202 protein-coding genes, 2 tRNA genes, 1 pseudogene and 1 riboswitch (1 of these 206 cut by a window edge) are annotated in these 230686 nt (G+C 35.7%); of the genes and pseudogenes, 164 read left to right on the forward strand and 41 right to left on the reverse strand.

The genetic code is table 11. The features are described 5' to 3' along the window. Positions 1-201 precede the first annotated feature (201 nt). From ACUN8G_RS07290 to ACUN8G_RS07715, 86 genes and pseudogenes are all read left to right on the forward strand, one after another. The gene (locus tag ACUN8G_RS07290; protein WP_437346416.1) at positions 202-765 is read left to right on the forward strand and encodes a hypothetical protein; all 564 of its coding nucleotides are present in this window, start codon (positions 202-204) and stop codon (positions 763-765) included. A 47-nt stretch (positions 766-812) separates the two neighbouring features. Continuing rightward, the gene (locus ACUN8G_RS14080; protein ID WP_510186461.1) at positions 813-1862 is read left to right on the forward strand and encodes an alpha-L-arabinofuranosidase family protein; all 1050 of its coding nucleotides are present in this window, start codon (positions 813-815) and stop codon (positions 1860-1862) included. Between the two features lie 2 nt (positions 1863-1864). After that, positions 1865-2803, forward strand: coding sequence for a prolyl oligopeptidase family serine peptidase (locus ACUN8G_RS07300; protein ID WP_437346415.1), 939 nt, complete (start codon positions 1865-1867; stop codon positions 2801-2803). Then, positions 2800-3693, forward strand: a complete 894-nt coding sequence (locus ACUN8G_RS07305; protein WP_437346414.1) for an alpha/beta hydrolase — start codon at positions 2800-2802, stop codon at positions 3691-3693. Before ACUN8G_RS07300 ends, ACUN8G_RS07305 begins: the two co-directional genes overlap by 4 nt. A 47-nt stretch (positions 3694-3740) precedes the next feature. After that, positions 3741-4901 (forward strand): alpha/beta hydrolase-fold protein, encoded by a 1161-nt coding sequence (locus tag ACUN8G_RS07310; RefSeq protein ID WP_437346413.1) that lies wholly within the window; start codon positions 3741-3743, stop codon positions 4899-4901. A 10-nt stretch (positions 4902-4911) separates the two neighbouring features. Then, a complete protein-coding gene (locus ACUN8G_RS07315; RefSeq protein ID WP_437346412.1) occupies positions 4912-5991 on the forward strand; it encodes an esterase in 1080 nt (359 codons plus the stop codon). A gap of 59 nt (positions 5992-6050) precedes the next feature. Further along, positions 6051-7967 carry an alpha/beta hydrolase-fold protein gene (locus tag ACUN8G_RS07320; RefSeq protein WP_437346411.1) on the forward strand — a complete coding sequence of 639 codons (1917 nt, stop codon included), beginning with the start codon at positions 6051-6053 and terminating at the stop codon, positions 7965-7967. A gap of 23 nt (positions 7968-7990) precedes the next feature. Further along, positions 7991-9931, forward strand: coding sequence for a glycoside hydrolase family 97 protein (locus ACUN8G_RS07325; RefSeq protein ID WP_437346410.1), 1941 nt, complete (start codon positions 7991-7993; stop codon positions 9929-9931). A gap of 38 nt (positions 9932-9969) precedes the next feature. Then, positions 9970-12375 (forward strand): glycoside hydrolase family 31 protein, encoded by a 2406-nt coding sequence (locus ACUN8G_RS07330; protein ID WP_437346409.1) that lies wholly within the window; start codon positions 9970-9972, stop codon positions 12373-12375. 50 nt (positions 12376-12425) lie between these two features. Beyond that, entirely contained in the window at positions 12426-13580 is a 1155-nt protein-coding gene (locus ACUN8G_RS07335; protein ID WP_437346408.1) for an alpha/beta hydrolase, read from the forward strand. Between the two features lie 34 nt (positions 13581-13614). Then, positions 13615-16215 carry a xylan 1,4-beta-xylosidase gene (xyl3A, locus tag ACUN8G_RS07340; RefSeq protein ID WP_437346407.1) on the forward strand — a complete coding sequence of 867 codons (2601 nt, stop codon included), beginning with the start codon at positions 13615-13617 and terminating at the stop codon, positions 16213-16215. Between the two features lie 9 nt (positions 16216-16224). Beyond that, positions 16225-19101, forward strand: coding sequence for a glycoside hydrolase family 2 TIM barrel-domain containing protein (locus ACUN8G_RS07345; protein ID WP_437346406.1), 2877 nt, complete (start codon positions 16225-16227; stop codon positions 19099-19101). 5 nt (positions 19102-19106) lie between these two features. Then, entirely contained in the window at positions 19107-21701 is a 2595-nt protein-coding gene (locus ACUN8G_RS07350; RefSeq protein WP_437346405.1) for a glycoside hydrolase family 31 protein, read from the forward strand. 52 nt (positions 21702-21753) lie between these two features. Further along, positions 21754-23187 (forward strand): DUF1593 domain-containing protein, encoded by a 1434-nt coding sequence (locus ACUN8G_RS07355; protein WP_437346404.1) that lies wholly within the window; start codon positions 21754-21756, stop codon positions 23185-23187. A gap of 13 nt (positions 23188-23200) precedes the next feature. Continuing rightward, positions 23201-25720, forward strand: coding sequence for a glycoside hydrolase family 9 protein (locus ACUN8G_RS07360; protein WP_437346403.1), 2520 nt, complete (start codon positions 23201-23203; stop codon positions 25718-25720). A gap of 6 nt (positions 25721-25726) precedes the next feature. Further along, positions 25727-27076, forward strand: a complete 1350-nt coding sequence (locus ACUN8G_RS07365; RefSeq protein WP_437346402.1) for a family 43 glycosylhydrolase — start codon at positions 25727-25729, stop codon at positions 27074-27076. A 5-nt stretch (positions 27077-27081) separates the two neighbouring features. Next, positions 27082-28194 carry a glycoside hydrolase family 43 protein gene (locus tag ACUN8G_RS07370; RefSeq protein WP_437346401.1) on the forward strand — a complete coding sequence of 371 codons (1113 nt, stop codon included), beginning with the start codon at positions 27082-27084 and terminating at the stop codon, positions 28192-28194. A 45-nt stretch (positions 28195-28239) separates the two neighbouring features. Then, positions 28240-30636 (forward strand): alpha-L-fucosidase, encoded by a 2397-nt coding sequence (locus ACUN8G_RS07375; RefSeq protein WP_437346400.1) that lies wholly within the window; start codon positions 28240-28242, stop codon positions 30634-30636. Positions 30637-30746: 110 nt separating this feature from the next. Beyond that, complete coding sequence (locus ACUN8G_RS07380; protein WP_437346399.1) at positions 30747-31919, forward strand: alpha/beta hydrolase-fold protein; 1173 nt, start codon at positions 30747-30749, stop codon at positions 31917-31919. Between the two features lie 583 nt (positions 31920-32502). Continuing rightward, positions 32503-32907, forward strand: coding sequence for an ArsR/SmtB family transcription factor (locus ACUN8G_RS07385; protein ID WP_437346398.1), 405 nt, complete (start codon positions 32503-32505; stop codon positions 32905-32907). Positions 32908-33171: 264 nt separating this feature from the next. Further along, complete coding sequence (locus ACUN8G_RS07390; protein WP_437346397.1) at positions 33172-33408, forward strand: FmdB family zinc ribbon protein; 237 nt, start codon at positions 33172-33174, stop codon at positions 33406-33408. 76 nt (positions 33409-33484) lie between these two features. Then, positions 33485-33889: a YlbF/YmcA family competence regulator gene (locus ACUN8G_RS07395; RefSeq protein ID WP_437346396.1), complete on the forward strand. Its 405-nt coding sequence runs from the start codon at positions 33485-33487 to the stop codon at positions 33887-33889. 10 nt (positions 33890-33899) lie between these two features. Further along, complete coding sequence (locus ACUN8G_RS07400; RefSeq protein WP_437346395.1) at positions 33900-34271, forward strand: YlbF/YmcA family competence regulator; 372 nt, start codon at positions 33900-33902, stop codon at positions 34269-34271. Between the two features lie 18 nt (positions 34272-34289). Beyond that, positions 34290-35594, forward strand: coding sequence for a permease (locus ACUN8G_RS07405; RefSeq protein ID WP_437346394.1), 1305 nt, complete (start codon positions 34290-34292; stop codon positions 35592-35594). Between the two features lie 84 nt (positions 35595-35678). Then, complete coding sequence (locus tag ACUN8G_RS07410; RefSeq protein ID WP_437346393.1) at positions 35679-36110, forward strand: arsenate reductase ArsC; 432 nt, start codon at positions 35679-35681, stop codon at positions 36108-36110. 100 nt (positions 36111-36210) lie between these two features. Then, a complete protein-coding gene (locus tag ACUN8G_RS07415) occupies positions 36211-36582 on the forward strand; it encodes a four helix bundle protein (protein WP_437346392.1) in 372 nt (123 codons plus the stop codon). Between the two features lie 162 nt (positions 36583-36744). Further along, the gene (locus tag ACUN8G_RS07420) at positions 36745-37002 is read left to right on the forward strand and encodes a thioredoxin family protein (protein WP_437346391.1); all 258 of its coding nucleotides are present in this window, start codon (positions 36745-36747) and stop codon (positions 37000-37002) included. Between the two features lie 34 nt (positions 37003-37036). Next, positions 37037-38089, forward strand: a complete 1053-nt coding sequence (gene arsB, locus ACUN8G_RS07425; protein WP_437346390.1) for an ACR3 family arsenite efflux transporter — start codon at positions 37037-37039, stop codon at positions 38087-38089. Positions 38090-38129: 40 nt separating this feature from the next. Next, the gene (locus tag ACUN8G_RS07430; protein WP_437346389.1) at positions 38130-39005 is read left to right on the forward strand and encodes a universal stress protein; all 876 of its coding nucleotides are present in this window, start codon (positions 38130-38132) and stop codon (positions 39003-39005) included. Between the two features lie 231 nt (positions 39006-39236). After that, positions 39237-39392: a hypothetical protein gene (locus ACUN8G_RS07435; RefSeq protein WP_437346388.1), complete on the forward strand. Its 156-nt coding sequence runs from the start codon at positions 39237-39239 to the stop codon at positions 39390-39392. 98 nt (positions 39393-39490) lie between these two features. Next, a complete protein-coding gene (locus ACUN8G_RS07440; RefSeq protein WP_437346387.1) occupies positions 39491-39883 on the forward strand; it encodes a CoA-binding protein in 393 nt (130 codons plus the stop codon). A gap of 93 nt (positions 39884-39976) precedes the next feature. Next, entirely contained in the window at positions 39977-40279 is a 303-nt protein-coding gene (locus ACUN8G_RS07445; RefSeq protein ID WP_437346386.1) for an ArsR/SmtB family transcription factor, read from the forward strand. A 324-nt stretch (positions 40280-40603) separates the two neighbouring features. Then, positions 40604-40981, forward strand: a complete 378-nt coding sequence (locus ACUN8G_RS07450) for a hypothetical protein (protein WP_437346385.1) — start codon at positions 40604-40606, stop codon at positions 40979-40981. A gap of 2 nt (positions 40982-40983) precedes the next feature. Next, on the forward strand, positions 40984-41268 hold the full coding sequence (locus tag ACUN8G_RS07455) for an ATP-binding protein (protein ID WP_437346384.1): 285 nt from the start codon (positions 40984-40986) through the stop codon (positions 41266-41268). Positions 41269-41336: 68 nt separating this feature from the next. Continuing rightward, positions 41337-42479 (forward strand): cyclopropane fatty acyl phospholipid synthase, encoded by a 1143-nt coding sequence (cfa, locus tag ACUN8G_RS07460; protein WP_437346383.1) that lies wholly within the window; start codon positions 41337-41339, stop codon positions 42477-42479. A gap of 26 nt (positions 42480-42505) precedes the next feature. Then, positions 42506-43309 carry a pyrroline-5-carboxylate reductase family protein gene (locus ACUN8G_RS07465; protein WP_437346382.1) on the forward strand — a complete coding sequence of 268 codons (804 nt, stop codon included), beginning with the start codon at positions 42506-42508 and terminating at the stop codon, positions 43307-43309. A gap of 22 nt (positions 43310-43331) precedes the next feature. Further along, entirely contained in the window at positions 43332-43574 is a 243-nt protein-coding gene (locus ACUN8G_RS07470; RefSeq protein WP_437346381.1) for a thioredoxin family protein, read from the forward strand. 30 nt (positions 43575-43604) lie between these two features. Continuing rightward, positions 43605-44237: a TlpA family protein disulfide reductase gene (locus ACUN8G_RS07475; RefSeq protein ID WP_437346380.1), complete on the forward strand. Its 633-nt coding sequence runs from the start codon at positions 43605-43607 to the stop codon at positions 44235-44237. Between the two features lie 2 nt (positions 44238-44239). Continuing rightward, positions 44240-44977, forward strand: coding sequence for a DUF169 domain-containing protein (locus tag ACUN8G_RS07480; RefSeq protein ID WP_437346379.1), 738 nt, complete (start codon positions 44240-44242; stop codon positions 44975-44977). Then, complete coding sequence (locus ACUN8G_RS07485; RefSeq protein WP_437346378.1) at positions 44977-46302, forward strand: TolC family protein; 1326 nt, start codon at positions 44977-44979, stop codon at positions 46300-46302. Before ACUN8G_RS07480 ends, ACUN8G_RS07485 begins: the two co-directional genes overlap by 1 nt. 119 nt (positions 46303-46421) lie before the next feature. Next, the gene (locus tag ACUN8G_RS07490; RefSeq protein WP_437346377.1) at positions 46422-47480 is read left to right on the forward strand and encodes an efflux RND transporter periplasmic adaptor subunit; all 1059 of its coding nucleotides are present in this window, start codon (positions 46422-46424) and stop codon (positions 47478-47480) included. After that, positions 47477-50560 (forward strand): efflux RND transporter permease subunit, encoded by a 3084-nt coding sequence (locus ACUN8G_RS07495; RefSeq protein ID WP_437346376.1) that lies wholly within the window; start codon positions 47477-47479, stop codon positions 50558-50560. The genes ACUN8G_RS07490 and ACUN8G_RS07495 overlap by 4 nt, the downstream gene beginning before the upstream one ends. 50 nt (positions 50561-50610) lie before the next feature. Then, a complete protein-coding gene (locus ACUN8G_RS07500; RefSeq protein ID WP_437346375.1) occupies positions 50611-51186 on the forward strand; it encodes a hypothetical protein in 576 nt (191 codons plus the stop codon). A 420-nt stretch (positions 51187-51606) separates the two neighbouring features. After that, on the forward strand, positions 51607-51738 hold the full coding sequence (locus tag ACUN8G_RS07505; RefSeq protein ID WP_437346374.1) for a hypothetical protein: 132 nt from the start codon (positions 51607-51609) through the stop codon (positions 51736-51738). A 270-nt stretch (positions 51739-52008) separates the two neighbouring features. Continuing rightward, complete coding sequence (locus ACUN8G_RS07510; RefSeq protein WP_445480922.1) at positions 52009-52563, forward strand: thioredoxin family protein; 555 nt, start codon at positions 52009-52011, stop codon at positions 52561-52563. Positions 52564-52769: 206 nt separating this feature from the next. Further along, positions 52770-53372, forward strand: coding sequence for a TetR/AcrR family transcriptional regulator (locus ACUN8G_RS07515; protein ID WP_437346372.1), 603 nt, complete (start codon positions 52770-52772; stop codon positions 53370-53372). 53 nt (positions 53373-53425) lie between these two features. Further along, complete coding sequence (locus ACUN8G_RS07520; RefSeq protein WP_437346371.1) at positions 53426-53836, forward strand: NifB/NifX family molybdenum-iron cluster-binding protein; 411 nt, start codon at positions 53426-53428, stop codon at positions 53834-53836. A gap of 9 nt (positions 53837-53845) precedes the next feature. Then, on the forward strand, positions 53846-54475 hold the full coding sequence (locus ACUN8G_RS07525) for an FmdE family protein (protein ID WP_437346370.1): 630 nt from the start codon (positions 53846-53848) through the stop codon (positions 54473-54475). 106 nt (positions 54476-54581) lie between these two features. After that, the gene (locus tag ACUN8G_RS07530; RefSeq protein ID WP_437346369.1) at positions 54582-55331 is read left to right on the forward strand and encodes a sulfite exporter TauE/SafE family protein; all 750 of its coding nucleotides are present in this window, start codon (positions 54582-54584) and stop codon (positions 55329-55331) included. Continuing rightward, a complete protein-coding gene (locus ACUN8G_RS07535; RefSeq protein WP_437346368.1) occupies positions 55328-56407 on the forward strand; it encodes a porin in 1080 nt (359 codons plus the stop codon). The genes ACUN8G_RS07530 and ACUN8G_RS07535 overlap by 4 nt, the downstream gene beginning before the upstream one ends. A 31-nt stretch (positions 56408-56438) precedes the next feature. Beyond that, positions 56439-57041: an FmdE family protein gene (locus ACUN8G_RS07540; RefSeq protein ID WP_437346367.1), complete on the forward strand. Its 603-nt coding sequence runs from the start codon at positions 56439-56441 to the stop codon at positions 57039-57041. Between the two features lie 262 nt (positions 57042-57303). Then, positions 57304-57480, forward strand: a complete 177-nt coding sequence (locus ACUN8G_RS07545) for a hypothetical protein (protein ID WP_437346366.1) — start codon at positions 57304-57306, stop codon at positions 57478-57480. 287 nt (positions 57481-57767) lie between these two features. Further along, positions 57768-57890 (forward strand): hypothetical protein, encoded by a 123-nt coding sequence (locus tag ACUN8G_RS07550; RefSeq protein ID WP_437346365.1) that lies wholly within the window; start codon positions 57768-57770, stop codon positions 57888-57890. Between the two features lie 631 nt (positions 57891-58521). Further along, the gene (locus tag ACUN8G_RS07555) at positions 58522-58869 is read left to right on the forward strand and encodes an ArsR/SmtB family transcription factor (protein WP_437346364.1); all 348 of its coding nucleotides are present in this window, start codon (positions 58522-58524) and stop codon (positions 58867-58869) included. Between the two features lie 353 nt (positions 58870-59222). Then, positions 59223-59462, forward strand: a complete 240-nt coding sequence (locus ACUN8G_RS07560) for a thioredoxin family protein (protein ID WP_437346363.1) — start codon at positions 59223-59225, stop codon at positions 59460-59462. A 1-nt stretch (position 59463) separates the two neighbouring features. Continuing rightward, the gene (locus ACUN8G_RS07565; protein ID WP_437346362.1) at positions 59464-59859 is read left to right on the forward strand and encodes a thioredoxin family protein; all 396 of its coding nucleotides are present in this window, start codon (positions 59464-59466) and stop codon (positions 59857-59859) included. A 99-nt stretch (positions 59860-59958) separates the two neighbouring features. Beyond that, positions 59959-60660: a cytochrome c biogenesis CcdA family protein gene (locus ACUN8G_RS07570; RefSeq protein WP_437346361.1), complete on the forward strand. Its 702-nt coding sequence runs from the start codon at positions 59959-59961 to the stop codon at positions 60658-60660. 1148 nt (positions 60661-61808) lie between these two features. After that, positions 61809-62503: pseudogene (locus ACUN8G_RS07575) on the forward strand (damage-control phosphatase ARMT1 family protein). A gap of 1 nt (position 62504) precedes the next feature. After that, a complete protein-coding gene (locus ACUN8G_RS07580) occupies positions 62505-62912 on the forward strand; it encodes a hypothetical protein (RefSeq protein ID WP_437346360.1) in 408 nt (135 codons plus the stop codon). Beyond that, positions 62905-64548, forward strand: a complete 1644-nt coding sequence (locus ACUN8G_RS07585) for an NAD-dependent epimerase/dehydratase family protein (protein WP_437346359.1) — start codon at positions 62905-62907, stop codon at positions 64546-64548. Before ACUN8G_RS07580 ends, ACUN8G_RS07585 begins: the two co-directional genes overlap by 8 nt. A gap of 36 nt (positions 64549-64584) precedes the next feature. Then, positions 64585-64926, forward strand: a complete 342-nt coding sequence (locus ACUN8G_RS07590) for an oxidoreductase dimerization domain-containing protein (protein WP_437346358.1) — start codon at positions 64585-64587, stop codon at positions 64924-64926. Between the two features lie 26 nt (positions 64927-64952). Then, complete coding sequence (locus ACUN8G_RS07595) at positions 64953-65783, forward strand: Mrp/NBP35 family ATP-binding protein (RefSeq protein WP_437346357.1); 831 nt, start codon at positions 64953-64955, stop codon at positions 65781-65783. A 28-nt stretch (positions 65784-65811) separates the two neighbouring features. After that, a complete protein-coding gene (locus ACUN8G_RS07600; RefSeq protein ID WP_437346356.1) occupies positions 65812-66207 on the forward strand; it encodes a rhodanese-like domain-containing protein in 396 nt (131 codons plus the stop codon). Between the two features lie 2 nt (positions 66208-66209). Further along, positions 66210-67001: a sulfite exporter TauE/SafE family protein gene (locus tag ACUN8G_RS07605; protein ID WP_437346355.1), complete on the forward strand. Its 792-nt coding sequence runs from the start codon at positions 66210-66212 to the stop codon at positions 66999-67001. Between the two features lie 35 nt (positions 67002-67036). Further along, positions 67037-68404, forward strand: a complete 1368-nt coding sequence (locus ACUN8G_RS07610; RefSeq protein WP_437346354.1) for a tetrathionate reductase family octaheme c-type cytochrome — start codon at positions 67037-67039, stop codon at positions 68402-68404. Between the two features lie 42 nt (positions 68405-68446). Next, positions 68447-68881: a CGGC domain-containing protein gene (locus ACUN8G_RS07615; RefSeq protein WP_437346353.1), complete on the forward strand. Its 435-nt coding sequence runs from the start codon at positions 68447-68449 to the stop codon at positions 68879-68881. Between the two features lie 74 nt (positions 68882-68955). Beyond that, positions 68956-69867 (forward strand): radical SAM protein, encoded by a 912-nt coding sequence (locus ACUN8G_RS07620; protein WP_437346352.1) that lies wholly within the window; start codon positions 68956-68958, stop codon positions 69865-69867. Beyond that, positions 69857-70735: a PLP-dependent cysteine synthase family protein gene (locus tag ACUN8G_RS07625; protein WP_437346351.1), complete on the forward strand. Its 879-nt coding sequence runs from the start codon at positions 69857-69859 to the stop codon at positions 70733-70735. Before ACUN8G_RS07620 ends, ACUN8G_RS07625 begins: the two co-directional genes overlap by 11 nt. A gap of 128 nt (positions 70736-70863) precedes the next feature. Continuing rightward, entirely contained in the window at positions 70864-71109 is a 246-nt protein-coding gene (locus tag ACUN8G_RS07630) for a DUF5320 domain-containing protein (protein WP_437346350.1), read from the forward strand. A gap of 82 nt (positions 71110-71191) precedes the next feature. Beyond that, positions 71192-71620, forward strand: coding sequence for a NifB/NifX family molybdenum-iron cluster-binding protein (locus ACUN8G_RS07635; RefSeq protein ID WP_437346349.1), 429 nt, complete (start codon positions 71192-71194; stop codon positions 71618-71620). Continuing rightward, on the forward strand, positions 71617-72006 hold the full coding sequence (locus ACUN8G_RS07640) for a NifB/NifX family molybdenum-iron cluster-binding protein (protein WP_437346348.1): 390 nt from the start codon (positions 71617-71619) through the stop codon (positions 72004-72006). Before ACUN8G_RS07635 ends, ACUN8G_RS07640 begins: the two co-directional genes overlap by 4 nt. Before the next feature lie 11 nt (positions 72007-72017). Next, entirely contained in the window at positions 72018-72866 is an 849-nt protein-coding gene (locus ACUN8G_RS07645) for a nucleotide-binding protein (protein WP_437346347.1), read from the forward strand. Then, complete coding sequence (locus tag ACUN8G_RS07650; protein ID WP_437346346.1) at positions 72859-73740, forward strand: ATP-binding protein; 882 nt, start codon at positions 72859-72861, stop codon at positions 73738-73740. The genes ACUN8G_RS07645 and ACUN8G_RS07650 overlap by 8 nt, the downstream gene beginning before the upstream one ends. Before the next feature lie 13 nt (positions 73741-73753). Next, positions 73754-74092, forward strand: coding sequence for a NifB/NifX family molybdenum-iron cluster-binding protein (locus ACUN8G_RS07655; RefSeq protein ID WP_437346345.1), 339 nt, complete (start codon positions 73754-73756; stop codon positions 74090-74092). Further along, positions 74089-74529 (forward strand): Dps family protein, encoded by a 441-nt coding sequence (locus ACUN8G_RS07660; protein ID WP_437346344.1) that lies wholly within the window; start codon positions 74089-74091, stop codon positions 74527-74529. The genes ACUN8G_RS07655 and ACUN8G_RS07660 overlap by 4 nt, the downstream gene beginning before the upstream one ends. Positions 74530-74593: 64 nt before the next feature. Next, positions 74594-75139 carry a pyruvoyl-dependent arginine decarboxylase gene (locus ACUN8G_RS07665; RefSeq protein ID WP_437346423.1) on the forward strand — a complete coding sequence of 182 codons (546 nt, stop codon included), beginning with the start codon at positions 74594-74596 and terminating at the stop codon, positions 75137-75139. 81 nt (positions 75140-75220) lie between these two features. Beyond that, complete coding sequence (locus ACUN8G_RS07670) at positions 75221-75967, forward strand: MBL fold metallo-hydrolase (RefSeq protein WP_437346343.1); 747 nt, start codon at positions 75221-75223, stop codon at positions 75965-75967. 66 nt (positions 75968-76033) lie between these two features. Then, on the forward strand, positions 76034-76873 hold the full coding sequence (locus tag ACUN8G_RS07675) for a putative manganese transporter (RefSeq protein ID WP_437346342.1): 840 nt from the start codon (positions 76034-76036) through the stop codon (positions 76871-76873). Continuing rightward, positions 76873-77484 carry a class I SAM-dependent methyltransferase gene (locus ACUN8G_RS07680; protein ID WP_437346341.1) on the forward strand — a complete coding sequence of 204 codons (612 nt, stop codon included), beginning with the start codon at positions 76873-76875 and terminating at the stop codon, positions 77482-77484. The genes ACUN8G_RS07675 and ACUN8G_RS07680 overlap by 1 nt, the downstream gene beginning before the upstream one ends. Positions 77485-77515: 31 nt before the next feature. Next, a complete protein-coding gene (locus ACUN8G_RS07685) occupies positions 77516-77905 on the forward strand; it encodes an acyl-CoA thioesterase (protein WP_437346340.1) in 390 nt (129 codons plus the stop codon). A 23-nt stretch (positions 77906-77928) separates the two neighbouring features. Continuing rightward, a complete protein-coding gene (locus tag ACUN8G_RS07690; RefSeq protein ID WP_437346339.1) occupies positions 77929-78510 on the forward strand; it encodes a class I SAM-dependent methyltransferase in 582 nt (193 codons plus the stop codon). A 12-nt stretch (positions 78511-78522) separates the two neighbouring features. Next, positions 78523-80895: a TonB-dependent receptor gene (locus ACUN8G_RS07695; RefSeq protein WP_437346338.1), complete on the forward strand. Its 2373-nt coding sequence runs from the start codon at positions 78523-78525 to the stop codon at positions 80893-80895. 67 nt (positions 80896-80962) lie between these two features. After that, positions 80963-81841: an EamA family transporter gene (locus ACUN8G_RS07700; RefSeq protein WP_437346337.1), complete on the forward strand. Its 879-nt coding sequence runs from the start codon at positions 80963-80965 to the stop codon at positions 81839-81841. Between the two features lie 522 nt (positions 81842-82363). Then, on the forward strand, positions 82364-83242 hold the full coding sequence (locus tag ACUN8G_RS07705; protein ID WP_437346336.1) for a substrate-binding domain-containing protein: 879 nt from the start codon (positions 82364-82366) through the stop codon (positions 83240-83242). A gap of 1 nt (position 83243) precedes the next feature. Next, the gene (locus tag ACUN8G_RS07710; RefSeq protein ID WP_437346335.1) at positions 83244-84758 is read left to right on the forward strand and encodes an ATP-binding protein; all 1515 of its coding nucleotides are present in this window, start codon (positions 83244-83246) and stop codon (positions 84756-84758) included. A gap of 89 nt (positions 84759-84847) precedes the next feature. Next, entirely contained in the window at positions 84848-86203 is a 1356-nt protein-coding gene (locus tag ACUN8G_RS07715; protein WP_437346334.1) for a sigma-54-dependent transcriptional regulator, read from the forward strand. A 48-nt stretch (positions 86204-86251) separates the two neighbouring features. Here ACUN8G_RS07715 and ACUN8G_RS07720 read toward each other — a convergent pair whose 3' ends face one another. Further along, a complete protein-coding gene (locus ACUN8G_RS07720; RefSeq protein WP_437346333.1) occupies positions 86252-86590 on the reverse strand; it encodes a hypothetical protein in 339 nt (112 codons plus the stop codon). A 219-nt stretch (positions 86591-86809) separates the two neighbouring features. On the opposite strand from ACUN8G_RS07720, the gene tatA reads away from it, so the two are divergent. The 19 genes from tatA to ACUN8G_RS07815 all read left to right on the forward strand — a co-directional run bounded on the left by tatA (position 86810) and on the right by ACUN8G_RS07815 (position 110211). Further along, on the forward strand, positions 86810-86968 hold the full coding sequence (gene tatA / locus ACUN8G_RS07725) for a twin-arginine translocase TatA/TatE family subunit (protein WP_437346332.1): 159 nt from the start codon (positions 86810-86812) through the stop codon (positions 86966-86968). Between the two features lie 21 nt (positions 86969-86989). After that, positions 86990-88087, forward strand: a complete 1098-nt coding sequence (locus ACUN8G_RS07730; protein ID WP_437346331.1) for an outer membrane beta-barrel protein — start codon at positions 86990-86992, stop codon at positions 88085-88087. Between the two features lie 57 nt (positions 88088-88144). Continuing rightward, entirely contained in the window at positions 88145-89053 is a 909-nt protein-coding gene (locus ACUN8G_RS07735) for a 4Fe-4S dicluster domain-containing protein (RefSeq protein WP_437346330.1), read from the forward strand. 8 nt (positions 89054-89061) lie between these two features. Continuing rightward, a complete protein-coding gene (gene nrfD / locus ACUN8G_RS07740; RefSeq protein WP_437346329.1) occupies positions 89062-90219 on the forward strand; it encodes an NrfD/PsrC family molybdoenzyme membrane anchor subunit in 1158 nt (385 codons plus the stop codon). Beyond that, positions 90216-93452: a molybdopterin-dependent oxidoreductase gene (locus tag ACUN8G_RS07745; RefSeq protein ID WP_437346328.1), complete on the forward strand. Its 3237-nt coding sequence runs from the start codon at positions 90216-90218 to the stop codon at positions 93450-93452. Before nrfD ends, ACUN8G_RS07745 begins: the two co-directional genes overlap by 4 nt. A gap of 12 nt (positions 93453-93464) precedes the next feature. Continuing rightward, positions 93465-93649, forward strand: a riboswitch (molybdenum cofactor riboswitch). 109 nt (positions 93650-93758) lie between these two features. Then, positions 93759-94079, forward strand: a complete 321-nt coding sequence (locus tag ACUN8G_RS07750) for a carboxymuconolactone decarboxylase family protein (protein WP_437346327.1) — start codon at positions 93759-93761, stop codon at positions 94077-94079. Continuing rightward, the gene (locus tag ACUN8G_RS07755) at positions 94076-94600 is read left to right on the forward strand and encodes a chromate transporter (RefSeq protein ID WP_437346326.1); all 525 of its coding nucleotides are present in this window, start codon (positions 94076-94078) and stop codon (positions 94598-94600) included. The genes ACUN8G_RS07750 and ACUN8G_RS07755 overlap by 4 nt, the downstream gene beginning before the upstream one ends. After that, positions 94597-95592 carry a GTP 3',8-cyclase MoaA gene (moaA, locus tag ACUN8G_RS07760; protein ID WP_437346325.1) on the forward strand — a complete coding sequence of 332 codons (996 nt, stop codon included), beginning with the start codon at positions 94597-94599 and terminating at the stop codon, positions 95590-95592. The genes ACUN8G_RS07755 and moaA overlap by 4 nt, the downstream gene beginning before the upstream one ends. Continuing rightward, positions 95589-96068 (forward strand): cyclic pyranopterin monophosphate synthase MoaC, encoded by a 480-nt coding sequence (moaC, locus tag ACUN8G_RS07765; RefSeq protein WP_437346324.1) that lies wholly within the window; start codon positions 95589-95591, stop codon positions 96066-96068. Before moaA ends, moaC begins: the two co-directional genes overlap by 4 nt. 40 nt (positions 96069-96108) lie before the next feature. Beyond that, on the forward strand, positions 96109-96561 hold the full coding sequence (locus ACUN8G_RS07770; protein ID WP_437346422.1) for an MOSC domain-containing protein: 453 nt from the start codon (positions 96109-96111) through the stop codon (positions 96559-96561). A 103-nt stretch (positions 96562-96664) separates the two neighbouring features. After that, positions 96665-97867, forward strand: a complete 1203-nt coding sequence (locus ACUN8G_RS07775; RefSeq protein WP_437346323.1) for a molybdopterin molybdotransferase MoeA — start codon at positions 96665-96667, stop codon at positions 97865-97867. After that, positions 97852-98463 carry a molybdenum cofactor guanylyltransferase gene (gene mobA / locus ACUN8G_RS07780; RefSeq protein WP_437346322.1) on the forward strand — a complete coding sequence of 204 codons (612 nt, stop codon included), beginning with the start codon at positions 97852-97854 and terminating at the stop codon, positions 98461-98463. Before ACUN8G_RS07775 ends, mobA begins: the two co-directional genes overlap by 16 nt. A 637-nt stretch (positions 98464-99100) precedes the next feature. Next, the gene (locus tag ACUN8G_RS07785) at positions 99101-100633 is read left to right on the forward strand and encodes a class I SAM-dependent DNA methyltransferase (protein ID WP_437346321.1); all 1533 of its coding nucleotides are present in this window, start codon (positions 99101-99103) and stop codon (positions 100631-100633) included. Further along, positions 100630-101961: an ATP-binding protein gene (locus tag ACUN8G_RS07790; protein ID WP_437346320.1), complete on the forward strand. Its 1332-nt coding sequence runs from the start codon at positions 100630-100632 to the stop codon at positions 101959-101961. Before ACUN8G_RS07785 ends, ACUN8G_RS07790 begins: the two co-directional genes overlap by 4 nt. Before the next feature lie 73 nt (positions 101962-102034). Then, positions 102035-104098 (forward strand): Piwi domain-containing protein, encoded by a 2064-nt coding sequence (locus tag ACUN8G_RS07795; RefSeq protein WP_437346319.1) that lies wholly within the window; start codon positions 102035-102037, stop codon positions 104096-104098. Next, on the forward strand, positions 104095-105345 hold the full coding sequence (locus tag ACUN8G_RS07800; RefSeq protein WP_437346318.1) for an SIR2 family protein: 1251 nt from the start codon (positions 104095-104097) through the stop codon (positions 105343-105345). Before ACUN8G_RS07795 ends, ACUN8G_RS07800 begins: the two co-directional genes overlap by 4 nt. Positions 105346-105358: 13 nt before the next feature. Then, positions 105359-106696: a restriction endonuclease subunit S gene (locus ACUN8G_RS07805; protein ID WP_437346317.1), complete on the forward strand. Its 1338-nt coding sequence runs from the start codon at positions 105359-105361 to the stop codon at positions 106694-106696. A 3-nt stretch (positions 106697-106699) separates the two neighbouring features. Then, positions 106700-109864, forward strand: coding sequence for a type I restriction endonuclease subunit R (locus ACUN8G_RS07810; RefSeq protein ID WP_437346316.1), 3165 nt, complete (start codon positions 106700-106702; stop codon positions 109862-109864). Positions 109865-109896: 32 nt separating this feature from the next. Next, positions 109897-110211 carry an ATP-binding protein gene (locus ACUN8G_RS07815; protein ID WP_437346421.1) on the forward strand — a complete coding sequence of 105 codons (315 nt, stop codon included), beginning with the start codon at positions 109897-109899 and terminating at the stop codon, positions 110209-110211. A 77-nt stretch (positions 110212-110288) separates the two neighbouring features. Here the strand turns inward: ACUN8G_RS07815 and pckA are convergent, their stop codons facing one another. From pckA to ACUN8G_RS07830, 3 genes are all read right to left on the reverse strand, one after another. Beyond that, on the reverse strand, positions 110289-111893 hold the full coding sequence (gene pckA / locus ACUN8G_RS07820; protein WP_437346420.1) for a phosphoenolpyruvate carboxykinase (ATP): 1605 nt from the start codon (positions 111891-111893) through the stop codon (positions 110289-110291). A 41-nt stretch (positions 111894-111934) separates the two neighbouring features. Next, positions 111935-113152, reverse strand: a complete 1218-nt coding sequence (locus ACUN8G_RS07825) for a pyridoxal phosphate-dependent aminotransferase (protein WP_437346315.1) — start codon at positions 113150-113152, stop codon at positions 111935-111937. A gap of 243 nt (positions 113153-113395) precedes the next feature. Next, positions 113396-114052 (reverse strand): LamG-like jellyroll fold domain-containing protein, encoded by a 657-nt coding sequence (locus ACUN8G_RS07830; RefSeq protein WP_437346314.1) that lies wholly within the window; start codon positions 114050-114052, stop codon positions 113396-113398. 125 nt (positions 114053-114177) lie between these two features. Between ACUN8G_RS07830 and ACUN8G_RS07835 the strand changes: the two genes are divergently transcribed. From ACUN8G_RS07835 to ACUN8G_RS07850, 4 genes are all read left to right on the forward strand, one after another. Then, a complete protein-coding gene (locus tag ACUN8G_RS07835) occupies positions 114178-114723 on the forward strand; it encodes a nitroreductase family protein (protein WP_437346313.1) in 546 nt (181 codons plus the stop codon). A 100-nt stretch (positions 114724-114823) separates the two neighbouring features. Beyond that, complete coding sequence (locus ACUN8G_RS07840; protein ID WP_437346312.1) at positions 114824-115801, forward strand: sugar phosphate nucleotidyltransferase; 978 nt, start codon at positions 114824-114826, stop codon at positions 115799-115801. Between the two features lie 20 nt (positions 115802-115821). Further along, positions 115822-116964, forward strand: a complete 1143-nt coding sequence (metK, locus tag ACUN8G_RS07845; RefSeq protein ID WP_437346311.1) for a methionine adenosyltransferase — start codon at positions 115822-115824, stop codon at positions 116962-116964. 14 nt (positions 116965-116978) lie between these two features. Continuing rightward, the gene (locus tag ACUN8G_RS07850) at positions 116979-118256 is read left to right on the forward strand and encodes an adenosylhomocysteinase (RefSeq protein ID WP_437346310.1); all 1278 of its coding nucleotides are present in this window, start codon (positions 116979-116981) and stop codon (positions 118254-118256) included. 76 nt (positions 118257-118332) lie between these two features. On the opposite strand, the gene ACUN8G_RS07855 is transcribed toward ACUN8G_RS07850, so the two are convergent. From ACUN8G_RS07855 to ACUN8G_RS07880, 6 genes are all read right to left on the reverse strand, one after another. Next, positions 118333-118764: a response regulator gene (locus ACUN8G_RS07855; RefSeq protein ID WP_437346309.1), complete on the reverse strand. Its 432-nt coding sequence runs from the start codon at positions 118762-118764 to the stop codon at positions 118333-118335. Continuing rightward, positions 118736-120037, reverse strand: coding sequence for a sensor histidine kinase (locus ACUN8G_RS07860; protein WP_445480923.1), 1302 nt, complete (start codon positions 120035-120037; stop codon positions 118736-118738). The genes ACUN8G_RS07855 and ACUN8G_RS07860 overlap by 29 nt, the downstream gene beginning before the upstream one ends. 473 nt (positions 120038-120510) lie before the next feature. Next, positions 120511-121017, reverse strand: coding sequence for a hypothetical protein (locus ACUN8G_RS07865; protein WP_437346307.1), 507 nt, complete (start codon positions 121015-121017; stop codon positions 120511-120513). Between the two features lie 80 nt (positions 121018-121097). Continuing rightward, on the reverse strand, positions 121098-122138 hold the full coding sequence (gene amrS, locus ACUN8G_RS07870; protein ID WP_437346306.1) for an AmmeMemoRadiSam system radical SAM enzyme: 1041 nt from the start codon (positions 122136-122138) through the stop codon (positions 121098-121100). Between the two features lie 65 nt (positions 122139-122203). Further along, complete coding sequence (pyk, locus tag ACUN8G_RS07875; protein ID WP_437346305.1) at positions 122204-123628, reverse strand: pyruvate kinase; 1425 nt, start codon at positions 123626-123628, stop codon at positions 122204-122206. Between the two features lie 87 nt (positions 123629-123715). Further along, positions 123716-126148, reverse strand: a complete 2433-nt coding sequence (locus ACUN8G_RS07880; protein ID WP_437346304.1) for a Lon protease family protein — start codon at positions 126146-126148, stop codon at positions 123716-123718. 98 nt (positions 126149-126246) lie between these two features. On the opposite strand from ACUN8G_RS07880, the gene lgt reads away from it, so the two are divergent. Genes lgt through ACUN8G_RS07900 form a run of 4 tightly spaced genes read left to right on the forward strand, consistent with a single transcriptional unit; the run spans position 126247 to position 130055 of the window. Beyond that, a complete protein-coding gene (gene lgt / locus ACUN8G_RS07885) occupies positions 126247-127056 on the forward strand; it encodes a prolipoprotein diacylglyceryl transferase (RefSeq protein ID WP_445480924.1) in 810 nt (269 codons plus the stop codon). 10 nt (positions 127057-127066) lie between these two features. Next, positions 127067-128194, forward strand: coding sequence for a TolB family protein (locus tag ACUN8G_RS07890; RefSeq protein ID WP_437346302.1), 1128 nt, complete (start codon positions 127067-127069; stop codon positions 128192-128194). A 2-nt stretch (positions 128195-128196) separates the two neighbouring features. After that, on the forward strand, positions 128197-128622 hold the full coding sequence (locus ACUN8G_RS07895) for a hypothetical protein (RefSeq protein ID WP_437346301.1): 426 nt from the start codon (positions 128197-128199) through the stop codon (positions 128620-128622). 2 nt (positions 128623-128624) lie between these two features. Next, complete coding sequence (locus tag ACUN8G_RS07900) at positions 128625-130055, forward strand: RsmB/NOP family class I SAM-dependent RNA methyltransferase (protein ID WP_437346300.1); 1431 nt, start codon at positions 128625-128627, stop codon at positions 130053-130055. Between the two features lie 10 nt (positions 130056-130065). Here ACUN8G_RS07900 and ACUN8G_RS07905 read toward each other — a convergent pair whose 3' ends face one another. After that, complete coding sequence (locus ACUN8G_RS07905; protein ID WP_437346299.1) at positions 130066-131007, reverse strand: hydrogen peroxide-inducible genes activator; 942 nt, start codon at positions 131005-131007, stop codon at positions 130066-130068. 200 nt (positions 131008-131207) lie between these two features. Here ACUN8G_RS07905 and katG point away from each other — a divergent pair, with 200 nt between their 5' ends. From katG to ACUN8G_RS07950, 9 genes are all read left to right on the forward strand, one after another. Next, a complete protein-coding gene (gene katG, locus ACUN8G_RS07910) occupies positions 131208-133400 on the forward strand; it encodes a catalase/peroxidase HPI (RefSeq protein WP_437346298.1) in 2193 nt (730 codons plus the stop codon). 97 nt (positions 133401-133497) lie between these two features. Continuing rightward, positions 133498-134052, forward strand: coding sequence for an SRPBCC family protein (locus ACUN8G_RS07915; RefSeq protein WP_437346297.1), 555 nt, complete (start codon positions 133498-133500; stop codon positions 134050-134052). A gap of 228 nt (positions 134053-134280) precedes the next feature. Further along, positions 134281-134631: a DUF2200 domain-containing protein gene (locus ACUN8G_RS07920; RefSeq protein WP_437346296.1), complete on the forward strand. Its 351-nt coding sequence runs from the start codon at positions 134281-134283 to the stop codon at positions 134629-134631. 411 nt (positions 134632-135042) lie between these two features. Then, positions 135043-135885 carry a phytoene/squalene synthase family protein gene (locus ACUN8G_RS07925; protein ID WP_437346295.1) on the forward strand — a complete coding sequence of 281 codons (843 nt, stop codon included), beginning with the start codon at positions 135043-135045 and terminating at the stop codon, positions 135883-135885. A gap of 8 nt (positions 135886-135893) precedes the next feature. After that, positions 135894-136541, forward strand: coding sequence for a carotenoid biosynthesis protein (locus ACUN8G_RS07930; protein WP_437346294.1), 648 nt, complete (start codon positions 135894-135896; stop codon positions 136539-136541). A gap of 6 nt (positions 136542-136547) precedes the next feature. Continuing rightward, the gene (locus ACUN8G_RS07935) at positions 136548-137165 is read left to right on the forward strand and encodes a lysophospholipid acyltransferase family protein (RefSeq protein WP_437346293.1); all 618 of its coding nucleotides are present in this window, start codon (positions 136548-136550) and stop codon (positions 137163-137165) included. Continuing rightward, positions 137162-138247, forward strand: coding sequence for a glycosyltransferase family 2 protein (locus ACUN8G_RS07940; protein ID WP_445480925.1), 1086 nt, complete (start codon positions 137162-137164; stop codon positions 138245-138247). The genes ACUN8G_RS07935 and ACUN8G_RS07940 overlap by 4 nt, the downstream gene beginning before the upstream one ends. A gap of 83 nt (positions 138248-138330) precedes the next feature. Further along, positions 138331-138954: a tetratricopeptide repeat protein gene (locus tag ACUN8G_RS07945; protein WP_437346291.1), complete on the forward strand. Its 624-nt coding sequence runs from the start codon at positions 138331-138333 to the stop codon at positions 138952-138954. 1 nt (position 138955) lies between these two features. Then, the gene (locus ACUN8G_RS07950; protein ID WP_437346290.1) at positions 138956-140431 is read left to right on the forward strand and encodes a phytoene desaturase family protein; all 1476 of its coding nucleotides are present in this window, start codon (positions 138956-138958) and stop codon (positions 140429-140431) included. A 58-nt stretch (positions 140432-140489) separates the two neighbouring features. On the opposite strand, the gene glnA is transcribed toward ACUN8G_RS07950, so the two are convergent. Then, positions 140490-141920, reverse strand: coding sequence for a type I glutamate--ammonia ligase (gene glnA, locus ACUN8G_RS07955; RefSeq protein WP_437346289.1), 1431 nt, complete (start codon positions 141918-141920; stop codon positions 140490-140492). 9 nt (positions 141921-141929) lie between these two features. Then, a complete protein-coding gene (locus ACUN8G_RS07960; RefSeq protein ID WP_437346288.1) occupies positions 141930-142376 on the reverse strand; it encodes an Lrp/AsnC family transcriptional regulator in 447 nt (148 codons plus the stop codon). Positions 142377-142577: 201 nt separating this feature from the next. On the opposite strand from ACUN8G_RS07960, the gene ACUN8G_RS07965 reads away from it, so the two are divergent. The 4 genes from ACUN8G_RS07965 to ACUN8G_RS07980 all read left to right on the forward strand — a co-directional run bounded on the left by ACUN8G_RS07965 (position 142578) and on the right by ACUN8G_RS07980 (position 148293). Then, positions 142578-143102: a TIGR03546 family protein gene (locus ACUN8G_RS07965; RefSeq protein ID WP_437346287.1), complete on the forward strand. Its 525-nt coding sequence runs from the start codon at positions 142578-142580 to the stop codon at positions 143100-143102. Continuing rightward, positions 143099-144946 (forward strand): TIGR03545 family protein, encoded by a 1848-nt coding sequence (locus tag ACUN8G_RS07970; protein ID WP_437346286.1) that lies wholly within the window; start codon positions 143099-143101, stop codon positions 144944-144946. Before ACUN8G_RS07965 ends, ACUN8G_RS07970 begins: the two co-directional genes overlap by 4 nt. Positions 144947-144951: 5 nt before the next feature. Beyond that, positions 144952-145677, forward strand: coding sequence for a LytR/AlgR family response regulator transcription factor (locus ACUN8G_RS07975; protein ID WP_437346285.1), 726 nt, complete (start codon positions 144952-144954; stop codon positions 145675-145677). A gap of 408 nt (positions 145678-146085) precedes the next feature. Next, the gene (locus ACUN8G_RS07980; protein WP_437346284.1) at positions 146086-148293 is read left to right on the forward strand and encodes an ATP-binding protein; all 2208 of its coding nucleotides are present in this window, start codon (positions 146086-146088) and stop codon (positions 148291-148293) included. Positions 148294-148520: 227 nt separating this feature from the next. Here the strand turns inward: ACUN8G_RS07980 and ACUN8G_RS07985 are convergent, their stop codons facing one another. After that, on the reverse strand, positions 148521-150743 hold the full coding sequence (locus ACUN8G_RS07985) for an NADP-dependent isocitrate dehydrogenase (protein WP_437346283.1): 2223 nt from the start codon (positions 150741-150743) through the stop codon (positions 148521-148523). Between the two features lie 387 nt (positions 150744-151130). Continuing rightward, a tRNA-Thr gene (locus ACUN8G_RS07990) sits at positions 151131-151203 on the reverse strand. Between the two features lie 264 nt (positions 151204-151467). Between ACUN8G_RS07990 and ACUN8G_RS07995 the strand changes: the two genes are divergently transcribed. Beyond that, the gene (locus ACUN8G_RS07995; protein WP_437346282.1) at positions 151468-152226 is read left to right on the forward strand and encodes a TrmH family RNA methyltransferase; all 759 of its coding nucleotides are present in this window, start codon (positions 151468-151470) and stop codon (positions 152224-152226) included. Here ACUN8G_RS07995 and ACUN8G_RS08000 read toward each other — a convergent pair. Next, positions 152223-154106: a putative porin gene (locus ACUN8G_RS08000; RefSeq protein ID WP_437346281.1), complete on the reverse strand. Its 1884-nt coding sequence runs from the start codon at positions 154104-154106 to the stop codon at positions 152223-152225. The two genes, ACUN8G_RS07995 and ACUN8G_RS08000, sit on opposite strands and share 4 nt — an antisense overlap. Before the next feature lie 209 nt (positions 154107-154315). On the opposite strand from ACUN8G_RS08000, the gene ACUN8G_RS08005 reads away from it, so the two are divergent. Further along, positions 154316-154603, forward strand: a complete 288-nt coding sequence (locus ACUN8G_RS08005) for an HU family DNA-binding protein (RefSeq protein WP_437346280.1) — start codon at positions 154316-154318, stop codon at positions 154601-154603. Positions 154604-154643: 40 nt separating this feature from the next. Here ACUN8G_RS08005 and ACUN8G_RS08010 read toward each other — a convergent pair whose 3' ends face one another. Beyond that, on the reverse strand, positions 154644-155144 hold the full coding sequence (locus tag ACUN8G_RS08010) for a hypothetical protein (RefSeq protein WP_437346279.1): 501 nt from the start codon (positions 155142-155144) through the stop codon (positions 154644-154646). A 56-nt stretch (positions 155145-155200) separates the two neighbouring features. Between ACUN8G_RS08010 and ACUN8G_RS08015 the strand changes: the two genes are divergently transcribed. The 4 genes from ACUN8G_RS08015 (at position 155201) to ACUN8G_RS08030 (ending at position 158657) form a co-directional block, all read left to right on the forward strand. Then, on the forward strand, positions 155201-156184 hold the full coding sequence (locus tag ACUN8G_RS08015; protein WP_437346278.1) for a YpdA family putative bacillithiol disulfide reductase: 984 nt from the start codon (positions 155201-155203) through the stop codon (positions 156182-156184). Positions 156185-156260: 76 nt separating this feature from the next. Continuing rightward, positions 156261-157496: a phosphoglycerate dehydrogenase gene (gene serA / locus ACUN8G_RS08020; protein ID WP_437346419.1), complete on the forward strand. Its 1236-nt coding sequence runs from the start codon at positions 156261-156263 to the stop codon at positions 157494-157496. 80 nt (positions 157497-157576) lie between these two features. After that, positions 157577-158143 carry a thioredoxin family protein gene (locus tag ACUN8G_RS08025; RefSeq protein WP_437346277.1) on the forward strand — a complete coding sequence of 189 codons (567 nt, stop codon included), beginning with the start codon at positions 157577-157579 and terminating at the stop codon, positions 158141-158143. Between the two features lies 1 nt (position 158144). After that, positions 158145-158657 carry a TlpA family protein disulfide reductase gene (locus tag ACUN8G_RS08030; protein WP_437346276.1) on the forward strand — a complete coding sequence of 171 codons (513 nt, stop codon included), beginning with the start codon at positions 158145-158147 and terminating at the stop codon, positions 158655-158657. Positions 158658-158676: 19 nt separating this feature from the next. Here the strand turns inward: ACUN8G_RS08030 and ACUN8G_RS08035 are convergent, their stop codons facing one another. Both ACUN8G_RS08035 and ACUN8G_RS08040 read right to left on the reverse strand, forming a co-directional pair. Then, positions 158677-159879, reverse strand: coding sequence for a purple acid phosphatase family protein (locus ACUN8G_RS08035; RefSeq protein ID WP_437346275.1), 1203 nt, complete (start codon positions 159877-159879; stop codon positions 158677-158679). Between the two features lie 15 nt (positions 159880-159894). Then, positions 159895-161238, reverse strand: coding sequence for a deoxyribodipyrimidine photo-lyase (locus ACUN8G_RS08040; protein WP_437346274.1), 1344 nt, complete (start codon positions 161236-161238; stop codon positions 159895-159897). Positions 161239-161427: 189 nt separating this feature from the next. Between ACUN8G_RS08040 and ACUN8G_RS08045 the strand changes: the two genes are divergently transcribed. The 5 genes from ACUN8G_RS08045 to ACUN8G_RS08065 all read left to right on the forward strand — a co-directional run bounded on the left by ACUN8G_RS08045 (position 161428) and on the right by ACUN8G_RS08065 (position 167921). Further along, a complete protein-coding gene (locus tag ACUN8G_RS08045) occupies positions 161428-161997 on the forward strand; it encodes a response regulator transcription factor (protein WP_437346273.1) in 570 nt (189 codons plus the stop codon). A gap of 101 nt (positions 161998-162098) precedes the next feature. Continuing rightward, positions 162099-164381: a TonB-dependent receptor gene (locus tag ACUN8G_RS08050; RefSeq protein ID WP_437346272.1), complete on the forward strand. Its 2283-nt coding sequence runs from the start codon at positions 162099-162101 to the stop codon at positions 164379-164381. A 13-nt stretch (positions 164382-164394) separates the two neighbouring features. After that, positions 164395-164985 carry an HmuY family protein gene (locus ACUN8G_RS08055; protein ID WP_437346271.1) on the forward strand — a complete coding sequence of 197 codons (591 nt, stop codon included), beginning with the start codon at positions 164395-164397 and terminating at the stop codon, positions 164983-164985. A gap of 19 nt (positions 164986-165004) precedes the next feature. Beyond that, positions 165005-165571, forward strand: coding sequence for a sirohydrochlorin chelatase (locus tag ACUN8G_RS08060; protein ID WP_437346270.1), 567 nt, complete (start codon positions 165005-165007; stop codon positions 165569-165571). A 61-nt stretch (positions 165572-165632) separates the two neighbouring features. Beyond that, positions 165633-167921 carry a TonB-dependent receptor gene (locus tag ACUN8G_RS08065; protein ID WP_437346269.1) on the forward strand — a complete coding sequence of 763 codons (2289 nt, stop codon included), beginning with the start codon at positions 165633-165635 and terminating at the stop codon, positions 167919-167921. 113 nt (positions 167922-168034) lie between these two features. Here the strand turns inward: ACUN8G_RS08065 and ACUN8G_RS08070 are convergent, their stop codons facing one another. From ACUN8G_RS08070 to rnhC, 5 genes are all read right to left on the reverse strand, one after another. Beyond that, positions 168035-168496 carry an EVE domain-containing protein gene (locus ACUN8G_RS08070; RefSeq protein ID WP_437346268.1) on the reverse strand — a complete coding sequence of 154 codons (462 nt, stop codon included), beginning with the start codon at positions 168494-168496 and terminating at the stop codon, positions 168035-168037. An 11-nt stretch (positions 168497-168507) separates the two neighbouring features. Then, the gene (gene uvrA / locus ACUN8G_RS08075) at positions 168508-171288 is read right to left on the reverse strand and encodes an excinuclease ABC subunit UvrA (protein WP_437346267.1); all 2781 of its coding nucleotides are present in this window, start codon (positions 171286-171288) and stop codon (positions 168508-168510) included. Positions 171289-171378: 90 nt separating this feature from the next. Then, positions 171379-171819 carry a hypothetical protein gene (locus ACUN8G_RS08080; RefSeq protein ID WP_437346266.1) on the reverse strand — a complete coding sequence of 147 codons (441 nt, stop codon included), beginning with the start codon at positions 171817-171819 and terminating at the stop codon, positions 171379-171381. A gap of 119 nt (positions 171820-171938) precedes the next feature. Beyond that, the gene (locus tag ACUN8G_RS08085) at positions 171939-173042 is read right to left on the reverse strand and encodes a 6-phosphofructokinase (RefSeq protein WP_437346265.1); all 1104 of its coding nucleotides are present in this window, start codon (positions 173040-173042) and stop codon (positions 171939-171941) included. Between the two features lie 27 nt (positions 173043-173069). Further along, positions 173070-174068: a ribonuclease HIII gene (rnhC, locus tag ACUN8G_RS08090; RefSeq protein WP_445480926.1), complete on the reverse strand. Its 999-nt coding sequence runs from the start codon at positions 174066-174068 to the stop codon at positions 173070-173072. Positions 174069-174196: 128 nt separating this feature from the next. Between rnhC and ACUN8G_RS08095 the strand changes: the two genes are divergently transcribed. The 21 genes from ACUN8G_RS08095 (at position 174197) to ACUN8G_RS08195 (ending at position 206838) form a co-directional block, all read left to right on the forward strand. Further along, positions 174197-174283: transfer RNA gene (locus ACUN8G_RS08095), tRNA-Ser, on the forward strand. Positions 174284-176268: 1985 nt separating this feature from the next. After that, the gene (locus ACUN8G_RS08100; protein ID WP_437346263.1) at positions 176269-177294 is read left to right on the forward strand and encodes a LacI family DNA-binding transcriptional regulator; all 1026 of its coding nucleotides are present in this window, start codon (positions 176269-176271) and stop codon (positions 177292-177294) included. Then, positions 177291-178325 (forward strand): zinc-dependent alcohol dehydrogenase family protein, encoded by a 1035-nt coding sequence (locus tag ACUN8G_RS08105; protein ID WP_437346262.1) that lies wholly within the window; start codon positions 177291-177293, stop codon positions 178323-178325. The genes ACUN8G_RS08100 and ACUN8G_RS08105 overlap by 4 nt, the downstream gene beginning before the upstream one ends. Further along, the gene (locus tag ACUN8G_RS08110) at positions 178322-180910 is read left to right on the forward strand and encodes a FlgD immunoglobulin-like domain containing protein (RefSeq protein WP_445480927.1); all 2589 of its coding nucleotides are present in this window, start codon (positions 178322-178324) and stop codon (positions 180908-180910) included. The genes ACUN8G_RS08105 and ACUN8G_RS08110 overlap by 4 nt, the downstream gene beginning before the upstream one ends. Positions 180911-181021: 111 nt before the next feature. Then, a complete protein-coding gene (locus ACUN8G_RS08115) occupies positions 181022-183712 on the forward strand; it encodes a TonB-dependent receptor (RefSeq protein ID WP_437346260.1) in 2691 nt (896 codons plus the stop codon). A 55-nt stretch (positions 183713-183767) separates the two neighbouring features. Then, a complete protein-coding gene (locus ACUN8G_RS08120) occupies positions 183768-186968 on the forward strand; it encodes a fibronectin type III domain-containing protein (protein WP_437346259.1) in 3201 nt (1066 codons plus the stop codon). Between the two features lie 16 nt (positions 186969-186984). After that, on the forward strand, positions 186985-188016 hold the full coding sequence (locus ACUN8G_RS08125) for a PorV/PorQ family protein (RefSeq protein WP_437346258.1): 1032 nt from the start codon (positions 186985-186987) through the stop codon (positions 188014-188016). Positions 188017-188021: 5 nt separating this feature from the next. Beyond that, the gene (locus ACUN8G_RS08130; RefSeq protein WP_437346257.1) at positions 188022-189527 is read left to right on the forward strand and encodes a SurA N-terminal domain-containing protein; all 1506 of its coding nucleotides are present in this window, start codon (positions 188022-188024) and stop codon (positions 189525-189527) included. Beyond that, complete coding sequence (locus ACUN8G_RS08135) at positions 189524-190822, forward strand: extracellular solute-binding protein (RefSeq protein WP_437346256.1); 1299 nt, start codon at positions 189524-189526, stop codon at positions 190820-190822. Before ACUN8G_RS08130 ends, ACUN8G_RS08135 begins: the two co-directional genes overlap by 4 nt. Before the next feature lie 5 nt (positions 190823-190827). Further along, a complete protein-coding gene (locus ACUN8G_RS08140; RefSeq protein ID WP_437346255.1) occupies positions 190828-191682 on the forward strand; it encodes a carbohydrate ABC transporter permease in 855 nt (284 codons plus the stop codon). Positions 191683-191686: 4 nt separating this feature from the next. After that, complete coding sequence (locus tag ACUN8G_RS08145; protein WP_437346254.1) at positions 191687-192496, forward strand: carbohydrate ABC transporter permease; 810 nt, start codon at positions 191687-191689, stop codon at positions 192494-192496. Between the two features lie 30 nt (positions 192497-192526). Next, positions 192527-193429: a glycoside hydrolase family 130 protein gene (locus ACUN8G_RS08150; protein WP_437346253.1), complete on the forward strand. Its 903-nt coding sequence runs from the start codon at positions 192527-192529 to the stop codon at positions 193427-193429. Positions 193430-193446: 17 nt separating this feature from the next. After that, complete coding sequence (locus ACUN8G_RS08155) at positions 193447-194718, forward strand: glycoside hydrolase family protein (RefSeq protein WP_437346252.1); 1272 nt, start codon at positions 193447-193449, stop codon at positions 194716-194718. 17 nt (positions 194719-194735) lie between these two features. Then, entirely contained in the window at positions 194736-195995 is a 1260-nt protein-coding gene (locus tag ACUN8G_RS08160; RefSeq protein WP_437346251.1) for a glycoside hydrolase family 130 protein, read from the forward strand. A gap of 1 nt (position 195996) precedes the next feature. Continuing rightward, complete coding sequence (locus tag ACUN8G_RS08165; protein ID WP_437346250.1) at positions 195997-197442, forward strand: hypothetical protein; 1446 nt, start codon at positions 195997-195999, stop codon at positions 197440-197442. Positions 197443-197576: 134 nt separating this feature from the next. Continuing rightward, on the forward strand, positions 197577-198443 hold the full coding sequence (locus tag ACUN8G_RS08170; protein ID WP_437346249.1) for a glucosidase family protein: 867 nt from the start codon (positions 197577-197579) through the stop codon (positions 198441-198443). Positions 198444-198455: 12 nt separating this feature from the next. After that, positions 198456-200861 carry a beta-mannosidase gene (locus tag ACUN8G_RS08175; RefSeq protein WP_437346248.1) on the forward strand — a complete coding sequence of 802 codons (2406 nt, stop codon included), beginning with the start codon at positions 198456-198458 and terminating at the stop codon, positions 200859-200861. A gap of 2 nt (positions 200862-200863) precedes the next feature. Continuing rightward, positions 200864-204007, forward strand: coding sequence for a LamG-like jellyroll fold domain-containing protein (locus ACUN8G_RS08180; RefSeq protein WP_437346247.1), 3144 nt, complete (start codon positions 200864-200866; stop codon positions 204005-204007). Between the two features lie 12 nt (positions 204008-204019). Continuing rightward, positions 204020-205117, forward strand: coding sequence for an ABC transporter ATP-binding protein (locus ACUN8G_RS08185; protein WP_437346246.1), 1098 nt, complete (start codon positions 204020-204022; stop codon positions 205115-205117). A gap of 104 nt (positions 205118-205221) precedes the next feature. Further along, the gene (locus ACUN8G_RS08190) at positions 205222-206568 is read left to right on the forward strand and encodes a phosphohexomutase domain-containing protein (RefSeq protein ID WP_437346245.1); all 1347 of its coding nucleotides are present in this window, start codon (positions 205222-205224) and stop codon (positions 206566-206568) included. Between the two features lie 54 nt (positions 206569-206622). Continuing rightward, positions 206623-206838, forward strand: coding sequence for a hypothetical protein (locus ACUN8G_RS08195; protein WP_437346244.1), 216 nt, complete (start codon positions 206623-206625; stop codon positions 206836-206838). Positions 206839-206993: 155 nt separating this feature from the next. Here the strand turns inward: ACUN8G_RS08195 and ACUN8G_RS08200 are convergent, their stop codons facing one another. After that, positions 206994-208124, reverse strand: coding sequence for an aminotransferase class V-fold PLP-dependent enzyme (locus ACUN8G_RS08200; RefSeq protein WP_437346243.1), 1131 nt, complete (start codon positions 208122-208124; stop codon positions 206994-206996). 71 nt (positions 208125-208195) lie between these two features. On the opposite strand from ACUN8G_RS08200, the gene ACUN8G_RS08205 reads away from it, so the two are divergent. Further along, a complete protein-coding gene (locus tag ACUN8G_RS08205; RefSeq protein ID WP_437346242.1) occupies positions 208196-208354 on the forward strand; it encodes a hypothetical protein in 159 nt (52 codons plus the stop codon). A gap of 58 nt (positions 208355-208412) precedes the next feature. Here the strand turns inward: ACUN8G_RS08205 and pepF are convergent, their stop codons facing one another. From pepF to ACUN8G_RS08225, 4 genes are all read right to left on the reverse strand, one after another. Next, entirely contained in the window at positions 208413-210293 is a 1881-nt protein-coding gene (gene pepF, locus ACUN8G_RS08210; protein WP_437346241.1) for an oligoendopeptidase F, read from the reverse strand. Between the two features lie 29 nt (positions 210294-210322). Beyond that, positions 210323-212296, reverse strand: coding sequence for an OPT family oligopeptide transporter (locus tag ACUN8G_RS08215; protein WP_437346240.1), 1974 nt, complete (start codon positions 212294-212296; stop codon positions 210323-210325). 36 nt (positions 212297-212332) lie between these two features. Further along, a complete protein-coding gene (locus tag ACUN8G_RS08220; RefSeq protein WP_437346239.1) occupies positions 212333-213145 on the reverse strand; it encodes a hypothetical protein in 813 nt (270 codons plus the stop codon). 74 nt (positions 213146-213219) lie between these two features. After that, positions 213220-213402 carry a hypothetical protein gene (locus tag ACUN8G_RS08225; protein ID WP_437346238.1) on the reverse strand — a complete coding sequence of 61 codons (183 nt, stop codon included), beginning with the start codon at positions 213400-213402 and terminating at the stop codon, positions 213220-213222. Positions 213403-213478: 76 nt separating this feature from the next. Between ACUN8G_RS08225 and ACUN8G_RS08230 the strand changes: the two genes are divergently transcribed. Continuing rightward, positions 213479-214063, forward strand: coding sequence for a D-sedoheptulose-7-phosphate isomerase (locus ACUN8G_RS08230; RefSeq protein WP_437346237.1), 585 nt, complete (start codon positions 213479-213481; stop codon positions 214061-214063). A gap of 5 nt (positions 214064-214068) precedes the next feature. Here ACUN8G_RS08230 and ACUN8G_RS08235 read toward each other — a convergent pair whose 3' ends face one another. Then, a complete protein-coding gene (locus tag ACUN8G_RS08235; RefSeq protein WP_437346236.1) occupies positions 214069-215343 on the reverse strand; it encodes a toxin-antitoxin system YwqK family antitoxin in 1275 nt (424 codons plus the stop codon). 60 nt (positions 215344-215403) lie between these two features. Here ACUN8G_RS08235 and ACUN8G_RS08240 point away from each other — a divergent pair, with 60 nt between their 5' ends. After that, a complete protein-coding gene (locus tag ACUN8G_RS08240; protein ID WP_437346235.1) occupies positions 215404-215802 on the forward strand; it encodes an acyl-CoA thioesterase in 399 nt (132 codons plus the stop codon). Here ACUN8G_RS08240 and menE read toward each other — a convergent pair. Genes menE through ACUN8G_RS08275 form a run of 7 tightly spaced genes read right to left on the reverse strand, consistent with a single transcriptional unit; the run spans position 215785 to position 223924 of the window. Beyond that, positions 215785-217224, reverse strand: coding sequence for an o-succinylbenzoate--CoA ligase (menE, locus tag ACUN8G_RS08245; protein ID WP_437346234.1), 1440 nt, complete (start codon positions 217222-217224; stop codon positions 215785-215787). The two genes, ACUN8G_RS08240 and menE, sit on opposite strands and share 18 nt — an antisense overlap. After that, positions 217217-218284: an enolase C-terminal domain-like protein gene (locus tag ACUN8G_RS08250; RefSeq protein ID WP_437346233.1), complete on the reverse strand. Its 1068-nt coding sequence runs from the start codon at positions 218282-218284 to the stop codon at positions 217217-217219. Before ACUN8G_RS08250 ends, menE begins: the two co-directional genes overlap by 8 nt. Then, the gene (locus tag ACUN8G_RS08255; RefSeq protein ID WP_437346232.1) at positions 218281-219174 is read right to left on the reverse strand and encodes a 1,4-dihydroxy-2-naphthoate polyprenyltransferase; all 894 of its coding nucleotides are present in this window, start codon (positions 219172-219174) and stop codon (positions 218281-218283) included. Before ACUN8G_RS08255 ends, ACUN8G_RS08250 begins: the two co-directional genes overlap by 4 nt. Positions 219175-219176: 2 nt before the next feature. Further along, the gene (menB, locus tag ACUN8G_RS08260; protein ID WP_437346231.1) at positions 219177-220010 is read right to left on the reverse strand and encodes a 1,4-dihydroxy-2-naphthoyl-CoA synthase; all 834 of its coding nucleotides are present in this window, start codon (positions 220008-220010) and stop codon (positions 219177-219179) included. Then, positions 220007-220840 carry a 2-succinyl-6-hydroxy-2,4-cyclohexadiene-1-carboxylate synthase gene (gene menH, locus ACUN8G_RS08265; protein ID WP_437346230.1) on the reverse strand — a complete coding sequence of 278 codons (834 nt, stop codon included), beginning with the start codon at positions 220838-220840 and terminating at the stop codon, positions 220007-220009. Before menH ends, menB begins: the two co-directional genes overlap by 4 nt. After that, the gene (gene menD, locus ACUN8G_RS08270) at positions 220821-222590 is read right to left on the reverse strand and encodes a 2-succinyl-5-enolpyruvyl-6-hydroxy-3-cyclohexene-1-carboxylic-acid synthase (protein WP_437346229.1); all 1770 of its coding nucleotides are present in this window, start codon (positions 222588-222590) and stop codon (positions 220821-220823) included. The genes menH and menD overlap by 20 nt, the downstream gene beginning before the upstream one ends. Continuing rightward, the gene (locus tag ACUN8G_RS08275; RefSeq protein WP_437346228.1) at positions 222587-223924 is read right to left on the reverse strand and encodes an isochorismate synthase; all 1338 of its coding nucleotides are present in this window, start codon (positions 223922-223924) and stop codon (positions 222587-222589) included. The genes menD and ACUN8G_RS08275 overlap by 4 nt, the downstream gene beginning before the upstream one ends. 196 nt (positions 223925-224120) lie before the next feature. Here ACUN8G_RS08275 and ACUN8G_RS08280 point away from each other — a divergent pair, with 196 nt between their 5' ends. Then, complete coding sequence (locus tag ACUN8G_RS08280; RefSeq protein ID WP_437346227.1) at positions 224121-224546, forward strand: MarR family winged helix-turn-helix transcriptional regulator; 426 nt, start codon at positions 224121-224123, stop codon at positions 224544-224546. On the opposite strand, the gene prmA is transcribed toward ACUN8G_RS08280, so the two are convergent. The 4 genes from prmA to purM are packed head-to-tail and all read right to left on the reverse strand — an operon-like array spanning position 224535 to position 229176. After that, on the reverse strand, positions 224535-225386 hold the full coding sequence (gene prmA, locus ACUN8G_RS08285; protein WP_437346226.1) for a 50S ribosomal protein L11 methyltransferase: 852 nt from the start codon (positions 225384-225386) through the stop codon (positions 224535-224537). The two genes, ACUN8G_RS08280 and prmA, sit on opposite strands and share 12 nt — an antisense overlap. Further along, positions 225383-226801, reverse strand: a complete 1419-nt coding sequence (gene dacB, locus ACUN8G_RS08290; RefSeq protein WP_437346225.1) for a D-alanyl-D-alanine carboxypeptidase/D-alanyl-D-alanine endopeptidase — start codon at positions 226799-226801, stop codon at positions 225383-225385. The genes prmA and dacB overlap by 4 nt, the downstream gene beginning before the upstream one ends. Before the next feature lie 8 nt (positions 226802-226809). Next, on the reverse strand, positions 226810-228168 hold the full coding sequence (locus ACUN8G_RS08295) for a TatD family hydrolase (RefSeq protein WP_437346224.1): 1359 nt from the start codon (positions 228166-228168) through the stop codon (positions 226810-226812). 18 nt (positions 228169-228186) lie between these two features. Then, entirely contained in the window at positions 228187-229176 is a 990-nt protein-coding gene (gene purM, locus ACUN8G_RS08300; RefSeq protein WP_437346418.1) for a phosphoribosylformylglycinamidine cyclo-ligase, read from the reverse strand. Between the two features lie 177 nt (positions 229177-229353). On the opposite strand from purM, the gene hrcA reads away from it, so the two are divergent. Further along, positions 229354-230403, forward strand: a complete 1050-nt coding sequence (gene hrcA, locus ACUN8G_RS08305) for a heat-inducible transcriptional repressor HrcA (RefSeq protein ID WP_437346223.1) — start codon at positions 229354-229356, stop codon at positions 230401-230403. Between the two features lie 2 nt (positions 230404-230405). Further along, on the forward strand, positions 230406-230686 hold the 5' end (the start) of the coding sequence (grpE, locus tag ACUN8G_RS08310) for a nucleotide exchange factor GrpE (RefSeq protein ID WP_437346222.1). The gene runs 349 nt beyond the window's last position; only the first 281 of its 630 coding nucleotides appear in the window; it begins with the start codon at positions 230406-230408; its stop codon lies off the right edge, out of view.

Below are 230686 nucleotides of genomic sequence, written 5' to 3' on the forward strand. Positions count from 1 at the left end.
AATGGCTCAATAAAGCAGACAACACTATTTCAAAGAACCAATTTTTACTTATACATGATTTATTTTTTCAATGAAAACGACAATACTTATAAATCTGTTCCTCTAATTGAATTTTTCAGATGTCTCAATAAATAAGTATCAAAAAATATATGTTTAGTGCTTGAATTGATTAGCAATCTATAAATCAAAAAGGTGGGGGGAATGATTAATAGATTATGGTTCAGTGCAGTTATTGCATCTACTTTTGCTATTCAAGCTAATCCCCACCCCTTTCAAAAAACTCCATTTGGTAAAAAGTCAACCATCAATTCAGCTGAAATAGAAATTCAATTCTCTAGTCCATCCTCAGTGGGAATTTTGAAATTGCCTGAGAGGCTTGTTTTGAATAAGAAATTATTACTGGTGATTTGCATTTTGCTTTTGGGAGTAGTGAACCTGTTTGCAGAAGACGGGCACAAACTATGGTTGCGTGGTCAGAGCACAGACATGGTGAATATTAGTTGCTCGAAAAACTCTGCAACTTTAGACATTGCAAAACAAGAATTAATACAATCATGGCAGGGAAAATCAGGAGCAACTGTTGTAATGTTGGTGAAGTCGATCCCAAAGTATAAGGTGTGTTTATGGAACCTATTAATTTCAGCGGCAGGCGAATGGGTTTACCTGATACTTCATTTTTTAGTACCCTGTATGGTCCTCTCTACAATCCAAAATCACCACTTGCCGATAAAAATGGTTTCCGAAAAGATTATATCGATGCAATGAGAGAGTTGAAAATTACCAATATGCGCTGGCCTGGTGGAAATTTTGTGATGGGCTATGACTGGAAAGATGGTATCGGACCCCAAAACAAAAGGCCTCGTCGCTTAAATCTTGCCTGGGGCGGATATGAAAGCAATGAAGTGGGTACAGATGAGTGGATTGCGCTTAATAAAGCAATAGGTAGTGAAAACGTCGTTTGTGTGAATCTTGGGCTTGGAATGGGTAGTATTCTCGATGCTTGTTATTGGGTAGAATACTGTAATCATCCTAAAGGAACGTACTATTCGGATTTTCGTATTAAGAATGGAAATCCTCAACCCTACAATGTTAAAATATGGGATCTTGGAAATGAAGTGGATGGTTATCCATGGGAACTTGGTCACATGAGTGCTGATGACTATGTAAAGGTTGCACGTGAAGCAGCAAAAGCAATGCGGTCAGTTGATAGATCAATTAAGTTGGTCGCATCAGGTTCATCTTATTATGAACCAACACGCACTATGAAAGGGTTCAAGAACCCAATATACATTTCGTTTGATGAGTGGGGCATTATGGGTCGCAACTTTTTATCCGTATTACCGGTTGCACAATGCTTTAATTCTTTTATCCGCAATGCGGATATTGTAAAGATGGCAAACTTTACTATGCTGACATCTCTCCTACAGGAAGATAGAGAAAAGGGTACATTTAAAACACCCCTCTTTTATATGTTCAAATCCTTTTCAAACAATTGTCATGGATTTGCAATTGATACATATGTTCAATGTGATACATTCAACACCAACAAATACAAAGGAATTCCTTATCTCGATGTGACATCAGTCTATAATCCTTCGACAAATACAATAATGATCAATGTGGTTAACAGGCATAAAGATGAAGCAATTACTGCAGAAGTTGTGAGTGTAGCAATTCCATTTATTAACGATGCAGAAGTTACAGTGATTAATCAAAATTCACTTGATGAGCCTTTTAGCTTTGATAAGAAAGATAAATATGTTCCGAGCATAAAACAGGTTCAGACAAACGGAAATAAACTGGTGTATACATTTGAACCTCATTCATTTACCCAGATAAAAGTAAAAATTAAGGAATTATGAAAATGAGTTTGAGAGGAAGAATTGCTTATTCCATTGTTATAATTATACTTACAATGACTCTAGCTTGCTTTGCCCAGGATTATTCAAAATGCTGGAAAGATGTTGACTATGTAGGTGATAGTTTGATTTACCATCGCCTTGATATTTACTTACCAAAAGTTATAAAAGATAAGTATCCTGTTGCAGTTGTAATTTATGGAAGTGCTTGGTTCGGTAACAATTTAAAAGGAATGGATCTTCCGATATTGGGAAAACCATTGCTCGAAGCAGGATTTGCTGTTGTGATGCCTAATCATCGTTCGAGTTCTGATGCAAAGTTTCCTGCTCAGCTACATGATATAAAAGCAGTAGTCAGGTTTATCAGAGGAAATGCGTCGCAATATCAGCTGGATACTTCTTTTATTGGGATAACAGGAAGTTCTTCAGGTGGAAATTTAGCAGCTATGCTTGGTACTTCCCGATTTGTCAAACAATACACTTTGGGAAATGAAACTATTGATGTTGAAGGAAATCTTGGTTCTTATCTAACATATAGCAGTTCAGTGGACGCAGTCGTTGACTGGTTCGGTCCTACAAATATGCTTGTGATGGATTCTTGTGGTGGTACTGATTTTATTCATAATGATGCAAAATCACCAGCGTCTCTTTATATTGGTGGACCACTTCAAGAACATAAAGAAAAAACTTTATTAGCAAGTCCTATAACATATGTTGATTCAGCTGATCCCGCATTTCTGATTTTTCATGGAGATAATGATAGAGTAGTACCATATTGCCAAAGCGTTCTTTTGCACGAAGCTTTACAAAAAGCTGGTGTTTCATCTCGATTATTTCTTGTAAAAGGTGGTCAACATGGATTTGGTATGTATACAGAAGAGAATATCAAATTAATGATAGATTTTTTTATTAATGAATTAGAGAAAAAGGAAAAGGCAAAATGAAAGCAACTTCATTTGTCACTTTAGTGCTTTTATTTTTCTTAGCATTTGTTTCAAATGCTCAGGAGATAATTAATTTATATTCGGGAGATATACCTAATTCAAGGAAGGCAAGTGTAAAGGAAGAATATACTTCTGGTATATATAGAGGTGTAACAAATCCAACACTTGAAATATATCTCCCAGACAAAGAGAAATCAAATGGAACCGCTGTCATTATTTGTCCAGGGGGTGCTTATGGTGTGGTGGTTTACCAAGCAGAAGGTGTGAGGACAGCAAAAGAGCTTGCTAAAAGTGGTGTTACCGCTTTTGTATTGAAGTATAGGATTCCTGATGATGCAACTATGATTGATAAGAAAATCGGTCCACTTCAAGATGCACAACAAGCTATCAAAGTAGTGAGAGAAGGTGCAAATAAGTGGGGTATTGATACTAATAAAATAGGTATTATGGGTTTTTCGGCTGGCGGTCATTTAGCAGCAACAGCTGCCACACACTATAAGCATGCTTACATTGAAAATGTTAATAATTCCAATCTTCGTCCTGATTTTCTAATATTAATCTATCCTGTAATTAGTATGCAAGACGAGTTAACGCACCTTGATTCAAGAAAAAATTTGTTGGGGAGCAATCCATCACAGGATATTATTCAGCAATTTTCAAATGAATTGCAGGTAGATTCAAATACCCCACCCACATATATAACTCATGCAGGAGATGATAGGGTTGTTACAGTGGATAACAGCATTATCTTTTATAAGAAACTACAGCAGAATAATGTACCGGCTGAACTGCATATCTATCCGCGAGGTAATCATGGTTTTGTTTTCCTTCAGCCTGCTGAAGAATGGATAACACCTATTCTTAAATGGCTGAGAAATATTTATAAGTAAAATGATAAAATTAATTCAAACCTTCAATAAATAATGAGTGACACATTATGAAAATCAGGTTACGTATAATTGAATCTTGTCTTTTGTCAGTGATTTTTTTAATAAGCAATGTTCTTGCCCAGGTACCTACAGGACCATTTATTATTTCTCCTCAGATTAATCCGGATAAAACAGTTGTGTTTAGATATTTAGCTCCTTCAGCAAAAGAAGTGAAGCTTAGTGCACAGTTTGCAAGAGAACCGCTTTCGATGACTAAAGATACTTTAGGAATCTGGAGCATTACTGTTGGCCCTATCAAACCGGACATTTATCCTTATTTTTTCATTGTTGATGGTATCCAGGTTATGGATCCGAGTAACGTCTTATACTTTCCAAACGAACGATTTAAAGCCAGTTTGGTTGATATTCCTGATGACCCACCGTTAGTTCATTCATTAAAAGATGTACCACATGGAACAGTTACATATGAGTATTACCCTTCTATAGAAGGTACTATAGGCACATTGGTTGTTTATACTCCACCGGGTTATGAAAAAAATCCAAATAAAAAATATCCTGTTCTCTATCTCATTAGTGGTACAACTGATTTGGAAGAAACATGGTTTAAGGTAGGTCGTGCAAATCTCATTCTCGATAACTTAATCGCAGAAGGCAAAGCAAAGCCAATGATTATTGTTATGCCGTATGGTAACATAGAGGCAAGAATTGCAGAACAAAAAGGATACCCAAAACCCTTTGATCCGAGATCAAGAGAAAGTGAAGAGGCAATACGAAGAACAAAGTCGTTTGAAAAAGATTTGATTGAGAATATTATTCCGTATGTGGAGAAAAATTATCGGGTATATTCCGACCGCTTCAACCGTGCAATTGGTGGCTTTTCAAGAGGCGGTGGACAAACCTTACGGGTTGCTTTCAGCAATCTCGATAAATTTTCATGGATTTGTTGTTTTGCAGCGTATTTATCTCAACAGGAGATGGAAAAAGAATATAAGCATATTTACGAAAATCACAAAGTAACAAATAGTCAAATAAAACTCTTCTGGATAAGTGTAGGGGATGAAGACTTTTTGTACAAACAGACTATCGAATTTATGGATTTTCTTAAATCGAAAAACATCAATTACAAAAGTTTTATTACTTCAGGTGGACATACCTGGATGAATACAAGAAAATTTCTAACCGAAGTTTCTCAATTACTATTTCAATAAGGTTAAGGTCATGAAAAAGATTCTTTTTGTAATATCACTATTCATTATTGCATCAAACATAACGAATGCTCAAAGGCCACCGGCAATTGTATCTCCTGAAATAAACCCGGATAAAAGTATTACATTTCGTTATTTTGCACCTAATGCGAAGGAGGTACTGCTTGATGCTGAGTTCTTAAAAAGTCCACTTTGTATGTCAAAGGATACATCTGGTGTTTGGAGTATCACTGTACCACCTGTTGAACCAGATATTTATCCTTATTTCTTTAGAGTTGATAGTATTGCAGTAGCTGATCCTAATAATTCGTATCTGTTTGCAAATGAGAGGTTTAAACGAAGTCTGATTGAAATACGTGGTGATAAGCCTTTAATTCATGAATTGCAAGATGTGCCGCACGGGAAAGTAAGTTATCGCTATTACAAATCTTCAACGCTTGGTACTATACGCCAGCTTGTTATTTATACACCACCAGGGTTTAACATCAATGGGAAAACTAAGTATCCTGTTCTTTATCTCATTCATGGTGGTTCCGATACTGAAGAAACTTGGACAAAAGTTGGTCGTGCAAACCTCATTGCCGATAATCTTATTGCGCAAGGTAAAGCTGTGCCAATGATTATTGTTATGCCTTACGCTAACGTTATGCCAAAACCTATGGAGTATTTTACGAAAGATATGTTGAATGATATTATTCCTTTTATTGAATCGAACTATCCCGTTTATACCGATAGTAAAAATCGTGCTATTGCAGGTTTTTCTTTTGGTGGTGGACAAACATTGAATATCGGACTCACTAATCCTGATAAATTTGCTTACATCTATGCATACGCTCCATATACAGCTACGGATGAGTTTAGAAAAAATTTTTCCAATTGGTCACCGGATACTGTTTTAATAAATAAACAATTGAAACATTTTTTCATCAGTATAGCAGAAGAAGATTTTTTGTATGAAAGTGTAAAACAACTTATTGGAATGTTCAATGAAAAGAAGTTAAAACTAGAAACTCTTGTTGTTCCTGGTGGACACACATGGATGAATTGTAAACTCTATCTAAGTAGAACATTGCAACAATTGTTTAAAAACTGACATTGTTATTATATATGGATTTAATAAAAACCTTGATAACAATAAGTGTGGAGAAAGTCATGAATAAAATTATTACTCATGTGATTCTGATGATAATTTTAATACAAACCCTATATTCACAAAATATCAAAGTTCCTCAGGACTTTGATAAGTTACGGGATAATATTCTACATGGCAAAATAGATACTGTCTATTATGAATCAAAAACAGTAGGAGCAACACGAAAAGCTCTGGTTTATATTCCACCACAATTTTCAACAGAAAATAAATACCCGGTCTTATACCTGTTGCATGGCATTGGTGGGGATGAAACTGAATGGCTTAAAGGTGGTCAGCCGGATATCATTTTAGATAATCTCTATGCCGATAAAAAAATTGAACCTATGATTGTTGTGATGCCGAATGGACGAGCAATGAAAGATGATAGGGCTGAGGGAAATATTTATGATAGTGTGAAGGTGCAGGCTTTTGCGAATTTTGAGAAAGACTTGTTAAATGATCTTATTCCCTTTATCGAGAAAAATTATCCGGTATACACCGATAGAGACCACCGGGCTATTGCAGGGTTGTCTATGGGAGGTGGACAGGCATTGAATTTTGGACTGGGAAATCTCGATGTTTTTGCCTGGATTGGAGGATTCTCTTCTGCTCCTAACACCAAAGCACCTGAGTTATTGGTCCCAAATCCGGAAGAAGCTAAAAAGAAAATTAAATTGCTATGGATTTCATGCGGTGATAATGATAATCTTATCATCTTCAGTCAACGTACTCACGATTATCTTCAAAAACATAAGGTACCACATATTTATTTTGTCGAACCTGGTGTACACGATTTCAAAGTCTGGAAGAATAGTTTATATCATTTCTCACAGTTAATATTTAAACCATTAGGTGAGGAAGTAATTAAGAAATATAGTAGTCTTGTTGGTACTCCTGCCTCAACGAATGTACGGGGAGCAAAGTATCCTCAGATTTTGTATGATGGACGGGCAATCTTTAGAATTAAAGCTCCCGAGGCAAATAAAATCCAACTCGATTTGCACAAAAAATATGATTTGATTAAAAACGAAGAGGGAGTATGGGAGGTTATTACAGATACACTTGGCGAAGGTTTTCATTATTATTCTCTCATTATCGATGGAGTTGCTGTAGCAGATCCCGCAAGTGAAACATTTTATGGAATGGGACGCATGGCAAGCGGAATCGAAGTACCGTTTAAGGGTGATACGATTTATGCGGTGAAAAATGTTCCGCATGGTGATATTCGTATTAAAAGATATTTCTCGAAGATTACTCATAGTTGGCGTTCTTTTTATCTATATACTCCTCCTGGTTACGATGTGAATGTTAAAGAGAAGTATCCTGTTTTATATATTCTTCATGGTGGTGGTGAAGATCAACGTGGATGGGCACAACAGGGGAAAACTGATCTTATTCTCGATAATTTAATAGCACAGAAAAAAGCGGTGCCTATGTTGGTGGCTATGATAGATGGAAACATGCCGTTTTCAGGGTTTGGTGAGGAAATGCTTAAACTGTTTGATGCTGAACTAAAGGAGAGTGTTATTCCATTCATTGAAAAAAATTACAGAGTAAAGTCGGCTCAACAATATCGGGCGCTTGCAGGTTTATCTATGGGTGGATTACAAACGCTGTATGCAGGAATAAAGAATACCGATATGTTTGCTTACCTTGGTGTATTCAGTTCGGGATGGATTGTGCCGATGCAAAATACTATTGCAGAAGCACAATATGAATTTATGAAGAAAAATGCTGAGAAGATAAATACGAATTTGAAACAATTTTGGATTGCCATGGGAGGTAAGGAAGACATTGCATGGCAGAACTGCCAAATAATGATAAAAAAGTTTGATGAACTAGGGATTAATTACACATACAGTGAATATCCAGGGGGCCATACCTGGCCTGTATGGAGAAACAATTTGTATAATTTTGCTCAACTATTATTCAAATAATGAAATCATCATGGAGAAGGGAAATGAAATCTATTCAATGGATATTTGTGCTGATTGCAATGGTCATATTCCATAATCAATCTTCCACTGCACAAACATTTACAATCGACAGTCCGAATAAGAAAATATCTGTATCCTTCTGGCTAACCGAGAAGGGTGAACCTATGTATTCTGTTTCTTATTCAGGAGCAACAATATTGCAACCCTCTAAATTGGGACTTATTCGAAACGATGGGAATTTTTCTTCGGCTCTTACATTAGATTCAGTATCAAATGCGAGTGTGGTATCTGATCAATACACAATGCTTCACGGCAAGCGATTGAATTGCCACTATCTTGGAAATAAGCGCATATTTTATCTGGAAAATGCAGATTCTCAAAAGATGGAAATCATTTTTCAAGTTTCAAACGATGGGGTTGCGTTCAGATATTATTTCCCTGGGGAATCAAATAAACCTGTCAAAATTTATAAAGAGCTGAGCTCTTTTCATTTTCATCTTTCAACAAAGGCTTTTCTTCAACCATGTCCCGATGCCCGTACCGGCTGGTGCTTTACACAGCCATCGTATGAAGAATATTATCAGATTGAAATACCTGTTGGCACTGTTTCACCCAATCAAGCTGGATGGGTAATGCCCGCGCTTTTCAATTATGACAAATACTGGATATGCATCACAGAAACTGCTGTGGATACAAACTATTGCGGATCGCGTTTAAGTCAATTTTCCCCTGATGGCGAATATTCCATTCAATTTCCTCAGCCACAGGAATGCAGAGACAATGAACCGTATTTACCTGAGTCGATTTTACCATGGTATACACCTTGGCGTATCATTGCCGTCGCTGATCATCTTGCAGGACTTGTTGAATCAACGTTAGAAACCGATTTGGCAACTCCTGCCAAATACGATGTTTCTTCATGGCTTAAGCCTGGTGTTGCTTCGTGGAGTTGGGTAATCCTCAAAGATGATTCAACCGTGTTTGATGTACAAAAACGATATATCGATTTTGCTGCAAGTATGCAATGGGAATACTGTTTGATTGATGCTTTTTGGGATGCTAAAATCGGGTATGAAAAAATTAATGAACTCGCCGAATACGCAAAAACAAAAAATGTGAAAATCTTATTGTGGTATAACTCTGCGGGAAATTGGAATTCAACGACGCTTACCCCACGAGATAAAATGCTCACGAGGGCATCAAGACAGGGAGAGTTTCAAAAATTGAAGGATATGGGAATAGCAGGTATCAAGGTGGACTTCTTCGGTGGCGATGGACAGTCCATGATGAAATATTATATCGATATTTTAAAAGATGCGGCAAAATTTAATCTTGCTGTAAACTTTCATGGTTGTACCTATCCTCGAGGTTGGCATCGTACTTATCCCAATCTGGTGAGTATGGAGAGCATCAAAGGGATGGAATATGTTACCTTTGCTCAATACTTTGCAGATAATCAGCCCTGGCATTGTACGGTCCTTCCATTTACACGTAACCTTTTTTCTCCCATGGATTTTACTCCAGTAAATTTTTCAGGCATTCCGAATATTCAACGGAGAACTACCGGTGCCTTTGAATTAGCTTTGTCCGTTATATTCACTTCAGGTATACAGCATATAGCTGAAACACCGTACGGTATGTCAGCCCAAAAAGATTTTGTTAAAGCATTTATGAGTTCATTGCCTGAGACATGGGACGATATAAAATTCATTGAAGGTTATCCTGGTAAGTATGTGGTATTGGCAAGAAAAAAAGGAAATATTTGGTATATAGCAGGGATCAATGGAGAAAATACGGAACGAATGTTAGAGCTGGATCTTTCTTTTATCCCAGCACCTTCAAAAGGTTTTATTATTACAGATACAAAAGATGGAAAAAGTTTTGTGAAGCAGAATGTTCAATTGTCTAAACTTGTAAAAATTACTTTGCGTCCATATGGTGGTTTTCTAATCAAGACTTCATAGGGCTAAATAACAACAACAAAAAATATAAAAGGTATAGAATGAATAAAAAATACATTCTCCTATTCATCCTCTGTTTGATTCTTTTGGCAATGACTCTTCAAGCCGAATCCTATTCATTCCAGAAAACAGACTATGGAATAAATGCAAGAATTAAATCCATTGGAGTTGAGGTTCAGTTCTTTAATTCTTCAATAATTAGAATAATCAAATGGCCTGTAAGCACTTCCTTCGATAAAAAGAGCCTTTCTGTGATTGCTCAACCTCAAAAAATTCGATTTAATGTAAATCAAACAGATAAAAATCTCATTTTAAAAAGCAAAGATGTTCAGGTATTGGTCAATCTGAATAATGGGCAAATATCTTTTTTAAATACCGCTGGAGCACTTCTGTTAAACGAAAAAGAAAATGGCTTTTCATTCACCGCTTTTAACGATGCAGGGAATCAGACCTATAGTGTTTCCCAATTTTTTGTACTTGACCAAGATGAAGCCATTTACGGACTTGGCCAGCAACAACAGGGGAAAATGGTTCAGCGTAACATTAAACTTCGAATGATTCAGGGAAATACAGATGACTATATTCCATTCTTCCTTTCTGTTAAAGGATATGGCCTATTCTGGGATAATTATTCTCCAACTATTTTTACCGATACTCCTGAAGAAACTTCCTTTAGTTCTGATGTTGGAGATTGCATCGATTACTATTTTATGTATGGTGGTAATGCCGATGGAGTTATTGCTCAAATGCGCGGACTTACTGGCAGGGTTCCTATGTTCCCTTTGTGGACATTTGGTTACTGGCAGAGTAAAGAGCGGTATAAAAGTCAGGATGAAATTGTGGGAGTAGTGAAGAAGTACCGCGAGCTTGGCGTGCCTCTCGATGGAATTATTCAAGACTGGCAGTATTGGGGAAATAATTACTTATGGAATGCTATGGAATTTCTCAATGCTGAGTTTTACGATCCTCAAAAAATGGTTGATGATATTCACGCTTTAAATGCCCACATAATTATTTCCATCTGGAATTCGTTTGGTCCAATGACAAAGCAATATAAAGAATTAGATAGTCTTCACGCCCTTATGGATTTTAAAACCTGGCCCGAATCTGGTTCTGATAAATGGCCTCCCCGTTTGGATTATCCTTCGGGAGTAAGAGTATATGATGCATACCATCCGCAGGCACGTGAGATTTACTGGAAATATCTTAAGAATGGACTATTCTCACTTGGCATCGATGGATGGTGGATTGATTCGTCCGAACCTGATCATCTTCAATTTAAAGAGAGCGACTTAGATAATAAAACCTATCCGGGCTCATTTCGCAAAGTGCGCAATGCTTATCCTTTAATGACAGTTGGTGGAGTATATGAACATCAACGACAAGAAACTTCAAATAAACGGGTGTTTATACTGACCCGTTCAGCATTTGCAGGTCAGCAACGATTCGGTTCTGTTGTATGGTCAGGCGATGTGGTAGCATCGTGGGAAGCATTGAGAAATCAAATATCCGCGGGACTTAATTTTTCACTGTGCGGAATACCCTACTGGAATAGCGATATTGGCGGATTTTTTCTTTGGAATTTCCCGGACAAATTGAACGACCCTGAATACAAAGAACTTTATGTTCGCTGGCTGCAATTCGGCGCATTTTGTCCGATGATGCGTTCACACGGAACCGATGCTCCGCGTGAGATTTATCAGTTCGGAAAGAAGGGCGAACCGATTTATGATGCCATTGAAAAATTTATCAACTTACGTTATCGGTTATTGCCTTACATTTATTCCACTGCCTGGGATGTGACAGCCAATCATTCCACGATGATGCGTGCATTGGTCATGGATTTTCCGCACGATAAAAATGCGCTTGACCTTAACGATGAATATATGTTTGGAAAATCACTTCTCGTTTGTCCTGTTACAGAAAATATGTATAACAAGAACAAGAAAGAAGATTTCGGTACGATAGGTAAACGTACACTATACCTGCCCGAAGGAACCAACTGGTACGATTTCTGGACCGGCGAGAAATTTACCGGCGGTCAATATATCTCCAGAGACACTCCTATCGACATTATCCCTTTATATGTAAAAGCTGGTTCAATCTTGCCTATTGGTCCAAAGGTGCAATATGCTACAGAGAAAAAATGGGATAATTTAGAAATTCGCATTTACGAAGGAGCCGATGGTGAATTTACACTCTATGAGGATGAAGGGGATAACTATAACTACGAAAAAAAGCTTTATTCAACGATAATCTTTAAGTGGAACAACAAAAGTAAAGCTTTAACGATATCCGAACAAAAAGGATCATTCCCGGGAATGTTAACCATGAGAAACTTCCGGGTTGTTGTGGTATCGAAAGGTCATGGTATAGGGATTGATGAAACAGAGTTTATAGATAAAATGGTAAAGTATAATGGAAAAGAAAAGAAAGTTGTTTTCTGATAACAGTTTTAAACATAAACCAACAAAAACTATTTATGGGGGATTAAAACATGAAACAAAAACAATTAACAATATTGTTGATTTTCCTATTGATCAGTGGAATTTGCTTTGCTCAAACAGACAAGCCGATCGTTGAGGATTTTAAACCAGCTTCAACCAATCAGCCTGGTAAGGAATATCCACAGGTGAATTCTGAGGGCAGAGTTCGTGTCAGGATTTCAGCTCCTGAAGCCAAGCGTGTACAACTCGATATTGGTGGTGTAAAATACGATTTGGTAAAAGATACAGCGGGCGTTTGGACTGGCGAGTCAGCTCCCCAGGATGAAGGATTTCACTATTACCAGCTGTGGATAGATGGAGCCGCTGTTCCTGACCCGGGTAGTTTGTATTTTTATGGTGCCATGCGCTGGGGAAGTGGAATAGAAATACCAGCTCACGATCAAGATTTCTATGCATTGAAAAATGTTCCTCACGGACAGGTGCGACAAATTCTTTTCTATTCAAAAAGTACAAATACAATTCGACGTGCGTTCGTGTACACACCACCTGATTATGATAAAGATTTAAAAAAGCGTTATCCGGTGCTTTACCTTCAACATGGTTGGGGTGAAGATGAAACAGGTTGGCCTAATCAAGGGAAAGTAAATCTCATTATGGATAATTTGATTGCAGAAGGAAAAGCCAAGCCCTTCATCATTGTGATGACCTATGGTATGACGAACGAAATCAAATTCGGTGGATTGAGAAATTTCGATATCAAGCCATTCCAAACAGTTCTGGTTGATGAACTCATTCCGTATATTGATGCAAATTTTCGCACACTTAAGGAGCAACCATATCGCGCGATGGCTGGACTTTCAATGGGTGCGATGGAAACTAAAATGATAACCTTGAAGAATCTTGACACTTTCTCTCATATTGGACTATTCAGCGGTGGAAGTATTACTATGGATGACGTTAATAACACACCTGGATTTAAAGAAAAAGTGAAATTAGTATTTGTAAGTTTTGGCGGTAGAGAAATCGAAGGTATGAAAAATAGACCCATGGGCGGACCATTTGGCGGTGATCCTAAAGAAGCTACAGAGACCATTAAAAAAGCTGGCATCAACGCTCATTTTTATGTTTCTCCAAACACAGCACATGAATGGCAAAGCTGGCGGCGAAGTCTTTATCAATTTGCTCAACTTTTATTCAAAAATTGATCGTTCCACTCAAAAATAATAAGAAGAGAGTACCATGGTGAAATATAAATATTTTATTGTAGCATTTTTGATTGTTATTGAAATCAATGCGCAACAATTCCCTTTTCAAAATCCAAATTTAAGTTCGGAAGAACGAGCAAAAGATTTGATTTCTCGCCTCACTCTTGAAGAGAAAGCGGCTTTGATGTGTGATGTGTCTGATGCTATTCCACGATTGGGTATAAAAAAATTTAATTGGTGGAGTGAAGCCCTTCATGGTTTGGCTAATAACGACAGTGTTACGGTATTCCCTCAGCCTATCGGCATGGCGGCATCTTTTAACGATGCATTGGTATATCAAATTTTCAACGCTGTTTCTGATGAAACACGAGCAAAGTACCATGAAATGATTCGGAGAGGAGGAGAAAACAGACGATTTCTGAGTCTCTCTGTATGGACACCCAACGTGAACATTTTCCGCGATCCGCGTTGGGGGCGAGGTCAGGAGACTTATGGTGAAGATCCTTACTTGATGTCGCGTATGGGTGTAGCTGTGGTTAAAGGATTACAAGGACCCGATACTTCTCGGTATCGAAAATTGTTGGCTTGTGCTAAACATTTTGCCGTGCATTCAGGACCTGAATGGAGCAGACACAGGATAAACTTAAACAATATCGATCCTCGCGATTTATACGAAACCTACCTCCCTGCTTTTAAATCTTTGGTTCAGGAAGCTGATGTTCGTCAGGTCATGTGTGCTTATCATCGCCTTGATGATGAGCCTTGTTGTGGTAATTCACATTTGTTACAACAAATTTTACGTGACGAGTGGGGTTACAAACATCTTGTTGTTGCAGATTGTGGCGCCATTACAGATTTTTTTACCAGTCATAAAGTTACACCCGATGCTGTCCAGGCTGCCACCAAAGCTGTTCTGGCTGGAACCGATCTTGAATGCCAATGGGATAATCACGTTTATAAAAAATTGCCCGAAGCTGTTGAAAAAGGATTGCTCACCGAAGAAGAACTCGACAGCCGTTTGATGCGTGTTATGAAAAACCGTTTCGATCTGGGTGAATTCGACAACGATAACCTGGTTCGATGGACAAAAATTCCAATATCCGTTGTCAATAATGAAGAACACCGAAAACTTGCTCTCGATATGGCTCGTCAATCAATCGTTTTGCTTCAAAATAAAAATAATATCTTACCTCTGGAAAAATCTTCTATTAAAAAGCTAGCTGTCATTGGTCCCAATGCTAACGATGAAGAAATGCTCTGGGGAAATTATAATGGAAAGCCTGTACGAACAATCACAATTCTTGAAGGAATTCAATCTAAACTTTCTCCTGATAAAATTCTTTACGATAAAGGATGTGATCTGGTAGAAGATAAAGTGACACAGAGTTATTTCGATCAGTGTTCTTTTGAAGGGAAAAAGGGATTTAAAGCGACTTATTGGAATACACCGGATTTTAGTGGCAATGTGGTGACTATCCAACAAATAACGCATCCAATCAAACTAACTACTGCTGGTCAGCATGAATTTGCGTCTGGAGTCAAGCTCGAGGGATTCTCTGCTAAATATGAAACCGAGTTTATTCCAAAAGTTTCAGAAGAGCTTGTATTCAAAGGTGGAGCTACAGGATACTTTGAACTTTTTGTCAATGGTACTTCAATTCAGAGGTATCATAATTGGCGTACGTTACCATCGCGTATACCTTTTAAAGTGGAAGCTGGCAAAAAGTATCATATCGAAATTCGATATGCCCAGATGTACAATTGGCAGGCAAACATTGAATTTGATTTTGGGAAAGAAGTGGATGTAGATTATACAGATTTGATTAAGAAACTTAATGGTATTGATCTGGTTGTATTTGTTGGAGGTTTGTCGAGTAAACTCGAAGGCGAAGAGATGCCGGTATCTTATCCTGGTTTTAAAGGTGGGGATCGCACAAACATTGAATTGCCTTCGGTTCAGCGCAATTGTTTGAAAGCGTTAAAGTCTGCTGGCAAAAAGATAATTTTTGTCAATTGTTCTGGATCTGCTATTGCCTTAACCCCTGAAACCGAAACTTGTGAAGCAATCGTGCAGGCATGGTATGCTGGTGAATCTGGCGGTCAAGCTGTTGCCGATGTTCTCTTCGGCGATTACAATCCTTCAGGGAAACTGCCCATCACATTTTATAAGAGTAGCGATCAGCTTCCGGATTTCGAAAATTACTCAATGAAAAATCGCACGTACCGCTTTTTCAACGATGCGCTGTTCCCATTTGGTTTCGGTTTGAGCTATACTACTTTCAAGATAGGTGATGCGAAAATTAACAAAACAAAAATAAAAGCAAATGAATCGATTGAACTCACAATACCTGTTACAAATACCGGTAAACGTGATGGTACTGAGATAGTTCAGGTTTATATACGTAAGTTAAACGATACAGAAGGACCAATTAAAACATTAAGAGGTTTTCAACGAGTCAATGTGCCAGTTGGAAAAACAGTTAATTCGATCATCTATTTACCTTACAATGCATTTGAATTTTATGATCGCACTATTGGAAAAATGTGTGTTAGTAACGGAAAGTACGAAGTATTGTATGGCAATACATCAGATTCTAAAAATATGAAGTCTATAAAAATTACTATCAAGAATTAAGAGAATAAAATGAAAATAAATACTTCTTCAATACTATCTTACTTCACCATCATCTTTTTTAGTGTTTCAGCAATGATACCAATTTCCTTCGGACAACCACAGACAATGGAGCTTTTTACTAAATCATGGTATTTCAATTTTGGCGATGTTCGGAATGGACAAGATCCTTTGTATGATGATTCTAACTGGAAATTAATTAATCTGCCCCACGACTGGAGCATTGAAGGGCTTGCTCAGTCCATAACAAAAAAAGAGGAGGCGCCAGAATTCAATATTGTGAAAGGAGAATGGAAATTCAATCAAGGCGACAACCTGGATTGGAAAAACCCCGATAGAGATGACAGTTCCTGGCAGATTGTAAATCTTCCCTCGACCTGGGAACAACATTCGAACTATACGCAAGATAATGTGTTTGGTTGGTTCCGCCGTGAGCTCCATATCCCTGCGGAATTAAGTGGAAAGGATATTTATATCAATCTCGGTAAAATCGATGATATCGATGAGACCTATTTTAACGGTGTGAAAGTGGGTAGCATGGGTTCTTTTCCGCCCAACTATGTCACTGCATGGGATGCAATCAGAAGGTATAAAGTTCCCCATGAAATTATTCACTATGGAGGTAAGAATCTTATTGCTGTTCGCGTGTTCGACGGAATTATGGGGGGCGGGATTTATGATGAAGGCGTAAAAATGACCGAGGGTCCTTTTGAATCCACTTGCCCGGGAGGTAGTGGTGCAGGATATATAAATGCAGGCATTGGTTGGTATAGAAAAATGTTCGGACTTCCTGAAAGTATTCGGGGTAAACGAATTTTCATTGAATTCGATGGCGTATATATGAACAGCGATGTATGGATCAATGGTATTCACCTTGGTAATCGACCTTATGGCTATTCCAGCTTTCAGTATGAATTGACTCCCCATCTGAAATTTGGCGAAGAAAAAAATGTTCTGGCAGTGAGAGTGAATGTGCAACAGCCTTGCTCGCGCTGGTATTCAGGTGCTGGAATTTACCGTAATGTGCGATTAAAAGTAACTGATCCGGTTCATATCGCACATTGGGGAACGTATGTGACGACTCCGGTTGTGTCTGAAAGTGAAGCCATCATTCGAATCGAAACAAAAATTCATAATCAGTCTAACTCTTCTCAAATCGTGAAGCTTGAATCAATCATCACAGATGACGAGGGGCACAAGTGTGGAAGCATCTCTTCAACGCAAGAGGTTGAAGTAGATAGTATCTGCACCTTCAAACAATCGATAAAATTGTCAAAACCCAAATTATGGACTTTAGAAAATCCTTTTCTTTACCATGTCAAGTCGAAAGTATATGTAAATGGTAAAATTGTGGATACCTATGACACGCCTTTTGGAATTCGTACATTTGAATTTACCATAGACAAAGGATTTTTCTTAAATGGAAAACATGTTCCCATTAAAGGGGTATGTCTCCATCACGATCTTGGATGCCTTGGGTCTGCAGTAAACAAAAGGGCAATTGAGCGTCAACTGGAAATTATGAAAAGCATGGGTTGTAATGCCATCCGCACAAGTCATAATCCGCCAGCGCCTGAGTTGCTCGATTTATGTGATCGTATGGGATTTCTCGTGATGGATGAGGCATTTGATGAGTGGAAGAAGTCAAAAACAATGTATGGTTATGGTCGCTTTTTCGATGAATGGTCAGAAAGAGATTTGCGAGACATGATTCGTCGCGACAGAAACCATCCCAGCATTATTCTGTGGAGCATTGGCAATGAAATTCCTGAACAGGACAATGCCAACGCGTACGAAATGGCGAAGCGACTTGCAGATATCTGCCGTGAAGAAGACCCAACTCGGCCTATTACTTCCGCATGCAATAATCCGGGAATTGCTGTCGAAAGTGGTTTTGCAAAACCGCTCGATGTGTTAGGCATTAATTATAACATTCAGTTTTATCAAACACTCAAAGGAAAAGCAAAATTAATTGCTTCTGAAACTGCTTCGACTGTCAGTACCCGTGGAGAATATAACCTGGTCCAAGATGGAGATACACTTAAGATTGTAAAAGAGTTGAACAACCAGTGCACTTCGTACGACATTACTGTTCCTAATTGGGCAAATAGAGCAGAAACTGTCCTCAAGGCAATCAAAAATTCGCCGTGGGTTGCAGGTGAATTCGTATGGACAGGTTTTGATTACATTGGCGAGCCAACACCTTTTGGTTGGCCGTCGGTCAGTTCGTATTTTGGCATTGTGGATCGATGTGGATTTCAGAAAGACCGTTATTACCTTTATCAGAGTCAGTGGACAGACAATCCCATGGTGCACATTCTTCCTCACTGGAACTGGCAAGGTTTTGAGGGAAAGGAGATTCCCGTCTGGTGTTACAGCAATTGTGAATCAGTGGAATTGTTTTTAAACGGAAAATCACTTGGCGAAAAGAAATTCTCTGACACAGATGATTTACATTTGGAATGGAAAGTTCCTTATGTTCCTGGAACGTTAAGAGCCGTTGCGAAAAATAAAGGCAAGGTGGTGTGCACGGACGAAGTTCAAACCGCAGGTGCGCCTGCCAAAATCCTCCTGAGCCCAGATCGAACCGAAATCAGCGCTGATGGTAAGGATCTTTCGTTTATCAAAGTGGCAATTGTCGACAGGGAAGGCCGTGTTTGTCCAAATGCCGACAACCTTGTGAAATTTAAAATTCAAGGCAAGGGCATTATTGCAGGAGTGGACAACGGCAATCCTGTTAGTCATGAGTATTTCAAAACCAGCGAACGAAAGGCATTTCATGGGCTGTGTCTTGTTGTTGTTCAATCCATGGCTGAAAAAGGAACAATCCATCTTTCGGCAGAATCTGAAGGATTGCAATCAGCAGAGGTTTTAATCCACGTGAAATAAATATCATGAAAGCAAAAAATATTTATATAATTGTTTTTTTTATAGCTGGAATCTTTTTTCAGGCTTTATGTAAGGCTCAAGTAGTAAAAAGTTATAATAAAAAACAGGATCGACTTATTGTTGATTTGTCTCTTGGTACTCTGAGTATTATCCCTTTATCTCACAATGCTGTCAGAATAAAATTTTATGTAAATTCTGAGCCCAACATTCCTGAGCTTGTTTTCATTTCGAAAGCCCAGACTCCAGAATTTCAGGTTGCAGATTTACCGTCAACAATTGAAATAAAATTGAAAAACATAACGGTACTCTTAAACAAACAAACTGGCAATTTGTCTTTTGCTAATCATTCTGGAAAAATATTTCTGAGCGAAGTAAAAGGAGCACGAAAATTAATTCCAGATTCAATTATGGGTGAACCTTGTTTTTTGGTTGAACAAAGTTTTGAAACATCAGCCGAAGAATATCTATTGGGACTTGGGCAATTTCAGGATGGACATTATAATTTGAAAGGAGTTACCCGGCGTCTGATGCAGGTAAATAGTCAGATTGCTTTACCATTTATTTATTCAAGTAAAGGCTATGGCTTACTCTGGCATCAGTATGGTCTGACCGATTTTAATCCAGCCGATAATTTTATTGCGCTCGAAAAACAGGACTCGGCAGACAGCAAAAGAATGGCTGAAGTTACTACAACATCAGGAACGCAAAAAGTTGCTCAGGATCAGTCTGTTTATTATGGAAAGTTTTATGTCCCTGAAGATGGGAATTATTCTGTTTTTCTCGATCTGGGCGATATGGGAAATCGCCATTATATAGCCATCGATGGAAAGCCGTGTATTGATCAAAGTAATTTCTGGCTTCCTCCAGCAACATCAGTTCTGGTAAACTTAAAAGCAGGAGAACACACGCTTCAAGTGATTTGTAAATCAACTAACACACCATCTGTTTCGTGGAGGCCTGTTGAAAACAAAACTACTTTTCGTTCGCCTCATGCCATGCTTATAGACTATATTGTGTTTTACGGCCCTTCTGCCGATAGTGTTATCGCTACATACCGCAAATTATCAGGCAATGTTCCATTGCTTCCGCTCTGGGCTTATGGTTTCTGGCAATGCAGGGAACGTTATACCTCAGCCTCGCATCTGGTAGAGACGGTAAAAGAATTTCGCAAACGAAAGCTCCCCATGGATGTCATTGTACAGGACTGGCAATATTGGGGGAACAGAGGCTGGGGAGTACCCCAATTCGACGAAACGAATTATCCTGATCCTTCCAGATTTATTAAAGAAATTCACGATTTAAATGCCCATTTTAACATTTCCATCTGGTCAAATCCTGATAAAAATTCTGAAGTAGGGAAAATGTTTGTGGAGAAAAATTTGTTTATACCCAACAGCAAATGGCTCGATTATTTCAACCCCGAAACAAGAAAAGAATACTGGCGAACATTAAGAGATAATCTTTTTGTTCATGGTGTTGATTCGTGGTGGATGGATGCCACTGAACCTGAAAACGATGCACTACACAGTACAAAAACATATATAGGATTGGGAGATTTTTATCGATTGACCTATCCTCTTTTTGTTAATCAGGCAGTTTATGAGGGACAGCGTAATACCACATCCTATAAAAGAGTGTGTATCCTCACCCGATCAGCCTTTCTTGGCCAACAACGGTATGGCACCATAAACTGGTCGGGAGATATTGGAGGGACATGGGATGCTTTCAGGCGACAGATTGTGGCAGGATTAAATTACACCATTACAGGTATGCCTTATTGGACAACCGACATTGGAGGTTTTTTTCGTCCCGGTAGATCTCAATACACCGATGAGAAATATCATGAGTTACTCATTCGATGGTTTCAATGGGGCGCTTTTAATCCAATTTTCCGAATACATGGATACATGAGTGAAACCGAACCCTGGAAATATGGACCTCAGGTAGAGAATACCATGCATAAAATATTAAACCTGCGTTATCGTTTAATACCATATATTTATTCTGAAGCCTGGCAGGTGACTTCAAACGGTTCAACCATGATGCGTCCATTAATTATGGATTTTGCTAATGATACAATTGCCATTCGCCAGCCGTATGAATTTATGTTTGGTAAAAATATGTTGGTAACTCCTGTTACAGAGGCAAATGCCAGAGCATGTAAAATTTACTTACCCAAAGGGGTTCATTGGTATGACTTCTGGACAGGTGAAAAATTGAGTGGTGGCCAGCATATCACCAGAGAAACTCCTATCGACATTATTCCATTATACGTAAAAGCTGGTTCTATCTTACCCATTGGTCCTGATGTACAATATGCAACAGAGAAAAAGTGGGATACTCTTGGAATTCGTATCTATCCTGGCGCTGATGGGGAGTTCATACTATATGAGGATGAAGGGGATCATTATAATTACGAAAAGGGAATGTATTCGACGATAAAATTTTCGTGGGACGATAAGAACCAAACACTAACAATTCATCACAGGCAAGGTGCTTTTCCCGGAATGATGACGACCAGAAAATTTGAAATTTTGAAAGTCAATGAAAAGGTCAAATCAGTGGCTTACAATGGTAAAAAAATGCACATAAAATTGTGATGATTGCATCCTCTAGTTAAATCATAGGTTTTTATTAAGAGGTCATTTATCTATGAAACAAAAGTTTTATTTAATACTATTCCTTTTTGTTCTCTTTCCAGTAATCACTTTGGAAGCTATTCAGAAGCAAAGATTAATTGTGTTAACCGATATAGAAAATGAACCGGATGACACCCAATCCATGATACGATTACTACTTTATTCAAATGTAATTGATATCGAAGGATTAATTGCTACCACATCCGTCTGGAAGAAAACCAATCCAGAACCTGAATCCATAATAAAGCTTGTTAAAGCATATGGTAAAGTTCAACCCAATCTGAATCAGCATGAATCGGGTTTTCCTGAAATGGAAGACCTTTTATCTAAAGTAAAAAAAGGAAATCTGAGTTATGGTATGGATGGAGTTGGTGAAGGAAAAGATTCTGAAGGGTCAGAGTGGATTATTAAAATGCTTGAAAAGAAAGACGATCGACCACTGTGGATCTCGATTTGGGGAGGTGCCAATACACTGGCTCAGGCTTTATATAAGCTTCATAGAACAAAGTCTGAAAATGAATTGAAACAACTTATTGCAAAACTGAGGGTTTATACGATATCAGATCAGGATGATAGTGGATATTGGATTCGGGAGAATTTTCCTCAGTTGTTTTATATTGTAAGTCCCGGTGATGATTACGGTAGTGCCACATGGATTGCAATTAATACGGTGGTTGATGGAATTGATAATACAACGATCAGCAATCAATGGATAGAACAAAACATTCAACAGGGGCATGGTCCGTTGGGTGCACTTTATCCAGATGTATCTTATGGAATGGAAGGAGACACCCCTTCGTGGTTAATGCTAATCCCAAATGGTTTAAATGTACCAGAGCATCCTGATTGGGGTGGTTGGGGAGGTAGGTATGAATTCTACAAACCAATTTTTGATAGTACACAAAAAGGAGTTTCAGGTTTACCCAAAAAGCCTGAAACCAGAAAAATTTGGACCAATGCTGTAGATTGTTTTTCTCCATATTTACACAGTGAATATGGACGTACAATAAAATTATATGAAAAAACATTTTGTGATAATAAAGTTACTTTATGGCGCTGGAGGGACGATTTTCAAAATGATTTTGTAGCCCGTATGGATTGGTGCGTGAAATCATATAAAGAAGCAAATCATCCACCTGTTCCGATATTGAAACATCCGGAAAACATTACGGTTAATTCTGGTGAATACTTCACGTTGGACGCAGCGGATTCTTATGATCCAGATGGCGATAATATTGGCTTTTTATGGTTTAATTATCCTGAAGCAAGTTCGTACAAAAAATTTGTAAAGATTGAATCTGCAGAGAATGCGAGTAGAGTTTATATCAAAGCGCCTGAAGTAAATAAAGAAGAAACCGTTCATTTTATACTAAAAGTCACTGATAAAGGAAAACCCAATTTGACAAGGTATAAAAGAATTATCGTAAATGTTAAACCAAGTAAATAAAGAAAGGAGTATCATGAAAGCAAAAATTTTTATTTTGTTTTTTTTAATCAGCTTCTCTGGGGCTTTTGCACAAAAATTTTATTTAAATGATCTTGAATATTTTGAAACCAGAGGAGCGAATGTTTTTGTTTTTAACAATAATTATGATGGAATATTTTTCGATGAGAAGACATCCGGAATAGAAATAATTCATCACGGAGTGCGGACGGCAACAGGTGGTGCGGTAAGACTCCGGCATACACCAGAACAATGGGATCTGATACCAATTACCCTCGATAGAAAAGTAGATAAAAAGAATAATACAATTGATGTTATCCTGCGGTACAAAGAATATGATTTTGACTCCAGAATAAGTGTTAAATCAGAAAAAGACGGATTATTAATTAGTGTATTTTTAGATAAACCATTGCCCAAAGAATTAGAAGGACATGCTGGTTTCAATCTAGAGTTTTTACCATCTGCATATTTTGAGAAAACCTATTTGATGGATGGAAAAATTGGTTATTTTCCACGATACCCGATAAGTTCATCTTACACAGAACAGGCGAGTAAAAAGATAAAACAATTTCAAGGGTTTACGACATTTGATGATAGAGGAAAAGGAGAATTTGTTGAGCCCAATCCTTTCTCAACAGGAAAAACATTAATTATGGCTCCCGAGGATTATGAACGGCGGATAAAGATTCAATCAGAATCGGAGCTGATGCTCTTCGATGGTCGAATTGTTGCTCAGAATGGCTGGTTTGTTGTAAGAAGTTTATTACCTGCTGGTAAAACAGGGAAGGTGCTTGAATGGCATATCCAAATTACTACCATTCCAGATTGGGTAAGACCGCCAGTGATTGGTTTTTCTCAGGTAGGGTATCATCCAGATCAAGAAAAAATTGCAGTCATTGAGCTTGACAAAAACGACAAACCACTAACAAAGGCATCATTATTTCAAATTACTCCTGATGGTAAATTTATTGAGAAATATACTTCAGAGATAATACCATGGGGAAATTATTTTCGATATTATTATGTGAAATTCAACTTTAGTTCGGTAAAAGAACATGGTTTATATTTTATTCAATATGGTCAACATAAAACAAATCCTTTTCCTATAGACCAGAATGTTTATGCAAATATCTGGCATCCTACGTTAGATATTTGGTTTCCAGTTCAAATGGATCACATGAAAGTAAATGAAGCCTATCGTGTTTGGCACGGTGTTCCTTATTTAGATGATGCATTACAGGCGCCACCAAATCATAAGCATTTTGATTTATATGCAATGGGTGATTCAACAGATACAAAATATAAACCATTGCAACGAATTCCTGGTTTGGCTGTAGGTGGTTGGTTCGATGCAGGTGATTTCGACATTGAAACTGGATCACATACAAGCGTAATCCTGAGCTTTGTTGATACCTGGGAGAAATTCAAAGTTGATCGTGACCAAACATATATAGATCAGTCCTCACGTTATGTTGATATCCATCGTCCTGATGGAAAGCCCGATTTACTTCAACAAATTGAACATGGTGTTTTGAATCTTGTTGCACAGGTTAAAAATATTGGCCATCCCGCTCGTGGAATTAATGTTTCAAATTTACACCAATATCATCATTTGGGTGACGCATCAACAATTACTGATAATCTACCTTATAATCCAAATTTGAAACCTTACGAATCCGATGGTACATCCAGTGGTACAATGGATGATAGATGGGCCTTTACAATGCGTAATCCTTTTTTAGATTATCAGGCCATTACAGCGCTAGCTGCAGCAAGTCGTGCTTTGAAAGATTTTAATCCTTCGTTGGCAAATGATTGCCTTACAGAGGCAAAAAGATTATGGGATGAAAATAAAAATAAATTTGATCAGTCTGATACATCGCAATTTTTTGGTTTTAGAAGAGGATTTATTCAAATAGATGCTGCTCTTCAATTGTATATTACCACTCGAGAAGAAGAATATGCTACAAAATTTAAGGAACAGATCTGGCAAGCATTAAATCGATTTCTTCCTATGAGTATTACCCCTGCTTTACAGGCATGTCCATATATGGATGATGAGTATAAAAACAAATTAAAAGATTATGTGGTAAAGTATAAAGAATACAATGACGGATTATTAAAAGAAAATCCGTATGGCGTACCTTCAATGTATAGAAACTGGGGGATCAATCCTTCGGTTATCAATTGGGGAATCACAAATTATTATGCTCATAAATATTATCCAGAAATCTTTGGACCTGAGTATGTATTTAGAGCATTGAATTATCTTTTCGGATGCCATCCTTATTCAAATGTTTCGTTTGTAGCCACTGTGGGAGTAAAATCGAAAAGAGTCATGTATAGTAACAATCGAGCCGATTTTGGTTTTATCGCAGGCGGTGTTACGCCTGGATTAATTCTCTTAAAACCCGACTTTCTGGAAAATAAAGATGATTGGCCTTTTTTGTGGGGTGAAAACGAATGTACAATAAGTGGATGTGCCGCTTACATTCTACTTGGAAATGCAATTAATGACATCGTAAAAAATAAGTGAAGTAATATGAAACAGATATTCATTTCTCTTTGCATATTTTTGATTTTCGAAAATGTCTTTGCACAAAACCCGATCATCAGAAATCAATTCTCTGCCGACCCTTCGGCAAGAGTTTTTAATGGGAGAGTATATGTATTCCCTTCCCACGATATTCCAGTTCCACCTAATAAAAACTTACGAAACGATTGGTTTTGCATGGAGGATTATCATGTATTCTCTTCCGAAAATTTAATTGATTGGACCGATCATGGAGTCATTGTATCGCAATATCAAGTACCGTGGGTTGATACTACTACTTACAGTATGTGGGCACCAGACTGTATAGAAAAAAATGGAAAATACTATTTTTATTTTCCAACTATTAGCAATATTGTTGATTCTAATGGACGAAAAAGATTTTCGATTGGCGTAGCTATTGCTGATAAACCTGAAGGTCCTTACATTCCCCAGCCGAAACCTATTGAAGGAGTGGTCGGTATTGACCCAAATGTGTTTATTGATAAAGATGGTCAAGCTTATTTGTACTGGTCTTTAGGAAAAATATTTGTTGCAAAACTTAAAGATAATATGCTGGAATTAGATTCTGAACCTCAAGTTATTAAAAATTTACCTGAAAAAGGCCTCATAGAAGGTCCCTGGGTATTTGAGCGAAAGGGTATTTACTATTTAACTTTTCCTCATGTAGAAAACAAAACCGAACGACTCGAGTATGCAATAGGAAACCATCCCCTTGGTCCATTTAAAATGGCCGGAGTAATTATGGATGAATCGTCTACTGGTTGCTGGACAAACCACCACTCTATAATTGAATTCAATGGACAGTGGTATTTGTTTTACCACCATAACGATTATTCCCCTCACTTCGATAAAAACAGGTCAGTTAGAATCGATAGTTTATTCTTTAATGAAGATGGAACAATTCGTAAAGTGATACCCACATTGCGTGGAGCTGGAATTACCCCGGCAATTAAAGAAATAAATATTGATAGGTATAGTAAAGTGAGCGATAAAGGGGTTTCAATAACTTTTATTGATACTTTAAATAAATTTAAAGGATGGAAAACTATTTTTAATGAAAAGGATGCTTGGATTCAATACAATGCCGTAGACTTTGAAAAAGGTAAATTTGATGAAGTGTTCTTCTCTGTGTATGCTGAAAATGGTGGATCTCTTGAGATTCGATTAGACCATTTCAATGGAAAGAAAATCGCAGAAATTAACATTTTACCAACGAATGAATGGAGAATCATTAAATCAAAGGTTTCTAAAATAGAATCTGGCATTCATAATATTGTTGTCGTTTCTACTGCAAACAGTCCTATAGAAGTAGATTGGATAAAATTTCATAAAAAATGAAGATTATGAATAAAATAAAACTCATCTTATTGTTCACTTTTTTTTCTTTTTTTGACCTGTCCTTTTCTCAGGAAATAGCAAATATTGCAGAAAATAATTTTGATAGAACTTTTTGTTATACCAATCCTATTACAAGAGACACATCATTATCCATGAGGGATTATTGTGTTATCAAAGTAAAGAATAAATGGTATTGTACAGGAACTTCACATCCAGTATGGACAGGTCCAAATCCAGGTGTACGACTACTTGTATCTGATGATTTGATTCATTGGAAACATCATTCATGGATAATCGATGCTAAAAAGCTTCCGCCTGATTGTCCTTATAATGGTCGGTTTTGGGCTCCTGAAATACATTTTATTAAAAACAGATTTTGGCTTACTGTAAATAGCGGTAAAGTAACTCCAGAAGATCCAAAAGGGATGAGTACACACAGTATATGGCTATTTGTTGCCGATAATATTACAGGGCCATATAGATTAGTGAATGGACCCTTAACCCCTCAGTATAATAATGATGCTACTTTGTTCGAAGATGATGATGGAAAAGTTTACCTGTATTGTAGTGGTAATGGACTGTTTCAGGCAGAAATTGATCTGGAAAAAGGAAAATTAATTACACCTCTTGAGAAGTTTTTAGATAAAAGAAGTCAAGGAAATCCTGATTGGATGATTGGTGGCATAGAAGCTCCTTTTGTTGTAAAAAAGGATAATATTTATTTTATGTTTTTTTCTTCGTGGACAAGAGGATATGAGGTTGGATTGTTAAAATCAAAATCTCCATTAGGGCCATGGGAACTCGCAAATCGTGAACCTATTTTTGGTTCAAGAAAAAAAGGATATCGGCCTGAACTTGCTATTGAAGGAGGTTACGATCATTTACAATACAAAGATAGTGAAGATCCATATTGTGAAGCGGGTCATATTGTTCTTTTTGAAGGCCCAGATGGAAAATTATGGTGTTCCGGTCATTGTTTGTTTTATGAAAAAGGTATGAATAGAAAGCTTGAACCATGGGAAAAACTTGAACAACTTTTCATTGAACCAGTATTCTACAAAAATGGTATGTTTTATATAAATGGACCAACATGGACTGAACAGTGTATTAAATACTGAATATAAAATTTAATGGATAGTTTCATAAAATTTATAGGTGCCTTTATGCTTAGAAACAAAAAAATACTGCTTGTTTATTTCCTTTTCATAGGTTCTTTATGGGCTCAACAAAATGAGCGGTTATATTTTCAACCTACCTTCGAATCTTTAGAAAAGGTAAATCCTGTTCCTGAATGGTTCAAGGATGCAAAGTTTGGCATTTATTTTCATTGGGGAGTTTACTCTGTTCCGGCTTTTTCAAACGAATGGTATCCCCGAAGCATGTACATAAAAGGTTCTTCGGAGAATAAACATCATATCGAGTTTTATGGAGATCCCTCTGAATGGCCGTATCACAATTTTATACTTGGAGCCAGAGATAAACAAGGCAATTTTGTGCAGTTTGCACCGAAACTGAAATCTGAGGGCGGAAATTTCGATCCTGAAGAATGGGCACAGCTCTTTGCTGATGCTGGAGCGAAATTTGCCGGACCGGTAGCCGAACACCACGACGGTTTTTCCATGTGGGCAAGCAAAGTGAATCCATGGAACGCTAAAGACATGGGACCGAAACTTGATTTAGTTGGTTTGCTCACAGAAGCTATAAGAAAAAGAAATATGAAAGTGATTCTTTCCATGCATCACGCATATAACATTACTGGATATTATGAACATGTTCCTCACACCGATGATCCCAGACTTCAAATGCTATATGGCCAACAGGGGAAAGAAAAAAATGAATCACTATGGCTGGCAAAACACAAGGAAATTATTGATAACTACCAACCCGATATTATTTACCAAGATTTTAACCTGCATCGCATTTCACAACCTGTTCTTCTTGAATTCCTTTCATATTATTATAACCGCGCACTTGATTGGAATAAAGAAGTGGTGGCGACTTTTAAAGATGGCTTAAATACAAAATGCGCTTTACTGGATTATGAACGTGGAGGCCCTACTGACCTTACTGATATCTACTGGCTTTCTGACGATGCTGTTAGTGCTTCCAGCTGGTGTTATACTGAGGGATTAACCTATTATTCAGCAAAACAAATATTACATTCACTTATCGATAAAGTAAGTAAAAATGGTAATCTCCTCCTTAATATTTCCCCAAAGGCAGATGGGACTATTCCGCATGAACAAAAAGAGATTTTGCTATCAATTGGTTCCTGGCTTAAAAAATATGGCGAGGCGATATACAATACACAATCGTGGGATTGGTATGGCGAAGGACCAACAAAAATGGGAGCAGAACATGGAGTGTTTATTGCGCCTCCTCAGGGGACGGCTAAAGATATTCGCTATACAAAGTCGAAAGACAATACTACTCTTTATGCTATTTTGCTTGGATGGGATAAAGAACAGAAAGAAATTAAGCTTAGACTATTGGGCTCCAACAGAATATCCCTTGAAAATCTTAAGTCAATTGAAATAATTAATGGTGAAAAAGGAAATCATCAGCCATTAGATTATGTTCAACAAGAAGAAGGGTTGCTTATAAAATTGCCCGAAGAGTTTTTCGAAGAATATGCATACGTAATAAAATTGAGTTTCAACGGTAAGATTCCTCCTCTTAACAATTATGCAGAATTGTGGGATTCAGAGCATTATTACATAGTTCCAGCTAATCATTATGGTAACCTGGTGTTAGGTTCTGACCTGGCTCTGACAAACAAAAGAAAAAATTATGAAAATCAATGGAAATTTGAGTCGATTGATAAAGGTATTTATAAAATTATCAATCGGGGCAATAATAAAGTTTTGTCTATTGACGATACTGGCAAAGAGCTTACTCTTACCGAATTCAGTGGCAAAGATAATCAGCTCTGGAAAATAGAGCTTACTTATTATGGACATCTAAAAATCTCAAACAAAAAATTTTCTGATGTTCTATTATCAATTAATGACACTATTATTAATGGGAGTAAGGTGGGCATCTCACGAGTTCTTTCTCCTTTGTCTTCAACATGGAAGTCTATTGAAGTTTGCGATAAAAAGCAGGAACCTTTCAAAGAACATGTTATACCAGGAATTATCGAAGCAGAAGATTTTGATACGGGTTGTGCCGGCGATGCCTATTATGATAAAAACAACATAAATGAAGGTGGCGAATACCGTCTTGATGAAGGTGTCGATATTGAGAAATGTTTAGCTGGTGGTTATAACGTAGGATGGATTCAGTCAGGAGAATGGCTGTCATATACGGTAACTGTAAAAAAGTCTTCACTCTATAAAGTATCGTTTTATTTGGCATCATCAATGAATAACGGGAAATTTCATTTAGAATGTGATGACGAGGTAATAACTGATATCATTTCGGCGCCCGATACAAAAGGATATCAAAACTGGGAAGTAATAACAACAACCTTAAAACTCGATGAAGGAATTCATATTCTCAAGTTTGTTGCCGATGGTAGTTACTTTAATATTGACAAGATGGTTTTTGAAGAGAAATGAAATTTTCACTTACAGCTTAGACTGATACTATTGGTGAAAATTTGGTAATCATCTATTGGATTTCAATTTCTGCCTGTTGATTACAAATTAATTGACCATGGAGGAAAAAGATGGCGAGCAAAAATTTTCTTTATTCTATTTTATTTTTCATCATTGGCGGAACAATTTTTTCTGTAGGTTATGCCCAGGAAAATAATTACCCATTACCCCCTTCTGGTTATGATTCATATAAACGGGACATCGCGCATGGAAAAGTCACCACATTTACTTATCATTCGACCACAGTAGGAGTTGATCGGCAAGCCCTAATCTATACCCCGCCTGGGTATTCACAAGATAAAAAATACAATGTGCTCTACTTATTGCATGGCATTGGCGGAGATGAACGAGAGTGGTACAATAATGGAAATCCGCAAAATATTCTTGATAACTTATATGCTGAACAAAAACTCGAACCGATGATTGTTATTTTTCCCAACGGCCGTGCAATGGTAAATGATGATGCCACAGGTGATCTTTTTTCTCAAGATAAGATTAAAGCTTTCGAGACTTTTGAATTTGATTTGCTTAAAGACTTGATTCCCTTCGTCGAATCGAATTATCCGGTTTACACCAGTCGGGAAAACCGAGCCATTGCAGGTCTCTCAATGGGCGGTGGACAGTCACTGAATTTTGGATTGGCTCATCTGGACACCTTTGCCTGGGTGGGTGCATTTTCTGCGGCGCCAAATACAAAAGCACCTGAAGCACTTGTTCCCGATCCACAAACGGCTGCCAATAGCCTATTGGCCCTGTGGATTTCTTGTGGAACCAATGACGGACTGCTTTATATTAGTCAGCAAACCCATAACTATCTAACTCAACATCATGTGCCGCATATTTACGCTCTGGTTTCGGGAGCTGGTCACGATTGGACAGTATGGAAACATGGCCTTTATTATTTTTCTCAACTCATTTTTAAGCAACCGATCAAAGTTAATGAAACAACAACCGGGGTTGCTACATTCAATTTGGTACAAAATTATCCCAACCCATTTAATCCTTCTACGACCATCCGCTACCAATTGTCCGGCAACGTTCATGTAACCTTAAAGGTTTATAATTTACTTGGACAAGAAATTGCAACTCTTGTCAATGAATATCAATCCCAAGGAAATTACGAAGTGCATTATGATGCCTCTCGCTTCAACGCATCTGGACGAGCACTTCCAAGTGGTATTTATATCTGTAAACTTCAAGCAGGAAATTTTTCTGCTTCAAAAAAAATGATATTGATTAAATAGTGTCTGATAATAACAAGCAGGTGCGTAAATTGTAATTATGAATTCCGTTAAATTAAGCAAGTATATAAGTGCTATATTGGCCAAACGGAGATAGCATTTTTCAGTTGACTAGTAAAGATATAAAATTAAGCTCGATAGCAATTCTTAATTCTAACTTCTCTTACTTTTATTCTATCAAAAAAACTTCTTGATATTATATAGCCCAAAGAATTATGAAGTCTTTTAGAATTGTAGTATTAATATGATTAGTAATTTGCTTTAGTATATTTTGTCAGTAGTTCTTTAATAGCCTTGAAGAGGAGCATTTAAGCATACGGCTGGTTTTCGTACTCTTACGTCTTAGCGGACAAAGTAATAAAAATTAATATAAATCATATACAATATTGTTTTTCCGTCGCTGGCAACACACGCGTTATTATTAATTCTTTTCCTTTTTGAAGAGCAAAGTTCTGTATAATTATCCTTCACTTCGATTACAAATAAAATTGATATTGATATATCAATAGTTACGCAAAAATAAATTACATTTGCTTATATGCATTATTTTGCATATTTTTATATGCAAAATATGGCATATAATTTAATGGATAAGATAGTTGAAATATTCAAAGCCCTCTCCGACGAAACGCGTCTTCGAATAATGAATCTTTTTATAAAAAGTGGACGAAACTTGTGTGTGTGTGAACTTGTGGATGCACTACAATTACCTCAGTACTCGGTTTCAAAAGCACTCACTGTTTTAAAAAACGCAGGTTTCTTCACCACCGAAAAAGAAGGTACGTGGGTATACTATAAACTAAATAAAGAAACTTCTCAGAAGAAGACTCTCATTAGTTTTTTAAAAAATTATTTGAATACTGCTCAATTTTTAAATGACGAAAAAAGATTAAATGAGAGATTATTATTGAGAAAAAATAATAAATGTGTAGTGGGAATTATTCCAGAACAGGATCTATTAAAATTAATAAAGCAAAAAACGGAAAAGTAAATTTTATGGAAAAAACTGTTTCGCCTCTGATTTCGCAATTTTAAGAGTTTATCGCCATAGGTGCATCAATCGTCGTTAATTATCTCCCTTGTCTGCGTTATCATTCTGCAGAGACAGTTAAACTTGGATGAACAATTCAGGAAATCGAAAAGACTTTTAGAATTGGTAAGATGTCTAAAGAAAAACCAACAAATAAAATTTATAAATTAGCCGATGATTTAATCAGTAGAGAAAAAAGAGAATCAAAATACGGAGAATAAATAAATGCCAACTTATGAATATCACTGCAAAGATTGCGGTTACTATTTCGATGTAAAAGCAACAATAAAAGAAAAAGAAGAAGGATTAAAACTACATTGTGAACGATGTGGAAGTGATAATCTTCAGCAGGTGTTTGGAGGCTTTGCAATTCTTGGCAATCAATCAGTGAATGTAAAATCAAGAAACTCTCAAAATAACAGCAGTGGTTGCTGTGGTGGATCCGGTTGTGGCTGCTCTTGAAATAATTTTTAACGGCAACCTTTGTGAAGAATCAATCCACGTACAACGAACTCAAACAAATTGTCAGGACTAAATAATGAACGAAGAAACAAATCAAATTACACGCCAGGTGAAAGAAAACCTGATTAAGTCTTCAAAAAATCTTGGTAGAGCATTATTTAATTCAGAAGCTTACCAGAGATATATAAGAGCACGAGATAATTTCCGGCTCAGTGAGGAGGCAAAAAAATCATCAATGGAATACAATGCTGTGCTTCGTGACTATCAGATGAAAGCTAATTACGGTACACTCACTCCTGAAGATGAAAAGCTGATTGAAGAAGCAAGACAAAAGGCAATGAGTAACGAGATTCTTAAAGAGTTTTATGAATCGCAGCAGGATCTTATTGCATTTTACCAGGAAGTTAACTCATACTTAAGTGAAAAGTTAAAATTTAATTTTGCATCACTTGCAAAACCTGCAAGCGGATGCTGCGGATAGGAGAAGAAAAATGATTGACAATCAAATAAAATTTATTACCGATAATTTCATCCGGTCATTTCAGGCAGTGCCTGAGGTAATTGATTATCTCGATGCATTATCTGCTTATGAGAATGATAAAGAGATAAATGACTTGGTTGATAAATATTATTTGCTCTCAAGTCAGTTACAAGAAAAACAATACGATGGAACTTTAGAGCAGGAAGATATAAATGAATTAAGCGAAATTGCTTCAAAAATTCAAAACAATCCTCTGAATGTTAAACTTGCAGAAAAACAAAATAATCTAAAAAGCATTCTTCAAGAATGCAACGAGGCAATCAGTAATGAAATATCGATGGATTTTGCGAAGCTTGCTGCTCCATCATCTTGTTGCTCATAATAAAATAAAGGGTATAATATGGATTGGAAAGAACAGTATAAAAGCCTTTTGTGGATAACAGGATTCTTTCTATTCGCTTACTTTATGCCGATTGAAAACGAATCCTTCAAAGGTGCAATAATAGCCGCACTTGATTTAGCGAAATGGTACGCTCAGGAACATGTACTACTTTGTCTAGTACCAGCATTCTTTATAGCAGGAACAATCGCAGTATTTGTAAGTCAGGCAGCAGTTGTGAAATACTTTGGTGCCAAGGCGAAAAAATGGGTAGCATATTTAGTTGCATCAGTATCAGGGACAATACTTGCAGTATGTTCTTGTACAATTCTGCCATTGTTTTCAAGCATACACAAACGTGGTGCTGGTTTAGGTCCTGCTATTGCTTTCCTTTATTCGGGTCCGGCAATAAATATACTTGCTATAATTTTAACAGCACGAATTCTTGGATTAGAACTCGGAATTGCAAGAGTTATTGGTGCTGTATCTTTTAGCGTGATAATTGGATTGATTATGTCCTTTATTTACAGAAAAGAAGAAAAGGAAAAAGCAGAAAATCAACTTGCTATGCCAGATGTTGAAGAACCAAGACCATTATGGCAAACTGCATTACACTTTTTTATTCTTGTTGCAATTCTTGTTTTTGTAAACTGGGGGAAACCAGCAGATACAACCGAAGGTTTCTGGTATTTTATATACTCAAATAAATGGTTTATAACCTCAATCATTGGATTTGGTTTTGCTCTTTCAATGATATATATAATTCAGGTCAAAAAGATATATGTGATTTTAGGAACAGCAGCTGTAATTATTTCGGGAATTCTTTTTTATGATAACCCGACAATTACTTTTGTCGTGGCTGTAGTTGCAACAACAATAGCATTGACTTTTAGCGAGGGTGAACCAAATCAATGGCTAGGTGAAACCTGGGGATTCACAAAACAAATTATGCCGCTTCTTGGTGCTGGCGTTTTAGTTGCAGGATTTTTACTTGGTTCTCAAAATAATGGCAATGGTTTGATTCCCAATGAATGGATTTCAATCTTGGTTGGTGGTAACTCTTTATTCTCTAATTTCTTTGCATCAGTTGTCGGTGCTTTTATGTATTTTGCAACTTTAACAGAAATTCCAATACTTCAGGGATTAATAAACAGCGGAATGGGTAAAGGTCCTGCACTCGCACTATTACTAGCAGGTCCTGCTTTGTCATTACCGAATATGCTTGTTATTCGTGGTGTGATCGGTACACAGAAAACGGTTGTGTATGTATCATTAGTTATTGTAATGGCAACAATAAGCGGATTGATTTATGGAGCTTTATTTTAACTCTTAGCGAATCATCATTTCCGTAAAAGCGGGAATCCATCAATATACCCGTCTTTGCGGGCAAGACAAATTGAAAGGAAACTAATGAAAAAAAGAATACTAATACTATGCACAGGAAATTCTTGCCGCAGTCAGATGGCAGAAGGATTTCTTAAATCATTTGATAAAAATCTTGAAGTTTATTCAGCCGGAACAAAGCCCGCAGAAAAAGTAAATCCCTATGCAGTTAAAGCAATGATGGAAGTTGGAATTGACATAAGTAAAGGTGTTCCGGAAAATGTTGATAAATATCTTAACCAATCTTTTGATTATGTAATTACTGTTTGTGATAATGCTAAGGAAACCTGTCCGGTTTTTATCGGAAAAGTTGGAAAACAATTACACATCGGTTTTGATGATCCTGCTGAAGCTGTTGGAACGGAGGAAGAAGTGATGCCAGTTTATCGCAGAGTAAGAGATGAAATTAAAGCTGAATTTGAAAAATTTTATCAGCGAATTGAAAATTATATTGGATGAAAATGCTCAATATTCAATATTCAATGTTCAATATTCAACGATTAATGATCAACGCTCAATGTTCAACTAATAACGCTATTTGTTGTGAGAAGAAAATTATATGGATAAAAGAAAATTTGACCTTGAAGATCGTTTAGTTGATTTTACCAGCAGAATGATCGATGTAGTAGAATCTTTACCCAATTCAAGATCAGGAAACTATATTGCTGCTCAGCTAATAAGAGCCTGTCATTCTCCAGCATTTAACTATGGTGAAGCTCAAGCTGCTGAGTCACGAAATGATTTTATTCACAAAATGGGAATTGTACTTAAAGAATTAAAAGCATGTCGCACAGCCTTGAAGATTATCTATAAGAAAGAAATGATAAAGCCGATAAATAAACTTGATGATATCTTTAAAGAGACAGAAGAATTAATCGCTATTATTGCAAAAAGTGTTTTAACTGCTAAAAACAATAAGAAAAGAAATTGATTATCTATAGTTGTTAAATACTCAACTGAAAAATATCAACTTGAACATTGAGAATTGATTATTGTTAATTGATTATTGAAGATTGTATTGGATGAAAATGCTCAATATTCAATGTTCAACGTTCAATGCTCAATTGTTTAATAAAAAAAGGAGTATATAAATATGCTAGACATTAAAGTTCTTGGTCCTGGTTGTCCAAATTGTATTAAGCTGGAAAAACTTGTCAATGAAGTCGTATCAGAAAACAATATTCCAGCTAAGATTGAGAAGATAACCGATAAAGAAAAGTTTATGGATTATGGAGTAATGATGACCCCCGGATTAGTTGTAAACGGAAAAGTTCTGGCGATGGGTAAAATTCCGGTTAAATCAACCTTAGAAAATTGGTTAAAAAATATGAATGGAAACAAGATTTCATAAAAAATTTATTTTCAGAATTAAAAAAGAGATAATTATGAGCACTTCTGTTTCAAAAAAGCTTTCATTTTTTGATCGCTACTTAACACTATGGATTTTTCTGACCATGTTTATTGGTGTAGCGGCCGGATCAATTTTCCCGGGCATTGCGAGCTTTTGGGATTCTTTGAGTGTAGGTACAACTAACATTCCAATTGCAATTGGATTAATATTGATGATGTATCCACCGCTAGCAAAAGTTAAATATGAGGAGCTTCCCGTAGTTTTCAAAAATGTAAAATTGTTAAGCATATCTCTGGTTCAAAACTGGATTGTCGGACCATTAGTAATGTTTCTGCTTGCGATAGTTTTTCTACCTGATAAACCTGAGATGGCGATTGGAGTTATACTAGTTGGTTTAGCAAGGTGTATTGCGATGGTTTTAGTTTGGAATGATTTAGCAAACGGAGATTCTGAACTAGCCGCCGGCCTTGTTGCCTTCAATGCTATTTTTCAGGTTCTCTTCTATTCTGTCTATGCATATATATTCATAACTGTTTTGCCCCCAATCTTCGGGATGAAAGGCGCTTTGGTTGAAGTATCCATCTGGGAAATTGCTCTAACCGTTTTAATCTATCTCGGAATTCCATTTGCCGGCGGAGTTATATCCCAGTTTGTTCTGGTTAAAGCAAAGAGCAAAGAATGGTATTTCACTAAATTCATTCCGAAAATTTCAATTCTTACTCCTGTTGCATTATTGTTTACAATTTTTGTAATGTTTTCATTAAAAGGAGAAAAGATAGTCGAACTTCCGCTTGATGTAATACGAGTTGCTATTCCCTACACATTTTATTTTGCCCTAATGTTTCTGGCCACGTTTTTCTTTGTTAAAAAACAGGGAATTTCGTATGAAAAAACAACCACAGTTGCTTTTACTGCAGGCAGCAATGACTTTGAATTAGCTATTGCAGTGGCAGTGGCTGTCTTTGGGATTAATTCTCCAGCTGCATTTGCAACGGTGATTGGTCCATTGGTAGAGGTTCCTGTTTTGATAATGCTTGTGAATGTTGCTCTTGGTTTTAAGAAAAAGTATTTCACTACTGTAACTTGACTGTAAGAATTGTAAAAAATTATTAAGCAAAGGTGAAAAAATGTTTAAGAAAATTTTATTAGCAACTGATATTTCGAAGGCATCGGATGCGGTTATAAGTTGTGGAAACTTATTGAAAAATCTGGGTGCAGAGGAAGTAATTTTATTCTACGCGTTAGGCGTAAGGCACATCGAGTCATTAAAAAATCTTTTAAAAGATATTGCTGAACCCGATTTACTCCGTCAAAAGAAGATGCTTGAAGATCAGGGGTTAAATGTAAAACTTGAAATTGCACCCGGGATCCCTTCAGAAGAAATTAATAAATATGCTGAAACAAAAGATGTATCACTTATTGTGATTGGTACGCACGGAGAAACTGCTGCACAGCATATTCTTTTCAGAATTGGTGGTGTAACTTCTGAGATTTTGCATAGCCATAAAAAGCCTTTGCTTGTTGTAAGAACTTTTGTTACAGAAAAAAATGGTGAAAAATGCGTTGAGGCAACCTGCGCTAATTTTGCAAAACGAATTTTATATCCAACTGATTTTTCAGATACAGCATTTAGAGCATTCACTTATCTCGAAAAGCTTGTTGAATACGGCGCAAAAAAAATAACATTAATGCACGTTCAGGATAAAACCAAAATTGATAAACATCTTAAAGATAAACTCGATGAATTCAATAAGATCGATATGGAACGATTAGAGATGAGAAAGAAAGCTCTTATTGAAAAAGGTGCCACAAATGTTGAGATTAAAATTACTTATGGCATTCCCACAAAAGAAATTTTAGAAGAAGCAAAAAAAGATTATTCACTAATTGTTATGGGTAGTCAGGGAAGAGGATTCGTCGAAGAAATTTTTGTCGGGAGCGTGAGTCATAATGTTGTAAGGAACGCAAATATCTCTGTGCTATTAATTCCGGCATTGAGATAATAAAGATTGGGATTACTTCGCTTCGCCCGTAATGACAGAAATGAAAGCAACCACTGAAAGGAGTAAAACGACGAAGCAATCTTTTGAGGCTTAGTTAGAATAGGGCTCAAAAATTTGACATAAAAATATTCGTTATGCCCCTCGGCGCTTGCAGTTTCGAAAACAACTGGCGATATAATGTTGAAACTGGTTTCGGAAAAATTTAAAGCCCGGATGAGGGATATATTTGATATGAAACTGACCGAAATTTTTTTACCTGAATCTTTTCATTACAAATATATTCTTGAAGATATTCGGAATGAAAAACTTCAAACACCGGTTGTGATGATTAATAATAAATTCAATCAGCAGAAAAATTATCTGAGAGAAATCAAAAAGAAGAAATAGAACGTCAATTGAGCTGATTGGTGCAGACTAAAATTCGTTCGGATCAGCTAAATCTGCTAAATCAGCGTTCCGTTAAAAGACTAAAAGGATTATCAATAATGTTAGCCGAAGATATTCTTAAATCAAAAAAATCATTCGCCATAGTCGGTGCTTCAAATGAAGTGATGAAGTATGGATATGAGCTTGTTTGTGTATTTAAAGATTATGGATTTAAAATCTTTCCGATTAATCCCAAATATGATGAGATTGAAGGGATAAAATGCTATCCATCATTAAAGGAACTACCGGAAAAACCTGATGTTGTATTGATTGCACTTGCACCAAAGAACACAATTAATGTTGTTCCGGTTGTAAAAGAAATTGGAGTGGATAAAATCTGGTTCCCTCCAAACTGCTTTGATAATACTGCCATTGAAAAAGCAAAGGAATTAAAAATCGATTATATAAGCAATGTATGTCCAATCGGAATTTTGAGAAAGATTTTTTCTTAATAATGATAAAAAATATAGAATGACGTTATTTTTATTATTTTTTTATATGCTAATATTGGCATATATTTGGATATAAAGAAGGAGAAGTTATTAATGGAAAGCAAGATGTCAGAAATGTTAACGGCAATTTCTCATCCAAACAGAATTAGAATATTAAAGTTATTAGAAAAAGAAAAGGTACTTTGCGGCTGTGAAATTCTTCCGAAAGTAGGTCTAGAACAATCAAATTTGTCAAGGCATCTGAGTACACTGGTAAAGGCAGGAGTTTTAATTGCGTGGAAAGAAGGTGTACGTATGAATTATAAAATAGCAGATGATAGGATTTATGAAATAATTAACTTGGCTGAAAAAATAACAGAAGACAGCATGAAAGTAAGAACTAAGATAGAGGTATAATATTTTTTTTTATGTAAATATGATTTCTTGCTCATATAATCATAAAAGAAATAATTGCAGGTGGACAAGAGTTCTTTGAATATATGAAAGCATTTAACGATGATAGCTCAGTTGTCGCTTGAATTTGAAAAGCAGGGATAAAAGGATGAGCGTAAAGTACTGATCTGTTATTGCGGAAACTGTGGAGCTGAAAAGGAATATAGTCGAGGAAACAAAACTGAATTTAATTCTGCATTAAAGAATGAATGATAATTATTTATTGAGTATTATGATCCTAATAGAAAAAATAAAAGTATATCACTAATAATTGGGAGGAATATCAATATGAACACTGCAACAAAAAACCAAGAAAGAAAAAAAGCAATTTTAATGTGTACATGTAGCTTTGCTTGCCCGAGTATGAAAGATATTAACTTCGGTGAACTTGCCGAAAGAATCCGTCTTGAGCTGCCGCACGATTATATGTTACTACACCCGAGATTATGCGAAGAGAACGGTGAAAATCTCCTGGCTGATTTATTGAAAGATAATGTAGCCTACATTACACCAGCTTGCAAAGAAGAAAAACAAAAAAAATTATTGCGGGACGGTTTTGAACGCGCAAATGTTCAAATGAACAATAACTGGAAACCAGTTTCAATATCTTTCAAGAATACAGAGACAGCTTTTAATGACATTAAGAAAGCTCTTGAGGAGGTATAGCTATGGCCGGTCAAACATATATGGGAATACCGCGCGAAAAAATTCCATGGTACCCAACAATTGACCCTGAGTTGTGCAATAGTTGTGGCGCCTGTTTGGATTTTTGCTCCAATAATGTTTTTGCTCAAGGAGAATTATCAACAATAGTAGCCAATCCGTATAACTGTGTTGTCGGCTGTTCGGCCTGTAGTAAAGAATGTGAAATGAACGCAATCTCATTTCCTGATAAAAATGAATTTGTGAAGCTGCTTCAAGAGTTGAGAGAGAAATATAAAAGTACTGCATAAATATATATTCAATTATGATGATTATTATGCAGATTTTAAATTCTTTGTGGAAAAGAGATGAGATATAGTTGAAAGAATTAGTAAAAATTAACTTGAAAAATAAATACAAAAATATCGCCGAAGAAATTTTAGGTTATGCTGGTATAAAAATTAACGGAAGTAATTCTTGGGATATAACTGTTCATAATGATGAGTTTTATAAAAGAGTTCTCACTCAAGGCGAACTTGGACTCGGTGAATCTTATATGGATGGTTGGTGGGACGCTAAGGAAATTGATTCATTCATTTACAAAGTGTTAACTGCTAAACTCGATGAAAAAATAAAAAGGAGCATTTTTATTCTTGCAAGATTTGCTCTTGCAAAAATCATTAATATGCAGTCTGTAAAGAGAGCGTTTATTATTGGCGAAAGGCATTATGATCTTGGCAATGATTTATTCCGGAATCTGCTCGATAAGAGAATGAACTATAGCTGCGCTTACTGGAAAAATGCAAAGACACTCGATGAAGCACAGGAAAATAAACTCGAACTAATCTGTAAAAAACTTTATCTCGAACCCGGAATGAGAGTTCTCGATATCGGCTGCGGTTGGGGTGCATTTGGTAAATATGCAGCAGAAAAATACGGCGTTGAGGTTGTCGGAGTTACAGTGTCAAAAGAGCAAGTTGAACTCGGTCGTAAAATGTGCGAGGGCCTCCCGGTTGAATTTCGCTTAACCGACTATAGAAATATTAATGAAAAATATGATCGTATTGTGAGTATCGGAATGATAGAACACGTCGGCTACAAAAATTATAAAACTTACTTTAAGGTTGCAGAAAAGTGCTTAAAAGAAGATGGATTGTTTTTACTTCATACGATAGGAAATTTAAAATCCGTCAATGCTGGTGATCCATGGACAGATAAATATATTTTCCCGAATGGAATGCTTCCATCTGTAGCACAGTTGAGTAAAGCAATGGAAAAACTGTTTGTAATTGAAGACTTACACAACTTTGGCGCTGACTACGATAAAACCTTAATGGCCTGGTATAAAAACTTTATTGATAACTGGGACAGGATAAAAGATAAATACGGAGAAAGATTCTTTAGAATGTGGAAATACTTTTTACTATCCTCGGCCGGTTCCTTCAGAGCAAGAAAAAATCAACTTTGGCAGTTTGTCTTATCTAAAACCGGTGTGCCAGGAGGATATACAGCGGTGCGTTAATTTGAATTCTATTTAGAGGTTAAAAAATGAAAAACATAGAAGAAAGAAAAATATCATTCATCGGTGGAGGAAAAATTAGTGAAGTATTTATAAGTCGCCTTCTCGATGTAGAATTTGCTTCCAAAGAAAATTTAATGGTATCGGATGTTGATAAGAGTAGACTCGAATACTTAAAAGAAAAATTCTGTATACGCGTGACCGAAAATAACAATGAATCTGCTGAGTTTGGCGATATTGTATTTCTTGCAGTACCTCCAAAACAAATTAAAATTGTTTTATCGGAAAACTGTCGTGGGATTGTAAAAAAGCAACTAATCATTTCCCTTGCTGCTGCTATTCCTACCTGGTTGATTGAAAGTGTCTTATGTGAAAATTCTCCCGTCGTTCGGGTTATACCCAACACGCCGTCTCAAGTTGGCAAAGGTGTAAATCCCTACTGCTGTGGTAAATTCGTTAATGAAGAATTGAAACAAAATGTTCAAAAGATACTTTCCGTATTTGGTGACGCGATAGAAATTGATGAAGAACTGATGAATATTGCGACCGCAGTTACTGCAGTTGGACCAACATATTGGTTACCTGCAGTTAAATCATTATTGGAATTTACTGAACAAAAAGGGTTTGATAAAGAATTGGCTAACAAATTAGTTGTCGGAACAATGAAAGGTACAGCGGAATTAATACTACAGACAATGAAAGACCCTGATGAATTATTGGGCATGATAGGAACAAGAACGATTAACGAGGAAATCGAAAAACAAATTTTTTACGATGCTGTTAAAACCGCTTATGAAAAAATTCAACAGTGTGAAAAAAAACTCATCGAATAAACTTAAAAGGAGGAATGTTTCTATGGTTGTAAAAATATTAGGACCCGGCTGCAGTAAATGTAGAGCTCTCGAAGCGAAAGTTAGAGATGTGGTTATGAAAAACAATATTCAAGCCGAAGTTAAAAAAGTGGAAGATATAAATGAAATGATGAGTTACGGTATAATGATGACACCAGGACTTGTAGTGGATGAAAAAGTAGTAAGTTTTGGTATAGTTCCTAAAGAAGAACAAATTCTAAAATGGCTTAATGACAATTCACAATAATTAATCATTATACAGGTTGCTTGGTACTGTATGAAATATATAGTCTTGAAAATTTTGTTCCTAATCTTGTTTTATAATACGTCTTTTTCTCAATATAAAATTGACCAGCTTAGAAACGAAATAAGTGATATTAATATTTCCTTTCATCATTCAAAATTACCGGATCAGAATAAATATACCGACTTAGATAACTTGCTGAAATCTTCTTATACTGATGAATATTCTGGATTTGTAGCTTCTAAGTTAAAAACCGAATATGATCTTTTTTTGAGCTCGCTAAAGCATGTGGAAAATATTGATACTCTCAAAAAAATTTTCCTGGCTGTGAATAATAAGTTCAACTCGCTAAGTTATAATTATTTTTATCAGAAAGCGCTTAAAGCTTCTAAACAAAAAATTCTTGTTTTTTCTACCTCAATGTCTTGTGAATGCGCGCTGGATATGTGTTATCATCAAGAAGCTGAAATACAGAAATTCTGTAAAGAAAATAATTTCGATTATGCAATCATTGATACCTGGGAAGATTTTGAAATTCAGCAGAAATACAAAGTGGATTTCGTGCCGACAGTTATCATTCTCGATTCAGAGAATAAAGAGATACATCGTTTTACAAGAGAAGAAAATATCTATTCTGAACTAAACAGGTATTTATTGGAGAATTAAAAATGGAAACAAAATTTAGAACAATATCAGAAACATTAATACAATCGGTAGGATTAGAATATGAGCCAGTAGGAATTAAATTTTATGAAACTTATTCTCTAAATGGAATTCCAAAAGCGGAAGATCACAGAATTTGCCAATTGGTTATGCGTGCAAGAAAGGGTGAAAAATTAGTATTGACAAAAGATGGCATTTCTTGTCCGGCTGCCGCAGCGGCTTTGGGATTTAAACCACTACCCAAAAATTTACAAGACGGAACAATGCTGCAAGGTTATGGAATATTCAGAGATAAAGATGTGGCTGTGAAAGTAATGGAAGCTATGCCACGACTCGAGCAGAGTAAATACGAGGCTATCGAAGCAAAACCGTTGAAAGATTGGGAAGATAATCCAGATGTGATTGTAATTGAGGATGAAGTGGAAAAACTGATGTGGATTTCACTTGCATATCTGAATGAAGAAGGCGGGAGATTGAATATGAGCACAAGCATTCTCCAAGCCATATGCGTGGATGCTATAGTTCTTCCATTCAAGACTCAAAAGATAAATATGAGCTTCGGATGCTACGGATGCCGCGACGCTACCGATGCAAAATCAAGCGAGGCAATTCTCGGCCTGCCATCTGCAAAGCTTGATATGGTTTACGAAAATATAAAATATCTGAAATCAAAAGCGATTGACAGGTCTCGCGCAAAACAAATTTATCAGGCATTTGCAAAAAGAGTTGGAGAAAAAATATAATGCAACAAAAATTTTTAGTATGGTTGGTAGCGTTAATTATAGCTCTGTTTTTCTTTAAACCCATTGAGGCTCAGACATCTAAAAAGCAATATAATCTAAATGAACTTATTAATATTGCATTTGAAAATTATCCACAATTGAGAGCCAATGATAAAAATATACAGGCTGTATTGAAACAGCTTGATTACCTGGACAAAAATTACCAGCCGCAGTTATTTTTTGATTTGAACATTTCGAGATGGAAATACCTTCTTCCAAATAAACAAAAACTTCTGGGCAATTCACTAAATGACATTTATGCCGATTTCAGAATCAATCAGCTTATTTATGACTGGAATAAAAATACGCTGCAAAAAGAATATATTGATGAAACGGCTAACATTGATCGAAACTTTGGAAAAAAATTACGTCTAGCTATTTCTTATTCTATAGCAAAGAATTATCTCGAATTGCTTAAAGCTAAAAGAACAGTGCAGATTCAAGAAGAATCGATCGCACAGTTGAAAGAACATCTTAAAAATGCTGAGGCTCTCTACAGCATTGGCAAAGTTTCAAATCTTGATGTAATTAAAGCGAACGTGCAGATTGAAGTCGCACTTGATGAGCTGTCAAAAGCAAAAAATCTGCTTGATGTACAGAGAAATAATTTAAACGTACTCTGTGGGAACACATTGGCGGACTCTTTTGATGTAGTGGATAATGCCGATGAATGGTGGAATAAATATTCGGGTAAGATTTATGACTTAAACGAATTGAAAAACTTGTTAGGAAACATGCACCCCGATTTAGAAAATATTTGTACACAAAAAGAACTAAGAGCAAAAGAAATCCAATTATTTAACAAAGAATATTATCCAAATTTTTATGCATTTGGAATTACAAATGTTGAGGATAGTAAAATTCCAATGGGAAATTTTAATTGGAATATTGGAGTAACAATTTCTTATTCTCTCCCCTTCTTCCACGGTGCGAATTTTCAGGACAAGATCGAGCAGGCTCAAATTCGAATTGATGCATTGAATGAAAATGAATCTGCTATTTTTCAGCAACTTGAAACAAGTGTAAAAAATAATTTAATAAAGTTGGAAGATATTAAAAGCAGATTGAGCGGAACTCAAAAAATTGTTAAGCTTGCAGAAGAAAGCTTATCTACAGCTAATTTGAAATACAACATAGGCAAAGGAAGTAGTCTCGATGTACTGGATGCTGAAAAAATATTAACGACTGCTAAACTGAATTATAACCAGATTATAATTGATTTTTTATCAACGATTGCTGAACTGAATTACAACATTGGTAGAGATGAAATACCTTTTACCCAATAGAGGGCGGACTGAAATAACTGTGCAGGTATTTGCAGAATCGATCAGCATAAGTTAGACAAATCCGTTGAATCAGCATTCTGATTATTGTGATTTTTTAGATAAAAAATGGAAAGAAATCAATGAAAACAAAAATACTTATATCAATTGCTCTTTTGGCAATACTGATAACAGGATGCTCAAAGGAAGTAAAATCAGAAAAGCCGAAACCGAAAACTCCACTTGTAAAAGTTGAAGAAATAAAGTATAGACCGATTACAAAATCAGTTAAGCTAATTGGTACAGTGGAAGCGAAGGTGATGACGACTATTGTTGCTTCATCAGATGGTTTTATTGAAAAGCTAAATGTTCAAGAAAATCAATTCGTAAGAAAAGATAAAGTGCTGGCAATAATTGCTTCGCAGGAAAGAGCCTCGCTTATATCTCAAGCGAAAAATAAAATCGATGAGTTAACATCAAAACTCAAAAAAACTTCTATTAACAGTAATGAATACTCTCAATTGAATTCGCAACTTGAGCAAGCAAAGAGAGAATTAGAATATGCTGATAAATTATTTCTCGGTATTCCGGTAATTTCTCCGTTAAACGGTACTATTACTCAAAAATTTATCGAATTAGGAAGTGCAGTTTCTGCAAAGCAAAATCTTTTTACTATTGTGGACTTCAATTCGCTTATAATTAAATCTTCTGTCTCGGAGGATTTATTCTCTAAAATTAAACCGGGCGATAAGCGGAGAGTGAAATTTAATGCTATGCCTGAAAAAGAATTCGCAGCCAGGATTACGCTGAAGTATCAACAAATTGACGCTGCGACAAGAAATTTCCCCATTGAATTAAAACTCATCAATAACACAAATGAAATAACACCGGGAATGATGGCAGAGCTTGAACTAATCACTGATAAAAAGGATAAAGCCCTTATCGTTCCCAATGATGTTTTCATTGTAAATCAAGAAGGTGAGAAAATAGTTTATATTATAAAGGATACTCCTTCGGAAGGAACAACTGCCTATCAAAAGATTGTTACTACCGGGATATCGAATGAAAAATTTACAGAAGTAGTATCTGGCTTGAATGAAGGAGATAAAATTGTTGTGATGGGGCAAGAGGTTTTAAAAGATGGAATCAAGGTTATGGTACAGAAACAGAAAACGAAAAATGAAGGCGGGAAAAAGAAATGAGACTGTCAACTTCATCAATTAAAAGACCGGCAACCGTTATCGTTTTAATGATTGCAATTGTTGTGATTGGTATTCTTGGATATACACAACTCGCAACAAACCTTCTGCCAGATATCACTTATCCGATGATAAAAGTTTATGTTACGTGGCGAGGTGCTACCCCCGAAGAAATTGAAGATAATATTGCAACTGTAATCGAACGGAAAATTGCTACTGTTGACAACCTTGATTATATGGAATCACAATGCACAGAAGGTTTGTACGCTCTGCAAGTTTATTTTACTTACGATGCCGACCGTGATATAGCTTACCAGGATGTGCTCTCAAAACTTGGACTGGTAAGAAAAAATTTGCCAAAAGATGCCGAAGAGCCGCTTGTGTTCAAAGCTGATCCTTCTCAATTGCCCGTCATGGATTTGCTGATTACCTCTGACAAACTGGATTTAACAAAACTGCGGACTTACGTTGAGAATGAACTCCAGGACCAATTTACTTCCATTGAAGGAACTGCAGGAACAGAAATAACCGGTGGATTAAAAAGAGAAATACGAGTCCATATCGACCCTTTAAAACTGCAGGGTTATGGTTTGTCCGTTGATAAAATTGCACAACGTTTGAAAGACGAAAATCTTGAACTTCTCGGTGGAAGAGTAATATCTGATAGAAGAGATTATATTGTCAGAACTGTCGGTGAATTTACTAATATTAATGAAATAGAGAATCTTATTATTTCTAAAGGAAAGAACGAAGGATTAGTACTTCTTAAAGATGTTGCGGAGGTTAAAGATGGCTATGCAATTCAACGAATAAAAAATAAATTAAATAGTGTAGAAGGTGTAAAACTTTCCGTTTTCAAGCAGACCGGGGCTAATACTGTTGAAGTATCGGATTTAGTTACCGAAAAACTAAAAGAATTAAAAACAGTGATTCCTCCTTCAATAAGTCTTAATATAATTTATGACCAGGCAGAATATATACGTGCTGCAGTTGCCGGTGTTCGTGATGCGGCCTTGATCGCAGCTTTTCTTGTCGTTATCGTAACGGCATTTTTCTTGACGGGATGGAAAAGAGTTTTAATTGTTTCGCTTACACTTCCCGTTACACTTCTTGGAACTTTTTTCTTTATGCAGATCCTGAATTTTTCAATCAACATCTTTACACTCGGGGGATTGGTTGTGGCGATAACGGTTTTGCTTGATAATTGTATCGTTGTCCTTGAAAATATTACACGTATTCAAGAAGAAGAGCTTGCAGAACAACATCCCGTTCAAAAAGGTGCAGCACAAGTAAGTGGTGCTGTACTTACAGCAACTCTCACATTTATCGCTTTATTTCTTCCTTTCCTTTTAGTCTCAGGTTTGGTTTCTCTTTTGTTTAAGGAATTGATAATAACTGTTGCCATAACCATCACATTGTCATTAATTGTGGCATTAACCTTAACGCCAACACTAACTTCCCTTTTCTTTAAGGAAGGCAAGCCAGTTCATGTTAAAAAGGGAATTATTTCTAAACTTGCTGATGGATTAATAAAAATCATTATTAAACCATATAAACCATTGCTTCGATGGTCTCTGAAGTATCGATGGATTGTTGTTCTAATTACCCTTGCACTTTTTTTTGTTGGATTAATTTTCTTAAATAAAATCGGTTCTGAATTTTTACCGAAGGCAGATGACGGACAGATAACAGTCAAAATAAAAATGCCCACCGGTTCTCCGATGGAAGAAACACACAAAGTTATTTCGCAGCTCGAAAATTTTGTTAAAGAGCAGCCATACATCGATAAATATTCTTCTCTTTCTGGCGGGAAGATATGGGGATTAGTAACTTATGAAATTGCAAATGAAGGCGAGATTAATATCCAGCTTGTTAAACCTTCCCAAAGACCAATGACGACGGATGAATATGTCGAATGGCTTACACCGTTAGTTCAGCAAAATATAAAATTCCCTGGATTGAAGATGAAAGTATTTCACACGAAGCTGAAAGGAATAAAACAAACCGGTGAGTTCGATATAGAAGTAGAAGTAATTGCTCCACGCAGCGAGCCTATCGAAAATATTTATGAGCATGCAAATCGTGTTTCAAATATACTTAAGCAAGTTGATGGCCTAACAGGCATTGATGTTTCGATAGATATTACTAAACCGGAATATCAAATATTTGTTGATAGAACTAAAGCGATTGATCAAGGATTAAGTGTTAACCAGATAGCTTCCACAATTAAATCGAGCATTGACGGAGCCGTTCCAACGCAATTTAAAGAGGAAGGTTACTACTATCCTATAAGAATTGTGGTTGATGAAAATGATATTAAAAGTGTTAGTGATGTTGAAAATCTTTCAATTTATCCAAGCAATGGTAGCAAGATTAGATTAAACACAATTGCTAAAGTTGAACAGCGTTCGGGTCCACTGGAGATTGATAGAAAGGACCAGAATCGCGTGATCAAAGCAACAGCGAACGTTACGGGAAGAACTGTCGGCGAAGCTACAGCCGATATTCAAAAGCTACTTAGTGGTTGTAATTTGCCCCTTGGATATAAAATAAATTTTGGCGGCCAATCGCAAATGTTAAGAGAAAATTTCCAAACAATGGTAATTATTTTACTAATAGCGATGTTTTTTGCGTATGTGGTGCTTGTAATCAACTTCGAGGATTTTATTAAACCGTTCATTATTCTTATTCGAGTTCCACTCTCACTTATTGGAGTCTCCTATGCTCTTTATCTTACCAATCAGCCAATAGGCGTAACGGTGATGATTGGTTTTATCATCCTTGCTGGAATTGAAATTAATCAAGGTGTAATTCTTATTACATTTATAGATCAGCTTCGTGAACAAGGAATGAGTTTGATTGAAGCAATTCAAAAAGCAGCAGTTGTCCGTTTACGTCCAATTTTGATGACTGACATTGTTGGAATAATTGGTCTACTCCCGCTTGCGTTAAGTATAGGCGAAGGAACGGAATTATTGAAGCCAATGGCAATTGCTGTAATTGGAGGATTGATATTTGGTTTAGTACTGGTATTTCTCTTTCTCCCTGCCTTGTATTTGATTTTTGAAAGAAGAAAGAATTAATAATTAGCAACGCTGTTAAATAGAAATATTAAAGAAAAAAGGACTATAAGATGAAAACTCAAAAACTCTTATTTATTCTGTCTTTCTTCGCAATAAGCAGCTATTCTTTAACCCAAACAATCAACCGCAGCGAATTTGATGATGAAATTGCCCCTTGGCATAAGAAGGCAATAGTAACTTGTGGCATGCTGAAGAATATGGACACATTTGAGCATGAGAAATTCATTAAAAAACTTGATGAACTTGATGCTGAATTAAAAATTCTCGCTGAGAAATATTTGAATAATCCGCCGGCTGAATATGCAAAGGATCCATTGTGGAAAACTTATTTTGAAGATCTAATGGACAATACAAATGTTATTCGAGAAAGAGCAGAGAAGAAACAATATCGACTCGCACAAAAGTATTGTCCATATTATTGTATGACTTTTGGAAAGATGCACAGGAATAACGGCAGAACAGATTTAACTGACTTGATGTTTTCATGGAGAGCAGAAATAAAAAATGTAATGGATATGTATCTCGCTGGAAATGTTGAAGGGGCAAAAAATCATCTTGAAATTGTTGACGTGGTTTATCGGAAAGTAAAATCCTATCAGCAGAAAAAAAAACGATGCAAAGTTTAATGAACTTTTTGCTCCTGTAGAAGAATTAGTGCGCTTGTGGCAGGAAGGAATTAAAGATGATAATTTTGAAGAAGCCAAAAAAAACTTCAACAAATTTATGAGCGAGTTTAGTAAGCCGTATCTGGCAACTTTATAAGAACATAATTATGAGATTTTTTAATTGGTAAAAATATCAATTCAGTTTTGGCACAGAATATCAAGAAGAGAAATTACGTGGTTTACAGCTACTAATGTGGATAAGTGCACCGGCTGCGAGTTGTGTTATTATAAACTGCGGACGCTAAGTATTTAAGTATAACAAAACTACTTGTAAAGCGACTGAGGAAACAAATTACAATTGTATGGTTGACTGCTCAACTTGCTCTACGGCTTGTTCAATAGAAGCAATTACTTTTCCAGGTCGTGATATGATATGGAAATTTGAGAAAGAATATAAAAATATTTACGCAAGTAAGAAAAGAAGGAAAAGAAAAACGCGAGGAAAAAATTCTAAAAGAAAAGGCAAAAGCAAAAGCTGTATCAAGCAAAATTAACAACAAGAATAAAACTTGAATTCGCCGAACAATTTGGAGAAAAAGAATTGCACAAAATTCTTAAAACATTGGTTGCCGGTAATCCGTTTGATGTCGTAAATTTCCAAATACATGCCTCCTATTTGAGAAGTGCAGATGAGGGAGTCCCTTGTTGTTCTCCGTTTAAAATTGTTTCAGCGGGAAAGAGTGATAATTCGGAAATTGCCAGTGATGTATGAAATTTGTTTAAAATAAAGTGATAATTTAGTAAACTAAAAAATTGTAAATAAAATTTATGAAAGGAATAATCATGGAATGGTTGAAAAATCTTGAACAAGCAAAAGAAGAAGCGATAAAAACGCACAAACTAATTCTTCTTCAATTTGAAATGGATAATTGCGGCGGTTGTAAAAAAATGAACACGACGACATATCTCGATAAAAAAGTTCTTGAGGAGATGAATGAATGGTTTGTACCTCTGAAACTTGATTTGATTAAAGACAGAGAAGTTAGAAAGTTGCTCGGAGCTTACTGGACTCCGGCATTCTATTTCCTTGATCAAAATGGCAATTCTTATTTTCATTTTAATGGTTATCTGCCGGCGGAAGAATTCAGGGCGATGCTAAGAATAGGAATTGCTGAAACAATTATGCCACGTGGCAGATACGAGGATATAATAAAAATTATTGATAAAGATATTGATGAGTTAATAGATACATCACTTTATCCAAAACTTTTAATCGCCAGAGAAACAGCACGCTACATCAAAATAAAGGATAATTCATTACTTAGAAAGACATTAAAAGAGATACAGAGTACTCATCCATATTCAACAGAGGCCAAGATGTATTTCTGGGATGAATAATATTTTAGTAAACACTACACCTGTAAAGAACATTTAAATTCTTATTGGTATTACTATACAGGAGAAAGTAATATGCACCATTTATGCGGAAATGATACTTTTTAACTATGACTTCAATCATATCAAAAAATTATTTTTATTAAGTACTTGACAATAAAATTTAAAGATGTATTTTAGTAAGTGAGTGTTTACTTTTATGTAGAAAAATGGCAACAGAAAGATTAAATACAGAAACAAGACAAGCGCAGATAAAAAAAGCAGTACTTGATATCATTTCTACGGAAGGCATAGGAAAACTATCTACAAGAAACTTAGCTTCAAAAATAGGAGTTACCGAAGGCGCTATTTTCCGTCATTATTCTTCTAAAAAAGATATAATGTTATCAATACTTGAAGATGTAAAAAATGAGTTATTGGCAGCTCAAGAAGAAATAACCTATTCGGCCGATCTTAATGCAGAAGAAAAACTCTTCAAATTTCTTTGTAAGCATATTAAATATCTTGTCGAAAACAGAGGAATTACCATTCTTTTATTTTCCGAAGCTGCTCATATGAACGACTCGCAATTAAAGAGTGGCTTGCGAGATATTTTGCTTACACAAAAAGAATTTATAAGCAGAATTATTAAACAAGGTATGAATGAGGGACTCTGGGATAAATCGTTAAATATTGATAACGTTGCTACACTTTATATGGGAATACCAATTTCATTGAATATTGAAATGATTCTACAAAAAGTTGAACCAAAGAAAGAAAAATTTTGTGAAAAAATGATCTGCTTAATAAAAAGAGTATTAGAAAAAAAATAAAATTTTTTGTTATAATAAGTGAGTGAACGATTACTTATTAAAGGAAGCCTAAAATGAAAAATCAAAACATCAACATCGCTGCAGTTACCGATGATGGAGTTACTATAAGTCAACACTTTGGAAGAGCAAGATTTTATGAAGTGCTGTTTATCGAAAACGGTAAAGTCATTAAAAGAGAACGCCGGGAAAAACTTGACCATCATAATTTTGCGCGAGAAGCACATCATCACCGGGCTAATGAACTGCATGGTATGGATGAACATTCACATAATAAACACGTAAGTATGGCAGAAGCAATTAAAGATTGCCAGATTTTACTTGCACGCGGAATGAGAACCGGTGCTTACCAAAGCTTGATTCAATTAAATATAAGGCCAATTGTTACTGATATAAAAAATATTGATGAAGCAGTCCAGGCTGTTCTTAACAATACAATAATTGATCACACGGAAAAATTGCATTAGGAGGTTATTATGTTTCAATTACCAGAATGGAGCTTTGAATTTCATGGGCATCGATGCCCATTTATGCCAATTGGTTACAGAATGGGAACATTGGCTCTTGAAAAACTTGCTGTTGCAAAAAGTCTAAACCACGAAATGCATGTATTTTCTGAAATGGGTGTTGGCCATCCGCAAGGCTGTATGCAGGATGGAATTATGGCGGCAACTGGGGCAACTTTTGGAAAAGGTATGATTGAAAGATTGAACTACGGAAAAATTGCAGCAATTTTTTGGTACCCTGGTAAGAAAGATGCAGTAAGAATTTTTCTTAAAAACGAATTTCAGGATAAACTAGCACCTCACGAATTCTTTGAATATCGTAAACAAGGTATTGAGCCAACCGAAATTCCAGAGGAAATTAGAAAAGATATTATTGATATAGTCCTTAATGCTTCCAACGAAGAATTATTTGAAGTGACTATCTTAAAAGATTTTCACTATCAACCGGTTAAAGGTTCTTTCAATAAAGCTAAATGCGAAGTATGCGGTGAATATGTTTTTGAAAGGTACTTGCGTGTTAAAGATGGGAAGAAAGTATGTATCCCCTGTTCCGAAAGAACAAAGGAAGAAGTAATAATTCATTTACCAAATATTGGATAATAAAGTCATTACTAGGACCGAAATGAAGAAACTTTCCATTTGATTATAAAAGGCCGTTTCTCAAAAAAACTCGTTTGCAATTACTAAAGAAATCAAGAGAAAAAATATGTTATACCTGATTGTATCAATCTTAATATTTATTGTTTCCTTCGTCTTTGCTATGCTTGGCTTGGGTGGGGGTATGGTTTATGTACCTATCCTCAAATGGGCGGGATTTTCAATGAAGGAAGTAGCAATACCGCTTGGTTTATTATTAAATGGATTGAACACATTACTTGCACTAATACCGTACTCAAGAAAAAAATTAGTCGATTGGAAAGGCGGCGCAGCGATGGCAATTGCTGCGTTAATCTTTTCACCTATTGGGGCTTACACATCTCAGTTTGTTGCTGAAAAACCTCTGATGCTCCTATTCGCACTTGCAGTTATAGTGGCTGCAGTAAGAACTCTTTGGGCTTCAAATCAAAAAGAACCAGAAGAAGTAATGCCATTGAAAAAGCGTTCTTTAATTGGTAGCGGAGTTGGAGCTTTTGCCGGTTTTGCAGGTGGATTGCTCGGCATCGGTGGCGGATTTATAATCGCGCCAATATTGATGTGGATGGGATACAAAACTAAAGAAGCAGCAGCTACAACTGCATTTGTTGTTACATTCTCATCCTTCAGCGGATATTTAGGACACGCAGCCGAAGGAAAAATGAATTGGACTCTAACAATTCTAGTCGTGATTGCAGTGATTATTGCTTCACAACTTGGAGCAATGTTTATGTCAGGTAAAGCAAAACCAAAAATGGTCAAGCAAGTGTATGCTATTGTGCTTCTTGGAATAGCAATTAAACTGATTTTGGGTGTAATATGAAATTATTAGTCCATTTCATTACTAATTTAAAATCAGAGAGAAGATATAATTTATTTAAGCATATAAGATTACTCCATGCTACTCTCAATGATATAAGAATTTCAACATTGATAGTATATTTCATTTTTGGTCTATCACTATCGGCACAAAATACGGAACCAGAATTGCACGGTTACATTCAAACAAGATTCAGTACCAACTTTGATAATATGAATGATTTTATGATTCGTAGAGCAAAACTCTGGATTGATGGGAAAGCGCCCGAGCTGCAAAATGTAACTTATAAAGTTCAGGTAGTTTACCGTTCAGCTACTGATGAAAATTTATACCTACAGGATGCTTTTGTTGATATAAAATATAAAGTTGGATTTTTGAGGATTGGTAAGTTTGTTCCGAACTTTACTTTGCAAAGAATGCAATCCGATGCTTTTATTCCGGTATTAGAACGAGCAAATGTAATCAATAACTTAATCCATGGAGATAAAAGTTCAGCACGAGAAATTGGTCTTGAAGGTAATTTTGATTTGCTCAATTCAAATATGAAATTTAGTATCGGAATTTTTAATGGCAATCAGAAAACACCGGGCAGGAATATCAGCAATAAACTTCTTTACACCTCAAAAATTAGTTACAATATTTTTAACAATAAAGATGAACTTTTAACTATAGGGGCATCTTTTGCTTACAGATATTTAGATAATCAAATTTTAGCCAGGATATTTCCCCCACATGAATTTATAACTGGCAATGATTATCGTTATGGATTTCAATCAGAATTTAGGTTCAATAAATTTGAATTCCAGAGTGAACTTGTAAAAACAAATATTATCAATAAGAATGCTTGGGGATATTATGCCTATGCAGGATATTATCTATCAAAAAATTTTCAAATGCTGGCACAAATTGAAAAATATGATGATTTAATTCCCGAGACAAATAACAACGAATGGTATCTAATTGGTATGAATTATTACTTTACACAAAAAAATAAAATAATGGCTGATTTAAAAACTCAGTTTAATGAAGATGGTAATACATATTTTTTTCAAATACAGTATCAGATATTTTTTAATTAAATAAACGTTCATAAAAATAGGGAGTTATAATATGGTTAATCCAAAAGAATGGTTAGAATTTGGACAAAAGTTCCACGGACATAAATGTCCTGCAATGCCAATGGGGTTAAGAGTGGGCGCAGCAGCAATGAACAAGCTCGGAGTTGAAAGAGCCAAAGACGGACAGATACTCGCGTATGTTGATCTTGGCGAGGACCACTGTGCTACTTGTTACGCAGATGGTTTGCAGGTAATTATGGGAACTACTTTTGGAAAAGGCAACATCAAAAAAACACACAAAGGGAAATGGGCTGTTACAGTTGTAGACAAAGCAACTGGTAAAGCTGTACGTGTTACGCCTAAAGCAGAAGCAATGCTTGCAAACAAGCAGACTGACTTTTTCAAAGAGTACAGAGAAAAAGGAATTCCTGCGAGCCAGGTTCCTGATGAAGTTGTTGAACCTTTAATTCAAAAGGTTATGAATGCACCCGAAGAAATGTTGTTAAACATTTCCGAAGTGTTTGATTATAAACTCGAACCAAAGAAAGACAGCTTTAACGGATTCGTTTGCGAAGAGTGCGGCGAAATGACAGTCGAAGGATATGGAAGAATAAAAAACGGTAAACACGTTTGTATCGATTGTGCAGCAAAATAAAAGTTCATTAATAAACTGACAATAAACGGAGCGGCGTTGTGCCGCTCCACAATAATAAGCAATTCTAACGCTTCCTCACCAAAAAGTTCAAACATTTTGAGCAGAGGGACACAATTAAATTTTCCAATGAGTGATTTTTTTGATGTTTTAGGCACCGATTGGGAATAACCTGACTATCTTGGTTTTGCAGAAAGCAATGGTTTCACAAATTCAGTAGTTTCATTAGTAGTCTGCACAAAGTATTATTTTGTAAACGGCTGGTATGGGATGGCTGAAACCGTTTTCCATTTTGTACAGCTGGGTTGGTCCGGCTAATACCTCAGATTCAAAAACTGAATGGGGCTTTAGTATCGGAACTCGCTATGCAATTCCGCTAAGTGAAAATGTTGGGTTGGATTTATCTGCAAAGTATCAACACAATGTGGATAATTTGAGTTAATGGAATACTTATGTCAGTTTGATTCATAGGTTATAATTTTTTCAACAAACGGGTTGAACTTATCTGTCCACTATTACAATAAGAGTGAAATATATTACACATTCATTCACACAAACATGATTCTGAAACATCAGAAAAGAATTTGTTAATTATATAGCTCTAAACTTTTTTATAGCAAAAGCTAAAGTAATTGGCGAATTCATTTCCGGCAGTTTATCGCTCATTTCCGAAGTAATCCACAACTTAAGTATTGGTATTGAATAATCATTACCTACATTGCAATATGCTTGAGCAAAAAACCAAAATCTTTCAAATATACGTTTGGATTGAAACTAGCCGAGATTTTAGTGGCTATGTTAAATGCGAGTACACTTATCATAATCAGTTTTTTTAATAAAAGGAGCGATTGAAAGATTCTATAACCCACAACGAATAACCTGAAATATAATGCTGATTGTAACAGCAAAAGAATTAGCTGCAAACGTTATTGAAACGCTTTTACTTAAAAAAGGTTCGGAATGAAATTTAAATATCCATGCTGCTTATTTTCATTTACTTAGCGATGCAGTCTCTTCTCTTGCTGAAATTATCAGCGCAACATTTATAATCTTTTTCAAATTTTTATTGGATTGACCCACTTTTAACAATATTAATTTCTCTTTACATTCTTAAATAAACTTACGAAATAGTAAAAGAGACGGTTGATATAATTATGATTTCTATACCGGAAGGAATAGATTTAGATGAAATAAAAAATCTAATAGATGTTACTGAAAAGTAAAAAATATTCATCACGTTCATTTATGGAAATTGTATTATAACAATATTCATTTTGAGGCCGATATTGTAGTTACTAATATCTCTGTAAAAAAACCTCGGAGATACAAAAACAAATTAAACAAAAACTCCACAAAAAATATAAAATAAACCACACTAAACTTCAGTTTGAATATGTTAAACTTGGAGTTAAAAATATCCTCCAATAATTTTGAAGTTGACTTCGGTATACTTATATTTCGGTGTGTAACGAAGTATATTTTTATGAAAAGCTCACCAAATTTATTTAAAGTATTATCAGATAACAACAGGCTGCGAATAATAAAAATGCTCCAAATACGCCCATTATGTGGTTGTGAAATAATGAGTATTCTCAACTTAGCAGCATCAACAGTTTCACAACATTTGAGTTTGTTAAAAAAGACGGGCTTTATTATTGAGAAAAAAGAAGGGAGATGGACTAAATATTATATAAATAGCAGTGCGTCTGATGAGCGTATATTAGCAATTCTAACGACATTTGATTTTTGGATAGGTGATTTAAAGAGTGTTGAAAAAGACCGTGTGAAAGTAAGATCTATTAACAAATATGCTTTGTCCTGTAAAAAATAGTTCGTTTAATACCGAAGTATAATTCTTAATATAAAATGGAAATAAAATTAATTAATCACCAACGGAATTGTCAGCAAAAATTGAATCTGAGCCTGGTGAGAGTCAGATTCGAGAAACGGCTATCATCTTTGAGAATGAGGCTCATTAAAAGATGCCGTAATTGTTCGAATTACATATCGACTATGGCAAGTATGTTGGCATAGGAGTTGTAAACTTATTGGGCAACGGTACTTGCATTCATTCTGCATGTCAGAAGATTAGTCGGGACTGAAATAATAAAGCAAATTAAACGGACAACTGTCAAGAATACAACTGCAAATTCAATAACTATTTTACAAGGAGAAAAGTAAATTATGCTATCGGTAAAAGTTCTCGGTCCTGGCTGCTCGAAATGCCGGACGCTTGAAGCAAAAGTAAAAGATATAATAGCTAAGAATAATATTGAGGCAATTGTTACAAAAGTTGAAGATATTAATGAAATGATGAACTATGGAATAATGATGACTCCAGGATTGGTTATTAATGAAGAGGTAAAAAGCTTTGGTATTATTCCAAAAGATGAACAAATTTTAAAATGGTTGAACGGAGATTAAAATGAAGAAAGTACTATCATTAATATTGCTAATAACATTCATTACTACTCAGAGCTTTAACGCTCAATCAAAAAATTATAAAACAAATACATCAGACATTAAAAAAGAAAAAGTTACATTCATTGAATTGGGATCGGTCAATTGTGTGCCATGCAGAATGATGCAACCAGTTATGAAGGCTGTTGAAAAGAAATATGGCGACCAGATTAAGGTTGTTTTTTATGATGTGTGGACTCCGCAGCAGAAAAAATATGCTCAGATATATGGAATAAAATTAATACCTACCCAGATTTTTCTGGATGAAAATGGAAAAGAGTTTCATCGCCACGAAGGCTTTTATCCTGAAGCTGAGATTGACAAGATATTACAGAGCAAAGGATTGAAACCAAAAGGTTAAACATGACTACCATTGCTGGAGTGTTTGAGCCTAAGCAGTCTTGAAATATTAGAGATTACTACACCTGCAATAACAATATTAAATAAAAAAAGGGAAATAATGTTAGATAGTTTATTCGCAGCACTTTATGAAGCGATGATGGGGACAGCCTGGATTGCGGTACTTGCATCCCTTGGATGGGGAGTTCTCAGCATCCTGCTATCGCCCTGTCATCTTTCAAGTATTCCACTGATAGTTGGCTTTATAAGTTCTCAAGGGAAAATGACCGTAGGAAGAACGTTTAATATTTCACTTGTTTTCTCGTTGGGAATTTTAATAACTATAGCTTTGATTGGGTTTATTACCGCATCCCTTGGTAGATTAATGGGGGATCTCGGTACATTCGGAAACTATTTTGTTGCCGTTATCTTCTTTTTTGTTGGATTATACCTTCTTGATATAATAAAGTTAGACTGGAACAATTCTGTTATTAAACAAACAAAAACGAGAGGATTAGTTGCAGCGTTGATACTTGGTTTACTTTTCGGGTTGGCACTCGGTCCTTGTACATTTGCTTATATGGCACCTGTGCTCGGTGTTGTTTTTCAAACAGCACAAACGAATTTCATCTTTTCAATTTTACTCCTCCTTGCTTTTGGAATTGGACACTGTTCTGTAATAGTTGGAGCTGGAACTTTTACCGGAAAGGTTCAACAATATCTTAATTGGTCAGAAGGCACAAAAACAATTTTATGGACAAAAAGAATGTGCGGTGTTCTTGTAATACTTGGCGGTATTTACTTAATAACTAATGTTAGCTGAGATATAGGCTTCACAGGCAATAAAAAAATTTTGACTTGGACTCTTTGGCTGAAGGCATTATTACTTTTAACAAAAAATTTATGGTACTCTATTTTGATAAAACAACTGAAAAGATTACCGGCTCTGAAAAGTAGAAAGTTACTGACAAATGCAGCACGAACATTTTAGAATTCGAATACTACTTAGCAGAGTATCCTATTTCAAATGTTCTTCAGAATAGCAAAATATTTATAACATTAGCACATCAATTCAAAGCAACTTGCCTAATACTTTTAGATATGTCTGAATACCTCAACAAGGAGATGTGAAAAAAAGCTTACCAGATGGCTTAATAATTTCTTTTCTGAAAAATTACTATTCTAAATATGATTGATAGTTTATTGGAAAACGACAGGTTATTTATAGGTAGGAATGGGACTGTGTAAGAAACGAAAATTTATAGTCAGTACAGAAAAGCGAAAAGAAAAATGTTGGACGATTGTTTACTGACGATCCCCCAAAATATCTACAATTAAACACGGATAAATACCTTATTGAATCGAACAGTTTTTAATTTTGCTTTTTTATCTATAATATCTACAGAATTTCTTGTATCGGTAAAAGAATCAGAATTAATTATAATTTGCTCCTTGAATTCGTAAATAAGATACTGCTAAGAGGGAGATTATCTCTTCCTCGTCGTATACCGTTATTCTTGTCTCCACTTAATTAAGAGCTATTTATTTTGCAATATTTTCCAATAGATGCAATTCTATCTGTAACAGAAATTGCTGCTTTGTTTGTGTAGATTGGTTCTGGACTCCTTCCATCCCGTATTCTTTAATTAATAAAAAGATTAGTGCAATAATAAAATACACTTATTCAAACTTTGCATTTATGCAATGTTCTTTAAAATAATTCTTTGAAAAACAACTAAAAATCCAGGTGGATTTTTGGCATATAAATTGGCTATTAAGTTTGCAAATAAAGGTGATGCGTAAAATGTTTTTTGATCCGGCATGTGTACCCTGTATTATTAAACAAGCATATAACACTGCTAAGCTATTTACAAATGGGAATAAAGATTTACAACTTAAAATTATCAAAGAGGTATGCTCAGCAGCTTTAGAAATTGATGACGACTATAGTGCGCCCAAGTTTTCAAAAAAATGCAGTCAATAGTAGAAAAGTATTATGGCAAAGAAAATCCTTATGATAAAATAAAGGAAAATAATTTAAAGAAAGCCGAAAAGTATTACATGTTTTTAAAGATGATGGTTGAAGGGTCTAACGATAAACTCAATACAGCGATGCGTGCCGCTATAATTGGCAACATAATTGATCTTGCTGCAAATCCCGATTTCGATATTGAATATGAAATCAACCGAATTGCTTCCAATAATATAGATTTATCTGCTTTAAATAAATTCAGAGAAGATTACCTAAAAGCAGATATTATTCTTTATATCGGTGATAATTACGAAGAAGCATTATTTGATAAATTTTTAATAAACGTGCTGCTTCCCAAAAAGGTTGTTTTTGCAACACGCTCAAAGCCTGTTTTAAATGATATAACATTTGACGATGCATTACATTTGGGAATTGATAAACTCTGTAAAGTAATTGAAAGTGGTAGCACTATTGCGGGTACCGACTTGAGTGAATGCACACCAGAATTTTTAGAAATTTACAATAAAGCCGATATAGTATTGCAAAAGGGCAGGGTAATTACGAATCATTACTTAACGAGACTCGACCTATTTATTTTCTTTTCAAAGTTAAATGCGATGTAATTGCAAAAAGAAGTGGATATAATAAAGGAATGGAAGTTCTGCTTTATAATCAAACAAATAAATTGTTTTAATATGAAATCAATTAGTTATAATAAACTGTTGTCAGTTTTTCTCTGGCTTGTTGCTTTACATTCGTTGCTCGTAGGAATTGGATTAATAATTATGCCCGGTTCGCTTGTGGAGTTTATGGGATATACAAGTTGCAATGAAAGATTTTTTCGTGCGCAGGGTGGTGTTTTTCATATTGCAATAGCTGTAGGTTATGCATTATCTGCATATAATCCCAAACGTTTTGAATGCTTAATTATCTTTTCAATTATTGTAAAATTTATTGCTACCGTATTTCTATTAAGCTATTGGATATTTGTAACGTCTCTTGCATTAATAATAATATCTGGTGTGTCTGATTTCTTAATGGGAATAATTATTCTGTTTCTTTTCGATAAAACGAAGAATAGAGAAGAAATGAGTGATGAATAACAATCATTCAATCGTAATTACCGGCGCAAGTGGATTTATCGGTCGTACTCTTCTCGAAAGTATGAAAGATGAATTTACGATTTATGCTATTGCGAGAAGGTCGAGAAAGGAAGCGAATATCCCTTATCATAAAAATATAAACTGGATCCAATGCGACATTGCAGATAATCAGACGCTCAATGAAGTAACAAGATTTATAAATGAACGAGGTGGTGCGGATTTTGTAATACACCTTGCAGCGTTTTACGATTTCACTTACAAAGACAATATAGAATATCAGCGCACAAATATAGACGGCACGAAAAATACCTTAGAATTTGCAAGAGCCATCAACGTTAAAAGATTTTTATTTGCGAGTTCCCTTGCAGCATGCAACTTCCCGAAGGAAGGCGAGGCGGTAAATGAAAACTCCACGCCCGATGCAGATTTCGCTTATGCTCGAAGCAAAAAAATTGGCGAAAGCTTAGTAAAAACCTACTCAAATTACTTCCCATGTTCGGTTATAAGATTTGCTGCTGTTTACAGCGATTGGTGTGAGTATGCCCCCCTTTATAAATTTATTTCTAGATGGCTTTCTCGTAAAATTGATTCGAGAATGCTTGCTGGCAAGGGTGAATCTGCAATACCTTATATACACGTTCAGGATATTGTTTCTTTAATTAAAACAATAATAAAGAAGAGTAATGATTTGGGAAGATTCGAAATTTTTAACGCTAGCCCTGATGGTTCAAGTTCACACAAAGAATTGTATGAAATAACAACGTCTTATTTTTACGGTAAGACATTTAAACCTATTTACATTCCCAAACTCTTAGCTTACCCCGGCTTAGCATTCATAAAGTTGCTCAGGCATTTACATTTATTTTGTGAAGAACCGTTTGAAAAATTCTGGATGATAAAATACATCGACAAAAAATTGAACGTGGATGCAAGCTATACTCGTGAAAGACTCGGCTGGGAGCCGGCAAAAAGATATCATATAGCAAGGCGACTTTTGTTTCTGTTAGAAAAATTAAAAAGTCACCCGGATGAATGGCGATTGAAAAACGAAGTGGCAATGCATCGCGTTGCAAGAAGAATAAATCTGATCATTTACAAAACCCTATCCGAAATGAAGGAGGCGATACTGCAAATAATAATCTCGAAAATTAAAGCCCCTGAAAATCGATTAAAGTTTGAGCGTTACAATCAGTTGGACCCGGATGATTTCCAATGCTATATAAGCACACTTTACCATTTGCTTATGGCTACAGTACGAAGCGGCGATAGAAGTTTGATGATTCAATATATCGACGAAATTGCATTAAAAAGATTCGCTGAAGGATTCGAGCCCGCTGAAATCTGCGAAACACTATCAATTTTCAAAAAAGTTATTGTTAATGAATTGAATACAAAAAAAGAGTTGAAAAAAATTGGACAGGACATTTATGATCATATTGGTCTTACGCTTCAATTGGCGGAAGATGAAGTTGAAGATTTATATGACAGGCTTATTCAAAAAATGCCGACAGATAAAATTTCTGATGTGGCCTTACTACCCGATTGCAAAGAATTACAGAAATTGATTAGACAGTTAAGTGCTTTTTATCAAATTGCGCCCGATAATGTTAAACAAAACGAACATATTAACTCATAAATAATTAAAAAAAGGAAATCAATTCCAGAGGAGAAAATGATGCAGTACGATGTTGTAATAGTTGGAGGAGGACCTGCCGGTGTTACGTGTGCACTATCGGCAAAAAATACTTATCCAGCTAAATTACCGGGTGCTTCGGAAATTACTGTTAAATTAATTTTTTCGACTTACTCCCACACTTTAATGGGTGCACAAATTATGGGAGGCGACTCGGTTGGCGAGATGATTAACATAATTTCCGTTATGATATTAAATAAAATGACAGATATCGATATTAATAATTTACAGATAGGCACGCATCCTTTGTTAACGGCATCGCCTATTGCCTACCCTATTATTAACGCAACTGCAGATGCAATTAAGAAATGGTATAAATAATTATATGCATAATTAGGGGAGCTAAAATGACAGAGCAAGAAAAATTAAAAGCATTTGAAGAAGAACAAAAAAGAATTAATGAAAACATATCAAAAATAAAACATCGTATTGCTGTTTTCAGCGGTAAAGGTGGTGTTGGTAAAACAACAGTTAGCGTTAACATCGCTTACTCTTTACAGCTTGACGGGTTTTCAACCGGAATTCTCGATGCTGATATTACAGGTCCTAATGTCGCAAAAATGCTTGGCGTTGACAGTGAACTTATTGTTCTGGATTCAAAAATGATTCCTTTCGAAAAATACGGTACAAAAATGATTTCTATAGCATCCTTGATACGAAATGGACAGCCAGTTATCTGGCGTGGACCGATGAGATCAAAAGTAATAAATCAATTTCTTGCCGATGTTGAATGGGGTGAACTTGATTATTTAATAGCAGACCTTCCTCCGGGAACTGGTGATGAAATTTTGACTATTGCACAAGAAATGAAACCTGACTGTGCTGTTATTGTTACTACCCCTCAGGAAGTTTCTGTTATTGATGCAGAGCGAGCTATTAATATGGCTAAGGAACTTGAAATTCCATTTATAGGAGTAGTTGAAAATATGGCCGGCTTTGTTTGCCCTCATTGCAATGCGGTAATTGAAATCTTTGGAACTGGCGGCGGAGAAAAATTAGCGAATAAATATGAACTACCATTCCTTGGTTCAATTCCAATTAATATTGACGCGCGTATTCTTGGTGATAAAGGCAAACCTATTGTTCTTGAAAAACCAAAATGCGAAGTAACAAATGCCTTTAAATCAATTGTAAATCTGATTGAAGAACATTATAAAAAAGAAACAAAAATAAATTGACCATTTGCTGAAGGGGAAATAAGTAAGTATGAGTGAACTGGAAAAAGTAATCGTTAGCATGGACTTCTGGTTTTGGGGAACAGGCCAGCACAAAATCGATGCTGAATCATTTTTTAAAAAAGATGACTCAGTACTCTTGGATGTAAGGGCAGAAGAGGAAACAGCAACAATTAAACTAAAATTAAAACACCATTTTCAGGTAATAGAAATACCTTTTCATGAACTCCCGTCAAGATTAGGTGAATTGCCTAAGGATAAATTTATCGGCGTATTTTGTTCAAGCGGCGTCAGAAGCGCTATCGCATTTGCTTATCTTAAAAGTAAGGGCATTGAAAATGTTAAAATGCTCGACGGAGGATATACCCAGCTTATAGAGACTTTAATGCCGGGGAAGATCTTTAAGCATGTCTATAAGGAGAGATAAAAATGAATGTAATTTTGTTAACGCTAATCATTTTATTAATATCTGTTTTTATGACTATGACAGGACATGGTGGAGGTAATTTTTTTGTAATTACACTTATCCTATCGGGTACAGAAACGCATATAGCAGCAAGCACCGGACAGTTTATATTATTTACAGCAGCATTTTTTGCAATGCTTGTTTTCGGAAAGAAAAAGTTTGTTGAATGGAAGTTGGTCGTTTTTGTAGGAGTGCTTATAGGTGTTTCAGCCTTTATTGGAGGTTTCTTTTCAGATTATGTGGACGGAAGAATACTTAAATTGATCCTTTCAGCGTTCTTATTTCTAATAGCAGTTTTAATGTTGGTGCCAATTAACAAAGAGGTAGACCAAGTATTAAAAACTGGATGGATGTATTGGAATATTAAATCTTTTGACGAATCGGTTATCTATCCGCTTAATTTAATTTTAATTGTACCCGCTATATTTATATTTGGATTAGTAGCCGGTATGGTCGGCATTTCAGGTGGTTCATTCATTGTCCCTCTGCTTGTACTTTCATGTAACGTGCCAATGAAGAATGCCGTAGCCACTGCAAGTACATTAATATCAATATCGGCATTAACCGGATTTTTAGGGCATGCAGTCAAAGGTCATTTTGATTACCGTTTAGCAATTCCTCTTGCAATAGGCGGAGTTATAGGTGGTGTTCTTGGCGGTAGTATTGCCTTAAAAACTAAACCAAAAATGTTGAAGACTCTATTTGCATTTACAACATTTATTGCAGCAGTAATTATGGCGCACAATGTTTTTTAAAGTGAGAACACAGTAGTTTAAAAATTGGAACATGTATGAATAATAAAATAATTCTGTTTTTTTTCTTTTGCAGTGTTTTTCTTTTTGCTCAATCTCATAAGGACATGATTGAAGGCCCGTTTTCAAATCCCCAGGAAGTAACCGAACAATGTTTAACGTGTCATGAATCTTCTGCAAAAGAAATTATGAAAACAAGCCATTGGACGTGGCTTGACGAAAAGTTTGTCGATGCAAACAACGACACATTGCAAATGGGAAAACGTAACTTTATAAATAACTTTTGCATAGCATTACCTTCAAATTATCCGCGCTGCACGAGTTGTCATATTGGTTATGGCTGGAAAGATTCAAATTACGATTTCAATAACGAAAAAAATGTTGACTGCCTTGTGTGTCATGATTTATCGGGTACTTACAAAAAAACACCGACCGGAGCGGGGATGCCCGATCCAAAGGTTGATTTGTTGGTCTCTGCTCAAAGTGTAGGCAAACCAACTCGCAAAAACTGCGGAACCTGCCACTTCGACGGCGGAGGTGGAACCGGAGTTAAGCACGGCGACTTGGACGACAGTTTATATGAGCCGGCACCAGAAACTGATGTTCATATGGGTAAACTTGATTTTCAATGCCACGAATGTCATTCATCGACCGGGCATGTGATTAAAGGCGCAAGCCACGGTTCAATGGCGGCTGGTCAAAATCATATTTATTGTACCGATTGCCACGAAGGCGCAATTCATAAATACAAACTAATTGATAGACATTCAAATTCCGTTGCGTGTAAAACTTGCCATATTCCTGTATTCGCAAAAGTAAGGCCAACTAAAGTTTGGTGGGATTGGTCAAAAGCTGGCGAGGATAAAACCCAACCAAAAGACGAATTTGGTGAAGAGACTTATAATAAAATGAAAGGCGAATTCCGGTGGGCAAAAAATGTTATACCTACTTATAAATGGTATAACGGAAGCGCTTCGTATTATAAGATTGGGGACAAAATTGAATCCGGGAAAATCTTAGCATTAAATAAACCTAATGGAAATATAAAAGACCCTAAAGCTAAAATTGCACCATTCAAGGTTATGCGCGGCAAGCAAATTTACGATCCTCAAAACAAGTATTTGATTGTTCCAAAACTTTATGGTGAAGATGGCTATTGGAAAACTTATGATTGGAATAAAGCAGCAAAAATCGGGATGAAAGAAGTTAATCTCGATTACTCAGGCAACTATGATTTTATTGAGACCGAAATGTATTGGCCGATTAATCACATGGTTGCGCCAAAAGAAGAAGCCTTAAAGTGCAAAGACTGCCATAGCACAAACGGACGTTTGGATTGGAAAGAACTTGGATACAAAGGCGATCCGAGAAAAATTAAAGGAAGAAAGCTTGACGAAAGTAAATAACATAAAATAGAAATTAAGGATGAGATAGCTGTTGGACAGCAAGTGAAAATAGGAATAATAATTTGCGACAGATATAAAAATTGTACTGGCGGAAAATGCTTAAGATCTATTAAAGAAAGAGCAGGAGCCTTCCAGGTATATAAAGATAGAGATGTAGAACTTGTCAGTTACACAACCTGCGGCGGCTGCCCCGGCGAAAATATAGAGTATGCATCGGAGGAAATGAAAAAGAACGACGCTGAAATTATTCACTTTGCAACGGGAATGGTTGTCGGCTACCCTTTGTGCCCTTATGTAGGATACATTAAGAAGTCTATTGAAATCAAATACGGTTTGAAAGTTGTTGTTGGAACATATCCTGTACCCGAAAAATATTATCGCGTTCACACTAAACTGAATACTTGTAATACACGTGAGTGGGGAGAATTTACCAAACCGACATTAAAAGAAAAGGAATTAAGATTAGCTTACGGTTAGTTGCAAAGGAACAATTCAAAGGATTAAAAATGATAGTTTTCGGTCCAATACCGTCGCGAAGATTAGGAAGATCATTGGGAATAAATAACATACCGCCAAAAGTTTGCAGTTATTCATGTATTTACTGCCAGCTTGGCTCTACTAATACAATGTCGATTTCGAGAAAAGAGTATTATTCAACAAACCATATTTATGACGAAGCTGCAGAAAGAATAACTCAACTTCAAAAAGCAGGTGAGCAAATTGATTACTTAACTTTTGTGCCTGACGGCGAACCTACACTCGATATTAACCTTGGAAAAACTGTCGACAGGTTAAAATCATTCGGGATTAAAATAGCGGTCATTACTAATTCATCTTTAATGAATGATGAAGAAGTAAGAAGAGATTTGATGAAAGCAGATTGGGTTTCGGTTAAAATCGATTCTGGTTATGAAAATATCTGGCGTAAAGTTAACAGACCACACGGATTGCTTGACCTCCATGAAATACTTCATGGAATAGAACTGTTTGCGTATACCTACAAAGGAGTTCTGGTAACCGAAACTATGCTTGTAAAAGGTGTTAACGATAGTATTGAATCTCTGAGTAAAACTGCACAAATAATAAGCGAAATAAACCCGCATAAATCTTATATATTGGTTCCTACGCGTCCGCCCGCCGAGAAATTGGTAAATATTCCGACTGAAGAAAGTTTAAATGCAGCATATCAAATTTTCAGCTGTCTATTGAATAATGTTGAGTTAATAGTTCACAACGAAGGAACGGACTTTAGTTATTCTTCCGATGCTGAAAAAGAATTGATGAATATTCTTGCGGTTCATCCAATGCGTAAGGATGCAGTTGAAAAATTTCTATCTAAAGCAAATTCTAATTGGGAAATGATCAACAGCATGCTCAGAAATAACTTGATTAAGTTCGTTGAATACAACAATGATTTATATTACATAAAAAATATTCACTCACGAGAGATGAATGAGAAATAATTGTTTTGATATTGTATTGGGATCAACAGGCAGAACGCTATACGTTAAACTCGGTAGCATTTCGAAAGGATTGAAAGCTAATATTTATTCAAAACTTGATTATATGAATCTGGGTGGCAGCGTTAAGGATCGAATTGCAAGATACATGATCGAAAAAGCTGAACGCGAAATTAAACTAAAACCGGGCGATGTGATTCTTGATAATTTTTATGGCAACACCGCTAACGCTCTATCTATTGATTGCCGTAAAAAAGGATACAAGATTAAAATAGTGATTCGTGACACTGCGAGCACAGAAAAAATAAAAATGCTTGGAGTGCTCGGAGTTGATGTAATTAAGGTAGATGCGTCGCTTCTACCTGAACATCCAGAGTCGTGCTATCAATATGCGTATAATCTTGTAAAGGATGATTTTTCACTTTCCTGCTTCGATCAGCATAACAATCTTGACAACAGCGCGCACTTTGTAACAACGGGACCTGAAATTTGGAAACAGATGAACGGAAAAATTGATTATTTAATCGACGAAATTGGAACAGGCGGAACAATTATTAGTGACGGTAAATATTTGAAAGAAAAAAATTCCAATATAAGAGTATGCGGCATCAATACGGTAGGCTCCATCTTTTATAAATACTTTAAAGGAAAGAAATTAATAAAACCCTCACGTTCTCTGATTGAAGGAATTGGCGATGAACCTTTGATAAAAACTACACAACTCGACTTGCTTGACGATATGTATCAGATTGAAAGTAAAATCGCAATTGAGTGGACAAAAAACTTGCACTCGAAGAAGGAATTATTGCAGGCGGCTCGAGCGGACGCTAACATTTTGGGAGCAGTTAAATTGGCAAATGAAATTAATTAAAAAGCTGGCATCATAACATTAATTTATGATTCGGATTATAAATATTTTCAACAATGTATAACGATGAATGGCTAACTGAACATCATTTGATCTAATAATATTAACAAACAAAAACATAGGAGGAATTTATGCCCGGATTTGATCATACTGGTCCAATGGGACGAGGTCCTTTAACAGGTAGAAGAAGAGGACGCTGTTTTGATACGCAAACAACGCAGACTGAAAAAACTGCAGCACAGTCTTCTGAAAACAAAGAAGAGGTTTATGGATTAGGCCGTGGTGGCAGACCTCGTGGTGGAGCAGGAAATCGTTTCCGAAGCGGTTGCGGTAAAGGTGGCGGAAGAGGTCGTGGTAGAAGATTCGTGAATAGATAATGATCTTTTCTCCTGTCGGACATCGCGTGTATTTTTATATCCTTGGAATGCCATCTCACGCAAAGACGCAAAGGTTAAATAAATGAAAATAGCCGTAGCATTAGAGAAACCTGAAAAGACATCACAACTTTCCGAGGTTTTCGGAAGAAGTAATTTCTTCTTGATTTTTAATACCGAGGGTGAATCGGAAAAAATTATTAATAATCCTTATGCAAAGGAACTGGGCGGTGCCGGTATCCAAGCTGCTCGAACATTAATTGAAAACAACATTAATATTGTAATTACAAGAAATATTGGTACTAATCCTTTTCGGTTTCTCGCTTCGGCAGGTATAAAAGTTTATCTGTGTCAAGAAGGAACGGCTGCAGATGCCATCCAACTTTACAACGAGGGTAAATTAACTGCTGCTGTATCTATTGATTACTGTTATACTCGGGGTAAAAAAAGAAAAAGGTATGGCAAAAATTGTCATGGTAATAAATTATTTAAAAACAAAAGGGGAGATTTATGAATCAAAGAATAGCAATAGCAATTGAAGAATACGGTGCTAAGGAAAGGGTAGCCGAACATTTTGGAAGATGCACAAAATTCAATATTTGCGAACTTGACGAACAAAAGAAGGTCGTTAAAACAGAAACTTTTTTTAATCCCCTGGCCGGTGAACACGGCGGCTCATGCCAGTTGCCGGGCTATGTCAAGCAATTCAATGTAAGCACGATTATTGCTGGCGGAATGGGACAAAAAGCAGTTTCTAATTTTTTATCGTTCGGCATTGATGTTATTACAGCGCCCGGACTTCTCTATGAAGAAGCCTTGGAACTCTTTACTCAAGGAAAGTTGCATGGTTACGAAGCATGCAAACACGGACACAAGCATGATAATGAGCACTTTAATTAATTAAAAAAACAATGATAATATCAATTGCATCCGGCAAAGGAGGAACCGGCAAGACAACAATTGCAGCAAGTCTTGCCTCAGTAATTCCGGAAAGTGTTTATTTAGATTGCGACGTTGAAGAGCCGAACGGACATCTTCTTCTTAAACCAGAATTTTTAACAGAAGAAAGCGCTGAAAAATTACTTCCTTTAATAGACCAAGATAAATGTACGTTTTGTGGTAATTGCATAGATGTTTGCGAATTTAACGCTTTGATTAATCTGAAATTTGAGATTGTATTGTTCGAAGAGCTGTGTCATAGCTGCGGCGCATGTAAATATTTCTGTCCATTAAAAGTAATTACCGAAAGAGAAAAAGAGATTGGAATTGTTAGAACAGGAATTACAAAAGATAAAGTGCTTTTTGTAGACGGGTTATTAAAAATTGGAGAGGCAACAGCGGCGCCTTTAATTAAGGAAGTAAAGAAAAAAATTATTAAAGAGAAAGTAAACATAATCGATTCACCGCCAGGCACTTCATGTTCTATGGTTGAAGCAGTTAAAGGTTCAGATTATTGTTTGCTCGTTACAGAATCAACACCTTTCGGATTGAACGATTTGAAACTTGCCATCGAAGTGCTGAAATCGATTGATATCCCTTTCGGGGTTGTAATCAATAAATATAATTCCTCTTTCGAAGAAATGGAAAACTATTTGAATGTCAACAATATCGAAGTATTGCTTAAAATCTCTTTTGATAGAAGATATGCCGAAGCTTATTCAGAAGCGATACTTCCAGTAAAAAAATATCCGGAATTGAAAGAAGGTTTTATTCGGCTGCATAAAAAGATTATGGAGGAATTAGAGAAAGTAAATGCATGATAAACCTTACAAACAGATTGTAATTCTCAGCGGAAAAGGTGGAACAGGCAAGACAACGTTGTCTGCCGCCTTTGCGAGCTTGATAAATAATAAAGTTATTATCGATTGCGATGTTGATGCAGCAAATCTTCATCTCGTATTAAAACCAAAGATAGTAAACAGATATGAATTTTACGGAGGCAAGAAAGCAACTATTGATAGAAGCAAATGCAAAGAGTGCGGGCTATGTGAAGCTGTCTGCAGATTCAGTACAATAAGTAATTATGTGGTAGATCAAATAAGGTGTGAAGGATGCGGATTCTGTTATCGAATATGTCCTTATGATGCAATAAAATTTAATCCTTCAAAATCAGGTTCATTCTTTGAATGTGAAATAAAAGATAAATCGAAATTTTATTATGCAAAACTTTACCCGGGCGAGGGAAATTCGGGTAAACTTGTAAGTGAAATCAAAAAGAAAGCTCTGGAAAATATTTCTTCAGAGATAGAATGGGTTATAGTTGATGGACCTCCTGGGATCGGTTGCCCGGTTAATGCAAGCTTAGCAGCTGTGGATTATGCTGTAATTGTAACGGAACCAACAGTCTCAGGAATTCACGATTTAAAAAGGCTTGTTGAATTATTAAGCACATTTAAAATTCATTCGGGAATTGTGATCAACAAATATGATTTAAATTTAGAGATTACCACCGAAATATTTAAATATGCCGAAAACAAAAAGATTCCAGTAATTGGGTCAATCCCGTTTGATGAAAAATTTGTGAAGGCTTTAATATGCGGTCACAATGTAGTTGAAGAAGATCAGACAATCCGCAATGAAATAAGCATTATATGGAAACAATTAGAAATGCAAATTGAAATAACTGCTAATTAAAAAAGGTGTGATCATGAAAATAGCCGTAACATCAACTGGCGGATCAATGGACGCGCTTGTGAGTGAACAGTTCGGACGCTGTCAGTATTTTATAATTGTCGATTCCGAAACAATGAAATTTGAAGCCATATCCAACCTCGGCGAGCAAATGAGTAGCGGCGCCGGTCCTAAAGCTGCTGAATTAATAAACAAGCACGGCGCAGAAGTTTTGCTTACCGGTAAAGTTGGTGACAAAGCCGGAGATGCTCTAAAGAAAGTCGGAATAAAAATTGTCGACGGATTTACAGCTTCAGTAAAAGTTAAAGATGCTGTTAATATTTATTTGTCAAAACAACAACGCGGTACTAAATGAAAAGCAAGGTCATTGAATTGTTAAACAAAAATCTCGCTAATATCCAGGTAATTTATATAAAACTTCATAATTACCACTGGAATGTTAAGGGGATTACTTTCAAAGCGGTTCATGAACTAACCGAATTTTATTACGGTTATTTTGCAAAACTATTCGACGAGGTCGCAGAAAGAATAGTTCAGCTTGGTGGAAAACCATTCGCATCAATGAAAGAATATTTAAATAACGCTGCAATAAAAGAAGAAAGCAAAAATGATTTTGACGGAATATTTGTGCTGGGTTCTATACGTAACGATTTTGAATTAATGAACAAAGAATTTAAAGATATTTCAAAAATTGCCGAAGAATTGGAAGACTCGCCAACAGCTGCTTTAGCAGATGAAAATATTGCATGGCTGGAAAAACAAATTTGGATGATTAATGCAACTATGGGATAACTATATTCAATAAATTATTTCTTTTGAAAAAAGACTTTTTCCAACAAAATAAGAGGTGAAAAAATTGTACGTTCCAACGAAGGTGTTTTTTACTAAAGGTGTAGGCAGACACAAAGATTATTTAAGCTCATTTGAAGCTGCATTGAGGAATGCCGGAATTGAAATATGCAACCTGGTATCAGTCAGTAGTATTTTTCCGCCGGGGTGCAAAATAATCTCGAAACAACAGGGATTGAAAGAACTGAACGCGGGACAGATTACATTTGCGGTTATGGCACGCAATGCTACTAACGAGCCCAACAGGCTGATTGCATCTTCAATTGGAGTTGCAATTCCAGCGGATGGCAAGCATTACGGCTATCTTTCGGAATACCATCCATACGGAGTAAAAGAAAAAATTGCCGGCGATTATGCCGAAGATCTGGCGGCTCAAATGCTTGCAACTACGCTCGGTGTAGAATTTGATTCAGAAACAGATTGGAATGAGCGCGAACAGGTTTTTAAAATGTCCGGTAAAATTGTAAGAACGTTTAACGTTACTCAAACAGCGAAAGGAGATAAAAAGGGATTGTGGACAACAGTATTGGCGGCTGCCGTATTTTTACCATAAATAACAATCGTGGAAATCATAAAATCAGAACACTACTTTTGTATCTGTTTACGGTGAGAATTAATTTTAAGGAATAATTTTATGGCCATGAATATACAAACAAAAGAAAATGAAAAAATAAAACTAACAATAGTTTACGATAATAATATTTTTTTAGAAGGCTTACAAAGCGACTGGGGGTTTGCAGTAGTTGTTGAATTTGGTGAAACAAAATTACTTTTCGATACAGGTGATAATGGCAAGATACTTCTGGCTAATATGAAGAAACTCGGCATCAACCCGGGAAATATTGATATTGTTTTTTTATCACATTACCACCATGATCATACAGGCGGATTAAACGATTTTTTTGAACTTAATTCTTGTGTAAAAGTATTTTACCCTCAATCATTTCCTCAACAACTTAAAGATAATATAATAAATTCAGGCGCTGAGGCTGTGGCTGTTTCTTCATTTAGAGAAATACTTCCAGATGTATATTCACTCGGTGAGTTTGGCGGTAGTATACCCGAGCAGGTGCTGGTAATTCGAAGTGGGAAAGGAATAATTGTGATTACCGGTTGTGCTCACCCCGGTATAATTAACATTCTTGAAGTGGCGAAAAAACAATTTCCAGATGAAAAAATTCACCTTGCTTTAGGCGGGTTTCATCTAAGAAATATAGCGGTTGAAAGTCTGAATAATCTAATTCAAGAAATACTAAAGATGGAGATACAATATGTTTCTCCGACCCATTGCTCGGGCGATAATACAATAGAAATATTTAAGCAAGTTTTTGATACAAGATATATTAAAGCAGGGGTTGGTAAGGTTTTTCGAATTGCTTAGCACAGGTTTGAAAGTTTAATTAAAAAGAAAGAAATTTTTTATGTAAAATAATTAGCTGGTTGAATAATGGACGTAATAATTAATGTCTTGAAAGAATCTGTAAAGGTTACCCTTCTTGTTTTAATAATGATGATAGCCGTAGATTTTTTAAACGTTAAAACAAAGGGTAAGCTGGAATCGATTTTACAAACAGGCAATAGATGGAAACAATATTTTGTTGCCTCGTTACTTGGTGCGGCGCCGGGCTGTCTGGGTTCGTTTGCCGGGGTTTCGCTTTATATTCATGGCATGATAAGTTTCGGTGCTCTTACAGGTTTAATGCTTGCAACTTCGGGCGACGAACAATTTGTAATGCTTGCGATGTTTCCCGATACAGCTTTGATAATGTTCGGAATTCTTTTTGTGCTTGGCATTGTCGCAGGATATTTTACCGATTACATCGTCAAAAAATTTCGCATTAAAACCTGTACAGATTGCCAATTCAAACAATACCATCCAGGCGAAAAAGGTTATAAGCATTATTTCAAAGTTCACATCTGGATGCACATAATAAAGGGGCATATCTTGAAAATATTTTTATGGACTTTCGCCGCCTTGCTGGTTGTTGAATACGGGATAAGTTTCATTGATCTTAAAAGTATAACTGCAGATTATACATTTTTTCTTTTAATACTATCTGCATTAATAGGCATAATTCCGGAATCCGGTCCACACTTAATTTTTGTAATGCTTTTTGCAAAAGGATTAATCCCGTTCTCGGTTTTGTTTACAAGTTCGGTTGTTCAAGATGGACACGGAATGCTTCCCATGCTTTCTTATTCTGTAAAAGATTCGCTGCGTATAAAAATATTTAACCTTGTTTTCGGATTGGTAGCCGGGTTGATTATTTATTTGATAGGATACTAATGATAGATTTAAACTCAATTCCAAAATCCGAAAACGATTTGTTGTTGAACGAGTGGGGTTTTGATTTAATAAAGGAATATTTCGAATTGATTCAATCAGCAGATTTTCCGTCAGGCAATATTATTCTTGATGTGGCTACCGGAACGGGCAGAGCCTTATCAATATTAACAAGACTTGGATATTCGATAATTACCGGCGATAATAATCATAAATTTAAAAGTGAAAGCGAGAAAAGAATTTCCGAAAATTTTCGACATAAAGTTCATTACATAAAACTCAACCTGGAAAAAATCCCTTTTCGCGATAACTCGATTGATAATATAGTTTGTATAAATACTCTTCACGAACTTGAAAATCTACAATTATGTCTTGATGAAATTATTAGGGTTCATTCTTCGAATGGTAAGATGTTGATTGCAGATTTTAATTCAGCTGGTTTTGATGCTATGGATAGAAGCTACAGAATCAGATACAATAAACTTCATACGCGTGGAAAAATTACTCCGGAAGAAACTGAGTTAATTCTGCTGCAAAATTATAGCAATGTGATCAGGATAAACACAAAATTAAATTATGGATTTATTGTGCACCAAAAATTAAATGCAGGATGACTTGTTAATAAAGAAGGGCGATAATAAGACGATGCAAGTAGAAATTAAGTTTAATATAAATACTTATGATATAGATGCAGCTGGACATGTGAATAATATAGTTTATTTACGGTGGCTGGAGGATTTAAGAACTAAACTGATTTCAGGCATTTGTAATTTTAATGAACTGTATGAAGAAGGTTTATATCCCGTTATTGTGTCAACATCAATTAATTACAAGAGACAGTTAAAATTATTTGAGGCACCTATAGGTATTATGGAATTAGAGAGTATTAATCATGGAATATTAACTTTGAAAGCTAATATCAAAGTTGAGACCGGTATAGTTGCATTCGCTGAACAGAAATGCGTAATAATGAATCTGAAAACAAAAAAAATGATAAGCGGGACGCTGCTTTCTAAAATAATAAATCAAAACTAATATTATTATTTGTTAGGGATATTATGAGCGATTATAAATTCAAGGAAGTAGATTTCGATAATCCATCAATTCCATTTATTATTGAAGATTTTCTGAAGAACTTGATTGGTGAAAAAATTTTTTACAAATCTTTATTAAGCCTGGTTAATATTAAGGGTAATGAGAATATTTTAGATTTTGGATGCGGGGGAGGAATCGGCTCAAGAGCAATAGCTAAATTGCTTACTAAAGATGGGCATTTGACAGGCATAGATACTTCAACGTACTGGACGAAAAAAGCCAAAAAGCGATTAAGGAAATTTCCAAATGTTGATATTTTATGTGGTGATATTAGAAACATAGACATTCCCAATCAATCTTTTGATATAATTTATATCTTTCATGTTATTCATGATATACGACCGGACGAAAGACAGGATACGATAAATGCACTTAAGGACAAATTGAAGAATTCGGGCAGAATAATTCTTGTCGAGCCGCTGAAATATTCTCACGGTATCTCACCTGACGAGTTAGAAATGTTAATGCTTTATGCCGGTTTAATAAAATCACATTTTAGCATAACCCATAACGAATATAAAGGTGAATTTCGGTTAATCAAATAATAGGGGTGAAAAATGAATACAAAGTTATTGTTTTGCATTTTACTTTTTTTAGCTAATTCATTATTCGGGCAGGATTGTATATTAAAGGGAAAAGTAACAGACTCTAAAAACGGAAATGCAATTCAAAATGCGGTGGTTTTTATTTCTTATAATTATATGGCTTATACAAACAGCGAGGGCTATTACGAAATCAAAGATATTCCAGAAGGAATTTACAAAATTAAAATTTCTCGTCTTGGTTATAAGTCCTTTTCTTCAACTATTAATATTAATTCACATTCCTCAACAATGGATTTCATTCTTGAACCTTCACCGATAGAACTCGACGAGGTAATAGTAAGCACAGACAGAACAGAAAAATATTTGCGTAATTCCCCTTATTCGGAATTATTAGTTGGGAAAGAGCAATTAGAGAGCAAACCTTTTAATTCATTATCGGAGGTTTTAAAAACGGAAGCAGGAATTTCTTTGTTGAGGGACGGAATATGGGGAACGGAAGTAAGTATCCGTGGATTAAACCGCGAAAACGTTGTTACACTGATCGACGGAAATCGAATAGCTACATCCACAGATATCGCTGCGAGGCTTTCGATGATTAATACGGACGACATCGAGCGAGTAGAAATTATAAAAGGTGCTTCGTCTTCAATTTACGGTTCAGGTGCAACTGGCGGGATACTCAATATTATTACAAAATCCCCGCAGTTATACGATAAGTTTTTTATCAACGGAAATATTTCTACCGGATATAATTCGGTAAATAATTTATCGGCTTTTTCCGGCACAATTTATACAGGAGATTCATTCTGGTCGACAAAATTAGCCGGTTCGTATAGAAAGGCAAACAACACTCAAACACCCGCAGGAGAATTAAAAAACAGCCAGTTTGAAGATTATAGTTTCAGTGGTTCATTGAACGTATTGCCTTTTGATAATCATAAATTAAAAATCGATTACCAGCTATTTAAAGCTAATGATGTCGGTATCCCTGGTGCATCAGTGTTCCCGACTAATGCGGATGTCCGTTATCCGAATGAAAAAAGAGAATTGATTTCTGCTGCTTATGAAATACAAAACATATCGAGAGTTTTCTATAAGCTTTCTGTTAAGTATGCATATCAATTCATCGTGCGTAATGTGGAAAATATTCCGCACACAGTTCAAAATATCCCTGCAACCGGTACAACCCCAGCACGCAGGGTGAGTGTTCTAAAAATTACTCCAGCTGCCGATCACAAAAACAATAACATCCAGATACAGGGTAATTTCTTCCTCGGCAATAATAACAGTCTTATTGTCGGAATTGATTATTGGGACAGGAGTTACAACGGCCATCGTGAAAAATACCAGATGATTGAAGTGTTGAATGCTCAGGGAAATGTTGTTAATACAACAAACAAAGTAATCGGCGAAAAACCACTGCCTGATTCAAAATTTAGTAGTTTGGGAATGTTTGCACAGGACAATGCTGAATTAATTAAAGATAAGTTAACATTAACACTGGGAGCGCGTTACGATGTTATTAATATTAGCGGCGAAACAACATTGAATCCGGTTTATGAAATTACAAACGGAGTTTATAATTCTTCGCCTTCCGGACAAAAAGTTATCTGGAACGAAATTGATGCCGATGATGCATCGTACAGTGCTAATGCCGGTTTAAAATATTCTCTTAATTCTAATCTCGATTTTACACTTGGACTCGGTTTATCATTCAGGTCACCTTCACTTGAAGAACGCTTCCAATACATTGACCAGGGAAGTTTTGTGCGCGTAGGAAATCCTAATTTAGAATCTGAAAAAGGGAAATCAATTGACCTGGGGATTCGATATTATACTGATAAATTTAAAATGGTTTCAAGTGTTTTCTACAATCACTTCGATAATCTGGTATCGGAGCTGCCCGGTACTTTTGAAACAAGGAACGCTTTTATCAAAACAAACATAGGGGAAGCAAGGATTTATGGATTGGATGTTAGAGCAGACTATAATTTTTACATTAATTATGTTCTTTATGTTACGGCATCCTATGTAAAAGGCGATGATATTACATCGGGCGGGCATCTACCCGAAATCCCCCCGCTAAACGGAAATCTGGGAATTAAGTTTAATTTATTGAATAAACTTACCACAGATGTCTCTGCGTCAATTTTTGCCGAACAAAATAAAGTTGCCGCAGGTGAGTTAACAACTCCCGGCTATGCAGTTTTTAATTTATCGTTGAATTCAGGTGATATTAAATTTTCCGTATTAAATTTTCGTATTTTTGCTGGTGTTGAAAATATTTTTAATAAAGAATACAGGAATCATCTGTCCACAACACGGGGATTAATTGTTGTAGAGCCCGGAAGAAATTTCTTTATAAAATTAATTGCTGATTTCTAAAATTAGTTCTCCGTGTCTCTGTGTCTTTAATAAAAACACAGCGACACAGAGGCATAGAGTAGAAAACATGACTTGGTTTATTGTTGCTTTTCTTTCCTCGCTTCTTTCTGCATTTGCGGCAATTACGCAAAAGAAAATCTTATTTAACCGCACACCGCTTGAATTTTCTTTTCTGCTCGCAATTGTTAACCTGATCTTTTCAATCCCGTTTTTTTTGTTTGTAGATTATGGAACAATTCAGTCGTCAAATCTTGGAGTTCTATTATTAAAATCGATTATCGGAGTCGCAGCATTCCTTTGCGTGATGACTGCCCTAAAAAATTTGCAAATAAGCAATGCACTTCCTTTGCTTGCTTTAACGCCAGGGTTCGTAGCTATCTTTGCGTACTTTTTACTCGGCGAATCATTAAAAACACAGGAAGTAATTGGACTAATTTCATTGATTGTTGGCACATACATACTTGAGAGTAAAAGCCTTAAAGAAATTTTATTTCCTTTAAATGTTTTCATTAAATCTAAATATCATCATTATATTCTCTTAGCATTATTGCTTTTTACGGCTTCATCTATAATGGATAAGTTTTTGCTTGTAAAACTGAATATGACGCCTATTTCGTTAATGGCATTTCAGCATTTATTTCTGGCAGTAATTTTTGCGCTATTATATTTCATATATCCCAGTCAAGATAAAAAATGGTTAATCAATGTTAATCAAAACGATTTCGGCTGGATTGTTTTAGTATCATTACTCACAATCGGTTACCGCTTCACGCAAATTATTTCGGTTAGTTTAGCATCTGTGGCGTTATCATTAGCAATTAAACGGACTTCTGTTTTGTGGGCAACTATTATAGGCGGAAAAATTTTCAAGGATTCGAATTTATTAAAGAAGACAATCGCTGTTTTGTTTATACTGCTTGGTGCGGTTTTAATTCTGAGAGATTAATAAAGACTTGTGTTTTTTTAAAAGCTGTAAACGTTACAAAAAAATCAATCCAGTTATTTTCTGAACAGAGTTATAGACATAATTCTGTTTTGATAGGTGGAATTAATTTTGCCTTTTATCCTATTCGAGCTCATTCCCAAGCGGGTAATTAGGAAACTTGTAAGATCGTGTTATACTTGACAATGTAATTCCATATAGAAATCTTTTCCGGTTCTATATCTCAAACAGAAAAAAGTAGTCAAGTACAACTATTAATTCTGTCACTGGGAGCACTGATATTGTCTTTTTTCCGTAAAAGATATTTCTACTTACGAAGCAGCATTTGTTATTTACAAATGTTGGCTTTATTCTAAGCCGCTTAATTATCGAGGTATTCGATTTGTTTTATGGATAAAAAAATTTGAGATTGCCTTATAATACTTTGCGAAGTTTATTTGATTTATTCCATTCAATAATTAAATCTTTTTCTTGTCCTTTATTTCCCTTTAATTTTTATATTTGATAAAAAATAATGCAATATTAATGAAAGCTATTTATTATAAAATATTTCTATTATTCTTCTTAATTACAGCCTGCAATGAAAAACAAAATATTAAAGAAATTGAATTCTCTAACAATCAACCAAAAAACTTCCAACAATTGGAAAATGATTCTGTTCGCATCATTTATGTAGCTGTTTCCACAATGATTTCTCCACTGGAGACTTTTAATCTTTATAAGGATGTTATTGCTTATATTTCAAAAAAAGTTGGGGTTCCAATTGAATTCAAACAGAGAAAAACATATCAGGAAGTAAATGATCTTCTAAAAGAAAATAAGCTGGATTTTGCTTTCATTTGTACAGGTGCATATCTTGAAATTAGAAATCAAGCGCCTATTGAAATACTAACAGTGCCTGTAGTGAATGGCAAACCATACTATCAGGCATATATAATTGTAAATCAGGAAAGTGGAATAAATAATTTAACAGATCTTAAAGGTAAATCTTTTGCATTTACTGATCCTCTTTCAAATACAGGTTATTCTTATGTTGTCAACTGGTTAAAATCACTTAATACTACACCGGAAAAATTCTTCGGTAGAACAATTTTCACTTATGCACATGACTATTCAATTCAAGCTGTAAAAAGAAAATTTGTAGATGGAGCTACTGTTGATGGTCTGGTTTATGAATTCTTAAATCATTTTCAACCCGGGGAAGTAGAAGGCACAAAGATCATCCACAAATCAAAAGAGTTTGGAATCCCTCCTTTTGTAGTTCAAAAAAATCTTGATAAAAATCTCAAAGAGAAATTAAGAAAAGTAATGCTTGAGATGCACCTTGATCCTGAAGGCAAAAAATTACTCGGCAGGATTATGATTGATAAATTTATTTTAGCGGATAACTCTCTTTATAAATAAAATGATGACGACTTTCAGATTTAAACTGCCTCTTTTCTGGAAATTCTCCATCGCAATAATTACCATTGTTATAATTTTTGGTTCAATAAACTCAATTCTGATTTATAATAATGTTCAAACAGCGCTTCAGTCGGAAGATGAAAAGAGAGCCTTATTTATTGCGCGGAGTATAGCTAACGAGGTTACACCTTCAATTCTGTTTGAGGATTACATCTCAATGCAAAATACAATTAACAGTATGAAGGAAATTGACGAGAATATTTTTTACATCTTCATTACTGATAATAATAAAAATGTAATCGTTCATACATTTAAGAATGAATTTCCGTTAAACCTGATTAATGCAAATTCGTTAAGTGAGAACCAAAAATCGAATACTCAGTTACTGTTGCTGAAGGATTTCGACAGAGAAGTAATACTTGATGTGATTGTTCCGATACTTGATGGCAAGGTTGGAACAGTTAGAGTGGGCTTAAAAGAATCTTCCATTATAGCAGATGTTCAAAAGACGGTTAATATTTTCTGGCTAATGGTTGCTGTTTTTCTTACGGTAGGAATTATTGGCGCTTTCGTTTTTGCAAGGTTTATAACAAATCCAATAAAAACCATCCAGAACACAGCCGATAATATTGATTTTAATCTTATCGGTCAGACCGAAATGCCGCAGATACGAATCCGCAAAAAATTATTTAATAAATTTAAAATGCTCTTCAGAGCTGAAGATGAAATAGATATTCTTGCAGAGAAATTTAATCAAATGATTCTCCGTCTTGATAAAGCATATCGGGATTTGCAAAATGCTCAGTCAACAATTATTCAGTCTGAAAAACTTGCTACAGTTGGTACTTTAACAGCCGGTCTTGCACACGAAATAAATAATCCCGTTGCTGGTTTACAGAATTGTATCAGAAGGATTAAAAATGATCCTTCGAACATTGAGCAAAATATTAAATATATTAAGATGATGGAAAATGCAGTTGACAAAATTGAAAGAGTGGTCGGCAATCTTCTCAACTTTACAAGAAGACAAAGTGGTGAATTTGTAAGTTTGACGATAAATGAAATAGTGGAAAATTCCCTGTTGCTTGTCAGCCATCGTTTAGAAAAACTGAGAATCTCAGTGACGAAAAATTTTCCGGCCGATTTGCCTGGAATAGTTGGAAATAAAATTCAACTAGAGCAGGTAATTCTGAATTTGTTGATTAATGCTATCGATTCAATAGAAGAGAAAAGTTCTACTAATTCGCATTGTGAAAAGAGACTTTTATTTAATGCAAAAGCTGACGGCGATTTTCTAAGGCTACAAATTCAGGATACCGGAAATGGAATTCCCAAAAAAATTATTGATAAAATTTTTGATCCGTTTTTCACAACGAAATCTCCGGGCAAAGGTACAGGACTCGGATTATCTGTTGTTTACAGTATAATTGAAACGCATAAAGGAAAAATTTATTTTGAAAGCGAAGAAGAAAAAGGAACGGTTGTAAATGTTTTCTTACCGATTTATCGGAAATAATTTTCTACTGAGTTTATTTCACAGAGATTAGAAAATAGTTAAGCCAGTTATGGCACACAAAAAATTATCTTGAATAAACTAAAAGAAATATGAAAAAGATAAATATCTGTATAGTTGAAGACGAAGAAATTTTAAGAGTATCAATAAAAGATGATTTACTCGATGCAGGATATTCAGTTATTGATTTTGAAAATCCGGTTAAAGCTCTCGAACACCTCAGAAAGAAAATTTGTGATATTGTAATCTCTGATATTCGAATGCCGGAGATGGATGGCATTGAACTGCTATCTAAAATCAAATCCATTAACCCTGATGTTTCTGTTATAATTATGACAGCATACGGTTCTGTTGACACGGCAGTTGAAGCAATGAAGAAAGGAGCTTTTGATTACATCACAAAGCCATTTGACAAAGAAGAATTGTTACTTATAATAGAAAAAATAAAAGAAATAAAAGCACTACAGTCCAGGAATCTGGACTTTCAGACTTACTTTCAGGATCAATTTAACTTTGATGCATTTATTGGCATAAGTAATTATGTAAAAGAACTCAAAGAGACTCTCAAAATAATCTCACAGACAAACTCGACAATTTTAATAACCGGTGAAACGGGAACCGGTAAAGAGCTACTCGCAAATCTTATCCATTACAATTCGCAAAGAAAAGAAAAACCACTGGTAAAAGTTAGTTGTGGAATATTGTCAAAGGAAGTTATTGAAAGCGAATTGTTCGGACATGAAAAAGGCGCATTTACAGGAGCAGATAAACTTAGAATCGGCAGATTTGAAAAGGCTGATCAGGGCACAATTTATTTAGATGATATTGATGATATTCCCCTTGAAGCTCAGGTTAAATTATTGCGTGTACTTCAGGAACAGGAAATTGAAAGAGTTGGCAGCAGTGAACCGATTAAAATAGATGTGCGCGTAATTGCTTCTACCAAAGCTGATTTGAATAAACTCGTAAAAGAAGGGAAATTCAGAGAGGATTTATACTATAGACTAAATGTTCTACCTGTTCATTTAAAACCATTACGTGAACGAAAAGAGGATATAATTCCATTGTTCAATTATTTTCTTACTCAGTTTGCAAACCAAAAGCAATTTCAAATTGAAGAAAAAGTTTATGAAATTTTACAAAGTTATTATTGGCCAGGCAATGTTCGTGAATTAAAAAATATTACAGAAAGGCTTTCTATTCTTTGTCAGGATTGTAAAATAATTACTACCAGACTTCCTCAGGAATTGCTCTCAGAAAAACTGAACCTTGAACAACTACCACTCAATCAGGACAAATCATTGAATGAAATTCTTGAAGAAGTGGAAAAATCATTAATTCAAAAAGCTCTTATTAAAACCGGCAACAATAAAGCGAAGGCGGCAGAGCTTCTCGGTTTGCCGCCTTCAACATTGAAAAGTAAAATTGAAAAGTATGGAATTGCTTGAGCAATTAATTTAGCAAATGAAAAACAATTATGTTTTATGAGTTATAAACTATTCAAGTATAATTCTGGAAAAGTTTCCTTTTGGAACTGCAATTTCCTTTTCTAACAATTTTTCGTTTAAACTATAATAACAAATTTTATAAGACCCCTCAGGAAGTTTAACCATTGCTGCTGTATCAAATACTTCTCCAGAACTTAAAACTTTATTTCCATTTGCATCTACAACATAAAATGCAGAAAACTTAGTTCTGTAAATTCCATCATCGTAGATTAAATTTGCAGGTGTAACTATTTCAATGATCGAATAATTCTTTTCACCATTCGATGGGAAAGAGTTAATTGTTAAAGCAGTTAAAAGAATCATTGCGGTTAAAAAAGCCCTTTTCATATTTCTCCTTTTTTTTGACAAAAATATAATTTGTATGTTAGGCTATTATTAAAAAAATGTTAAGAAAGTATTAAGAAACGAAATTTCGCCGATAACGTCAGAAATTCGTCTCTCAAGTGGCCACTAATACAGAAAGAGCTTTATTTCAATAAGAAATCTATTATTTAACAGTTGGCACAGCGATTGTATAATTATACAAACTATTTAAAGGAGTTATAAATGGTCGGAAACTTAGGATTTACAGAAATATTGATAATAGTGGCAGTAATTACCTTTTTATTTGGGGCAAAACGAATTCCTGAAATAGCTAAAAGTATTGGAAAGGGCATTCACGACTTTAAAAAAGAAATAAAATCTATCGAAGAACTAACAAAATAATTTAATCTGAAGGAGAGAGAAATGAAAAATATTCTTTTTACAGTTATCGTTTTGTTCATCTCACTTGGCTCTTTACAGGCACAGGAAATAACAAACAAAGGAAGATTTTCCGGTTATATGTTTGGCGATTATTTTTATAACGCTGCAAGGGATACTGGTATTACATATTTGTCGAATGTTGCAAATGGTGGCAAAAAGGATTTGAATGGAATTCAGTTAAGAAGAATTTATTTTACTTATGATTATGATATCTCCGAGTCATTTATTACACGGTTCCGATTAGAGGCAGATCAGGCAGCAAATACAAGCAACAACAAAATTGGCGTTTTTGTGAAGGATGCATATTTACAATGGAAAAATATTTTTAAAGGAAGCGACTTAATTTTTGGTATACAGCCAACACCGGCATTCGAAGTTTCTGAAGGAATCTGGGGCAACAGATTTCTTGAAAAGACAATAATGGATTTAAGAGGAATTGTTTCGTCACGCGATCTTGCAGTTACACTAAAAGGTAAATTAGATAATGAAGGAATGTTCAAATATTGGTTGATGGTTGGTAATGGAAGCGGTAACTCACCAGAAACTGACAAATACAAAAGGTTTTATGCTCATTTACAATATTCTCCGGTAAAACAATTTACAACTACACTTTATGCAGATTTGAAAGCCCGTCCGGATATTAATGATCCGACAAGCACAAGTATTCCTCCTGCAACTCTATCAAATAATGATTTAACTTATGCATTATTCCTTGGCTACAAAGGAACAGATGTTTACTCTTTAGGAGTCGAAGGCTTTCTCACTCAAAGACAAAATGGAATGATTAGCGGTACTGAAATAAAAGATAAAACAGGAATGGGACTATCAGTATTTGCGTCATATAATTTTTCGAAAGAATTAGCTGCTGTTGGACGATATGACTACTACGATCCAAATAGTGATTCAGATGTCAAGGGAGATTCAAGAAACTGGTTCATCTTTAGTTTAAATTATAAGCCCGATGCAAAAGTAACTATCAGTCCGAATGTTATTATTGAAACATATGAATCGCTGCCAAATGGAAGAAGCATTGATGCGTCAATCACACCGAGAATAACATTCTTCTATTCATTTTTATAATTTTTTGATAGGACTCTTATTCTCATAATGGCAAGAATTTAATAATGGAGTAAAAAAATGCCAGAAGAAACAAAACAAGAAAGTTTATTAAGTAAAGAAATCTCACGAAAGGATTTCCTGAGAACTGCCGGAGTGGTTGGAGGCGGAGTAGCAGTTTCGGTCGCTGCTGTTACTATCTCACGTTTAAGTCCACCCCCTGAAACACCAACCGGCAAGGAAACAATACGAGATATTCCCGAATTCAAAACTGTTGAAGTGAATGAACAATCAGATATACTGATTCGTATGCAAGCTGAGTTGAAGAAAGCATTGGCTAAGCCGGTTGAAGAAAGAAAATGGATGATGGTAATTGATACAAGAAAATGTGTCGGCTGCCATGCTTGCACTGTTGCTTGCATTGCAGAAAACAAGCTGCCTCCGGGAGTTGTTTATCGCCCTGTTGTGCAGGAAGAGATTGGTGAATTTCCGAATACACAATTAAGATTTTTCCCACGCCCCTGTATGCAATGCGAAAACCCTTCGTGCGTTTCTGTTTGTCCGGTTAATGCAACCTGGAAAAGACCGGATGGTATTGTTCAAATTGATTACGATAAATGTATTGGCTGCCGATATTGTATTTCAGCTTGTCCTTATGGTGCACGCACAAGTGACTTTGGTGAGTACTACACTGAAGATACTCCGGAACTTCAACCTTATGAATTACTTCCAAGCAATGAATATGGCAAAAGCTGGGATCGCGAAGGCCACAATTCACCGATGGGCAATGCACGCAAGTGTCATTTCTGCTTGCATCGATTAAATGAAGGCGAACTTCCGATGTGCGTTTCAACCTGCATCGGCCGTGCAAATTATTTTGGCGATGCAAATGATCCGGATTCATTGGTTTCTGAAATGGCGAGACAACCAAATCAGATAAAGCTGCTTGAGGAAAAAGGCACTAAACCATCTGTCATTTATTTGATATGAGGTCAAATATGTTAGAAAGAACTTACAAAAACTTATCCCGAATTTGGGTAATAGTCTTTACAATTGGATTCATAGCACTTGTTATGAAATTTTTAACAGGCGAACGCCTGGCTGGTTATGGAAGCTATGTCCCGTGGGGTTTATGGGTAGCGTTGTATTTTCATTTTGTTGGAATTGCCGGTGGTGTTTTTGCACTTGGGGTAATCGGATACATATTCAATCTTACCGGCTTCAGAGAAAATTTCAGAGTTGTGATTGTCGTATCTGTTGCTTCAATTATAACAGGATTGTTTTCAATCTGGTTAGATCTTGGGCAACCTTTCAGATTTGCAAGAATACTTTATGCCCCAAACTTTGGTTCGATGATGGCTTTTAATGCCTGGATGTATTCATTATTTATTGTAACAGCTGCAATAATCTTTTATCTAACACTTAATAAAGAAAAGCAAACAGATTTTCACGATAGAAACCATTGGATACTTCCGTTAATGGCTTTGGCATTCTTATTTTCAATCGCATTCCCAAGTCAAAGTGGAGCCTTTTTTGGAGTTGTTGATGCAAAACCATTCTGGAGTTCTCCATTACTTCCGATATTGTTTCTGGTTTCTGCAATAACATCCGGCGGAGCAGTTTTATTATTAGTTTATACATTTCTACACTACAATGAATTTGATCTTACACATCAGCCGTTCAAAATGCTGCGCTACACAATCATTGGTGGAATTATTTTTTATTTCATTGCAGAGTTTGCAGAATACAGTTTGGTTTTCTGGTCACCAAATTCGCACATAAGAGAAGCAGTTGAGCTGATATTGTTTGGTCCTTTCTGGTGGGTTTTCTGGTTAGTTCATCTCGGTGGCGCTCTAATTGCACTTTATCTTCTATTGAGAGGAAAAACTTATCAGATCGTTGGAACAGGAGCTTTTATTGTGGCAGTTACATTTGTCTCAGCAAGATTAAATATTCTAATTCCGGGTCAGGCAGTAGCAGAACTTAAAGGATTAAAAGAAGCTTTCTATCACGAACGATTAAGATTTGATTATTCGGCAACATTGAATGAATATTTAATCGCACTTTTCATAGGTGCGTTTGGAGTAGCTTTAGTTTATTTCGGAATAAAACTTCTTTCTCAATACACCAAAAAGAAATTAGGAACAGAATTATGAAACAGGAATTAATTGATAAATCAAGAAGAAGTTTCTTAGCAAAAGGAGCATTACTTGGCGGAGGAGCTCTGGCTGCAATTTTGGGAGGAGAAAAAGCTTCAGCACAAACTCAGCAATTGATAATCAAGAGTAAAAGACCTGATGCTGAATACAAATTAAATAAACCGGAGAATATCATTTATTCGGTTTGCCTCAATTGCAACACCGGATGTGGAATAAAAGCTAAAATTCAGGATGGTGTATTAGCAAAGATTGATGGCAATCCATACAATCCCTGGACAATGGTGCCTCATCTTTCTATGAAAACGAGTGTTGATGAAGCTGCAAGAATTGATGGTGCTCTCTGTCCAAAAGGACAGGCTGGTGTGCAGATAGCTTACGATCCCTATCGTATTAGAAAAGTGTTGAAGCGTGCTGGCAAACGCGGTGAGAATAAATGGATTACCATTCCGTTCGAACAAGCAATTGATGAAATAGTAAATGGCGGTAAATTATTTGCCAATGTACCCGGCGAAGAAAACCGTGTTGTAGAAGGCTTAAAAGATATTATGGCTTTGCGTGATAATAGTGTTGCTAAAGAAATGGCTAACGATATAAAAGCAATCTGGGCTGAAAAAGACAGAGAGAAGAAAAAAGAATTAGTTGCTGCATTTAAAGAAAAGCACAAAGCAAATTTAGATAAACTTATCGATCCGGATCATCCTGATCTGGGTCCAAGGAACAATCAATTCGTAATGGCATTTGGCCGATTGAAAAACGGAAGGAAAGAATTCTTTACAAGATTTCAATCTGCATTCGGTACAACCAATCTTCACGGACACACAACAGTTTGTCAGGGGTCGCTTTATTTTACCTGCAAAGCAATAAGTGAACAATACCAGGAAGGCAAATTTGGCGGCGGTCAAAAGTTTTACTGGCAGGCAGACCTCGAACACGCAAAATATGTTTTATTTGTTGGCGCAAATTTGTTTGAAGCTAACTATGGTCCTACGAATAGAACAGTTCGCTTAACAGAAAACCTTGCAAAAGGTTATACAAAAATTGCGGTTGTAGATCCACGATTTTCAAAACTCGCAAGCAAGGCACACAAATGGCTTCCAATTAAACCGGGCACAGATGCAGCATTAGCTCTTGCAATGATTCAGTGGATAATAAATAATAATCGTTACGATGAGAAGTTTTTGCGTAATGCTAATAAAGCTGCTGCGAAAGAAACCAACGAAACCAGCTGGACAAATTCTACCTGGTTAGTTGAAATAAAAGATGGCAAACCAGGAAAATTTATTCGCGCCGCAGATTTTGGTTTGAGATCTGCTGAAAAAAGAAAAATTCAGGACCCGAAAGACAAATCAAAAGAAATTGAATACGAAGAAAAATTTATTGTTGTTATGGTAAACGGCAAACCAACCTGGGTTGATCCAAATGACGAAAAAAATCCTGTCTATGGAGATCTGTTTGTTGATACCGAATTAGTGAATAAAGAAGGAAAGAAAGTTAGAGTAAAATCCGGATTACAAATTTTAAAGGAATCTGCTGAAGAAAATTCAATTAGTAAGTGGTGTGAAATTGCCGGAGTTGATGAGCAAGATGTAATTGAAGTTGCGAGAGAATTAACGAGTTATGGTAAGCAAGCTGCCGTTGATATTCATCGCGGACCAGCTCAACATACAAATGGATTTTACAATGTGCTCAGCTGGATGTCGTTAAATATGCTGCTTGGTAACTACGATTGGGCTGGCGGGATGTGTAAAGCTTCCACTTACAAATATGATGGTTCCAAAGGCGGAGTATTTGATTTAACAAAAGTAGAAGGAAAAATTTCTCCATTCGGAATAAGCTCAATTCGTCACAATATTGATTACGAAAAAACAACATTGTTTGAGGGTTATCCGGCAAAACGAAACTGGTATCCGCTTTCTTCAGACATTTATGAAGAAATAATTCCAAGTATTGGTGATGCTTATCCGTATCAGGTTAAAGCCCTCTTCTTTTATATGGGTGCACCAACTTATGCTTTACCGGCAGGCCATACAAACATTGATGTTCTTGCAGATGTAAATAAACTTCCTCTTTTCTTCTGTAGTGATATTATAATTGGTTCAACTTCAATGTATGCTGATTATATCTTTCCGGATCTGTCTTACCTGGAAAGATGGGAATTCCAGGGTTCACACCCCAATATCCCGGCTAAAGTTGAAAATGTTCGTCAACCGGTAATTTTACCAATAACAGAAAAAGTTAAAGTTTACGGTGAGGAAATTCCCTGCAGTCTGGAAGCAATGTTTATGGCTCTGAGTGAAAAACTAGGATTAAAAGCTTTTGGTAAAGATGCACTTGGTAAAGGATTAAACATTACCAGACCAGATGATTTTTATCTGCGTGCAATAGCTAATTTAGCCTTTACCGAATCTGAAGTTCCCGATGCAGACGATAGAGAACTCGAAGTTTTCTCAAAAGCCAGAAGACATCTCGATAAATCGGTCTTTGACGAACAAAGATGGAAAAAAGTAGTTGGTGAAGATAAGTGGAGAAAAGTAGTTTATATTCTAAATCGAGGCGGTAGATACGAAGAACACAGTGAGTCATTTGATGGAGATAAACTAGCTCACCGCTACGGTGCATTATTAAATATCTATCAGGAAAAGACTGCTTCTCAGAAATACTCTTCAACCGGTGAGCATTATTATGGCTATGCCAAGTATCTGCCAATTATGAATTATGCTCAGGAAAAAGTTGATAAAATCTCTAAAGGGTATGATTTAAGTTTAATTACACATCGCACAATTACTCAAACAAAATCAAGAACAATTGCCGCTTACTGGTTGCAACCAATTATGCCGGAAAACGGAATTATGATAAATCCAAAGGATGCCCGCAATTTAGGCTTGAAAAAAGATGACCTGGTAAGAGTTGTAAGTGCTACAAACCCGGAAGGAGTTTGGAATTTTAGGAATGGAAAAACAAGAGACATAATTGGCAAAGTTATTCCAACAGAAACGATGCGACCCGGTGTAGTTTCCTTTGTTCTTGGATTTGGTCATTGGGCTACCGGTTCTGACGATTTTGTAATCGATGGTGAAACTATAAAAGGTGATCCAAGAAGGGCAAAAGGTCTGCACGCAAATGCAGTTATGTGGACAGATTCATCTTTGCGAAATAATACCTGTATGGTAGATCCTGTTGGCGGAAGCGTTTCGTTCTATGATACTAAAGTTAAGTTAGTAAAAGTATAGCAACTTTGTTCTTAAAAATATTTTCTCCGAGTTGTCGAATCTAAGAAGATTTGAAAAATCTTTATGATTCTTCAACCGCCCTGTCGATATCAGACAGATAGGGTTAATCTGGAAACGGATTAGCCTGCCAGAGGTTGTCTAAAAATTAATCTTTTTAGACAAACTTCGCTTTGCAAAGGAGAGTTTTATAATTGAATGATCAATCTTATTCAATTTATTTAACCCGCAATGCAAAGCGGGTTTTTTATTTTAATCAATGATTATCAAATTCAAAGATGTTCTATTAAAAGAAAAAGGAGTTAAACAATGTCACAAGTACCAAAACGGTTTCAAAAATTTACTGAGGATTATCCCGAAATAGCAAAAGCATATGAGGAACTTGGCAACGCAGTACACAATGCAGGTCCATTAGATGAAAAAACACGCGCACTGATTAAACTTGCAATTTCAACAGGCGCACGTTTAGAAGGTGCTGTTCATTCACACGCACGAAAAGCATTAAAAGCTGGTTGCACTGCTGATGAAATGCGACAGGTTGCATTGCTTTCTCTGCCAACATTAGGACTTCCATCAATGATGGCTGCATTAAGCTGGATTGATGACATTATTGAGGATAAAAAGAAATGATTGAAAATCTGATCAATCTGTTTATATCATTTTTAAAGGTTGGTTCATTTTCATTCGGCGGCGCTTATTCATTAATTCCGTTGATTGAAACTGAAGTTGTTAAGAATCATCGGTGGCTCAGCCACGATGAATTCCTTAAAATTCTCGGAATGGTCGAAATATTCCCCGGAGCCATTTCGATTAAGTTTGCAACTTACACTGGTTATAAAACAGCCGGTGTACTCGGTGCTATCGTAGCAAACATCGGGAATATTTTTACGCCGGCAATAATTATTCTGTTCGCCACCCAAATTTATTCTTACTATCAAAATAACTTACTGGTAACAAAAGCCTTCGGCGGAATAAAATATATAATCATTGGAATGATTGCAGCAATTATGTATCAGTATGCTGTTAAAAATGGTAATCACTGGCAGGAATTCATTCTACTTGCTATCGGTGCAGCATTGATTATCTTCTTCAACCTTCATCCAGCTTATGTTGTAATTATCGGTGCAGTAATCGGAATTTTAATTCTATGAAGCTAATAGATAATTTTAACCGTATTCACGATTATGTCCGCATTTCTTTGATCGATAAATGCAATCTGAATTGTATTTATTGTAATCCTTCGAATATGCTCGCCAAGTACGAGTCAAATAAATCCATTCTTTCTTATGAAGAATTATTTCGATTGATACAAATTCTTCTAAGAGATTTAGAAGTAAATAAAATTCGATTTACAGGCGGCGAACCTCTTATTCGGAAAAATGTCCTTAGACTTTTCGAAATGATTTCTTCCTTACAAAACAAATACAATTTTGAAATTGGGATTACAACAAACGGCACGCAGTTACTCAACAAAATTGATTTACTGCATCAATATGGAGTTCAACTTCTAAACATAAGTCTTGATACACTAAACAAAACCAAATTCATTGCCATTACCGGCAAAGATTTTTTTGACGAAACTTTATACTCTATTCAAAGAGCAGTAGAAATCGGATTCAAGTCAGTTAAGGTAAATATGGTTGTTATTAAGAATATTAACGATGACGAACTGAATGATTTTATCGAATTTTTCAAACCATATCCTATAACTGTAAGGTTTATAGAATATATGCCGTTCTACGGAAATCATTGGGATATCTCTAAATTTTTGAGCTGGAAAGAAATGAAAGAAGAGATTGAAAAGAAATTCAGTCTAACAGAAATTGTAAGTAATGAAAAAGTATCAAGAGATTTCGTAGTTGAAAATACAAAGCTCAAGGTTGGATTTATAAGCTCGATCTCGAATCACTTTTGTGATGCTTGCAATCGCTTGCGTATTACAGCAAGCGGACAAATTAAAAACTGTCTTTTCTCGGAGCCATCTAAAATCGGACTAAAATCTTTGTTGGCTGATCATTCTGTTGCGGACGAAACAATTGTCAAGTTCATTCAAAACTCTATGCAATCAAAATGGCAGAAGCATCCCGACGCAGATGAGTTGTCACAATTACAACAAAATAATATGATGAGAATTGGCGGATGAAAAAATTATCACACATAAATAGCAACGGCAAAGCCGAAATGGTTGATGTCTCAGAGAAACCTTCAACTGTTCGTACAGCTGAAGCTTATGCAGAAGTCAAAGTTTCTAAAAGTGTTTTTTATGCAATCAAAAGTAATTCCGTTAAAAAAGGAGATGTCCTTACTATCGCAAAGTTTGCAGGAATTCAAAGCGCAAAAAAGACCGGTGAGTTGATACCACTCTGTCATAACATTTTCATCTCTAAAATAGATGTTAATTTGAAATTGAATTCAAAAAACAAAACTGTTGAAATAACTTCTTTTGCCAGAACAACTGCATCAACGGGAATTGAGATGGAAGCTCTGACAGCTGTTTCGGTTGCTGCTTTGACTGTTTATGATATGTGCAAAGCAATTGATAAATCAATGGTGATAAGCGAAATAAAATTATTGAGCAAAACCGGAGGAAAAAGTGGAAACTACTTTAGAGAAGATTAATTCACAGACAGCACAGAATTGTCAATCTGATCTGCATCCAATTGTTGGTAAAGTTGTAGCAATTTCAATCAGTAAGAAAAAAGGAATCCCAAAAACAAATGTGCAATCGGCAAAGCTTATCGAAAACTTCGGAATTGAAGGCGATGTACACGCAGGTAACTGGCATCGGCAGGTAAGTTTCCTGGCAATTGAAAGTATTGAAAAGATGAGAGAAAAGGGATTACCAAATCTTCGTGCCGGTGCATTTGCAGAAAATATTACAACGGAATTTCTCGAACTTCCAGATCTTGAGATCGGAACAAGAATTAAAATTGGTGAAGAGGCAGAACTTGAGATAACTCAGATTGGAAAAGAATGTCATAGCAAATGTGCAATATTTTTCAAGGTAGGAGATTGTGTAATGCCGCGTGAAGGAATTTTTGCTAAAGTAACTCGAGGCGGAGAAATTTTTATCGGAGATAAAATAAAAATACTTACAGATAATCAGAGTTGAACTTTGTGTTCATTTGAGAAAAAAAATGTTAATCGTGAACCTTCACCAGTAGATACAGTAAACTGATAAAAAAGAATTTTCATAACGAAAAAGAAGGAAAGTTATGTTAAGTTATAGTGCAGCACTTGCAATTGTAAAAAAAGAATTTGAACGGCCGACTCTTCACACAGAAGAGGTGGATATTTATGAATCTCTTAATCGAATACTTGCAGAAGATGTTTTAGCTGATGTTGATTTGCCGCCATTCGATAACTCCGCTGTTGACGGTTATGCAATTAAATTTTCTGAAAGAGATAGCTGGAAAATTATTGGAGAAATTTCTGCCGGAAAATACTCGTCATTCAATTTAACAAAAGGCGAGGCTATGCTTATTACCACAGGAAGCAAACTTCCTGCAAATGCTGATACAGTTATTCCAATTGAAGATGTTGAGATGAATGGTAACACACTCCAACTGAAACCGGATTCATTCTTTAAGAAGAATATGAATGTTCGGAAACAGGGGAATGATCTGATGAAGAATGAAATTGCCGTTGCTCGCTTTACTAAAATTGATGCTAAAACAATTGCTGTACTTGCAAGCTGTGGAAAAGAAAAAGTAAAGGTTTACAGTAAATTAAAATTTGCTGTATTGGCCACCGGCGATGAACTTATACCAATCAATGAAAAACCGACAGAAGATAAACTGCGCGTGTCAAATATTTATTCGCTTTATGCTGCCATCAAGGAAATGAATAACACAGTTATCAATCTGGGCTTTACAAAAGATGATCGTAAAATAATTAGTGAAAAGATAAGGACAGCATTATCAATGAATATTGATGTTTTAATAACAACGGGTGGAGTTTCTGTCGGTAAGTACGATTTCCTGAAAGAAGTTTTTGAAGAACAGGGAGTGAAAGAAAAATTCTGGAAAGTAAATATTAAACCGGGCAAACCGATTTACTTTGGCGTTTACGCAAAAGATGATAGAAGAATTTTAGTTTTCGGATTACCGGGCAATCCGGTCTCATCACTGGTAAACTATTATGTATTTATAAAACCGGCAATTGATCAGATATTCAATCAGAAATCACTGGATAAAGTTACTGCAACATTATTAAACGATTTGAAAAAGAAGGATGGTAAACGACATTTTGCAAGGGGAATTATTCGATATGAAGAAAATGAGTTTAAAGTCACATCGGAATTTTCGCAATCATCGGGAAATCTCGTTGAAATGAGTCGGGCAAATTGTTTAATTGAAATAGAAGAAGAAAGAACAAATCCCAAAAAAGGAGAAAGAGTAAATTGTATACTGATATAACCGGAGTGATTCTTGCTGGTGGCAAAAGCTCACGAATGGGAGTCAACAAATCATTTCTTAAACTCGGAAATCAAACAATCATTGAGAGAATTATTGATTTGATGAAATCAATTTTTTCGGAACTAATAATAATCACAAACACTCCCGATGATTATAAACATTTAAATCTCTCATTGTACGAAGATGTTTATAGATGGAAAGGACCTTTAGCCGGTATTCACTCAGCGCTTTTGCATTCTTCAACAGAAAAAATATTTGTTTTATCCTGCGATGTTCCCTTAATGTCTAAAGAGATGATTGAATACATAATTGAATATGAAAGTGATAAGCCAATTAAATATTGCGAAGCTGCGGGCTATCATCAACCGCTGGTTGGACTCTATTCCAGAGCAATATTAAATGATGTGGAGAAATTTATATCATCAACTGAAATAAGCGATAAATCATTTCACTATTTCTTAAAAAATATCGATGCAGAAATAATTCATCCCAAAGGGTTATCATTCTATAAAGATGAATTATTTTTCAATGTCAATCGGCCTGAAGACTATGAAAAGATAATATCGTTGTACGGAATGATAAGTGACGATAATTAGTTCGAATTGAACATAACATTACTATTAAGTTTTCTTAATAAAGATGGTTCTCAATCTTTATTGAAATGCACCTTCCTGATCTGATGATGTTTCCGCTATAATTAAAATTGTCAGCATTTCTTCCGTATTTTATGATTTAAAAGTTTTGCTGCTTGTCTATTTTATTCTGTCTATGTTTAATATTTTTAAAGAAAATATCTTGTAATTAATATTGAAGGAAAATATTTTAATGTTATTAGTTAATATATCTTGCAATAAAAATTTTGTTTATTAAAAACACATAAAGAAATGTAGTAATAGCACCACGAAGGTTTGCTCCAGCGGTAAAAAGGGCAAGTTCAAGAAATTATGATTGAACTACTTTGGCAATTTTTAAAGTAAGATGTCCACAAAGAGATATATTATTAATGTCAAAAGGCTATAAAAATAAAAACAAATTTGTTAAAGTTGGGCATTTCTTAGCAGATGTGCTAAACACGTATTATTCACTCTTTATTCAATACGAAAAAATATTTATAAGGAAGATAAAATTGTGTATGTAACTATCGAAAAAATTATATAAAAATATACAGGTTTTATATCTGTACTATAATTGAAGGATTAATTCAATGGATTATTGTAGTTGGAGAAAATAGACATGCCAAAATTAAACAATAACGGTGCAAATTTAGGTTTTGAACAAACGCTGTGGCAAACGGCTGATAAACTTCGTAGCAACATGGATGCTGCTGAATACAAACATGTTGTGCTCGGTCTTATTTTTCTTAAATATATCTCTGATGCTTTTACTGAAGTTTATAATGAAGTAAAAGATGAACCACATTCAGATCCTGAAGATAAAGACGAATACATTGCCAGGAGGGTTTTCTGGGTGCCCAAAAAAGCCCGCTGGGAATACCTGCTTGAAAATGCAAAAAAAACAGAAATTGGCAGAATTATCGACGATGCAATGGACGCCATCGAAAAGGAAAACAATTCGCTTAAAGGAGTGTTACCAAAAATTTATGCCCGTCCCGCATTAAACAAACAACGCCTGGGCGAGCTAATTGATTTAATTGGCACTATTGGGCTGGGAGACAGAGAAAATAAAAGCAAAGATATACTTGGCAGAGTCTATGAATATTTTCTGGGGCAATTTGCCGATGCAGAAGGGAAAAAAGGCGGACAATTCTACACACCACAAAGCATAGTAAAACTTCTGGTAGAAATGCTTGAACCATTCAAAGGAAGAATTTTTGATCCATGCTGCGGCTCTGGCGGAATGTTTGTTCAGAGCGAAAAATTTATCGAAGCGCATGGCGGAAGAATTGGGGATATCTCCATTTACGGACAGGAGAGTAACCAGACTACCTGGCGACTTTGCAAAATGAATCTGGCAATAAGAAGAATAGAAGCCGACATCAAATGGGGCGATTCTTTCCACGATGACCAGTTTAAAGAATTAAAAGCTGATTTTATATTAGCCAATCCGCCTTTTAACGTAAGCGATTGGGGAGGTGAACATTTACAGGAAGATGTGCGATGGAAATTTGGCGTTCCTCCAAAAGGCAATGCCAACTTCGCCTGGGTACAGCACTTCATACATCACCTCTCGCCAACAGGCACTGCCGGATTTGTCCTGGCCAACGGATCTTTAAGCTCGATGACCTCCAACGAAGGGGAAATACGAAAAAATATTGTCGAAGCTGATCTGGTTGATTGCATCGTAGCACTGCCTTCTCAACTATTTTACAATACCATGATTCCTGCCTGTCTCTGGTTTGTTTCCAGAGATAAAATAAATAACAAATTCAGAACCCGTAAAGGCGAAATCCTTTTTATTGATGCCCGCAAAATGGGGGTGATGGTCGACAGGCGACACCGAGAATTAACCGACGAGGAGATTAAAAAAATTGCCGATGCCTACCACGCCTGGCGAGGAGAAAATGAACTTGAATATCAAGACATACCGGGTTTTTGTAAATCCGCCACGCTCGAAGAGGTACGAAAACACAACCACATCCTCACCCCCGGCCGCTATGTGGGCACAGAGGCAGAGGAAGAAGACGATGAGACATTCGAAGAAAAAATGAAAACCCTTACCTCAGAACTGGCAAAGCAAATGGAAGAAGGAAGAAGGCTTGATGAGAAAATAAAAAGAAATCTTGAAAAAATTGGTTGGAAGATATGACAAAGGAAGAATTTGAATTTTTTATTGGACAGGGCGAGGGATTACAGGTTGAGTTTAAGGAAAGCTTCGACTCTAAAAGTCTCGCAAAAGAATTTGTTGCCTTAGCCAATGCTGAAGGCGGGAGGGTTTTTCTTGGTATTACTGACGAGAAAAAAGTTAAAGGAATTAATATAACCAATAAACTTAAATCAGCAATTCAAGACGTTGCTAGAAACTGTGATCCCCAGGTATATATTCACTTTGATGACTTCGATAATGTACTCATTATAAATGTTGAAGAAGGCTTGAATAAGCCTTATCGTTGTTCTGAAGGTTTTTTCATAAGACAGGCAAGCAACTCACAAAAATTATCGACAGACGAAATAAGAGATTTTTTTAACAAAGAGGGGAAAATTTTATTTGATGAAGGCATTAACAAGCAATTTACATTTAACAATGGTTTTAGTAAAAAACGATTTGAAAACTTTTTACGGAGAGCTGAAATTAGTCGGGTTATTCCTGACGAAGATATTTTAAAAAACATTGGAGTATTAACAGAGAACGGATATTTTAAAAATGCAGGCGTACTGTTTTTTTGCGATGAAGTAGAAAAATTTTTCAGGCAGGCAATCATAACCTGCGTAATGTATAAGGGCACAAACAAATATAAAATTATTGATAAAAAAGATTTTACCGAAGACATACTTTCCAATTACGAAAATGCTATCGCATTTCTAATAAGAAACTTAAATGTTGAATACATAATTGAAAATGCTGGGCCACGAAAAGAAGTATTAGAAATTCCAGAAGAAGCTCTTAGAGAGGCAGTCGTGAATGCAATTGCACATCGAGATTATAACGAAAAAGGAGCTAATATTCAGATAGATGTCTATGACGATAGGGTCGAAATCAGCAATCCTGGTGGTCTTGTCCCTGCCATTAAAGAAGCAGATTTCGGTAAAAAAAGTATATCAAGAAATCCCTTATTGTTTAACCTTCTTAGATCCGTCAATCTTGTAGAAAAAGCAGGTTCTGGTATTGAAAGGATGAGAAATGCTATGAAAGAAGCAAACCTCCCTTTACCGGAGTTTCAGTCTACAGGTTTTTTCACAGTAATATTAGAACGCCCAAAAAGTTCACAGAAAAGTTCGGAGAAAAGTTCGGAGAAAAGTTCGGAGAAAATTATTGAGTTAATTAAAAATAACAAGGAAATAACCATTGAAGAACTTGCACGATCTTTAAAACTTACAACAAGAGCAATTGAAAAGCATCTTGCCAAACTAAAAACACAAGGTAAAATTAAAAGAATCGGCCCAGACAAGGGCGGACACTGGGAGGTAGGGGAGTGAAAGGGAAAAAAATATTTAAAAGAAAAGTATTAAAATGTGCGTTAAATTTGACTAAAACATATTAGGAGAAAATATGAATTTAGTTATTAATCGTTTTAGAGTTGATATTAATGTGAATAAAGTAAATGTTTACTTTCATATTGATGTTTCAGATAATAAAATTAGTAAATCTATTTGGGCAAAATATCAACCACAAAAATTATTAGAATTCGATTTTATTAAAAATTTACCAGATAACAATGAATTAAAAGTAGAAATTTTAAATAAAAAAGAAAAAATAGAGAAAGGAGAAACAGAAAAAAAAGAAAAAATAGAGAATGAAACGAATGTTTTTATTTCTTTTTATGATGCTTCTGAGCATTCAGTAGATGTAGATATAAGTCTTTCAAAGAACAAAGCCTTACTTAGAAAGTGGTTAAAAGAAACATTTATTAAGAAATTAAAAGACAAGTATATTATAGAGCCATTCAGAGAAGGATGTGATTTTTCTTTATATAAAGAAACAGAAACAAATAAAAATAATATTAAGAAATATGAACGATTCGATCTGGTTTTCCATCTTTATGGCAATCCTCTTAATATAGAATTATCTTTAAGTATCGGTAGCAAAGATAGTTATATTGGAGAAGTTGAAAATGATGGGAGTAGACCAAATGAAAATATAAAAGTTGTAGAAAATAATCTGCTAATAAGAAAAAAGGAAAGTTCTAAAAATAATTTACCTGTAAAATTTAACAAAGAATTAAGAACACAAAATAGAATTTCCCCGTGTCCGTTATTACATTTTTATAAAGAAGATTATTATAAAATTAGAGAAATTGCAGAAACAATCGCTAAGGAAGTAAATGAAAAAGTAACCATTTTCCCAAACTTTATTATTAAAAGAGAACATGAAGTTAAGATTGTAGATTTTGAAAAAAATAAAATGATTTTTAGTGGAGGTAGAGAGGATTTTAGCACTATAAATGGAATGAGAGATTATGGACCATTTAAACTTCCTGATAATATTTCTAAAATCCAACTTTTATTTGTATACCCAGATAGTGAAAGCGCAAATAAGTTAGCAAATTTCTTATCAAGAGGATATAGGCATTTTCCAGGGCTTGAGAGCTATGTTGGAATACCTGCCAACTTCTCAGGCATAAGGATTAAGTATGATTCTAATAATTTAGATAATATAGTAGAAGAAATAAAACAAAAACTCCCTGCTCCAAAGAATGAAAATTTATTAGCTGTTTGTATAATGCCATTTTCAAAATCTAAGGCTACAGAAGAACAAAGTAAAAAATATTTTGAGATTAAAAAAATTTTACTCGAGAAAAATATACCTTCTCAGTTTATTGAAAGAGATAAAATATTTCAGGAAAACTTTCATTTTGGTTTGCCTAACATTGCTATCGCTATGCTTGCCAAAATAGGCGGGATCCCATGGAAATTGGCAAAAAAACATTATAAACAATTAACAGTAGGATTTAATATATATAGAAAAGAAGAACAAGAATATCTAGGATCTGCAGTTTATTTTGATAATGAAGGCGTAATTCAGGGAATTAATTTTAGTACAAAAAATAACATTAGATCAATAATTGAACATCTTTTTAATGCTATAAGTGACTATAAAGAACAAAATAATAACTTTGATAAACTTGTTATTCATTACTATAAACCATTAAACGAAAAAGAAAATAGAGAGATTGAGAATTCTTTAAGAGAAATATCTGCTTCAAGTATTTCTTTTGCCGTTGTGGAAATTAATGACACAAAAACATCTACTGATATATGTTTTGATCTAGATTATGAACGATATATGCCTCAGAGTGGAGTATATATTAAATTAAAACCAAATGAATATCTGCTTTTTAATAATTTGCGATATTGGGAGAAGCCAATAAATCCTATCCGTCAAGAAGAATATCCCATTAAATTAAGAATTTATGATCCAGGGAATGCTTTTGATCATCACGAATTAATTAGTCAAGTGTATGAATTCTCTCGTCTTTATTGGAAAAGCTTAAAGCAAAAAGCTCAACCTGTAACAACCATTTATTCTAAGTTAGTGGCTGAATATATGGCACATTTTCGATTAAAAGTAATACCAAATAATGAAACGGCTAAAAAAACTGTGTGGTTTATATGAACGAAACAGTAAACATATTTAATGATGTACTAATATTTACAGGCGCTGGGTTTTCGAAACCTGCTGGTTGTAAATTATCAAGTGAAATGCTTAAGGATTTAGAAAATATATCAAATGATGAACATAACGATGTTTTTACAAGTACAGAAAAGAAAACCATTAAATTTATCCTTTCTTGCCTTGAGTATCAGGCACGCTGGCGGTCTCTTGAGAGCAATGGAAAATATTTCTATATACCAAATATAGAAGAATTCGGGGTTTTACTAAGGAGAATCAAAAATAGAGATAATTATCTTCCATATCCCGTTACGGGTAACTGGTCAGATAAAATAATGTTGTTAGAGCAGGAATACAAATACGAATCAAAAAAATATGAAGGTGATTTATATTCATCTATCGAAAGTAAAATTATACATAAATGTTATGATGAATGGCTAAAACTTAAAGTATTAAATTTTTTAGAACCATTAAAAAACTTTTTAAAGAATAATTTATCAAATACAGACTTGAAATTAGAAATTTTCACACTAAACAACGACCTTGTAATGGAACACGCCTTTAAAGAAGAAAATACCCTCTATACCGGTTTTGTAAGTAATAAATGGGTTGGATTTGATAAATCTGATATTGATGAAAACACATATTCTGCGTCAAGGATAAATTATTATAAATTGCATGGATCGTTAGATTGGTATCGTCTAAGCGATGGAACGGTAAGAAAAAAAACAGAAGATGTAGATGACAAAAACATAGAAATAGAAATAGATCCATTACTTATATTTGGTCATGGCTCAAAAGTTTACACAATAGAACCTTTTTTTAGTTTACTTGAGATGTTTAAAGCAAAGCTAAAAGAGAAAATGTATTATATTGTTATAGGTTATAGTTTTTTTGACCCTCATATCAATAATCTTATTTTCAACGAATTAATGAACAATAATGAAAAAATCTTACTCATCATAAATCCTAAAATAAGTGATAAATTTAAGAAAAATTATTTTGAAGAAAAGTTTGGTTTAAAAATTCTTAAAGAAAGTAAAAAAAAAATCATTTTAGAAGAAATCGAAAATATTCAAAAAAATCCTTTATTCTCCGATGTCCCCGAATTTAATCTTACCAAAATATCTACAGAAAGCTTTGAATACTTAGCTATAGATACTGAAAATTTCTTAAATTCATTAAAGAATGGGGGAGTTGAAAGTTTCTTAAATAATATTAGTGAACAAAGAAAAAAAGGAATATTTTAGCAAGGACCAACCTATGAAACCCAACAAAACCACATTCAAACAAACCGAAATTGGCTTAATACCGGAGGATTGGGAGGTGAAGAGATTGGGAGATGAAATTGAAATTAAACATGGATTTTCGTTTAAAGGTGAATTTTTCACAGATGTGCCTAATGAAAATATTCTACTCACTCCTGGAAATTTCAAGATTGGAGGAGGTTTTAAATCTGATTATTTTAAATATTATTTAGGAAAAATTCCAGAAAAGTACCTTCTAAAAGGAGATGACCTTATCATAATAATGACCGATTTAAGTAAAGAAGGTGATACGTTAGGTTATAGTGCTTTGGTTCCTAAAGAAAAGGGAAAAAATTATTTGCATAATCAAAGGTTAGGATTAATAATAATTAAGTCACCAAAAATTGATAAATACTTCTTATATTGGCTATTAAGAACCAAAAGATATCATAATTTTGTTGTTAATACTGCCTCAGGTTCAACGGTAAAGCATACTGCACCTAAAAGAATCTACGAATATAAATTTCCCCTCCCCCCTCTCCCCGAGCAGCGCGCCATTGCCAGAATCCTTTCCGACCTGGATGCCAAGATCGAACTCAACCAGCAGATGAACAAAACCCTTGAAGCCATAGGCCAGGCAATATTCAAACACTGGTTTATTGACTTTGAGTTTCCCAACGAAGAAGGCAAACCCTACAAATCCTCCGGCGGACCTATGGAATACAACGAAGAACTTGACAAGGAGATACCAAAGGGGTGGAGAGTGAAACCTATAGACGAAATTGCAAATTTCTTAAATGGATTACCTTTGCAAAAATATCCTCCAAAGAATACAGAAGAATACTTACCGATAATTAAAATAAGAGAATTAAGGCAAGGAGTAACTAAAGATTCAGATAAGGCGAGTCTAAACATTCCAAAGGAGTACATAATTGATGATGGAGACGTTGTATTTTCTTGGTCAGGAAGTCTTGAAGTTGTAATATGGACTGGGGGTAAGGGGGCACTTAATCAGCATTTATTCAAAGTAACATCTAAAGATTATCTTAAATGGTTCTATTATTACTGGACACTTCAATATCTTCCAGATTATAGACATATTGCAGAGGGAAAAGCAACTACAATGGGACACATACAAAGACACCATTTAAAGAATTCATTGGTTTTGATTCCAGATAATATGACAATTAAGAAGATGGATAAAATTTTTAATCCAATTATTGAAAAGATTATTAACATTAATGTAGAAGCACGAACCCTCTCCTCCCTTCGCGACGCGCTTTTGCCCAAACTCATGACCGGCAAAATTCGTATAGATGATCCGGAAAAATTTTTAAATGAGGAAATAAAATAATCTATGAAACACGCAATTTCAGAATCAGATCTTGAGAAAAGGGTACTTTCTATTTTGTATGATATTGGATATGAAATTATTTATGGCGATAAGGAAGAATACCTGCCCGGTGGATTATTTGCACTGCGTAGCAGCTACAAGGATGTTTTGCTTATAGACCGATTAAAGAATTCTCTGCAAAAAATTAATCCTGCCGCCACCAGCGAAACCATCGAACAGGCAATAAAACAACTTACTACAAGCGAAAGCCAGTTGTTACTTTACGAAAACGAACGCTTTCATAAGATGCTGGTAGATGGTATTGATATAGCTGTGAGAAAAGATAATGAAGAGCGATACGAGAAAATCTATCTTTTTGATTTTCACAATCCAGCAAACAACGATTTTATGGCTACCAATCAATTTACGGTGGTCGAAAACAACATAGAACGCCGACCTGATGTGGTGTTATTTATTAATGGTATACCTCTGGTTATAATGGAACTAAAAAATCCTGCCAGTGAAAACGCCACCATCCTGGATGCTTACAATCAATTGCAAACCTACAAAGAGCAAATACCTTCAATTTTTACATATAATGAAGTTCTGGTTATCACTGATGGGTATCATGCACGAACTGGTACAATTACATCAAAAGTCGAACGTTTCATGCAGTGGAAAACTATCGATGGCGAAAAAATCGAAGATAATCAAATAGAAATAGATGTCCTTCTTCGCGGGATGTTTGATAAAAATCGGCTGCTCGATATAGTAAGAAATTTTATAGTCTTTGAAAAAAATCGAGAAACTCATAAAAAACTTGCTGCATACCATCAATACTGGGCAGTGAACAAAGCTGTTGCCTCTACAATCCGGGCAAGGGCAGAGCTAAAAATGATAGTAAAAGAAAAACCTGAAAATTATAATTTACCATCTGTCAGAACACAACCGTCAGGAGATAAAAAAGCTGGGGTTGTATGGCATACACAAGGTTCTGGTAAAAGCTTAACCATGGTATTTTATGCCGGCAAGATCATCCGTGAGCTCGATAATCCAACAATTGTTGTATTAACCGACCGTAACGATTTAGACGATCAACTCTTTAATACATTTAGCCACTGCCAGGATATTTTAAGACAGGCACCCGTTCAGGCGAACTCCCGAAAAGAACTTCAGGAACTTTTGAGAGTTGCATCGGGGGGAGTGGTTTTTACCACTATACAGAAATTCTTTTCAGAAGAGGAAAGAGAAAAATATCCCCTTCTCTCCGACCGCCATAATATCATTGTCATTGCCGACGAGGCGCATAGAACGCAATATGGATTTGCAGCGAAGATTATCAATAAAAACGATAAATCATTAATTACATACGGATACGCAAAATACCTCCGCGATGCATTGCCGAATGCTTCTTTTATTGGTTTTACAGGAACACCTATAGAAAAAGCAGATAAAAGTACGCCGGCTGTGTTTGGAAATTATATCGATGTGTATGACATTGAGCAGGCAGTTGAAGATGGCGCAACCGTGAGGATCTATTACGAATCGCGGCTTGCAAAACTTGATTTAAAACCAGAGGAACGACCAAAAATAGATAAAGAATTTGAAGAATTGACCGAAGGCCAAGAAGTAGAAGGCAAAGAAAAGCTAAAAAGCAAATGGGCGAGCCTCGAAAAACTTGCTGGTGCCCCTGAACGAATTAAAAGAATTGCAAAAGATATAGTAGAACATTTTGAAAATCGTCTTTCAGTACTTGATGGTAAAGGGATGATTGTCTGTATGTCGCGCCGGATTTGTGTCGAACTCTATAACGAGTTGGTTGCTTTAAAACCTCACTGGCATAGCGACGATGACGACAGGGGCTTTATTAAAGTGGTAATGACTGGTTCGGCTTCCGACCCTGTAGAATGGCAAAAGCATATCCGAAATAAGGAGCGAAGAAAAAGAATTGGAGAAAACTTTAAAGATCCTGCGCATGAGTTAAAACTCATAATTGTAAGAGATATGTTTCTGACAGGTTTTGATGTACCCTGCCTTCATACCATGTATCTCGATAAACCCATGCAAGGTCATAATCTCATGCAGGCAATAGCAAGAGTAAATCGCGTTTATCCCGGCAAAGAAGGTGGCCTAGTTGTTGATTATATGGGAATTGGAGCCGAACTTAAGCAAGCACTGAGCGATTATACCGAAAGCGGCGGCAGAGGTAAACCTGTTTTCAATCAGGAAGAAGCTGTGGCTCTCATGCTTGAAAAGTACGAAGTGGTAAGAGATATGTTTCATGGTTTTGATTACTCAAAGTTTTTTGTACTCAAGCCTGAAGAAAGAATAACTTTTCTTCCCGATGCAATGGAACACATCCTTAAAGAAAAAGATAAAAAGGAAAAATTTATTCGAGAAACTACAGCTTTGATTAAAGCATTTTCACTCTCTCTGCCACACGAGGAGGCGATGAAAATCAAAGAGGAAGTTGGCTTTTTCCAGGCGGTTAAATCTTCATTAACCAAACTTACAGATACAAAAAAAATTATCGATGCCCCGTTTGAATCGGCTATTAAACAGATAATATCAAAAGCGGTGATATCCGACAGAGTTATTGATATTTTTGAAGCAGCCGGTATTAAAAAGCCTGATATCTCTATCCTTTCAGATGCATTTCTCGCCGAAATTAAAGAAATGCCACATAAAAACCTTGCCCTTGAGGCACTTAAAAAACTTCTTAATGACGAGATAAAGATTATCTTAAAACGAAATCTTGTTCAGGGAAGATCTTTTTTGAAAATGCTTGAAGAGACGATAAAAAAATACACCAATCGTAGTGTCGAAGCCGCAGAAGTTATTGAAGAACTTATAGAACTTGCAAAGCAGGTGCGGGAGGACAAAAACAGAGGTGTCAAGCTCAACCTTAGCGAGGATGAATTAGCCTTTTACGATGCTCTCGGTGTAAATGATAGCGCGGTTAAAGTGCTGGGTGACGAAACATTACGAAAAATTGCCCTCGAACTTACACAAACAATAAGGAAAAGCGTTACTATCGACTGGACCAGGAAAGAGAGTGCCCGGGCAGAAATACGTCTTAAGGTTAAAAAAATTTTGAGAAAATATGGCTATCCCCCTGACAGAGAAAAGACTGCAACTGAAACAGTACTCGAACAGGCGGCTCTGGTTGCTTCACATGTAATTTCTTGATTGTTTCTTTTTGATAAGCATCAGACAAAAGTATACTTGTTAGGTCACTCGGAAATCTTCTTAAAAATACACTGGAAGCATCTAAAACGGGAGATACAGTAACAGTAAAAACAGTTATTGGTGATGATCAAATTATTTTTTCAGTACATAATCCTGCCTTTATGCCACAAGACGTACAAATGCAAATATTTAATCGTTCCTTTTCAACTAAGGAAGGAACAGGAAGAGGACTCGGTACTTACAGCACCAGGTTGTTCATTGAAAAATATTTAAATGGAGAAGTTTATTTCCATTCAAATGAAGAAGAAGGCACAGTATTTAATATAAAATTAAAAAGAAATAAATAATGATATCATTTGAGGATGTATGAACAAATTTTTTAAGAAGTATTAAAAGGCTGCTTTATTAAGCAGCCTTTAATTATCTACTTTAATCTTTTTGGACCGGCTTCAATTACATCCCGGGAACAAAATTTTTCATACATCTTAAAGTTATCAATGAATCTTGCTGCGAGGGCGTCGTATTTTTTCCAGTATTCTTCTTTATTGCCCCATGAACTTTCTGGGTCGAGCACTTCCGAAGGTACGTCGGGACAGCTTGTCGGAACTTCGAATCCGAAGAGTTTATCCTTGTGGTATTGAACTTTGTCGAGCTTTCCATCGAGAGCTGCATTTAAAAGATTGCGGGTGTGACGAATTGAAATTCTTTTGCCAACTCCAAATCTACCGCCGACCCATCCTGTATTAATGAGCCATACTTTTGCGTTGTGTTTTAGCATTCGTTGCTTGAGCATCTGTGCGTATTCGTATGGATGCCGCACCATAAATGGGGCTCCGAAACATGCACTGAAGGTTATTTCAGGTTCTATCCCCAGACCGATTTCAGTACCCGCAATTTTAGAAGTATATCCACTAATGAAATGATATTGAGCTTGTTCGGGTGAAAGGCGAGCAATTGGAGGTAAAACTCCCGTAGCGTCGCATGTCAGGAATATGATGTTCTTCGGATGCGCATTAACGTATCCATCTTGTATTACATTGGGAATGAATTCAATTGGATAAGAAGCTCGTGTGTTTTCAGTAATCGAATCGTCATCGAGGTCAATTACTCGGGATACCGGATCGAAAACAACATTCTCAAGTATAGTGCCGTACCTTTTAGTGGTTGAATAAATTTCTGGTTCATTTTCAGCTGAAAGGCGGATAACTTTTGCATAACATCCACCTTCGAAGTTGAACACGCCTTTCGAACTCCAGCCATGTTCGTCGTCGCCGATCAATTTCCTTTTGGGGTCGGCTGATAGTGTGGTTTTTCCAGTTCCACTCAATCCAAAAAACAATGCTACGTCGTTTTGTTCTCCAACATTTGCCGAGCAGTGCATCGGTAATACATCCTCAAAAGTCAATAAGTAATTCAGTACTGTAAATACCGACTTTTTAATTTCACCTGCATAGAGCGTATTAGCAATAATTGCCATCTTCGCACCGAAATTTAATATTATTCCAGTTTCCGTCCTTGTGCCGTCGATAACTGGATTTAATTTTAAACCGGGCACGGCGATTATTGTAAATTCTGGTACGAACTTTTTAAGTTCATCTTTATTGTCGATTGTAACAAACATATTTCTTACAAAAAGACTATGCCATGCTTTTTCGGTAATAATCCTTATTGGCATACGATACTCGGGGTCGGTGCCGGCGTAAACATCCTGCACAAAAAATTCCTCGCCTTGTGCCCATGCCTGGAGTCGCCCAAACAATTCGTTGAATTTTGCCTGACTATAAGGGCGATTATAAATTCCCCACCAGATGTTATTATTTGTCGATTCTTCTTGCACAATATATTTATCCGCAGCAGCTCGCGCCGTGTGTTTTCCTGTAGTTACAAGCAAGGGTCCGCCTTTAATTACTTTCCCCTCGTTGCGGAAGATAGCTTCTTCGTAGAGCGCTTCTTCAGGTAGATTCCAGTAAACTCGATCGAGATAAGTGAGACCCTGATGTTTTAATCTGTAGTCCGAAGCTAATTCCATTGCTTCTTTCGAAGCGGGCGTATTGAATTCAAGATATTTGCTCATAACCAATCCCTCACTAATTTTCTGTCGCCAATATAAAGTTCGTTCGGTGCATTAGGATCGATTACCCATTTGATTCTTTCAATACCTTCCTGAATTTCTTTCATAGAACCTGCAAAGCTTAAGCGAATAAATCCTTCCATGCCAAATTCCACGCCGGGTACCGTCAATACCATTACTTTATCAATGAGCATTTGAGAAAGTTTATGTGAACTCTTTTCGTAAGCACTAAAGTCGACGAAGCAGTAAAATGTACCGTCGGGCACGAAAACTTTTGCACCGTCCATAGTACGCAATAAATCGACCATAACATTACGATTGTTTTCGAGTGTGGTTCTGAGATTTTCTACGCTCGATTGAATGCCATTAAGTGCGCCCACTGCAGCACGCTGAAGCACAACTGAAGGCCCTCCCGACTGATGGCTCTGTATATTTGTCATTGCTTCGATTAGTTTTTTATTTGCCACAGCCCATCCGATGCGAAATCCCGTCATTGCGTATTGTTTCGATACACCGTTAACAATTATCATTCTGGAATTTTCATCTTTCTTTTTAACATAGTTCCATGGATTAATTGGTTTTCTGCCGTCGAAAATCAGGCGGTGATAAATATCATCCATTATTAAATAGAGGTCGCGACGTTCGCAGAAATCGACTATATCTGCAATAAATTCTTCGGAATAAACGGCTCCGGAAGGATTATTTGGACTGTTAATAATAACTGCTTTTGTATAACTGCCTACTTTCCTTTCGATGTCTTGAATTCTTGGATAGAAAGTTCCATCTTCAGGTGGAACAGGAATGCCAATGCCGCCGCAGAGCTTTGCCATCTCGGGATAACTAACCCAGTAAGGTGCTGGATAGAGAACCTCTTCCTGCGGATTCAGTATAGCCTGCAAAGCTATCATAATTGCCTGTTTGGCGCCTCCCGATACAATTATGTTTTCTGGCTCAACTTTTCGATTGTAAAACTCTTCGGTGTAACGGATAATTGATTTCTTCAAATCGGGTATTCCATCGGGCGGCGTATAACGAACTTCGCCAGTATTAAGAATTTGAACTGCAGCCAGAATTGAATCGATTGGCGCACGGCTGCGTGGCTCGCCAACACTGAAATTGATTACCGGTTCTCCTTTTTGTCGAAGTATTTGTGCCTTCTCGTTTAACGCTAACGTGGGAGAAGCAGATATGCTTTTTGCTATTAGACTTAGACTCATTTTGTTACCTTATTGATTGATTTAATCGGGTGAGATTTATATGAAATGAAAAATATTTCTGTAATTGATGCAATTTATCTGCTCACATTTTCAGAATAATTGATTTTAATATGGCACTATTTTTAGCTGACCCCACGTACAATAAAGAGGATTTAGAGTATCCTCAGTCTTTTAAAACTAACTGTTTTTTACAATGAAAAAATAATAAATAATGAAGGAATGGCAAAAACTGCAGAGTAAAATTCAATTTCTTGTTCCATTTTGTGTGATGAATTTTATTTCCCGGAGTGTACCTTTAAACCACGATTTTTTGTTCTGTCTTACACCTATTGAAATAGTACCATCTTTGTCTATCGGTTCAAAATTTACTTTGCCGCTCATCTCTTCGTGTCCATCGACAAAATGTCTCATAATCCCGTTACGATAAGTCAAAGCAACTTTGTACCACTTACCGGTTTCGTGCCAGATAGAAGTATCAATAAGTGTACATTTAGAATCTCCGTTTTTAATGAAAGTGTCCAGAGTCCATTTATTTTTCTTTAAACGCAATTCCATTAAGATTCTTTTAAAATCATCCTTGTTTTTAATATGGAGGAAACGCTGTTCATAATTTGCAATGTTCGACGAAGAATCGGGCCGGAAGAAAACTTCAATCGTAAAATTTTCTGAATCGCAAAGCGGATAATTGTTTATTAATATACCGTCGTCAATACCATCGAAATAAAGTGCATCGCCATATTCCGTATTAATAATAGAAGGACGTCCAGTAAGAAACGAAGTTTTAAAATTACCGACTGTATCGGGATTATTCAGTATCCAGACAAGTGTATCCTGAGCCTGCGAAACTGTTGTAATCAGAATGCATAAATGCAGCACAGTAAAAATTGTGACTTTCTTCATGTTTGTAAAATTAATTGTAACACAACGAAAAATATTATTTTCTCAAAAAAATGTGCAGATGTTTTTTTGATTGTTGAACTATTTTTTTGATTAATGAATTTATAGACTAAAAAAAGGAATTAAAGTTGAACGTCGAATGCAGAACAAAAGTATCTGAATTAATAGCCGATAGATATAGTCCTTACGATTTTTCTGAGCAGGAGATACCACTCGAGGATATAAAAGCATTATTCGAGATGGCTCGCCTTGCTCCTTCGTCCTATAATGAACAGCCATGGAAATTTTATGTTGGTTTTAAGGACGATAAAATTTACGATACGTTGCTCGATACTCTTTTCGACAGCAATAAAAAATGGGCGGCAAAAGCACCCGTCCTGATCGGAGTAACAGGCAGAGTTAATTTATCTCTTAACGGCAAAAAAAATAATTACATGGAATATGATGTGGGGCAGGCCGTAGCATTTTTAACACTCGAGGCAATGGAGCGGAATATTTATCTGCATCAAATGGGAGGATTCGACAGAAATAAATTTGTTGAAAGTCTCAATCTCAACGAAGACGAGAAACCTGTTGTAATAATTGCGCTGGGTTATAATGACGAAAAAAATCCTCATAGAAAAGGAAGGAAAGAATTAAAAGAAATAGTGGTATCAGAAAAGAACATTTTTTAATTGCAGAAGATTGGAATCAAAGGTTGAACTGAACATTAATAATATAGTTGATAAACGCTGCCTTATTAATTAAATTGGCACTCAAAAAAAAGGATGATAATTGAGAGCTGTTATCCCGGCGGCGGGTTTTGGAACACGATTAAAACCTCACACTCATTCGCTTCCTAAAGTAATGCTCAATGTTGGTGGAAAGCCAATCATCGGACATATCGTCGACAAACTGATTCAGGAAGGCATCAATAAAGCTACATTTATAATCGGATACATGGGAGAAAAAATAATCGATTATATCAATAGCGAATATCCTTTGATAGATGCACGGTTTGTAGAACAGGAAGAATTGCTGGGACTTGGACATGCAATTTATGTAGCATTGAAAGATGAAAGCGATAAAGAAATTTTTATTATTCTTGGCGACACTATTTTTGATTTCGATCTCAAAAAAGGATTCGAAAAAAACGCCACAGCGCTGGGAGTAAAGCAGGTAGAAGACCCATCCCGTTTTGGAGTTGCCGTCTGTGAAAACGATACGATAATTAAACTGATTGAAAAGCCACAAACGCCGATATCGAAACTGGCTCTTGTCGGTCTGTATTACATTAAAAACACTACACTTCTGAAAGAATGCCTTACAGAACTTATCGAAAAAAACATCCGCACACGAGGTGAATATCAATTGACCGACGCTTTGCAATTGATGATTGACAAAGGCGAGGTTATTAAAACGTTTGACGTTGAAGGCTGGTATGATTGCGGCAAACCTGAAACCCTTCTGGAAACAAATCGATTTCTACTGTCGAAAAATGGAACACATAAAAAATTTGATAACGTGGTTGTTATAGAACCTGTTTATATCGACGAGAAAGCAGAAATTATAAATTCAGTGATAGGTCCTTTTGCAACAATTTCAAAAGGCTGTAAAATTACCGACTCGATTATAAGGAATTCAATAATAAGCGAAGGCGCTTTGATCGACAAGAGTATGCTTGAAAATTCTATTATCGGCAGCAATGCTATCGTTAAAGGAAACTTCAAAAGATTGAATACTGGCGATTCATCTGAAATTGAGTATTATTAAAAAATAAAACAGAGGTATAAATGTCATACTTGTTCACATCCGAATCCGTTTCCGAAGGGCACCCGGATAAAGTGTGTGATGCGATATCGGACGGAGTATTAGATGCGGTTATGAAAGACGACCCGAATGGACGGGTTGCATGCGAAACTTTTGTTACTACCGGACTGGTTGTAGTTGGCGGTGAAATTACAACCGAGGCATACATCGATATTGAGAATGTTGTAAGATCTACAATAAGGAATATCGGCTATACAAAGGCCGAATATAAATTTGACGCTGAATCGTGTGGTGTAATCAATGCAATTCATTCGCAGTCGCCCGATATCGCAATGGGAGTGAATAAAGGCGGTGCAGGTGACCAGGGAATTATGTTCGGATATGCATGCGATCAAACTCCCGAATTTATGCCCATGCCTTTAATGTTTGCACATAAACTCGTCAAACGACTTGCCGATGTAAGAAAAAACACTCCCGGAGAAATGCCATACCTGAGACCCGATTCAAAATCACAAGTGACAATTGAATTTGAAGACGATGGAACTCCAAGAAGAGTTGATGCAGTCGTCATTTCTACACAGCACGATCCTGGAGTTAGCCAGAAAAAAATTAAAGCCGATGTTATCGAAAATATTATTAAAAAAGTAATTCCAGCAGAGCTGCTCGACAACAGAACAAAGTACTATGTTAATCCAACCGGAAGATTTGAGATAGGAGGTCCTCACGGCGACACAGGATTAACAGGAAGAAAAATTATCGTAGATACCTACGGCGGATGGGCTCCACATGGAGGAGGCGCTTTCTCAGGGAAAGATCCGTCGAAAGTCGACAGAAGTGCAACTTATGCTGCGCGTCATATTGCTAAGAATGTGGTCGCTGCTGGACTTGCAAGGGAATGCCTGTTTCAGATTGCATATGCCATCGGTGTAAAAGAACCAGTATCGGTTTATATCAATACTAACGGCACCGGTGTTATTCCGGACAAGCAGCTGGCAAAACTGATTAAAAAGGAGATCGACCTTACGCCGAACGGTATCATCGAACGTTTGAAATTAAGAAGACCGATATATCAAAAAACCGCAGCTTACGGTCATTTCGGTAGAAACGAAAAAGAATTTACGTGGGAAAAACTTGACCTTGTATCAACACTTAAAAAACTTGTTTAATAAGGAGTAATTTTATGGATTTCAAAGAAGGAAGGTATAAAGTACGCGATATTAAATTAGCAGCTGAAGGCAGAAAGAAAATCGAGTGGGCAGAATCGAGAATGCCCGTTATGATGGAACTGAGAGAAAAATATTCGAAGACCAAGCCGTTGAAGGGATTCAAAATTGCGGGATGTCTCCACGTTACAAAAGAGACTGCAGTTCTTGTCGAAACATTAAAGGAAGCGGGCGCAAAAGTAAGCTGGAGCGGCTGTAATCCACTTTCTACACAGGACGAAATTGCAGCTGCACTTGCTAAAAATGGGATCGAAATTTATGCTTGGCATGGTCAGAATGTTAAGGAATTCTACTGGTCGATAGAACAAACATTAAAGATGAAACCAAACCTGACACTCGACGACGGCGCTGATTTAATTTTTACAGTCCACAATAAATTTCCTGAGTTGGCTAAAAATATTATCGGCGGCACTGAAGAAACAACGACGGGCGTGCACAGACTTCGAGCTATGGCTGCAGCTAAAAAATTGCTCTATCCCGTTATCGCAGTCAACGATGCAGAAACAAAATGGGACTTCGATAATGTCTACGGTACCGGCCAATCCTCGATTGACGGTATATTAAGAGCAACTTCGGTATTGCTGGCGGGCAAAAATTTTGTCGTTGCTGGTTATGGACACTGCGGACGAGGCGTTGCAATGAGAGCCGCAGGGATGGGAGCCAATGTGATTGTTACAGAAGTTAAACCAACGGCAGCTCTGAAAGCAGCACTGGAAGGTTTCCGCGTTATGCCAATGGACGAAGCTGCTAAAATCGGAGATATCTTTATTACCGCTACCGGCGTTAAGGATGTGATCGTCTCGAAACATTTTAAAAGTATGAAAGATGGAGCAATCATTTGCAATACAGGTCACTACGACTGCGAAATAAATATTCCTGATCTTGAAAAATTGAAAAAATCGAAAAGAACTGTGCGACCTAATAACGAGGAGTATACTCTTAAAGATGGAAGACGCATCTATCTTCTGGCTCAGGGACGACTCGTAAATCTCGCTGCTGCAGAAGGGCACCCCTCTGAAGTAATGGATATGTCGTTTGCAAATCAATTTATGTCGCAACTGCGTCTGGCAGAAATGAAAGTAAAAGGAATTAAAATCGAACCCGATGTTATCGATATTCCTGAAGAACAAGATCAGGAAATTGCGATGATTAAATTGAAAACTATGGGTTACAAAATCGACAAGTTGACGAATGAACAGATTAAATATATTAACGATTACAGCGCGGGAACGTAATGCTTAAATAGATGATTGTTTGTGGATCTGGATGGAAAGATATCTAAAAAGCCCGTCTAATCATGCGGGCTTTTTTTCAATATGCAAATCCATTAATTATCGGTAATGTAAATTCCTTCCCCTTCTTTTTCAAAAGTGTGAAGAGATAATAAAGAAGAGTTTTTATGTCGCTTGGTTTAGTAAGATATAAATCGCATCCGGCGTTGAGTGCATTAATTCTATCGCGGTTCATTGCAAAGGTGGTGTAGCATAATATCGGTATATGCGAATAACTTTCGTTGCTCTTTAATTCTTGAATTAATTGAATCCCATCCTTGCCACCTTTTAATGCGATGTCCATAATTATAATATCGTAACTATTCTGGGAGAGGAGATCGTAGAGTTCCTCTGCAGATTCGCACGCATCGGGTAAGAAATATTTTTTTAGATAGATTTTTAGAAAATGTCTGTTGTCGTTGTCTCCTTCTGCAATTAATATTCTAGGTTTTTTTACTTCTTGTTCTTCCATAACTATTACCCTCAAATATAACTGTAAAAATAGAGCCGGTACCGAGCTCGCTTTTTACTTCGATTTTGGCGTTGTTAATATCCAAAAGATTTTTAACTAAAGCCAGACCCAAACCGGTACCCTCAAATGGTTTGGAGTATGACATATTTGCTTGAGAGAATGGAGTAAATAATTTACCTATATATTCGGGAGGTATTCCAATACCGTTGTCTTTGACGTCCACATAGAAATAGTTTTCATCCCTGCGTAAAATTATATCTACGTTACCGTTCTCGGAATATTTAATTGCATTGTCGATCAAATGTGAAAAAATTTGACTTACTGAATAATGATCTGCTGTTACAATCGTATCTTCCGTTTTGGGAACTATACGGAGTGCTACATTCTTTTCCTCTGCATAAGTGGCAAATTCGTTTGTGATAGATTTTATTATCGGCAGTACATCGATGTGCTCGAAGCGTATATTGAACGAGCCTGTTTGTATTTGCGACATGTTGAGTAGCAGGTCGAAAGTTCGGTAAAGCCGTTTGCTGTTGTTTATTATCGATAGGTAAATATCTTTCATGTCACTATCCTTGCTGCTTTTAGCTTCTTCCAACAGCATATTTGAAAATCCGATAATGACGTTTAATGGCGAACGAACTTCGTGTGATATCTGAGAAAGGAAAAACTCTTTTAACTTTTGCGACTCTTCTGCTTTACGTAGCGCTTCCTGTAATTCTTTTTCTGACCTTTTCAATTCTGTAATATCTCTTCCGTATATCTGACAAATTTCGAGACTCGAAATGCCGCTTATCTTGAACTGGAAATAATTTTGATTGATTTGTGTTGTGTAATTAATTGTTATATCTCTCTTTATCATTTCATAAATATCGAGGTCTTTTGTAAAAGGGAGGACTTCAGAAATTTTCGTGCCTAGCAAAACCTTGAAAGGAAATACTTTATGAGCAGCATCGTTGGCAAGAATTATATTGCTTGCTTTGTCTACGCGAAATACTGGATCGGGTGCAAGACTCACAAAGAGTGCCATCAATTCAGCCTGGCGCAATTGCATCGTTTTTTCTTCTTTCTCGTGTCGTTTTTGCATCGGCAGTACTACATACCAGAAAAACATGAATGACACCACGAGTATTACTGCCATCAGAAGTATGGCATAAAAATACGGATTCTCAGCGCTGAATAACGACTCGGGCCCTATCTCCTCTAAAGACCGTAAAGAAGAGTCCAAAGGAGATTTGGAAGATTGTTGTAATAAAAAAATAAGCAGTTGCATTTGTAATTCCGAAAGCTACGTTTAAATATTTGAGTATTGTAGTAAATTCGTAAAAGATTAACATTAATAGGAATAGGTCCAGCTCGCTCTTAAACGCAAAACGTATTATAAACTCCTTTAAAAACAAGAAGACAATAAGAAAATGGAGAATCCCAACTGAAAGCTGGGATTGCTCCAATATTAAAGTCAATATGAAAGTAACAGCTGTAGCCGTAATTGTAACAGCAAAATGAAATTTCTCGTTCGACTTCTCTTTCCTGTAAATGGATAAAAAAAGTAATAATGAAACAAATGGGAAATAGAAAGAAATATGAATGTAAATAAAATTCTTTATGAACAGAGATACTGGATCGGCTAAAGCAAGGATTAGAAAAAAATAAAAGTATCTGGTTTTAAGTTGTCGTATAGGTGGAAATAGCCAGATTACAATACTCACATAAAACAATATTTTTAAGATTTCAATGATACTCAAGTTAATCCTCAGGACAATAGGGTGGACAATCAGTTGCAAACTCTAACGTACTAACTGAATTACTGAGCGTTAAAATATAATTTGCTTGAAGTGAAGAAGTAGTTCTACCTCTTACTCCCGCTTCGCTCCCTCTAATTTCAATTTCAATGACCGAGTCGTTTGTGCTATTTAGAAATTCTTCGACCACTTCTTTGCTGAAGAGGAAACCTTTTTCGCCAGGGTCGAGTGTTACATTATTGTCGAGTAATGGTTTTCTGCGGCTGTTGAACAATAGTGGTCTTTTCCCTTTTACTGCAAAAAGAACGTATTTATCCACACGGGAAAGAGCTGCTTTGAGGATATCTTTCTTTATTTTTACAGAAAAATCCACTTTGCCAAAAAGCTGATTGGCTTCTTCTTTACCAAAAATTTTACCGAACCGTACATTCTGGTTCTGGGCCATTGTTAAAGAAGAGAATAAGATTACCATAAAGGAAATAATCAGAGTGATAATGAGAGTTTTTTTCATACATACCCCCTTATTAGGTTATTTATTTTCAACAGGTTGATGGAAAAATCAATTAAAAAATATTGATAAAGTTAGTAAATTCATAATGAAAAAAAACTTCCGTCGATTTTTGTTGAACAATAGTTACACCTGCCTTCTGTAAGCGAAATTTCCAAGATTGAGTGCCAATCTCTTTTAATAACGGCTTTGCCACATTCAGGGCAATAGGTTGTTTGTCCTTCGATGTTATGAATGTTGCCTGTGTAACAGTATTTTATGCCCATATTCAGAGCAATATTTCGCGCTCTAAAAAGTGTAGAAGGCGGTGTAGGAGGCTTGTCTCTCATTTTAAAATCCGGATGAAAAGCCGTGAAGTGCAATGGAATTCGATCACCCAAATTTTTTAATATCCACTCGCACATTTTTTTTATTTCATCGTCCGAATCGTTTTCACCGGGTATTAACAATGTTGTAATTTCAAACCAGATATCTGTTTCGTTGTGGAGCCATTGGAGCGTATCGAGTACAGGTTGAAGATGAGAGAATGTAAGGTTGTGATAGAATTCTTCAGTAAAAGCCTTCAGGTCTACGTTGGCAGCATCGATATATTGAAAAACTTCTTTGCGGGCTTCCTTATCGATGTAGCCTGCAGTAACCATAACTGTTTTGATATTCTGTTCTCGAGCCAATTTAGAAATATCGATTACATACTCGCCAAATATTACCGGATCGTTATAAGTAAAAGCAATAGAGGGAACATTATATTTCAATGCAATATTTACAACGTCTTCTGGGGAAGCTTCCACTGAGTTTATAGTGTCGATTTTTGCCTTGCTTATCGACCAGTTCTGACAGAATTTACAGCCGAGATTACAGCCTGCTGTACCGAAACTGAGTATTTTGCTTCCTGGCATAAAATGGAAGAGTGGTTTTTTTTCGATCGGGTCGATGGCAAAGCCCGTTGGATGGCCGTATCCGAGTGTATAAAGTTTGCCATCGATATTCTGGCGTATGTAGCAAAAGCCTGCCTGATTGTTCCCTATTGTGCAGTAACGCGGACATAGTGTACAGAGGATTTTGCCCTTATCGTTTACTGTCCACCATTTAGCGGGTTTATATTTTAAGCCAACCGTTCTATCCATTTTTGACCAAATTTATCCCTTCTCTTTTAGAGAATATAATACGGCTGGTAATATTTGTTTATAAACTATACAATCGAATAACGGAGCCAGCTTCGTCTACCGTCGCATAACGGTTGACCTGCAGCAAAAATAACCACATCACCGTCTTTAATCAAGTTTTTTTCTTTCAGTAGTTTCATCGATTCACTAATAGCGGTTTCTTCATCGTGGATATGGGAATGATAAAAGGGTTTAATTCCCCAGTGCAGGTTCAACGTGTTTAGCGTTTCGAATTTATCCGAGATTGCAAAGATCGAAGCATTTGGTCTGAACTTTGATATAATATTTGCTTTTGAACCGAAGTGAGTAAAAATTACAATTGCAGCAGCGTTCAGTTGTTCCGAAATAAGAGCGATGCCTGCGCCGGTGGCGTCGACCATATTTTCAAATATATTTTCAGGCTTTTCGTACTTTGTTTTTTTTCTCATACCGGGGTCGGCTTCGGTAGTTAAAAGAATTTCGTTCATAATTTTAACTGCGTCTACTGGATATTTGCCCACAGAGGTTTCGCCGCTTAGCATTACAACATCGGTTCCGTCCCAGACAGCATTTGCAATGTCGGAAGCCTCGGCCCGCGTTGGAACGGGATTATGAATCATGGACTCAAGCATTTGAGTTGCAGTTATAACGAGTTTGCCAGTTTCATTACAACGTCGAATAATTTTTTTCTGAATAATAGGCACAAGATGAGGACCCAGTTCAACTCCGAGATCGCCTCGTGCGACCATAATTCCATCTGATTCTTTCAATATTTCTTCGAAATTATCGACAGCTTCCTGCTTTTCAATTTTAGCAATCAATGGAATATTATAGCCTCGTTCGTTGAGCCATGCCCGCAAACCTCTTATATCTTCTGCCTGCCGAACAAAAGAGAGAGCAATAAAATCGACTCGGTACTGAAGCGCAAATTCGAGATTCTCATAGTCCTTATCGGTAACAGAAGGCGTGCTTAATTTCATTCCCGGCAGATTCATCCCTTTACGTGGTTTTAAGGTACCACCTTCTAAAATTGTACAGACAAGTTTATTGTTTTTCTTTTCGGCAACTTTGAGCTTTATCAGTCCATCGTCGATTAAAATTACTTCGTCCTTTTTTGCATCTTTAATCAGATCCTTATAACTGGTTGAAATTATTTCTTCCGTTCCTGGGATCTCCTCAGTAGTAATTTCAATTTTATTGCCGGTCTTAATTTCAATTTCTGGCTTGGTAAGTTCACCGATTCGAATTTTGGGTCCCTGTAAATCGACCAAAATCGGGATCGGAAGAGATTTTTCCACGCAAATGCTGTGAATTAAATTAAAGAGCCTTTTAAAATATTCCTTGTCGCCGTGTGAAAAGTTAAGGCGGATACCGTCGGCGCCAGCGTCGATTAATGCTTCGAGTTGCTCTTTTGAATCTGTGGCAGGTCCGAGTGTGACTAAAATTTTTGTTTTTGCAAATGCCGGCTTCATTACGTTAAAAGATTATTTTTGATAAAACAAAAATAATACAATTAACCGAAACAAATTTAATGCGTAGAACTGAAATTCATTATTTTTTTAGTTTTTTCTGCTACCCTGTTTCGATTTTTTTAGCATCGATTCGAGTTCCTTTTCAACTTTGTAGAAAAGCGTGTTTACCTCGTGTTTGCCCGTTTTCAGTAATTTACCTGCTTTTATGCCTGTAAGAATTTCTACGGCTTCTTCGACTGTCTTTACAGCATAAATATGGAATCTTTTTTCTTTTACTGCATTTACAACTTCGTCTTTCAGCATTAAATCTTTTACGTTTTGGTGCGGAATAATGACGCCTTGCGAACCGTTCAATCCGCGTTTTTTGCAGACATCGAAAAAACCTTCGATTTTTTCGTTGACACCACCGATTGGTTGTATTTCACCTTTTTGATTGACCGAGCCTGTAATTGCAAGCGATTGTTTTATTGGAACGCCCGAAAGAGCCGATAGAAGAGCGCATATTTCAGAGATCGATGCGCTGTCGCCGTCGACCATGCTGTAACCCTGCTCGAATACAAGATTTGCATTGAATGAAAGATTCATTGAACGCCCGAATTTTTCTCTGAAATATCCAGAAATAATAAGTACTGCTTTGTTATGGGTTTTACCGCTTAAGCCAGCCTCTCTTTCTACATTAATTATGCTGCCATTACCAAGAGAGACTGTAGCTGTTATTCTTGTCGGTTTGCCGAATGAATAAACGCCTACATCATAAACAGCAAGCCCATTTACTGTTCCAATACGAGCGCCTTCAGTATCAATTAAAATGGTGCCTTCCTCTATAAATTCAGAAATCTTGGATTCGTATAATCCGTGACGTTCGATATATGAATTGTAAGCCTGGTCAACGTGGTAATCAGTTACAATTTTACTGCCATTGTCTTTTGCCCAGAAGTTAGCTTCACGAACAAGGTCAGCAATGTATGCAAATCGAGTTGTCAGTTTGTTCTTTTCACCGGCGTATCGTGCGCCGTATTCGATAAGCCGTGCAACTGCGCTTTTGTCGAATTCATATAACTTTTCGTTTTCGATTAATTTTTTGATTAAACGGGCGTATTCGTTTAATGCACTTTCGGAACGTTTCATTACATTGTCGAATTCAGCTTTGATCTTGAATATTTTATTGAAGTCGTCTTCGTAAAATGATAAATAAGAATAGATATAATTATTCCCGATAAGAATTATTTTTGTGTCGATTTCGATCGGTTCGGGTTTGAGAATTGAAGGTGAGAACTGGTAAACGTTGGCAATGTCCTGAATTTCAAGTTTGCCGTAGAGCAATGTGCGTTTGAGAGCTTTCCAGACGCCTGGTTCGCCAAGTGCATCGAGTGCATTAATAACGAGAAATCCACCGTTAGCTCTGAGAATCGAGCCGGCTTTGATACGTGTAAAGTCGGCATACCATCCGCCACGTCCGTCGTTTATCTTTTCAATTGTGCCGAACAAATTTGTATATGTTGGCGAGGTCTCAATTATAACAGGCGTGGCTTTTGTGTTTGAATTATCGAGAATGATATTAACTTCGTATTCTTTTAGATAATCGATTACCGTCCCATCTTCAGCTTCTTCTTGAATTGGTTTCTGTCCTTTGAATATTTCAATATTCAAAAGAATATTTTCTGTAACCTGATCCAGATAATGTCTAATCTTGCTGTCTTTATATTTTTTCCTTAAATCTTCTATTGTAAGCTTAACAATTGAGGATACAGATTCAGTTTCCAGCTGGTTTATTTTTTCCTGATACATCTGTGTTAGCTTAAGGCTTTCAACAAATATCTGCTGAAGTTCTTCCTGGTAAGAAGAATATTTGCTGATAATTTCGTTGGCTTTTTCGGAATTAATTTTGCCTTCGCGTACAAATTCCTGAATCTGTTGAACGAATACAGGTTTATTGTCGATCAATGCAAGTATTTCGGGTCGAACCATTTCGCCTGATTTTACTTCGCCGAGAGTAAAATTATCTTTTCTCAATTTTTCTTCGAAGCCAGTCATTATAGCCCGTTGTTGTTTGCCATATTCCGAAAGGAGTTGCTTTTTGCGGCTGACAAAAGGCTCCGAATTTAATACGTTTGGAATTCTTTCCTGAAGGAATCGTATTGTCCTTTTCAACTCATTTCTGAATTTTTTAGCCTGTCCTGCCTTGAATTTAAGCAATATTGGTCTGTCGATATCCTTGAAATTATTTACGTATGCATAATCGAATAATTTTTCGTCTTCGGCTGGAGCAATCGATTCAAGCATTTTTTTGATTGTAGTCAATTTTCCTGTGCCAGATAAACCTGTGACGAAAATATTGTAACCGGGGCTGCGCAGCTCAACGCCAATTTTCAGAGCTTTCAATGCACGCTCCTGTCCCACAATACCTTCAATCGGTTTAATGCTTTTTGTATCTTCGAAATCGAACACTGATGTGTCGCATCTCCATTTGAGTTCTTCCGAGGTAAGTGCTCTGTGATGCGGAGCTTTCTTAAGAGGCATAATAAATCCTGTACGAATTTAACGGTAAGTTTAATATAAACAAAAAAGAAATAAGTTAGGCTCCTATTCTTAATTTTATTAAATTTTAGGAAAACAATTTGAGGCAATGGTTGATTTACTGGGATGTTAATCCAGAAATATTCAAACTTGGACCGTTTTCGATAAGATGGTATGGTCTTTTGTTTGCACTCGGATTCATTATTGGATTTCAGATAATGTCGTATATTTTCCGAAAGGAAAATAAAAATGAGAACGACCTTAATGATCTGCTCTGGTATATGATTGTCGGAACAGTTATTGGTGCACGTCTCGGCCATTGTTTGTTCTATAACCCTTCTTACTATCTTTCCAATCCACTCGAAATTTTACAGGTCTGGAAAGGTGGGCTTGCAAGTCACGGTGCTGGAATTGGTATTCTTACAGCTATTTATTTTTTTACAAAAAAATATAACAATTATTCATTCTTCTGGCTGATGGACAGACTGGTAATTACTGTTGCGCTTGGAGGTTCGTTCATCAGACTGGGCAATCTTTTCAATTCCGAAATTATAGGAGTTCCTACGGGCAGCGACTGGGGATTTGTTTTTATGCATGTCGATAGTATTCCGAGGCATCCCGCTCAATTATACGAATCGATTGCTTATCTACTTGTGTTTGTTTTTCTTTTCTTCTTTTATTATAAGAAAGAAGGGAATTTTAAAGAAGGTCTTCTCTTCGGATATTTTTTAATTATCGTTTTTACATTCCGATTTTTCGTAGAATTTGTTAAAGAAAACCAGACTTATTTTGAAGAAGGAATGATCCTGAACATGGGGCAAATTCTTAGTATACCATTTGTTATTGCGGGATTTTATTTAGTAATGAGAAAGAATTCTAAATCCATTAAAATTAACAGACGCAATTCCTGAAAGGTCTAAAATGAAAAGAGTATTTATTGTAATAAATTTACTATGGTTTACTTGTCTATTAACAGCGCAGGAATATAATCCCGCTGCTGATACACTCCGTTTCGAAGCTGAGCATCATCTTCGAAACATACGCCAGTTGACTTTCGGAGGTAATAATGCCGAAGCTTACTGGAGTTTTGACAACAAGGAACTTGTATTTCAGAGCGACTGGAAAAAAATTAATGAGCAAGGTTGCGATCAGATTTTTAGAATGAATGCTGACGGCAGTGCTTATGAAAATGGCCTCAAATACAAAATGATTTCAACAGGTAAGGGGAGAACAACTTGCAGCTATTTTCTAAAAGACGGCAGAATTATCTATTCTTCCACACACGCTGCCGATACACTATGTCCCGAATCAAAAATGTTTGCAGCCGGTAGATATGTCTGGCCAATTTATGATACGTATGATATTTATATTTGTGACCCTGATGGAAGCAATCTAAAATTATTGATAGGAGGAAAAGGCTACGACGCCGAAGCTACAGTTTCTCCCGACGGGAAATACATTGTTTTTACTTCCACACGCTCGGGCGACCTGGAATTGTGGCGATATGAATTAGAAACGGGGGATTTGATTCAACTTACAGATGAACTCGGGTATGACGGTGGGGCATTCTTTTCGCCTGATTCAAGAATGATTGTTTGGCGGGCAAGCAGACCCAGAGGCAAAGATGCTGAAATTTACAAACAACTTTTGAAAGAAGGTTACGTCGAACCTAAGGCCCTCAATATTTATGTGGCCGATATCGATGGCAAAAATGTAAGACAGGTTACCAACCTGCCTGGTGCAAATTGGGCACCGTTTTTCCACCCGGATGGCAAACGAATTTTATTTTCTTCGAACCACCATTCAATTGACAAAGGCGGACGATTGTTCGACATTTTTATGATTAACATCGACGGCTCCGGTCTCGAAAAAATTACAAATTCCGGCACATTCGACGCTTTCCCGATGTTTTCATTCGACGGGAAAAAATTTGTCTTTTGTTCGAATAGGAATGCCGAAAGGAAAACTTCGAGAGACACAAACGTTTTTGTAGCCGACTGGATCGAATATCCGGATGAACGGGACACGGGCTTCAAAGCGGTAAAATAATTATGAACGAAAAAGAATTTATTGCACTGCGCATTGAACTTTTAAAACAATCGATGAACTATTTCCCTGTCGATTTTATTAACGAAGTCGATACTGAATTGCTCAAAATGCCTCAATGTAACTTGTTATTGGCTCCGCCTCTTTTCGACACATACGAACTCGTTGACGAAAAAGGTAATACTTACTTTCATACGGATAATTTATACAGGGCTAAATATATAATCTATGCCAATTCAAAAAAACCGAATACAATTGTAATTCCAAAAAATCCAGAAGAAATTGAAAATGCAGTCAGGCAATACGAAGCTTATCTCGATAATTTGCTGAGAGAAATCGAAAAGGATTACAAAAAAGAATTTCCTGAATTAAAAAATCATATTGCGGTTGCAAATAAAATCTTCAACTCGCTCAATTTAATCAGGCTTTGAATTTGATTGAAATAGGAAAGAATATAACCGAATACCTGCGCGATAATTTTGACGAAGAATACCTGAGCCGTTTTGTTGAATTTTATGAATCGGAACCGAAGACACATATTCGCATTTCACCGTATACCGATAAGCACAAATTGTTCGAATCACTATCGCTTTACGGAATTGAACTCAAGAGTGTGGAAAGAGTTCCAGATGCTTATGAAGTAATACAAGGAACGAATATGGTCGGTAAAACAGTCGACTATATCCTGGGCGCTTATTATATTCAAAGCCTTTCGTCGATGCTACCTGCGCTTGTCCTCAGTCCTCAAGCCAATCATAAAACTCTCGATTTATGTGCAGCACCTGGATCAAAAACTACTCAGCTTTCGGAATTAATGGAGAACAGAGGCACATTAATTTCCAACGACATTTCACTCGACCGTTTACGCGTGTTGATGTATAACATCGATAAAATGAAAGTGGTTAATGCTGGGGTATTAAATAAAAAAGGTGAGCTACTCAGCACTTATTTTGACGAATATTTCGACCGTATTTTAATTGACGCACCTTGCAGCGCTCTTGGAATAATTCAGAAAAAAGGGGAAGTAAGCAACTGGTGGAACAGGAATAAGGTGACAGGCATTGCCGAAATTCAATATAAATTACTTGTTAGTGGAATTCGTATGCTAAAAGTTGGAGGCGTAATGGTCTATTCCACATGCACTCTAACGCTGGAAGAAAATGAATTTGTACTGAATAAAATTCTCGAAAAATATCCCGTTGAACTAATTGACATCGAGTTGCCGGTCAAATATAGAGAAGCGTTTACTGAAATAAAAGGACTGAAATTAAATCCCACAATTTCAAAAGCAAAAAGAATAGTTCCGTGGGATACAGGCTCGGAAGGATTTTTCGTTGCAAAAATAATCAAGACTGATAGGACTGATAAAAGAAATCTTGACGGAGGGCGATTGAAAAACGAAATTAGATTGTTGAACGCTAATTCACGCGATATAAAAAATTATTTGTTGGAAGTTTCGAATTACTACGGTTTCGATAATACAATATTTGAAAACTATCGATTTATACAGAGGAGTAAAGATATCTATTTTGTCGATGGCAGTTGGGACTCGATTCATACAGGACTTTTCAACCGGATTGGTTCAAAGTTTGGAGCAATCGATAAAAAAGATATCGTGCAACTCCATATGCTTGCCGCGCAAATATTCGGTAAATATGCAACTAAAAACAGAATTGAACTAAATAATAAAACTGAACTGGAAAACTATTTCAAGGGTGGAACAATCAAAAGGACATTCGAAGCAAAAGGCCAAAAAATAGTTTTCTATCAAGGTAAAGTACTTGGAACTGCGGTGGCATCCTCTGAGGGTTTGAAAAGTCAATTTCCGCGTGCGTTCAGAACGCAGGAGATAGTAACGCCGTGATTGTTTAGAGTTAATGAATTATTAGTCCATCTTTGTTCTCTTTCAGTTCTTTGGGAATAACTTTCAATATCTCTTCCTTAAGTGCCTCGAGAAGATGTTTCTTTATAAAAGTGCTGGAATAAACAAATCCGATTTCTCTTTTGGGCACAGGTTTAACGAATTCTTTTATTTGTTTTGACTTGTTTCTGTCTTTAATATATTGCAGAGAAAGGTAAGGCAACAAAGTCATTCCGAAGTTTTGTTCGACCAATTTAATCAGAGTATCCAGATTACCGCTTTCGAAAACAACTTTTGTTCCTTTAGATACCCAATCTGTCTCATCAGTTTTACAAACAGATAGAGTTTGTTCTCTGAGACAGTGCCCTTCTTTAAGCAACAAAAAATCGTTTACATTCAGGTCATTTTGACTTATTCTGTTTTTCTTCATCAATTTATGGTTTGGTGGTAGAAATGCTACAAACGGTTCATAGTATAGAGTTTCTGTAATTAAATTACTGTTCGACGAACGGAGTGCAATAATACCGATATCGAAGTTCCCTTTGTGAATACCGTTAATAATTTCATCCGTAGTTACCTCGTCGATTATTAGTTCAACTTCGGGATACTTGCTGATAAAATTACGTAAGAACATCGGTAACAGATAAGATGATACTGTTGGAATTATAGCTACTTTTAAAGTTCCGGCAAAAACTCCTTTTTCAATTTGCAGTAAAATGTTGATTCTTTCTTTCTCTTTCAGAATTTGTTTTGCCTGAGCTATAATTTTTTCGCCTATTGCGGTTAGAGCAATCGGGAATTTGTCCCGCCTGAAAATTTTCACACCTAATTCTTCTTCGAGTTTTTGAATTTGCATGCTGAGCGTTGGTTGCGTAACGTGACAATTCTTTGCAGCTTCAGAAAAACTACCGAACTTCTCCACCGCAACTAAATATTCGAGTTGAATAATTGTCATTTTTACCTATAAAAAATATCTATGCGAATATAAAAATTATTGATTTGATTTATAGCTATAATTATACGATCTTTTATCTGTAATTAATTGAAATAAATTCGACGAATTAGTAAACGGGCAAGTATAATCCGCTTTGTTCTACTATAATCAAGATTGAATAAACTATCTAAATTATTAAACAAAAAATGTGAGGAAAAAAAATGAGCAACATTAATAACGAAGGAGCAAGGTGTCCCTTTCCGCATGGAGCTGGTGCAAAGGGAACAACCAATCAGGATTGGTGGCCTGACCGTCTACGCCTTAATATTTTAAGGCAGCATTCGGAATTATCCAATCCGCAGGACAAAGATTTCAATTACAAAGAAGCATTCAATAGTCTCGATTACGAAGCGCTCAAAAAGGATTTGAAAGATTTAATGAAGCAATCGCAGGACTGGTGGCCTGCTGATTTTGGTCATTATGGACCTTTATTTATTAGAATGTCGTGGCATGCAGCTGGTACATACAGAATCGGCGATGGCAGGGGCGGTGCAAACGGTGGTTTTCAACGTTTCGCTCCTTTGAACAGCTGGCCCGACAATGCAAATTTAGATAAAGCACGCCGTCTTCTCTGGCCGATTAAGAAAAAATATGGCAACAAAATATCATGGGCTGACTTGCTGGTTCTTGCTGGCAATGTGGCAATGGAGGACATGGGCTTTAAAACCTTCGGCTTTGGTGGCGGTAGAGAAGATGCATGGGAACCCGATGAAAGTATTTACTGGGGGTCGGAAAAAGAATGGCTCTCGGATAAAAATCGTTATGAAGGCGAACGCAATTTAGAAAATCCACTGGCAGCAGTCCAAATGGGGCTAATTTATGTTAATCCGGAAGGTCCTGGTGGAAATCCCGATCCAGTTGCAGCAGCAAAAGATATCAGGGAAACTTTCAGACGCATGGGAATGAACGACGAGGAAACCGTAGCTCTTATCGCCGGAGGTCATACATTTGGAAAAACTCACGGTCAGGGCGATCCAAAATTGATGGGTCCCGAACCCGAAGCAGCCGACCTGGAAGAACAGGGTCTCGGATGGAAATATAAATATAAATCCGGCAAAGGTCCTGATACTTTAACCGGAGGGCCGGAATTAACCTGGACTACAACCCCGACAAAGTGGGGACACGATTTTTTCAAACATCTTTTCGAATATGAATGGGAGTTGACAAAAAGTCCGGCAGGTGCATATCAATGGGTTGCAAAAAATGCAGAACCAACTGTACCCGATGCACACGACCCGAATAAAAAACATCTGCCTGGTATGCTAACTACCGACCTCTCATTACGATTTGATCCCGTATATGAAAAGATTTCGAGAAAATTCTACGAAAATCCTGAATTGTTTGCTGATGCTTATGCACGCGCATGGTTCAAACTACTTCATAGGGATATGGGTCCAAAGACGAGATATCTCGGTCCCGAGGTGCCCGAAGAAGATTTGATATGGCAGGATCCAATTCCACCGATTGATTACAAACTGGTTGACAAAAACGATATAGCTGATTTAAAGAAAAATATTCTCTCATCAGGTCTTTCAATACAGGAACTGGTTACAACGGCATGGGGTTCGGCATTTACGTATCGTAATTCGGATAAAAGAGGCGGTGCCAATGGCGCACGTATAAGACTGGAACCTCAAAAAAACTGGGAAGTTAACAACCCTCCGCAGTTGAAAAAAGTTCTTAACGTTCTCGAAAAGATTCAGAGCGAATTCAATTCAAGGCAGAAAGACGGAAAAAAAATTTCACTTGCTGATTTGATTGTTCTAGCCGGCTCTGCTGCTGTCGAAAAAGCTGCTAAGGATGCAGGCTATGATATCGAAGTGCCCTTTACTCCGGGTAGAAATGATACAACTCAGGAATTGACAGACGTAGAATCATTTGAAGTACTGGAACCAATTGCAGACGGATTCCGCAATTATGCCAAAGAAAACGTTGCTGTTTGTGCAGAACACGTTTTAATCGATAAATCTCAACTACTTACTCTTTCAGTTCCAGAAATGACTGTGCTTGTAGGTGGTATGCGTGCTTTGAAAGCAAATTATGACAATTCAGAATACGGCATTTTTACCGATCGACCAGGTCAATTGACCAATGATTTCTTTGTCAATTTACTCGATATGAGTACCGAATGGAAACCATTGGATGATAAAAAGAAGGTATTTGAAGGACGCGATAGGAAAACAGGAAAACCGAAATGGAAAGCAACACGCGTTGACCTGATTTTTGGACATAATTCAGAATTAAGAGCTGTTGCAGAATTCTATGCCTGTGACGACAATAAAGAAAAATTCGTTAGAGACTTTGTCAAAGCCTGGACGAAAGTAATGGAACTCGACAGATTCGATTTGAAATAAATCATCTAAAGTTAGAATTCTTGATTAACCTAAGCCGCGGCAAAAAGCTGCGGCTTAATTTTTAAATGACAGTTTATTTAATAAAATAAAATTTGCTGTGAAAATAATATTAATAATTCTCGTTGTTATAGTTGCAGTATTGGTCGTCTATTATTTCTCTGAAAGCAACAAATTCAATAAGTATATTTCATATAATTATACTGACAATTTCAAGATACCTGCAAATAAAAAGGCTTCCGTTTATGCAAATGCTCAAATCAAAATAGGAAGTAAAATTGATAATGTATGGAATCTTCTTACAAATATTGAAAGATGGGTTGATTGGCAGAAAAATGTCAGCAGTGCAGAATTAGAAGGCAAGCTGAAAGCAGGCACAATTTTCAAATGGAAGGCTGGAGGTATTTCTTTTGAGTCAGAAATACATACATTCAAACCAACAAAATATTTTGGTTGGACAGGTCGTACGTTCGGTGCTTATGCTGTTCATAACTGGGAATTCGAATATGAAAATGATAGTACAGTTGTAACAGTAAATGAAAGTTTACAGGGTTTGCTACCGTCTTTATTCCCGAATTATTTTCAGCGTAATCTTGAACGCGGTATGAAAGAAAATCTTATTGAACTGAAAGAAGCCTGTGAAAAAATGAAGTGACCTGATCAAAGAAATACTGATTCATCAGAAAATAAGTCAAGCAACTATTTCCATTATTTTTTCAGATTCAACTGTAGGAAAATTACTAAAAACAAAATATTACATTATTTTTTCACGTTCTGAAAGATATGGTATTTGATTTATACAGTTGTTCTGTATATCCTTTAATAAGTTTTATAGAAAATTTTAAAGTTGAGTAGAATATGAAATAAAAAAGGGAAATTACTCATGCAGAATTCAAAAATATTTAAAATGCCATTTGCAAGCGTTTATCCTCATTACATAAATAAAGCTGAGAAAAAAGGGCATACAAAAGAGGAAGTCGATACTATCATTTGCTGGTTAACAGGATATGACAGAAAATCATTACAAAAACAGATTGACAAGAAAGTCGATTTTGAGACTTTTTTTGCAGAAGCTCCTCAAATGAATCCGAATACTTCAAAAATAAAGGGCGTTATTTGTGGTTATCGCGTCGAAGAGATTGAAGACCCACTCATGCAGAAGATTCGTTACATGGACAAACTAATCGACGAACTTGCAAAAGGCAAGGCAATGGATAAGATACTCAGAAAATAATGCCCATATTAACTTTGACTGCAAGTAAACCGCTAACTCGCAACTATCTATTAATCCCTCGAAGAAATTCGCTTCTTAAATAAATCATTGTTGTTATAAAAGATACTGGCAATATCGCAGTATAAATCTAACCGAAATTGGTTACTCCGAATATCTTAATAAGACTATACTGAGTTCTCTCTGAAAGATTTTAAGAGAGAAAGAGTTATTGCCGATTATCAAGAACGCTTTATTTTATTTACTGTCAAATAATTAAGTGATATCATTTTAATTATTTTTAAAAGATAACAATTTCTTTATATTACAAATAAGTCCTATTATTTACTTAAAATTATAGTAAAAGTAATGATTGATATAGAACTATTTCCATAAGCGTGAGTGTTTAGTCGACAACAATCGGCAATAATATAAATGAGTCTGGAGTTATATTCTAAAACCTCTTTTAAAATTTCTGGATTAATAACCAGACAGTACAGTACATCATTTTCGTGGGCAACCTTTTTTCTGGACAAAGAAAAACGGAATGCTATCTATGCTATTTATGGATTTGTCCGACTTGCAGATGAAATTGTTGATACTTTCCATGGCTTTGATAAGCCATTTTTACTTAATAAGCTTAAAGAAGATTTATATTATGCGATAGAAAACGGTATATCAACCAATCCTATATTAATGTCGTTTTCAGAAACCGTCAGGAAATATGGAATTACGAGAGAACAAATAGATTCTTTCCTGAATAGTATGGAGTCTGATTTGACAAAAAAGAATTATAAGAATCAGTACGAGATAAATAAATACGTATACGGTTCAGCTGACGTTGTTGGTTTAATGTGTCTAAAAGTATTTTGCAACAACAATTTTGAATTATATAAAAAATTGGAAATACCGGCACAAAAACTGGGATCTGCATTTCAAAAAGTAAATTTTTTGCGTGATTTAAGGAATGATATTTATGAACTAAATAGGAATTATTTTCCTGAAATAAAAGATAGAGTGTTTGATGAGAATTCTAAAAAAAATATTGAGAAAGAAATTGAAGCAGATTTCACTGAAGCATATCGAGGTATATGTCATTTACCAGGAAGAGCCAAATTAGCAGTAGCCATTGCATATTTTTACTATAAAACTTTGTTCGAAAAAATTAAAAAGGCTAAACCGGATCATGTACTTACAAAAAGAATGAGAATTTCAAATGTCAGAAAAATTTTTATTCTCCTTAAGGTAATTATTTTGTTTATAACGAATCGTATATAAAGTTGATTATGCGGCTACCTATTAAAAATGTATTTGCCGAATCTGAAATAAAAAAATTTATAGTAATTTATTACTTAGTTGGTCTTCTTGGATTTATAATACCAACGACTCGCGAATTATTTAAGGACTTAATCCCAGTTTCTATTATAATAAGTGCGTATTTGATTTTTATACTAGGTCAAAAATTTAAATTTCCTTCATATCTCGGCTTAATTTTAGTTTATCTCATTGGTTATTTTATCGAAGTCGCAGGTATTTATACCGGTTTAATTTTCGGTAAATATTTATATGGTAATTCTTTAGGACCAAAATTATTCGGAGTGCCGCTGATTATTGGTATCAACTGGCTTATTTTGTCATATGCGTCTGTTTCACTTCTTTCACAATTTAATTTTAAAAATACGTTAGTTTTATTCATTGCTCCCTTGTTTATGGTGATCTATGATTTATTTTTGGAGCAGGTGGCACATAAACTTAATATGTGGTATTGGCTAAATATAACAGTACCGATTAAAAATTATATAGCATGGTACATACTTGGATTCATTATGGTTTTGATTCTTCGGCTTTTTAGAGTGGATTTTAAGAATTCTTTTGCCCCACTTCTATTCTGCAGTCAGTTTATTTTCTTTTTATTATTATTTTTTTTGATGTGAATAGTTATGCTGAAATCAAAACATCACTTTTTTATATATCCAATGTTCAAAGTGCTTACAAGAATTTTGATTAAAATGAATTTCAAAGATGTTTTTATACAAGGCGATTATATAAACAGCGGTAAATCACTGCTAATTCTTGCCAATCATGTCAGTTGGTGGGACGGATTTTTTATTATGTATCTAAATCAAAAACTTTTGAAACGTAAATTTCATTTTATGATGTTGGAAGAACAGTTAAAAAAACATTGGTATTTTCAGTACAGTGGTGGATTTTCGGTTAAGAAGAAATCCCGTTCAGTCTTAGAAACAATTGACTATGCTGCAAAATTATTGTCGTGCAATGAAAATATGGTTCTTTTATTCCCGCAGGGTGAAATTAATTCAATTTATAACACAAATATTAAATTCGAAAGAGGAGTAGAATACATATTAAAAAAGTGTCCGGATAACGTCAATATATTATTTGTTGTTAATCTTATTGACTATTTTTCCAATAGGAAACCAAGTTTATACATGTTCATAAAAACGTGTAAGATTACTTATAAGGATGTCAGTATACTCGAGAGTGAGTATAATAAATTCTATACTGAGGCGATATACAAACATATAACTCAAAAATGAATTACCTGGCTTATATATCGTTTATTTTTATAACATTACAATTCATAAACACTCTGATCAATTATATTTTTCGACCCAAGTTGAGTGTATCGAATAATGATAAAAATGTAAAGGTATCAATCTTAATTCCTGCTCGCAATGAAGAAAAAAATATTGCAGAACTTATGAATAATCTCTATAAAATAAAAACTCCCATAATCGAAATAATAGTTTATAATGATAATTCATCTGATGACACAAAAAAAATTGTTGATGAATTTAAAAAATTGGATGATAGAATAACATTAATAGATGCTACAAATCTACCGGAAGGGTGGCGTGGAAAAAATTATGCATGTCATCAAATGGCAAATATTGCAAAAGGTGATTATTTACTTTTTATTGATGCAGATGTACGTCTTTATGGCAAAATAATAGATGATGCGATTGCCTATGCTAAAAGATACAATTTGGGATTATTGTCGATATTCCCAAAACAGCTAATGATTACATTAGGGGAAAGAATTACCGTACCTATTATGAATTACATACTTCTTACGTTACTTCCTCTGGAATTAGTAAGAATTTCACCATTTGCGTCGCAGGCTGCGGCAAATGGTCAATTCATGCTTTTTGAAGCAAACCTTTACAGAAAATATTTTCTTCATAAAATGTTTAAAAATTCAGTGGTCGAAGACATACATATAGCGAGATATTTGAAATCACAAAAAGTGAGAATTGGATGTATTGCAGGAGAAAATCGAGTTGTTTGTAGAATGTACAATTCCTATTCGGAAGCTTTAAAAGGATTTTCAAAAAATATCCTAATGTTTTTTGGCAATAGTTTTTCTTTATCATTACTTTTCTGGGCTCTTGTGGCTTTAGGATTTGTTCCAATACTTTTTGTTAATACTAATTATTTAGCAATCTATGTAATTGAGTTTGTTTTCATACAATTATTTTATTCCTTAACGAGCAATCAAAACTTTGTAATAAACTTACTTCTTTTTCCTCTGCAGCAATTCTTTTTGCTTCATGCAATAATTAATGCAATTTTAATTAAAATGGGAAAGCCTTATACATGGAAAGGAAGATATATTTAACATTTTTTCTATCAATTCTTTTTTTAAGTAGCTTATATTCTCAGAATAACAAATCGATTTATTATGCTTATGTGTATAATAATATGGAATTATGGAAAACGACCATCGATTCGATTGAAGAAAGAGGAATATTTTCGGACCAAGAATACCTTGAATTACTCAATTATTATTATGGATATATTGCCTGGAGTATTGACGGGAAAAAATATAACAGTGCCGAATACTATATCGAAAAATCAAAGAAAATTATTAAACATTTAGAAAATAAGCAGTACTGCCTTTCGTCTTTATATGCGTACAAGGCAGCTCTTATAGGATATGAGATTGGCATCTCTCAATATAAAGCTCCATTCATTGGTAGAAAAAGCCTCAAATATGCTACCCAAGCTATTAAAGCAGATTCTGAAAATCCGATGGGATATATACAATTAGGTAACATTGCATTTTATACTCCCGCTTTATTTGGTGGTTCAAAGAAAGAAGCTTTAGTACACTATCTACATGCATACGAATTAATGAAAAAAAATAAACATCAGATCAGATATAACTGGAATTATCTTAATCTGCTTGTAAGTATTATAAATACATATATTAAGTTGGAAGAATATGATAAAGCGGAGGAATTCTGTCTGATTGCTCTTGAAATTGAACCAGAATTTGATTGGGTGAAAAAAAATCTTTATCCAAAACTATTGGGGATGAAATAATATGAATAAAAAAGTATTGATTGTGGGTACGGGAATTGGTGGACTTGCAACGGGTCTGCGATTGGCTTCCAGAGGTTACAAAGTTATATTTGTCGAAAAAAATCATCAACCTGGTGGAAGGCTGAACCGAATTAAAGAAGCCGGATTTACTTTTGATACGGGGCCTAGCTTTTTTAGCATGCCTTACGAATTCGAAGAATTGATGAATGATTGTGGCATTTCTATGCCATTTGAATTTATTGAACTTAATCCTCTCTATACAGTTCATTTTAAGAATGGAGAGAAACCATTTTATATATATAAAGACATTGAAAAATTGAATGAACAACTTGAAAAATTAGAACCACAATTTGAAAGAAAATTTAGAGCTTATTTAAAAAAATGCGAGCAAATATATAAGGATACGGTTGATATTGTTATAAAGCAAAATTTTGATACAATTTTTGAATTTATTCTGGCGTTAATGAAAGTAAATCCCGCTCACCTTCCGGTTCTTATTAAATCTTTTTGGGAACAAACCAGTTCTTTTTTTGAATCGAAAGAATTAAGACAGATAATTTCTTTAATTGCTTTCTTTCTCGGGCGTACTCCTTTTGATACAAATGCCGTTTATACTTTATTATCTTACATAGAATTTAAATACACCGGATATTATAATGTAAAAGGTGGAATGTACACTATTGTTACAAGTCTAGTTAATCGTCTACGTGAATTGGAAGCTGAGTTTTATTATGATACCGAAATTGTGGATTTTAGAGGAAATAAAGATAAGCTAATATCGCTCATAGATCAAAATGGCAAAGAATGGAAAGCGGATCTCTTTGTAATAAATTCCGATGCAGCTTGGTTCAGGGGGAAAGTATTCAAACGCACAAAATTTTCTGATCAGAAGCTAAATAAAATGAACTGGACAATGGGTTATCTCACGGCTTATATCGGAGTTAATCGTAAATTGCAGCAGGTGGAACATCATAATTATTTTCTTGGTGATAATTTCGAAGAATATTCTCGCGATGTTATGCGTGATCCTGGAATTTTAGAGAAACCATATTATTATGTGAATGTAATTTCAAAATATAATAATGAATGTGCTCCCGAAGGGTGTGAAGCACTTTTCTTTGTATGTCCAGTGCCGAATCTAATTTATAAAAAAGACTGGTCAGATAGGGATTCAATTGTAAATAGTATAATAAATGATTTCTCGGAAAGAATTGGTGAAGACATTTCCAAAGATATAATTTATAAAAAAGCTTTTACTCCATTAGAATGGCAGGACCAATTTAATTTATATAAAGGTTCTGGCTTAGGACTAGCACATGATATAAAACAGGTGGGTGCCTTTCGTCCCAAAAATTTTGATGAACAATTTAAAAATACTTTTTACGTAGGAGCTTCTACCGTACCAGGCGCAGGCTTGCCGATGGCAGTTATTAGTTCTCGGCTGGTTGCTGAACGTATATATGATTCAAAAATATAAAATCCCGGCTATGCATAAATGCATAAACCGGGATAAAATAGATGAGGGAGGAAGTTCTTTATACATCGAAATATTGCTCGAATTCGAACGGATGAGGTCTTAATGCCATCGGTTTGACCTCTCTTTCCAATTTATAATTAATCCATGCATTAATTACATCTTCACTAAATACGTTACCTTTTAACAAATACTCGTGATCGTCGGCAAGAGCTCTGAGTGCTGCCCCGAGCGATTCCGGAGTTGAAGGTACGTCTTTCAATTCTTCGGGCGACATATCATAAATATCCTTGTCGAGCGGATCTCCTGGATCAATACGATTCATAACCCCATCAAGACCTGCCATTAATATTGCCGAGAATGCCAGATATGGATTGCTCGAAGGGTCAGGGCAACGGAATTCAATTCGTTTTGCCTTCGGTGAATTCGAATACATTGGTATTCTTATCGAGGCACTTCTATTGCGTTGTGAATATGCAAGATTAACGGGAGCTTCAAATCCCGGAACAAGTCGTTTGTATGAATTTGTTGTAGGATTCGTAAATGCAAGAAGGGAGGGGGCGTGTTTCAAAATACCACCAATAAAATAGAGAGCAGTTTCACTTAAACCAGCGTAACCACCACCTGCAAAAAGTGGTTTGTTTTTCAGCCATAAACTGACGTGAACATGCATGCCGCTACCATTGTCTCCAAAAATCGGTTTGGGCATATATGTTACAGTCTTGTTATGCTTGCGGGCAGTATTTTTAACAATATATTTGAATAATAATAACTGATCGGCGGCTTTAAGAAGCGGAGCAAATTTCATGTCAATTTCACACTGACCACCGCTAGCAACTTCGTGATGCTGTGCTTCAACTTCGATGCCTACTTTTAAAAGATTTTGCACCATTTCATTCCTTAAATCCATCAACTGGTCTGTAGGTGGAACAGGGAAGTATCCTTCTTTATAACGTGGTTTATATCCAAGATTAGGATTTTCTTCTCGTCCGGAATTCCATTTGCCTTCAATCGAGTCGACTTGATAAAAAGCAAAATTTGGTCCGGAATCGAAACGGACATCGTCGAAAACAAAGAATTCGGCTTCAGGACCGAAATATGATGTGTCGGCAAGACCTGTCGATTTAAGGTATGCTTCGGCTTTTTGAGCAATATTACGAGGGCAACGGTCGTATTTTTCTTTTGTTGCCGGCTCATAAACATCACAAATTAAGGAAATAGTCGGGGCTTCGATAAATGGATCAAAAAACATTGTATCAGGATCGGGTATTATAATCATATCGCTTTCATTAATTCTTTTCCATCCCCTGATAGATGAACCATCGAACCCAAATCCATTTTCAAAGGATGATTCGTCGAATACTCTAATTGGTACAGTAAAATGCTGCCATTGCCCGGGGAAATCCATGAATTTCAAATCGACGAATTCAATCTTATTCTTTTCTATATAAGAAAGAATTTTTTCGACTGCAGATTCTTTTTCTTTGCCCATTGCTTACTCCTATAGATTTATTTTTGTTGTTTCTTTAATAGTTGATAAAATAAAATTAGTAACAGTACGAGTAACTCCCGGCCAGGATTGAATCTTATTAAGCAACTGTTCGAGGGATTTAGTATCCTTAACGATTGCTTTCAATATGTGTGAACCTTCACCCAGAACAGCATAGCATTCGAGAATTTCCGGAGTCTTTTTAACGTGCTCGGCAAGTTTTTCATAGTTCTTCGAGGAATCCATCATAACAATAATGAATGCCATAATATCGTAGCCGAATACGTGTCGATTAAGTTTGGCGTAGTAGCCTTCAATGATTCCATGTTCTTCCAGCTTTTTGAGCCGTTCGCTGAGCGAAGGGAGGGATAAGCCGATCAATTCGGCAAGTTCGCTCCGCTTTGTCCTGCCATTTTCCTGAAGTTTTTTCAGTATGGCAATATCTAAGTCGTCTAACATAGCACACTCTTATTTATTTAGGTTAATGTAAAATTGTGACTTAAAATATAAGGTATGCAAAATTGAGATGCAAATATTTTCTTAAAAAAATTGGAACTTTTGTATCCTCGTTTTATAGATTCTAACATAACAAAATTTTTTATTTACTATAAATAGTTTTCTTTATTTTTAATTATAGTTTTCAAAAAAATAGAAAAAAACATGTTCTGGATTAAATTAATAAAAGATGTAATTAAGATATTCAGAGAGGGTCAATCGCCCGCACAAATAGCAGGCGGCTTTGCAATCGGTATGGCTATCGGGTTGTCGCCTTCATTCAATTTGCAGGGATTGCTACTTTGGATTATTCTCCTCTCTTTGAATGTTAATCTCGCCGCAGCATTCCTATCTATTACGTTTTGCAATCTTATTGCTTATCTATTCGATCCGTTTTTTCACTGGCTCGGCTTTCAAATTCTTACGCAGGTCGATTTTCTGAAAGGTTTCTGGACATATCTCTACAATGCACCTGTGGCGCCACTTACAAACTTTAACAATACTGTAGTAATGGGCAGTTTTTTGACTGCATTAGTTTTATTCCTGCCAGTCTATATTGGTATGAAAAAAATAACTGTGCTTTACAGAAAAAAACTCTATTCTAAAATTCAGAAATTGAAAATCTATGAAATCCTCAGGCATAACGATATTGTCAAATGGTACATTAAAATAAGGGATATGCAGATATGAGGAAGGGAGTTCTTTTTTTCTTACTGTTTGTTGTTCTTCTTGTAAGTGGACTTGTCTATTTTTTTGCGGACAGATGGGTAGAAAGAGCAATCGAAATTTCAATTGAATCCGTTACGGGAGCCAAAGCGGAAGTCGACGATTTACATCTTAGTTTTATTCCAATCGAAATTACCTGGAAAAAACTTCAAATTGCCAATCCGTATAACACGTGGACAAATGCTATTGAAACAGGCGAAGTTAAGTTCGGAGTCGACTTTAATCAATTGCTCAGAAAAAAGATAATCATTGAAAAAATTGATATTAACGGATTACAATTGCTAAGTAAAAGAACGACCGACGGTGCTTTACCCGAAGATGAAAGGAAAAAATCGACTCTTTACAGGGCAGAAAAGTCGTTTATTAGGTCTTACCGTAAAGCCTTCGACGAAATGATGGGCAACATACCCCGCTTCGACATTAATGACATTAAAAAGAATTTTAATCCCGACAGTCTGATTAAACTACTCGACCTAAAAACATATTACTTCGCTGATTCCCTCCGCTTAAAAGTATCGGAAACTGCTGACCAGTGGAATGAAATTGTTAGTCAATACGAAAGAAATAAAAATAAATTAATTGAACAGATTGAGGAAATTAAAAAGATCGAACCGAAGAGTCTAAATAATGCTCAAAATATTTTAGCAGCAATCGAAAAAGCCGACAGGGGATATAAAACATTAAAACAAATTAAAACTGAATATGAAGAGCGATTCAATAAAATAAAAAGCGAAGTTACATATTATAGAAATGCGTATGACACCCTTCGGAGAATTTCTTTGGAAGATTACGAGAGACTAAAACAGCTGGCGAGATTACCCGACATTAAATCTCCCCGATTGGCGCCGATAATTATTGGTAATGAAATCCAGGAGCGAGCAAAGAATTACATCGCCTATGCGGAATTGATTAATGCAAGCATTCAGAAATACAAACCTGAACCAGACTACGAGAAGCCGCCCCGTTTCGAAGGACAAGACATCGAATTCCCGGTAGAAGGCACATATCCCGATTTCTGGATAAAAGAAATCAGAGTAACGGGTGGAAATCCAAACAGTCGAATTTTTGTGGGTAAAGGTACAATAGAAAATATTTCCGACAATCAAAATCTTACGGGTAAGCCGATCACTTTTAAACTCGAAGGTGAACTGAGTAACAATCGCCATGTTTTTATTGCTGGTACAATCGAAAGAAGAAATTTTCGTAAAATTGATAAGTATAGAATTGAACTCAGAGACGTTCCTGTTGGAAAAGTTAAACTTGGCACCAATAAATTTTTGCCCACAGAAATTAACAATGCTTTCTTATCCACAAAGGCTGATATCTTCATTAACGAAAATGATTTGAACGTGATTCTGGATAATACATTTACAAATATGATTCTATTTTTTGAAAAACAGCCCGAATCAATAGTTGAAAGAATTGTATACAATACATTGAATGGTATTAAAAAACTTAGTACAACTCTCAGATTCTGGATTGATGATGGGAAATATGATATCTCCCTGAGCACAAATTTAGACGAGGAAATTGCCGCTGGCATTCGAAGGTCGATCGGTCAGGAAGTAGAGATGTTGAAAGGGCGGTTGAAAGAACGATTCGACCAGATTGTGGCTGCCAAAAGAGCAGAACTTGAAAAAATTTACAATGAAAAAGTTGTGCCCATTGAAGAGCGGATTAATCAATATAGAGAGCTGGTTGAAAATTATGACAAGTTGATTGAAGAGAAGAAAAAAGAATTAAACAAACGACTCGAAGAAGAGAAAAAAGGATTCATCGAAAAACAACTCAATAAACTCATAAAGTAGGGACAATGAAAAAAATTGTTGTGCTTGAAGACGACAAGGTGTTGTGTGAAAGTATAAAATCCGCCTTGAGTTTGAATGATTTTGAAGTATTTATCTCATACGACAGCTTTAAAGGATTGAGTCTTATAAAAGAAGTTAAACCCGACATTATTCTTTGCGACATTATGATGCCTGAATACGACGGTTACTGGGTAATCGAGAAAGTTCGCAGCTTGGAGGAGTTTAGGAATATTCCATTCATTTTTATAACCGCAAAATCGGAGCGGGAAAGTTTCAGGAAAGGAATGGAAATGGGTGCAGACGATTACCTGACAAAACCATTTAAAATATCGGAGCTTATAAAAGCAATTGAAGTACAATTGAAGAAAAAAACTAATTACAAAGAAAATAGACTGACTTTGGAGGATTTTCTTTTTGTTGATGCTGGGAATAAAATTGTAAAAGTAATGGTTAAATCGATAGTTGTTATCGAAGCGGACAATATTTATTCAATTATTACAACCAGCGATGGTAATAAATACAACATCAGAAAATCGATGTCGAATTGGGAAGAAATTCTACCCAGTCATTTTGCCCGGGTACACAGGGGTGTAATTATAAATCTAAATTACGTAAAGCAAATCGAAAAATTATCAGATCAAACGAGGATTTTTAATCTCGAAGGTTATGACCGGCCTGTAAGGATAGGAAAAAGTTATTGGGCAGATTTGAAAGGGAAAGTGATAAAGTAATTATTATTCTTTTCCTGATAAAATACCTATAGAAATAAGAGAATCTTTAACGCTGAGCAAATAATGGTGAAATCCACTTTTTGCTAAATGAAAAATTAGTCATAAATACTCATCAAGCAATTAGAACACGATTATAAATTCCAATTAAACTGTTTATTGAACTTCTCCTGCTGTTAATACAGGAGTTCTAATACGAAAATAATATTACTATTAAGTTTTGTATGTTCAGTAAATATTGATAGAATTATTAAGCAGTATTCAAAAAAACTTTCAGAAAAATGATTTCTTAATATAACGAATGAATTTTAATTGATTAATCTAAAGTTAAGTTATAATTTATTATCAGGTTTTTTCTAGATCCTTTTTGCAATCGTTAATTGGAATATATAAACTTCAAAAAGAGAATAAATGTTAAGAGCTCTTTTATTAAACGCTTCTTTGCTGATTGCAATCGGTTCCTCGTTTAATCTTCTCTACAATTTACGTAAAAAAAACGGAGTGCTCTTTAACATCCTAATAGGAATTGTTTTTGGCGCGTCGGCTATAGCAGGGATGAACATTCCGTATCGATATGCACCTGGAATTATTTATGATGGACGTTCGATTATTATGATTGTGACAGGGCTCTTTGGTGGACCAATTAGCACTACGATTGCTGTTATTATTGCATCGAGCTTCAGAATATATATGGGTGGCTCTGGAATCCTGGCGGGTGTGGCGACTATTATTGGAACTGCATTAACCGGATTAATTATTAGACGTCACTATAATAACAATCCTATCTATTATACTTTAACAACTCTATTTTTTGCAGGTCTGATTGGGCACATTGTAACTCTAATTTCACAACTACTCATAATACCATTTCCGAGCGGCTGGTTTATAATACGACAAATCTGGCTGCCGTTTGTGACCCTATTTCCAATTGCTACTACTTTACTCGGATTAATCTTTCTTAATGAAGAAAAAAGAATTTACTATGAACAACAATTATCGAGTGAACGAGAAAAGCTTAAACTAATAACGGATAACATAACTGACACAATTTGGTTGACCGACTTAGACTTTAAACCTCTTTATATCAGTCCTTCTGTAAAGAATCATCTTGGGTACTCTGTCGAAGAGTGTATGAAATTAAAGCTAAAAGATTTATTCCCGGTTGAAACTTTGAAAAAAATAAATGCATGGCTCAATGAAGAACTTGCAAAGGAGCAACTACCCGATGCTGATAAAAGTCGCACACGAATTTTTGAATTTCAGGCATTACGAAAAGACGGAAACTTAGTTGAACTGAGCATTAATACAAGTTTTTTAAGAGATGAATTTGGAAATCCGATCGGTATAATTGGCGTTTCAAGAGATATTACAGAAAAAAAGAAAAATGAAAAGGTAAAAGAATTGCTCTACGATATTTCAGGTATATCCATCTCCGAAATAAGTCTGGCTGAATTTTCCGCTCAAATTCACAAGGAAATAAAAAGAATATTAAAAGCAGAAAATTTCTATATAGCTCTCTATGATAATGAAAGTGATTTGTATCGGTTGATTTATCATATCGATCTGTATGATGATTATGTAATTAATAAACCAATTAATTTGAAAAATGGACTTACAGATTATGTTAGAGTTAATAAAAAAGCAAAGCTCGTCAAGTTACGTGATGCCGATCCCAATGAAAATGAAGGTATTAAAATAATAGGCCACAAAGCAGCTATCTGGATGGGTGCACCGATAATTAATGCAATTAACGGCGAAGCCATTGGAGTAATTGCTCTTCAGGACTATGAAAATGAACTTGCCTATTCAGAGGATGACCTCAGAACGCTTGAAATTATTGCAAACCAACTTGGACAATTTATAGAACGTGTAAAAATACTTGAAGAACTAAAAATAGCCAAAAACAAAGCAGAGCTTTCTGATCGAATGAAAACGGAATTTTTAGCTCAAATGTCGCATGAAATAAGAACCCCGATCAATATTATTACGGGAAGTATGCAGTTAATTCGAGACGAAATTCCAGAATCGAATAATTCTGATATAGAAGGACTATTTGAAAGTATTAATATTGCTGCTGCACGAATAATCAGAACAATTGATATGATACTTAACTATTCCGAAATACAAACCAATTCTTACGAGGCACAATTTAAAATTCTTGATTTAAGGGAAATTTTGAGTAATAAGATACTCGGAGAATTCAAGATTTTAGCACAAAATAAGGGTTTGAGCCTAAAGTATGAATGTTTTGCAAAGAATACTAAAATTAAAGGGGACGAATACAGCATACATCAAATATTTGCTAATCTGGTTGATAATGCTATTAAATATACGAATAAAGGAGAAGTGAAAATTGTAGTTTCAGAGTTTGATAACAAAATTAAAGTTGAAGTTTCAGATACTGGTATTGGAATGAGTGAAGAGTTTATGAAAAAATTATTCATGCCGTTTACTCAAGAAGAGACCGGTTATACCAGATTGTACGATGGTAACGGTTTAGGATTGGCTTTGGTTGAGAAGTATTGCAAGTTGAACAATGCTATAATTGATGTGAAAAGCAAAAAAGGCGAAGGTTCTGTTTTCATTGTGATTTTTAACTGTGAAGATAAAAATATCTAGAATCGTTATCTCTGATATTTCATAATGAACAACTTAAATTAAGGTAAACCGTTATTTTATACGCAATAATAAATGAATAAATTTTTCTTCCAATTTGCTGAATTCATAATAATAAGGAAGAATAAGAATTTATTACATCCTTATTATTGGCCTTTTGCGGATTTAATATTAAAAACGGACAAAGATAAATTTCTTTGTCCGTTTAAGCGAGACTAATTGGATTAATATTAAAGCTCATCTATGATTTTATTAAATGTGGTGCTGGGTCTCATAACCGACTCAGCTTTGTTGTCATCTGGTAGATAGTATCCGCCGAGATCTACCGGCTTACCCTGAACAGAAATTAAATCCTTCATTATCTTCTCTTCGTTTGTTGAAAGTTCTTTAAATATTTTTTCAAATCGGGACTTAATTTCTTTGTCGTCATTTTGTGATGCTAATTCTTCTGCCCAGTAGAGAGCCAGATAAAAAGAACTGCCTCGATTGTCAATTTCATCTGCTTTACGTGACGGTAGTTTCCCGTTTTCTAAATATTTTCCGATAGCTCTGTCGAGAGTTTCGGCAAGCACTTTTGCTTTGTAATTTTGGGTTTTCTCATAAACCATTTCTAAAGATGGTACAAGAGCACAATATTCACCGAGCGAATCCCATCTTAAATGATTTTCTTTGAGAAGTTGGTCTACGTGTTTAGGAGCCGACCCACCGGCGCCAGTTTCAAATAATCCGCCTCCTTTTAAAAGTGGAACTATCGAAAGCATCCTGGCACTTGTGCCCAATTCCAGTATCGGAAATAAATCCGTCAAATAATCTCTAAGTACATTTCCTGTTACCGAAATAGTATCCAGACCTTTGCGTGAGCGCTCGCATGTATACTTCATTGCGTCTGTCGGTTTCATAATTTTAATTTCGAGTCCGGAAGTGTCGTGTTCTTTTAAATATTTATTTACCTTTGCGATAATTTCTCTATCGTGAGCTCTGTTTTCGTCCAGCCAGAATATAGCTGGAGAGGAAGAAACTCTCGCTCTGTTAACAGCTAATTTTACCCAGTCTTTTACGGCTTCGTCTTTTGTTTGACACATTCTAAAAATATCGCCGGCTTCAACTTTTTGTTCAAGCAAAGTTTCGCCTTCACTGTCAACAACTCTTACAATTCCATCGGATTTCAACTCAAATGTTTTATCGTGAGAGCCATATTCTTCCGCTTTTTTAGCCATCAGACCAACATTCGAAACAGCACCCATTGTTGCAGGATCGAATTGACCGTTTGCTTTGATATCGTCAATTATTGCCTGATACATTGTGGCGTAGCTACGGTCGGGTATCATGGCTATGCATTCCTGGAGTTCGTCGTTTTTGTTCCACATTTTTCCACCGTCGCGAATAACAACCGGCATCGAAGCGTCGATTATTACATCGTTAGGAACATGTAGATTTGTTCTGCCGGTGCGCGTATCGACCATAGCAAGACCCGGTCTATTCTCATATACTTTATTGATGTCGTTTTCGATTTCTAAACGCTTTTCTTCTGGGAGTTTATTTAATTTTTCAAGAACATCCATCAGTCCGTTATTAACATTCGCACCAATTTCTTTTAAAGTGTCAGAATGTTTTTCAAGTGCTTCATTAAAATAGACCGAAACGGCATGACCGAACATGATCGGATCAGAAACTTTCATCATTGTCGCTTTTAGATGAAGCGATAATAGAAGACCATCTTTTCGTGCTTCTTCAATCTGTTCTTCATAAAACTTTCTCAGCTCTTTTACGTTCATTACTGCTGCATCTATTATCTCGCCTTCAAGCAATTCTAACTTTTCTTTTAAAATGATAGTATTCCCGTTCTTGTCGACGAATTCGATTTTTACTTCATTATTTTTGTCAAGAGTTAGCGATTTTTCAGTACCATAGAAGTCGTTTTGTTTCATATGAGCAACGCGAGTTTTGGAATCTTTCGACCATGGTTTCATCATTTTGTGAGGATGTTTTTGTGCGAATTTTTTTACAGATGCTGCTGCTCGCCTGTCTGAATTCCCTTCCCTCAGAACCGGATTAACTGCAGAGCCCAATATTTTTGAATATCTTTCCCTTAATTTTTTTTCTTCGTCTGTTTTGGGTTCGTCGGGGAAATCCGGTATCCGATAACCTTTTTCCTGCAGCTCTTTAATTGCTGCTTTCAACTGCGGGATTGTGGCACTAATATTCGGTAATTTAATAATGTTGGCATTAGGATCCTGTGTAAGTCTGCCGAGTTCAGCTAAATGGTCGTCAACTCGCTGGTCCTCATTCAGATATTCCGGAAAATTAGCCAGTATTCTTCCAGCCAGTGAAATATCTTTTACTTCGAATTCAATGCCTGTGCCTTTTGTATATGATTTTAATATCGGCAGCAAAGAATAGCTCGCTAAAGCTGGCGCTTCATCTGTTTTTGTCCATATTATTTTAAAACTCATGACTATTTTCCTCTTAAATTTTCTTATTAAGTCTATTATTTATCGCTTTAAAATACAGATTTAAGCATAATTAAAGAACATAATTGAATAGAAAGACACGAAATATTTTTTATGAACAATGTATAAATCAAAAAATGCTCATATAGAAAGGGATTATTAGTAAATTCTCATTAAAATTCATTCTTACCAAATCATCATTAATATTGCAGCGGAAATATTGAGTAAATTGTTACAAGTGGAAGACACGAATAATTAAAGTAACTGATTCTTTAACTAAACCAGTTCAAATTGGGCGGGATTAGCTTAATAAATGATATTATTTAGTCTGATTGAAAGTTTATTTAAAAAAAGAAAGACCCGATAAAAATATCGGGTCTTTATTGAGTGAGCTGGCGAAGGGATTTGAACCCCCGACCTGCTGATTACAAGTCAGCTGCTCTACCAACTGAGCTACGCCAGCAAAAAAAGTCTTAAAGTCAGCTGCTCTACCTCCGTCAGTTGACGGATGAGCTACGCCAGCAAAAAAAGTCTTAAAGTCAGCTGCTCTACCTCCGTCAGTTGACGGATGAGCTACGCCAGCAAAAAAAGTCTTAAAGTCAGCTGCTCTACCTCCGTCAGTTGACGGAGCTATTTACCAATTCAAAATTGACGAGTGCAAATCTACTAAATTATCTCGTTTAAGTGCAATATCGATGCGAAATTTTTTATTTTTGTTCATGTAAACATGACAAAAAATGAACTTAAATATTACTCCTCCCTTCAGAAAAAGAAATACCGAAGAATGGAGAAAAAATTCCCGGTGGAAGGGGCAAAATTAATCAAAGAAGCCCTCGAAGCAGACTATCCATGCGACATTGTTTTTTATACAAATCAATTTGAAGAAAAATCAGAAGAATTCTTAGAGTATCTGAAAAAGAAAGGATGCAATTCAAAGCTAATAACTCAAAGAGAATTGGAGCGGCTAAGCGATACGGAGTCGCCGCAGGGTATAATCGGATTTTTTATGGAAAAGGATTTCTCATTCTCTGTTTCCAATTCCAGATTTTTGCTTGCACTCGAAGATATTTCCGATCCTGGAAATATGGGCACAATTGCACGGAATGCAGACTGGTTTGGATTGGGAAAAATTATTATTAGCAGAGACTGCGCGGAAATTTTTAATCCGAAAGTAATCAGAGCTTCGGCGGGCTCGATTTTTCACGTGGAGATTTTACGTCCCGATGATTTTTATGAATTTTTGTCTGAACTCAAAAAAGTGAAATACACTATTCTTACCGCCGATTTAACTGGAGAGAACATTTATGACTTTAAACCCGAAGGAAAAATTGTTCTGGTTCTTGCCAATGAAGCAAATGGCCCGACTGAATTATTGAAGTCGATAACGGATAAATACCTTACGATTCCAGGATATGGCAAAGCAGAATCGTTGAATGTTGCTTCTGCGTCGGCTGTTTTAATTTCAGAATTGGTTCGTAGAGTTTAATCGAAAAATTCCCATGCAACACCGAATCTCACCGAACGCTCTTGTTTAGGATAATATGGAACTATGAAATATCGGGAATTAAACATATTCTCCAGGACAAAATAAAGGATAGCTCGTTCCTGCAATTGACCGGCAAAGAAAAAATCGATCTGATTTGAGGACTTGAATAAATAGTCATCGTCTTTGTAATACTGCCATGAAGTAGATATCATTTTCTCGAAGTCGTAATAAATTCCCTGCCGTTTGCCGTAAAGGTAAATATTAAAACCAGTCTTAAAATTCAGATTTCGATTGAATAGCGTATCTACATAATAAATTCCGCCGGTCATTACAAACTCGGGCAAGGCGAGTGAATTTCTTCCATCGGTATTGAAATAGTGGCATGCGTTTGTTTCAAACAGTAATTTCCAGAGTTTCAATTCAGAACGTAAATTAATTCCATTGAGTGTAACATTTTTTGAAATGAATCCAGCCTTAGTCATTATTAATTTGTTATTGATTTCCTTACGGAAATATGAAACTTCAGTGCTCAATAAAGGTGAATGGTAAGATATTTTAACTTCGGCAGTATGATAGATCTGTTCGTTACTCTCATTAAATTGACTTCTTTCGTATAAATTATAAGGTTTGCTAAAGTTAGAATAACCCGCGTAGAATGATAAATACGAAGATGAGAGTATGTTGAAATCAAATCCATAACCAGGATAGGAATTCCCGTTGTAATTGAGATATTTACCAAAGAAAGAGAGTTCGATATTCTCGTTAATTAAATTGGTAGTCACGATTAAAGAGGAAGCAAAAGTCGTAAATTTGTCCCTATCGATCAAAGATGAAGATAGCGAAATATATTCAAACTGATTAATAGAATAAAATTTGAGTGCACCGAGATTTAATGATTGATTATAATTCAATCCAATTGTTTGCGAGCGGTTGTCCCGCATAATCGTATCGACATTTGCTTGAGTAATAAAATAAGTTGTATCGTTTTGCCTGTATTCGTTCAGATGCGAATGAAAAAAGAAAGAAATTTTGTAAGGCGCATTTGATGCAAGATACGATTTTATTCCAATGTCAAAGTATCGAAAGGTTGATTTTTGATATCTGTAATAGAAATTAACAGGCGCAAGTAATGGATTATAAATCACGGAATTTTCATAATCAAGTGGTGAGCTTACAACCGAGTCGATATTCACACCTCCGTTTAATTGAGTATTGGTTCTGGAATATTTAAACGAGGAAAAAGCAAATGTGGAATCGTTCAATCTGTAGTTTGCTTTTAATGTATATGCCCATAGACTGTAGTCGCTATTAGGATAGCGAGGACTTGTGCTTTGATTGGTAATTTCGAATGATATATTTAGTTTTTGGGAAAAGTTAGAGTTGAAATAGCCGTCAATGAAACCTTCATCGTATGGTGCTTGATAATAACGCAATCTTGTAAACGGTCTTTCGTAGAGATAATTTCTTGAAACGAAATTCAGCGATGTCGGATTGTTGTTCGTACCATATAAAAAACCTCTTGTAAGTGGAATTAACTCAATCTTTTCAATGCTTTCCGACTGAAATAAATTTAGGTCGATGGCATTGAAAATTTTTTCGTTAATAAATACGCCGTCGCTTAAAACGGAGATATTATTGAAACCTTCGCCGTATAAAATCGATTCGTGTGGTTGGCCCACTGTACCAAGATCTCTCAAAAATCCGAACGGCATGAATTTTATAAGATCGCCTGTGTATCGGTAATCTGAAAAATTTATATATCTTTTACTAATTGAGTTTTCAGTTGAGTCAATTAAATTGCCCATTCTGTGAAGAGTTGAATCTGACTGTCCTCTAATAGTTAAAAAAGAAAAAATCAGGAGTGCAAAAATTCTTTTCATCGTTTTAACTTTTTTCATAGTGCAAAGATAGTTTTAATTATTTAATCAAAAAAGCGTGAAATCTATTGATTAATTTCAGCTTTATGATATAAATCAAAATATTGATAAAAAAGACAAAAAATGTTTGTTTTAAGTTGAAAAATTGTTAAATTTTGTACGTCTGCTAAAAGCAGGAATGTAAAATATTCAATAATAAAAGGAGTAATCCTATGCCAATGACAAAGAGTCAAATTGTAGATCACATGGCAAAGAAGACCGGGCTTACAAAAAAACAAACTGCACAATTTCTCGAAGAGTTTGTTGCTCTGGCTTACAAAGAAGCTAAAAAAGAATTTCTCATTCCCGGATTGGGTAAAGTAGTCCTTTCAAAACGAAAAGCCCGTACAGGAAGAAATCCACAAACTGGTGAAGCCATTAAAATTCCTGCAAAGAAAGTTCTCAAATTCAGATTCGTTAAAGCTGCAAAAGACGCAATACTGGGAACGGACAAAAAGTAAGAGATTTTTCTGCTCATTTAAATATTTAAGAGGCTGCAGGTCAGCCTCTTTTTAATTTTTTTCTGTCAGTTCTAATTTTATTAAGAAGATTATTGTAAAGACCTTCTGGAATGTTTTGCAAGATTTTTGTCAGTAATTTCTGAAATTCTCCTACGTGAGAATAGAAACCTACAGTTATATTCTGATATTTATCATATAAATAAATTGGGCGCGTGGGATAACCGCTGAAAATTCCTCCTCGCAATTCATCGATGTTTTTATAATGGATTACCACTTTCTTTTTACTCATAAAAAAGTCACTGCATATCATCTTTTCATTGTCAGCTTCTATTGTAAATGGAAAGAGCCGATAAGTCTTAAAAAAATATCTGTTAAGTATATAAATAATAAAGCCGTTGAGTGCTGCAGGAAATACGAAATACCATTTTTCAGTAATAAAATAAATTGAAGAAATAAAATGGATCGAAAGAAAAAACGTGGCTATTATATTTCCGTATCGATAAATTATGCGCGCAAAAAAAGAATAACTGAATTTTTCCATTTTGTTTTGTGTTAATGAATCGAAAGATTGATCGTTAATATAGAAAAAATAATTATATGAAAAAGAAAATATACGATGTGATCATTGTAGGTGCCGGTCCTATAGGTTTGGCCTGCGGCATCGAAGCTGTCAAAAGAAAATTTGAGTATCTAATTATCGAAAAAGGATGTCTGGTAAATTCGATTTATAATTTCCCGGTAAACATGACATTTTTCTCAACATCGGAACGACTTGAAATTGGTGGCGTGCCATTTGTATCGCACGGTGTTAAACCAACCCGGCGTGAAGCTCTTGAATACTACAGACGTGTAAAATCTGCATGGAACCTGAAAGTAAATTATTTCGAAAAGGTGGAGGAAATTTCACGTTTAGAAGATTTTTTCGAAGTTGTTACGGATAAGTCTTTATACAGATGCAAAAATCTAATATTGGCCACAGGATATTACGACACTCCGAATTTAATGAATATTCCGGGTGAAAATCTTCCCAAAGTATTTCATTATTACAAAGAACCACATCCTTTCAACGACCAGAAAGTGGCAGTAGTAGGTGGGGGAAATTCTGCCGTCGATGTGGCTCTCGAAACATTCAGAAATGGAGCAGACGTGACAATGATTGTCAAGAAAAGCTGTCTTGACAAAAGTGTTAAATATTGGGTTAAACCTGATATTGAGAACCGTATTAAGGAAGGAAGCATAAAAGCATTTTTTAATTCAGAACTCTTGGAAATTAAAGAAAACGAAATTGTTATTGAACAGAGTGGTAAAACAATTACACTGAAGAACGATTTCGTTTTTGCCATGACGGGTTATAAACCCGACTTCGAGTTTCTTCTAAGAGCGGGCATTGAATTAAAAGGAAGAAGATTGAAAGTTCCCTCTATAAATCCCGTGACACATGAGACTAACATCCCAAATCTTTTTCTTGCAGGAGTAGTTTGTGGTGGAATGAACACGGGAAAATGGTTTATTGAAAATTCAATTGACCACGCCAGACGAATTTTCGAAGCAATTGTCAAAAAGAAAAAGATGAAAAAATAAAAAAGACTTTTTTCTATTGTCTTTCATCTGGCATATATTTGTAGAATAAATTTTCATAATAAATCAGATGAAAACAATGGGGAAGGTCTATTCGCTTCCAAAAGAGAAAATTAAAGTGTTGTTGCTCGAAGGTGTACATCCAAATGCAGTCGACTATTTCAGAAGTAATGATTTTAACAATATTGAATATCTCAAAACATCCCTTGAAGGCGATGAATTAATCGAAAAAATTCGTGACGTACATATTATTGGAATACGTTCACGCACGCATTTGACTGAAGATGTTTTAAAGTACGCAAAAAAACTGATTGCCATCGGATGTTACAGTATCGGTACAAACCAGGTTGACCTCGATGCTGCGCGAATGAAAGGTATTCCTGTTTTCAATGCTCCGTTTTCTAATACTCGATCGGTAGCCGAATTGGTAATAGCCGAAATAATTTTTTTGATGAGAGGAATACCAGAAAAAAATACGCTGGCTCATGAGGGAGTATGGCTGAAGGATGCAAAAAACTCTTATGAAGTGCGCGGAAAAAATCTCGGTATTGTAGGTTATGGGCATATCGGTTCGCAGGTTTCGATACTCGCCGAAAGCCTCGGTATGAATGTTTATTACTACGACATTGTCAAAAAATTAAATCTTGGGAATTCCAAACCATGCGACAGCCTCGATGAACTTCTGAAAATTTCAGATGTAGTTACGCTTCACGTGCCAGAAACCGAACTTACAAAAAATATGATTGCGCGTGAGCAACTAAGCATAATGAAAAAAGGATCTTACCTGATCAACAGCTCACGTGGAACGGTGGTTAATCTAAATCATTTAGCCGAATTTATTGAATCAGGCCATATAGCTGGGGCTGCTATCGACGTCTTTCCGGAAGAGCCAGTTTCAAATAAAGAAAAATTTGTATCGGTCTTGCAGAAATTTAAGAATGTAATTTTAACTCCTCATATTGGCGGCAGTACATGCGAAGCCCAGGCTAACATTGGGCTCGAAGTCTCGGAAAAGCTGGTCAAGTATTGTGACGTTGGTACAACAATTGGAGCTACGAATTTCGTTCAAATTTCTCTTGCTCCCAATATTAATCGTCAACGATATCTTCATATTCACCATAACAGGCCAGGAGTGATGAATAAAATATCAAAGGTTTTTACTACGCGTAAATTGAATATAGCCGCTCAGTACCTGCAAACAGACTCGTATGTTGGATACGTAATTATCGATATCGACAGCAAAGAGATGAGCAACGAAATCATGAAAGAATTAAGAGCAATTCCTGAAACTATTAAAACACGAATGTTGTTTTAGGCATATCTTTCGGTTATAAATTGACATCGTGTATTATAAAGTATATTTTACGCAACCACATCAAACAAGAAAGGTAAAAGATGAAGAACCCATATAAATCCTTAGTAATGCTTGTTCTTTTCTTGCCGTATGTCTATCTGGCTTCCGGTCATAAAGTCGAAAATTTCAAGCTGAAAGACTATAACGGCAAAGAATATCAGTTGAGCGATTTCAAAGAATCTAGAGCAATTGTAATTATGTTCATTGCTACACAATGCCCCATTTCAAATGCTTACAATTCGAGGATGGTTAAACTTTATAATGACTACAAAAAGAAAGGTGTCAGTTTTATCGGAATTAATTCGAACAAACAGGAAAGCGTGGATGAAATTAAAGAACACGCAAAACAAAACGGATTTGAATTCATAATTCTTAAAGACGAAAGAAACGTTATCGCAGATAAATTCGAAGCTTCTGTTACACCTGAAATCTTTGTGCTCAATAGCAACTTCGAAATTTTATATCACGGCAGAATTGACGATTCGAGAAAAGAAGAAGACGTAAAAACTCACGATTTAAGAATTGCTCTCGACGAAATATTAAGTGGCAAAAAAGTTTCCAATCCACAAACAAAAGCATTCGGTTGTACAATAAAAAGAGTTGATTAACATGCGCAAATTAATCCTGATTTTTTTGCTGACTTTTACAATAGTCAATTTTATTTCAGGTGAAAACCAGAAAAATGCAGTCAAAGAAATCAAAGTTGTTAAAATCAATAAAGACGGATTAAACAAGATAATCAAGAACAGGAACGGGAAAATTCTTTTCCTTAATTTGTGGGCTACGTGGTGTGTGCCATGTCGAGAGGAAATACCAGACATTGTTAAATTAGCCGAAGAGTACAGGGATGTGGATTTCGTTGGATTAAGCGTCGATTTGCAAGAGGATATTAATTCAAAAGTAATTCCATTTTTGAAATCGAATAACGTATTCTACAGAAATTTTATAAACGGATTTGATAACGACGAAGAATTGATAAATTTCCTCGAAGAGAAATGGAACGGCGCTTTACCAGCTACTTTGATTTATGATTCTAAAGGAAAGAAGATAGCGTTTCTCGATGGTAAAAAATCATACAAAGAGTTCAAAGAAGAAATTGAAAGAGCAAGGAATAAAAAGTAATCCTTGCTCTTTGATTGTTCTACTTTTTCTTTAGTTCGAAATGGTCGTAAAGCTCTCCAGCAGTCGTATAAGAATTGTAAATCAACCGGTCATTTTGAATATCAATTACCTGAAATAGCTGAGTGAATGTACCGAGTTTAGCAATTAAATCTTTGTACATCGGATTGGCTGGATACTGCTTTGGACCTGAAACAGATGTAATATAGACCGTTCCTTTCGATTCGTCTTCAGAAATTCTACCCTGATAAATTTTATGTGTTCTGGCATATGTGTGGTCGTGTCCCTGTAAAACAAGGTCAACGCTGTAGCGGTCGAAAATAGGCATGAATGTTTCTCTAATAGTTTTATTGTCTCTCCCTTCGCCAGTTGAATAGACAGGGTGATGGTAGGTTACAATTGTCCATTTATTTGGATTGTTGGACAATACTTCTTCGAGCCAATCAGCCTGCTCTTTTAAGCCGTAATTTGTATTTAGAACGATGAATCGAACTCCCTGATAGTCGACATAATAAACCGTTTCTTCCATTCCATCTGGACCGTTTTCGGGCAATGTGAAAAGGCTTTGCCACAGTGGATATTTGTTGGTTTTTATCTTTTTGCCATTAATCATTTCGAAGTAGAGGTCGTGATTTCCGATGGCCATAATTGAAGGCACGATTCTGTGAATAAATCCAGTTGCTTCGAACCATTCCTCCCACATCGATTCGTCGGGTAGATCTGTTAAGTCGCCAGCGAAAAGCCAGAAAGAAGCATCGGGGGCAGTCAATATTGCTTTTCTGAATACTCGGGATAAATCTTCGAGTATCTCGTTTTGTGGATCACCGAAATAAACAAATCTGAAAGGCTGGCTGCTTTCCGAAGCAGTCATGAATTGGTTCCACTCACTGACCACGGAATCATAACCAACTCTGTATGTATAAAGTGTGTTTGGTTTCAATTGACTTAAGATTGCCGAATACGAGTATGATTTATTTCCTTTGTAATTTAATTCGCTCATAGTAGCAGGAATTTTAACTGTACTATCTTTGAACTCTATCCAGTTAGTCGATTCGGCAAATTCGACAAAACTCTCAGGATGACTTTCCTTCGTATGCCAGGTGACAGCCATGCTCGATGAAGGATTGATGGTCAAATTAAGAATAATTCTTTTGGGTATATCTGCACTTTGTGCGTGTAAAAAAGAAACGAAAAGCCAGAGATAAAGTGTTATGATTTTTTTCATTTTATTGCCTTTAAATTATTTGAATACATTGATAGTGTATTTACTCACGTCAAATTTTCTTTTGCATCCAGCATAATTCATATATCTAATTTTACCAAATACAGGTCGTTCGTTCCAGGCTCTATCGTGAACTCCACCGATTGACCAGGCAATACCGGTATATCCGTTTGGATCGCGTCCATCAAGTTCATATTTGTCATTCAGGTAGATTGCATATTTAAGAGCATCTTCCGGAATTTCTGTCCACTCCAGGATTTTCTTCGCCCAATACATTCTGAGGAAACCATGCATTTTACCTCTTTTTCTCAAATCATATTGCGCTGCATTCCAGAGCGAGTCGTGAGTACGGCCTTCTTCGAATTCTTTGAGTGAATAAATATATTCTCTTTTATCTTTACGGTGTTCGTTCAAAGTTTTTTTAGCCCAGTCGGGAAAGCCGTCAAATGAATCGTAATGTTTATTGTAGTAACAGAAATTATCCGACAGCTCTCTCCGCACAATCAATTCTTCAAGAAAGCTTTCTCTAGATTTTGAGGGTTCTGTTCTTCTGATTATTTCGAGTACCACACGTTGGGCAGATAGATGTCCGAAATGAAGATGAATCGATAGATTTGAAAGCACGTCTTCATTTGGATCGTTCTTCTTTTCTGCATAAAATTTCAATTTATTCTCAATGAAGTTATCAAGTATTTCAAAAGCGGCTTCTTCACCTGGCATTATCCATTCGACTTCGGGAACGCTGGAATCGGGCTTTATTTTTTTTAATAAACTGTCCCAGTCGTTTTTAAAGTTCGCAAAATCACTTGCAGGCATTTTTTTTATCTGTGGAAACTCATCCAGGAAGTCGGGCAGAAGTTTTTGAATTTTGGGTCTGAATGTATAAGCTGCAAATTCCTGTTTGTTGGAAACAACAAAGCAGGGAACAATATTGTGAGCGTCGACATCATAAAATGGTACTTTTATTTTCGCATGGACTTCCTTTTTCCATTTCCTTGTTATTTTAAGAGGATTGAAATCTGTAATTAATTCCGAGCAGCTGGATTCCTTAACAAACTCAGGAATAGTTACTGCGGGATTACCAAAAAGTAATTTGAAACCGATGTTTAATTCAGATAATTTCTTTTCAACCTGTTTCAATCCATTAATCATAAACGAATATTGACGCACTGCAGCACCCAGAAATTCAGGAACAATGTTGAATATTACAATTAATGGCAATTGCTTCTCTTTTGCTTTTTGATATGCAAAGACGAGTGCCCAATTGTCGTTAACCCGCTGGTCTCTTTGCATCCAGTAAATTACGGGTCCGCACTTCGATTCAAAGTCCTTTAGTTTCCTTACTCTTTCAGGAAGTACCATACTTGTCTGTAATAAGATTTATAGTCAAAAATAAAAAAAGTATTTATGATACAGAATATTGTACATGCTTGTATAATTAAAATAAAATCAGTAATTTATACACAGTCTAAATAATAATTGTACATGAAGCCAATCCTGATAATTATAGCTAATAGATTTTTTCTAACAAATTATGCCATCAGCTGCATTTTGCAAGACCTGGAGGGGATAAAAGTTGTAGGTGTGCCTGAAGATAAACTAATTGACGAAGTCCGTTTGCAAAATCCAGATATGATTATTGTAGAAATAGATATGATCAAACAGGACAGCATCCTGTTTATTAAAGAAATCAAAAAAGAATTTCCACGACTGAAAATTTTAATTCTGGTTGATTCCTCCGATGTATATAAATTGAAAAGTTTATTAGACCTGCGACTCGATGGCTATCTTTCCAAAACAATAACAAAAGAGGAATTGCAAAAAGCTGCCTTAAAAGTTTATGATAATGAAAGATACTTTAGTCAGGAAGTAAGCCAAAAAATAGTCGAAATCGAATACCGGAGAGTTTCATCGGAAATATTGAGCAAGCGTGAATACGAAATTCTTCGCTTAATAGCCGAAGGAATGAATAACAAGGAAATCGGCAGGTTACTTTATATAAGTGAATTTACGGTACTGACTCACCGCAGAAATATTATGCGCAAACTTAACGTGAAAAGCACCCCACAACTAATAATTGAGAGCATCAGAAAAGGATTAATTAGTATTGGAGAAAATTAATACTAATTTTTTAGTAACATTTTACTAAAAATAACGTATTGATTTCAGGGAAGGGTTGCTTTAATTTTGTTATAAAGATTTAGTCTTAATAAGGATTGTAAATGAAAAAAATATTATTTGTGTTGACCTTAGTAATAAGTGGAGTTAATGCTCAAACTCATATAGAAGGGAGGGTGATTGACATTTCTGGTAATCCAATTCCAGAGGCAAACGTCATCCTTGTAGGTACGGAATACGGTACTTCTTCCGATAAAAATGGGATATTTAAGCTTGTTTATCCCTTAAAACCAGGCGACCTCATCTCTGTTTCTTGTGTCGGTTATGAATCTAAGACAATTCAATTTAATCCATCAATAAATTTCTTAACAGTTACTCTGGATAAGAAGGAATATTCTACCGAAGCAGTGGTGGTAACCGGCACAAGAAGTGTCAAAAAACTGAAAGATACGCCTGTGATAACTGAGTTGATTTCTGAAAAAGAAATTAAACAGTGCGGCTATATAAGTTTGAAAGAGGCGTTGATGGAACAGGCAGGAATTGCAGTTATAAACAATCATGGCAACGGTATTCAGATTCAGGGACTTGACCCTGATTATACACTAATTCTTATAGACGGCGAACCTGCAATCGGAAGAACTGGAGGTACAATTGAATTATCCCGTTTTGACGTGGCAAATTTAAAACAAATTGAAATTGTTAAAGGTCCTTCATCTTCTCTGTATGGGAGCGAGGCACTGGCCGGGGTAGTTAATCTTATTACAACCTTTCCCGACGAGCCTAAACGTGTTGCCCTTTTTGCTCAAGCAGGAACACACAATTCATATCAAATAAATGGAGAATTTTTCAAGTCGTTCGAAAAATTTAAGGGTTCGCTCGTTTTAAATACCAGGGGATCGGAAGGATATGATTTGACTCCCGAGTCAATTTCAAAATCTGCACCCGAGTACAATAATTTTCTGGTTAATACAAAATTAGAATATCAATTCGACGAATGGAATTCAGCGAGATTTAGTTTGAGGTATTTTGGAGAAAGTCAAAATAATTTTGCTGAGATTACTGAAAATGACAAAACAGAAATTCTAAAAGACAAAAACTGGCTGCAAGATTTAAGCTTATCACTAACTTACTTTGGGAAAATAAATCATTCGTACAATCATCAATTCAAATTTTACATTAGTAATTACTATACAGAAAGCGAACTTAGATATCAGCTCAATGAAAAAATATATGAATATAGTCAGTTTGACCAGTATTATTATAAAGGAGAATATACAGGTAATTTGTTCGTTGACCAGAGAAATCTTACGACGCTTGGTGTGGGTTATGTGAAAGAAAATGTAAGTGCAGACAGAATAAGTAAAGATGCCGATGATATTAATTCGCATTTTATATTTTTGCAACATGAGTGGATTCCTCTCCAGAATTTTGATATTGTCGGCGGGCTAAGGTATGATTACCATAACAAATATTCTTCCCGCATCAGCCCTAAACTTTCCGCTATCGTCAAACCGTATGATTTCTTGAAATTAAATTTTTCTATTGGCAGTGGTTTTAAAGCGCCGACATTACAACAACTTTATCTCAATTTTACCAATCCTCAAGTCGGATACTCCGTCTTTGGGTCGACGAATTTTTTGTACTACTTCAATAAGTTGATTGAGGAAGGACAAGTTGATAAAATCCTTATTAATCCGGAAAGCATTAATAAATTAAATGCAGAAAATTCCTGGTCTTTTAACTTTACCATAGAATATGAACCGCTAAGAAACAACTGGATATCCTTGAACTTTTTCAGAAATAATGTAAGAGATTTAATCGACGCCACTCCGGTTGCTATTAAGAAGAACGGACAGAGCATATATACATATTTCAACCTCAATAAAATCTACACGCAGGGTATTGAATCCGAGATAAGAATTACTGTGTTTGATCATTTAAAAATTGGTGCGGGATACCAGTATCTCGATGCTGTGGACGAAGGAGTTCTCGAAAAAATAAAAGCAGGTGAATATTATAAGTATACAGAAACCGGGCGATTGAAAAAAGTTACAGAAGCAGATTACGGCGGTTTGTTTAATCGATCCAGGCATTCGGGGAATTTTAGACTTTCTTACGAAAATGAAACATTAGGTTTGTCTACCACGCTGACAGGTATTCTCAAAGGGAAGTACGGCTATTATGACAAAAACGGAAACGGTATTCTCGACGATAAAAGCGAATATGCAGCAGGTTTTGCCCTCTGGAATTTTGCATTAAACAAATCGATTAACTACCACTTTTCATTACGGTTGAGAATAGAAAATTTATTAAATCGAAAATTTAGTGGACAGAATCTTAATCTGTCTGGTAGAATAATTTATGCAGGAATTTCAATTAATTATTAAACAAGGAGAAAAAATGAAAAGAATATACTTATTCGTTTTACTTATAACATTGTATTTTACCGGTTGTGACGACTCGAATAGTACCGAACCGGATAGCAATACACCAGCTATTAAAGTTGCTGAGGTTAAGGACCTGCCCGCCTTAGGTCCGGGTTTGACATACTACCGATTTGCAGATAGCACTATCATAACAGGAGCAGATACATTATCAGACAAATGGGATATCGCATTCAGAAGTACAACTATTTATACGAACAGCGGTGTAAGCGGGCCTGGTAAAGGAGGTGCAATTGTTCTTAAAAATACGGACTTCTATGATTTAAAAGAAGCACCATCTGAAGGCTATCGAGTAGATGAAGTAAATGCTCCTGCAATACCCACTGGCTCAGGAAACGGCTGGTACAATTATAATTCTGAAACACATATTATTTCGCCCATACCAGGCGTTGTTTTGGTAATTAAAACTGGCGAGGGTAAATATGCAAAGGTACAAATTATAAGCTACTATAAAGGTGCGCCGGATTCTCCTTCACTCAACGATAAATCGAAATATTACACTTTCAGATATGTTTATCAATCAAACGGCACTACTAAATTTGAATAAAAAACGAAAGGAACATGAAATGAAAATAAAAATAATTTTTCTTAGCATATTAATTACATTTGTTTTATCCTATTCTAATCTCCTGGGAATGGCAGGAGAGAGCAAAAAAGTGTCTGTATTAATTGTGGGACACGGCGCTCCTGCCAGCGATTTTCCAAAACTGAAAGAGTATTTCAAATTACACGAGAGTCACTCCCCGGAAGCCGAAAAAATCGAAAATGAATTACGTAACTGGCCAAGAAATGAAGAAAACGATCCATATTGGGCTGGCTTTATTAAAATAGTAGAAATATTTAGAAATAAATTTAAGAATTTCCATTCTGTCCATTATGCATTCAACGAAATGTGTGCCCCTACAGTAGAAGAAGCACTTAATAAGATTTTGCTTGATAATCCAGATTTAATCCTTGTAACTAGCATAATGTTCACTCCTGGCGGCGGGCATTCCGAGAAAGATATTCCCGCCGCAATTGAAATTTTTCAGGAAGAACACCCTGAGATTAGAATTATCTATGCCTGGCCTTACAGCCAGGAAGCTCTGGCGAATTTTATCAATGCACATCTAATTCATTTTGTCGAAAAATAACTTACAGAACCGGCATTTGCCGGTTCTATTGCTTTAGAATTAGAATCATGGAGTAATGAATATGATCCGTATTATTATAATAATAACTATTATTTTATCATTAAATCAGCCTCTAATGTCCTATTCCGGCAATGGAATAAATATAACCGGTAAAGTTATAGATGCAATAACAAAAGAACCGCTTGTTGGTGCTAATGTAATTGTAAAAATGACCAATTTCGGTACTGCTACAGATATTAACGGATATTTCGAATTAAGGAGAATTGCGATAGAAAAACCGGTATTGATTATCTCTATGGTTGGCTACCAATCGATTATTTACACAGTGGTTGATAAGATAGATAACATTACTTTTGAGTTAAAACCAGCATTAATAGAAATGGGTTCGATAGTGGTAACAGGAACGAATTCATTACATCTTTATGAGAATACGTCGGTAAAAACTGAAATAGTACCCAAAAAATTAATTCAACAGCAAAATGCATGTAATCTTGCTCAGGCGTTAGGACTCCAGACAGGCGTTATGGTTGAGAACGACTGCAATAATTGTAACTTTACACAGGTACGAATACTCGGTTTTGACGGCAAATATTCACAAATCTTAATCGATGGGGATCCAGTAATAAGTTCTCTGGGTGGAGTGTATGGTCTGGAACACTATCCGCAGGAAATGATTGAACAGATAGAAATAGTAAAAGGAGGTGGTTCGGCATTATATGGCGGCGGTGCAGTTGCAGGAACAATTAACATGATGACACGTCGTCCAGCATTTAATGGCACTAAGGTTTATTATAATGGCTATTGGGTCGATGGTTCTCCGGATAATCAAATTGGAGCAATTGCAGAAATTGTTAGCAATGACAATAAAACTGGAATCTATGTATTCGGTTCTACCAGAAACCGTGGAAGTTATGACAGGAATGGAGATGGCTATTCTGAACTTGGAAAACTTAAAAACGAAACAATCGGTTTTAACGGATATTTAAGACCTGATAATTATTCTGAATTACAATTTTCGCTTCATCGAATCGTCGAAGATAGGAGAGGTGGCGGGGATTTCGATAAACCTGTCCACGAAGCTTCTATTGCAGAATGGACTAAACACGATAAATGGGGCGGTAAAGTTAAATGGAATCAAAAAATTGGTGCATCATTTGAGTATAAAATAAATTATGCTTTTAGTTTGCTGGAAAGGAATTCTTACTACGGAGGATTATCAGATAATACACCGGAATCAAAGCTTGAAGCACTTAAATATTACGGTTACTCTGATAATCCGTTATATTCAATCGGTATGCAGGCTAATTATTATTTAAGTGGACAAATCATAACCGCCGGTATTCAATACAATTATGATAAACTATTAGATAAAAGTGTTTCTAATGATAAATATTATGTTGATGAAATATTCAGGAATTTCGGCTTCTATTTGCAGGATGAAATTTCTTTCGATAGCGATGAACAGCTCCAGATTGTTGCCGGTGTGCGTTTTGACAAACATTCAGCTCTTAGCAGTTGGATATTCAGTCCTCGCCTAAATGCTAAGATGAAATTGTGGAATGCATTGAATCTGAGAATGGGATTTACAACAGGTTTCAAAGCACCGCAAATCTTCAATGAGGATTTGCATATTTGCGGACTCGAAGGAATGCAGCGAGTTATACGTAATTCGACGGGACTAAAAGAAGAAAAAAGTTACTCTTATACATTCGGCGCAGAATTCCAGGATTTTGTCGGGAATATTCCTTTACTTTCAGGAATAACTTTATTTTACACGCGTTTATCAGGTGCTTACAGTGAAGAGTTTGTCGCAACAGACGGGGCTGTTGAGTATTGGGAAAGGATTAATAGCAGTGGCGCAAACGTAAAAGGAATTGAAATCGATTTTGGTATTAAGCCTTTAAACAAACTTGAAATCCGTTCCGGCTTTACATTTAAGAAAAATGAGTTTGACGATATACAGGAAGATTATAATATTAAGGAGTTTCTCAGAACACCCGACATTTTTGGATATATAAGAATTGCTTATGATTACTCGGATAAGTTAAGTTTTTTTACCGCAGCAAAATATACGGGCAAAATGTATGTCCCTCACGAAATTTCAGTTGATTATCAAGAAAATCCATTGATCGAAGTTAAACGGAGTAAAGAATTTATTGAATTCGACTTCTCACTCAATTATCAACTTGAACTGATGGATAATCTCCTTACACAATTGTCTCTTGGTGTAAAAAATATTTTTGACCAATATCAGAACGACCTTGACTACGGTGTAAATAGAGATCCCGGTTATGTTTACGGGCCTTCTTATCCCAGAACATTCTATATTAATCTTGGATTGAAACTGTAAATAAAATATACAGGGTTTTTGAGGGAGTCCATTTTTAGTTCATAAAATTTGTGATTTTGATTAAAATGGATTCCCTCAAATATTTTATATTATACAAGACCCTTAAAATTATTTTAGCTCCCCATTCGAACTATTTCTTCATATTCCTCTTTTGTAAGAGGCAATACCGATAGTCGATTTCCCTTCTGTACGAGTTTCATATTTTTCAATTTAGGGTTTTGTTTAATATCATCCAGAGTTACGGCACGGGTGAATTTCTTTATAAGTTTAATGTCGACCATGTACCATGTGGGATTGTCTTTTTTACTTTTGGGGTCGTAATGTTTGTCGTCCGGGTCAAAAGCAGTAAAATCGGGGTATCCTTCTTTAACGACGGTACAAATTCCAACTGCTGCAGGCGGTTTTGCATTGCTGTGATAAAATATCACCAGGTCGCCTTTCTTCATTTCGTCCCGCATAAAATTACGCGCTTGATAATTTCTTACGCCGTCCCAGAATGTTGTCTGGTTTTTGCTTTTTGATAGATCATCTATCGAAAAAACATCTGGTTCAGTTTTCATAAGCCAGTATTTCATTTACCCTCCTGTTAATTATTTTCTAAATAAGATTTCAGGAATTGTCCGGTATACGATCTACTGCATTCGATAATTTCTTCTGGCGTGCCCGTTGCAACTACCTCGCCGCCTCGTTCACCTGCTTCGGGCCCCAGATCTATTATGTAATCGGCGCATTTTATAACATCGAGATTGTGTTCGATAATTACTACAGAATTTTTATTTGCAATAAGCATTTGAAAACTCTTCAGCAATTTGCTTATATCGTCGAAATGTAAACCAGTAGTGGGTTCGTCGAAGATAAAGAGAGTATGTTGATTTTTTCGATGTTGCACAAGATGAGAAGCAAGTTTAACTCTCTGTGCCTCGCCCCCTGATAGGGTAGTCGAGGGCTGTCCCAATTTAATATAGCCCAACCCGACGTCGGAAAGAGTCTGCAAAATATCCTTTAACTTGTCGTTGTTCGTAAAAAATTCAAGAGCTTCGTCGACAGTCATATTTAGTACATCAACTATATTTTTGCCTTTATATGTAATTTCACGCACTTCCTTTTTGAAGCGCGTACCTTTACAATCGTCGCACTCGAGGAATATATCTGCGAGAAACTGCATTTCGATTTTTACGAAACCGTCACCTTCACAGGTTTCGCATCTACCTCCGGGAACATTGAACGAAAAGTAGCCAGGTTTATAACCGCGCGCTCTTGCTTGTGGAGTCGATGCAAATATTTCACGTATCAGTTCATACCCTTTCACATAGCTGATCGGATTTGATCGAGGTGATTTTCCGATAGGCGACTGGTCGACGATTTCTATGTTGTCAATATATCGCGCTCCTTCAATTGAATCGAATTTACCTACTTTGGGTGGATTGCCTCCCTTTAATTTTTCAAGCCCACCGTAGAGAATGTCGTGCACAAGTGTACTTTTTCCTGAACCACTCACGCCGGTAACTACAACAAATTTTCTCAAGGGAAATTCGACTGTAATATTTTTTAGATTGTTTTCTCGCGCACCAATTATTTTTATAGTCTCTGTTTTGGAAGTGTTTCTCCTTTCGGGTATTGGAATTTTAAGTTTGCCCGACAAATATTTGCCTGTGAGCGAGTTGGGATTTTTGATAATTTCACTGTATAAGCCGTAGGCAACAATTTCTCCGCCGTTTAATCCTGCCTTCGGTCCCATGTCGTAAATCAGATCGGCTTCTTTCATCATTTCAGGATCGTGCTCTACTACAAGTACGGTATTTCCAATATCCCGTAGCGATTTAAGAATTTTTATCAACCTTGTATTATCTCTCGGATGGAGTCCTATTGAAGGTTCATCGAGCACATATAAAGTTCCCATCAGGGCAGAACCCAGAGACGTGGCAAGATTAATTCTTTGAGTTTCACCGCCAGAAAGTGTACTGCTGAGACGGTCTAATGTAAGGTATCCCAGTCCAACTTCGTTTAAAAATGTAAGTCTTTTTAAAATCTCATCGTAAATCCGCTGTGCAATTGCTTTATCGTAATCGCTCAATCGAAGGTTAAGAAAAAATTCGTGAGCTTTTTCTATCGACATTTTTACAATATCGAAAATTGAAAGTCCACTTATTTTTACCTGGAGAGCTTCTCTTCTTAATCGTGAACCTTTGCAAGCATGACATACAGTATAGCCTCTGTATTTACTCAGCAGGATTCGGATGTGCATTTTATACGTATGCTTTTCAAGTTCTTTGAAAAAGCCATCAATGCCGTCGAAACCATCGTACCCATTTTTAATAATTTCAACCTGTTTTTCGCTCAAATCCTTGAACGGTTTATCGAGGGGAATTTTATACTTATTGTTTCTTATTAATTGTCTGAGATACTTGCTGAATTTTGGAGTGCGCCATGGGGCTATTGCGCCTTCGCTTATACTTAAAGATGGATCTGGAACTATCAAATTCATATCGTAATCCATCGTTTTGCCAAATCCCTGACAGACTGGACATGCGCCGTATGGATTGTTGAATGAGAAAAATCGAGGTTCTGGCTCTTCGTATTTGATTCCACAACATTCATAAAAGCGGTTGAAATTTTTCCTTTCGAAATTATCTGCGTTAACGATAAGTAATCTTCCTTCGCCCTCTTTAAATGCAATCTCAATCGACTCGGCCAATAATTCGCGTACTTTTCCCTTCTTTATCTTAAATCTGTCGAGCACAACAACAATATCGCTTTTATCGATTCCTGCAAATTCTTGAAAACTTTCGAGTTCGCTTAAGTCGACGAATTTATTATTTACAATTAATCTAAAGAAACCTTTCTTTTTCAGTAATTCTATTTCTTCAATAACAGTCCGTTTTTCGTGCGGATGTATCGGGAAGCCGAGATAGTATTTGCCATTTTCATCCTGATTTTCGAGCCACTCGCAAACGGTAGTAACCGTATCTTTTTTAACCTCGTTACCGCAAACAAAGCAAATTGTTTTTCCAATTCTGGCGAATAATAAACGTAAATAATCATAGATTTCGGTGGAAGTGGCAACAGTCGAGCGGGGATTCCGTGCTGTGGTCTTCTGTTCAATTGCTACGGCTGGAGAAATGCCCTGTATGATATCGACATCAGGCTTGTTCATCCTTTCGAGGAACTGACGTGCATAAGAGGAAAGGCTTTCGACATAACGACGCTGTCCCTCCGCATAAATGGTGTCGAATACAAGCGAAGATTTACCACTACCACTTACGCCGGTAAATACAATCAATTTGTTTTTAGGTATTTCGAGGGAGATGTTCTTTAAATTATGTTGTCTGGCCCCTTTTATTATTATTTTTTTATTATCGAATGTCATAAGTAATTTTAGAAAAATCGTAACCAGTAAGTTACGAATTAGTTAGAAGATTTTCTTTCAGGACAAAGGCGAAAAGATCGGTCAGAAAAACTACTTTTCTTCTTCCCAGTCAATTAGTTTTCCGTCCCTGAAAAAGAAGATAATTTTTCCGTAATACCACTGAGTAAAAACGCCCCACTTTTCCACGTTTTTCTCGATTCTGTCGGGCTTGCCCCAACCAGCATTCAGCATCTTATCGGTCATTCCTTTCCATATCTGTTTATGATAAACACGGCTACCGTATTTACGTCCGAATTTTTTAATATAAATTGCTTCGATATCTCTCTCGGCTTTTTCAATTAATAAATCGAGCTTTTTACTTTCGTTTTTAAGAGAATCAATTTCGGTTTTCAAAATCGACTTGTTTTGCTGAAGATTTTTTTTCTGAACGGTTAAAGAATCGTACTTAAATTTATATTCTTTTGAACCTGACGTACTTTGAGCATTGATTAATGAAAAGCTCAAAATAAATAATAACAGAAGTCTATACATTTGACTGCATCCTGATAATTATAAAAACAAATCCCGCAGAATGCGGGATTGCAAGTAGTGAGATATTTTTAAAAAAATTGTTTATTGATGTCACAATGATAATAAAATTCATAAAAAAATTACAATTCTTTCGTACCGAAACAAACACCAACTGCTTTAGCTGCAAGAACTCCCTGATCGGTTTTTTTTACGTGTTTTTGTTTGGCAATTGCATCGACAATATTTACACTTTTTATTTCATTTCCTTTCAAAGCGACCATTTTGCCGAACTGTCCTTTAATGGCGAGCTGAATAGCTTGTGTACCGAATTTTGTTGATAATATACGATCGAATGGAGTTGGACTGCCACCTCTTTGAAGATGTCCAAGAACTGTATAGCGTGTTTCGAGACCCGTATTCTCACTGATTTTTTTTGCAACATATTCGCCTATACCACCGAGCTGAATAGGGTCGGTTCGTTTAATGTCTTTGCCTTTCATAATCATTGTGCCGTCTTTAGATTTTGCGCCTTCGGCTACGCAAACAATACTGAAACGTTTGCCCATCATATTGCGCATTAGAACCTTGTCATAAATTGCTTCCCATTCGAATGGAATTTCGGGTATCAGAATTACATCGGCTCCGCCTGCAAGACCACCGTTTAAAGCTATCCAGCCGGCATATCTGCCCATTACTTCGATAACCATTACACGATGGTGAGATGAAGCAGTGGTATGAAGTCTGTCGAGCGCCTCGGCTACCACATAAACTGCTGAATCGTGTCCAAATGTAAGATCAGTGGCATCGAGATCGTTGTCGATAGTTTTGGGGACACCAACTACGTTCATGCCCATCTGGCTAAGCTGATGTGAAATATGCATAGTCCCATCGCCACCAATTGCTATAATGGCATCGAGATTCCATGCTTCATAATTTCGTACTGCATCTTTCGAGCGATTCATTATTTTAATTTTACCTTCCACTTCTTCAGGCCAGTGAAATGGATCGCCCTTATTTGAAGAACCCAAAATTGTTCCACCCGTTGCAAGTATTCCCGAAACGTCTTTGTTGTAAAGCTCCATTGCTTTGCCTTCTACCAATCCCTCAAATCCGTCCAGAATGCCCAGAACAGTCAAGCCGTTATCTAAAGCTGGTTTTGTTACTCCTCGAATTACTGCATTCAATCCGGGGCAATCTCCTCCGCCCGTTAAGATTCCAATCCTTTTTATTTTTTTTGCTGGCATAATACACCTTACTTTAAGTCGGTTTTATTATCGTAATTTTTGTGTTACTTTAAAATGTAATTTAGCAATTTTTTCTAATTCTACAGTCTCAAATTTTGCAGCAGCGTTTATAACGTTGAAGGATGAACCCTTGGGCAGTTCAATTCCGAACCGCTCTTTTTGCATTATAAACCACTCGTTAAACTTATACCTTGCAAGTATTGATGCCGCTGCTACACCCGTATATTTTTCAGCTCCTGTTTCCATAATGACTTTTACATTTACCGTGTTAATTGAAGGATGAATATTTAATTCTCTGTTGCTGAATTTATCTGTAATTACAAGATTACATTTTACTCGGTTTAGAAGTTTGCTCACCACTTTTGAATGGCAGTAAGTGAGAAGTGAGTTAAGGTTTCTGAACTCTTCATACTTTTTATTATATTCAGCAGGTTCCAGCGAGTAAACCTCATAATTATCTTTTTTAATAATTGAGATAATTTCCGGTGCTAATGAATTAATCCGTGAATCGCTTAAATCCTTGCTATCACGCACTCCCAATTTCCTCAATATTTTTGAAGTCTCTTTATTTACATAGACTGCAGCAACTACCAGTGGTCCGAAGTAGTCGCCTTTGCCGCATTCGTCTGTGCCAATATATTCATCGTATTCAATATTATCATTCGTAATTTCAGGTGGACTTTCGTCGAAAACTACACTTTTGATTCTATTATATTCGTACGAATTTTGGTCACCCTGAAGAACAATTGTGTTTCCTTTTTTGCCGAAGTAAACTTGAATTTTTATTTTTTTCCCACTGAAATTGACTATGAATTCATAGTTGTATTTTTTTTCTTCAATATTCGAAGAATTAAAGCCACTTTCCGTAATTTTTTTGTGGACCGACTCGATAATATTCCGCGCTGATTGTTTGATATTGATTTGTCCCATGCCAATAAAAAAATAATTCGGATAGTAACATATAAATTTTGGACGAGAAATATACTCGGCAAAATGAAGACTACTTTTTTCAATGGAGAAATTCAATAAAATTTCGTAATCTTGTGACCGTCTTTTATTAAGACTCATAATTAAAGATAAAAATTGGCAGTGTGGTCGCCTGTCTGACATAAACGGATAGGTGGCGCATTTTAAAACTTAGACATAAAATATTAGGAGAGGTGGCAGAGTGGTTGAATGCGGCGGTCTTGAAAACCGTTTGGTGCTTACGCGCCACGGGGGTTCGAATCCCTCCCTCTCCGCTAGAAAATCTTAAATTATACAACTTTAGCCTTCTTTCTTTGAAAGTTTTTAGCGTACTGCGAAAAGTGTGATGTTTATTTCATCCCAGGATTTTCCTTTTAACATTATTCATCTCGACTTGTCTTCTAATAAATAACCCAATAATTTTTACGTTAAAGCTGTAAGGTAACAATATTTATTGCCGTAGAGAATTTATGTTTAGCTTTAGCGAACCGACCGAAGAAACTCAATTGAGGGTATTATATGATTTAACTTTTATTATGTTAGTTAATGCACAAAAACTAATAAATCATAAATTATTATACATATGCGACAGTTAGTAAGAGATAATCGTAAGAAAATATAATTAACAGTTATAATTTTACATACCAGTAGTTGACTTCGGCTATTCAATTGATAACCCATTAAATGTAGCAATAGATGGTATCGCTTCAGTAAAGTCACTAGTAGAAGATAAAAAATGGAAAATTAAGAAAACACTACATCGAATAGAAAAACAAACCTTTAATACCAATAGAAAACCATCAATACTTATTCTAGAGTAAAGACGGCAACTACATGTTTAAGTATGGTTAATTAATTTTGTAAATCTGAAATCGATACACTTCGAAGAGGGAGGCGAAATCATTAAATATTTTGATATGTTTTTCCAGATTATTCCACATTGAAAGAGCAATACAACAAGATGTTGAAAAACAAATTATCCGAATAGATGCGAAATAATAGAAGAGCAGCTATGGAATAATAATAAACATGTCTCATTCGATGTTATTATAATCACTTAAGTTAATAAGAGTAATTACTGAAAAGTTGGAATGTCGCAGACTTTCGAATTTATGATGCACGTGCAGCAATTCGTAGTAATACATATAGTTACGTAAGTATTAAAATTATTTTTTCTGCAGTGTTCAGGAAGGAGTAGGTAAATCGAGTGAGTAATCAATATTATTCTTTTATTTCGGTTGGGGGGTGCGTGATATTTCTGCTGGTACTGGAGGTTACAAAAGTCGACAATGGCACTCTCAGTAAATTATACGAAATCGACAAAAAAATTTATGTTCGAGTGAAATATTTCTGCTTGGTATTACATTCAATAATCTTAAAGATAGCGCAACGACGTTTTTAATAGGACGAATCTGCAAAGCTGCTAAATAGGTATTCCCTCTCTCAAAAAAATTACATTGTGTCTAACAAGGAATTTGCCGACTACATGTATCGCTTCATTTAAATTATCTAAAAAGAAGAATGAGTAGATAGATGCTTCGATTACAGATTCAATTGAATATAGAAAAGCATATAACAATATAATTGGTAAAGCTTTTCTACATAAAGGACAAATAAGTTACTCAATTAACTCTCAACGAAAAGCCGACGCCTATAGAAGTTAGTGTTGTGCCAGAATGTTTAGTACCAAATTGTATATTATTCTCAGAAGACGTCGTTAAGAGAGATGGTAGGTTAAATCAAAGGAAAAATAATACGAGAAGATTAAAAGGTAAGATGGCGAAAAATTCTTTTGAGTAATTAGCTAATAAAACAGAGATTCTTTTGATGAAACGATTTTACGAGAATTTAATTTAAGATATTAAATATTACCGACAAGTTATTCCGAAAATTAACGAAGCAAATCACTATACAAAAGTACAAATCCTCTGTTGATTATACCGACAAGAACAAAGATTAACTCATTTAATTTAGAAAGGAAGGTAATCTCAAATAAACAGAAAAGTTAAAAATTCCTGTTCTGTTTGAAGATTTGGATAGGTTCAGTCACCTTTCTCTTGATTATTTATGTTAATTAAAAACTTCTGTAAAAGTCATATTTGTTAAATCGTTTAACTATTATTAAAATAAAATTTCCCAAATACAGTCGTCAAATCGTTAAGTAATCGGTAACTTATTTTTATGCAAAATCTTACTTGACAATAAGATGGAATAAAAATATTTTTGTTTAGTAAAACGTTTAACCAAAAGAAAAATTCATATGTCTGTTACTATCAAGGATGTAGCTAAAAAGGCAAATGTTTCAATTGCTACCGTATCTTTGGTTATTCATAATAACAAAAGGATTTCTAATACAACCCGAAATAAAGTCCTTAAAGCTATTAAAGAATTAAATTATCATCCTTCCCGATCAGCAAAAGGATTGGTAACAAAAAAAACAGGAAATATAGGTTTTATACTTACTGATGACCATTTTCTAAAAACCGAACCGTTTTATACCAAAATATTTTTAGGTACTGAATTTGTCGCCCGCAATACGGATTACTATGTCTTGCTTTCAACTATAGATAGAAATTATGATTCAAACCCAGTTATGCCTCGTTTTATATTGGAAAAAAGCGTTGACGGTGTAATTATAGCAGGCAGGGTTCCTGATTTATTCGTCGATGAATTGTTGACGTACGATATACCCATTGTGTTTATCGACTATTATCCGAAAGACGGAGAACATAATGTAGTGCTTATTGATAATCAACGAGGTGGTTATAACGCAACGAAACATCTTATTGACCTGGGACACAGAAGGATAGCATTTGTTGGCGGTGATATTAAACATCCAAGTATATCTGATCGTTTAGTTGGATATAAACAAGCTCTTGAATATTATGGAATTGAAGTTGACTCTCGTTTAATTATTACCGACGAAAATTATCCCGCCCGTCAAAATGGTTATTCGGCTGCTAAAAAATTATTATCTAATTGCTCAGATTGTACAGCTGTATTTGCCTGCAACGATGCAATGGCAATAGGATTTATGCAATATTGTTCAGAAAATAATATTAAAATTCCTGACGATATTTCATTAATTGGTTTCGACGATGTAGAAGCTGATTTACTTTTAAATCCTCCTCTTACTACCATGCGTGTTCCGAAAGACGATTTAGGAATTGAAGCTATGAATTTAATCGTTAGTATTTTGTCTTCTCCTCCCACTAATCAGACCAAAAAAATATTGGTACCTGTTGAACTAATCAAGAGAGAATCTACAAAGGAACTTAAAAAGTGAAAGCACTTTACTACATTGAACAAGGTAAAGTAGAATTAAAAGAAATTGATATTCCGAAGCCATCAAATAACGAAGTTATTGTTAAGGTTGATACTTGCGGTATTTGTGGTACTGATATTAATATTTTTAAAGGTGTCGCCTATGCCAAAAGAAATACTGTATTAGGCCATGAAGTTAGTGGTGTTGTAGTCGATGTTAATAATAAAAATCAAGGGATTAAAGTCGGTGATAAAGTTGTAATTGACCCAAATATTTTTTGCGGAGAATGTTATTACTGTAAGAAAGGAAAAATTAATCACTGCGAAAATCTTAAAGCTATTGGCATTAATATAAATGGTGGTTTTGCTGAGTATGTAAGCCTGCCATTAAGCCAGATCTATAAACTCCCAACTGATTTTTCTCTCGACGAAGCTTCATTTGCTGAACCTCTTTCATGTTGTATTCATGGGGTACGCCGTATTAACCTTAAAGTGGGAGAAAGTGTGGTAATTGCGGGGGCTGGTACAACAGGACTTTTGATGCTACAGCTAGCTAAATTAAACGGTGCAGCACGTATAATAGTAATTGAACCGGAAGAAAAAAAACAGGAAATAGCTTTAAGTCTTGGAGCCGACTTTGTTTTTTATCCATCTGATCCTGCTCTCGTTAGTAATATTAAAGATATTTTGAACGGTGGCGCTGATATCGCTATCGAAGCTTCTGGTAATACCGAAATTCTGAAAGACCTTATTAAAACTCTTAGAAAAGATGGACGCATTCTATTGTTTGGTATACCTCCTTCAAATGCTTCGTCAAATTATGATATTTATTTTCTTGTGAAAAATGAGATTACTTTAATTTCTTCACTTCTAAATCCATATACCTTTTTTGATGCAGTTGAGTTGCTCGTCTCTCGTAAAATAAATGTAAAACCTCTTACTACAAAAAAAATATTTATTGATCAACTTGCAGACTTTTTCAACTTGGAGCAATCTACTAATAAATCCATCATTAAATATCAATTTAATAACAAATTAAAGGAGGCCCAATGAATTTTATAAAGAAGTATATTCGGGGCTTGGTTTTTACCGTTGCTTTACTTTTTCCGCTTAGTAACATTATTCCTCAATCAGGAATTAATTTAATAGGCAGCTTTGAAGATAATTTGCCGTCGTATTGGAAGAAAGGGGGAGAGCCGAGCGGAGCAAAATTGGAATGGGCAACAGATTACTACAGGTCGATGGGCAGAAGCTTGAAGATAGAAAAGACAGGAACGGGTGAAGAAGCCTACTGGGAGAGTGAAAACATGTGTGATTTATGGTCACCTGTGCATAATAAAGATGTAGACATATTTTTGGGAGCCTATGTAAGGACAGAGGGAGTAAATGTAAATCCAGCCAATGACGACGAGCGTTGGTGGATAAGCTATACGTTTTATGGAGAGAGTGGTAATTTAATAGGGGAGGTAAAATTACCGATAGACCAGAGTAAGCCAAGCAGTGAGGGATGGATAGCCGATACAAATGAAGTAGGTAGTGTAATATTGCCGGAGGATAGTTATACAACGGTAATAAAGTTTGTAGGAGGGAAGAATGCAACGGGGACAGTATGGGCAGATGATTTTATGTTTTATGGAAGGAACGGAGCGTGGGCAGGCCAGGATTGGAACACGCAACTAGGAGTACCGACGGGATGGTTTTACTGGTTGCCGCCGATAGGAGGTAACGATGGAAGATTGAGTGATGGATATGAGAATACGAAAATAACAGATGAGGAATCATATCATGGAAGATACAGTTTGAAGTTCGAGAATTTGCCAGGTACACACGATGGATTTGTAGGCACAGTAAGATATCCGATCGGAGCCGATGTAAAAGCTGGTGATGTTCTAAGAATCAAAGTATGGATAAAAGGTAAGGATTTAGAGCCTGAGCATGTAAGCCAGACAGGAGATCAAGCAAAATTTGCCATAACTCCGATATTTCATAATACGACGGGGAATAATGAAGGCTGGGGTGAATTTTGGTCAAGGGATATTCCAATAGAATTTCCGTCAAAGAGTGAATTTGATTGGATGCCGTTTTATGTAGATATACCAGTTCAAGAAGGGGCAAAATCGTTATCGATAAGATTACATCCATTGGGGCAGTTTAGAGGGACAGTATATTGTGATTACCTGACTGTAGAGAAGTTGGATGTGCCGCAGATAAGTGAGATAGGCAGTTTTGAAGATAATTTGCCGTCGTATTGGAAGAAGGGTGGAGAGCCGAGCGGAGCAAAATTGGAATGGGCAACAGATTACTACAGGTCGATGGGCAGAAGCTTGAAGATAGAGAAGACAGGAACGGGTGAAGAAGCCTACTGGGAGAGTGAAAACATGTGTGATTTATGGTCGCCTGTGCATAATAAAGATGTAGACATATTTTTGGGAGCCTACGTAAGGACAGAGGGAGTAAATGTAAATCCAGCCAATGACGACGAGCGTTGGTGGATAAGCTATACGTTTTATGGAGAGAGTGGTAATTTAATAGGGGAGGTAAAATTACCGATAGACCAGAGTAAGCCAAGCAGTGAGGGATGGATAGCCGATACAAATGAAGTAGGTAGTGTAATATTGCCGGAGGATAGTTATACAACGGTAATAAAGTTTGTAGGAGGGAAGAATGCAACGGGGACAGTATGGGCAGATGATTTTATGTTTTATGGAAGGAACGGAGCGTGGGCAGGCCAGGATTGGAACACGCAACTAGGAGTACCGACGGGATGGTTTTACTGGTTGCCGCCGATAGGAGGTAACGATGGAAGATTGAGTGATGGATATGAGAATACGAAAATAACAGATGAGGAATCATATCATGGAAGATACAGTTTGAAGTTCGAGAATTTGCCAGGTACACACGATGGATTTGTAGGCACAGTAAGATATCCGATCGGAGAAAATAATGAACCGAGCGGAAAACTAACTCAACATATTTATGATATAACTGCATTAAAAGATGTTAATGCGGGTGATATGATAAGAATTTCAGTTTGGTTAAAAGCATCTGGTTTAAATCCTCAGGAAATGGCTGAAATAGGCGATCAAGCGAGTTTCGCTATAACTCCAATATTCCATAATACATCTGGAAATAACGAAGGTTGGGGCGAATTCTGGTCGAGAGATATTCCTCTCAAGTTTCCTGTTGCTAGTGAATTTGATTGGATGCAGTTTTATGTTGATGTCCCTGTACAGGAAGGGGCAAAATCATTGTCAGTAAGACTTCATCCTCTTAGCAGATTCAAAGGCACAGTTTATTGTGATCTCTTAGAAGTAAGAAAACTCGATCTGGTTGGTGTGGAAACCGAGGAGGCAATACCAAATCAATTCAATTTGTTCCAGAATTATCCTAATCCTTTTAATCCAACTACCATCATTAGCTATACCCTCCCGAAAGAAGGAATTGTTACACTGAAGATTTATGATATTCTTGGTAGAGAAATTAAAACACTAGTTAATTCTGCGCAGTCCGCTGGCGTTCATAGAGTAACTTGGGACGGTACAAATAATTATGGTGTTAAGGTTTCCGCAGGAACTTATATCTATCGTCTCGAAACAGAAGGATTTACTTTGTCTAAAAAGATGCTTTTGCTGAAATAGAATATGATAATTATTTATGCGTACCCGTTTGATCGGGTACGCATATCTTTGAACTGCTTATGTTAGATGAGCGTGGACAGATTTATTTAAGAAAAAAAAGCAGGTGAATTAATGTTCACTCGTAATCGAAAATTTTTTATTCTAATCATTTTAGCAGCATTAATATTTGGGTCTAACTCTACCCATGCAGGAACTACTGGTAAAATAGCTGGAAAAATTACAGATGCCAAGACGGGCGAGCCTTTAATTGGCGTAAATGTAGTTATTTTAGGTACAACGATGGGTGCTGCTTCGGACGTAGAAGGCAATTATTTTATAATCAATATTCCGCCAGGTATTTATGAAATAAAAGCATCATTAGTAGGATATACAACAGTAACTATAAAAAATATCAGAGTCTCTGTTGATCAGACTACAAGAATTGATATTACAATGCAGGAAGAAGCTGTAACAATTAACGATATTGTTGTTACGGCACAAAAACCAATTGTACAAAAAGACCTCACCTCCACCGAGGCAAAAGTTAGTGGAGAACAAATAGCCATGCTCCCTTTAGAAGATATTCACGCAGTAATAAATTTACAAGCGGGAGTTGTGAATGGTCATTTCAGAGGTGGAAGAGCTAATGAAGTTAAATATCTTATTGACGGCGTTGCAGTTAACGATGCATATTCAGGAGCCTCTGCTTTGGCAGCAGAAGTCAATAGTATTCAAGAACTTCAGGTGTTAACAGGAACTTTTAACGCTGAGTATGGCGAGGCATTATCTGGTGTCGTAAACCAAATAACTAAAATAGCCAGCGATAAAATTGAGGGTGATATTTCGGTCTATTCAGGTGATTATTTTACTACAAGAAAAAGTTTATATGATAATATTTCTCACTTATCTCTTTCAGATGGATATAATTTCCAGGGTAATCTAAGTGGACCTATACCGGGGTTAAATAACTTTATTAAATTTTTTATTTCCGGAAGATACATTTATAATGATGGATACCTTTATGGAAAAAGAATGTTTAATCCCTCAGATTCTTCTAACTTTTCTGCTAATGATCCTTCCCAATGGTATATAGGTGCTACGGGCGATAATAAATATGTGCCCATGAATTTTAATAAACGTTACACTCTTCAAGGGAAGTTGTCGTTTAATATAGATGGAGGAGGGAAAGGGCTAATATTAAATATGCTCTATCAAAATAATGAGTATAAAGACTACGATCATTTGTTCAAATTAAATCCAGATGGAGATTATAAAAAATTTCAGGAAAGCTTTTTGACAAGTTTGAGTTATACTTATATTCTAAGCAACTCTGCTTTTATCGATTTATTAGCTTCAGCTTTTAATACAAAATTCAAGCAATATGTTTATGAAGACCCTTTAGACTCAAGGTATGTAAAACCAGAAAGAATGCAAGATGTAAGTGGCAATGCTTTTTTAACAGGGGGAACACAAAATTGGCATTTTTATCATACAACTACTACCTATTCTGGTAAAATTGATTTTACATGGCAGGTAAATAATATTCATCAATTAAAAACTGGTGCTGAATTTAAATATCATGAAATAGACTATAAAGATTTTCAAATTATTATTGATGCATCGAACGGTTATAAACCAAGACTTCCTGAACCAGGCTCTTTCAATTATAACACTTACAAAAACAATCCTTTTCAATTTGCTTCTTACATTCAAGACAAAATTGAATTGGATTACCTTGTTGTCAATGTAGGAATTAGATTCGATTATTTTGAACCAGATGGATATTATCTGAAAGATGCGAATAAAATCTCATTACTCGATCAACTTCACCCACCATATCCTGATTCCTTGTTGGAGAAAGCAAAATCGAAATATCAGATAAGTCCAAGAATAGGTATCTCTTATCCTATTACAGATAGAGGAGCAATTCACATTTCGTATGGGCATTTTTTTCAGATACCACCTTTTGAGTATCTTTATCGTAATCCTAATTTTAGAATACCATTGACTGGTAATTTCCCGGAAAATATTGGCAACACAATTGGAAATGCTGATCTTGATGCTCAACAAACAGTTATGTATGAAATTGGTTTGCAACAAGAACTAGCCACAGACTTCGGCATTACACTTACAGGTTACTATAAAGACATCCGTAATTTGCTTGGTACAGAAATTCATATAAAAAACGAATTCAAAAAATTCAGTAAGTTAATTAATAGGGATTATGGAGCGGTTAAAGGAATTACGATTTCGTTTGAAAAACGCTTTAGAAGTGGTATAGGTGCTACTCTTGATTATACTTATCAAGTAGCTAAAGGGAATGCCTCGGACCCTAACGATGCATTTAATAAAGCTCAGGCAAATCCTCCGATTGAAGCTAATAAACAACTTGTACCGCTTAATTGGGATCAAAGACATTCGCTGAATTTTACTGTAACTGCTGGGAAGCCTGGCGATATTATTGCAAGTTTAATTGGTAAAATAGGTTCAGGACTACCATATACTCCATCATTTCAGAATCAGAGAACAGGTCTTGAGAATAGTGAAAATCGTCCAACCACATTTAATGTCGATTTATATCTCACTAAATATATTACATTGTTTAATAAGCAATTATCATTTTATATCAAAGTTTATAATTTGTTTGATACTGCAAACGAAATAGAAGTCTTTACCGATACAGGACGTGCAGGATACACATTAGAATTAACTCGTGCTCAGGAAAAGCCACGTGGAGTAAATACCTTAGAGGAATTTTTTAAACGCCCCGACTTCTATTCATCACCTCGTCAAATTATTATTGGTACATCAATAAGCTTTTAAGTAGGAGGAAGCAGTGACTTCGATAAAAAGTATTTGTTTTTATTTGAGTTTTTTTATGACAGTGATATTCATGTATGAATTGAACGCACAAGTGGTTGTAGATAAAAATAAAGGGGACCACAATCAAACAAGAAAAGGTTATATGGATGGTAATCTTGCCGCTACAGTTTATTATAATTTTGGTGAGATTGCAGATTGGTTAAATGAACCAAATAGAAGTGGTGTATGGCCTAAGGGGACAAATCATACTTATGTTGATGGTGTTGCTGTGATTGTGCAGGCAGAGACTTTCGATCCGGCGGGAAATGTTATTCATCCTCTGGAAACTAATTATTATGAATTTACACGTTATGATCCTTCAACGGGGATAACTTACGGATGGTGGCCTCTTCCTGGTTACGCAGCTCCTTATTCCGAAATACCAGCTAGAAGCGACGTTCCTTCAAGCTGGCCTACTAAGTGGCCCGATCGCCCATCTGACTGGAATGGTTTATGGAATGGATTTTTTGGTAAAGGTGTCAAGAATGCAGACGTTGAAACTTATTTCGTATTTGATGACAACGAGGATAGAGAATATATTATTAAAAATAACTTCAGACCCGATAAAGATGACCCAGAGAGAGGTGGCCTGGGTATGCAGGTTAAAGCAAGAGGTTTTCAATGGTCTCAAGTACTTGCTGAGGACGTAATTTTCTGGTATTATGAAATTACCAACATGAGCACAACAGATTATGAAAAAGTGCTTTTTGCTCAATATATCGACTGGGGAATCGGAGGTCATGACAACTCATCGAATAATGCAGGTGATTATGATGACTTACTCGATATTTCATATGCATGGTCAACAGTGCCTACAGGCTCACCAGGAAATTGGAGTCCCGTTGGAATGGCTGGCTATGCATTTCTTGAAAGTCCTGGAATCTCCGATGATCGCAAAGATAACGATTTGGACGGTTTAACTGATGAAATGAGAAACAACATTGCTAACCGCTTTATTTCATCTCCTTCTGAAGATCCTTATATATTAGATCCAGGTAGAGATACAACAAATTTTAAGATCTTCTATGGACGCTCTTGGAAACCACATTGGGATGCGGATGAAAATAGCAACTGGAGAGGATTTGATGATCGAAATAGTAATGGAGTCTGGGATAAAGATGAAGCATTAAATGACGACGTTGGTACAGACGGTATTGGCCCTTTTGACGAAGGGTATAAAGGTCCAGACGATGATGGTACTGAAGGCAATGGAAAGCCTGATCAAGGTGAACCGAATTTTGGAATTTTAGATAAAGACGAGTCTGATCAATTAGGTCTTACAGGATTTGCAATCTTTCCAGTTCATAAATATGAACTTGACAGAGATGAGGAAAACTGGACTGTTCTCTCAGGTCTACCAACTCCTCATGGTCAATCGCTCGTAGGTGTTAATCTTGCAAATTATTTTTCGAGCTACTTATTTCATATGTGGGGAAGAGAAAAATATTCTGTTGAAGCAGGTGAAGTTAAAGAAACTGGCGAGACTCAACGATTTTCTATGGCATTAATTTTTGGAATTGATAAAGACGATTTATTTAGAAGAAAAAAGACAGTTCAACAAATTTATAATGCAAGCTATCGATTTGCTAAACCACCCGAAAAACCGATTGTCAAAGTTATTCCAGGCGATAAAAAAGTTATACTTTATTGGGATGATAGAGCAGAAAAAACATTCGATGCATTTTATCAAAAATATAATTTTGAAGGATATCGTATTTATAGAGCAACTGACCCAAATTTCATTGAAAGTAAAACAATAACAGACGCATATGGTAAAGCTACATTTAGAAAACCAATTGCGCAATTTGACCTTGTTGATGATGTTAAAGGATTGCATCCGATTGACGTTAATGGTGCTCATTTTTATCTTGGGGATGACACAGGTTTAAGACATTCATACATAGATTCCACAGTTCAGAATGGACAAACATATTATTATGCAGTTGCTGCTTATGATCAGGGATATACAACCACTACAATAGAAGGGACTTTCGAAGGTATTCCACCTTCAGAAACTACTACTATTATCAAAAGAGATATCAATGGAAATATTACAACCGATGTAAACACTGCTGTTGTAGTGCCAAGACCTCCTGCCGCAGGATATATTCCACCTGAAGTAACAAACTATTTTTCGAGCGGGCCATCATCGGGTAATTTGAAGATTGAAATACTTGATCCAGATTCTATTAAAGACAATCATACTTATAGAATAGAATTTGTCGAAGACTCAAAGTATAATAACGAGGCTTTTCCTGTTTATCGATTAATAGATTATACGACTATCGATACACTGATTAACGTAAAAATGGATAAAAATGTAGTAACGTCAAATGTTATAGATGGATTTTCGTTTACATTAAATAATGATAATATAGTTACTATTGATTATGAAAAAAGTGGCTGGAAAAAAGGTAACAGCAACTATATAGTACAACTTGGTTTTGATTCGAGGTTCGCACCGGCGTACATAAGTAAACGTGTTGACTACCCAGCCGATTTTGAAATCGAATTAACTGAACCTGGTATGGGGGATTTGTCGTTCCCGGCCACTAGTTTTAGTAAACCAATAAAATCAAACATTATAGTAAGAAATGTAACGGAAGGTAAGAATTATCAATTTATTTTTCGGGATGTAAATCAAGACGAAATATTCAATGAAGGTGATGCAATATTTATTATTCTTGGTGATTCTGCAGGCAAACCGGCAACTTCGTTTTCAGATTTACATGTCACATGGTCTGTTACCCTTATAAAAGACACAACAATTTCTGAATCTAATCAGATTCCACCCAAGTATGGAGATATTTTTAAGTTAATAACTAAAAAGCCTTTTAGAAATGGTGAATATTTTGAATTTACTTTAAAGGGTCCACAGTTTGATAAGCAAAAAGCAATAAATGATCTAGATAAAATTGCAGTAGTTCCTAATCCTTATGTAGGGGCAGCTTCGTGGGAGCCCGCTACTGTTGAAGTGGGCAGAGGGGATAGATTAATTTATTTTATTAATCTCCCTAAACAATGCACTATTCGAATATATACAATCAGCGGCAAACACGTAAAAACTATTGAACATAATAGTAATATTGATGATGGACAGGAAGCATGGAATCTTATAACTAAGGACGGAATGAGCTTGTCTTATGGGGTGTATGTTTATCATGTGGATGCTCCTGGCATTGGAGAAAAAATCGACAAATTTGCTGTAATTAAGTAGTAAGTCGAGGACTAATATGAGAAAATTATATATCACATTTTTATTTGCTTGCATAATATTATTAATTGGGAAAAATTTAACTGCACAAAGTGTATCTAAAACAGGTACAACAGGAGCTTCATTCTTGGAAATTCCGGTAGGTGCTTCTGCTGTAGGTATGGGTGGTGCTTATGTGAGCTTTGCTAATGATGCTACGGCATTATACTGGAATCCTTCAGGAATTTCAAACCATAAAAATTATGAAGCAACATTCAGTCATACCTTATGGATTGCTGAAACCAATTTTGATTTTTTGGGACTGATAATCCCTCTTGGTGAAATCGGAAATATTGGTGTAAGTTTTACTTCTCTTTCAATGAATGATATGCAAGTGAGAACTGTTGAAAAACCAGAAGGAACAGGCGAATTTTTTAGTGCAGGAGATATTGCGGTTGGAGTATCTTATGCTCGAAATTTGACAGATAGATTCTCAATTGGTTTTACGGCGAAGTATATTCAACAAAAGATATGGCATATGTCTGCTAATGCTTTTGCTATCGATGCTGGTACAAAGTTCAGAACCGATCTATTTGGTGGAATGGTAATCGGCGCAACAATATACAATTTTGGTACTTCACTAAAGATGACTGGACGTGATGCAAGATATTTCATTAGTGTTGATCCAACCAAAGAAGGTTCAAATGACCAAATACCGACAAATATTGAAATGGATTCGTGGGATCTACCATTAATATTTCAAATAGGTATTTCAACTAATATTTATAAAAATGAATTTTATAGACTTACATTTTCTGCTGATGCAATTCATCCAAATAACGATTATGAAAGTATGAATTTTGGATTCGAAACCTCTTTCAAAGAACTGATTTATTTGCGCGGTGGCTATCAATCGGCATTCAACAGTTATTCTGAAGGAGGATTGACATTTGGTTTCGGAATTAATTCTAAATTACTTCTTGCTAATGCATATGTTAAGTTTGATTACGCTTACAGAGATTTTGGTCGGTTACAAAATGTACATACGTTTTCTATTAATTTAGTCTTCTGAAATGTATGAAATTATTTAAAACGATTTTGACCATACTAACATTACTATTCTCAATTAATACCTTTGGAGATAGCTTATCATTAAATGATTCTATTGTTGCAAAGGTTGGCACTATTGATATAACTGCTGAAGAGTTCGTTAATTGTTATGAATATGGACCGGCTTTTTATAAAAAAGTAAAAAATTCAAAAAGAATTTTCTTGGAGCACTTAATTAAAGAAAAACTTCTTGCACTTTATGGTTATAAACTCGGAACCGATACAACAAGTGAAATCAAAAATTATATTGAAGCTTTTGCAGCAGACATTGCAACTGAAGAGATGTTTAGGCATGAAATTCTAGGGAAAATCAATTTGAGTAAAGAGGAAATTGATACTGTTGCTAAACAGAAATTAATTGATGTAGAAATACAATGGCTTTATTCAAGTGATAGCTCTTATATTAATGATTGTTATGATTCACTTAGAAATGGAAAGAACTTTGAAGTTTTGTATAATCTACAATTAAACGACTCAATTCGAACTTCGGATAGATCTTTGAAAACTACAAGATATTTACTCGGAATGAAAAATCCACTCCTCGGTAAAATTATTGATACATTACAAATAGGAAAATATAGCAAACCAATAAGAGTTGAAGATGGCTGGTATATTATATTATTAAAAAATTTTTCTTATCGATTAATTGCATCCGAAACAGAACAGCAGAAATTACTTAAAGATTCAGAAACAGCACTAATTAAGAGAAAGCTGGATGATTTATCTAATCAGTACGTAAAGAAAATAATGCTTTCACAAAATCCTGTAATAAAAAGAGTCCCTTTCAAAATCTTAAGAACCCATATCGGTAGATTTACTTTAACAAAAGATCTTTTTGAAACCTGGCAACTCGAGAAAATATTAAAAAATACATTACAGGAAAATAATATAAAAGATGACGGAAATCTGAAAAAAATGGTACTTGTAAATTTAAAAGATTACAAGATAACATTGGAAGATTTTATAAACTGGTATAGAACTAGAGAACAGTACATTAAATATGATAAAAGTAATTTGGGAAATTTTTCGAAGTCGCTCGAAGGTATTATCTGGAGAATGACAAGAGATTATTTGTTATCCAAAATTGCATTGGAAAAAGGTTATTACGAAATACCAAAAGTGAAAAATCAAATAAAATGGTGGAAAGACAAAATAGTTTTCAGCAAAGTAAAAGAGGAGATGATTAATTCAATAATGTTGGAACACAACGAAATTAATACAAAGAATAAAAAAGAAAATGAACAAACAATTCTTGAAATGATAGAAGAGGAATTAACTAAAAAGTTATTTTATAAAATTAATGAACTCAAAAAGGTGACGGATATTTTCATTGATGAAAAAGTACTTGCTAGTATAAAGGTAAGTGAAGAAGAAAATCCCCGAGCTGTTGATTTTTATTTTGTTAAAAGAGGGAATCTAATTCCAAGAACTCCATATCCTACTATAGATAACATATGGATGAAATGGCAATGAAAGTTATCCGAAAAGTATTATATAAAATTTTATTCATCTTAGCCGTAAATTTAGTGGTCTCTTGCGGAAAAGCAAATCATACTTCGGATAATATTATTTACTGGTCTTCGAATAATACCGAAGAGATAATTTTTTCCAGAGGAGTAGTCGAAAAATGGAATAAAATGAATCCGGGAATGAAAGTGAAGTTTCAGCCGGTACCCGAAGGGCAATCAAGCGAGGAAGTAATACTAGCTGCTATCGTAGGGAAAACTACTCCTGATATCTATTCCAACATGTGGGAGGGAGACGTAGAAGATTATGCGAGAGCTGGTATTTTGATACCCCTAGATACTCTAGACGGCTTTATGGATTTTCTTTACCAGAGATGCGACAGTAGTGTTATTGAAGAAGTTAGATCGCAAGATGGGCATATATACCAGATACCCTGGAAGATTAATCCTATTATGATGATTTATAATAATAACATCATCCGCTCAATAGGATTAAACAAACCGCCTTCATCTTACTCCGAATATTTTGAAGCAGCATCTAAGTATCAACTTGATACTGACGGCGACGGTTATATTGATAGGTGGTTCGGATATTCAGAAGTAATTGTAACGTGGTGGCAAAGACTTTTCGATTTCTACCCGCTTTATCTTGCGGCTTCAAATGGCGGTAAATTAATTGATAGTAATAAAGCTGTGTTCAATAATGATGCGGCACTTAAGGTCTTTACTTTCTTGAGAACCCTTTATCAAAAAAATTATTTCCCGAAAGAGAGACTTTCAGCAAGGCAGGATGTTTTTCTAAGTGGAGTAATAGCAACAAGATTCACCGGTCCCTGGGAAATAGCTCATGCAGAAAAGTTTAAACCAAAAAACTTTAGTTATGACTTCACTTTTATACCGGTACCAGACAATCACAAAGGTCCTGTCTATACATATTGCGATCCTAAAAATATTGTAATATTTAATACTTGTCCGAATCCCGAAAAAGCATGGAAATTTCTTCGTTATCTTTTGTCGGAAGAAAACGACCTCGAGTTGCTCAAAATTACGAATCAGCTACCGCGAAGAAAAAATCTGTTGGAGAATAAGAAATTCGAGAATTACTTTAATGAAAATCCTCGGATGAAAATATTTGCTATGCAAGCAAAATTCGTAAAAGGAACCGACCAAACGCCTAAACTGAAAGAAGTATTTGATATTATATCGCAAGAATATGAAGCCTGCGTAATTTACGGAAAAAAATCTCCCATACAGGCATTGAAGGACGCTGAGCATGCAGTTAATCTTTTATTTTTAAGGTAATTCTTATGAAGAAAAAATTTATTCCATACATATTTGTTTCACCTTACATTATTTTCTTTGTTTTGTTCATAGCGTTTCCGATCGGATTTTCTATTTTTTTAACTTTTCATGACTGGAATATTATTGGCCCTATGCAATATACAGGCTTTACAAATTATAAAAGACTAATAAGCGACCATCTCTTCTGGAAATCATTGAGTAATACATTAATATTTTTAGCAATTCATATTCCATTACAAATCGTAGTAGCATTATTCCTGGCAGAATTGTTAAATCAAAGAATCAAATTAAAGGGATTTTTCAGAGCCGCTTACTTTACTCCTGTTATTGTTTCCGGAGTTGTTGTTACGATTTTATGGCAGCAACTTTATGGATACGAAAGTGGGTTGTTTAATCGATTATTTGCACAAATCGGATTGTCTAAGGTCGGATGGTTAACTGATCCTGCTTGGGCAATGCCTTCGATAGCAATTATGGCTACATGGAAAAATGTAGGACTTTATGTGGTTTTGTTTTTGGTCGGGCTGCAGGCTGTTCCGAAACAATACTATGAAGCTGCCGATATTGAAGGTGCGTCTCATTTCCAAAAATTTTTCAGGATTACACTTCCCATTATTAATCCTACTATTTTTATGGTAGTCGTACTTTCTACTATTGGGGGCTTTTCTCTGTTTATTGAACCGTATGTAATGACCGGCGGAGGACCTTTAAACAGCACTCTTTCTGCTGTTCTTTATATTTATAAACAAGGATTCTTTTACTATCACATGGGGTATGCAGCTACTCTTGGTCTGTTTTTTGCTTTATTAATATTAGCAGTGGTTTTTATTCAAAAAAAATTTTTAGAAAAAGAAAATTAAAACTATGAAAAAGTTGCTATTATATCTTATCCTTTTGTTAGGCGCAGTAATTTTTATCTTTCCTTTTATTTGGATGCTTACAGCCTCTGTAGCCCCTGAAAATGAAATCGGAAGTCTTGTGTTGTTCCCCTCTCAATTAACTTTTAGTAACTATGTCCTCATTTTTGATAAAATTCCTATAATGCGTTCCTTTATAAATAGTTTAATTGTATCTGGAATTATTACTGCGGGTGTGCTCTTTTTCGGTTCGATGGTAGGCTATGCGCTGTCGCGTTTGGAATTCAAAGGACGTAATCTGATTTTCTATATAATAGTATTTACTATGACGTTACCTTTTCAGATAACCCTTATACCACAATATATCTTAATGGTAAAATTTAATTGGGTAGATTCATATGCCGGATTAATTGTTCCATACCTTATGAATTCATTTGCGATTATTATGTTTCGTCAATATTTCAAGACTATACCACAGGATCTCATTGATGCTGCTCGCATAGACGGTTGCAATGAATTCAGAATTTTATTTAGTGTTTTAATACCCAATTCAATCCCAGCTTTAATAACAGTTGGAATTATTACATTTATGACTTCTTGGAACGAAGTACTCTGGCCATTAATTATTGTTAGAGACGAGAAATTGATGACAATGCCCCAATTGGTAACACTATTTGCGGTAGGAGGTAGAGCTGAATCACAACTTGGAATGAAACTTACTGCCGCAGCTTTATTAGCCTTACCGATTTTGATTGTCTACCTTTTCTTTCAAAAATATTTTATAGAGAGTATGGCTTCTTCTGGCCTTAAAGAATAATAATAAAGAAATTATAGAGGTGAAATTAATATGAGTATTTCTAGATATCCCCAGAATCCTATTATAACAAAGGATGACGTCCCATTCAAAGTAAATAGCATCTTTAATCCCGGTGTAATTAAGTATAAGGATCAATATCTGTTGCTTTGCCGTGTCGAAATGCCGAACGGTAGATCATCATTTGTAAAAGCAATAAGCAACGACGGTTATAAATTCAAAGTCGAAGACAAACTTATTCTTACTCCTTCCGATCATAAGGAGTATTCCCTTTATACCGAATGGGGAATAGAAGATGCCCGCATAGTTAAACTTGAAGAGAAATATTTTATTACCTATACAGGATACTCAAAGTACATGCCGCTGGTGGTTCTAAGCGAAACTACGGATTTCGAGACATTTAAAGTACACGGCACAATATCGGAACCATCTAATAAGGATTGTGCAATTTTCCCGGAAAAGATTAACGGCTATTACTGGAAAATCGACAGACCCTCTGCAGAAAATAGAAGGGACATGTGGATTAGTAAAAGTCCCGATTTGATTCATTGGGGAGATTATCAACTATTAGCAGAACCAACTAAAGGTACTTGGGAAAATGATAAAATTGGGCTTTCTACACCTCCGATTAAAACAGATAGCGGGTGGCTACTTCTTTATCATGGCGTGCGTGGTTTTGGTATATCGAGTCTCTATAAAATCAGCGCAATGCTACTCGATCTTAACAACCCCCGAAAAATTATTGGCAGAACACGTGAACCCATCTTATCACCTGAGACCGATTACGAACGAATAGGCGATGTTCCTAATGTCGTTTTTACTTGTGGCTGGATTGAAGAACCTGATGGCAAAATTAAGATTTACTACTCAGGCGCGGATACTAATATTTGTCTGGCAGAAACTTCAACTGAATATCTCATTTCGCTCTGTCAATAACTTATAAAAAAATATTAATGAGAAGAATAATAAAAAATTCGCTGGTCCTAACATTTGTATTTTTTAATATTATAACTTTTTCTCAGCAAGGAAGTTATTTCGTTAACCCTCTCCACTTAGACCAGCTCTATCAGGACATCTTCTTTATGGGAGATAGTGTTGGCATTATTCATATTTATAGCGAGTATCCAGAGTATAAATGGGTAGGAGATGAGGACGAAGGGATTGCATGTGTTGATGATGTTGCAAGAGCAGTTATTTTTTATTCTGAATATGCACAATACACTGGTAAAGTTGAGTACCAGTTAAAAGTTGAGAGGTTAATTAAATTTATTCTCAATATGCAGTCGGATAATGGTTATTTCTACAATTTTATTTTTGATGACTTCTCTATCAATAAACGCCATCAAAATAGTGAAGCTATCGGTAGCTGGTGGAGCTGGCGAGCACTTTGGTGTTTGACTGAAGTAGTTGATAAAATTAAGAATAAACAATTAACTCATGAAATAGAATGCGCTATTGCAAAAACAATAAAAAATATTAAAAAAGATTACAACAATAAAAGAGATACTGTAATCCTAAACGGGGTGGCTCTGCCAGTCTGGTTGCCTTATGAATATGCTTCCGACCAAGCTGCCTTAATTATTTTGTCTTTAGTAAATTACTACAAAAAAAACAATGACTCGAAAATTCTAGAAATAATCAAAAGCTATTCTGATGGCATTGTCTTAATGCAGGCAGGCAGTGATAATATGTTTCCATATAATGCTTTCTTGAGTTGGAACAGTAGTTGGCACGCATGGGGAAATCTCCAGGCTTATGCGCTTCTTAAAGCATATACAGTTTTGAACGATAAAAGACTCTTGGATGCAGCGTTAAATGAAATTAAAAATTTCTATCCTTATCTGATAGAGAAAGGTTATTTGAATGAATTTAAGATCGAAAAAAAAGGTAATTTAATTAATATTCTAGAGGTAAAAAGATTTCCTCAAATTGCTTACGGTATAAGACCAATGATTTATGCAACCGTGTTGGCAGGCGAACTCACAGGTCAGGAATACTACTATGAATTAGCTGTAAAAGCAGCCATGTGGTTTATTGGGGACAATCCTGCTAATACGAAAATGTACTTCTATGATAGTGGTATTTGCTACGACGGCATTCTTGGACCTAATAAAGTTAATCGGAACTCGGGTGCAGAGTCGACAATTGAAACGCTTCTTTCACTTAATAGAATAATTAGTAATACAAAAACTCGCTCATTATTTAATAGTTTATTGGAAAAATAAAATTTGGGAAAATTAAAATGAACATTAAAAAAACGGGATTAATGATAACACCGGATCACAGAAGAGTACTTCTTAAATCCTTTGAACCATATGAAAAAGATAGAATACATAGAATAATAGATCGAATTCTGTCATTGTCGGAAGTTTCAGCTACATTAGAATATCAGAGGGTAAGAAATAATTTCCTCGCCAGACACAAAAAAACAGAAAAATTTTTTATAAACAGATACGAGGAGATTAATAAAAGGTACCTTAATATTAAAAAAGAAATTTCTGATGTTAGAAAACTATTAATTGGAGCATATTTTTCGAATGAATATTCACTCGAACATTCGGCTTTGTTTAACCCATCGATAGTGCCTCACCCAGATCAATCAAATCTCAGACCACAACAGATGAGATTTATAATGAGTTTACGTGCAACTGGCGAGGGACATATATCATCAATTGTATTTCGGACAGGTGTCATTGACGAAAATTTGAATATTCACCTTGATACTGTATCAGACTATGTCGTTATGCCATCAATAAATAATATTTCAGAAGATTATTACGAAGCTGATTTCAATTATGATGATGATTATACTGAAATAACTTTATTCCCTCAAACCAAAGCAGAAAGCAATGGAATTGAAGACGCACGATTTGTTCATTTTACAGAAGATGATGGAAAAAAAATTTACTATGCTACTTACAGTGCATACGATGGACAAAATATTACTATTAAGCTCCTTTCTACTGAAAATTTTCGGAATTTTAGGATTAATAAGATAAAAGGAAAAGAAGTTAAAAATAAAGGAATGGCGCTTTTCCCCCGTAAAATAAATGGCAAATATGTTATGCTTTCTAGACAAGACAATGAAAATAATTTCATTATGTTCTCAGAGGACATCAATAATTGGGAGACCAAGCAGCTATTAATGGAACCTAAATATCCATGGGAATTTTTTCAGATAGGAAATTGTGGTTCGCCTATAGAGACAGAAAAGGGATGGTTGTGTTTAAGCCATGGCGTGGGAGCTGCCAGAAGATATTCGATAGGTGCTTTTTTGCTGGACAGAGACGACCCTTCAATCTTAATTGGCAGATTAAAGGAACCCTTAATTGAAGCGGATGCTAACGAAAGGGAGGGTTATGTTCCTAATGTCGTTTATACTTGTGGCGCATTAGTACATAACGGTTCCTTGATTATTCCTTATGCGGTGTCTGATTATTCTACAACCTTTGCGTATGTTAATTTGAATGAGCTTCTAGAAAAACTTTTAAGAGATAAATAAAATGATAAGGATTATCCTTTTTATAGTTCTAATTTTCTTCGGAAAAACAATTAGACCACAACACGACATTAAGATCTGCTCTTCCGCTCGTTCAAAAATTGAAATAGGTAGTAGATATATCGGTCTTGAATTTCATGAAAGTAAAGCTTTACCTCAAAGACTTAGTTTTTATTATCCAATTGCTAATAGCATAGACCAGAGTCACGATTATTGGAAAAGAGATACTTCATTTGTTATAAAATTACATTTGAGTATAGGGAATAACATTGTAGAATTTAACAAATTAGCTTATAAATACTGCCTTACACCCTATAGTGTCGACTTTATTAATACGGATAAAAATATAACTATTTCATATAGGTTTTTAAAAAATTATCCTGCTTTTGTTGTGAAATACAGAATAAAAAATGCATATGGAATTTCGGATACTTTTACAGTAGTAACCAATCATACTTTAACGATTAGAACAAGTCACACATATGAACCCAAATATAGTATTGAATATAAAGTAAAAGACAATCAAATATTTGTTGATTACTTAGATATAGAAACAGGTAAACCTACAATGTTTGTATTAAATAACGAACAGATACCCGAAGAAACAAAAATATTCAATGTGAAAAATACTGATAATCAGTTTATCAATCCTGTACTTCAATTATCTTATAAAATGTATTTACAACCCGAAGAAGAGATGATAATTGAACAAATAATTGGAATGGTAAAAAAAGAAGAATTACCTGGTACGGTTGAATATATAAGCAATAATTACAAAAAAGAAATTGAACTATACGAAAAAGAAGTACTTGATTATGCATTTAATGCGAGCAATTTTAAGACAGGTATTAAGGATATTGACTTTACAGTTAATTGGGCACAAGCAATTCTTGCTGTAAATAAACATTATTTAAATGATAAAATAGTACCAATGCCTTGTCCTGCAGAATATAACTTTTATTTTACACATGATGTTTTAATGACTGATTTGTCCGCTGTGAAATATGATTTACAACGAGTAAAAAATGATCTCGAATTTATTGCAATAAATGCAGACAAAGATTTCAATATCCCACATGCTATATATTGGAAAGACAGCTCATATCATACTGAATATGCTATCGAAGATAACTGGAATAATCAATGGTTTATTATAGTTACGGCGGAATATTTGAAATATTCTTCAGATACTGAAACAACTAGGAAATTATTACCACATCTTAACGTCTCCATTAACAACATACTGAAAACATTAGGCGAAGATAGTTTGATGTGGTCGCATCGGCCTGACTGGTGGGATATTGGAAAAAGATTTGGTCCAAGAAGTTATATTTCAATCCTTACTGCAAGAGCAATTGAATCGTATCTTTTTATTGCGAGCTATTTAAAACTTGAAGGTGAAGACTTGGTTCAACTCGAAAAACTAAAGGAAAAATTAATTAGTAATTAAATAGAAAATTATGGAACGATAAGTACGGGTATCTGATGAATTTTTCGGAACAGTGTGTTATAGATACGCATTATTATTGCGGATCCCTACTGGCAGCTCACTTTAATTTAATTGACACTACAAAAAAAAATATTATGCTTAATAAAGCAAAAAAACATTTGTTAAATGAAGAAGTTGGAATTTATAATGTATTCCCGATGGATTTTAATGAACTAACTGGCTATTGGAATTTTGTTGGGAACGAAGCTGGCGATAAATACTATTATTTAAATGGTGGTATCTGGTACCATAATAATGCGTGGTATGCATTAGCTTTATCATCATCTGGGAAAAAAGAAGAAGCTTTTGACTTTTTAAAAAAAATTATGACTATAGATGGAATAATAAATGCACCAGGTGGACAACCTGCAATGTATGAAGTCCGCAATGGTAATAAAAATGATATGATAAATTATGGTACGGTTGATAAACCACAATTCTTGTGGGCTGCTGGCTGGTATCTCTATACTCTTTATCATATTTATGGTTTAAATGATAATGGATGGAACATTGAACTCGATCCATTCCTCCCTCCGAATCAAATGAAATGTTCTTTCGACATTTTTATTGCAGGGAAAAAAACAAAGATAAATATAGAAAGAGCAAATAATTACGAAATTTTATTAAACAACAAAAAATTACATAGCTTCATAATACCTAGTAACGTTAATGATACAGTGATTAATATTAAGATAGGTAAAATTAATACACCTTTTTTAAAGTCAACCAATTCATCTTTAGAAAAGGTTGAACACAAGAACAATAAAATGAAACTTTACTTAAATGGTTTTATGGGACATAAAAACATTACAAAACTGATATCACCTATGAAACCCAGAAATATAAAGATAAACAATAACAATTCTTTAACTGTCAAGTCTATTCTCAAAAATGATTTATGGCTTACAGAAATTATTTTTAGTCATCATAAATTAAATGAAGAAATTGAAATAGAATTTTAAGAGAGAGCACACATGAAAATTATTGTATTAGACAAATGGTATCTTAAATTAGGTAAACAATACTCACCAAGTGTTCCTGAAACAATCAAAAAAAGAGTAAACATTGAAGCTGAGGTTCCTGGAACGGTGCACACAGATCTTCTTAAGAATCAATTAATAGAAGATCCATTTTATGCAGACAACGAAAAAAATCTAAGCTGGATATCAGAATCTGACTGGATTTACGAAACTACTTTTGACAATAAAATTGAAGGTCCTGTTAAACTCGTATTTGAAGGGATAGATACTATCTCAGAAATTTTTCTGAACAGTAAACTATTAGGTAAAACTGAAAATATGTTTATAAAATATGAATTCGATGTTACAGAAATATTAAAAGAACGAAATAACATATTGAAAGTAAAGTTATATTCTCCAGTAAAATATAGTTATGATGAAGAAAAAAAATATGGAGTTTTACAAGTTGCATTGAATTCCAGCAGAGTATATATAAGAAAAGCTCAATATTCTTTTGGCTGGGATTGGGGACCTTCGTTTCCAACCTTAGGTATGTGGAAAAAGGTTTATTTAAAAGCACTTGATTATCAAATAATAGACGAATTCTATTTTCAAACATTGAATCTTACCAAGAAAAAAGCAGTAGTAGAAATAAAATTCAGATCGTCATACAATCTACCAGATTCAATTTTAAGATTGTCGATAGAAGATAATGTTATAGAAAAAAATATAAATATTAAAAAAGGTATCAATAAATTAATAATGGAAGTAATAAATCCAAAGTTATGGATGCCAAACGGATATGGGAAGCCAAATTTATATCAGCTAGAGATTTTGCTGCAATCGAAGGAAAATAATATAAACGATTTATTTGTACGAAAAGTTGGTATAAGAAAAATCGAAGTTAGACTTAAGGAGAAGGGCGAAAATAGTTTCAAATTTATCATTAATGGTAAAGAGATTTTTGCCAAAGGGGTTAACTGGATTCCGTGCGATGCATTTTTGCCAAGAGTAACTGAAAGTAGGTATAGAAAAATGCTTAAGATGGCTGTTGATGCTAATATGAATATCATTCGTGTCTGGGGCGGAGGAGTTTATGAAAATGATATTTTTTATGAAATATGTGATGAGTTAGGTTTGCTTATTTGGCAGGATTTTATGTTTGCCTGTGGTGCTTATCCCGAACATAAAGAATTTATTGATAATGTAAAAAAAGAAATTATATACAACGTAAAACGTTTACAGTACCATCCCTCCTTAGCTATTTGGTGTGGCAATAACGAAAATGAATGGATCTGGTATCAGACGAATAAAACTCATTATAAAAATATGCCGGGCTATAAAATTTATAATAAAATTATTCCTGATTTATTAAAGAAAATTGATCCAGATAGATTCTATTGGGAATCCTCTCCATTTGGATATGAAGATGACCCCAATTCAGAAATAAGCGGTAACAGACACCAGTGGGAAATCTGGAGTTCTTGGAAAGATTATGAAGAAGTTGTTCATGATAAAAGTTTATTTGTTACAGAATTTGGTTTCCAAAGTGCTGCAAATAAATTTACGATCGAAAAATATATCCCAAAACACGAAAGAAAAATTAATTCAGAAACTTTTGAATTTCATAATAAACAAATTGAAGGCCCTGAAAGAATTATTAGATTTCTTAGTGCACATTTGCCATTGAGTACTAAATGGGAAGATTACTTTTATTTAACACAATTAAATCAGGCAATAGCACTCAAAACTTGTATACAACATTGGCGCTTTAATAAAATAACCAAAGGCGCAATAATATGGCAATTAAACGATACATGGCCTGTTACGAGTTGGTCTTTAATCGATAGCATGTCTATGCCAAAAATATCTTATTACTTTGTAAAAAAAATTTTCGAACCAATAACATTTAGGATAATTCAAGAGGAAGATGACATTAAAATATACGGTTTAAATGAAACAGAGAATGAACTGAAAGTCTTATTAAAAATAAAAATAATTGACTCAAAGAATGGCATTCTTAATTATTTGTCAACTAGTGTATCTTTGGGAAGAAATAGATATGAAAAAATTAAAGAGGTTAAGAGTAAATATGGTAAAGAAGCTATATATGTTATTTCTATATTTAAAGATGATTCATTGATATTCAGAGATGCGGTGCCCATGAAAAAATGGAAATACTTACACCTTTCAAAACCAAATATTAAGTTCTCATTCAAAAAAATAGATAATGAAAATATACTCGAATTAAATACCGATAAACCGGCATTTTTTGTTGATGTTGAATATGATGATGTTATGTTTTCGAATCGGGGCTTTATTCTTCTACCCGATGAAAAAATCTTACTACGCATGGATGGCTTCAAAGGAAAGTTCAATAAGAACAAGCTCAAAATATATAGTTTGAATGATTATTTATAAGAATGATGACAAGTAAAATATTATATGTAATTCCTTTGCTAATGCTTTTAAGATATAATGTTTGTTCACAGCAATTGTCGATCGAGAGAATTGAAGAGATGCCGGAAATGCCGCAGCCTTATCAAATGCGGAATTGGAAAGAAGTTGCTATAACTTATGATTCGATAGTTTATTATCCAGGTAATTACGGCGAACATATGCCTTTTCTTTTTTTTATTACAAATAGTATTAATTATCCTGAAGAAATTAGTTTCGGTTTGCATTCTTATGTAGGAACCTATAATACCGAAAGTACAGAAGCTATAAATGTTTTACCTTCGCTGGTAGGTGCAGCATTGTGTGGAATTGATAAAAGTAATCAGTATGGTTACAATTGGGTAAAAATGTCGCGTGAATATTTTAATAGAAATCAGAATGTTTATAAAAACTCGCCAAAAGATAATACATACGATGATTGGTGGTATGAATCAATGCCAAATGTATTTTTTACACAGTTGTTTTACCTTTTCCCAACTACTGAAAACTTTAAAGAACAGTTTATAAAAATCGCAGATCGTTTTCTTGATGTGGTGAAACTAAGTGGTGGTAGCTATACGCCCTGGAAATTTCCAGATTTTAATCAACGCGGATGGGATTTTATAACTATGAAAGCTTTTAAGCAAGGAATTAATGAACCTGAAGTTGCAGGTGCAATAGCATATATTCTTTACAATGCATTTAAAGTTACAGGTGAAAAAAAATATTTATCAGGTGCAGAATTGTGTCTTGAATTTCTTGATTCGTTATCTGAAAATCCTGCATATGAAATACAACTTCCTTACGGTGTTATTACTGCTGCAAGAATGAATGCGGAAATTGGTACAAATTATAATTTATATAAAATGCTGAATTGGTGTTTTAGTAAGACTAACTTGAGAAACTGGAATGTTTTACTCGGGAAATGGGGTGTATATGACATTTCAGGTTTAATTGGTGAGGATAGCGAACGAGAGTATGCATTTTCGATGAACACATTTCAACAAGCTGGAGCATTACTCCCCTTAGTTAAGTACGATGAAAGATTTGCCAATACATTAGGTAAATGGCTGTTAAATGTGGCAAATGCATCCAGACTTTTTTATTCTCGATACCTCGATAATTTGCATCAGGATAGTGAATACTGGTCAGAGAAATTTGATTTAACTTCATCCATTGCATATGAAGCTCTGTTGAAATCAGAATCAGGCTGGCCCTTTGCGACTGGCGATGCTGTGAAAGGTGGATGGGCTCGAACTAATTTATCTCTCTATTCATCCTCTTCTGTTGGTTACTTGGCGGCACTCGTAGATACTACTAATATTAAAGGTATCTTAAAAATTAACCTCAATAAAACCGATTTTTTTGGCAATAATGATTTTTCTACTTACATGTTATATAATCCATATAATGAAAATCAAAATGTGGAAATTGATGTACAGAGTATCCCTGTTAACATTTATGAGATGATTAATAATAAATTTCTTGCTTTTAATATTTCTGGTAGTTTCAATCTGGAAATCCCACCCCGTTCTTCTGTCGTAATACGCCTTATTCCATCCGATGCTAACATTGAATATGAAAAAAATGTTATGAAAGCAAACGGAGTTGTAGTTGACTATAACCATAATTATGCAATTTACAATAAGCCCCCGAGAATTAAATGTTTGGCTACTGAAAAAGAAAAAATTATGGTTAACGATACTATAAAAATTTACTGTACTGCAGTGGATCCGGATAATGAACCATTGAGATATGTTTGGTCGGCTAATAGTGGAACAATTAATCCGCAGAATAATTTAGCTCTCTTTGTTGCTCGTACTCCAGGGCAATATAAAATCTATACTACCGTCTATGACAGTCATGGTAATAAAGAGATAGATTCTATAACAATAGATGTGGTTGAGAATGTCATTTCGGAACCCGTAATTGAATCGATAAAAGCTGACTGTAGAAAGGTGAATATAAATTCGATGACTGGTATTAGATGTATTGCCTATTCGCAAACAACTACAGTACTTGATTATTATTGGTATTCTCAGGCAGGTAAAATTAATGTAATTGAAAAGGATTCCATTATTTGGTCCGCCCCGGATAAAGAAGGAATTTATAATGTTGGATGCACAGTTAAAGATGAATATGAAAACAGTGTTAATGATAGTATTAAAATACTCGTAAGGAATTTCAATGATTATGCGAAAGGGAATCTCGTTGTATACCTACCTTTTAATAATGACGCTAGCGATATTAGTGGGAATGATAATAATGGTATTTTAAACGGAGCTTCATTTGTAAATGACAGACACAACAATCTGGAATCAGCACTTTATTTTGATGGGATTGTTGATTATGTACTCATAAAGAATAATCCTTCTCTTAATTTTACCAATGCCATTACAATTGCATTCTGGTTCAAAATGGATGGTTATCCTAATAAAGAAGTATACCTGGTATCGCACGGTAGCTGGAATAGTCGTTTTAAAATATCGATAGCAGCTAGTAAACTGAGATGGACAATTAAAACAGATAAAAATATAAATCCAATTGTCGATCTTGATAGCGAAACAATAATCGAATCAGAGAAACTCTACTTTGTCGTTGTAACTTATGACGGCAAATACGTTGAATTATGGCTTAATGGAACTCTCGATGCATTTGCTGAATGGCAGGGAAATTTAATGCAGTCGGAATATGATTTCACTATTGGACAAATGCTGCCTGATAACTCAAATTATAATTTCAAAGGTATTATAGATGATTTAAGAATTTATGACTACGCACTTTTACCAGAAGATATAATTAAAATGTATGATATTGTTACTGATGTAGACTTAATTAGTAATTCATTTCAAGAAGAAAATCTAAGTTTAACTGTTTATCCTAATCCGTTTAATTCAGAAACAATAATAACCTACAATGTAGAAAGAGAAGAAAAAATCAAAATAGAAATCTTTAATATTCTTGGAAGAAGAATTGTAACACTTGTTGACAAATACCACCAACCAGGGAAATATCGAGCTATCTGGAGCGGTAAAACAGATAACGGGGAAAGAGTGACATCCGGAGTTTATATTGTTCGAATAAGCAATGGAAACATTCAAAAAAATTTAAAATTGATCTTATTGAAATAAGCCGAGGATAAAATGTCTGAAGTAAATTTAATCAATTTATCAAAAAAATACGATAATAATAAAAAAGTAGTAAATAATGTTAATTTGAAAATCCATGATAAAGAGTTTGTTGTGATTGTTGGTCCTTCTGGCTGTGGAAAATCAACAACTCTTAGAATGATTGCTGGTCTTGAAGAAATTTCAGAAGGGGAAATTTATATCGACGGTAAATGTGTAAATAATTTACCTCCTAAGGATAGAGATATTGCTATGGTATTTCAAAACTATGCTTTATATCCTCATATGACAGTTTATGAAAATATGGCATTCGGACTCAAAGTTAGAAAATTTGATAAACAAGAAATTGATAAACGAGTTAAAGAAGCTGCGCGAATTCTTGGGCTTGAAGAATTATTAAATCGAAAACCAAAAGCACTTTCAGGTGGACAAAGACAAAGAGTGGCTGTAGGAAGAGCAATTGTTAGGAACCCTAAAGTATTTTTGTTCGATGAACCTCTCAGCAATCTTGATGCAAAAATGAGAGTACAGATGAGAGCAGAAATTACTAAGCTTCATAAAAAATTAGAAGCCACAATGATTTATGTTACTCACGATCAAATAGAAGCTATGACTATGGGAGACAGAATTGTTGTTATGAAAGATGGCGTTGTTCAACAAGTCGACACCCCAATGAATCTTTATTTTAATCCTTATAATAAATTTGTAGCGGGCTTTATAGGAAGTCCGGCTATGAATTTTATTAGTGGAAAAATTATTAATGATGGAAAATTAAAGTTCGTCTCGTCGAAAAATGGTCTGAGTTTTTATATTATTCCTGAGTATTACGATAGATTGCAAAAATACTCCAATAAGGAGATAATTCTAGGAATACGTCCTGAACATATCAAATTTGAAAAACCCCAGCGTGATTACTCCAAAATCAGTATAACCACGGAATTAATTGAACCGATGGGAAGCGAATCGATCGTTTACTTTACTATCGACGATGTGCAATTTACAGCAAAAATTAATATGGTAAACGAGCTTCATCTTAATGAAACTATTGAGTTGTATTTTGAACTTAATAATCTCCATTTCTTTGATAAAGATTCGGAAATCAGTATAATTTGAATTTCTACTATCAGTTTTAACTAACTAGTAGAACATTAATTCCCATCAATAAATCATATTATTCGAATTTTCCTTATCTTTGCATAATTAATTTTGGAGGTGGCATGGATAAAATCCCTGGCTTTAAAGCGTATGATATCAGAGGTAAGGTCCCATCTGAGTTGAACGTTGATTTAGCTTATAAAATTGGACGAGCTATTGTAAAATATCTCAATGCTAAATTAATAGTAATTGGCCACGACGTACGCCCTTCATCTCCTGAATTGTCCGATGCCCTTGCAAAAGGAATTACAGAGGCGGGATGTGACGTTATCGATATAGGATTATGTGGCACAGAAATGATCTATTTTGCAACTCCTCATTTTAATGCCGATGGCGGAGTTATGATAACTGCAAGTCACAATCCACCCGAATATAATGGCCTTAAATTTGTTAAAGAAGGTTCTAAACCCCTTGGATACGAATCAGGTCTAAACGAAGTTGAAAAGATGATACTTAATAATGATTTAGGCGAGATTGCAAAGTTTAAAGGCACCATACAAAAGAAAGATATAATGGATGAGTTTATTAATCATTTAAATAAATTCTACAATCCTGAAAAAATTTCTCCTTTCAAAGTTGTTGTAAATGCTGGAAACGGTTGTGTCGGACCGGCACTCGATAAACTCGAAAAGTTTCTTCCAATTAAAATGGTAAAGGTTTTTCACGAACCCGATTCACGATTTCCCAATGGAGTACCAAATCCATTATTACCAGAAAATCGCCAACCAACTATCGATGCTATTAAAGAGAGTGGTGCCGATTTAGGCGTTGCATGGGACGGCGACTACGACCGCTGCTTTTTCTTCGACGAACATGGTAATTTTATCGAAGGCTATTATATTGTAGCATTGCTGGCCAAATCAATCTTACGAAATCATCCTGGCGAGAAAATTGTTTACGATCCACGCCTTACATGGAACACTATCGATACCGTTGCTAAAGCTGGTGGGATTCCAGTCGTTTCGAAAAGCGGGCACGCTTTTATTAAACAAAAAATGAGAGAGGTTAATGCAATCTACGGCGGCGAAATGTCGGCTCATCACTACTTTAGGGAAAATTCCTACTCCGATAGCGGACTAATCCCGTTTTTATTGGTACTTCAACTTCTTTCAGAAGAAAATACCAAGTTATCAGAGCTCGTAGGCGAAATGATTAAGGCTTATCCATGCTCAGGTGAAATAAATTCCAAAATCGCAGATCCCACAGGCAAATTAGCTGCTATTAAAGAAAAATATAGCGACGGAAAGATCGACGAGCTCGACGGTGTAAGTGTGGAATATCCCGATTGGCGTTTTAATGTTAGAATGAGTAATACGGAACCTTTACTTAGACTCAATGTGGAAGCCAGAGGCGATATTGAATTAATGCGCAAAAAAACAGAGGAATTGCTTAACTTTATCAGGGGTTAGAACATTTTCTATTATATATCGTCTAATAAGGACAATAAATAAGGGAGAATAATTATGAGCGACAAGGAAAAACCAATTGATGTGGATAAATTGCTTCAGAACAAACTCAAAGGAGTAAGCGTAAATACACTTGAAAATGCTATCGCAAAAGTTATAAGCGAGCTGGTTGGTGAAGATTATAAGTGTACCATCAGCGAAGTGAAATATACTCTTTTTAGTGGTGCCGATTTTCACGTCAAAGTGGAATTGACTTATAGCCCCAACGAATAAAAATCAATCGGATGCACGGATTTAATTGTAACCGTGCATCTTTTTTTCCCTTATTATTCCAGATTTCTATACAAAAGTAAAAATAGTCTGCTTCAATCGATAGGAAAAACTACTTAGCAATCGAATCTGTTCTTCTGCATGTGGGAGAGATTTCTTTACATTGATTTTTTAAGGATGTCAATTGTCATATCTATTTCGTCGCTCGTATTGTAAAAATGAGGTGAAAACCGGATTAGCCCTTGTCTAAGCGAACAGTGGATCTGATGTCTCGCAAGTTCTTCGAATATTTTTTCAGGATTGTCGACGATTATTGTGACTATACCAGCTCGGTTCCTTTCAGGAATATTTTTTAACATTGGCTCGAAGCCCGCTTCGGATAACTGTTCGATAAAATAGTTTGTGTTAGCGAGAATTCTTCTTTCGATGTTTGCGATTCCAAGTTGTGTAAAAATGTCGAGCATCGTATCGAATAATGCCACGCCAAGCGTATTGAGTGTGCCGTTTTGAAAACGGTCGGCATCTTTTTTTAGAATAAGGTTATAGTCCAATAAATTCCAGGCATCTTCAACCGAAGTCCAGCCTACGAATTTCTGATCAATTCTCTCTTGTAATTCTTCTGAAATAAAAAAATAGGCCAGACCTTCCATAGACATCAACCACTTCTGAGTGCCGCCAGTAAGAAAATCTACATTGAACTTTTGTACGTCAGTATCAATTGCTCCGACGCCCTGAATTGCATCTACGCAAAAAATAATTCCTTTATTACGACACAGTTTCCCGATTTCATCAATATTTGCTCTGTAACCGCTAAGAAATTGAACCGAGCTGATCGAAATTAATTTCGTTTTCGCGGTAATTGCTTGTTCGATGTCTTCGATGTCGACTATACCATTCCTGTTTTTAACAATTGTTAATTCAACGCCGTGCTTCTTAAGATTTAAGAAAGGATATACATTCGACGGGAATTCAAGATCGTTAAGAATTATTTGGTCGCCCGTTTTCCATGTTAATCCCTGTGCAAGAATATTGATACTATTGGAAACATTATCTGTCCATGCAATTCTGTTGCTTTTCGTGTTAAGGAGTTGCGCGAGTTTGGCTTTTGCAGAGGCGTTCCATTTCAAAAAAAATTTAAAGTTCTCGATTTTTTCACCGCTCCTCTGACGTGAATACAATTCCAATCTATCGAGCAAAGGCTTTGACCACGGGCCGAGAGCAGCATGATTGAAATAGATTTGTCCCGTTTTTATATGTGGGAAGAGATTTCTGATTTCATTTATTTCCATAATTTTTTCCGTACTATTTAAAAATTTTCGTTTTCAATTCGATAATAAATCAGAGATTCGGGAATTGAAAAGTGAACAAGTTATTAGAATTAGCCGTAGCATTTTACGGAGTTTTGATACCGAAGAGATATAAGGAGAAGTTCTGTAGATTGGTGATTGAATATCTCGACGAACGTTACTCCGTTGAAACTGCAATCGGAATGGCCTTGAGAAAATTGAAACTGAATTGAAATAAAGGGCTAGTTGACCCATAGTTATTGAAAGCCCCGCAGTGCGGGGCTGATTGTATTAATTTTTGTTTTTATCTAAAATTTCTTCTATCATGTCGATTACTTTGTTCATCTTTGCCATTGTAAGATCGAATGCTTCAGAAGAAAGTGGATCGATACCTGCCTTTCTTATCAAATCAATTGGATATTCCGAGCTACCACCTTTCAATATATGGTAAAATTTATCTACTGCGGGCTGCCCTTCTTTAACAATTTTCTCGGCAAAAGCTGTGGCATAAATTAAAGATGTAGAATATTGATAAACATAATATGTGTAATGTACAAAATGGGGAATGTATGCCCATTCGTAAGCAACATAAGGGTCAACAATGCAAATTCCTTTGTCGTTGCCGTAATACTTTTTTACAATGTTATAATAAATTTCGCTCAAATCGTCGCCTGTGAGAGGCGCGCCGTTTTCGATTCGTTTATGGATTTCCCATTCAAATTCGGCAAAGGAGGTCTGTCTGAATATTGTCGTTCTGAGCAAATCGAGATAAGAGCCCAAAAGATAAAGTTTCTCTTCGTCTGATTTAACATTATTTACCATATAATTATTGAGCAGAGTTTCGTTTATTGTCGAAGCAATCTCTGCGACGAATATCGAATACTGAGAGTTTACAAATGGTTGATGTTTATTTGAGAAATAGCTGTGCATTGTATGACCCAGTTCGTGAGCCAGTGTCGATACAGATTCATAATCATCTGTCCAGTTCATAAGTATGTAAGGGTGATAATCGTATGCAGCACCAGATGAATAAGCACCACTTCGTTTTCCTTTATTCGGAATGAAATCGATCCATCTTTCTTTAAATGCTTTTTCTACCGTCCCGACGTATTCTTTGCCCATAGGTCTGAAAACGTCGAGCAACAATTTTTGGCCTTCTTCTACGGTGAATTTAAACTCAACTGATTTTACAAGAGGAGTGTAGAGATCATAATAATGAAGAGTGTCGACTCCAAGCATTCTTTTTTTTAATTTAAGAAAACGATGGAGTGTTGGTAGATTTTTATGAATCTGTTCAATTAAGTTTTCATAAACAGAAACTGGGATATTATTAACATTGAGAGAACTCTCCAGGACAGAATTATATTTTCTGTTTTTTGCATAGAAATAATCGGCTTTTAGCTTACCGACCAGATTTGCGCCGATGGTGTTGCGGAATTTTTTATAGTTTTCGAATGTCGATTGCATTACCAATTGACGGTCAGCTCGGTTTTCGACACCTCGATATTTAGTATAGTTTGCTGAGGTCAATTCAACTTCCTCGCCAGTGGAAAGTTTTATGATGGCATTCGGTTTTTCAGCATTGTCGAATATGCTGTAGACTTCGCCTGGGGTTGAAGTAATTAAACCGGCACTTGCCAGAATAGCCTCTTCATTTTCGGAGAGAGTATGATCTTCGAGACGAAGTATATCCAGTAGATAGAATTTGAATTCATCCAGTTCCTTTTTTTCATCAAGGAAGCGCTCGATTTTTTCCCGTCCCACTTTCAAAATTTCCGGATTTATGAATGAAGTGACTTCAGAGAATTTAGTGCCGAGCGTAGTTGCTTTTTGATTAAGTGCCTGGTTTGAACTTATTCTAAGGTCTTCGTCTGCAAGCCTGAAGGCGTAATCGGAAAGTTTGTAATAATCCTTCAGCAGATTAAAATAAGTTTTTAACGCATTGTATAAAACATCGGCGTTTTTTCCAAGCATCCCTTTGTACTGTGAAAATTTTTCAATCTCCTTCTCGAGCCGATCGTGTTCCATAGTCCACTCTTCGGCGCTTTTGTAAAGTATGGAATTATCCCATTTGTATTTATCAGGCACTTCGTTTCTTTCGAGCACCTGCGATTTACCACTTTGGAACATAGCAAAGACCATAAATAATGTTAGAAAAAATTTGGGTTGCATAATAGTAATCCTTGATTAATTTTTCAAAACTATTCTCCTTTACGTGCTCTGAGAGCATCCCAGGTCATATAAATACTAATTAATAAAAACATAATAATAGCGAGTAGTTCAGCTGAATGCGATTCCTGCCAGTTATGATTGACCCAGTTATAACCGACATATCTGAGTATTGCGCTCAAGACTCCGAAAAGTGCACCGCCTGCAATGAAGCCGGATGCAATTAAAGTTCCTCTTTCGCGACGTGAGCTGTTTAAATTTTCGTCTTTACTGCGAGTCGATACGAAATGAGCAATCAAGCCTCCTGCGAGTAATGGTGTGTTCAATTCGAGAGGAATATACATTCCGAGAGCAAAAGGAAGTGCTGGAATTTTTATCATTGTAAGGATTAGTGCCAGAAATGCGCCTGCAAGATAAAGAAGCCAGGGTGCAGGCTGATTGGACATCAAAGGTTTGATAACGGCAGCCATTGCATTTGCCTGCGGTGCTACAAGAGCATTTTCTCCAGTAAATCCGTATGTTTCATTTAATACCATTATTATCCATGCTACTGTAGCTGCAGAAAATACGGTACCAACAAATTTCCATTTTTCCTGTTTGTAAGGCGTCGAACCAAGCCAGTAACCGATCTTAAGGTCTGTAATAAATGCTCCAGCTTGTGAAAGCGCTGTACAAACTACACCGCCTATTATTAGTGCAGATACCATTCCTGAAGTACCTGTAAGTCCAACCGATACAAGTACTACAGAAGAAAGGATCAATGTCATCAAGGTCATTCCTGAAACAGGATTGGTTCCAACAATTGCGATTGCAGTTGCCGCAACGGTTGTAAATAAGAAAGATATAATTAGCACAATTAAGAGACCAATAAGAGCATGTAAAAGATTGTTGACTATACCAAATAAAAAGAAAATAAAAATTAAAATTGCTGTAATAAATATACCGACGAAAATTATTTTCATCGGTAAATCTCTTTGTGTACGTTCTTTATTCTCATTTACTTTTTTGCCAAATAATTCCTGAAAACCGAGCGTGAAAGCTTTTTTAATAATTCCAGAGGAGCGGATTATTCCGATAAATCCTGCCATAGCAATACCGCCAATACCAATATGACGTACGTAACTTCTGAAAATTTGTTCAGCTGTCATATCTTTAATTAGAAAATTTATATTAACACCGATAGGCGTGGTAATATAATCTCCAAAGTATGCAATGATGGGAATGATAACGAACCATGAAAGGAAGGAACCGGCGGTAATCAACGAAGAATATTTAAGCCCGATTATGTATCCAAGTCCGAGAATAGCTGAACTCACATTCAATCTAAATTCGAGTTTAATTTTGTCGGCTATCGACTGACCGACAGGAATTACCTTTGTAGTAAAGATTTCGCGCCACCAACCGAAGGTTGCAACAACGAAATCGTAGATACCTCCGATTAAACCAGCAGTAACAAGTACTATTGCATGTTTGCCACCTTTTTCGCCGGCAACCAGAACCTCTGTTGTAGCAGTGGCTTCGGGAAATGGAAATTTGCCGTGCATTTCCGAAACAAAATATTTTCTGAAAGGAATAAGAAAAAGAATTCCAAGAAAGCCTCCCAGAGCCGATGCAAGAAATATTTTAAAAAATTCAGCTTCAAGGTTAAGAATATAGAGAGCTGGAATAGTAAAAATTGCACCAGCCACAATTGTACCGGACGTAGCACCTATCGATTGAATAATTACATTTTGTCCAAGAGCACCTTTCTTTTTCAATGTAGCTGAGAGACCAACAGCAAGGATTGCAATTGGTATTGCTGTTTCGAAAACTTGACCAATTTTTAATCCAAGATAAGCTGCTGCTGCAGTAAAAATTATTGCCATAATTATTCCGGTAATGACCGTGTAAGGTGTTACCTCCGGATATTCTTTATCCGCAAGCATAACCGGAATATATTTTTCGCCGGGTTGTAGCTCCCTGTAGGCGTTTGACGGGAGACCTTTTGTATTGTGAGTCTCGTTCATGCAACACTCCTATTTTGTTAGGATTTGTATTGTGTATCAAAAGTTATTGTTTAACTTGCTATAATCCAGTTCCGAGCCTAAAGTGCTGTGTGGTATGAGATAAACGATAAACATCAACAATGCAGCTCCAATGACCCATTTCTCCGATGCAGGTGATTTTTTCAATTTCAGAAAAGCAACAATCCAGCCGACCATTGCCACGAGAGTTTTATTATCCGTTAAATCGTAGCCAAAAGGTAAACCCGTCCAGAACTCTCCGAAAGCGTAATATTGCATTAGAGGTCCGAGTATAAAACCTCCGACAAACAAAAGGAGTATTGTGGCGAGCGTGTAATATTTCAAATTGCCATTTTTGACAAATGCTTCCAATCCCGTTCGCACACCAAATAACATCGCTAAAAACATAATTATTATATGTGGAATAAGAATGATTGAGGGAACATCACCTTTAAAACGAATCACTATTGTTTTGTCGGGTGGAAGATAAATGGTATTCCCATTATTGCGAAGTAGGATATAATATTCGAGTTTGCCTGCGGGAGGTTGCTTGGGCAAGGAAGCTGTCAAGATTGAGTCGCCACTCATTTCAATCTTATAGTATTCTTTGTCGAATTTGTACCTCCGCCAGAAAACCATCCCTTTAATCTTAGCTCCTTTTGTATCGATTGAAATTTGATAATCATTTTCTGAACTGTGGCTTCTGAGTAATTTGTATTCAATTATTCTGTTCGCAAACTCAATTTGGTTTTTGTAAGGATAGGTTGGCCCGGTCATTCGTTGATAAACTGCAGATGATAATGTTATCAAAAAAGCAATAATCCAGAAAAGTAATTTCTTTGATTTTGTCATATCTGTTTTTTTAATAATAAACGCAACTTATGAAATCTATCAGATTTAACCAAAGAAAGAGGTTCGATACAAAGTTATTTACGAGCCAGGCATTTATTATTCTTGTTGTTGTACCTCTTAAAATATTTACACCATACGGCCAATTCTTTTCTGCAGGCACCGATTGCCTCCGGATTTGTAAAATCGGCATACTTACACGTGTAATCGCAAAATAAGGGGAAATCGTGTAACTCTGCATTATTTTTCTTTTTTGCCATAGTATCTTCTGTTTATTAAATGAATTATAATAAAGTTTGTTATTTTTGAATAGAATAATAAATGGAAAAATAACGAATGTTCAATAGAAATCAATTTTTAAAAGATTCTTTGCAGGAAAGTGCCGAAACAAAATTAAATATAGAAAAAGAATGTGCAGAAGATATATTCAAAGCAGTCGATTTGATTAAAGAAGCGTATCTCTCCGGTAAGAAAGTATTGTTATGCGGTAACGGGGGCAGTGCTGCCGACAGCCAGCATATTGCAACTGAATTAATGGTAAGACTTAGTCACCATATCGAAAGACCTGCATTGCCGGCAATTGCTTTAACTACCGATTCTTCTAATTTAACTGCGGGTGGTAACGATATTGGATTTGAAAACATTTTTGCACGAAATGTCGAAGGACTTGGCAACCAAGGAGATATTCTAATAGCAATTTCGACGAGTGGCAATTCGGTCAATGTTATAAAAGCTGTAGAAAAAGGGAAAGAAAAAGGCTTGAAGTCGATCGGAATGCTCGGTGGTAACGGAGGTAAATTGTATTCGATGGTTGACGTAGCAATAGTTGTTCCATCAAAAAATGTACAAAGAATCCAGGAAGGACATATAACAATCGCACACATAATCTGTGAGATAGTGGAAAATGAATTGTTTGGATAACAAGATTATTCGAGTGGTTCTCCCTGGTTAAAAAACTGTTCTCGAATAAGATTACCTTCTTCATCGTATGTAAATGCTTTGCCATTAATCAGATTATCTTTGTATGTAATAAAGTCTGCAAGCTTACCATTGGGATGATAATATTTTGAAATTCCTTGTCGCAAACCATTCTGGAAAAATTCTTCGGCTTTGATATTCCCGTTTTTATAGAAAGTTTTTACGTAGCCGGAAAGTTTGTCGTTTTTATAAAACATAATGCTTTTTACTTTGCCGCTTGGATAAAATGTTTTAGCCTCGCCTTCCCGCATGCCATTCACATAATTAATCTCAGCAATTTTAATTCCGTCTTCGTTAAAAAGTGTTGCCAGGCCGTTTTTCATTCCAAAGTTAAATTTTGCTATCTCTTTCAATATTCCGCCGTCATAATAGAAACGTGCTTCGCCTTCTGCTTGACCATTATTATAATGGATTTCTTCTTTGACGAACCCAGTATCGTAATAACGAACAATATTACCGTCAAGTTTGCCTTCTTTGAAGTGCAGGGTAGCCCTTAAAGTACCATTATCATAATAATCTGAAAAGCTCTCTTCAACTTTGTCGAATTTCCCACCTACGTCATATCTTTCACGTTTTACTATCTGACCATTGACATAAGTGTCGATAACTTTTATAGAACCGTCTGGATAATAAAAATATGAGTTGCCGTCGAGTAGGTCGTTTTTGTAGTTAGCCTCGAGAGCAACCACGCCGAAGTCGTAATAAACCCGGCTTATTCCCTCGAGCTTGTCGTCTACATAATTTCTTTCGACTTCGAGTTGACCATTTTCATAAAATATTTTTGAAACGCCGTTTAATTTTCCATTTCGGTAACTCCAGATGCCCTGAATGGCTCCGCTCTTGTAATAAGTTTTACTGAATCCTTCTAATTTATCGTTTACATAATTTGGCTCTGCCCATAGTTCGCCTGATTCGTAGTACCATCTGGATACACCTTCAAGTTTGCCATTAACATAATTCCATTCCATACTCTTTGTGCCGTCTTCGAAATACCAGACAGAAATCCCTTCTTCGAGGCCGTTTTTGAAATTCCACTCTTTCCATAGTTGACCGTTTTCATAATATTCACGGTAAATGCCCTCTTTTTTCCCGTCGACATAATAACCTTCGGATTTAACCTGTCCGTTTTTATAATATTCTTTTCTAAGTTCCGGTTTCGATTGAGCTAATAATATTATCGGAAGAATGAGGAAGAATATTATTTTTATTAACTTATATTTCATTATCATAGTTAAATTTATCGGGACAAATATAAAGCTAATAAAATCAAATGGGTATTCGATATGCACAAATTCAAACAGACAATTCGCTTTTATGACTCTGACCCAGCCGGAGTTTTATTCTACGGGAATCTGCACAGATATTTGCATGCCGCATACGAGGATTTTTTAGTGAGCAACGAACTGAAGAAATATTTTACAGGTAATGAAATTCTTCTACCTGTAATTCATTCAGAAGCAGATTTTTATAAGCCTTTAATACCGTTTGATGCCGTAACGATTAATGTAACGGTAACGAAATTAAGGGATTCTTCTTATGAAATTAGTTATGAAGTTTTTAATGAGAAGGAAGAACTTGTAGCGACAGGACGTACAGTTCACATTGCCGTCGACACGAATTTTAAAAAAATGAAAATTCCAGATGACCTTAGAAAAGTGCTGAAGTTACATTTGATTCAATAGTTTTAATAATTTTTTCAAATTTATTTTTCCCATTTCATTGCGGGGAATTTCGGAGAGGAAATAAAATTTCTTGGGGATTTTAAAAGACGAAAGGAACGTTCTTAAATCGTCTTTAATTTTTGTTTCATTAATTTCAAAATTTTTTTTAATAACGACAACGGCTGAAATTCGTTTGCCCCATTTTTGATCACTTTCTGCAAATACATACGCATCTTTGATATATTCGAGTGCTAAGAGTGCAGTTAAAACTTCTCGTGAGCTTACGTTTTCGCCGCCTGTGATTATTATATCATCGCGACGTGCTTCAACGTAAAGAAATCCGTCTTTGTCAATAAATCCCCAATCGCCAGTACGGAAATATTTTCCAGTACGATAAATTTCCTCAGGGTATTTCGTGCCAATAAAATTAGAAAGTGAATTAACGTAAATTTCTCCAGACTCACCAGCTGGTAACTCTTTATCGCCTTGCATTATTACAATTTCGCAGCCGGGCATTGGCTTACCGGATGAAGCGATTTTATCTCTATGTTTTCTGATTTCCAGTGCTGTAACCATTGAGCATGTTTCGGTGGACCCATAAACCTTCACGGTGTTCCAGCCTGCGTCGAGAGCTCTGCTTAGTAATTCAAATTCGGCAGGCGCACCACCGAGAAAAATTGTTTTGGCAACCGGTCGGAAATTTTCGTCAATTAGAATTTTCAATTGAGTTGGTACCAGCGATAAAAAATCGAAACTCTCTTCCTTCAGTATTTTTTTCACCGATTCAAAAGAAGGATCCTGAAGCAACTTAATTTTGTGACGCAAAATAAGTGACCGGCAGAAAATCATAAATCCACCGATGTGATAAAAAGGTAACGAAGCCAACCAGCGGGATTCTTCAGCTGGATCGAAAAACTCTGAAAAAGATAGAACACTTTTGTAAATAGTGTCGAACGTATGGACAATCCCTTTCGGCATTCCACTGCTTCCCGAAGTCAACATAATAACAGCAACTCGAGATGAATTGAACTGATGTGCTATCGATTCTTCGCCTGCATTATTGAGAAACAAAGACTCTACTTCGATTGAAGGAATATCAATTTCCAACAGTTCAACATTGCTATCGTGCAATAATATGTCGGGTTTTATCTTCTTTAATAACTCATTCAATTCATTTGGAGTAAGCCGGTAATTAAGTGGAATTACTGCAGCACCCGAAAGCCACAGTGCATTCACAATTATAAAAAAATTAAATTGGTTTTTTATTAACAATCCAACCGTAGAATCCGATTTAATACCACAGGTTTGTAAAGACCGAAGAATTTTTGTAACCGTCTCATAAATTTCTGTATATGTATAGTTCCGGTCTTCATATTCTACTGCAACAGATGATGGAAAATTTTGAACTGCAGATAAAAGCCAGTGATTGTTATTTTCAATCAATATAATTCTTCCAGTTAGTTTCTATTGATCTAAATACTTCTTCAAAATTTTTATCAAGAGCTGAAAAATCAAATTCAATTTTACCTTTTTTAATTGGGAACGGATCGTAGAACGATGTTTCGAGCATATCATAAACATCAAGGCCATGCACTGATTCGGGCATCGTAAAAGAGGCAATAAATGTCAAAACGGATTTGCCCAGAGTTGTTTCAAAAGCCGACGAGATTACGGTTTGTTTATTTAGCTTTCGTGCATAATTAATTAAGTCGATAGTTTTAAAGATGCCGAAACGGATAGACGGTTTAACGACAATATGTTTGATGTCGTAATTCTGTAAAATGTCTAATGTTTCGTTAAAGTCGGGCAAAGTTTGGTCGAGTGCTATGTGCACTTTACTATTGTTTGCTAATTTTAAGTTGTCATCTAAACTGCACGTAGGATCTTCGATATATTCGATATTAAATTTTTCTAATGAAGGCAGGCGGTCTAAAGCTGCATTGTAGTCCCATTTACCGTTGACATCGAGGCGCAGAATAATCTTCTCACCATAAAGAGAGCTTATGCTTTTTAATAATTTCAAATCGTCATTAAAATTGTCTCTGCCTGCTTTGATTTTAATTACGGAGTAATCTGCGTTTACTTTTGTGGCAATTTTTTTCAGTGCAGCGTCAATATCGGTTAAATCGATAATGGCATTCACGTTAAGAGTGCGTAATTCTGTTAATGGCCTATAATAAAGATTCTTTTTCTTTAGAAGATAAAATAGCAGCGCTTGCTCTAATCCGAAACGAAGCGAATCTTCAATTTTCATTGTTTTTATATATTCGATACAATCTGCAGGATTTTCGGGCAGATCGCTAAGCAATGAGACTAATTCATTAATAATATTCTGCGGATTGGAATCAGAAGCTAAATTTACTTCTCCATAAGGGAAATAATGTTTGTCAATTTCGAATTTAATTATAAGAAATTCTTTTTGATTGAAGTTGGTAGTGGCATTTGAAAAAGTGTTTTTAAACTTGAGGGTAAATTTAAAATATTTATCGATGCCAATTTTCATAACAGTATACCAGCCGCAAATAGTATTCCGTAAATTGCAGAGAGTTTTGCGGTAAGTTCAAGAGTACGATTTAGTTCTTTTCCCTTTAACGTGAATATCATCCTGATTAATTTAATTGACAAGGGCAGGCTTAACAGAGGTAAAAATACTGTAAGAGTATTTTTATAAGTAAAGTATACAACAAACAAGACTGTATACGATAGAATCATAAAGAAGATGTATTGATATCGAGTAAATTTTTCGCCCATTAATACGGCCAATGTATTTTTGCCATTCAATCGGTCTTCTTCTCTATCGCGGTAATTATTTACTACAAGAATGTTGGTAATTAATGCTCCAACAGGGACAGAAGCCCAGAAAGCAAGTGGGGAAATCCGACCTGTTTGGACATAATATGTTCCTGTAGTTCCGATGAAACCAAAAAACAGAAACACTGCTATATCGCCCAAACCATTATAAGCAAGGGGGAGTGGTCCAGCAGTATAAGCGATTCCAGCTATTATGGAAATAATTCCAATAACCAGAATTAACCAGCCTCCGAGATATACAAGATATAATCCCATAATAAAACTGAGTCCAAATGTAAATGCAACAGCGAGTTTCATCTCTTTGACGGAAATTAATCCAGATGCTACCGCTCTTTGTGGACCTGTTCTTTCTTTTTTATCGGTGCCATGTAAATAATCGTAAAGGTCGTTTGCGAAGTTGGTACCTATTTGAATCAAGATTGAACATAAAAGGGCAAAAAGAGCTGCCACAGGATTAAACATGCCGTCGTAAACGGCTATTGAGGTACCTACAATAACGGGTACTACAGCAGCCGGTAAAGTTTTCGGTCTACTGGCAAGTATCCACGCATCGATTTTGGAAATAGTAGTGGAATTGCTCATAGTTATGGTACCCGCGGAAATTTTGAAAAATCGGGTTTTCTTTTTTCATTGTATGCATTCTTGCCTTCTTGCGCTTCGTCAGTCATATAATAGAGCAGAGTGGCATTGCCGGCCAGTTCTTGAATACCAGCCTGACCATCTAATTCTGCATTGAATGCCGATTTTAGAAGTCTAATTGCCAGCGGACTTTTTTCGAGTATTTCTTTCGCCCATTTAACACCTTCCTCTTCGAGTTGATCGACGGGAACAACTTTGTTTACCAATCCCATTTCGTATGCTTCCTGAGCGTTGTATTGACGGCAGAGATACCAGATTTCGCGTGCTTTTTTCTGACCAACAATTCTGGCAAGATAACTGGCTCCAAATCCACCGTCGAAACTTCCCACTTTCGGACCGGTTTGACCAAAAATTGCATTGTCAGCTGCAATTGTAAGGTCGCAAACTACGTGAAGCACGTGACCTCCTCCAATTGCATATCCAGCAACCAGCGCAATTACAGGTTTAGGAATGCTCCTGATTTGTTTTTGAACATCGAGAATATTCAAACGTGGAACACCGTCTTTTCCAACGTAGCCCTTATCGCCACGTACCGATTGATCGCCTCCAGAACAAAAAGCATACTTACCATCTTTTGCTGGACCTTTGCCTGTCAAAAGAATCACTCCAATTGAAGAATCCTCTCGAGCATCATTAAATGCATCGTATAATTCTTTTGTGGTTTCAGGGCGGAATGCATTTCTTTTTTCAGGACGGTTAATCGTAATTTTGGCAATGCCATCCATCTTTTCGTAAATAATATCCTGATAATCTTTGGCTTTTATCCAGTTAAACTTCATGATATTTTTCCGTCGATAATTTTTGATAAATATGTGTTGAGTAAATTTACAAAATCTTCAGGCTTTTCTAAATGTACGTTGTGACCTGCACCTTCCACTGTTTTGTGTATCGAGTTTCGAATCATTTTATTCATTCTTAATGAGATTTCCGTATACTTATAATCTAAACTTCCACTGATTAAAAGCACAGGGAAATTAATGTCTTTAAGTTTAGACCAGTAACTTGGCATTAAACCATTACTGAATCCCATCAGTGAGTTAGATAAACCAATAACATTATTTTTTTTTCTTTCGTTCTTGATTTGTTCGAAGTTTTTAAGTTTTTTCAAATTTTCGAACAGTGGCTGGTCGAACCAAAACTCCAGGAAGGTATCGATACCATTACTTTTAATTTTTTCAGCAAGAAGAAAATCGTGCTCGACTCTATCTTTTTTCTCATTATAATCTTCAATTCCAGCTGACGAGCTTTCGAGAATAAGCGCAAGTAGATTGCCGGGATATTTCAAAGCATAGGAGAGTGCGGCTCTTCCTCCCATTGAATATCCGCAAAGAATAAAATGATCATAACCCAGATATTTCATCAGTACGTCGATATGTTTTACTATTGTGCTGCAAGTATAGAAATTCGGATCGTCGGGAGAATCTGACTTACCATGTCCTACCAGGTCGATAGCAATGGGAAAATAAGAGGGGTGCAATCTGTTCATCAGGAATTTCCAATCGTTCGAACTGCCTGTAAAACCGTGAATGAACAGGATGGGAATTCCAGAAGAATTTCTACCTTCACCTGTAATATAGTTAATATGGATGTTATCTATTTTCAGCCTCATCAATTAAGAAGTCGATTTTCTCTGCTATCTTTTGCCAGAATTTCGTCCTTAATATTTTTGAATCGCCGGCATCGCTTTTAACTTCGATTACAGTGAGACGGCGGTTTGTGTAGGAAGCTTTCAGATACTGGATAAACTTTGCTTTGGAACTTGCAGTAATAAATTTACCGCCATATGCTTCGACAAATTTACGAAAGTTTAGATTAAGAGGTGCAATAAAATTTTCTTTGCAGATTTTTTTATAACGTGAAATAGGAAGCGATTCAAAAATGCCTCCGCCATTGTTATTGATTAAAATAACTGTCAGTGGAATTCCGAACTTCATTGAATTGTGGAGTCCATTCATATCGTGATAAAAAGCCATATCGCCTGTGATCAATAAAGTAGGTGATTTTGAAACAGCAGAAATGCCGAGCGCCGTCGAAGTTATCCCGTCAATTCCACTTGCGCCACGATTGCAATGTAATGTTATTTTGTTATTTTGATTCGATGCAAAAAAATCACTGTCCCTTATTGGCAGACTATTTGAAACCATTACATCAAATTCACCTTTAAGATTTTCGAATACAGTGGCGGGTATTAATCCTTCAAAAGAAATTTTACTCTTTTTGAAGAACGATTTTTTTATCTCTTCAGCTTCTTTATTCAGCTTAATAATTTTATTGAACCATCGGTTGTCAGGATTGCCCTTTAAAGTTTCGAGCGCTTTGATACAAAAGTTATATGGTTGCATGTTCAGTATTGTTCTGGCAGTCAATGAAGGATCAAACCTATCGCCATAGCGATTAATTAGGATTTTTTTGGCCGATGAATCTCTGAAAAAATGAAGCACGATGTTTGAAGTGGGCGTACCTCCAAACTGCAAAATAATTTCAGGGTTGAAAAAGTTCCTGAATTTTTTTGAATGGAGCAGCGAAGTCAAATTTTCGATTATCGTATCTTTACGATGATTTCCAAATCGGTAACCCGAGGCTGCGTCGGCATAAATTGGATAACCGAGTTTTTTCGACAATCGTATTACTGCTTTTATAAATTTTGCATCGTAATTGTTGTAACCAAGCAAAATGAGTCCCCGACGATGGCTCTCAAGATTATCGATTATACTGTTGAATTTAACAATGTCGTTTATTTGGGGTTTTAACTCAGGAAGCTTAATTGTAGATAATTTATCGAGCAAAGCGCTCTCTATTTTGTCCGTGTAAGAATCGGGTTCAAAAGGTTTGGCAAACGGGAAATTGATGTGCACAGGACCTCTATCGTAATAATAAGAAGTGTTGAACAGTTCATCCGCTGTATTTATTAATGATAACAAGCTCGCATATTTAACGTCAGGAAGTCCGGCATCCTTAAATAATCTTATGTGATTTCGAAATATGTTATCCTGATTGATTGTCTGGTTTGCACCTGAATTACGGAGTTCTGGAGGTCTGTCGGCAGTGCAAACAATTAAAGGAACACGCTGATAAAAAGCCTCGATTATAGCAGGGTAAATTTCGGCAACTGCCGTACCGGATGTAACTACAATAGCAGAAGGATAGCCAGTTTTTTTTGACATACCGAGTGCAAAAAAAGCTGCTGAACGTTCGTCCACTATCTGAAATGTTTTTATTTTTTTAGAATTTGTGAATGCCAGTGTTAATGGAGTGCTGCGAGAGCCCGGTGAGATTGTGGCATTCTTAACTCCCAATTTCTCAAGCCGCTTTACGAAAAGTTCACTCCAGAGAGTGTTTCGATTAACAGATATTTTCATGAATAAAATAAATTAAGTATAGGTTTTAATTTTAGTTCTGTTTCTTTAAACTCTTCCATGCTATCCGAACCAGCGACAATTCCGCATCCGGCAAAAAGATATAATTGATTATTTTTTATTAATCCGGAACGTATTGAAACTGTCAACTCTGCATTACCTTCAACGTCTTTCCAGCCTAAAATGCCGGCATAAAGTCCTCTATCAAACATTTCTGACTTTTCAATTAGTTCAAGAGCTCGTTCCCTTGGTAAACCACAAACCGCAGGTGTCGGAAAAAGAGACTTTATTAGTTCGTCAGCAGAAACTTCATTACTAATGACTGAAGTTACCGGTGTCCATAGGTGTTGAATGTTTTGTAACTTTTTTATTTTCGGTTTTTCCGGGTAATGAATTTCTGAGCTGAATTTATTTATTTTACCTAAAATATATGAAAGTACCGCATTATGCTCGTATAAATTTTTAGAATCGTTGAGTAATTGAAGGGCTATTGCTTCGTCTTCTTTTTCGTTTTTGCCACGCATGGCAGAACCAGCCAAAGCGTCAATTGATACTTTCTTCTCTCTTATCGAAATAAATTTTTCGGGCGAAGCTCCGAAAAAAATCGAATTGTTTCGACGCCATAAATATATATAACAGTCGGGATAACTTTCCTCCAAACTTGATATTATTTGAGATAGATCCGCTTCTTTTTTAAATGGCTTTACAAGATATCTTGCCAGTACAACTTTATCTATATAACCTTTTTTTATTTGCTCGAGTGCTAAGCTGATTTGTCGATTCCACATGCTATAGTCGACATCTCCGCTGATAAAATTTGTAGATTCGTCGGCTGTCTTTTTATTTTTTGTCAGCTCATTCAATCTTTGGGATAAATAATTTATTGAGTCAATTTTTTTCTGAAGTGCACTGTTGAAGTTGCTTGTCAGGTAGAATTTGTTTTCAAATTTCATTAGAATAAATTCCGGCACAAACCATTCCTCTCTTTCAAAATTGTTCCACAAATTTGTTTTTTGAGGCAGTGGGAACATGGCTCCGCCGAAGAAGGTAGGTACTCGAATATCAAGATTGATTTCATGCCGTGAAATGAATTCTTTCCCTTCAATGAATAAATTTCCGAAGGCAAGGAAAGATTTTTTTTCAGCAAGAGTATTGAAGTAAAACCATGAGTTAATATCTTTTATTTTTTTAAATAAAGATTTGTAACTCTTTTCGTCTATTTCTTCTATATAGGAATAGACTATATTATTACTATACGAGCTTTTAGTGTTGTAAGAATTAATAAAGTGCAAAAAATTTTTATTGTTATATATCAAATTTATTTTTAATTTTCTCATAGAAAAATACTAAAAAAATACTAATTTAGTACCAAAGATAAAGATATATAAAAAGAAAAGAGAGGAATGACAATTTAACTTTTTTTTATCAATTAAATTTTATAAGTTATCATTCAGATGAAAGAAACTCATATTTTTTTCAGAGGGATGGGGACCTGGTTTTATCGATCGTAATAATTAAACTAAGGAGTAAATAATGTCATTAGAAAAAACGGAAGCAGCTTTGAAGCTGATTGAAAAACTGAGCCGTACTGCCGATAAAATTCGTAAGGTCCAGGCAAAATACGTATTCGAGAAAAATTTAACTGCGCCTCAATTTGCAGTTCTCGAAATACTGAGCCGAACCGGTCCGGTGCCATTGAAAAGAATCAGCGACGAAATGATGGTAACCGGTGCCAACATAACCTGCGTCGTCGATAATCTCGAAAAAGAAGGATTTGTACGGCGCATTCATTCTAAAGAGGACAGAAGGGTTATATTGGGCGAGCTTACACCTGAAGGCAGAAAAAAAGTCGAAAGTATTTTGCCTGAGTACACTGAAAAATTAGCCAATCTCACTTCGGGTCTAACTGAAAGCGAGCAAAAACAATTAAGCGCTCTTCTGGACAAATTATTGGTCTAAGCGATATACGATTGAAAGCCATTCGCCCATCGATTTTTTATCGATAGGACGAAATCCGATACTTTTATATCGATTATTGATATCATTCTCATCAGCATTAAGAAGACCGGAAAGTATGGCTAAGCCGGTCTTCTTAACTTTCTTTTTAATTTCGTCGGCTATATCGAGCAAAATATTTTTATTGATGTTGGCCAGTACTATATCGAAATGCCCTTCGTCGATATCAGTTATTTCTCCGAGCACAATTTTTACTTTATCTTCCACACCATTGAGTGCTCTATTTTCATTTCCGTTTAAATGACACCATTCATCGTTGTCAACTCCGATTGCACTTTCTGCTCCTAATTTAACGGCTGTTATGGCAAGTACACCTGTACCTGTTCCAACGTCAAGTACTTTTATGCCTGGTGAAATATACTTTTCTATCATTTCAATCATTAGTTTTGTCGTTTCGTGCTCGCCCGTACCAAAAGACATTTTGGGATCGATTGTTATTACTATTTGATCTTCACGCGCATTGTATTCTTTGAATGAAGGTTTAATAACTATTTTGTCGGTCACTTCTATTACCCTTACATTCTTTTCGTATTCCTCGTTCCAGTTCTTGTTTTCTAATTCGGTCTCAGATAAATCGTAACTTTCTATCAAGTTATTTTTTACAGACTCATCCAGAACTTTTTTAAAATCATCGATAGAAATTTGTGTCGAAGTATCGTAGTAAATTATTAATGAAGTTTCCGTTTCATTGATTCCTTCGATTGGAAGATTCCATAATAAACCGCTTAGCAATTCGTAATTACGAGGAATTGCAGTAAGTATGACTTGTTTATAATTTTTCATTCTCGTCCTGTCTTTTTTGATAATAATTCTATTATTTTTTCCTGAATATTAAAAGCTTCTTTTCTCCTGTTTGTGAAATTCTGGAAAAAAAGTGTAACCGCCAGTAGATGATTGTTGTTATCGCGTATAAAACCGCTCAGGTTGCTAATTCCGCTTAATGTTCCGGTCTTTCCTCTAAAACGGCGACGGAGGTCGGGTGTTGTCATCCTGTTTTTTATTGTCCCGTCGTAGCCGGCAATGGGAAGCATGTTGTATATCTTCACAAAAATGTCGGGCTCATCATTATATAAATATTGCCACAGTTTTGTGATAGTTTCGGCGTTAATCAAATTGTAAAACGACAATCCCGAACCATCTACAATTCTATATTGGTCTTTATCGATCCCGATTAAAGACATTAGACTGTCGATTAATGCAAGCCCTTTTTCGGTTGAGTAAGGTGGATTATAACAACACGAAGAAATTATTTTTAATATCGATTCGGCGCATAAATTGTCGCTTTCCTTGAGCATTTGAGTAAGTACCGTATCGATGTGCCTCTTTATTTCAAATGATCTTTCATCGCAGTTGTCATGCTTTTTAAAGTCGACATTGCCTTTAAAATTAATTCCCGCCTGGTGGAGAAGTTCCACAAAACGATTTAAAGAAAATTTGTTTGGATTATTGATGCTGATCTTAATAGTGTCGGAACTGAATTCAGAATTAATATGGCCATTCAATTTAATTACTATTGTATCGTTGTGTAAAAATCGCTGCGGCTCAATGCTATTTTTACATTCTTCAGCATATTTGAGATTGTCGATAATTTTGATATGGCGGGATTCCATAAGTGGACGTACAATTGTACCTCTCTCGTTTCTCTCTATTGCAATTGATATTGAATTGCCATTCAAATTAAACGCAGAAACATAAGGTGCAAAAGAATAAGGATCGTCGTCCCACATCCATCCTTTGCCCCATTTTGATGAATCGACTACCGTTATATCAGCAAAAATATTGCCTTGTATCGAATTGATGCCTCTGTTTTTCAGTTCGGCTATAAATGTCAATAAATCTCTATCTGTCAAAAGAGGATCGGCTGAGCATTTTATAAAAATGTCGCCATAATAAACTGAGTCATGAAAAACACCGTGTGTATGAAATTCGGTTGAAAATTCAAAGTCGCTGTTGAAAATAAGTGCAGCCGCCGCTGTAAATAGTTTTGTAATTGAAGCAGGTCTCAGAAGAAGTTTATTATTGACTTCGTATAAATTGACGTCCTCAGTCAAGTCATAGACTTCTACTGCGGCTATTGTATTATTAAAAAATGGACTGGCAAGAATTGAATCAAGTTGAGACGCTGTCTTATTTTCTAATTTCTGTGAATAGATGGAGGAACAGAAAAATGTTATTACTAATATTAATTTTATCTTCACTTTATCATCTAAAAATATTCTCTTTCCCTGAAATCGACTCCGAGTTCTTCGACGACAAATTTCTTAGCTCGTTCGGCGTCTACACCGTTGATGCCTACGATTGACATTACCACCCGTGAATATTTTTTAGCTTTGCGAGCAAAGTCGAGCATTTCTGCGTGCATTGAAGGATCGACTCGCATCAATTTTGCGTATTGCTCGGGGTCGACAGAGTTCAAACTTATCGATACTACGTCAATTAAATTTTCCAGTTCAGGAGTTATATCTCTTTTGTTGATGAAATTTCCGTGTCCGTCTGTATTTAGTCGTGTTTTACCGCCATTTTCTTTTACGTAACGTGCAATTTCTTTTACGACATCCCATCTAATTGTGGGCTCGCCGTAGCCGCAAAATACAACTTCCTTATATTGTTTTGGGTCGCCAATTTCTTTTATGTAGACGTGGGCTTCGGGTTCTTCCGATTTTTTCATTTTAAGATTATAGCCGTTAATCACCGCATCGCCCTTCCTGTCGCAAAAGATGCAGTCTGCGTTGCAACGGTTGGTTACATTAATGTAAAGTGAATTTCCTATTTTATACGTGAAACTAAGTTTCGGCTTCATTCCGATACCAAAAAGTTTAAATGCATTATAAGAAGTAGTCCTTGCGACGTCTTCAACTGTTAATTGATGAATTTCCGCAATCTTTTCGGCAATTAATCTTATATAAGAGGGTTCATTTCTTTTACCTCTGTGAGGTTCAGGTGTCATGAACGGCGAGTCGGTTTCAAGAAGCATATTTTCGACGGTAATCTTTTTCACGATATTTCTGAGTGTATTGGCTTTACTGAATGTTATATTCCCTGTAAAAGAAACGAAATGCCTCAGTTCTATTAATCTGCGGGCTTCTTCCAGACTCCCTGAATAACAATGGAACTGACCTTTGAGAGGAGTGTCTTTATATTTTTCGATAATCTTCATTAAATCTTCGGAAGCTTCGCGGTTGTGTACGATTATTGGAAGTTTCAGTTCGAGTGCTAATTCAATTTGAGCTTCGAAAGCTTTGATTTGTTTTTCTCTGGGAGAAAAATCGTAATAATAATCGAGACCAATTTCGCCAATTGCAACAACTTTTTTGTGTTTCGATAATTCTCTTAAGTTATCGACCAGTGAATCGTTCCATTCATTTGTATCGTGTGGATGGATACCGACAGCTGCATATATGAAGTCATATTTTTCTGCAAGATCGATTGCCTGAGCCGCCGATGCAAGGTCGGTTGCAGGTACAAGGATATAATCGACGCCAGCCTGTCGTGCTTTCTGGATTACATTTTCGAGGTCGTCATTAAAATTGGGATAGAATAAATGAGCATGTGTATCTATATACATTTTTATAACTTCCTATGGTTATACAATTTCACCAATGATTATACCGTTTTCACCTATCGATTTGAGCAATTCGAGAGCTTTATCTGTGTCGTTTTTATCCAGAATGGCAATTAAACCAATGCCTAAATTAAAAACGTGTCTCATTTCAGCATCGTCGATTTCTCCGATTTTCTGAATTAGTTTAAATATCGGTGGAACCTCCCACGCATTCCAATCAATTTTAATCGAAAGGTTTTCAGGAACAACTCTTTTTGTATTGCCTATTATTCCGCCGCCGGTAATGTGAGAAAAGGCGGCAATTGTCAGGTTTTCTTTTAATAGATTAATCGTTTTTAAGTACGACTTATGAATTTTCAGAAGTTCCTCGCCTAAAGTGCCTTCGAATTCGTCAAATTTATCTTCTGGTTTGTACTTGTCGAAGAGAACTTTACGAGCAAGCGAATATCCGTTTGTATGTAATCCTGTTGAAGGAAGTCCGATAAGTTGGTCTCCTTTTTTTACAGTTGAGCCGTCGATTATTTTTTCTTTCTCAACAATGCCTACGATAGTACCCGATAAGTCATATTCATCAGGAGAATAAAGTCCGGGCATTTCAGCGGTTTCACCTCCAATAAGAGCAACTCCATTTTCTTTGCATGCGACCGAAAATCCTTTAATAATTTGTTCGGCTTTTTCGGGCTCAAGTTTTCCGAATGCCAGATAATCCATAAAATATTGGGGTTCGGCGCCACAAACGGCGATGTCGTTGACGCAATGGTTTACCAGATCCTGCCCGATAGTATCATGCCGGTTCATTTTAAAAGCAATTTTAATTTTTGTACCTACGCCGTCAACGCTTGAAACGAGTACGGGATTTTTCCAGCGATTCAAATCAATTTGATAAAAAGCTCCGAAGTGTCCTATTCCACTCAATACGTTTTTGTTAAATGTTGATTTTGCATATCCTTTAATTTTTTCGACAGTCTTTTCGCCAGCTTCGATACTAACCCCGGCTTCTTTGTAATTAATTGCCACTTTGTCGATCCCCGATTATTTTTATTTGCAAATATAAGCATTAAAATTGGAAACTTTCCTCTGTCTCAGTTTGTAACACGCAACGCCTGATTGTAGTTTTTATCTAATAATGTATAATTCTATTAAATTTGGTATTTTTGCAGGTACGATCTTAAGTAGTATGGTAAAGTTATGTCAGACTATCAATTGAAGGATAGAGAAAAGGCAATACTGAGGTTTGTGATTCATCAATTTATTATGACTGCAAGTCCAGTCGGTTCGAGGAATATTTCTAAAAAGTACAATATCGGGCTTTCGCCGGCAACAATAAGGAATATTATGGCGGATCTCGAAGAATTAGGATACCTCGATCATCCCCACACTTCAGCTGGTCGTGTTCCGACTGACAAAGGATATCGTGTCTATGTCGATTCTTTGATGGAGCCGCCTTATCTTGATAGTAAAATTAAAGAGGTTATCGATACAAATCTAAGCGCTCGTTCTTCTTTTGAAACCGAGGATTTACTCACTATAACCTCGACCATATTGAGTAATCTTACAGACCAGCTTGCAATGGTTACCTATCCTAAAATTGAACAGGCAAAGCTCGAAAGAATTCAAATTGTCCGGTTGTCATCAACAAGAATTTTAGTCGTTGTAGCCATTGAGTCAGGCTTGATAAGAACCATAACACTTGAACTCGATGCTGAAATTGACGAAGAAAATATTGACGCAGTCGAATATTACCTGAACGAGCGGCTCGCGGGATTAAAATTTTCTGAAATCCGCGCAACTATCGCTGAAAGAATTAAGGATATTGAGGAAACGAAATATAAACCAATTGTCCGTGTTTTTCTCGATTCAGTAGATCGTATTTTTACGGATATTAGCAGCGATAAAGTGGTGGTTAAAGGAGCTCAGAATATCCTGAAGCAGCCCGAATTTGCTGACCATGAACAACTCCAGAGCGTTATTGAACTGATTGAAAATAAAGATATCATAATTCACGTGCTCGATAAAAAAAGACAATCCCATAAAGACGACCTGGTAATTACAATTGGTAAAGAAAATCAGGATGAAAAACTGAGCGAATACAGTATGATTACTAAGGAATATAAAATTGGCGACCTTGAAGGAACTGTTGGAATTATGGGTCCAAAGAGAATGAACTATTCGAAAATCATTGCTGCGGTGGTTTATGTAGCCAACCAATTAACCGAGGAGTTAACAAAACAGAGATGACTATGAAAAAGAAGACCGTCAAAAAAGAAACAGAAGAAGTTAAAATAAATCAAGAAAAGGAAATCAAAGAATCAGAACAAACTCAGACCACAACCGAGTCTCAAAATGAAGAAAACGAAAAGGAGAAAGACATTATTAAAGAATTAAATGAAAAATTAGAACAACTCGAAAAAGAAAATTCTGAATTAAAAGATACTCTTTTAAGAAAAGTAGCAGAATTCGAAAACTACAAAAGACGCACGGAACAAGATCAGCTCAATATAATTAAATATGCAGCAGAGCC

Source organism: Melioribacter sulfuriphilus (assembly GCF_052656625.1).

Excerpts from the sequence above, each read along its gene's own strand:
- ACUN8G_RS07535 (WP_437346368.1), top strand. The coding sequence starts at position 55,328 with ATGAAATTATTAGTCCATTTCATTACTAATTTAAAATCAGAGAGAAGA.
- ACUN8G_RS08035 (WP_437346275.1), bottom strand. The coding sequence starts at position 159,879 with ATGAAAAAAATCATAACACTTTATCTCTGGCTTTTCGTTTCTTTTTTA.
- ACUN8G_RS07680 (WP_437346341.1), top strand. The coding sequence starts at position 76,873 with ATGATAGATTTAAACTCAATTCCAAAATCCGAAAACGATTTGTTGTTG.
- ACUN8G_RS07595 (WP_437346357.1), top strand. The coding sequence starts at position 64,953 with ATGACAGAGCAAGAAAAATTAAAAGCATTTGAAGAAGAACAAAAAAGA.
- ACUN8G_RS07710 (WP_437346335.1), top strand. The coding sequence starts at position 83,244 with ATGATGACGACTTTCAGATTTAAACTGCCTCTTTTCTGGAAATTCTCC.
- ACUN8G_RS08060 (WP_437346270.1), top strand. The coding sequence starts at position 165,005 with ATGAAAATAAAAATAATTTTTCTTAGCATATTAATTACATTTGTTTTA.
- ACUN8G_RS08275 (WP_437346228.1), bottom strand. The coding sequence starts at position 223,924 with ATGAGAAAATTAAAAATAAATTTGATATATAACAATAAAAATTTTTTG.
- ACUN8G_RS07470 (WP_437346381.1), top strand. The coding sequence starts at position 43,332 with ATGGTTGTAAAAATATTAGGACCCGGCTGCAGTAAATGTAGAGCTCTC.
- ACUN8G_RS07320 (WP_437346411.1), top strand. The coding sequence starts at position 6,051 with ATGAATAAAATTATTACTCATGTGATTCTGATGATAATTTTAATACAA.
- ACUN8G_RS07350 (WP_437346405.1), top strand. The coding sequence starts at position 19,107 with ATGAAAGCAAAAAATATTTATATAATTGTTTTTTTTATAGCTGGAATC.
- ACUN8G_RS07365 (WP_437346402.1), top strand. The coding sequence starts at position 25,727 with ATGAAACAGATATTCATTTCTCTTTGCATATTTTTGATTTTCGAAAAT.
- ACUN8G_RS08140 (WP_437346255.1), top strand. The coding sequence starts at position 190,828 with ATGAAGAAAAAATTTATTCCATACATATTTGTTTCACCTTACATTATT.
- ACUN8G_RS08110 (WP_445480927.1), top strand. The coding sequence starts at position 178,322 with ATGAATTTTATAAAGAAGTATATTCGGGGCTTGGTTTTTACCGTTGCT.
- ACUN8G_RS07880 (WP_437346304.1), bottom strand. The coding sequence starts at position 126,148 with ATGCCTCTTAAGAAAGCTCCGCATCACAGAGCACTTACCTCGGAAGAA.
- ACUN8G_RS08115 (WP_437346260.1), top strand. The coding sequence starts at position 181,022 with ATGTTCACTCGTAATCGAAAATTTTTTATTCTAATCATTTTAGCAGCA.
- ACUN8G_RS07755 (WP_437346326.1), top strand. The coding sequence starts at position 94,076 with ATGATTGAAAATCTGATCAATCTGTTTATATCATTTTTAAAGGTTGGT.
- ACUN8G_RS07705 (WP_437346336.1), top strand. The coding sequence starts at position 82,364 with ATGAAAGCTATTTATTATAAAATATTTCTATTATTCTTCTTAATTACA.
- ACUN8G_RS07660 (WP_437346344.1), top strand. The coding sequence starts at position 74,089 with ATGAAAAGCAAGGTCATTGAATTGTTAAACAAAAATCTCGCTAATATC.
- glnA (WP_437346289.1), bottom strand. The coding sequence starts at position 141,920 with ATGGGCAAAGAAAAAGAATCTGCAGTCGAAAAAATTCTTTCTTATATA.
- ACUN8G_RS07515 (WP_437346372.1), top strand. The coding sequence starts at position 52,770 with ATGGCAACAGAAAGATTAAATACAGAAACAAGACAAGCGCAGATAAAA.
- ACUN8G_RS07685 (WP_437346340.1), top strand. The coding sequence starts at position 77,516 with ATGCAAGTAGAAATTAAGTTTAATATAAATACTTATGATATAGATGCA.
- ACUN8G_RS08200 (WP_437346243.1), bottom strand. The coding sequence starts at position 208,124 with ATGGAAATAAATGAAATCAGAAATCTCTTCCCACATATAAAAACGGGA.
- ACUN8G_RS07590 (WP_437346358.1), top strand. The coding sequence starts at position 64,585 with ATGATGCAGTACGATGTTGTAATAGTTGGAGGAGGACCTGCCGGTGTT.
- ACUN8G_RS07975 (WP_437346285.1), top strand. The coding sequence starts at position 144,952 with ATGAAAAAAATTGTTGTGCTTGAAGACGACAAGGTGTTGTGTGAAAGT.
- ACUN8G_RS07325 (WP_437346410.1), top strand. The coding sequence starts at position 7,991 with ATGAAATCTATTCAATGGATATTTGTGCTGATTGCAATGGTCATATTC.
- ACUN8G_RS08195 (WP_437346244.1), top strand. The coding sequence starts at position 206,623 with ATGAGCGACAAGGAAAAACCAATTGATGTGGATAAATTGCTTCAGAAC.
- ACUN8G_RS07735 (WP_437346330.1), top strand. The coding sequence starts at position 88,145 with ATGCCAGAAGAAACAAAACAAGAAAGTTTATTAAGTAAAGAAATCTCA.
- ACUN8G_RS07525 (WP_437346370.1), top strand. The coding sequence starts at position 53,846 with ATGTTTCAATTACCAGAATGGAGCTTTGAATTTCATGGGCATCGATGC.
- ACUN8G_RS07395 (WP_437346396.1), top strand. The coding sequence starts at position 33,485 with ATGAACGAAGAAACAAATCAAATTACACGCCAGGTGAAAGAAAACCTG.
- ACUN8G_RS07795 (WP_437346319.1), top strand. The coding sequence starts at position 102,035 with ATGAATTTAGTTATTAATCGTTTTAGAGTTGATATTAATGTGAATAAA.
- ACUN8G_RS08070 (WP_437346268.1), bottom strand. The coding sequence starts at position 168,496 with ATGAAATACTGGCTTATGAAAACTGAACCAGATGTTTTTTCGATAGAT.
- ACUN8G_RS08080 (WP_437346266.1), bottom strand. The coding sequence starts at position 171,819 with ATGTATAGACTTCTGTTATTATTTATTTTGAGCTTTTCATTAATCAAT.
- ACUN8G_RS08250 (WP_437346233.1), bottom strand. The coding sequence starts at position 218,284 with ATGAAAATTGGCATCGATAAATATTTTAAATTTACCCTCAAGTTTAAA.
- ACUN8G_RS07995 (WP_437346282.1), top strand. The coding sequence starts at position 151,468 with ATGACAAAAAATGAACTTAAATATTACTCCTCCCTTCAGAAAAAGAAA.
- ACUN8G_RS08000 (WP_437346281.1), bottom strand. The coding sequence starts at position 154,106 with ATGAAAAGAATTTTTGCACTCCTGATTTTTTCTTTTTTAACTATTAGA.
- nrfD (WP_437346329.1), top strand. The coding sequence starts at position 89,062 with ATGTTAGAAAGAACTTACAAAAACTTATCCCGAATTTGGGTAATAGTC.
- ACUN8G_RS07940 (WP_445480925.1), top strand. The coding sequence starts at position 137,162 with ATGAATTACCTGGCTTATATATCGTTTATTTTTATAACATTACAATTC.
- ACUN8G_RS07510 (WP_445480922.1), top strand. The coding sequence starts at position 52,009 with ATGGAATGGTTGAAAAATCTTGAACAAGCAAAAGAAGAAGCGATAAAA.
- ACUN8G_RS07310 (WP_437346413.1), top strand. The coding sequence starts at position 3,741 with ATGAAAATCAGGTTACGTATAATTGAATCTTGTCTTTTGTCAGTGATT.
- ACUN8G_RS07925 (WP_437346295.1), top strand. The coding sequence starts at position 135,043 with ATGAGTCTGGAGTTATATTCTAAAACCTCTTTTAAAATTTCTGGATTA.
- ACUN8G_RS07690 (WP_437346339.1), top strand. The coding sequence starts at position 77,929 with ATGAGCGATTATAAATTCAAGGAAGTAGATTTCGATAATCCATCAATT.
- ACUN8G_RS07645 (WP_437346347.1), top strand. The coding sequence starts at position 72,018 with ATGATAATATCAATTGCATCCGGCAAAGGAGGAACCGGCAAGACAACA.
- ACUN8G_RS07490 (WP_437346377.1), top strand. The coding sequence starts at position 46,422 with ATGAAAACAAAAATACTTATATCAATTGCTCTTTTGGCAATACTGATA.
- hrcA (WP_437346223.1), top strand. The coding sequence starts at position 229,354 with ATGTCAGACTATCAATTGAAGGATAGAGAAAAGGCAATACTGAGGTTT.
- ACUN8G_RS08120 (WP_437346259.1), top strand. The coding sequence starts at position 183,768 with ATGACAGTGATATTCATGTATGAATTGAACGCACAAGTGGTTGTAGAT.
- ACUN8G_RS07465 (WP_437346382.1), top strand. The coding sequence starts at position 42,506 with ATGAAAAACATAGAAGAAAGAAAAATATCATTCATCGGTGGAGGAAAA.
- ACUN8G_RS07890 (WP_437346302.1), top strand. The coding sequence starts at position 127,067 with ATGAAAAGAGTATTTATTGTAATAAATTTACTATGGTTTACTTGTCTA.
- ACUN8G_RS08100 (WP_437346263.1), top strand. The coding sequence starts at position 176,269 with ATGTCTGTTACTATCAAGGATGTAGCTAAAAAGGCAAATGTTTCAATT.
- ACUN8G_RS07555 (WP_437346364.1), top strand. The coding sequence starts at position 58,522 with ATGAAAAGCTCACCAAATTTATTTAAAGTATTATCAGATAACAACAGG.
- ACUN8G_RS07670 (WP_437346343.1), top strand. The coding sequence starts at position 75,221 with ATGGCCATGAATATACAAACAAAAGAAAATGAAAAAATAAAACTAACA.
- ACUN8G_RS07610 (WP_437346354.1), top strand. The coding sequence starts at position 67,037 with ATGAATAATAAAATAATTCTGTTTTTTTTCTTTTGCAGTGTTTTTCTT.
- ACUN8G_RS08040 (WP_437346274.1), bottom strand. The coding sequence starts at position 161,238 with ATGGTACTTCCTGAAAGAGTAAGGAAACTAAAGGACTTTGAATCGAAG.
- ACUN8G_RS07825 (WP_437346315.1), bottom strand. The coding sequence starts at position 113,152 with ATGAGTCTAAGTCTAATAGCAAAAAGCATATCTGCTTCTCCCACGTTA.
- ACUN8G_RS07695 (WP_437346338.1), top strand. The coding sequence starts at position 78,523 with ATGAATACAAAGTTATTGTTTTGCATTTTACTTTTTTTAGCTAATTCA.
- ACUN8G_RS08125 (WP_437346258.1), top strand. The coding sequence starts at position 186,985 with ATGAGAAAATTATATATCACATTTTTATTTGCTTGCATAATATTATTA.
- ACUN8G_RS07600 (WP_437346356.1), top strand. The coding sequence starts at position 65,812 with ATGAGTGAACTGGAAAAAGTAATCGTTAGCATGGACTTCTGGTTTTGG.
- ACUN8G_RS07415 (WP_437346392.1), top strand. The coding sequence starts at position 36,211 with ATGGATAAAAGAAAATTTGACCTTGAAGATCGTTTAGTTGATTTTACC.
- pepF (WP_437346241.1), bottom strand. The coding sequence starts at position 210,293 with ATGCAACCCAAATTTTTTCTAACATTATTTATGGTCTTTGCTATGTTC.
- ACUN8G_RS07605 (WP_437346355.1), top strand. The coding sequence starts at position 66,210 with ATGAATGTAATTTTGTTAACGCTAATCATTTTATTAATATCTGTTTTT.
- ACUN8G_RS07375 (WP_437346400.1), top strand. The coding sequence starts at position 28,240 with ATGCTTAGAAACAAAAAAATACTGCTTGTTTATTTCCTTTTCATAGGT.
- ACUN8G_RS07950 (WP_437346290.1), top strand. The coding sequence starts at position 138,956 with ATGAATAAAAAAGTATTGATTGTGGGTACGGGAATTGGTGGACTTGCA.
- ACUN8G_RS08010 (WP_437346279.1), bottom strand. The coding sequence starts at position 155,144 with ATGGAAAAATTCAGTTATTCTTTTTTTGCGCGCATAATTTATCGATAC.
- ACUN8G_RS08165 (WP_437346250.1), top strand. The coding sequence starts at position 195,997 with ATGATAAGGATTATCCTTTTTATAGTTCTAATTTTCTTCGGAAAAACA.
- ACUN8G_RS07305 (WP_437346414.1), top strand. The coding sequence starts at position 2,800 with ATGAAAGCAACTTCATTTGTCACTTTAGTGCTTTTATTTTTCTTAGCA.
- ACUN8G_RS07370 (WP_437346401.1), top strand. The coding sequence starts at position 27,082 with ATGAATAAAATAAAACTCATCTTATTGTTCACTTTTTTTTCTTTTTTT.
- ACUN8G_RS07865 (WP_437346307.1), bottom strand. The coding sequence starts at position 121,017 with ATGAAAAAAACTCTCATTATCACTCTGATTATTTCCTTTATGGTAATC.
- ACUN8G_RS08225 (WP_437346238.1), bottom strand. The coding sequence starts at position 213,402 with ATGGCAAAAAAGAAAAATAATGCAGAGTTACACGATTTCCCCTTATTT.
- ACUN8G_RS07905 (WP_437346299.1), bottom strand. The coding sequence starts at position 131,007 with ATGACAATTATTCAACTCGAATATTTAGTTGCGGTGGAGAAGTTCGGT.
- ACUN8G_RS08025 (WP_437346277.1), top strand. The coding sequence starts at position 157,577 with ATGAAGAACCCATATAAATCCTTAGTAATGCTTGTTCTTTTCTTGCCG.
- ACUN8G_RS07580 (WP_437346360.1), top strand. The coding sequence starts at position 62,505 with ATGAAATCAATTAGTTATAATAAACTGTTGTCAGTTTTTCTCTGGCTT.
- ACUN8G_RS07785 (WP_437346321.1), top strand. The coding sequence starts at position 99,101 with ATGCCAAAATTAAACAATAACGGTGCAAATTTAGGTTTTGAACAAACG.
- ACUN8G_RS08215 (WP_437346240.1), bottom strand. The coding sequence starts at position 212,296 with ATGAACGAGACTCACAATACAAAAGGTCTCCCGTCAAACGCCTACAGG.
- ACUN8G_RS08050 (WP_437346272.1), top strand. The coding sequence starts at position 162,099 with ATGAAAAAAATATTATTTGTGTTGACCTTAGTAATAAGTGGAGTTAAT.
- ACUN8G_RS07480 (WP_437346379.1), top strand. The coding sequence starts at position 44,240 with ATGGAAACAAAATTTAGAACAATATCAGAAACATTAATACAATCGGTA.
- ACUN8G_RS08280 (WP_437346227.1), top strand. The coding sequence starts at position 224,121 with ATGTCATTAGAAAAAACGGAAGCAGCTTTGAAGCTGATTGAAAAACTG.
- ACUN8G_RS08135 (WP_437346256.1), top strand. The coding sequence starts at position 189,524 with ATGAAAGTTATCCGAAAAGTATTATATAAAATTTTATTCATCTTAGCC.
- ACUN8G_RS08015 (WP_437346278.1), top strand. The coding sequence starts at position 155,201 with ATGAAAAAGAAAATATACGATGTGATCATTGTAGGTGCCGGTCCTATA.
- menH (WP_437346230.1), bottom strand. The coding sequence starts at position 220,840 with ATGAGGCTGAAAATAGATAACATCCATATTAACTATATTACAGGTGAA.
- ACUN8G_RS07570 (WP_437346361.1), top strand. The coding sequence starts at position 59,959 with ATGTTAGATAGTTTATTCGCAGCACTTTATGAAGCGATGATGGGGACA.
- ACUN8G_RS07290 (WP_437346416.1), top strand. The coding sequence starts at position 202 with ATGATTAATAGATTATGGTTCAGTGCAGTTATTGCATCTACTTTTGCT.
- ACUN8G_RS07935 (WP_437346293.1), top strand. The coding sequence starts at position 136,548 with ATGCTGAAATCAAAACATCACTTTTTTATATATCCAATGTTCAAAGTG.
- ACUN8G_RS08180 (WP_437346247.1), top strand. The coding sequence starts at position 200,864 with ATGATGACAAGTAAAATATTATATGTAATTCCTTTGCTAATGCTTTTA.
- ACUN8G_RS08150 (WP_437346253.1), top strand. The coding sequence starts at position 192,527 with ATGAGTATTTCTAGATATCCCCAGAATCCTATTATAACAAAGGATGAC.
- ACUN8G_RS07345 (WP_437346406.1), top strand. The coding sequence starts at position 16,225 with ATGAAAATAAATACTTCTTCAATACTATCTTACTTCACCATCATCTTT.
- ACUN8G_RS14080 (WP_510186461.1), top strand. The coding sequence starts at position 813 with ATGGGCTATGACTGGAAAGATGGTATCGGACCCCAAAACAAAAGGCCT.
- amrS (WP_437346306.1), bottom strand. The coding sequence starts at position 122,138 with ATGGATAGAACGGTTGGCTTAAAATATAAACCCGCTAAATGGTGGACA.
- ACUN8G_RS07445 (WP_437346386.1), top strand. The coding sequence starts at position 39,977 with ATGGAAAGCAAGATGTCAGAAATGTTAACGGCAATTTCTCATCCAAAC.
- ACUN8G_RS07805 (WP_437346317.1), top strand. The coding sequence starts at position 105,359 with ATGAAACCCAACAAAACCACATTCAAACAAACCGAAATTGGCTTAATA.
- moaA (WP_437346325.1), top strand. The coding sequence starts at position 94,597 with ATGAAGCTAATAGATAATTTTAACCGTATTCACGATTATGTCCGCATT.
- ACUN8G_RS07530 (WP_437346369.1), top strand. The coding sequence starts at position 54,582 with ATGTTATACCTGATTGTATCAATCTTAATATTTATTGTTTCCTTCGTC.
- ACUN8G_RS08055 (WP_437346271.1), top strand. The coding sequence starts at position 164,395 with ATGAAAAGAATATACTTATTCGTTTTACTTATAACATTGTATTTTACC.
- ACUN8G_RS07560 (WP_437346363.1), top strand. The coding sequence starts at position 59,223 with ATGCTATCGGTAAAAGTTCTCGGTCCTGGCTGCTCGAAATGCCGGACG.
- ACUN8G_RS07850 (WP_437346310.1), top strand. The coding sequence starts at position 116,979 with ATGGATTTCAAAGAAGGAAGGTATAAAGTACGCGATATTAAATTAGCA.
- ACUN8G_RS07965 (WP_437346287.1), top strand. The coding sequence starts at position 142,578 with ATGTTCTGGATTAAATTAATAAAAGATGTAATTAAGATATTCAGAGAG.
- xyl3A (WP_437346407.1), top strand. The coding sequence starts at position 13,615 with ATGGTGAAATATAAATATTTTATTGTAGCATTTTTGATTGTTATTGAA.
- ACUN8G_RS07485 (WP_437346378.1), top strand. The coding sequence starts at position 44,977 with ATGCAACAAAAATTTTTAGTATGGTTGGTAGCGTTAATTATAGCTCTG.
- ACUN8G_RS07635 (WP_437346349.1), top strand. The coding sequence starts at position 71,192 with ATGAAAATAGCCGTAGCATTAGAGAAACCTGAAAAGACATCACAACTT.
- ACUN8G_RS08005 (WP_437346280.1), top strand. The coding sequence starts at position 154,316 with ATGCCAATGACAAAGAGTCAAATTGTAGATCACATGGCAAAGAAGACC.
- ACUN8G_RS07545 (WP_437346366.1), top strand. The coding sequence starts at position 57,304 with ATGGGATGGCTGAAACCGTTTTCCATTTTGTACAGCTGGGTTGGTCCG.
- ACUN8G_RS08185 (WP_437346246.1), top strand. The coding sequence starts at position 204,020 with ATGTCTGAAGTAAATTTAATCAATTTATCAAAAAAATACGATAATAAT.
- ACUN8G_RS07335 (WP_437346408.1), top strand. The coding sequence starts at position 12,426 with ATGAAACAAAAACAATTAACAATATTGTTGATTTTCCTATTGATCAGT.
- ACUN8G_RS07360 (WP_437346403.1), top strand. The coding sequence starts at position 23,201 with ATGAAAGCAAAAATTTTTATTTTGTTTTTTTTAATCAGCTTCTCTGGG.
- ACUN8G_RS08085 (WP_437346265.1), bottom strand. The coding sequence starts at position 173,042 with ATGCCAGCAAAAAAAATAAAAAGGATTGGAATCTTAACGGGCGGAGGA.
- ACUN8G_RS07930 (WP_437346294.1), top strand. The coding sequence starts at position 135,894 with ATGCGGCTACCTATTAAAAATGTATTTGCCGAATCTGAAATAAAAAAA.
- ACUN8G_RS07585 (WP_437346359.1), top strand. The coding sequence starts at position 62,905 with ATGAATAACAATCATTCAATCGTAATTACCGGCGCAAGTGGATTTATC.
- ACUN8G_RS07640 (WP_437346348.1), top strand. The coding sequence starts at position 71,617 with ATGAATCAAAGAATAGCAATAGCAATTGAAGAATACGGTGCTAAGGAA.
- pyk (WP_437346305.1), bottom strand. The coding sequence starts at position 123,628 with ATGAAGCCGGCATTTGCAAAAACAAAAATTTTAGTCACACTCGGACCT.
- ACUN8G_RS07430 (WP_437346389.1), top strand. The coding sequence starts at position 38,130 with ATGTTTAAGAAAATTTTATTAGCAACTGATATTTCGAAGGCATCGGAT.
- ACUN8G_RS07500 (WP_437346375.1), top strand. The coding sequence starts at position 50,611 with ATGAAAACTCAAAAACTCTTATTTATTCTGTCTTTCTTCGCAATAAGC.
- ACUN8G_RS08190 (WP_437346245.1), top strand. The coding sequence starts at position 205,222 with ATGGATAAAATCCCTGGCTTTAAAGCGTATGATATCAGAGGTAAGGTC.
- ACUN8G_RS07405 (WP_437346394.1), top strand. The coding sequence starts at position 34,290 with ATGGATTGGAAAGAACAGTATAAAAGCCTTTTGTGGATAACAGGATTC.
- ACUN8G_RS07410 (WP_437346393.1), top strand. The coding sequence starts at position 35,679 with ATGAAAAAAAGAATACTAATACTATGCACAGGAAATTCTTGCCGCAGT.
- ACUN8G_RS07330 (WP_437346409.1), top strand. The coding sequence starts at position 9,970 with ATGAATAAAAAATACATTCTCCTATTCATCCTCTGTTTGATTCTTTTG.
- tatA (WP_437346332.1), top strand. The coding sequence starts at position 86,810 with ATGGTCGGAAACTTAGGATTTACAGAAATATTGATAATAGTGGCAGTA.
- ACUN8G_RS08145 (WP_437346254.1), top strand. The coding sequence starts at position 191,687 with ATGAAAAAGTTGCTATTATATCTTATCCTTTTGTTAGGCGCAGTAATT.
- katG (WP_437346298.1), top strand. The coding sequence starts at position 131,208 with ATGAGCAACATTAATAACGAAGGAGCAAGGTGTCCCTTTCCGCATGGA.
- ACUN8G_RS07895 (WP_437346301.1), top strand. The coding sequence starts at position 128,197 with ATGAACGAAAAAGAATTTATTGCACTGCGCATTGAACTTTTAAAACAA.
- ACUN8G_RS07790 (WP_437346320.1), top strand. The coding sequence starts at position 100,630 with ATGACAAAGGAAGAATTTGAATTTTTTATTGGACAGGGCGAGGGATTA.
- ACUN8G_RS07960 (WP_437346288.1), bottom strand. The coding sequence starts at position 142,376 with ATGTTAGACGACTTAGATATTGCCATACTGAAAAAACTTCAGGAAAAT.
- ACUN8G_RS07730 (WP_437346331.1), top strand. The coding sequence starts at position 86,990 with ATGAAAAATATTCTTTTTACAGTTATCGTTTTGTTCATCTCACTTGGC.
- ACUN8G_RS07810 (WP_437346316.1), top strand. The coding sequence starts at position 106,700 with ATGAAACACGCAATTTCAGAATCAGATCTTGAGAAAAGGGTACTTTCT.
- ACUN8G_RS08065 (WP_437346269.1), top strand. The coding sequence starts at position 165,633 with ATGATCCGTATTATTATAATAATAACTATTATTTTATCATTAAATCAG.
- ACUN8G_RS07715 (WP_437346334.1), top strand. The coding sequence starts at position 84,848 with ATGAAAAAGATAAATATCTGTATAGTTGAAGACGAAGAAATTTTAAGA.
- ACUN8G_RS07300 (WP_437346415.1), top strand. The coding sequence starts at position 1,865 with ATGAGTTTGAGAGGAAGAATTGCTTATTCCATTGTTATAATTATACTT.
- ACUN8G_RS07720 (WP_437346333.1), bottom strand. The coding sequence starts at position 86,590 with ATGAAAAGGGCTTTTTTAACCGCAATGATTCTTTTAACTGCTTTAACA.
- ACUN8G_RS08255 (WP_437346232.1), bottom strand. The coding sequence starts at position 219,174 with ATGAGCAATTCCACTACTATTTCCAAAATCGATGCGTGGATACTTGCC.
- ACUN8G_RS07630 (WP_437346350.1), top strand. The coding sequence starts at position 70,864 with ATGCCCGGATTTGATCATACTGGTCCAATGGGACGAGGTCCTTTAACA.
- menB (WP_437346231.1), bottom strand. The coding sequence starts at position 220,010 with ATGAAGTTTAACTGGATAAAAGCCAAAGATTATCAGGATATTATTTAC.
- ACUN8G_RS07750 (WP_437346327.1), top strand. The coding sequence starts at position 93,759 with ATGTCACAAGTACCAAAACGGTTTCAAAAATTTACTGAGGATTATCCC.
- ACUN8G_RS07800 (WP_437346318.1), top strand. The coding sequence starts at position 104,095 with ATGAACGAAACAGTAAACATATTTAATGATGTACTAATATTTACAGGC.
- ACUN8G_RS07520 (WP_437346371.1), top strand. The coding sequence starts at position 53,426 with ATGAAAAATCAAAACATCAACATCGCTGCAGTTACCGATGATGGAGTT.
- ACUN8G_RS08030 (WP_437346276.1), top strand. The coding sequence starts at position 158,145 with ATGCGCAAATTAATCCTGATTTTTTTGCTGACTTTTACAATAGTCAAT.
- prmA (WP_437346226.1), bottom strand. The coding sequence starts at position 225,386 with ATGAAAAATTATAAACAAGTCATACTTACTGCAATTCCTCGTAATTAC.
- ACUN8G_RS08295 (WP_437346224.1), bottom strand. The coding sequence starts at position 228,168 with ATGTATATAGATACACATGCTCATTTATTCTATCCCAATTTTAATGAC.
- ACUN8G_RS08240 (WP_437346235.1), top strand. The coding sequence starts at position 215,404 with ATGCACAAATTCAAACAGACAATTCGCTTTTATGACTCTGACCCAGCC.
- ACUN8G_RS07650 (WP_437346346.1), top strand. The coding sequence starts at position 72,859 with ATGCATGATAAACCTTACAAACAGATTGTAATTCTCAGCGGAAAAGGT.
- ACUN8G_RS07420 (WP_437346391.1), top strand. The coding sequence starts at position 36,745 with ATGCTAGACATTAAAGTTCTTGGTCCTGGTTGTCCAAATTGTATTAAG.
- menD (WP_437346229.1), bottom strand. The coding sequence starts at position 222,590 with ATGAAAATATCTGTTAATCGAAACACTCTCTGGAGTGAACTTTTCGTA.
- ACUN8G_RS08160 (WP_437346251.1), top strand. The coding sequence starts at position 194,736 with ATGAACATTAAAAAAACGGGATTAATGATAACACCGGATCACAGAAGA.
- ACUN8G_RS07435 (WP_437346388.1), top strand. The coding sequence starts at position 39,237 with ATGAAACTGACCGAAATTTTTTTACCTGAATCTTTTCATTACAAATAT.
- ACUN8G_RS07830 (WP_437346314.1), bottom strand. The coding sequence starts at position 114,052 with ATGAAGAAAGTCACAATTTTTACTGTGCTGCATTTATGCATTCTGATT.
- ACUN8G_RS07980 (WP_437346284.1), top strand. The coding sequence starts at position 146,086 with ATGTTAAGAGCTCTTTTATTAAACGCTTCTTTGCTGATTGCAATCGGT.
- arsB (WP_437346390.1), top strand. The coding sequence starts at position 37,037 with ATGAGCACTTCTGTTTCAAAAAAGCTTTCATTTTTTGATCGCTACTTA.
- ACUN8G_RS07985 (WP_437346283.1), bottom strand. The coding sequence starts at position 150,743 with ATGAGTTTTAAAATAATATGGACAAAAACAGATGAAGCGCCAGCTTTA.
- ACUN8G_RS08235 (WP_437346236.1), bottom strand. The coding sequence starts at position 215,343 with ATGAAATATAAGTTAATAAAAATAATATTCTTCCTCATTCTTCCGATA.
- ACUN8G_RS08155 (WP_437346252.1), top strand. The coding sequence starts at position 193,447 with ATGAGAAGAATAATAAAAAATTCGCTGGTCCTAACATTTGTATTTTTT.
- pckA (WP_437346420.1), bottom strand. The coding sequence starts at position 111,893 with ATGGAATTAGCTTCGGACTACAGATTAAAACATCAGGGTCTCACTTAT.
- ACUN8G_RS07945 (WP_437346291.1), top strand. The coding sequence starts at position 138,331 with ATGGAATTATGGAAAACGACCATCGATTCGATTGAAGAAAGAGGAATA.
- ACUN8G_RS07400 (WP_437346395.1), top strand. The coding sequence starts at position 33,900 with ATGATTGACAATCAAATAAAATTTATTACCGATAATTTCATCCGGTCA.
- ACUN8G_RS07625 (WP_437346351.1), top strand. The coding sequence starts at position 69,857 with ATGAGAAATAATTGTTTTGATATTGTATTGGGATCAACAGGCAGAACG.
- ACUN8G_RS07920 (WP_437346296.1), top strand. The coding sequence starts at position 134,281 with ATGCAGAATTCAAAAATATTTAAAATGCCATTTGCAAGCGTTTATCCT.
- ACUN8G_RS07315 (WP_437346412.1), top strand. The coding sequence starts at position 4,912 with ATGAAAAAGATTCTTTTTGTAATATCACTATTCATTATTGCATCAAAC.
- ACUN8G_RS08220 (WP_437346239.1), bottom strand. The coding sequence starts at position 213,145 with ATGACAAAATCAAAGAAATTACTTTTCTGGATTATTGCTTTTTTGATA.
- ACUN8G_RS07745 (WP_437346328.1), top strand. The coding sequence starts at position 90,216 with ATGAAACAGGAATTAATTGATAAATCAAGAAGAAGTTTCTTAGCAAAA.
- ACUN8G_RS07860 (WP_445480923.1), bottom strand. The coding sequence starts at position 120,037 with ATGCAACTGCTTATTTTTTTATTACAACAATCTTCCAAATCTCCTTTG.
- ACUN8G_RS08170 (WP_437346249.1), top strand. The coding sequence starts at position 197,577 with ATGCTTAATAAAGCAAAAAAACATTTGTTAAATGAAGAAGTTGGAATT.
- ACUN8G_RS07775 (WP_437346323.1), top strand. The coding sequence starts at position 96,665 with ATGTTAAGTTATAGTGCAGCACTTGCAATTGTAAAAAAAGAATTTGAA.
- ACUN8G_RS08130 (WP_437346257.1), top strand. The coding sequence starts at position 188,022 with ATGAAATTATTTAAAACGATTTTGACCATACTAACATTACTATTCTCA.
- moaC (WP_437346324.1), top strand. The coding sequence starts at position 95,589 with ATGAAAAAATTATCACACATAAATAGCAACGGCAAAGCCGAAATGGTT.
- ACUN8G_RS07675 (WP_437346342.1), top strand. The coding sequence starts at position 76,034 with ATGGACGTAATAATTAATGTCTTGAAAGAATCTGTAAAGGTTACCCTT.
- ACUN8G_RS07355 (WP_437346404.1), top strand. The coding sequence starts at position 21,754 with ATGAAACAAAAGTTTTATTTAATACTATTCCTTTTTGTTCTCTTTCCA.
- ACUN8G_RS07970 (WP_437346286.1), top strand. The coding sequence starts at position 143,099 with ATGAGGAAGGGAGTTCTTTTTTTCTTACTGTTTGTTGTTCTTCTTGTA.
- ACUN8G_RS07455 (WP_437346384.1), top strand. The coding sequence starts at position 40,984 with ATGGCCGGTCAAACATATATGGGAATACCGCGCGAAAAAATTCCATGG.
- ACUN8G_RS07380 (WP_437346399.1), top strand. The coding sequence starts at position 30,747 with ATGGCGAGCAAAAATTTTCTTTATTCTATTTTATTTTTCATCATTGGC.
- ACUN8G_RS07495 (WP_437346376.1), top strand. The coding sequence starts at position 47,477 with ATGAGACTGTCAACTTCATCAATTAAAAGACCGGCAACCGTTATCGTT.
- ACUN8G_RS07700 (WP_437346337.1), top strand. The coding sequence starts at position 80,963 with ATGACTTGGTTTATTGTTGCTTTTCTTTCCTCGCTTCTTTCTGCATTT.
- ACUN8G_RS07540 (WP_437346367.1), top strand. The coding sequence starts at position 56,439 with ATGGTTAATCCAAAAGAATGGTTAGAATTTGGACAAAAGTTCCACGGA.
- ACUN8G_RS07390 (WP_437346397.1), top strand. The coding sequence starts at position 33,172 with ATGCCAACTTATGAATATCACTGCAAAGATTGCGGTTACTATTTCGAT.
- metK (WP_437346311.1), top strand. The coding sequence starts at position 115,822 with ATGTCATACTTGTTCACATCCGAATCCGTTTCCGAAGGGCACCCGGAT.
- ACUN8G_RS07565 (WP_437346362.1), top strand. The coding sequence starts at position 59,464 with ATGAAGAAAGTACTATCATTAATATTGCTAATAACATTCATTACTACT.
- ACUN8G_RS07440 (WP_437346387.1), top strand. The coding sequence starts at position 39,491 with ATGTTAGCCGAAGATATTCTTAAATCAAAAAAATCATTCGCCATAGTC.
- ACUN8G_RS07655 (WP_437346345.1), top strand. The coding sequence starts at position 73,754 with ATGAAAATAGCCGTAACATCAACTGGCGGATCAATGGACGCGCTTGTG.
- ACUN8G_RS07450 (WP_437346385.1), top strand. The coding sequence starts at position 40,604 with ATGAACACTGCAACAAAAAACCAAGAAAGAAAAAAAGCAATTTTAATG.
- ACUN8G_RS07855 (WP_437346309.1), bottom strand. The coding sequence starts at position 118,764 with ATGGAAGAACAAGAAGTAAAAAAACCTAGAATATTAATTGCAGAAGGA.
- ACUN8G_RS07475 (WP_437346380.1), top strand. The coding sequence starts at position 43,605 with ATGAAATATATAGTCTTGAAAATTTTGTTCCTAATCTTGTTTTATAAT.
- ACUN8G_RS08175 (WP_437346248.1), top strand. The coding sequence starts at position 198,456 with ATGAAAATTATTGTATTAGACAAATGGTATCTTAAATTAGGTAAACAA.
- uvrA (WP_437346267.1), bottom strand. The coding sequence starts at position 171,288 with ATGACATTCGATAATAAAAAAATAATAATAAAAGGGGCCAGACAACAT.
- ACUN8G_RS08230 (WP_437346237.1), top strand. The coding sequence starts at position 213,479 with ATGTTCAATAGAAATCAATTTTTAAAAGATTCTTTGCAGGAAAGTGCC.
- ACUN8G_RS07385 (WP_437346398.1), top strand. The coding sequence starts at position 32,503 with ATGGATAAGATAGTTGAAATATTCAAAGCCCTCTCCGACGAAACGCGT.
- serA (WP_437346419.1), top strand. The coding sequence starts at position 156,261 with ATGGGGAAGGTCTATTCGCTTCCAAAAGAGAAAATTAAAGTGTTGTTG.